A 230,686-nucleotide genomic window follows, 5' to 3' on the forward strand; every position below is an offset into this window, starting at 1 on the left:
AGGGCCTGCAAAAAGTCTTTGGATTCTTGCGGGAAATCGACGTTGAGGAAGCCGGCAACTGGTCGCGTCGTTTCAAAGCGAATCAGGAGCGTCTTGCTTCCGGTGACGTGAACAAGGTCGCTGAGGTGGTGCGTGACCTGTGGCGTCGTGATCAAGGTCGGGGCCTTTCTGCGGGAGAAAAGCGCATGCTTGCTAAGGCTCGCCAGGTGCTTGTTGGCGAGCTAGCTCTGGCAGAAAATATTGATGAAAATAAAGCAGATGAGCTACTTGCACAGGTAGACGCGACCGTTGAGCGTCATCGGGCTGCCGGCGTTGACCTCGTTGAGGTCAACAAAGTTGAGGAATCAGACATCGATCTGGATGACCTCAGCTTTGACGACGAAGACTAGGCCGGCCATGCTTAGGCGCGTCGTAGGCATTGTTGCTGCCGCAGGCAAGGGCAAACGCCTTGGCGCGGAATTACCCAAAGCCTATGTGCCGCTTCGGGGCACAGCGCTCTTGGTCAGATCTGTTCAAGCGATGATCACCTCGGGCATTGTTGATGAGGTGCTCGTCATCATTAGCCCAGAGATGCAGGGGTACGCTGAGCACATTTTGGGCCAAGCGGGCCTGTTACCTTCCCAAGAGATTCCCGTGAGGCTCGTTCATGGCGGGGCGGAAAGGGCTGATTCGGTCTGGTGCGGCTTACAGTCTTTACCTGATAAAGACGCAGTAGTGCTGATCCATGATTCGGCTCGTGCGTTGACCCCGCCGGGGATGATTGCGCGGGTCGCTCGTGCCGTTCTGGAAGGTGCGGAAGCCGTAGTCCCGGTTCTGCCAGTAGCCGATACGATTAAGGAAGTTGACGGCACGGAAGTGCTGCGTACCCCTGCGCGCTCGTCGTTACGCGCGGTGCAGACTCCGCAGGGCTTTGACTTAGCTCAACTGCGTGCCGCAAACCTTGCCTATTTTGAGCAACAACCTGAGTTTATTGCCACTGATGATGCCAGCCTTATGGAATGGTTTGGCGTAAGCGTCCAGTGTGTGCAGGGTGACCCCATGGCCTTTAAAGTAACCACTCCGTTGGATTATGCGCTGGCCAAGGCAGTTACCGATGAAGCAGAACCGACAATCTTTGAGGTGCCCAGTGACTAATCCGATCATCCCGCGCGTGGGGATTGCCACCGACGCTCACCAAATCGAACCCGGCAAACCTTGTTGGATCGCTTGCTTGCTCTTCCCCGACCAAGATGGCTGTGAGGGGCATTCCGACGGAGACGTTGTTGCGCATTCGCTTGTCGACGCCCTCCTGTCCGCAGCAAACCTTGGCGACCTAGGCTCCTTCGTGGGGGTGGGAAGAAAAGAATACGATGGAGTTTCCGGAACCCGCTTGCTGCAGGAATGCCGAGTTTTATTGGAAGAACAAGGGTTTACTATTGGCAACGCAGCAGTACAACTAGTAGGGCAAAGTCCCAAAATGGGGCCGCGTAGGCAAGAAGCGGAACGAGTAATGAGTGAGATCCTTGGCGCACCCGTGTCTGTGTCTGCTACCACAACTGACCATCTAGGCTTTACCGGGCGCAGCGAAGGACGGGCGGCGGTGGCCACGGCTGTGGTTTGGAAGTAACCATTGTGGGGATTGTGCAAATGAAGCAAATGCTTCCACGTCCGATAGACTAGTTTCTGTGACTCTACGCATCTTTGACACAGGAACACGCTCGCTTCGAGATTTCACGCCTTTGCGTGAAGGACACGCATCGATCTACCTGTGTGGGGCAACCCCTCAAGCGCAACCTCACATTGGGCATGTTCGCTCGGGAGTCGCTTTTGATATCCTGCGTCGATGGCTGCTAGCCAAAGGCTTTGACGTTGCGTTTGTACGTAATGTCACGGATATTGATGACAAGATTCTCCGCAAAGCGGAAGAGCATGGTCGTCCCTGGTGGGAATGGGTATCCACCTATGAACGAGAATTTACGTGGGCATATGATCAGCTTGGGGTTCTTCCGCCTTCCGTTGAGCCTCGCGCTACCGGACACGTCACCCAGATGGTCGATTATATGCAGCGCCTCATAGACAACGGCTATGCCTATGATGCTGAAGGCTCCGTCTACTTTGATGTTTCTGCATGGACTGCAGCGACGGGCTCCGATTATGGCAGCCTCTCAGGCAACAAAGTGGAGGAAATGGAACAGGGCGAGACTGACAACCACGGCAAGCGTGGAAGCCACGATTTTGCGCTCTGGAAAGCGGCTAAACCAGGTGAGCCTTCCTGGCCTACCCCGTGGGGAGAGGGCCGCCCTGGTTGGCATCTTGAATGCTCCGCGATGGCCACATGGTACCTCGGCGGTGAGTTTGATATTCACTGCGGTGGTCTTGATCTGCAGTTCCCACATCATGAGAATGAGATCGCACAATCGCATGCTGCCGGGGATGGGTTCGCTCAGTATTGGATGCACAATCACTGGGTGACCATGAGCGGAGAAAAGATGTCCAAATCACTGGGTAACGTTCTTTCCGTCCCCAATATTTTGGAGAAAGTTCGCCCGGTAGAGCTCCGCTATTATCTTGGCTCAGCTCACTATCGTTCCATGCTCGAATACTCCGATAATGCCCTTTTGGAAGCGGCCGCGGGCTATCGGCGTATCGAGGCTTTCTTGGCAAAAGTCGGGCCGGTGGAGATTGGGGAGTGGACACCAGAATTTGCGAAGGCATTGGATGATGACCTTGCTGTTCCCAAAGCTCTCGCAGAGATTCATGGCCTAGTTCGCGCCGGTAATACAGCATTATCCTCGGGAGACACCACAGAAGCTCAGCGTATTGCTTCCTCAATACGTGCTATGACCTCGGTGCTAGGGGTCGATCCGCAGTCGGAACATTGGGCTACGGAGTCCGATACTTCTGAGGATGCGATGGCCGCCCTCGACATCCTTGTGCGTGCAGAGCTTGAACGACGCACAGCAGCACGAGAAGCCAAAGACTGGGCAACAGCGGATCAAGTTCGTGACAGACTCGCCGCTGCCGGGATTACAGTCACAGACACCGCCGATGGCCCCACCTGGGCGCTCAACGACAACCAATAAATAGACCAGGAAAGACACCCAATGTCAGGAAAAGAGAGCAATCGCCCCGGCGTTCGCAAAACCAATAAAAAGGGCGCAACCAAAGGATCCGGCGCCGTTCGGCGACGCGGGCTAAAAGGCAAAGGTCCTACGCCAAAGGCAGAGGATCGCGTGTACCATGCAGCGCACAAGCGCAAGCTAGAAAAACAACGCCGTGATCAGGGACGCCACAAGAAAGAGGAGACGGCTGAGCTGGTCGTTGGCCGTAATCCCGTAGTGGAGTGCTTGCACTCCAAGGTGCCTGCCACAAGTTTGTATATTGCCGAAGGCACAAAAAACGATGCCCGACTCAGTGAAGCCGTACAGATGGCGCATAGACGCGGCATCCCATTGATTGAGGTTGCCAGGCATGAGCTTGATCGCATGACGGGCAACGGTATGCATCAGGGCATTGGGCTGCAGATTCCACCATACAAGTACGTTGAGGTGTATGACCTGATTACTCAGGCCAAGGACTCCGGGGAACCCGGAATGATTGTGGTGCTGGATAACATCACTGATCCTCGCAACTTGGGGGCCGTTATTCGTTCAGTAGCCGCCTTTGGGGGACACGGCGTGGTGATCCCAGAGCGTCGTTCTGCTTCGGTGACTGCTGTGGCTTGGCGTACTTCGGCCGGCACTGCAGCACGGCTCCCCGTGGCTAAGGCAACAAATATCACGCGTGCTCTCAAAGAGTTCCAGCAGAATGGCTACCAGGTTGTTGGCCTTGATGCCGGCGGCGATGCCACGCTCGATACTTATGATGGCAAAGGCCCTGTAGTTATTGTTGTGGGATCTGAGGGGAAGGGCATTTCTCGTTTGGTGCGAGAGACGTGTGACTCCATCATGTCTATCCCCATGGCCAGGTGGGTTGAGTCCCTTAACGCCTCGGTGGCTGCTGGCGTAGTGCTGAGTGAGTTCGCTCGCCAGCGTAGAACTCAGTAGTTTCTGGATACGGCAGCTCAAAGAAACGCGCGATTTCCGTAGCTGCCACAAAATCACTCGAGGTGGGACCAAGGAATTTGGATGCCACGGGGTGCCGAGTGGGTACCACGTGGCCAATGCCCTTGAGAGACCACGCTTCGACTGAATGCTCACCTGGCCATGACGTCACTTTAAAACCCCGGAAAGTGTTTTCTGTTGGTTCCCCTAGACCGTTGAGCTGAGCATAGTAGGCGGCGGTGTCGTGGAAGGAGAGAACTTCCCCACGAGCGGCGTGGATAAGCCCTCCGTGATAGGGCGAAATAGGGTCCTCGGTTCCGTGCATAGTGAGGATTTTGGTCGGAGACCAGTGCTCTGGGGTGCTAAGGAAGTTAGCGGGTGCGGGCTGATTTGCTGCGATGAGTGCTGCACCGGTGAGCGTCCCGGGCGAATCATGTAGCAACCGGATTAGCATATGAGCACCGTTGGAAAACCCCACGCCAAAGACAGGGGAGTAAGAGGCGGCCAGGGCGCTAAGGAAAGCGACGTCATCGGTGCCTAGCAGGCGAGTCTGCTCTGTGAAATTACGTCGAGCGCCGTTCCAATGGTGAGAGACACCTTCCGGGTAGATGACCGTGGTGCCGTGCTCTGCGAAGCGGTCGAAAGTTCGATCGGTGAAATTTCGGGCCACGCTTGCGGATTGTCTGGATCCGTGAAGATATATGAGAAGCGATCCATTGGGTACAGCGGGATCGATCCGAATATAGGTTCTTTCACCGAGTTTGTGCCTCATAGTTGCCCAGTATATTTGCCTCATGCGGTAGGTTGGTGCCTATGGTTTCCCGTCAGAAGCAGCGAACGAGTTTGGCCTCCTTGGCGCAGAAGGTAGGTGTTTCCCGGACCACGGTGTCCAACGCCTACAATCACCCGGAGCAGCTGTCCACGCAATTGCGCGAACAAATTCTGGCTACAGCAGAGCGCCTAGGCTATCCGGGGCCAGATCCAACGGCGAGGTCGCTGCGCACTCGACGGGTGGGGTCTGTGGGGGTGCTGTTCACCGACCATCTGAGCTATGCCTTTGAAGACTTAGCGTCTGTGGATTTTTTGGCGGGAATGGCTGAGGCATCGGCAGGCTCGCAGACCTCAATGACTTTGGTTCCGGTAGGGCCGCATTCTTTAGACCCGGTTGCTGCGCGGCAGTTGGTTAACTCCGCCGTGGTGGATGGGTTTGTGGTGTATTCGGTGGCGCAAGGCGATCCGTTCTTGGAAGCCGTGCATACCCGTGGTCTCCCCACGGTAGTGTGCGATCAGCCTGCCGATGATAATCGCATGTCCTTTGTTGGCATAGATGACCACGCTGCGATTGCTCCGGCCGCGCAAGCCTTGATCAATGCTGGGCATCGTCGTATCGGAATACTGTGCATCCGCTTGGATTCTGTTCCAAACAACGGTCCTGTAACCGCGGAGAGGCTCGCTTCTGCGCGGCATCACGTGCAAAGGGCGCGTGTTCAGGGGGCCTTAGAAGTATTCGACGCTGCCGGGATTCCGCAAGGTGCAGTTCCCATCGTGGAACGGCACATTAATGACCCCGCCAACAACATCGATGCAGCGCGTGAGCTGCTCACAGAGCACCCAGAGCTCACCGCGGTGCTCTGCACTACAGATACGATGGCCTTTGGGGTTATCGAATATGCCAAGAGCGTAGGGCTCGTTGTGCCTGAAGACATATCGGTGACCGGGTTTGATGGCATCGCACCGGCGCTTAACAGTGAGCTAACTACAATCCTGCAACCTAACAAAATCAAAGGCGAATGCGCAGGGCGGATGTTGTACAAACTCATTGAACAAGATCGCGCGGGAACAGAACGTGAGATCCTTATGACCTCCCTGCACCCAGGGAAAACAGTTGTGACGCCCCGGAGCTAGGAGCGAAGATCGGCAAGCTGTGTGAGCAAGTCTGCGACACCTTGAAGATCATCCACACGATGCGTGGCTGCAGTTATCCCAGGGCCGACTTTCACGCCTAGATCAGTGGGCCCTAGAACGCGGAAAGCGTCCTCGTCCGTGGTGTCGTCGCCGAGGAAGACGGTGGCGTCGGCACGCTTGCGCTGTTGAGCGATCCAGGTTCCCTTATTAGTCTCGATCACTCCGGCTTCAACGATCCATTTACCCTCTTTAGGAGTTACCCCAGGTATATCCACAGCGAGGGCCTGGTCAAGGGCGCTGCGAGCGATATCATGATCGGCTACTCGGATGACGTGCAGTACGCGGTGGAAAGGCTTGTATTCCACAAAAGCGCCCTCGACACGCTGTGCGATGGCCTCGTACGCGGTGGTGACAGCCGTCAGCGCAGTGTGCTGTTGTTCCGTGAGCGGTGGGGCTCCGGTAGAGGATTCTGCTCCATGAGATCCGATGAGCACGATGGGATCGGCGAGACCGCTGACCTGGCGGAGTTCCGCAAGTCCGCGACCAGAGAGAACTGCGACTTCGGTGTGAGGGCATGCAGCTAGACGACGCAGCGCCTCCAAGGATCGGTGCTCAATGGGGACGGCTTGCGCATCGGTGCTAAAACCGGCGAGAGTGCCGTCGAAGTCGGAGACTACAAGAAGACGCGGTGCGCGAGCGAGGCGGGACAACTCCGGTGTCATTTTTTACCTTAATGCTTTACTACGAGTCTTATCGCGGGGGCATCGACTGAATCTCCACTGCGCAGGAGCGTCATAACGTCGGGGCTATCATGTCGTACGTTAAAGGAAGCATCAACGATTATGTTGACCAGAGAATCATGAATATAACGCGTGCGTCCTTCGCACGTTGCGTCGTCGATAGGCTGGAACTTCACTGCTTGCACAGTAAGGCGATCGGCATCTTGGGGCGCGACGTCCTGCTTTCCCTCTGCGCTAAAGGAGACCTTGCCTTGAAACGGGGCGCAACCGGTAAAGCCGGTCATGGAAGAGTCGCCGAAGCTCATCATCACGGATCCTGCTATGGCATCGGGGACCTCATTAGGAAACTCCGGTGTGGTGTAGACGTTGGTTACTTGCCACTGAGAGCCTGCGACTTGCTGTTTTTTCTCTCCACACCCGGTCAATCCGATAGCAAGAAGGCATACTACTGCGATGGCCTTGGCCTTCATCCTTCCACCCCGTTTTTATGAAGCCGGTGGAGATCTTCAAGGAAAGACGCCGCCCAGAGGTTTACGTCATGCTCTACAACCTGTCGATGCAGCGCCATCATTCGCTCCTTGGCAGCATCTGGAGTGAGCTTTAACGACGTAACTGCCGCAATGACCTGCTTCTTGATCGACTCCAGGTCAAAGGGGTTGCACAGGAAGGCCTGTTCAAGCTCATAGGCGGCTCCTGCAAATTCGCTGAGCACCAAGGCACCTGTGCCGTCCCCATGGCACGCTACGTATTCTTTGGCCACCAGGTTCATTCCGTCTTTAAAAGGAGTGACTAGCATGATGTCGGCTGCGGCATAGAGAGAAGCAAGCTTGTTTTTGGACAAAGAGCGGTGATGGTAATGGACCACTGAATGCCCAATGGAACCAAAATGGCCATTGATGCGTCCCACGGCCTCCTCAACCTCGGAACGAGTTTGCTTATAGTGCTCGATGCGTTCGCGGGAAGGGGTGGCAACTTGAACCAGAACAGTGTCATTGGCGTCCAAAGCGCCGCTTTCCAGCAGCTCCTCAAACGCCAGTAGCCGCTGAAGGATCCCCTTTGTGTAATCAAGCCTATCGACGCCCAAGATAATGGTTGTGGGATCCCCAAACTCGGCGCGGGTGGCCTCGGCGTTTGTCTCCATATCCGTCAGCTGAGTGACATCGATAGAGATGGGGTAGGCAGCTACACCAACTTTTCGGCCATCGCTTGCCCGCAATGAGGCCTCCACTGACCGCACAGCGGCGGTTCCCTGCACGGCTAAGGTGTCAGGTTGTCCGGTGTGAGAGCCGGTTGTGCCGGTTACTTGCCGAGCTAATTCCAGGAAGTTGTTTGCGCTGGCCGGCAGGTGAAAACCGATGAGGTCCGCCCCTAGAAGCCCACGCACTACTTCTTCTCGCCAGGGAAGCTGACGGAAGAGATCTGGGCTGGGGAACGGGATATGGAGAAAGAACCCAATGGTTAAGTCTGGTCGTGTCTGCCGCAAAATGCCCGGCACCAGCTGCAGCTGATAATCCTGCACCCACACTATGGCGTCTTTTGCGGCTACCTCTGCCACGGCGTTAGCAAATTTCAGGTTTACTTCCCTATACGCCGACCACCATTCGCGGTTATAGATAGGGTGCACAATGAGGTCGTGATAGAGGGGCCACAAAGTGGCATTGGAAAAACCCTCGTAGAAACCTTCAAAGTCATAATCGGTGAGGGCCACGGGGTGGAGAAGGATGCCGTCTTCAGTTTTAAAAGGTTCAGGCGCGTGTCCGTCGGTAGTGCCGGGCCACCCCACCCAGCATCCACTGTGCTGAGACAAAATAGGGCTGAGTGCTGTGACAAGTCCGCCGGGGCTAGCCACCCATTGGGAGGAACCATCAGGATTAACGGTTAAATCAACAGGTAGGCGATTAGCAACTACAACAAAGTCGTTGTCGCCGAACTCATCACTCACAGCTAGCCTCAGGCTTTCTTAGTGGTTTTCTTTGTCGTCTTCTTGGTGGCTTTCTTAGTAGCCTTTTTAGTTGTCTTTTTTGCAGCCTTTTTAGTGGTCTTCTTAGTTGTCTTTTTCGCGGCTTTTTTGGTGGTCTTCTTAGCGCGAGTCTTCTTTGGTGCGTTAGCTTCCTCGTACTCGGCGGCAACCTTGCGATAAGACAAGCCCTCTGGTTCCACACCCAGCATGCACATCAAAGTCACGCCATCAAAGAAATCTTTGGCATAACCAGCTATGATGCGGCGTGCCGCAGCGGCTGTCTCTGCTTCGACAGCGTGGAGCGACTCGGCCGAGTTAGTACGGGTGTCAGTGACCTTGGGTGGCAAGGATCCTCCTCAAAATAGTGAAGACGACGGAAGCGCGGCTCATGAAAAGCAGTGCAAAACCAACATTCTACTCTATAAACCTCGGCGCCGCTTGGTGGCCGTGTACTTAGGTGTATGTCCTTTAGATATGCGCCTACGTAGAGCCAGTTTTTCTTGCTCTTCTTGCTCTGCCCGCCTCTCTGCGGCGGCTTGGGCTTGGCGGAAGGAATAACGGCGTGTGCGTCGAAAAGCTTTGTACGGATTGAAATGCTGAGGTCGACGTACTCGACGTGCGATCCATTCACCCAGCACCACTCCGGCTGCCAAACTACAACAAATGGAAAGTGCAAGGGCGACGTTGGTGAACCCTAGCAAAACCTGCTCATTGAGGGCTGCGTACATTCCTCGGTAAATAGAAAGGCCGGGAAGCATAGGGGTAATGCCGGCAACCGCTGTAATAAGGGGAGGAATTAAAAACCTGCGGGCGAGTAGACCACCCGCAAGGCCAATAAAAGTTGCGGCGGCAGCGATTGATACCACAGGGCCAATGCCCAAAGGAATAAGCACGTAGTAGAACACAAAGGAGCCCGCTGCGGCAGTAAGACCAGAAACCGTCACTGCAGAGAGTTCGGCAAAACACCCCACGGCAAAAGCTGCCGACGCCACCGCTCCGGCAATGACCTTAGAAACGGAAGGCTTAGCCGCCAAAGAGACTGCCGCTTCTAGTGGGGGAAGCGTAATACCCATGAACTGGACAACCTGAATGCCTGCACCCACACCAGCGACAATTGCGCCCGTGAGCAGTAATGTTTCAAAGAAACGTGCACTTGCAGTGACTGGGGCACCCGTGATGCCATCCTGCAGTGACTGGACCATAGCAAGGTTGGACATCATAACGACGATTCCCGCCGCGACAATATGGCTCGGTGATATGTGTATTTCATAATGGCTGGCAACCGAATAAGCGACAGCGGCTGGAACCGTAGCCATGAAACCGCCAAATATGTATTGGAAGAATAGTGGCAAGGAGTTGCGGTCAAGCCATACGCTTCCCCCAATAATGACTAGCGCCACCACGAAGGATATGGCTGCGACCAAAAAAGTACCGCCAAGTAGCATCGATACGGCGGCTCCCAAGAAGCCCCAACCAAAAACTGCAGTACGGAAGCGGTACTTGGCCCGCGTCTGAGAGAGCTCGTTGAGGATTTTTTCCGCTACATCCGGTGGTGTAGCGCCCGCCTGGATCGACCGAATCAAACGGTCTACCTCAGTTAGCTTGGAAAAATCTGTGGTGAGGGAGCGAACAACGCGGAAAACACTGACCGGAGTCTTTTTGTCGTGCCGATCGTGGTGAACACCGTGATTGTGTTCAGCGTGATGTCAACATGGCAGAAGAGCAATCCATAAGCGGCGGTGACCGCGTGAACCTGGGCACGCGTATCACGATTGGATGTGCCCGCAGATAGCAGAATATCCCCGATCCGTGCCGCGAGATCCATAACCGCAGCTACCTGAGCCGGGTCAGTGAGGTCAATCGGTGCAAGGGGCGAGGGGGGCGGTGCGGCTTTGACCGTGTCGATCGTGGCCAAGCGGCCGGAACTGCTATTCCAGCTCCGAAGCTTATCCAGCAAACTCACCACAAACCCCCTGATCCTTAGGCTGTCTTTGTACCTTACAATTAGGAGGTTACTCAAGTATGAGCCTTCCTGTAGGGGGAGGGGATAGTCAGTGCTCACGGCTCTGCTTGAATGAAAGCCCATTTGTGTTGTAGCATTCATCATCGTGCGAAAGGCTGCTCGCAAAATTAGTGAGTTAGTCTGTAGCGTGTGCTGGAGTGGCGCAATTGGTAGCGCAACGGTCTTGTAAACCGTAGGTTGTGGGTTCAAGTCCCATCTCCAGCTCAACGAGCCCCTGACTAAAGATAAAGGTCAGGGGCTTTTTGTGTCTAAACTGTATGCAAGCCCATCGCCACCCCCGCGATAATCCCATGACACCGCCCAAAAGACTCCCCAACGTGTTGCCCGCAGCATCCAGATCATCATCAAAAAGCGCCGCGTAGGTATCCAGCGTCATCGCAGAATCCTCGTGAAGTAAAGATCAGCGAAGGACGGATCACTAATCTGGATCCGCTTCCAGTTGGGACTGAACTCCTGCTGAAGGAAAAGAAGCCGAAGAAGCTACTGGCTAAGACCGGTTCTGAGACCGTTATGGTCATGATCCTAGGCATGCTCGCCATTCTTACCGGATTGATACTAGTTATCCGCCGTCGCAGTGAAGCGTAGAGTGCGGATTTAAGAGTTAAGGCGCGGACCCCGTTTAAGGATCCGCGCCTTTCTCATATCCTAGTTTCCTGCAGCGATTTGTTTATAGATCTTTTTGCGGCGGTTGTGAACGAGCTTGCGGGTGAAGCGTCGATAATGATTGAGCGTTGGTGGTCTGCGGGCGCGCCGGGCGATCCACTCTCCAAGGACCACTCCGGAGGAAAGCGCCGTGGCAATGGCTATGGCATAAGAAAGGTTGGAAAAGCCGACCAAAATTTGATCATGGAGCAGCCCATAGAGACCACGATAAATTGCAGATCCAGGCAGCAATGGCGTGATACCAGCAATGGAGATAATTAGTGGTGGGATGAGATAGCGTCGGCCTAAAAAGCCGCCTATGAGCCCGATGAGAACGGACGTGAGTGCAGAACTTGTGATGTCTCCAATACCTTGAGGGATGAGCACAAAATAAAACAAACTCGAACCGCAGGCTGCTGTTAGCGCGGAGATAAACACGGAAGGCCAGTCTGCATAACAGGCACGCGCAAAACCGGAAGTAGCAAAAATACTGCCTAAGACGCGGACAGTATTGGACGCAAAATTGGGAACGGGCACGGTCTCTACCGGAGGAAGCGAGAATCCTAATGACCCAGCAAGGGATACGCCTATGGCTATGCCTGCGACGATGCCAGCGGTTGTGATGAGGGCGTCGAAAAGCCGTGCCGTTCCAGTGATCGGCGCAGATGTGACTCCGTTTTGGATCGCTTGCACCAACGTTAATCCCGCGACCATGACGATGATCGACGTAGCAATTACCATGCTGGGACGGATGGACAGCCCTAAATACTGGCCCCAGTCGTAGGTGATGGCGGCGAGGAAAGCGACAAAAATGCCTCCTACGGTGTTCTGGAAGAAGATGGGCAAGCCATGTTTGTCTAACCAAGCACTCATCCAAATAATGAGGGCACCGGCGACGGTGGAAATTAGCGCGACGGGCATATTGCCGCCGAGGAGGAGGGCCACGGATCCACTCATCACAGCGAAAGACGCGACAACTCCGGGGAGTCCAATGGGGTCGGGGGCACGGTGGATGGCGTCGAGACGGGTCTCCGCATCCAGCGGAGAAGCATGGCCTGAGTGGATATCGCGGATTAAACGGTCTACTTGTATGAGCTTGCGAAAATTCTGCGGGGCCGGTGTTACTACACGCACAACTGTCACTGGGTTGCGCCGGTCTTCAGAAACATTGGCAAAAAGCCGTATGCGATTGGAAGTGAGATCCACGTGAACAAACCACAGCCCGAATGACTCTGTGACGGCTTTGACTTGTTCGCTGGCATCGGAGTTGGTCGAGCCAGCTGAGATGAGAATTTCCCCAATGCGTGCAGCGATTTCCAACACACCAGTGACCTGGCCACGATCGCTTAGGTCTACCGGGGCAAGGGGTGCTAGGGGAGGTGTGGCTGCAACGTCGATGGTGGCGGTGCCCGTTGATGCTGCTTGCCTACGTCGCAGGATTCGGAAGATGGTGGCGTCGAAAAGCTTCAGCATGATAGAACACAGAATACCGCAGCAAACAAGCCCACAGTATTTAGTTACTTATCTCATACCCAAAGGCTGGTGTGTAATTTCAGTCGAAACTATGGCGGTAGACGCAACCATGAAGCACAATGAAAAAATCATCAATTTTATGGAGGGCGATTATGGCGAAGTCTTTTGCAGAACAAATTGTGGAGACCCTGGAAGCCCAAGGCGTAAAACGCATCTTTGGATTGGTCGGCGATAGCCTTAATCCCATTGTTAACGCCGTGCGAAAGTCCAACATAGAGTGGGTGCATGTGCGCAATGAGGAGGCGGCAGCATTTGCCGCCGGGGCGGAGTCGCTGATTACCGGTGAACTGGCCGTTTGTGCGGCATCTTGTGGTCCCGGAAATACCCACCTTATACAGGGGCTTTACGACTCTCACCGGAATGGCGCAAAAGTCCTAGCGCTTGCCTCTCACATTCCCTCCAAACAAATTGGTTCCCATTTTTTCCAGGAGACTCACCCGGAAGCGCTGTTCGCAGAGTGCTCAGGCTACTGCGAAATGGCCAACTCGGCTGATCAAGGGCAAGCGATTTTGCATCATGCCATCCAATCGACAATGGCGGGTAAGGGAGTATCCGTCTTGGTGATTCCTGGTGACGTCACCATGCAACGCGTGGAGGATGATAGCTTTGCCAGATCGGTTATAGCTAAGGGACGTCCGATTCTCTATCCGGATCCTGCGGAAGCGGCAGACCTGGTGCGGGCGATTAATGAGGCCTCTACCGTCACACTTTTCTGTGGGTCAGGAGCCCGAAATGCTCGTGCACAGGTGCTTGCTTTAGCTGAAAAAATCAAGGCTCCCGTGGGACATGCGCTCGGCGGGAAGATGTATATCCAGTATGACAACCCCTATGACGTGGGGATGTCCGGACTGCTCGGATACGGCGCCTGCCATGATGCTTCTTATGAAGCCGACCTTTTTATCCTGCTTGGGACGGACTTCCCGTATAGCGAATTTCTCCCCAAGAAGAATGTTGCGCAAATAGACATCGATGCTTCCCATATTGGTAAGCGCACCCGGATAACCTATCCGGTAGTAGGCGATGTGGCTGCGACAATTGAGAATATTTTGCCGCATGTAGAAGAAAAAACTGACCGCAAGTTCCTTGATCGGATGCTTGACCTGCACCATCGAAAGCTCACTGAGATCATCGAGGCGTACACCTCCAATGTGGAAAAGCACACGCCTATTCATCCCGAGTACATAGCCAACATTATCGATGAGATAGCCGATGACAACGCTATCTTCTCCATCGACACAGGGATGTGCAACGTATGGGCTGCTCGTTACGTAACTCCCAATGGCAAGCGCGAGATGCTTGGGTCCTTCCGCCATGGAACCATGGCTAATGCTCTGCCTCATGCAATCGGTGCGCAATCGAGTGATCGAGATAGGCAGGTTGTTTGCTTCTCCGGCGACGGCGGACTCAGCATGCTCATGGGCGAATTACTCACGGTCAAGCTGCATCGTCTTCCCATTAAGATCGTTGTTTTTAACAACTCCTCCTTGGGCATGGTCAAGCTTGAGATGCTGGTGGAAGGAATACCTGAGTACGAGACAGACCATGAGCACGTTGATTTTGCGGCGCTTGCAGCGGCAGCGGGTCTGGCTCATGTCTCGATTACAGATCCGAAGACCGCAAGGGAACAGCTTGAAGCTGCTTTTGCACAGCCTGGACCTGTGCTTATAGACGTCACCACCGACCCGAATGCCCTCTCCATTCCACCCAATATCACTATGGAGATGCTTATGGGGTTCTCTAAGGCTGCCACCCGCACGGTCCTGGGTGGTGGGGTAGGCCACATGGTAGATATGGCGCGATCTAATTTGCGGAACATTCCGCGTCCCTGAGCCTGCTAGGCTGCGCCTGCGCGCCCCTGGGAGGCCTGAATCCGCGCGCCCTGAGCCGGTGCGCCCCTGAGGGGCCTGGAGCCTGCATTTCCATAGACATTGGGCGGTAAAAGCACACTTTTGGGCCTCTTTGTCTATGGAAATGCAGGTTTCCCCCTACTTAATGCAGGTTTCCCCCTACCTTCCACACACTAGGGAACCGATCGCTAAGCCCTGACGTCTAAGGACACATGGGCAACCGCATTTTTACTACCCAAGAGCTGCATCAATTAGGTCTTTCCCGCAGCGCAATCGCAACCAAAATAAAACATGGGGCCCTCTACCGCGTAGAGCGCGGAATTTACACTGAAGAAAAACCAGAGGGAATTCTTCTGCTTAAGGCATTGCAAAGATCTCGACCCGGGCTTATTTTTAGCGGGCGCACGGCGATGCAGGTGCATATGTCTGCAGAAATCGAGACTCCGGTGGAGGCCGTAATTATAAAGAGCAGATCTGCCTGCTCAAATGATGTAATCCGCATCAAACATGTGAGGTCTGTAGCGTCAGAGCTCAGGCAAGGGGTCCGCGTAGCGTCGCCGCTTAATGTTCTCAATAATGCGGAGGCTATGCCTATTGCGGAATGCGTCGATTTTATTGAGAAAACATATTGGGGGAAGAGCGGATCAGCACGTTTAATCCGCGATATTTCTAGGACCCGGCTGAGTAAGCATGCCCATAGAGTAATCGAGCTTGCCGCTGTAGGAGCAGAAAGCCCCGCAGAGATTCGTTTGTTCAGAAAACTCCGCTCTATGGGCTATCCGTTTGAACAAAATCTGAAGATCGGCGCTTATCGATGGGACGGCGTGCATACAAAGAGCAAGGTCATAGTTGAGGTAGACGGATACACCTACCACGGAAACCGTCATGCTTTTGTCTATGACCGATGGAAAGGCAATGAGGCCGTGCGTCGAGGCTATACCTTGGTTCGCTACTCTGCATGGTGCATCTTCGAATGCCTCGACCAAGTAGCAGGGCAAATAGTTGCCTTGGTGGGTGCCAGGCTGCGCGGTGGACAAACTCCTTTATTGGCGTTTGAGAAGACACCGGTGTGGGACTGGCACCCTTTGCTGGGATGAGCTATTCCACCTCGGTGAATTTTCGGTCCCAAGCAGACCGGACGGGGTTGGCATCGGCGAGAAGGATATCAAAACGGTTGTTAGCGATCTCGATGATTTCGGAGAGCGCTACTCTATGCTCCTGCTCGTCGGAGTTAGCTAGACGGCGTATCGCGGTGTCGACGATGCTTCGAATGCTGTCATTGGTTCCCAGGCAGTAGACGAATGGCATGTTAAAACGCTCGCGATAAGCAGCGCTGACTTCTAGAAGCTGTGCAGTTTCCACGTCATCGAGGTCATCAAAGCCTAGAGAACCGCGCTCGGCGCTAATGCTGGGGCCTCTGCATCGGTGGCTAATAATATGTCAGAAGTGTCGGGATAATCGTGGATCAAAGCTTCTCGACGCTCCCCAGAAGCCGTGAGTACTCCCACCTGGATAGCCGCGCGCAGTTCGCTGACGTCTGCAAAGGGACGTGATTCCCATGCTTCCTCCAGCGGCCAGGTCTCCTGGTTAAACAGCGGGCGCAACGCGGTGACAAAATCTTCACGGCTCATGGCATTGATTTCATCTAGAGACACACCCTCACCGCTGGCGTCTCGGGCCACGTCAGAACCGGTTTGTTTGCCCACGTGGAAGAACAAGATGTTGAGGAGGATTGCAGCAATAGCTCCGATGGACATGCCGGAGGAGACGAAGATGCGGGCCCATTCGGGGAAGGCTTCTGCGACGGAAGGCTTGAAAGTAACCAGCATGGCTAGTCCCAGGGCCGTAGTCACGATAGCGGCGTTGCGGTTATCCGTGAGATCGGTTTTTGCGATGGTCTGTAGGCCTACCCACGCTACGTTGGCAAACAACGCTAGCGATGCTGCTCCCAATACTGGTGAGGGGATAGATGCTACGACTGCCCCGGCCTTGGGTAGGAGACCGAGAATGATCATAAAACCGGCAGCGGAAGCCGCGACCCAGCGGGATTTCACCCCAGTGATACGAACGAGTCCCACGTTTTGGGCAAAGCAGGTGTAAGGGAAGGAGTTCATTACACCGCCGAGGAAAGTGGATAGTCCGTCTGCGCGGAGAGCGCGTTGAATATCGTCGCGTCGAATGCGTTTTTTCACAATCTCGCCGGTGGCAAACACATCGCCGGTGGTCTCCACCATGGTGATAATCATGACGATGATCATGGAGAAGCAAGCGCTAGCGTTAAAAACGGGTGTTCCAAAGTAGAAGGGCGTTGTGATCCCGATGCCTGCTGCTTTGGAGACCTCAGAGAGATCCGCGTGTCCTAGGAAAAGCGCTACGAGAGTACCGCTGACCAAGCCTATGAGTACAGCGAGAGTGCCTAGGAAACCGCGGAAAAACCGCTGAGCCAAAATAATTACTACAAGGGTGCCAAGGGCATACCACAGATCACGGCTGGAAGGCGTGGCCTCGGCGTAGTTAATAAAGTCATTTGCAGACACCGCGAGGAGGGAGGTACCCATCACCAGCAAAACAGAACCGGTGACTACCGGGGGAAAGAATTTAAGAAAGCGCGCGAAGATCGGTGTGGCAAAAAATGTAAAAAGTCCCGCTACGATGACTGCGCCGTACACCGTGGGGAGAGATTCAACGCCGCCCTGTCCATCGGAAACGCTGAGGCCAATCGCAATAATGGGAGCCACCGCGGTTGTTGTGACTCCCTGGATGATGGGTAGGCGTACGCCTACGTATTTCCCTACGCCGACTGATTGGATCAGCGTTGCTAAACCACAGGTGAGAAGGTCGGCGTTAATAAGGTGAATGGTGGTGGCCGCGTTAAGGTGGAGGGAACCCGCAATGAGCAGTGGCACAATCACCGCGCCAGCATAAAAAGCTAAAACATGCTGGATGCCCAGCGCGATGAGTTTAGGAGACGAGGGGAGTGCATCCACGGGGTGGGTCACTGAGGTCACGAGCAGAGCTCCTTGAGATAGGTCGGTTCTAGAGCCCGTTTATCTTAGCAACCCACGGCACCCCATAGTTTCTTGCAAGAAAAATTAGTAAAGAGCACCTTTGATGGCGTCCCAGGCGGGGCGCAGCTGACGGTTAAAGAGCGGCCAATCGTGGACGCCACCTTTGACCAAATCAACTACTTGGTGATTCATCCCACGGGCGCGCATAGCGGAGTCGAGAAGCTTAGTGCAGTGCAGAGTCCCTTGCTCTAGGGCTACGCCTGCCGGAAGCTCATAGAAGGGTCGGCCGGCAGCACGCTCGATGTCGGAGGGGAGAACTCCACCGTCGGCGCTAGAAAGATACACCGCCATGTTTCGCAGTCCCTCGGGATTTGAGGGGACGTCGTGACGCTTCCATAGCTCAGAGCCATCCGGACCCCACATGTTCTGCACATTGCCGCCGCGGGACTCCACAATGAGCTTTGTGGTGATTCGTCCTACCGGTTCTTGCGTGGCATAGCATCCCGAGATACCGAATACACCCTTGAACATATCTGGATTCTGGTTAGCAATGTTGACAGCTCCGATTGCGCCCATGGAAAGACCGCCGATGGCGCGTTTACCATTGAAATTAAGCTTTTGCGCCGGGTCTTCGATGAGCTTTGTCAGCTCCTTTGTAATAAAGGTTTCCCACTTTAAGTGCCCAAGGGCCGGATCGTCTGCTACCCAATCGGAGTAGAGGGAGGAAAGCGCCTGAGTAGGCATAACCACAGTTACGTTCTGATCGCCAAGCGCGGGTTGTAGCCCTCCTTCGCGGATCCACCCGGGGTTGCGCATGCCGCCAATTCCGTCGAGGAGATAAAGCGCGGGGGAAGGCGTTGAGGTGTCTTTGGGGAGGCGGACAACAACCTCGACGTTTCGCTTCATCGCGGGAGAAGCTACCACCCAGCGCTCCAAGTTAGGAATCGTAGGGTCGACCGTACGGCTCAGCACCTTGGACTCGGTGATATTTGGGTTGGTGGGCAGTGGATACTCAGAATCGGAGCTGCCTACACCTGAGGGCAAACGCCACCCCGGGAAGCCGATCGACTGAGCCACGTGGGCGGCCTTGTTGATGTTGGCATCGCTGGAGCCGGGCGAATTAGCAAGGGCGGCGGTAATCGATGCCACGATGGAACTTGCCGAGCTAGAAGCCGGCGCGGAAGAAGCAGATGCGTGCGCAGGGCTCTGCGTTACGACGAGCGCTGTGCAGAGGGCAGCAACGCCAAGAGAACGGGACAAGGTCATGTCGATTGAAGCTTTCTAAGCGGGTTTCTACAGAATCCAGGGCGGCGGGCCGCCAAAACATGAGATTTATCTTAGAGTAATTTAGGTGAGTCGTGAAGTTAAACGCACAGAGAAATTACTGAGTTATTTCATTAGGCAGTTTTCGTAACAATAATTGAGCCGCATCCACAGCTGCTTGCCGTTGTTTTGGGGTGAGCGGTCGGGCATTGACGTGGTCATATACCCAAAGACCATCCGCAATAAGCTGCACGAGGAGCGCGTGAGGATTGTGAGACACAACCCAGGGGGCCAAAGCTTTCTCCCATATGCTTCGTATGTCCTCGTGGAGGTTTGCATCAATGCTTAATAAAAGGTCTGCGCGGGTGGCGCTGTGAGATTCCACTTCTAGTAACGCGTGCATTCTTTGTCTGAGAGGTACCTCGGATGCGGGGCCTCCTGCTGCTGCTTCTAATGCTTGTGTCCAGGTCTGGGCCGCGGCGGTATTGAGATCCAGAAGAAGCTGGTGTCTTGAGGGGAAATGATAGATCAGTCCGGACTTGGATATGCCGCTGGCGATGGAAAGAGAATCATAAGTGAGGGCTGCAAGGCCGTCCGACTCCACGATGCTTAGGGCAATAGCCAGCAAGGAATCTTTTTTATTCGTGCGCAAATTGAGTCTCCTTGGGGTTATCTCGCAATAGATAGGCGGTGGTGGCGCATGCGGCGCCGGCGATCACGGCGATGATGATCAGGGAGGATAGATAGGAGGTGTCTATGGCGTTGCGGGCGGCGTCGGCAAGCGTGGGGTGAGAGAGTCCCTGCTCAAAATTCTGGCCGATGGCTTTGGGCGCGGAACGCGTGTAGAAGAATGAAAACAGCGATCCCACTATTGCCACGGAGAGTAGCGTTCCAACCTCATAAGAGACCTCTTCCATTGCGGAAGCCATACCGGAGCGCCGCGTGGGGGCTGAGCCGATGATCGCCGTCGAGGAGACGGACATGGTTAAACCTGCGCCGAACCCTATGAGGAGGAGCCCGATTATAAAGAGAGGGAAGGTATCGGCGCGTGCGGAGCCAACTGCAATAGATGTGCCAAGCGTCATCAGGAGAAAACCGCCGGAAATGAGCGGAAGGAATCCAATTGCGTGTAAAAATGCTCCTCCCAGGATAGAGCTGGGAAAAGCGGCTAAAGCGACTGCGCCTGTAAGTAGCCCTGCTTGAAAAGGGGTAAAGCCTTCAGCTAACTGAAAGCGCTGTGTGGTCATAAGCTCTGTGCCGGCGAGAATGAACATCGCCAGCACCGCAGCTAAGACTCCGGCCGTAAAAACTCGATTTCTAAATACGTCAAAGGTGAGAAGTGGGTCGGCGAGTGTGCGTTGGCGTTGATTAAACAACAGGGCGCCGAGGGCAATAGCCGCCAGGGCTCCGATAAGTACTGGAAGGTCTCTATGCGCAACTTCCTTGATCGCTAAAACTAATCCCATCATGGACACCATTGCCCAGAAAGAAGAAATGAAATCCCAGTGGCGGGAAGGATCTGCCGCATTTGGTGGTGCGATAAATAAAGTGCCTATGAATGCGATGATTGTTACTGGAAATATTGATGAGGAAAACAGAACCCCAGTAGTAATGCTGGATAAGAAATCCTCCGATGACGGGGCCGAGAGCTGCCCCTAGCGTGGCGACGGAGCCCCAGATGCCGATCGCTATGTTGCGCTCTCTAACGCTAGGGAACGTGATGCGCAGCAGGGCTAGTGTGGCGGGCATCATCGTAGCTGCTCCTACGCCCAGAGCTGCGCGCGCAGCGATAAGAGCAAGCGGGGTGTGCGCGAAAGAGCATGCTAAGGAGGCTAATCCAAAGATGGAGATGCCAATCTCAAACATTCGCCGGTGACCGATCTTATCTCCTAGGGTGCCTGTCCCTAGGAGGAGGCCAGCAAGAACCAGGGAATAGGAGTTAATAATCCAGAGCCCCTCAACCTCTGTGGTATGCAGTTGACTTCTTAATACTGGTAGGGCGGTATAGAGAATGGAATTATCTGCACCGATCATGAAGAGTCCCAATGATATGACGCCTAGAAAGGGCCAGCGTTGTTGAGATTTCATAGCTTGTAACTGTACCGAACGGTCATTACAGTTTCGTCTCTTCTTGCATGAGTGCTCACTCATTCACAGGTAGTTACCAGCTACGCTTCAGAAGAAAAGCAGAGCTGTGTTGTTGACTTGAAAACAACTAGCCGTGAGGCTGCGTCTTTACTAAGAGATCGGGGCAGGTAAAAATGGAAGGCGTGAACGAGAAAACCAAGCGAATACTGGTCGTCGATGATGAGCCGAACATCGTTGAGCTTTTGAATGTCAGTTTAAAATTCCAAGGATTTGATGTCGCCACCGCCAATTCCGGCGTGGAAGCACTGGAAATAGCAAAAGAATTTAAGCCTGATGCATTCATTCTTGATGTCATGATGCCAGGCATGGATGGCTATGAGCTTTTGCCCAAACTTCGGGCGGAAGGCCTTGACGGTCCCGTTCTCTACCTGACGGCAAAAGACGCTGTGGAGCACCGGATTCATGGATTGACCATTGGCGCCGACGACTATGTGACCAAGCCCTTCTCCCTGGAAGAAGTGATTACTCGGCTGCGAGTTATTTTACGTCGCGGCAGCAGCGTGGAGATGGTAGAGGATGACTCCACGTTGGTGTACGCCGATCTTACGCTTAACGACGACACCCACGAGGTAACAAAAGCCGGAAAAGTTGTAGATCTCTCGCCTACTGAGTTCAACCTGCTGCGTTGTTTAATGCTTAACGCCGAGGTAGTGATGTCTAAAGCAAAGATTTTGGACCATGTGTGGCATTACGACTTCGGCGGTGACGGAAACGTTGTCGAGTCCTACATTTCTTATTTGCGCCGCAAGATAGATACCCATGATCCTCAACTGATTCAAACTGTGCGTGGCGTGGGATACGTACTGCGTAAGCCTCGGAATACGTAATAGTCGCAGTACCGCGAAAATCAAAGCAGAAAGTAGTAGATGAGCACCCAGAACCCATATTCCACCGCGGTGGTACGCGGTACCCCTGTCTACAGCGGAAAACAGCGCTGGGGATACCGAGGGGCCCGAAAAACGGGTAAAAACTTGGTCGCGAGAGTCTGCGACATACACTTTTTATCTGGGTTGCCATTGCGCTTTGGACTGTTAGTAATCGTGGTTGCAGTCTCCGCCGTGGGGTTGATCGGCAGTGCCGTTGCCGTTAACCGAACAATGCGAGAACTCACGTATTCTCGCATTGACAAGGAGCTAGAACTGGGGCTCAATGGGTGGGCCAAGCAGGACTCGCTTTTCAAAACTAACCCTGGAGCCACTAGCGCTCGGCCGCCGACAGAATTTTACGTGGTCAAGATCTACCAGGACGGAACAACAAACGTATACAACGAGGACGTTTCTGAACCGGATCTGAGTAAGGTTTACGCAGGCCAGGGCCCTCACACTGTGGGTTCTAGTCCACAGAGCCGCAAAGACGCCATGTGGCGAGTAACTGCTGAGACTCGTAACGGCGTGACCATGGTTGTGGCGAAGGATATCACCCAAGAGGCCAACATGCTGCGGCGGCTTGCCGTGGGACAGGTCATCATTGAAATTGCAGTGCTGCTCCTCATGGCTCTCATTGCGTTTTTCTTGATTCGTAGGGCACTGCGTCCTTTGCATGAGGTCGAATGCACGGCCAAAGCAATCGCTCAAGGCGACCTGGACAGGCGAGTGCCGGAAGCTTCAGAGAACACTGAGGTCGGCGCGCTATCTAGCTCATTGAACTCGATGATCTCCAGACTGCAGTCTCTTATCGTAGAGCTGCAGGATAAAGAAGCGCAGATGCGTAGATTCGTCGGGGATGCCTCCCATGAGCTGCGGACGCCGTTGACGTCGGTTCGCGGTTACTCGGAGTTGTACCGCTCTGGAGCAACAAAAGACGCGGATTTGGTAATCGACAAAATTGAGGGAGAGGCCTCCCGCATGAGCCTGTTGGTGGAGGATCTCCTTGCGCTGACTCGCGCTGAAGGGGCACGGCATGAGACTGCGCCAGTTGATCTTTTAGAGGTCTCCTTGTCAGTTGTCTCCTCGTTGCAGGCCGCATACCCCAATCGCAGCATCGAGGTGCGCTCTGAATGCGCTGAGGTGCCTATAACTGTGGGCGATGCCGCTCGTTTACACCAAGTGCTGACTAACCTCACCACTAATGCTTTGAAGCACGGCGGCGAAGACGCAAAGGTGCAGATTAAGCTTTACGACGATCCCACCAGCAGCAATATTGCCATCGATATTATCGATGACGGCGTGGGAATGTCCGAAAAAGACGCTGAGCACATTTTTGAGCGTTTCTATCGAGCAGATACGTCGCGTGCTCGTTCTACAGGAGGCAGCGGCCTCGGATTGGCTATCGTGAAGTCGCTGGTAGCCGCTCACAATGGAAACATAAGTGTAAGTAGCACTCTCGGCGCCGGGACCACCTTCCATCTGACGCTTCCCCGACTAGAAGATTGATAACCCTAAGTTCCTAGTGCATCGAGGACAATGTCAGCTTGTCGTGGTAAGTCCTCATGGCGGACTCCGTGAATTTCTACCAGTTCACCTAACTTGCTCGATTGTGCTGGCACTACAAAATCCGAAGTGGAAAATACCGAAATCAATTCCACGTCTTTGGGAAGCTCAGCTGGAATCTTTTGGGTGAGTTGCAAAAGCGCTTGCCCACCAATCCATTTGACCACGGGCTTAAATCGCAAATTTTTAGGAACTCCGTGGAAGGCCGCCCCTAAACCCACTAACTTCCTCACAAAACCGGGACGCGCATGGGCAAGCCGTAGGGCCAAAAGTCCCCCGGCTGAATGCCCGACGATATCTACTTGGCGTACTCCCCGGCTAATGAGTGCGTCTACATATACCAGTAGTTCTTGCAAGGAGGAATCAAGGCTTGCTGTTCCGTGCTGCCCATATGCCGGTGCAAAAAATGGGCGTCCTTGTTCCACTAGCCGTTGAGCCGGCCTCTCAAAGTTCCCCGGGGATCCTAGCGTTCCGTGTACAAATAACACGGGGATAGGGGAGTCTTCAGTGAAACGTGGAGAGGCTGGTAGCCGGCCTCTCGTGGGCACCCACCTTAATAACGCCATGGGGTTATTTCACTAAACCCTTCTCATCAGTCCCCAGGGCCTTTCTTAACTTTTCTGCAGCAGCATCCATCTGAGTCGCATCAGTTTTGTCCATGGGGATTGCCTGAGAGAAATCGTAATCGGACATCTTTGTTGCCGGGAAAACATGAATATGGGTATGGGGGACGTCGAAACCTGCGATCACGTAGCCCGCACGTGGCGCATTAAATACTTCGATGACTGCTTGACCGATTTTTTGTGCTACCTCATTGAGCTTGACCCATGTGGCGGGCTCCAGATCGGTCCATTTATCTACCTCTGCCACCGGTACCACCAGTACGTGGCCATACGCTAAAGGCTCGATAGTTAGAAAAGCGACCACTTCTTTATCGCGGTAGACAAAACGACCGGGCAAATCACCTGAAATAATCTTTGTAAATACGCTGCTCATGTTTTTGAGGATAGTCGGACTATACGCACCACCGCCGGTATGATTTGGATCATGCACATTCTTGTTATCGGTTCGGGCGCCCGTGAGCACGCCCTTGCACTCGGCTTGTCCAAGGATCCTGCGGTCACCGAAATCCATGTGGCACCAGGAAACGTTGGTATGGAGTCGATCGCTACCGTCCACGCGGAGGCAACACAGGTAGATGATCCAGATGCGATGCTGAAGATCGCGCAGGAAACACATGCGGATCTTGTGGTTGTAGGACCTGAAATTCCTCTGGTTGCGGGGGTCGCCGATACTTTGCGCTCGCATGGTTTTGCAGTTTTTGGCCCCAATAAGGATGCTGCGCAGATTGAAGGATCCAAGGCCTTTGCCAAGGACGTGATGGCCAAAGCTGGTGTAAAGACAGCTCGCGCGGAGCAGATCGTGCCGGGAGCCTCAGACGCTGAGCGGGAAGCCGCCCTGGATAATTTTGGGCCTCATTATGTGGTAAAAGATGACGGCCTAGCTGGCGGCAAAGGCGTTGTGGTGACTAAAGACCGGGCTCAGGCGCGTGCTCATGTCGATGCCGTTCTGGCTGCCGGGAATCCAGTGCTCCTGGAGAGCTTCCTTGATGGCCCTGAAGTCTCACTTTTTTGTCTCGTCGATGGAGAGACGGTTGTGCCTTTGCTTCCGGCACAGGATCACAAACGCGCGCATGATAACGATGAGGGGCCGAATACCGGCGGTATGGGAGCGTACACGCCGTTGCCGTGGCTGCCGGAAGACGGCGTTCAGCGAATAGTGGATGAGGTCTGTGTACCCGTCGCTCGTGAGATGGTTGCTCGCGGCTGTGCATATTCCGGGTTGCTTTATGCAGGCATAGCCTGGGGCGAAGATGGCCCCGCAGTGGTGGAGTTCAATTGCCGCTTTGGCGATCCAGAAACTCAAGCGGTCTTGGCTCTGCTTAAAACTCCCCTGGCTGGTGCGTTACATGCGGTAGCCACTGAAAAACTAGCTGAGTTGCCGCCGTTGGAGTGGGAAGACGGGTATGCGTTAACAGTGGTTCTGGCTGCTGAAGGGTATCCGCAGAACCCACGCAAGGGCGGGGAGATTGTTGGTGCAGAAGATCCCGCAGTGTTGCATGCAGGCACGGCACGTGACGCTGATGGAAAGCTCGTTGCAGCGGGTGGACGTGTTCTAAACGTGATAGGAACAGGGGCTTCGCTTATAGAGGCACGTGATAAGGCCTATAGTGTTTTAAACAACATTACGCTGGCCGGCTCCCATTATAGGTCTGACATCGCACTTCCTGCGGTGGAAGGAAAGATCACGATTTAACTAAAACGACGTTGAGTTTTTGCTCTTCAAGCCGTGGCAGGAGTAACGTTTCGCCTCATGCGTAAAACCCCTGCTCGGCTTGTCGCCGGTAGTTTTGCAACGCTCGTTATCATTGGAACGCTTATCCTTCTCCTCCCCATATCTAGAGAGGGAGATGCACATGCGGACGTCATCACGGCTTTGTTTACCGCCACCTCGGCGGTGTGTTTGACCGGGCTGACCGTTGTAGACACTGCTACTTATTGGTCGCATTTTGGTCAATTAGTGATTCTTCTTTTGATCCAACTCGGTGGTTTGGGAATCATGACCTTAACGTCTTTTGCCGCGTGGGTGCTGGTCGGCCGGATTGGCGTTCGGGAGAGGCTCAATGCTGCTGCCGAGGGGCGCGGGAGAGAATTAGGCGAGGTCAAGGGGCTACTCGTGGCCACCCTTGCCTTTACCGTTGTAGTGGAATCTGCCGTGGCGTTGGTGTTGACCTTACGCTTTAAGGGGTTGGGCTATTCTTGGCCGGCAAGTTTATGGGAAGGGATCTTCCACTCTGTTTCCGCCTTTAATAATGCCGGTTTTGGGTTGCGATCAGACAATCTCGTGGCATACGTGGGGGATTTCGGGATTATCCTCCCAATTTCCGGAGCTATCATTCTCGGGGGCTTAGGATTCCCTCTTCTTTTGGAGCTGCACCGTAGACATGAGCATAGGGCGGCGGGGATCGCAGAACGACGTTTTTCTTTGACCGCGGTGTTCACGATCAGCGGGACCCTTATCCTGTTATTCATAGGAACTGTGGGTATTGCTGCATTTGAGTGGCGAGGAGTGCTGTCTGAATTGAATATGCCAACAAAGCTCCTTGCCTCATTTTTCCAATCAGTAACCAGCAGAACTGCCGGATTTAATTCGATCAACATAGGGGAGATGCATCCCTCCAGCCTGTTGCTCACTGACTTTCTTATGTTTATTGGCGGCGGTTCTGGGGGTACAGCTGGCGGCATCAAGATCACTACGGTGGCGGTCCTACTCACCGTCATGGTGGCGGAGATTCGGGGTGATGACAACATCTTGATTCGTGGTCGCAGAATCCCCACGCGTACAGTACGCCAGGCTTTGGCCGTGACCATGTTGGCAGCTCTCTTGGTCTCTGTGTCCCTCATGATCATGCTGCTTATAGCCCCAGAATTTGATTTTTTGGATCTTTCCTTCGAAGTAGTTAGTGCTTTTGCCACAGTAGGTTTGAGCACGGGGATTACGCCGGATTTGCCTAGCATTGGCAAGCTACTTCTGGTTCTTTTGATGTATGCAGGACGCGTTGGTCCGGTCTCTTTTGTGGCTGCTCTTGCCGCTCGTAGTAATAAGCGTTTGTACTCCTATCCAGTAGAAAGGCCGATCATTGGTTAGTTTTCGTTCTCGTTCTAAAGCCCCTGTGGTGATCCTTGGATTAGGCCGATTTGGAATGGCCCTGGGTGAAGAGCTGGTGCATTCTGGAGTTGAGGTTTTAGGAGTTGACTCTTCTGAGACCGTGGTTAACGCAGCCGCTAAAGTTCTCACCTATGCCGCTGTGGCGGATACCACCAATGAGGAGGCGCTGCGCCAGCTCTCTGTAGATGAGGCCTCTCGGGTTGTCATCGGTATTGGCTCGGACATGGGTGCGTCGTTGCTCACGGCCTCTACCGTGATCGATCTGGACGTGCCAAGTATTTGGGCGAAGGCCCTGAATAACTCTCATGCCAAGATCCTGAGCCAAATCGGGGTGCACCACATTATTCGCCCCGAGCAAGATACCGGTCGACGGGTAGCACATTTGATGAATGGTCGGGTGCAGGAATACGCAGAGTTTGATCGCGATTATGCCATTGTGAAAGTGGCGCCACCTGTCTCAATTCTGGGTAAGAGAGTGTGCGAGGTTGACCGAGTACAGATCATTGCCGTCCGGCCGAGCAACGGCATGTTTAGACCTGCAAAACCCGAGATGATTCTGCAAGCAGGGGATTTGGTTTTGGCGGCTGGTCACCCGGATGAGCTAGAAAGGTTTGGGATGACCGACTAGGGGGACAAGTGGTGGTTCGCATGCGATAATGAGCGACGTGGCAGATAAGAAGAAGATCACCAATGTCCTTTCCAACCGATACGCTTCCGCCGAACTCACTGAGTTGTGGAGCCCTGAGGCCAAAATTCTGCTGGAGCGTCAGCTCTGGATCGCTGTGATGAAGGCGCAAAAAGCCTTGGGGGTTGAGATCCCTTCGGAAGCTATTGCTGCCTATGAGCGGGTTATAGATCAGGTTGATCTTGAGAGCATTGCAGACCGGGAGAAGGTCACCCGGCATGATGTAAAAGCTCGAATCGAGGAGTTTAACGCTCTTGCAGGGTTCGAGCATATTCACAAAGGCATGACTTCACGTGATCTCACTGAAAACGTAGAGCAGTTGCAGATATACCGTTCGTTGGAGCTGATACGCAACAAATCCGTGGCAGTTGTTGCTCGAGTAGCGCACCATGCGGCACAGTATCAATCCCTGGTTATGGCCGGACGTTCCCATAACGTGGCGGCTCAAGCTACCACTTTGGGCAAGCGTTTTGCCTCTGCGGCTGAGGAAATCTTGGTAGCCATTGACCGCGTTGAGGAACTCATTGATCGGTACCCTCTCAGAGGTATTAAAGGTCCGATGGGTACTGCACAAGACATGCTGGATTTGATGGGCGGAGACCAAAAGAAGCTTTCCTCTTTGGAGACACAGGTCGCCGACCACCTTGGTATTTCTAGGGTCTTTGATTCCGTTGGGCAGGTGTATCCACGGTCCCTAGACTTTGACGCAGTATCGGCTCTGGTTCAGCTGGGGGCGGGTCCTTCGAGCCTAGCAACCACCATCCGGCTCATGGCTGGTAATGAGACGGTGACTGAGGGGTTCAAGGAAGGGCAAGTAGGTTCTTCCGCGATGCCGCATAAGATGAATGCACGCTCGTGTGAGCGAGTGGGCGGACTCCAAGTTATCCTGCGCGGATATCTCACCATGCTTGCAGATCTTGCTGGTCAACAGTGGAATGAAGGAGACGTATTCTGCTCTGTGATCCGTCGTGTTGCGCTACCAGATGCGTTTTTCGCTCTCGACGGAATGTATGAGACCTTCTTAACTGTTCTTGATGAGTTTGGCGCGTTCCCTGCGATGATTGACCGAGAACTTGAGCGCTATCTCCCGTTCCTTGCTACCACGCGTATCTTGATGGCAGCGGTCCGGGCCGGCGTCGGACGCGAAACGGCTCACGAGGTAATCAAGGAAAACGCCGTTGCGGTGGCGTTGAATATGCGGGAAAACGGTGGCGGCCAAGACCTGATTCAGCGGCTGGCGGCGGACGAAAGACTACCGATGACGCAGGAGCAGCTGGACGAGGCCCTTGAAGATCGCCATGCCTTTATCGGCGCTGCGGAATCACAGGTTTCTCGAGTGCTCAACCGGGTTGAAGACCTGACTAATCGTTATCCCAACGCTGCCTCATACACTCCTGGCGAGATTCTTTAGCGTTAAGAGCGGTCCACCACTGTAGAAAATGTTGTAGCTTTGGTCACTGTAATGTGTGATCGTCACGACCCCGCCTCTTAGGGCAGGGTCGTGAACAGCGTAAATGGAAGCGCTTAGTTTTACTTAGCAGGTTTGCTCATAACGTTAGCCCTATAAGAGCAGATAAGATATGACTTGCATGAGATGTGAGGGCTAGACTGCTACGTTATGCGTCCTGAACTCTCCCAGTACACTCACGTGTCCGCAGGCAAAGTGCGCGAGATCTATGAGATCGACGATGAACGCCTGCTCATGGTGGTCTCTGACCGCATCTCCGCATACGATCACATCTTGGACCCGGAGATCCCCGATAAAGGCAGAGTGCTCACTGCGATGAGCATGTACTTCTTTGACCACATTGATTTTCCTAATCACCTTGCCGGTTCTATTGATGATCCTGCGATTCCAGAAGAGGTTCTGGGGCGCGCGTTGGTGTGTAAAAAGCTGAAAATGCTTCCCTTTGAGTGCGTAGCACGCGGCTACCTTACTGGCTCTGGTCTTAAGGAATATCAACAGACCGGCAAGGTATGTGGCATTGAACTGCCTGAAGGCCTGGTGGAGGCATCCAAATTGCCCAGCCCAATCTTTACTCCCGCCACTAAAGCGGATTTTGGCGATCATGATGAGAACGTGTCGTTTGACGCGGTCGTCGATAAGCTAGGCGAGGCACGAGCTAACGAGCTGCGCGCAGTGACCCTGAAAATTTATTCAGAGGCAGCAGCAATTGCAGAGTCCCGAGGAATTATCCTGGCGGACACAAAGTTTGAGTTTGGACTCGACGAAGACGGCAATTTAGTGCTTGCCGACGAAGCCCTCACCCCAGATTCCTCTCGTTACTGGCCAGCTGACGGCTATGAGGAAGGCAAGGCGCAACCGAGCTTTGACAAACAGTATGTGCGCAATTGGCTCACTGGGCCCAAATCTGGTTGGTCCACTGATTCTCTTAGCCCTCCGCCGTCTCTCCCCGGATCTGTTGTGGAAGCAACGCGGGAACGCTATGTAGAGGCATTTGAGAGTATCACTGGGAAAAAGTTCAGTGATTGGATTGGAAGCTGCGTTTAAAAACTAAAAAAGGCGCTGTACTTGATATCGGTACAGCGCCTTTTTGAGTTTTATGAGCCGAGCTTGTTGATCTTCTCCATCACGCTAATGATCTTGCTGACAAAGCTGACCATTTCTGTAAGCAGGTTAAGACCTTTAATAGAAGAGAGCTGGCTAAGTACCTCGGTGAAGTTGTGCATGACGTTACCTTTCACTTTTCTCAGTAAGACCGGACTTACAATAGTCGAACTTTCTAAAAAATCAAGAGAATAAAGCCACACGTGGCAGGCTTCACTTTTGGGAAAAATGCAGTGTCATGGCAATAAATTCATATTTATACGCGATTGTTTGTACGCAGGATGGGGGAGCGGCGTCAAGAGGCGAGTCAAGAGGCGAAAACTTAAAAAGAGGCTTGTTAGCGGTTTCTACTACGATTTAGACCATGTCTGAAACAACGCGCATCCAACCACCGGTAGCCCCGATCCATCCACATACCAGAACGACGCATGGCATCACGTTTGTTGATGAATACGAGTGGCTAAGGGATAAAGAATCCTCTGAGACCATTGCATACTTGGAGGCAGAGAATGCCTTCACCGATCAAGAGACTGCCCAGTTGTCTCAGCTGCAAGACAATATTTATCAAGAGATAAAGTCGCGGGTAAAAGAGACCGACATGTCTGTACCACAGCGGTCCGGCAAGTTTTGGTATTACGGGCGTTCAGAGGAGGGCAAGAGCTACGGGTATTCCTGCCGTATCCCGGTTGTTGAGGGACAAGACGCATGGGTACCACCGGTGATACCGGAAGGGGAACCGGTTGCTCAAGAACAAATCATTCTTGATTTGAACGAGTTGGCGGAAGGCCACGAGTTTTTCTCCTTAGGCGCTTCATCGATCACAACCTCGGGCCGTTACCTGGCATTTTCTGTAGACACAACGGGGGATGAGCGTTTTACGCTCAGAATTAAAGACCTGGAGACAGGGGAGCTGCTAGACGACGTCCTAGAGGGCCTCTTTTATGGCGCGACATGGGCTGGGGAAGACTATCTGTTCTATCAGCGCGTCGACGATGCATGGCGTCCTGACTCCGTGTGGCGGCATAAAATCGGCACCGATCCGAGCGAAGATGTTCGCGTTTTCCACGAGGAAGATGAGCGTTTTAATACCGGCATCGGTGCGACGCGCTCAGAGAAATACTTGATGATTGCGTCGGCGTCCAAGGTGACGTCTGAAGTATGGGTCCTGGACATGGAAAACCCAGAGGGAGATTTCCGCTGCGTTATCCCTAGGGAGCCGGGGGTGGAATATGACGTAGACCATGGCGTTATTGCAGGTGAAGACGTATGGATAATCACGCATAACGCTACGGGACCGAATTTTGAAATAGGTTGGGCACCTGCGACGGAACCTCTTGAACTATCCGAGTTGACTACGCTCATGCCGCATCGTGAAGATGTGCGGATTGATGGCGTAGATACTTATCGGGACCAGATCGTGGTGGGGTACCGCGCAGGGGCTATCGGCCGTGCAGCAATAATGCAGCTCACTGAGCAGGGATTTGGGACTTTTAAAGAGCTCCAGTTTGATGAGGAATTATACACCGTAGGGGTGTCTGGAAATCCCGAGTGGGATGCGCCGGTGCTACGTGTTGGGTACACCTCTTTTACCACCCCAAGCCAGGTGTTTGACTATACGGTAGCGGACGGTTCTAAACGCTTGCTTAAGCAACAAGAGGTCGTTGGGGGCTATAACCGTGATGATTATGTGGCAACCAGATTGTGGGCCACAGCAGAGGATGGCACCCAGATTCCAGTCTCCTTGGTACACCGCGCGGACCTGGATATGACCACTCCCAATCCGACACTGCTATACGGCTATGGTTCCTATGAAATGTCTATAGACCCAGAATTTTCCATTGCGCGTCTATCCCTCATGGACCGTGGGATGATCTTTGCCGTCGCGCATGTTCGAGGCGGCGGCGAGATGGGCCGAGGGTGGTATGACAACGGCAAGATTCTGTGCAAAAAGAATACGTTTACGGATTTCATCGCAGTAGCGGATTTTCTTATCGGCCAAGGCGTGACTGCACCAGATCAGATGGTGGCTGAGGGGGGATCTGCCGGTGGAATGCTGATGGGTGCAATTGCCAACCTTGCAGGCGACCGATTCAAAGCGATTGAGGCAGTGGTTCCCTTTGTAGATCCGCTGACTTCTATGCTTATGCCGGAGTTGCCGCTTACGGTTACGGAATGGGATGAATGGGGAGATCCGCTGCATAACAAAGAGGTGTATGACTATATGGCCTCGTATGCGCCCTATGAGAACGTGGAACCCAAACCTTATCCCAATATTCTGGCTGTGACCTCGCTCAATGACACCCGTGTTCTGTATGTAGAGCCTGCGAAGTGGATTGCTCGGTTACGGGCCACGGCACAGAGCGGTGACTTTTTGCTCAAAACCGAGATGGCAGCCGGCCATGGCGGAGTTTCAGGGCGATATGAAAAATGGAAGCAGACGGCGTTTGAATACGCATGGCTTATCAACCAAGCGACGGGAGTGCTTAAATGACAAACTTCTTTGATATTCCGGTGACGCTTAATGACGCCACCGAGACAACCATGAATGATTGGGCAGGGCATTGCCTCATGATCGTGAATACCGCATCTCGGTGTGGTCTGACTCCTCAATATGAAGCCCTGGAGGAGTTGTATCGGGATTATGCGCCACGCGGATTTTTTGTGATTGCGATGCCATGCAACCAGTTTGCTGAGGAAGAGCCTGGAACCAATAAACAGATAGCAGAGTTCTGCAAGCGGGAATATGGCGTGACTTTCCCGATTCTTGAAAAGGCAGACGTTAACGGGGAGAACACACATCCGCTGTACCAATTCTTAAAAGGAGATGGCCCCGATATCGAGTGGAACTTTGAAAAGTTTGTGGTCTCGACTGAAGGAAAGGTCGTGGGGCGGTTCGCTCCGAATATGGAGCCGGATGATTTGAAGATCATCGAGTGCTTGGAAGACAACTTGGTGCTTTAGCGTGAGGAGGTCTGCATAGGCCAAAAAGAACCGGTCACCGTGTGCGCGGTGACCGGTATCCCTCAATCTCAAAAGGAAAGATGCCTCAGAAAGTTAAACCGAAATGGATTCGGCTGTAGGACCAGTCGGTCTATCTCTGCATAATGCCTGCTCTGAGTCGCGCCCCTCAACGCTTCCCAGGAGGTGGGAAATCCCTATGCATCGACCTACCCGTGACTTTTGGAATTCGGTGCGTTAGCTAGTTCCTCAACAAGTAACGCTCTTCCTTGAGTCTCTGGTCCTCGGGTGTGCCTCTCGTCTGTGCTACATGTTCGTTACCATGTACCGCTGTATTGAGCTGCTACCCGAGAGTTAGCTGCCAATTGCTCTCTCCTTTCGCCGGTGACTGTTTGGGTCTCCCAACAGCTTGTGTGCTGTTGATGTAATGAAGTTTCGCACGGATTAATCAGACGCGCAATAGCGTAAAAGTATCCATAATGTTGCCTTTGAACTGCGGTTATGCTGTTAGCTGAAAAAATTCTGTGAGCGCTGGGAAAGCTCTGCAAATGGGGCTTGACCTGCCTATTTTTTCTGTAGGGGCTGCTATTTTGCCTGCGTGGGGGTAGAGTGTTGGAGTTTGCTGGCAAACTGTTCTGTATTTCCTATTATCCCCATGAGCTGCGGTTTTGTAGTTTATGAGCGTTGTGGAGATGGGGCGAACACCGTGAAGGTGCTTGACAGGTCATAAGCATGTGGCATCTGGGGTGGGGGATTGAATCTGGTCGGAGAGGTCTGAGTAATACCAGTTCAACCTTTGGAGCGGCAGTGATATTAAAAATTGCGCTATAACCTGCGGAGATAACTGGATCTTTTCTGGATATAACCAGTGGTTTGTTGTGGGTTTGTGGCTAGTTTTTTGCAATGATATCTAGGTAAGCTGAGTGCTGTCGGTTCCACTTTTATTGGGGAATCGGTTCGCATACTAACCTCTGGATAAGGGAGCTGAAGTCAACGTGGCCCGTGTAGTTGTAAACGTGATGCCAAAGGCAGAAATTCTGGACCCGCAAGGTCAGGCCGTTGTTCGTGCGCTGGGACGCATAGGGGTTACGGGTGTTGCTGACGTCCGGCAGGGCAAGCGCTTTGAGATTGAGACTGATGGTTCGGTTTCTCGTGAAGACCTGGAAAAAGTGGCGGAGACTTTACTGGCTAACACGGTCATTGAGGACTTCGACGTAATCATTGAAGGTGCCTAGATGACTGCGAAGATTGGCGTAATTACGTTCCCCGGCACTCTCGACGATGTCGATGCGACACGTGCTGCTCGTATCGCCGGTGCAGATGTTGTAAGTCTGTGGCATGCCGATGCGGATTTGCATGGAGTAGACGCTGTGGTTGTTCCCGGAGGTTTTTCCTACGGTGATTACCTGCGCACTGGTGCGATTTCTGCCTTGGCTCCTGTGATGCGTTCCGTCGTGGATGCCGCTAACAAGGGTATGCCCGTACTGGGGATTTGCAATGGATTCCAGATCCTTACTGAGGCAAAACTACTCCCTGGTGCGCTGACGCGTAACCAGGGTCTCCATTTCCATTGCGTGGACACCCATTTGGTTGTGGACAATAACCGCACCGCGTGGACTAACACTCTAGAGGCTGGACAGAAGATCCTGGTTCCTGCCAAACATGGTGAGGGACGCTTCCAGGCTTCTCAAGAGACTGTGGACATGCTTGAGGGGGAAGGCCGTGTGGTATTCCGCTACACGGATAATTTCAACGGCTCGGTAAATGGGATTGCTGGTATTACCAATGAGACAGGCCGCGTAGTGGGATTGATGCCCCACCCAGAGCATGCCGTGGAAAAGCTCACTGGTCCATCTGTGGATGGTTTGCAGCTGTTCCTTTCCGCCATTGGCACGATCGCAGCGTAGAAGAGGCAATTGTAATGACTGAACGCACAACTTTTAATGACACGGTCGAGGCCGCAACCGCTGAGCCAAACCTTGACCAACCGTATGCGAGCCTGGGGCTCAAGGACGACGAATACGCTCGGATTAAAGATATCCTTGGTCGTCGCCCTACAGATGCTGAGCTGGCTATGTACTCCGTTATGTGGTCAGAGCACTGCTCTTATAAGTCTTCTAAAGTGCACCTTCGCTATTTCGGTGAGACCACCACGCCTGAGATGGGCGAGAAGATTCTCGCGGGTATCGGCGAGAACGCAGGTGTTGTGGACATCGGAGACGGTAACGCGGTCACCTTCCGGGTAGAGTCGCACAACCATCCTTCCTATGTTGAGCCTCATCAGGGTGCCGCAACTGGTGTGGGCGGCATTGTCCGCGACATTATGGCCATGGGTGCTCGTCCTATCGCCGTTATGGATCAGCTGCGTTTTGGTCCCGCTGATGCCCCGGATACTGCCCGAGTATTGCCGGGCGTAGTCGACGGAATCTCCCATTATGGAAATTGCCTGGGACTTCCCAATATTGGTGGCGAGACCGTCTTTGATGAGTCCTATTCCGGAAATCCTTTGGTCAACGCGCTATGTGTGGGCACGCTGAAGGTAGAGGATCTTAAGCTAGCGTTCGCCTCGGGCCTGGGCAACAAGGTGATGCTGTTTGGCTCTCGTACCGGTCTTGATGGCATCGGTGGAGTGTCTGTGCTGGCTTCCGACACTTTTGTGGAAGGCGCAGAGCGCAAACTTCCGGCCGTACAGGTGGGAGATCCTTTTGCAGAGAAAGTACTCATTGAATGCTGCCTTGACCTGTATAAAGCAGGCGTGGTTGTAGGAATTCAGGACCTCGGCGGCGCCGGCTTGGCTTGTGCTACGTCTGAGCTTGCTGCGTCTGGTGACGGCGGGATGGAGGTCAACCTAGACGCAGTTCCGCTACGGGCAGAAAACATGACTGCAGCGGAAATCCTGTCCTCCGAATCTCAGGAGCGTATGTGCGCGGTAGTGCGCCCTGAGGATGTGGAGCGTTTCCGGGAAATTTGTGCGCATTGGGATGTTACGTGCGCGGAGATCGGCGAGGTCACAGACGGTAAGCATCTGATTATTCGCCATCGCGGGGAGCTCGTGGTGGATGCCCCGGCGCACACCATTGCTAACGAGGGGCCCGTGTACGATCGTCCGCTGGCTCGCCCAGAGTGGCAGGACACCTTGCAAGAATTCTCGGGCGTGCATAAGCCCACGGATGCGGCGGAGATTAAGCAGGCTCTCTTTGAGATGGTTGCGTCTCCTGCACTGTGTTCTCGTGCGTTTATCACGGAACAGTATGACCGCTATGTGCGCGGCAATACTGTTCAGGCTAAAAATGCGGACGCGGGAGTTTTGCGTATCGACGAAACCACAAACCGTGGTGTCGCTGTCTCCGCGGATGCGTCGGGTCGCTACACCAAGTTGGATCCTAATACTGGTGCGCGCCTTGCACTGGCTGAGGCGTATCGCAATGTTGCGGTTACGGGGGCTCGTCCGGTTGCTGTGACCAACTGTTTGAACTTTGGATCCCCAGAGGACCCCGGTGTGATGTGGCAGTTCAAGGAAGCTGTGCATGGCCTGGCGGATGGCTCCAAGGAGCTAGGGATCCCAGTTTCTGGAGGTAACGTCTCTTTCTACAACCAGACTGGCGACGAGGCTATTTTGCCCACTCCCGTCGTTGGCGTTTTGGGAGTGATCGATGATGTGCATCAAGCTATCGGCGCGAAATTGGGGACCGTTGATGGGGCAGAGGAGCTATATCTCCTAGGCGAGACCTTTGATGAGTTTGGTGGCTCCATCTGGCAGCAGGTCTCCGGTGCGGGACTCTCAGGTATGCCTCCACGCGTGGATTTGGCCAATGAGGAAAAGCTTGTGCGGTTCTTTGCAGAACCAGGCATTGTAACTGCAGCTCATGATGTCTCAGAGGGCGGACTGGCTCAAACTCTGGCAGAGCTAGCAATACAGGCTGGTAAGGGCATGGACGTTGACGTAACCGAGGTAAATGCGGATATGTTTACGGCTTTGTTCTCGGAGTCTGCATCCCGTGTGGTCGTGGCCACGCAAGCGGGGGACGCCGTAGAAGCACGGGCTCGGGAATTGGGCATTCCGGTTTTCAAGTTGGGTGTCACGCGCGATGACCTCACTCTGAACGTTCAGGGATCCAACACTGGCTTTGCCGTTGGGGTGCAGGAACTCTGTGAAGCATGGGAGAACACTCTTCCGGAGTTGTTTGGGCATGCTGTGGGAGCCAATTCCGTAGTGGAATAAAACACAGCTAACAGGTGGGTTCTTCTGGTGTATTTTGCCAGGGGAGCCCACTTTTGTTGTGTCCAAGGTCTTGGCAACGCAAGCGTTGGGAAGGTAGGCTTCGAGAAACCTACGCAGTAGTAACTTAAGGTGGAGGGCTAATGACAGTGACCATGAAAAAGGCTGTGGTGGTTGACCGTGGCCAGAGGCCACAGACTAGAGGATGGTTTCATGCTGTGGCTTCTTTGTTTGCGCTGGTATCGGGCGCTATTCTTGCTACTTTTGCGTGGCTCATGCTTGCATGGTGGCAAGCGTTAGGAGTGACGATTTACGTCTTAGGGACAATAGCCCTCTTTGGAGTATCTGCCTCTTATCACCTAGGGCGCTGGCGCAGTATAAATACGGTCAACCGTTGGCGCCGCGCTGATCATGCCACCATCGCAGTTTTTATCGCTGCCACTTACACTCCGCTCTGTCTCGTGGCCTTGCCGCCATCCACAGCCGCATGGGTGCTTATAGTGGCCTGGACGGGTGCTGTCTTAGGCGTGGTACTCGCACTCGTGTGGGTAGATCACCCACGATGGCTTGCCGTGTCCGTTTATCTGGTCCTCGGGTGGTTGGTGATACCGGTGATTCCCAGCCTTTGGGCTAATGCCGGACCGGCCATCGTTTGGCTTCTAGCTGCGGGGGGAGTGGTCTATTCCCTGGGCGCCGTTGTTTATGCACTGCGCTGGCCGGGTCGCAGTGCACGTATCTACGGCTATCACGAACATTTTCATACAGCCACTATCGTGGCCGCTATTGCACACCATGTGGCTATCTGGTTGTTGGTGACGTAGTTTTGGCTTTCCAGGGAGCGTCGAAAAGCTAGAAGTCCCAGTCAGACTCGGTGGTGTTTTCGGCGCGACCGATGATGTAGCTGGATCCAGAGCCGGAGAAGAAGTCATGGGTCTCATTAGACTCAGGAGTGAGCGCAGCGATTATCTCGGGACTCACATGAGCGGCCTGGAGCTCATAGGCGGGGGCGTATCCGAGGTTCATAAGGGCCTTGTCTGCGTTGTAGTAGACAAAGGCCATAACGCCATCAATGGTGGGACGAGGTTCTTCGAGAGTATCTACGCTGGCGTAGAGGTCGGCGGAATAGTCTTTTTCTAGGGCGAGGAGCTCGTCGCAAAAGCTGTAGGTGAAGTCTTCCATTTCGTCTTTGCGCTGAGGTTTTGCATCCAGGCCGCGTTGATATTTATAGCCGGAATAGTATCCGTGTACTGCCTTATCGCGCAGAATTAACCGGATCATGTCTGCCGTGTTCATCAACTGACCGCGAGTGGAAAGCCACAGGGGAAGGTAGAAGCCGGCGTAGAGGAGAAGCGAGGAAAGCAGCGTCGAGGCAACTTTTCGCTTCAAAGGATCATCGCCGTAGTAGTGGCTCATAACGGAGGACGCTCGCTGCTGGAGTAGCGGATTAGACACTGCCCAGGAGTAGGCCTCATCAATTTCTGCGGAGGAGCAGAGGGTGCTAAAGACGGAGCTATAGCTGCGTGCGTGGACGGCCTGCATGAAAGCGATATTGGTGTACACGGCCTGCTCGTGTTCTGTGCGAGCGTCTGGGATCTGGCTTATCTCTCCGACTGTTGCTTGGACGGTGTCAAGGAGTGTGAGGCCAGTAAAAGTCCGGGTGACTAGGGTGCGGTAATTTTCTCCCATCCCACGCCACGTTGGGATGTCATTGGAAAGCGGAACTTTTTCTGGTAGCCAGAAATTAGAGGTGAGCCGCTGCCACACCTCCATATCCTTGGGGTCTTCTGTGTGGTTCCAGTTCACGGGGCGCATGGGGGTTTGGGGGGAAGTGCGCCATTCTGGTGGGGTAATGGATCGCTCGATATAACTCATGGGTGAATGGATCTCCTTATAAAACTTTAGGGGGTGGTTTATGCGTGTGCGGGCGCTTTTTCTAGCGCACGCAGGACCGCAGTGCGCACATATTCTGCGTCGACTGCTGTTCCTAACAGCTCAAATCGATAGAGCTCGGGCACATCGCATTTATGGGCAATGGTGGTTCCGGCAAAGCAGAATGCTGGACCAAAATTGCGGTTTCCGGAGGTGATAACACCTCTTAATAGCTCCCGATTTTCTGGGATATTGAGAAACTTGATTACTTGTTTGGGCACGGCCTTGGCTAAGTCGCCACCACCGTATGTCGGGGTGATGAGGACAAAGGGGGCGGAGGCGTGGATGGGATCATCTTTGACTCTTAGGCCGATGCGCTGTGCAGGTAACTTTGTTTTCTCAACAAACCGCTTTGTGTTTTCCGAGACTGAGGAAAAATAGATCACGGCGGGTCCCTCAGGGGACATGATTAACCCTCCAAATCTACAAATGAACAAAAAAGTTCAATGGTTTGAACTTTAGGGGATATGGAGAATGTACGCCGCGCTGAGTAAATTACAAAAGCCCCAAGGTGAACCCACTTAGCTTCTCGACGCCACCAGATATGCTTAAACTCATGGCACCACGCAGTATCGATCCCGCAGAAACCCGCGCGGCAGTCCTGGCAGTCGCGCAGTGGATAGTGGACCCCCAACTTGCCCCCGAGCCTTCGCGGGCGTCCTTAGCTAAGGCCGTAAGGCTTAGCGTCCGCACCCTGGGGCAGATCGCGCCGGGCAACTCGGTGGAGGTGCGGGTGCCGCCGTTTGCTGCAGTGCAATGTGTGGAAGGGCCTAGGCATACGAGAGGGACGCCGCCGAACGTCGTGGAGATGTCTCCGCGCACATGGTTGAGGGTGGCGGTGGGGCTGGAACCGCTATCTGGGAACCCCGCTGTCGACGCTTCAGGGACCCGGGTGGGCGAGATGGAAAAATGGTTGCCGCTTGTGACCCTGCCAACATCGTTAGGATAAAGTGCAGTATCCTAACCCCATTAGTGTATGCATGGATCACGAGCTAGAATGACGTGAGTGGCACAATTTGACCGTCATTGTAACGATTACTTTCCACACTCAACTACTAGCCCGACGCAACCTGATCAAGGGCGTCGAATTTTAGACCTCAACGATCACGGCGAGCAGTCCCCCCGCGAAGAATGCGGCGTATTTGGTGTCTGGGCGCCCGGCGAGGAAGTTTCTAAACTCACTTACTTTGGCCTTTTTGCACTTCAGCACCGAGGGCAAGAAGCTGCCGGTATTGCCGTAGGCAATGGTGACCAAGTGGTGGTATTCAAAGATTTGGGCCTGGTGTCGCAAGTTTTTGATGAGCAAACGCTGGAATCCCTCAGTGGTGACATAGCTATTGGGCATACGCGTTATTCCACTGCTGGTGGAGTGATGTGGGAGAACTCTCAACCCATGTTCCGCGTTGCCCCTGATGGAACAGACGTAGCTCTGTGCCATAACGGTAACCTTGTGAATTATCTTGAGCTCATGGCGGAAGCAGGAGAGCTCGGTTTGGTAAAACCGGAGAGCGCTCCTTCTGATTCCGATGTTATGACTGCTCTTCTGGCTTATGGCATTGCTCAGGGGCGCGATCTGATGGACTCGGCGCGTGAGCTTTTGCCCAGGATGCGTGGGGCGTTTTGCTTGACGTTTACCGATGGAAAAACCATGTATGCCGCCCGAGACCCGTGGGGAGTTCGTCCCTTGGCGCTTGGGAGGTTAAACAATGGGTGGGTTGTGGCTTCTGAGACATGCGCCCTAGACATTGTTGGCGCCTCCTTTGTCCGAGAGATAGAGCCAGGTGAGTTGGTTGCCATCGATGGTTCCGGGGTGCACAGTGAGCGTTTTGCTCAGCCGCAGCGCAAGACGTGTGTATTTGAGTACGTTTATCTAGCTAGACCGGATTCCACGATTCACTCGCGTAACGTCAACGCCACGCGCCTGGAGATTGGGCGCAGGCTTGCTCGTGAGTCTCCCACTGAGGGGGATTTGGTGATCCCAGTGCCAGAATCTGGAAACCCCGCTGCGGTGGGCTATGCGCAAGAATCTGGGATTCCTTTTGGGCAGGGGCTAGTGAAGAACGCCTATGTAGGTCGAACCTTCATCCAGCCCTCGCAAACCCTGCGTCAACTGGGTATCCGGTTAAAGCTCAACCCGTTGCGTGAGGTTATCCAGGGCAAGCGATTGATCGTCGTCGATGATTCGATCGTGCGCGGTAATACCCAGCGGGCCCTTATCCGAATGCTGCGTGAAGCAGGCGCGGCTGAGGTACACGTCCGTATTGCCTCGCCACCGGTGAAGTGGCCTTGCTTCTATGGCATTGACTTTGCTAGTCCCGGTGAGCTTATTGCTAACGCCGTTACTGGCGATAATGAATCGGAAATTGTTCAATCCGTGTGCTCTGCGCTTGGTGCGGATTCGCTGGGGTATGTTTCTGCGGAGCAAATGGTGGGTGCGACTAAGCAACCGCGAAATGAGCTGTGCTGTGCATGCTTTGACGGCAATTATCCCATCGGCATGCCTGAGGGAAATAAGAACGCTGAATTGGTCTCTGCCATGAAGCGAAGCTCCTGCGCTAGCATTGATTAGCAATTGTTATCGGCGGTGCATGCGTAGTGCACCAAATACAAAATAAACTCTCAAAAACCAAGAACAAGGACAATAAGGACCATGACGGATCCCAAAGAACGAGTCTCTTACGCTGCGGCTGGCGTGGACATTGAAGCCGGCGATAAAGCTGTCGAGCTCTTTGCCCCCTTGGCAAAGAAAGCAACCCGTCCGGAGGTGCGCGGGGGGCTTGGTGGATTTGCCGGACTCTTTGCCCTTGGCAAATATCGCGAGCCTCTGCTTGCTGCTGGTTCGGATGGCGTAGGCACTAAGCTTGCTATCGCCCAGGCGATGGATAAGCACGACACTATCGGCATTGACTTGGTAGCAATGTGTGTTGATGACTTAGTGGTCTGCGGTGCAGAGCCGCTGTTCCTACAGGACTATATCGCTATTGGGAAGGTAATTCCTGAGCACGTTGCGCAAATAGTTGCCGGCATCGCTGAAGGCTGTATCCAAGCGGGATGTGCCTTGCTGGGTGGCGAGACCGCTGAGCATCCAGGCGTCATGGAGCCGGGTCATTACGATGTATCTGCTACCGCCGTGGGCGTTGTGGAAGCAGACGAACTTCTGGGGCCTGACCGGGTGCGTAATGGGGACATCGTTATCGCGATGGCCTCCTCCGGCCTCCACTCCAATGGTTACTCGTTGGCGCGCCACGTGTTGTTGGAAAAGGCGGGACTGCCTCTTGAGGGATACGTGGAAGAGCTAGATCGCACATTAGGTGAGGAACTGCTTGAGCCAACCCGGATTTACACAAAGGACTGCTTAGCGTTAGCTGACGAGTGCGAGGTGCACACCTTCTGTCACGTCACCGGTGGCGGCCTGGCTGGGAACCTTGCGCGTGTTATCCCCGAGGGGCTCACCGCAGAACTTACTCGCGCTTACTGGTCTCCAGCGCCGATCTTCCGCCTCATAGAGACGGTAGGGCAGGTTCCCCAGGAGGAAATGGAGAAGACCTTCAACATGGGTGTGGGCATGGTCGCAGTTGTCGCGCCACGCGATCGCGATCGTGCGCTGGCTATGTTGACCGCTCGGCATATCGACGCATGGGAATTGGGCACCGTACGCGTGAGCGCTGAGGGCGAAGAATCCGTAGTCCTCAACGGAAACCATCCGAGTTAAAACATAAAAAGCAATGCGAAGAGGCTCGGGGGAGTAATTCCTCCCGAGCCTCTTCGCATTGTATAAGTTGCGGAGCTAGTTAAGAGCATAAGGCGAAGCCTTGCTACTTTTTCTCCCAGTCGGAGTAATCCCCGTACTGATCGTCCTCTGCATACTCATCCGAATAGTTGTTCTCATAGTTATCGCTAGAATTAGGGGACTTCCCAGCTAACTCTCGTTGAAGCGAATCCAGATCCATATTCGGAGTGTTGTACTTTAGCTGGCGTGCAACCTTGGTCTGTTTTGCCTTCGCGCGACCGCGACCCATGGCAGGACCCCCTTGGAGTGAGCAGGAGAAGACTTGGGAATTTGGGCTTCTCCGAAAGCTGTAATATTCGACGTATATATTCCTGTTAGACACAATAGCCCGAAACAGTCCGATTTGTCGCACCGCCGCCGTAACCAGAGAAAATTTCCCCTCAGTCGTGGGTTCGCAGTGCTGAACTTTCTCCTTGGTTACCCCCGCGGGGTAACCAAGCTTAGTCCTTTAATCGGTAGAAAGTCCCTTTAATCTATTGATAGCTTTTCTCCCAGGTTTTTCATCATCCTCTTGGGGAAGCGAATCTGGATCTATGGCAAGGGCCACGTTATCCGCGACCACTAGATTGGTGGCTTTCAGTGCGCTCTGCTTGATCATTGCTAGGGCTATCGGGCCTAGCTCATAGTCCTGGACTACCGTGCCAAGCTTGCCGACGCTCCTGCCTCCAGAGACAATCGGATCTCCCGGCTTGGGGGTGGTCGGGGCGGAGCCGTCGAGAAGCGCGATCACTAACGCGCGAGGTGGGCGTCCAAGATTTTCCACCCTGGCTACCGTTTCCTGCCCGCGATAACACCCTTTGTTCAGGTGTACGGCGTTTGCGATGAGCTGGGGAGCCTCGTGGGGAATAGATTTATGATCCAGATCAAGGGACACAACAGGCTGTTGGCTTCGAACTCGCTCTGCTGTAAAAGCCATAAGCCCAGTGGGGATAGCGCCAGCGAGGGTGAGATCTTTAGCGGTGTTCATGATCTCTGAGCGATGCACAAGAATATCTAAACGGTGGGTGGTAAAGCCTGGAACCTGTGCAGCAGCTACAACCGCGTCTGAGCTTGGTAACGGAAAATGGGGGACTCCAGCCCCCATGAGAGTTAAAACCGCAAGGTCAGCGGGCTCTACTTTGACCTGAGACCAAAAGATCATGCGGGTGAGGAAAGCAAAAAAAGTCTCGTACTGAGCCCGCGGAAGATGAAGATAGAGCGCGTCCTCAGCGTCCTGTGCCGCGAGGATATCTACTTGATGGAGGATGCGGCCTTGGGCGTCCAGATCCAGAGCCGAGGTTGCAGTATTTTTTTCTGCTAGGCGCTGGGGGACGTCGGAAAGCTTCTGGGAAAGAAGATTATGCAGGAAGGCACCGGCCTCCGGGCCGTGGACTTTGATAACACGGCGGTGGGAAAGATCAATAAGCCCCACGCCGGTGTCAAAGATGCGTTGTTCAGTAAGCGGCGCGCCATAATGCCAGGCAACACCTGAATATTCGGGGAGATCGTCGTCGCCTTGGGGGAGCGCCGCACCCGGCCAAGTGGCAAGCGGAGACACATATGCGGGATCGTGGGGGTTAGAGTTCTCAAAATTTGTCACATTTTGATCGTACCGCGGCCGAGTGCGCGGTTGTCAGGGCATAATGAGTAATCATGGCTTCCAGCTCATCAGATCAAGATCATCGGTGCGATCGACACGAACCGAGGAAATCTGAACCTATAATCCTTGCGGTAGAACCCTATGGCGGGTCAGTGCGCACGCATAGCCCGTTGCTGCCCTTGGTCTATTGGGACGATGCCGTGGTCACCCGTGGGGATGGCGTCTTTGAAACTCTTCTCTTGCGCGAGGGGAAGGCCTGCAATGTTGAAAGACACGCGCAACGCTTTATGGCTTCCGCAAAGCTGCTGGATCTGCCGGAGCCCAACATTGAGGATTGGCTGCACGCCACCACCATGGCGATTGAACAGTGGTTTGCACAGAACTCGTGCGACGCTAAATGCGTGTGGACGTACACCCGTGGGCGTGCGTCCACAGGCCATCCCTCTGCGTGGCTAACGATTACCGAGGTCGATGAGAACGTAGTACAACAACGTGCCGAAGGCGTGCGTGTGATGACGAGCCCTCGGGGATATCACGTGGACTCCACCTCGGTCCCCTGGCTGATTCTTGGGGCTAAGACCCTCAATTATGCGTCCACCATGGCGGCCTTGCGGTGGGCACGCGCAAACGGATTTGATGACGTCATTTTCACCGAGGGGGACCGCATCTTGGAAGGTGCGACGTCGACCGTGATCACGGTTCGGGATAAGAAGATACGCACGCCCTATCCCGGTGGAGATATCCTGCCAGGAACAACTCAAGCAGCGCTTTTTGAACAAGCTCGCGCAGCCGGGTGGAACTGTAAAACCAAGGATCTGGACCTGGAGTATCTCACTGAGAAAGCCGATAGCGTATGGCTCCTGAGCTCAGTGCGCGTTGCCACCCGGGTGCGTCGCATTAATGATGTAAAGCTGGCGCGTCCGGATAATGAGGATGAAATCCGCGAGCTTATCTATTCAGCTTTGGGCTAGCCAATGACGCGGGATAGTTCCGCAGACATCCGAGGACGGAGTTCGCCATCAACCATGCGCTCGTCTACCCAACCGAGGTTATTGTTGGGCATGAGGCCGTATAAACGCTTGCCGGGACCCAAGGAGGCCGGCCCAGTGGCAGTAACCATCGTCGAGGCAGACTCGATTTGCCAGGCGCGTTCGTTCATGGGCTCGCCATAGAGTACCTCGACAACGCCGGTGGAGTGAGTAAGCACAACCTCGATCTCATCTTTGAGGCTGATGCGCCAGAAACCGGACTCGCGTTGGTCTAGACCAACGTGGTTGCCGTCCTGATCAAGCTTCCAAATGCGGGACTCATAGGTGAGATAGTTTTCGCCATCGTGGGCAAAGGTAATTTGTTGCCCAAAAGAATACTGGCCGCCTTCTGCGGTGTCTGCTCGGCCTGTGCCGCGCCACACTCCTACCAGCGGAAGCAACGCGAGAAGCCCGTCGTGGAGGTTGGGGCCTTCGCGCAGATTTGCGGTGTCGTCTGGGATGGGAAGATCGCCGAACGCCGGGATATTGCGCAGGGCGGATTCTTTCCATTGTTCCGCAGCGCGGTTGACAGCATCATTCCCGCTTAGCGCAGGAGCATCTACGTTGTTTTGATCGTCGCTCATAGCCACTCAGCCTACTGGCAAGTATGCAAAGAACCCCAACTGTTCGCCAAAGGCGATAAGGTGGGGGCGTGCGAGCTCTTCTCATAGCTAACCCGAATTCCACCACTCAAGACTCAGCCTTGTTTGGAGCGGTGATTCCCTTGCTGCGCTCTGTGGAAGGTTTGGTGTTGCACGCAAAGTTCACTCACTATCAGGGGCACGCCACGCAAATCTGTGCGGGGCTAAGTACCGATGACGTCGATGTGGTCATCGCTGTTGGCGGTGATGGAACGGTGAATGAGATTATCAATGGGCTGCTAGGACCGGCGGAAAGTAACCCCAGAGAGAACCTTCCCACTCTCGCTGTGATCCCTACAGGCTCAGCCAATGTGTTTGCCCGGGCGCTCGGGTTTCCCCCAGACCCCATTCAGGCTACTGAAGTACTGGTTGATGCGTTGGAGCACAAGAAAATCCGAAACATCGATTTAGGAACATGGGGCAAGTCTTGGTTTGCCGTCAACGCAGGCTTTGGCATTGACGCGGATGTAATCGTGGGCGTCGAGCGCGTGCGCAAGCGAGGTGCCGCAGCCACACCGCTGCGCTACCTCCACGCGGCACTAGTAGCATGGCGACGCATACATCGGCATCCCCCTCGGATGCGCGTCCGGGCGAAAAGTCGCGGAGGCGAGCTTTTTGAGCACTCTGATCTGCCGCTTCTTATTGCTTCTAACACCAACCCCTGGACCTTTCTAGGACCCGTCCCCGTGGTGACCAACCCCAGGAATTCTTTTGACCTAGGGCTGGGGTTATTTGGGTTGACCGATTTATCGGGGCCAGGTGGTGTGGCCGCCATGGCGCATCTTGTGGGTTTTGGGCATAACCGTGCGATGAAACGCTGGTTTAATCGCCGTATCGTGCGTTTTGATGACGCCATAGACGTGGAAATCACATGTGCAGAGGATCAAAGTTTTCAGGCAGACGGGGAGTTTGTAGGAAAATTCGATGGTGTTCGCCTAGGCGCTGTGGCTGACGCTCTCAAAGTTTATGCGCCGACTCATCCGGTAAAAGCCAACTCGATGTCTAAGCTTCGGCTTGCTTTTAGCTTCTTTGATCCTCGTATGTAGCGCTTTTAATCTACTACTACTTTGTTAGACGCAGAACGGACAGGTGCAAGATCCTCCAGGCGCAAAGTAACGTTGCGTTCTTGTGCCTCAAAGCGGATGCTTCCGCCCGCCAGATAGACGTAACTGGCCTGCGCGTTGATGGGGAGTGTTTTGGTGTTAAGAGTCCAGGTGAAGGCGCGGAAAATAGCGGGATCGTCTAAGTCGGACTCTCCTCGGTCAACCACCGTGGTAGGCGTGAGTTTAAAGGTTGGACCCTCAAGCCTCATAGTCGCGATTACGGTGACGGGTTTGCTAAAGCCGTCTGGCGTCCCGCGCAGTTGTACCTCGCTGGAGTTGGTGCCAGCAGGGGACACATCGTAAGGGTTGGAAAGGTCTAAATCTAAAATATCGAGTTGTTTTCCCACTGCTACTGCGTCAAATCCCACGGTGCGGGTTAGCAGTTGCGCATGGGTTCCTTCTACGTCACCACTAAAGAGCTGGGAGCGGTTGAGCTCGATGTCGGTGACTTGAGCAGTAGTGGTAAGAAGCCCAAAATCGTTTACTTCTACGTCGGAGACACTCACACCTAGGCCCGGGACTTTCCCAGAAAGCAAGGCACCGACGTAAGGAAACCCTCCAAGATAGACGCTGGGATTTTGATCTAGATGGGCGTTGTTGCGAACGTCATGAGAAATTCGGTGTTCTGCACGCGCGGCGATTGCAGAATCTACGCCCCACAGCGCAACGATAAGGGACATAAGAGCAATGCCTGCCCAAACAACGGTGGAAAGCCGAGACCGGGTTGTAATTCTCACCTCATTATTATTACCAGCTAGATCCAGCAGCGCTGACTAGTGTGGTGGCTATGATTTTCACATCCACTCAGATTCCCGCAGATAAACAGCTCTCTCAAGCTGCCATAGATCTTGTTAATACTGCCCAAGCTGCTGATGGGGTTGCCCCATTGGCAGAACACCTGGTTGCTGGTTTGAAAAATCCTGAGTTGGAACATCAACACATCGTGGTGCGCGACGCCTCTGGGCAGCTTAGCGGTTTAGGCGCCTATCACGGTGAATACGCAGAGTTTGTTGTGGCGCCTGAACACCGCAATAAGGGGATCGGGCGAGCGCTCGCGCAAAAGCTTCTCGACGCCGGCATCATCCACTTTTGGTCCCATGGCTACCTTCCCGCTGCACAACGAATAGCGGCAGGACTCGATTTGTCTGTTTCCCGTGAGCTGCTGGTCATGGCGGCAAAGAGGCAGCAGCTTGCTCCGGAGTCTTTCGCACCTACCCCTGAGGGATATCGCGTGATTAATCTGCGAGAGGCACGAGAGTCTTTTCCGGATATAGACGCCCAATGGCTGCGTATCAACAACGAGGCGTTTTGGTGGCATCCCGAACAAGGAGGATGGGACGCTGAACGATTAGCTCGTGCCCAGCAGACTCCGTGGTTTGATCCCGAGGGGGTCCTCTTCCTGATCACCGTAGATTCCGAGGAACCTAAGATCGCGGGATTTCATTGGACTAAAAAACATGGCGACCTGGAAGCGGGGGCAGACGGGGAAGTCTACGTGGTAGGACTTGCAGATTCCTTCCGAGGCAAAAAGCTCGGCGGTACTTTGGTTTCCGCAGGGCTGCAATATCTAGTGCAGTCGGGTGCTCAGCGCATCATCTTGTACGTAGAAGCGGATAACAAGCCGGCGCTGGCTGCCTATAAGCGCCTCGGCTTTAGCACTTTAGAGAAACACGTGGTGTTTTCTGCTGCTGAGCAAAAGTGAATATGCGGTTAATACTGTGTAGAAGGTGCGTAACCTCAAGCGCTAAAGAAGAGCACTTTTACCCCCTTAATTGGGATAGGTGATAAGTGAATGGGGCGTCGATAAGCTACCTGTGAACTGCCAAAAAAGAAAAATCCACCGGTCGTTCTGCAGGATTTAACCTAAATGAGTGTTGCACGTCACTTTGGTTTTTTAGATTCTTCCACGTGAGCGAGAGGCATTCCTTGGCCGCAAGGAACAGTCGCTTACATGATCCTCACTCAACATCATTTGGAAGGTCGATCGTGAACCTGAATCTCAAGCGCTCAACTACCGCCCTCAGTATCGTATGTATGGGCGCTGTCGCACTCTCTGCCTGCTCTGAAACCAGCAGCTCCTCCGGGGCAGGAGCCTCCACCAGCGAGGTCTCCGGTCTGAACAAAGTAGGCGGGGAACTCGTGGGAGAGGGAGCCTCCTCACAACAAAACGCGATGGACTATTTCAACATAAAATACCAAGAGGCGGTATCGGGGGCCTCGCTAGCCTATACGGCCTCGGGTTCTGGTTCTGGACGCAAAAACTTCATCGCTGGTCAAGTAGCTTTTGGAGGTTCAGACTCCCCGCTGAGCGCAGAACAAGTGGAAAAAGCAAAGGGCCGATGCCAGGGCAACGACGCATGGCATCTTCCTTTTGTCATCGGACCAGTGGCGGTGGCCTATCACCTCAACGGCGTGGACCATCTCAACCTTTCCGCTGCTACCGTGGCCAAGATTTTTAAAGGCGAGATCAAAAAATGGAATGATGCGGCAATCGCCCAGGAGAACACAGGCGTGCAGCTTCCAGACTCAGACATCAAAGTGGTCTATCGCTCCGACGAGTCTGGAACTTCCGATAATTTCCAAAAATTCCTCAAAGCGGCAAGCCCAGAGAATTGGTCTACAGAGGGTCAGGCTTTCCCCACAGCTGTCGGCTCAGGAGCAAATGGTTCCAATGGCGTAGCCACCGAAGTATCCAACATTGATGGCGCCATTACGTATGTTGAGGCAGGGTTTGCTAAGCAACAGAAGCTAGGAATAGCCGCAATTGATTTTGGCCACGGGCCAGTCCAACTCAATCCCGACTCTGTCGGAGTGGCTCTGGATCACCTGACTTTTAAAACTCAGGGAAACGATATGGTTGTCGATTCCTCAGCGCTGTTTGCCATGAAAGAAAAAGATGCCTATCCGTTGATTCTAACAACTTACGAGATCGTTTGTTCCGCAGGTTATGACCAGACTACTCGTGACAGGGTCAAGGACTTCCTGAGTGTGGCTTTGAACTCCCAAGATCAAGAACTCGCCGACCTGGGTTATATTCCGGTCAAAGGAACTCACCGCGATCGCCTAGAAAAAGCAGTCAAAGCCATCTCCTAATTGGGAGGTAGCAGAAACTAGCGATAACTATTTAAGGACGCACTCTCAGTGGAACGCATCGCGGAACGCATAATAATTGAGGACTTGGACCTCCCCGAGTCCTTTACAGAAGAACCACAAAACAACCCGAAGCAGAAACCGGTTCGGGTTCGCCGTCCAGGAGACAAGGTCTTTAGTCTTCTAACTGCCTCATCGACGGTAACCATAAGCGTGATCATCGCGGCTATTGGGCTGTTCTTGGTGTGGCGTGCCATACCGGCTCTACGGAATAACTCGGAGGGCATTGTTGGGTTCTTTACCTATACGGGAGCGTGGAGTCTACAGAACACGGCACAGATGCTCTTCGGCATTCCCAACCTTTTGGCAGCGACTGTCCTGGTTTCTGTGATTGCACTTGTGATCGCGATGCCCATTGCGCTGGGGATTGGCATCTTTCTTTCCCACTATGCGCGTCCGCGTGCGGTAAAACCCTTGGGATTCCTGGTAGACATGTTGGCGGCGGTCCCATCGATTGTTTATGGATTATGGGGCTGGCAGGTCTTAGGGCCGACGTTGTCAGGCTTCTACGAGTGGGTGAGCAGCTGGGGCGGAGGCTTCTTCCTCTTCAGCACCTATAGCAACTCGCCGGCCTTTGCCACAGGACGCAATATCTTCACCGGTGGTGTGGTTTTGGCGGTGATGATTCTCCCAATCATTGCCGCAACCACTCGTGAGGTCTTTGTGCAAACACCGCGCGGGCACATTGAGGCCGCATTGGCCTTGGGCGCTACCAAATGGGAAGTGGTGCGTATGACGGTGCTCCCTTTTGGCAAATCGGGTTTTATCTCCGGTTCGATGCTGGGACTTGGCCGTGCTTTGGGAGAAACAATGGCGCTGTACCTTGTTATTTCACCTTCCTCGGAGTTCCGATTTTCGCTTTTCGACGGCGGCACGACCTTTGCCACCGCCATCGCCAATGCCGCTCCGGAATTCAACGATGACCTGCGCGCCGGGGCGTATATCGCCGCCGGACTGGTCTTATTCCTGCTGACTTTTGCAGTTAATTCCATTGCCAGGTCAATAGTGAATTCTAAGGCCTGATATAAATGTTTTTTGATCTGAGGACGTCATGATCTACATGCAGACCGCCACTAGGCGTCGAAAGCTCACGGATAAAACAGCTACGCTTCTCGTCTATGCGTGCATGATTCTTGCTTTAATCCCACTGCTGTGGGTTCTCTCCACTTTGATAACAAAGGGTCTGGGAACATTAATTGACCCCTCGTGGTGGACTAGCTCCCAACGGGGTGTTTTGTACTCCCGTCCAGGCGGTGGTGCTCTGCACGCGATGGTCGGAACGCTGGTTCAGACCGCGATCTGTTCCCTTATCTCTATTCCGATCGGGGTGCTTACTGCGGTTTACCTTGTGGAATATGCAAATGGTAATCGCTTGGGGCGCATAACCACCTTTATGGTGGACATTCTGACTGGCGTTCCTTCTATCGTAGCTGCGCTGTTTGTGTACTCCATGTGGATTGTTATGTTTGGCTTCGGTCGTTCCGGGTTCGCTGTTGCGTTAGCACTAGTCATTCTTATGATTCCTGTGATTATCCGGAACACGGAAGAGATGCTGAGGGTTGTCCCCATGGATCTGCGAGAGGCCGCCTATGCTCTCGGAATTCCGCGATGGAAGACGATCACCAGGGTCGTTTTTGCCCACTGCTTTGTCCGGGATAGTCACGGGGGTGATGCTGGCTATCGCCCGAGTGATGGGGGAGTCTGCACCCGTGCTTATTTTGGTGGGGTCTACCCAGGTGATCAATTGGAATTTAACCGCGGGACCACAATCTTCCTTACCACTGATGATGCTGGATATGTATAAGGCGGGCACAGCGGATGCAGTATTAGACAAGCTCTGGGGCGCCGCGCTCACGCTTGTTCTCATTATTACCGTGCTCAACGTTCTTGCACGGTTTATTTCATCAAAGTTTTCCGTTCGCTCCGCGTAACCGGTTCTCTTTTATCAGAAAGTTAATGTGCGAGTATGTCTAAGCTAAAAATTGATGGGCTGAATATTTTTTACGGCGATTTTCACGCTGTACAAGACATCAATCTTGAGGTCCCGGAACGTTCGGTGACTGCTTTTATCGGCCCATCAGGTTGCGGAAAATCCACGGTATTGCGGTCTCTTAACCGCATGCATGAGGTGACACCGGGGGCCCGGGTAACGGGTACAGTGCTTCTCGACGGTCAGGACATCTACGCGCCGCATGTAGATCCCGTTACGGTCCGCACGACTATCGGAATGGTCTTTCAAAAGGCCAACCCGTTTCCCACCATGTCTATCGAGGACAACGTTGTGGCGGGCTTGAAGCTTGCTGGGGCCAAAGACAAAAAGAAGTTGAGAGAAGTCGCGGAAAAGTCGTTGCGCGGTGCAAATTTGTGGGAAGAGGTTAAAGATCGGCTCAACAAACCTGGCGGAGGGTTGTCCGGCGGGCAGCAGCAGCGTTTGTGCATTGCAAGGGCAATCGCGGTAGAACCCGAAGTGCTGTTAATGGATGAGCCGTGTTCTGCGCTTGACCCCATCTCCACGCTGGCGGTGGAGGAATTGATACATGAGCTAAAACAGGACTACACCATTGTCATAGTTACCCATAACATGCAGCAAGCCTCCAGGGTGTCTGACCAGACGGCGTTTTTCTCTTTGGAGGCCACCGGAAAACCTGGGCAACTGGTGGAAGTGGGGAAGACCAAGAAAATCTTCTCCAATCCAACAAATAAAGAGACGGAAGATTACATTTCCGGTCGGTTTGGGTAAGCTCTGAGGCTAACCTTTGTGCTGGTCATCACCTTTTCTGGGATTATTTACCTAAGATGACGGGGAAGTTCACCAACTGTTTACCTGCGCGGTGCTTTTCTTTTAACTTTGGGCGTTAGGTTAGTTTCCTGTGATGCGAAGTCAGCGTCACAAGAAAACATCATCAATGTGATTTCAGAACTTCTAAGAAGGAACATTTATGGCCGGCACCATCACCGCACTTAAGCTCGATCTTCCTACTGCAGATCAGTTGATAAACGCGGCAGATGCAGCTTTTAGCAACATGTATGCAGCACAAGAGCGAGACAACTCCAGTGTCGCTGACTTCCTCGTCGGAGCTTTCCGCCGTATTCAAGAAAATCTAGGCGAGTCTTTTCGTTCTGTAGGTCCTCTCCGCGCCTAGTTGCGTGGAGGTACAGAGATAAAAAGCTTCCCAACTCCTTTTGGTCGCGAGTTGGGAAGCTTTTTTGTGCGGTATAACCGTGTTACTCCTTGGGCTTAGGCCAATCGAAGTTGCTAAATTGTTTTTCCAACTCAGAAAAGCGGCGTTCCATCTCGTCTTGGGCGTAGCCATCATTACGCTTTTTTTGGTATTCCTCTGGCATGAGGCCTGAGGTGAGGTAGACGATCTGAGCAGCAACGTTGACCGTATGATCAGCAAAACGCTCAAAATAGCGTGCGAGCAATGTGACGTCCACTGCTTCCCTGGTGCTGTGCGGCCAGTCGCGCTTAGTGAGCACCCCCATGAGGTGATCGTGGAGATCGTCCACGGCATCGTCGTCTGCAGAGAGTACTAGCGCCACGTCTGCGTCGGGGTCAATGAGCACGCTGCGGATCTTTTCTGACATTTCCAGGCTAAGCCGGCACATTTCTTGAAAATAACCTGTAATCGGCTCAGGTATAGCCGATTCGGGATAGCGTCGCCTTGCAATACTTGCGATGTGCATTGCTAGTTTGGCCATACGATCCAGGTCTTCCACGATGTAGATGGAAGAGACGATTTGCCTGAGATCGCGAGCAACGGGGGCCTCAAGCGCCAAAAGCTGAACAGCGCGCTTGCTTGAACGCGTTTTGATTTCTTCCATTTCGTCGGAAAGCGATAACGCGGCCTGGGTTGCTTGCAGCGACTGTTCCATCAGGCCTTTGGAGGCATTACGAAGGATCTTTGTCACCGTATCGCACATGACGATCAGGTCATGTGAAAAGGCATCAAGATGTTCTCTGTAGGCTGTCCGCATGGGGAAACTATAACCCTAAAACGCTAATGCGGCTGGGTATGAAGCGCCTATCCCCCCGAGTGCATGATTTCCGCACCTTCCGGAACGGTCGCATCCTGAGGATCGTCGAGCCAGCCTTCAGGAAGCGACACCTTGGCCGGCGACCCCTGTCTACCGCGTGCGCTATCCGAATCTTCCGCCAAAGCTTCAGAATCCTCCCATGGAGCCAGCGCCTCTTTGAGCTCGCGCAGTGTGCTGATACGAGCTAGCGCTCCGCGGAAGTCTCCTCCCACAGGAAAACCGCGTAGATACCACCCCATGTGCTTGCGCATATCGCGACAACCTTTGGTTTCTCCTTCATGTTCGACGAGAAGCTCTGCGTGGCGATAGATAATGCGAGTTACTTCTCCCAGGGTGGGCTCCGGAGGGATCTCTTTGCCTCTCATGGCGGCAGAGAGTCCGGCAAAAAGCCATGGCCTTCCCAGGCAGCCTCTGCCCACTACTACGCCGTCACAGCCGGAGGCCTTGATCATGTCGATGGCATCTGTGGGTTTGAAAATATCGCCATTGCCAAGGACCGGGATGCCAGTGTGAGCGAGATGCTCTTTCAGCTTTCCTATTTCATCCCAATGCGCATCCCCGGAATATCTTTCGGCAGCGGTGCGTGCGTGGAGAGTGACGGCTGCGGCGCCTTCTTCTGCCGCAATTCTTCCAGCGTCGAGATGCGTCAGATGGTCATGGTCGATGCCCATGCGGAATTTGACTGTTACCGGGATATTAGTGCCTTCAACCCCCTTGACCGCTGCGGCGATAATGTTGCCAAAAAGGCGACGCTTATAGGGTAAGGCGGAGCCGCCACCGCGCTTAGTCACTTTAGGAACCGGACAGCCAAAATTCATGTCTATATGATCTGCGATTCCCTCGTCCGCGATCATTTTTGCTGCTTTGAAGGTGTATTCGGGATCGACGGTATACAGCTGAAGCGAACGAACATCTTCTTGAGGCCCAAAGGTGGTCATATGAAGAGTCTTCTCATTGCGATGCACCAGAGCCCGGGCGGTGATCATCTCGCAGATGTATAACCCGGAGACCGTTCCCGTTCTTTCGAGTTCTTGCTCTCTGCAAAGGGTGCGGAAAGCTATGTTTGTTACACCTGCCATCGGAGCAAGGGCTACGGCAGAATCTAGGCTGAGCGCACCAATCTTCAAAGTCACCCCTGTCATTGTTCCTTAATTGCAGCCCCGCTCCCAAATATTTAAGAGAAGAAGTCCGTTATCCCATATTTCGCGCTCATACCTGTTCGCTTCGGGTGTGGTTTTAGGGTGTCTGTGTGCAATGTATTCACAGCATGGGGGAGGGGTCTTGTTAAGGAGTATGTATGCGGCGTAGTCGTCGCGTTGGATCGGCATCGATAGTGATTTCCATATAAGGAAAGGGCTGTTGTGTAATGCAAGTCGACTGCCTTGGCAGAAAGCGGGGGCAAAAGTGATTTATGCCCCTGACCTTTGTAATCAATCGCACAATCGATTTTATGAATTGCCCTTTTCTTGCAAGTAGTGTGGGAAATGGTACCTCTGATTGTCTTTCTGTATGTAGGCCATGATGGATTTCCTATAAGCCTGGTTGATAGTGGATGAGAAGGGAGACGATACCCTCGCGGGTGTTGTGTTTTCCTGAATTTTTGCTGATCTTCGGCTCTTTGGAAGCAATTGTGGGTGAAATAGTGAACTAAGCAACAGTGCTCGCATTATTGGACTATTGTGGTGCCCATAACTGAATGGCTGTGATGCCGGTCGCTATCACTCGACGGGTGGAAAGCACTTAATGTCCGAGCTTTCTGCGGATGGGACTTGAACCCGCCAGCAGGTTTCTTTGAGGAGGAATAAATGTCTGATCGCATTGCTAACGCACAGTTGCGGGGCAAAATTATGTCGGCACAAGAGGCCGCTCAGCTCGTAGATAACGGTGACAAAGTCGGTGTCTCGGGCTTCACGGGTGCCGGCTACCCAAAGGTTATGCCTGCTGCGATCGCCGAGCGAGCAAAGGAAGCACAGGCTAAAGGGGAAAGCTACACCATTGACCTCTTTACCGGCGCTTCCACCGCACCGGACTGCGACGGCGTGTTAGCAGAAGCCGGAGCTTTGCGTTTCCGAATGCCATATCAGTCAGACCCCAGCATGCGTAAGGCCATTAACTCGGGCAACATGCTGTACTCCGATATCCACCTGTCTCATTCGGGCGCGATGGTAGCGGAAGGCTTCTTTGGTCAGCTGAACGTGGCTATTGTTGAGGCCGTTCGTATTAAAGAAGACGGATCGATTGTGCCGTCTTCCTCCGTAGGAAATTCCGTGGAATACCTTGATGCGGCAGAGAAGATCATCATCGAGGTCAACTCGTGGCAGTCCGAGGAACTTGAGGGAATGCACGACATTTGGAGGATGCCGCGTACCCCCAACCGGATTGCTATCCCTATTAAGAACACCGGTGATCGCATCGGTGATACCTCGATTTCTATTGACATCAACAAGGTAGTAGCAGTCGTTGAGACTGATGCTCCTGACCGCAACGCTCCTTTTAAGCCTCTCGACGACGTCTCCCGCGAGATAGCCTCGAACTTCTTGGGCTTCCTCGAAGGGGAAGTTAAAGCTGGTCGACTCGACTATGATCGCTACATCATGCAGTCCGGCGTAGGTAACGTTCCCAACGCCGTGATGGCAGGCCTATTGGACTCCAAGTTTGAAAATATCCAGGCCTACACCGAGGTCATCCAAGACGGCATGGTCGACCTGATCGATGCCGGCAAGATGACCGTTGCTTCTGCCACCTCATTTTCGCTGTCCCCGGAGTATGCGGACAAGATGAATGAGCACGCAGAGTTCTACCGCAAGCACATCGTTCTGCGTCCTCAACAGATCTCCAACCATCCTGAGGTGATCCGTCGCACCGGGTTGATCGCTTCCAACGGCATGATCGAGGCTGACATTTACGGCAACGTGAACTCCACACACGTTAATGGTGTGCGCATGATGAACGGCATCGGAGGATCCGGTGACTTTACCCGTAACGCTTTGATCTCCACCTTCATATCTCCATCGGTGGCTAAGGATGGCGCTATCTCCGCTATCGTTCCATTCGCATCTCATATCGACCACACGGAGCACGACGTCATGGTGCTCATTACGGAATACGGTGTTGCAGACTTGCGCGGGCTTGCACCACGAGAGCGTGTGCAGAAGGCCATCTCCGTTGCCCACCCGGATTACCGTCCTTTGCTGGAGGAATACTTTGAGGCGGCAAAGAAGGCAACGCCTTTCATGCAGACCCCGCATGACCTCACTCAGGCTTTCTCATTCCACCACCGCATGAATGAGACCGGAACAATGGCTAAGTAAAAACACATTTGTCATCACTAAAAGACGGTGCCCACTGTGGTGGGCACCGTCTTTTTATATCTGCGTCTACTGGCTGTGGCTGACAATTATGAGGCTACGCTGGGGCAGCGCGCCGGGCAGTGGTTTATGCAGCAAGATATCGAGGAAACGAGAGGCATCTGTATGGGAGATGTGGGCGGTGGGTTCGTCGAGAAGCAAGATTGGCGCAGTAGAGCACAACGCCCGAGCCAGCAGTAATCGGCGCCGCTGGCCGCTAGAAAGTGAGCTGGCGCCGTCGACAAGCACCGTGTCCAGGCCCTGATTTGTATCTAGCCACTGGCCCATCCCCAACGCCCTAAGCGTGGCCTCGATGAGGGCATCGGGGGCATCAGGGTTAGCAACACGGATGTTTTCCCGGATATTGGTAGAAAAAAGCCATTCGTTTTCAGGATGCATGCGGATGAGTGATCTTCGAGCCGCCGCACTGGAGTCTCCTCCAATTGAGGCGCTTCCGGACCGAGGCTCCAATAACCCAGCTAGGGTGTAGAGCAGCGTGGTTTTTCCGACTCCGCTGGGACCAGTGATAAGGCGCCGCTCGTTGGGTGCGAGCGTGAAATCCCATGTTTTGTCTGTATGCAGGCACTGCAGATGGGAAACTTTTAACGTTGTATCCGTGAAAAGCGAGGCCTCGGGGGGACTCGGTAGCGCCTTACCGGTGACCTCCGCTAGGGCTTGTGACGCAGTGGAAACAACGTCCGCGTGGATAGAGGCTTTTGCTAGCTCGGCATGAGATTCAAAGGCCGCCAAAGACAAGATAACTAGCATCCCTAGCCACATCGGTGAGCCGCTATAGTTCTGAAGTCCCAGCCAGGCTATTGCCAGGACCGTGAGGTCGCAGGAGAGTGACAGCAAGAAGGCCTGTACAGAGTCGTTTCGAGTCGCACGGATTTGATCATCGGAGGCGCGTCGAGAAGCATCGATCGCCGAGTCGGCTCGTTGTTGCGCGATGCCTGCGGCGTGAAACTCTACGCGATGAGAAAGCACCTCTTGCAATTTTTGTTCCCACGCGTCTTCTGATTCAACGGCAGTGCGCTGCAGCAGTTTGTTGGATGAGCGTTGAGAAAGCCAAGGAATGAACAAGCCGGTGACACAAAAACTAACGAGGAGTACCAAGCCAGCGCTGGGCAGCAAAAGAAAAGTAAAAGTTACCGCGATAATGGATACCACCAGTGCGGTACCAGATGGAACGAGCGATCGGACAATAAAATCAGTCACCCGTTCAGTGTCTTTGGAAAGACGGGTGAGTTGATCGCCTTGTGTGAGGATCGCATCGGAATGGGGGGTCGTGGTCTCGGCGATACTCTGAAAAACAGTGCTGCGGAGATTGCGTAGTGCGCGGAGAGCCAGCCGATGGGAGATCAAGCGGTCAATATATCTGAACACTGCCCGGGAAATACCCAGGGCTCTAACTGCGGTGATGGCTATTGCCAAGTCCAAAATTGGAGGCATCTGCCATGCCCGAGTGATAAGCCAGCCGGATAAAACAGATAAACCGAGCGCGCTTATAAGAGTGATGCTTGCTGCGAGGATAGCGCCAACCAGATCTCGGTTTCGCACGCCGCTTTGACGTAGAAAATTTCTAGTGTCACTCATAGCTTTATCACCTGGTGAGCTGCCTTAACAAGCCGTTCATCGTGAGTTGCTATTACAACAGCCGCACCCGCTGCTGCTCGCTGTTGAACCGCTTGAATCAATGGATCGATCAACTCGGGGCTGAGATGTGCACTAGGTTCATCGAGAAGATAGAGGCTGGCAGGCTGGGAGAGCGAGCGCGTGAGGGCCAATCGCTGTGCTTGTCCTGTGGAGATACCCGAGCCAGGGCTAATATGTCGGTCTGGCGGCAGCTGCACATCTAGTTCCGTCATTAACGCCTTCACGGTCGCGGGATCACGTTGGCCAAAAACATGGAGGTTGTCATCTACCGTTCCTTCCATGCAATAGGGCTGGGCGGCGAGATAAGAAATAGCTTCTAGCGGCGGGGCAGTGATACTCCCGGAATAGGGTAGAACGCCGAGAACAGCAAGAAACGTTGTGGACTTACCGGAACCGTTGCCACCCAACAAAATAGTGATTTGGCCATGCGGTGCTGTAAAGCTGAGGTTTTGCGGCAAGATTCCGTCGCGTCCGGCCACGCTGAGTCCTTGGATACAAAGTTCTTCAGAGAATTCTTTTACCGGTGTGGCATCCGCTGGGGGAGTGTTTTTGATGAGTTGAAACACCTGGTTTGCTGCCGTGAGGCCATCGGCAGAAGCATGGAAAGCGGCGCCTACCCTACGCAGAGGCGCATAGACCTCAGGCACCACAATAAGGATTATTAACCCAGCTTCCAAGGATATTTCTCCGTGGACTAGACGCAGGCCGATGCCCACCGCTACTAGTGCGACAGATAGCGTCGCAATAAATTCCAGCGCGAAGGAGGATAAGAAGGCTAGCCGGAGAACAGACATAGTGGTGAGCGCGTGGCGTGCACCGCTGCGCCGTATTTCTTCCGCTGGTCCCGATGTATTCCCCAAAGCTTTGAGGGTGAGTGCTCCCGATAATAAATCGACGAGTTGTCCGTTGAGCGTCCCCGTCTCCTGCAAGCGCCGTTGGGTGGTGGTGCGAGTAAGAGTGCCAATAAGCACCATAAAAAGGGGAATGAGCGGAATGGTGCCTGCAGCGAGAAGACCTGAAGGAAGATCGAGAAAACTAATAACCAGGATCGCGGAGGGGGTAGCAATGCACATCGCGAGCAGGGCGGGAAGGTAATCGCTGAAGTAGCCGCGCAAACTGCCCAAGCCTTCTCCCAGGAGCGCGCGCCAGCGTCCGGCTTCTTCTTGTACCTCGCGTGGATCTTTTCGACGCAAGGCAGTAAGTGCTTGAGACCGTAATTGATCTATGGCGTTGCCACAGCTGACATGCGCCCAGTGGCGCGCCGCGCCTGTTATTAGCGCAAGCGCAACCATAACTAGCAACGTGCTTAGCCAATACCAGAAAGAAATATGCGGGGCGGCGTTGTTACTAAAAGCAGTAATGGTGCGTGCCACGAGAGTTCCGATAAGGAAACCACGTGCGAGCACTAGGCAACTGCGTAATCCTTCTGCCACGCCAGCGCCGACGAGAAACTTTTGCGTGGCAGGAGTAATACGCACGAGGTCGATATTGATCGGCCCATTCATAGAGCGCGCCTAGTCGTGGCGGACGATGACTCTAGCGCGGAATACCCAGTAGGTCCAGCCTTGATAAAGCAAAACCAACGGAGTAATAAGAACTGCGGCCCATGTCATGACCTTTAATGTGTAGGCAGAGCTTGCGGCGTTGTAAATATCGAGTCCAACTCCATCTGCGAGTGTGGTTGGAAGTAATGACGGGAATAGTGCACCAAAAAGCAACACTGACACTGCACAAATGAGAACAGCCGTTGCGCTAAAGGCCCAGCCATCGCGTCGGAAGCTTAACGACGCCACCGTAGCTGCGCACGCGAGCACAATCACCGCGACTACTGCCCATGTCCAGGTTTTGCCAAAAGAAAGTTGTGTCCACAATGCAAAGGCTGCGCCAACGACAATAGTTGGTCCGATCATGACGCGCGCCACCCGGTGGACAGGCTGGATATTTGTTTTTAGCGCCAAGAAAGTGGCCCCGTGTAGGAGGAATACCGCAACAAAAGCGGCACCGCCTAGCAGAGCAAAAGGATTTAAAAGGGACAATAATCCGTGCAAACCGGAATCAATCTGTCGATTAGCGTCTACTGCGACACCGCGCACGATGTTGGCAAAAGCAACGCCCCACAACAACGCTGGGACCCAACTGCCAATACCAATGCCACGGTCGCACCAGCGGCGCCATGCGGCAGTATCAACTTTAGAACGCCATTCCAAAGCGACTCCCCGCAAGATCAAGCTGATGAGGATAAGGAATAACGGCAAGTAAAAGCCTGAAAACATAGTGGCGTACCATTCGGGGAAAGCCGCGAAGAGCGCGCCTCCTGCGGTAATCAGCCACACCTCGTTGCCATCCCACACAGGCCCGATGGCCTTGACAGCGGCATCGCGTTCGCGGTGTTTAAGAAAAGGCAACAACATGCCTACACCAAAGTCGAATCCCTCAAGGATGAAATAGCCGGTAAACAGGATTCCTACGAGGATAAACCAAATGATGTGCAGGTCCATCTGTTAGCTCCTAATTTCACGGTCGGTTGAGGATTTGTCTTTACCAAATTGCAGGATGCGCACGGATGAGTCCTCATCTTGCGGAGTGACCAATGGTGCAGAGTCCACATTGGTGGGCATCCCCTCTACAACCTTCTTCTTCATCAGCCAGAACCAGACACAAGCCAGGGCTCCATAAACAAGGGTGAAACCAATGAGGGAGGTAAAAACTACCCACACCGCGTTGTTGGATACGCCAAAGTCAACGATGAGATGGATGCGGTCCGCATTACCAGGAGATCCGGGAGCTGCGTCTGGGTTGGGAGCCACAACCCATGGCTGCCGACCCATTTCGGTGAAGACCCATCCCGCTGAGTTAGCAAGGAAAGGGAAAGGCAGAGCGATTAACGCACCAATCCCCATCCAGCGAGCACGGGGAACTGCGCCGCGTCGGGTGTACCAAAGCCCCACAACAGCGAGCACTATCGACGCCAACATCAACCCAATCATCGCGCGGAATGACCAATATGTGACAAACAGATTGGGGGTGTAGTTGCCGGGGCCGTATAGCTGCTCATACTGCTTTTGCAAGTGCTCTACGCCTTGTAGCGTCACGCCACTGAATTTATTTGCGGCGAGGAAACTCAGGACACCAGGCAGCTCGATGAGATGCTGTACCGCGCCACAATCGTTGTGGGTTCCTATGGATAAAACTGAGAAATAGGGGTCTGTGGCGGTTTGGCACAAAGACTCCGCAGCAGCCATCTTCATTGGCTGCTGAACAAACATCAGCTTTCCTTGAATATCTCCAGTAACCCCCAACCCTACGGCGCTTAGGATCGTTACCCACGATCCGATGCGGAATAGCGGACGCCATAAAGAAGCAGCTTCTTCGCGCTTTTCTGCGGAATCCTTGCGAGATTCCTTAATCATCCACCAACCGGCAATTCCTGCGACAAAGGTGCCTGCGGTAAGCAACGACCCGGTTACCGCATGAGGCCATGCAGCGAGTGCAGTGGGGTTGGTCAGTAACGCGGTGAGGGAGACAAGCTCAGCCCGCCCCGTCTCTGGGTTAAAGATGGCTCCCACCGGGTGCTGCATAAAGGAATTGGCCACGATGATGAAATATGCGGAAACGTTTACGGCTACGGCAACAAGCCAAATGGAGGCTAGATGGATCCACCGAGGTAAACGCCCCCAGCCAAAGATCCACAGGCCTAGGAATGTGGACTCGACAAAGAACGCGACAAGACCTTCTAACGCGAGAGGCGCGCCAAAGACATCACCGACAAACCTGGAGTACTCACTCCAAGCCATTCCGAATTGGAACTCCTGCACAATGCCAGTGACCACGCCCATGGCAAAATTGACCAGGAAGAGAGTGCCAAAAAACTTTGTGGCGCGCAGCCACTTGTCTTTGTTGGTCAGTACCCACGCAGTTTGAAAGCCTGCGACTATCGGTGCTAGCCCGATTGTGAGTGGTACAAAAATAAAGTGGTAAACAGTGGTGATTCCAAACTGCCACCGTGAAATATCAACCAGATCCATGGGAACTGCTTTCAGGGAAAAACGGGATAAAACCTTAAGGAAGTACTACGGTAACTTAATTGTCGCTAAACGGGACTAAAAAGTTTCCGATTGTGACAACTTTCATTGAGGGGCGGGGGTGTGTCCTGTTTTGTCGCATTCTGCTCGGTTTGCGAGACATTTTGTGTGGAGGTACTGACAAAATGCAAGGAAAAACCGACTGTCGGGGGGTGGATTTCACACTTGAAGGATGAAGGAGTAAAGTGCCAAACGCACCAGCAAATGGTGATGGGCCTTTAGCTCAGCTGGTAGAGCTACGGACTTTTAATCCGCAGGTCCCGGGTTCGAGCCCCGGAGGGCCCACAATTAGCCCCGCTTACTCTTGGAGTAGGCGGGGCTTTTTGTTTTGTACTCATGGTGTGGGCTTTACGTCATTGTTGGGGCGCCTCTTTCTCTCTTCTAATAAAAAGAAGCGTTTTTACCTGCTGTTTTGTGATTGTTGGAACATCAAGTATAGTTCTCTGCAGTCGAGCCGCTCAGCTAGCTGAGTATGGTGACACTTGCTCCCATCGTCTAGGGGCCTAGGACACCGCCCTTTCACGGCGGCGACACGGGTTCGAATCCCGTTGGGAGTACCACCACTTTTATGTGGTTTTGCGATACGGCCCTGTGGCGCAGTTGGTTAGCGCGCCGCCCTGTCACGGCGGAGGTCGCGGGTTCAAGTCCCGTCAGGGTCGCAATTAAGCGGCGAGTTTTTACTCGCCGCTTTTTGCTTTTTCAGTGGCTTACGGGGGTGAGGGGAAAAGCTTATGAAGCGGGATTGCACTACCTTGGTTAATCGACACCGAGAAGGTGAATCACGGAACTAGAATTTTCTGAGGTGTACTAGTTATGTCTTACTCGCTTCAACTTCCTGGCTATAGCATCGGCAAAGATGCGTATGGGAAAATTGATGAGGTCATTGCTTCTTATGGATACCGTGCAGTGGTTATCGGGGGCAAAACTGCCATAGAGAAAACCCGTGAGGCTTTTGAAGCTGCGCAAGAAGAACAAGATTTTGTTATCGAAGACTGGGTTGTTTATGGGCATAATTCCACTTATGGCAACGTCGATAAGCTATGCAGCCTTGAATCGGTGCGTAATGCAGAGGTGATCTTTGGTGTCGGGGGCGGCCGGGCGATTGACACGGTAAAGGTCGTTGCAGCGCGGTTGGAGAAGCCTCTCTTTAACTTTCCCACGGTGGGTTCTAACTGTGCAGCGGCAACAAACCTCTCTGTGATGTACAAGGACGACGATTCCCTGGAAGGTTACGATTATCAGCCGGGGCCTTGTCAGCATGTGTTTATTAATACTGCTGTGATCGCGAATTCTCCGGTGGACCTCTTCTGGGCGGGTATTGCTGACGGGATGTCAAAGGAATGCGAAGTCAAATTGCAATCTCGGGGCAAAGAGTTGACTAACGCTCCGCTGATGGGACGTCACCTGAGTTCTTCTGTGACTCCTGCGCTCATGGAGTATGGCTTCCGGGCGCTTCAGGACTGCAAGAATGCTCGCCCCTCAAGAGCCATCGAAGAAGTGGTCCTGGCAATCGTTATGACTTGTGGATATGTATCCAATATGACGGTCGATCCAGGGCAAACCTATTATTACAACTCTGCATTGGCGCATGCTTTTTATAACTCGACTACTGCGATACCCCGTTGTGTCGGCGTGCATCTCCACGGGGAGATCGTTTCCTATGGTGTGTTGGCGCTGCTGCAATACGACCAGGATTTCGAGCGCAAAGATCGTTACGTGGAATTTTATAAAACTATGGGCTTCCCGTTAACTCTCGCGGATTTGGACCTTAGCGAATCTGACGTGCCGGCGATTATGGAAAGAGTCCCGACCACCACCGAGTGGAAGGTTGGGGAATATGACTTTGGTCGGTTCGCCCGCGCGATCATTGACGCTCAAGTTTTTAACTAGCCCTAAACTTCGATTGTAATTTTTTGCTCTCAAGCTGCGGATTTGTGCGAGGTAATGAGTACTGTGTAAAGTCTTACCTCGTGCAAAGGGGAGCGTTCTTCCCAAGATTGCATATAAATAAATATGGCCCTGTGGCGCAGTTGGTTAGCGCGCCGCCCTGTCACGGCGGAGGTCGCGGGTTCAAGTCCCGTCAGGGTCGCGGATCACTTTTGTGGTCAGTGGCGCGGTAGCTCAGTCGGTAGAGCGTCCGCCTGAAAAGTGGAAGGTCACCAGTTCGATCCTGGTCCGTGCCACCATTAAAACCCCCATCCTCAGTGAGGATGGGGGTTTTGCGATGCTAGCGATGGCTAGGGCTCGTAGCGGGATGAAACGTTTAATGAAACATCGTGCAGCCTATGTTAGGGTGTGGCCGTAGAGAGTACTTGGACGTACAACTAATTAGAGGATGATTATGACACAGAACTCTCATGACAATATTGCAGTGGAACACGAGCCGGAGCAGAGCCGTTTTGCTCTTTACAAAGATGGAGAGCTTGGCGGATTTGCCAGTTACGTTGAGCGGGGCCAGTCTCGCGAATTCAATCACACAGTCGTAGAATCTGCTTTCCGTGGGCAGGGCCTATCAAAACCACTAATTAAGCACGCTCTTGATGCTAGCCACGCAGATGGTTTTTCTATCCTTCCAACGTGCTCTGCAATCAAGGATTTTATTGCCAAGAATCCTGAGTACCAAGAGGTTGTTATATAAGACAGAGATTTAAAAAAGGAGCAGTCGGACCCGACTGCTCCTTTAACGTTTTGGTGGAAGCACTAAATGTAATAATCCGGGTCCACAAGCTTTATCTTTTCACCAGCTCCACGTGGACGGTTTTTCGCGGGAATGCCCACCGCTATGTGGTTGGCCGGAACATCTTTTGTTACCACTGCATTCGCGCCGATAGCGCTTCCTTCACCGATAGTGATGGGCCCTAAGACCTTAGCGCCTGCGCCAATAGTCACGTTATCTTCCACAGTTGGATGGCGCTTTGTTTGTGTAAGAACCTGCCCGCCGAGGGTTACGCCGTGGTACAACATCACGCCTTCCCCAATCTCCGCGGTCTCTCCGATAACTATGCCCATGCCATGATCGATAAAGAATCGACGGCCAATGGTTGCGCCAGGGTGGATCTCAATACCTGTGAGAAAACGCGTGATTTGGGATAGAACGCGTGCTGGCCCTTTATACCCCCGGCCCCAGAGTTTGTGCGCCACTCGGTGTGACCATATGGCGTGCAACCCAGAATAAACAATGGCATTTTCCACGTCGCCGCGTGCGGCAGGATCATGATCCCGCGCATTTGCTAGGTCCTCGCGAATCATCTTGACGATGTTGTACATGGTTGTTGAGCCTATCAGTCTGTCTTTTCCTATTTAGGCGATTCAGCGTGTGACTATTAACTGGGGTGAATCTTCTAGAGGAATGAAGGTGTTTAAGGGATACAACCCTCCGTAGAAAAAATAAATTCCCATGTTTATCACTAACGCGGAGCTAGTGATAAACATGGGACTCGGTAATTTTTTAGTCGCGAATATCCTCGAATAGAGCAGTGGAGACGTAGCGCTCACCGTAATCCGGGACGACAGTGACTATGGTCTTGCCTTCATTCTCTGGACGGGCAGCTATTTCAAGGGCTGCTTTGAGGTTAGCTCCTGCAGAGATACCCCCAAGGATGCCTTCCTGTGCTGCTAGCTGACGGGAAACCGCAATGGCGTCTTCATTAGTAACTGTGAGAACTTCCTCGTAGATCTTTTGATTGAGGACCTCTGGAATGAAGTTGGCTCCCAGTCCTTGGATCTTGTGAGGGCCGGCTTTACCGGTGGTAAGCAGGGGAGAAGCTGCCGGCTCAACGGCGTAAATTTTAATATCGGGATTGTGCTTCTTTAATGTCTCGCCCGCCCCCGTGATTGTTCCGCCGGTGCCGATGCCGGCTACAAAAATATCAACCTGGCCCTCGGTGTCCTTCCAGATTTCTTCACCTGTGGTGTTGCGGTGGACCTCAGGATTTGCGGCGTTGGCAAATTGGCTGGCCAGAATAGCATTGCCTCGCTCACGGACGATCTCATTTGCCTTATCCACGGCCCCCTGCATGCCTGCGGCACCGGGTGTCAAGATAATTTCTGCCCCATAGGCACGGAGCATAACGCGGCGTTCCAGAGACATTGTTTCCGGCATCGTAAGGACAACGTTGTAACCACGGGCTGCGCCTACTAACGCAAGTGCAATGCCTGTGTTTCCAGATGTTGCTTCGACTATAGTTCCGCCAGGTTTAAGAGCACCAGATGCTTCCGCTGCGTCCACGATGGCTTTACCAATGCGGTCTTTAACCGAGTTGGCTGGATTAAAAGACTCTATTTTTACCAGAACGTTGCCTGGAAGATCTTGTGCCAGACGGTTAATACGAACGATTGGTGTATTGCCAATGGTGTCCAAAATGTTGTCATAGACCTTAGCCATAGCTGTCGGGCTCCTTAGTCAGATTAATTCTATGTAGATAGCAGTTACGGTTTTGCACCTCATCGCGACCTTACCCTTCCTCGTTGAAAAATACCAGACAGTTTAGTCTTTACATATAGACAAATCTGTCCATAAAGCCTTGGTCAAAGGTATTTTTTACCTCAAGACTATTTATGTCTCCGGGATGGAAAGGCGGGTTGTCGCATGGTAAATTCTTATGTAAAGAATATCAAAATCACGGTTTTGTATGGGGTGTATATAGATGAGATCTAAGTAAGTTCCCGTCATGTCCGTGATATGTGTCACATTGCAATGGTGGTCCTGTTTTCTTTTTCGGGCAAAACGGACATTTTGGACGGCTGTCGTGACTCGGGGTGGGGTAAATCGGGGGCTGTAGGGGAACAGAAATTAAAAAAGTGGAGGTGGTTATTTTCATCATGTGGCGAGCTGTGTAGCTCTCATAATATTCGCGTTTTGCGTGAGTGTGCAGGGATATTTAGGTAATTTATCTGAGATGATGAGATTTTTGATCCTTAAATATGTGGGACGTGTTCCACTTATTGAAAATGATTCCATGATGGAAGGGCACCCCCTGTATTCCGACAAAACGGACATATTAAAAACAATGCGTCGGAACGGGGCGCTTTTGACTACCCCCGTAAAGTAGATATACTTTCGCCAGTTGCACATTTTCGCTCAGGAATGGATTTAAGTGAACCAACGGATTTGTTGGAGGCTTGCCTGACCGAGCGTCTGACAGGAGGCTTACAGTGGAATCTCAACGCGTCAAAGATGATGACGATGCGATCCGCTCTGCGCTGGCATCACTAAAAAATGCCACTGGTATCCCAGTGACCATGTATGCGACCGTTCAGTCGGATAATCGCCTACTAATTAATCAGTGGGTAGGATTGCGTACTCCCGCGCTTCAGAATCTGACGATTGAAAACGGCGTAGGCGTAGGCGGGCGAGTGGTCAAGACTCGTCGTCCAGTAGGCGTGAGTGATTACATGCGTGCCAACGTGATTTCGCATGATCTGGATCCTGTCATTCAGGACGAAGGCTTGCATTCGATTGTGGCAGTCCCCGTCATTGTGCATCGCGAGGTTCGCGGAGTCCTATATGTCGGCGTTCATTCCCCAGTTCGCCTTGGCGACAAAGTGATTGAAGAGGTCACTATGACTGCCCGGGTTCTAGAACAAGATCTCGCTATTATTGCTGCTTCTCGACGCTCCGAGGGGTTGCGTGGCGCGGCAAAGCAGGGGCGCATGATAAACGGCGCCGAGTGGGAACAGATTAGGGCCACTCACTCCAAGCTGCGTATGCTGGCTAACCGCATTGATCATGAAGAACTGCGTCAAGAACTTGAAGAGCTCTGCGATCAAATGGTCGCCCCTGTTCACGTCAAGCAGACGACTAAGCTTTCCGCTCGTGAACTCGATGTTCTTTCTTGTGTAGCTCTTGGGCATACCAACGTTGAGGCTGCCGAGGAAATGGGGATTGGTGCAGAAACGGTGAAGAGTTACTTGCGTTCTGTTATGCGTAAGTTGGGTGCTCACACCCGCTATGAAGCCGTGAATGCAGCCCGCCGCATTGGTGCGCTGCCCTGATACGGGCCTCATAATCACACACAAGGGTAAGAGAAAACTCTTACCCTTGTCGTCTATTTAAAAGTTAGCGGCTTCCTCCGGGGACCCACTTCACGTCATCACTATCGTTTGCTACGCGGCTCAAAATGAACAATAAATCACTGAGTCTGTTGAGGTATTTAGCTGGTAATACTGACGTGGTGTCTGGATGTGCCTCTATAGCTCCCCATGCGGCACGCTCCGCGCGTCGGGCTATAGTTCGCGAGGAATGTAATAATGCGGCGGCTGGGGTGCCACCTGGGAGAATAAAGGAATTGAGTTTTTCCAGGTTCTCGTTGAAAAAGTCACAGTCTTTTTCAAGATGATCTATATAAGATTGCTCGATGCGCAGCGGTGGATATTCAGGATCCTCTGCGATGGGGGTGGCTAGGTCGGCGCCGGCGTCGAAAAGCTCATTTTGGATGCGGCTTAGGCAGGAACGAACTGTGTCGGGAACCTCGGATAACGCCAGAACTAAGCCAAGCGATGCGTTGAGTTCATCGCAATCTGCGTAGGCAATGAGCCTGGGGTCATTTTTGGAAACTCGGGAGAAATCGGACAGTCCGGTGGTGCCATCATCACCGGTACGCGTGTAAATCTTTGTCAAATGAACAGCCATAAACCCAACCTACGTGATAAGTCAGTAGGGTTGGGAGGGTGAAAGAAAGATTTTTAGTGACGGGTGGGGCCCGACTCGAAGGCTCCGTACGAGTAAGCGGCGCAAAAAATAGCGTTCTCAAACTTATGGCGGCAGCTCTGCTTGCAGAGGGGACAACCACGCTAACTAACTGTCCGCAGATCTTGGATGTTCCTTATATGATCCGAGTGCTCGAAGGGCTGGGGTGTTCGGTGGAATCCGATAACGGAACAGTGCGTATCAGCACCCCCGCTGAGATCTCTAGCGACGCAGATTTTGACGCCGTACGCCAATTCCGTGCATCAGTTTGCGTGCTCGGCCCCCTTACGGCGCGCTGCGGTCGAGCGGTTGTGGCCTTACCGGGCGGAGACGCCATTGGAAGTCGGCCTCTGGATATGCATCAGAGCGGCCTGGAAAAGCTCGGGGCTAAGACTCGTATTCAGCATGGGGCTGTTGTTGCGGAGGCGGAACAGCTGAGGGGAGCGAAAATTACGCTTGATTTCCCTTCCGTAGGAGCAACGGAGAACATTCTCACCGCGGCAGTGCTTGCCGACGGCACCACCATCCTTGATAACGCAGCGCGAGAGCCCGAGATTTTTGACCTGTGCACCATGCTCAAAGAGATGGGGGCCGATATCTCTGGTGAGGGAACCTCAACAATCACGATCACGGGCGTGGATAAGCTGTATCCCACTGAGCATGAAGTAATCGGCGACCGCATTGTCGCTGGAACCTGGGCTTATGCGTCAGCCATGACTCAAGGTGACATTACTGTGGGCGGTATTGCGCCACGGAACCTTCACCTGCCGTTGGAAAAACTCAAAGTAGCTGGTGCGGAGGTAGAGACATATGAACACGGATTCCGTGTACGTATGAACCGCCGTCCTCAGGCTGTGGACTATCAAACATTGCCCTTCCCCGGCTTTCCTACCGATCTTCAGCCAATGGCCATAGGAATTGCGACTGTGGCCCAAGGAACGTCTGTAATCACAGAAAACATCTTTGAAGCGCGTTTCCGCTTTGTCGACGAGCTGATGCGGCTTGGCGCAGACGCCACAGTTGATGGGCACCACGTTGTTTTACGCGGGGTAGAACAGTTGTCTTCTACTCCAGTGTGGAGTTCGGACATTAGAGCTGGTGCCGGGTTAGTCCTGGCCGGCTTGTGTGCTGAAGGCGTAACTGAGGTCCATGACGTCTTCCACATCGATCGCGGATACCCCAATTTTGTTGAAGATTTACGACGTCTAGGTGCCACCATCGAGCGAGTCTCTGACTAAGCACGCTTCTTATCCCCAGGTTCACTGCTGTGACCTGGGGATTTGTGTGTTGTGTTGAGGGTGTGTAACTTTATGTGAGTCGCCGCGACCGACAGCGCCCCTCACAGAGGCAAACACCACACAGTGGTTGTTGATTAGTGAGTGTAAGGCGAGAGGAAAACGAGCAGGCGATAAACAAAAATTATTCTTACATTCAGTACATGCTGGCTTTGTGGTTGGTGTGTGTGGGTGTGGGTGTGTTGTTTGAGAACTCAATAGTGTGCCAATGTACTTATAATATTTTTTATGGTTGACATGGCGGTAGCTACGTTGTGTAGTGGCAGCAATATGTTTTGTTACATGGTTGTGTGATGATCACGATGGTGCAGTATCGACCGGCAAGTGTGGCTTGCTTGTAAAAGATTGTGCTGTTTGTGGAAAAAATGTTGTTGACATGAGGCGTTGTTATGGTGCTGATGCGTGCATGATGTTGTGTTGTGTGGGTGTTGGTGGCTGTGGAAACGTGTGATGCTTGTGCTGTGATGCTCTGGGTGTTGTGCTTGGGGTGTTGTGGTGTGGGTGTTGGGTGATTGTTGTGTTGTCTCGTCAAGGCATCGATGGTCACTGTTTTGTTGTACTTTTTTCATTGTTTTTTGTTGAATGATCAATGAAATGTTTTTTTTTGTTGGTTGTTTGTTTTTTGCCAGTTTTGGTTGGGCTTTTCACGAAGCCTGGTTGGTCTTTTATTGGACTGATTTTTTGTGGAGAGTTTGATCCTGGCTCAGGACGAACGCTGGCGGCGTGCTTAACACATGCAAGTCGAACGGAAAGGCCCCTTCGGGGGTGCTCGAGTGGCGAACGGGTGAGTAACACGTGGGTGATCTGCCTCGTACTCTGGGATAAGCCTGGGAAACTGGGTCTAATACTGGATAGGACCGCACTTTAGTGTGTGTGGTGGAAAGTTTTTTCGGTACGAGATGAGCCCGCGGCCTATCAGCTTGTTGGTGGGGTAATGGCCTACCAAGGCGTCGACGGGTAGCCGGCCTGAGAGGGTGGACGGCCACATTGGGACTGAGATACGGCCCAGACTCCTACGGGAGGCAGCAGTGGGGAATATTGCACAATGGGCGCAAGCCTGATGCAGCGACGCCGCGTGAGGGATGACGGCCTTCGGGTTGTAAACCTCTTTCGACAGGGACGAAGCTTTTTGTGACGGTACCTGTATAAGAAGCACCGGCTAACTACGTGCCAGCAGCCGCGGTAATACGTAGGGTGCGAGCGTTGTCCGGAATTACTGGGCGTAAAGAGCTCGTAGGTGGTTTGTCGCGTCGTCTGTGAAATTCCGGGGCTTAACTCCGGGCGTGCAGGCGATACGGGCATAACTTGAGTGCTGTAGGGGAGACTGGAATTCCTGGTGTAGCGGTGGAATGCGCAGATATCAGGAGGAACACCGATGGCGAAGGCAGGTCTCTGGGCAGTAACTGACGCTGAGGAGCGAAAGCATGGGGAGCGAACAGGATTAGATACCCTGGTAGTCCATGCCGTAAACGGTGGGCGCTAGGTGTGAGGGTCTTCCACGACTTTCGTGCCGTAGCTAACGCATTAAGCGCCCCGCCTGGGGAGTACGGCCGCAAGGCTAAAACTCAAAGGAATTGACGGGGGCCCGCACAAGCGGCGGAGCATGTGGATTAATTCGATGCAACGCGAAGAACCTTACCTGGGCTTGACATATACAAGATCGGCGTAGAGATACGTTTTCCCTTGTGGTTTGTATACAGGTGGTGCATGGTTGTCGTCAGCTCGTGTCGTGAGATGTTGGGTTAAGTCCCGCAACGAGCGCAACCCTTGTCTTATGTTGCCAGCACGTGATGGTGGGGACTCATGAGAGACTGCCGGGGTTAACTCGGAGGAAGGTGGGGATGACGTCAAATCATCATGCCCCTTATGTCCAGGGCTTCACACATGCTACAATGGTCGGTACAACGCGTTGCGAGCCTGTGAGGGTGAGCGAATCGCTGAAAGCCGGCCTCAGTTCGGATTGGGGTCTGCAACTCGACCCCATGAAGTCGGAGTCGCTAGTAATCGCAGATCAGCAACGCTGCGGTGAATACGTTCCCGGGCCTTGTACACACCGCCCGTCACGTCATGAAAGTTGGTAACACCCGAAGCCCATGGCCCAACCAGTTTCTGGGGGGAGTGGTCGAAGGTGGGATCGGCGATTGGGACGAAGTCGTAACAAGGTAGCCGTACCGGAAGGTGCGGCTGGATCACCTCCTTTCTAAGGAGTTTTTGTTTTTCAATGGGCACTGGTTGGTGTTTGTTGTTTATTTTTTTAATCCGGGTGGATCGGTGTTGTGTGTGATTGTGTGCTGCTAACAGTTGGTGGCTGTGCATGGTTGTGTGATGGTGTGTTGTTGTGTGTTGTGTTGATTGTGGGAAGTGTTGTTTGTTGTGTTGGCATGCTGTTGGGTGTCTGGGATGATGCACTGTGGTGTTGATTCTTGTGGCTGCTTGTTGTGCTGGTGGTGATCCTGTGTGGGTTGTTGTTGGTGTGGTGGGTGGTTGTGTTGTGTGAGAACTGTATAGTGGACGCGAGTAATAATCTTTATTCTTTTTAGTTCTTGGTATTTTTTGTTTGCATATTTGTGTGTTGTTTTTTAAGGGCACACGGTGGATGCCTTGGCATTATGAGCCGATGAAGGACGTGTAAGGCCGCGATAGGCCTCGGGGAGTTGCCAATAGAGCGTTGATCCGAGGGTGTCCGAATGGGGAAACCTGGCTGCAGTTATGTGTGGTTACCCTTCAGTGAATTCATAGCTGTTGTGGGGGTTTACGCGGGGAAGTGAAACATCTCAGTACCCGTAGGAGAAGAAAACAATTGTGATTCCGTTAGTAGTGGCGAACGAACGTGGATGAGGCTAAACCATGTGCGTGTGATACCTGGCAGGGGTTGCGTGTGTGGTGTTGTGGGGTGTGTGCGTGAAAAGGCTGCCATCTTTTTGCTGGTTTGTGCATGTGTTAGCGGAAGTGGTGTGGGAACGCCTGCCGTAGAAGGTGAGAGTCCTGTACGTGAAAGCATGTGTGCGCTGGTTGTGCATGTCCCCGAGTAGCAGCGGGCTCGTGGAATCTGCTGTGAATCTGCCGGGACCACCCGGTAAGCCTAAATACTTGTGATGACCGATAGCGGATGAGTACCGTGAGGGAATGGTGAAAAGTACCCCGGGAGGGGAGTGAAATAGTACCTGAAACCGTGTGCTTACAATCCGTCAGAGCCTTTTTTGTGGGGTGATGGCGTGCCTTTTGAAGAATGAGCCTGCGAGTCAGCGGCATGTCGCGAGGTTAACCTTTTGGTGGGTAGCCGTAGCGAAAGCGAATCCTAACGAGGGTGTTGTTAGTGGCATGTCCTGGACCCGAAGCGGGGTGATCTACCCATGGCCAGTGTGAAGCAGAGGTAAGACTTTGTGGAGGCGCGAACCCACTTAGGTTGAAAACTGAGGGGATGAGCTGTGGGTAGGGGTGAAAGGCCAATCAAACTCCGTGATAGCTGGTTCTCCCCGAAATGCATTTAGGTGCAGCGTTGCGTGTTTCTTGCTGGAGGTAGAGCTACTGGTTGGTTGAGCGGGACTACAATCTTAGCAATGTCAGCCAAACTCCGAATGCCGGTAATGTTATAGCGTGGCAGTGAGACTGCGGGGGATAAGCTCCGTTGGTCGAGAGGGAAACAGCCCAGATCGCCGGTTAAGGCCCCTAAGGGTGTACTAAGTGGAAAAGGATGTGGGATCGCGAAGACAGCCAGGAGGTTGGCTTAGAAGCAGCCATCCTTGAAAGAGTGCGTAATAGCTCACTGGTCGAGTGGTTCTGCGCCGACAATGTAGTGGGGCTCAAGTACACCGCCGAAGCCGCGGCAGTCAACTTTTTGTTGGTTGGGTAGGGGAGCGTCGTGCATGTGGTGAAGCATTTGGGTGACCGGGTGTGGAGTGTGTGCGAGTGAGAATGCAGGCATGAGTAACGAATGAAAAGTGGAAAACTTTTCCGCCGGATGACTAAGGGTTCCTGGGTTAAGCTAATCTTCCCAGGGTGAGTCGGGACCTAAGGCGAGGCCGACAGGCGTAGTCGATGGATAACCAGTTGATATTCTGGTACCCGTGGTGATGCGACAAGTGGTGAATCAGTGGTACTAACCGCCCATTAATTGCATGTGTTCATACTTTGTGTGGGTGTGTGTGGTTGTGCGTGGGACCTTCGTTGGTAGTAGCCAAGTGATGGGGTGACGCAGTGAGGTAGCCGAGCCACTTATTGGATTGTGGTGTAAGCGTGTGGCCCGTGGCATAGGTAAATCCGTGCTGCTTGTAAGGGTGAGGCGTGATGCGTACCCTTTTTTGGGGATGTTGGTGATCCTGTACTGTCGAGAAAAGCCTCTAGCGAGTGTCATTATGGCCCGTACCCTAAACCGACACAGGTGGTCAGGTAGAGAATACTAAGGCGATCGGGTGAACTGTGGTTAAGGAACTCGGCAAAATGCCCCCGTAACTTCGGGAGAAGGGGGACCATTGTTGGTGACAGACTGATGGAGCTGATGGTGGTCGCAGAGAATAGAGGGAAGCGACTGTTTATTAAAAACACAGGTCCGTGCGAAAACGTGGAAGTTGATGTATACGGACTGACGCCTGCCCGGTGCTGGAAGGTTAAGAGGACCTGTTAGATCTCTTTTGGGGGTCGAAGCGGAGAATTTAAGCCCCAGTAAACGGCGGTGGTAACTATAACCATCCTAAGGTAGCGAAATTCCTTGTCGGGTAAGTTCCGACCTGCACGAATGGCGTAACGACTTCCCTGCTGTCTCAACCACAGGCCCGGTGAAATTGCAGTACGAGTAAAGATGCTCGTTACGCGCGGCAGGACGAAAAGACCCCGGGACCTTCACTATAGCTTGGTATTGGTGTTTGGTTCGGTTTGTGTAGGATAGGTGGGAGACTGTGATACTGCGCCGCTAGGTGTGGTGGAGTCGCAAGTTGAAATACCACTCTGATCGGATTGAGCACCTTAACCTTGGCCCATGATCTGGGTTGGGGACAGTGCCTGGTGGGTAGTTTAACTGGGGCGGTTGCCTCCTAAAATGTAACGGAGGCGCCCAAAGGTTCCCTCAGCCTGGTTGGCAATCAGGTGGTGAGTGTAAGTGCACAAGGGAGCTTGACTGTGAGACTGACAGGTCGAGCAGGGACGAAAGTCGGGACTAGTGATCCGGCACCTACTTGTGGAAGTGGTGTCGCTCAACGGATAAAAGGTACCCCGGGGATAACAGGCTGATCTTCCCCAAGAGTCCATATCGACGGGATGGTTTGGCACCTCGATGTCGGCTCGTCGCATCCTGGGGCTGGAGTAGGTCCCAAGGGTTGGGCTGTTCGCCCATTAAAGCGGCACGCGAGCTGGGTTTAGAACGTCGTGAGACAGTTCGGTCTCTATCCGCCGTGCGCGTTGAAACTTGAAGAAGGCTGTCCCTAGTACGAGAGGACCGGGACGGACGTACCTCTAGTGTGCCAGTTGTCACGCCAGTGGCAGGGCTGGTTGGCTACGTACGGAAGGGATAACCGCTGAAAGCATCTAAGCGGGAAGCCTGTTTTAAGATGAGGTTTCTTTTGAGGTTCCCTCGAGACGAGGGGGTTGATAGGCCAGATCTGGAAGAGTGGTAACACTTGGAGGTGACTGGTACTAATTTACCGATAAACAACCATTTGTGTGTGGATGTGTTGTGCCTGGAGCGTTTGAAAAAAGAGTGTTTGTGTTGTTGCTTGTGTTCACTGTGCAGTGTCTGACATGACATGTGATGTGTTGTGTTGTATGGATGTGTTGGTGGTTATTGTGTCGGGGGTACGCCCGGTCCCTTTCCGAACCCGGAAGCTAAGCCCGATTGCGCTGATGGTACTGCACCTGGGAGGGTGTGGGAGAGTAGGTCGCCGCCAACCACAAAACTTGATATTGGTGAGGGTGGGTGAATGAGAACGTGTGTTTTCATTCACCCACCCTCCCCTTTTTGCATACCCAAAAACACACAAAGCGGGGGGAGCGCAAAGGGGTATATATAGTACTTCTACACAGGGGAAATATAAAAGAGGGGGTAACCGTCTGGTGGGGAGGCTACTGTGCCTTCGAGGTTTGAATAGACTTGTTACGCTTCTACAGATTTGATGTAGCAGCGTGGAAACAACCCCAGATAGGAAATTAGTTCTATATGTCTATCACCGACTCTAAGAGGCCAGCAGCTCGTGCAGTTGCTCTGCACAAAAGCTATGGGCAGGGCGAAACCATGGTCCGAGCCCTTGATGGCATCGACGTGGAATTCGCCACTAATGAATTTACTGCGATTATGGGGCCTTCTGGTTCCGGTAAATCTACGTTGATGCATTGCATGGCAGGTCTGGATTCCATTACTTCGGGGTCGACGTTCATCGGGGAGACTGATCTTTCGAAGTTAAAAGACAAACAGATGACGGCCCTGAGACGTGATCGACTTGGATTTATTTTCCAATCTTTCAACCTAGTTCCTACGCTCACTGCAGCGGAAAACATTACACTTCCTCGGGACATAGCAGGGCGCAAGGTCGACCAAAAGTGGTTTGAAGAGGTAACACAGCGTCTTGGATTAAGTCAGCGTCTAAAACACCGTCCAGCCGAGTTATCGGGTGGACAACAACAACGAGTTGCGTGCGCTCGTGCTCTGGTATCGCAACCTGAGATCATCTTTGGTGATGAGCCGACAGGAAACTTGGATTCTAATTCTTCGGCGGAGGTTCTATCGATTCTACGAACCGCCGTAGACCAAGATGGACAGACAGTAGTCATAGTTACCCACGATCCACGTGCTGCCTCTTATGCAGATCGGGTAGTTTTTCTTGCTGATGGTCGGATTGTTCAAGATCTGCGTGCTCCTTCTACCGAGGAGATCCTACAAACTATGGCCTCCATTGAGGAGTTGACATAGATGGGACAGCATTCTGTTAAAGGCAGAGAGCCTTCATCTCCGGCGAGTTCCCCTAGTAAGGACAGCTCCACAGCGATGCTTCGCGTGAGCATACGGTCGGTCTTGGCCCATAAAGTCCGTTTGGCTCTGACGCTGTTAGCCGTTGTTCTAGGAACAGCTTTTGTCTCTGGCTCTTTGATGTTCACTGCATCCTTGAGCGAATCCTTCGATGCGGTAGTGGACGATAACCTCGCGGGTATAGATGCTGTTGTTTCGGGTAAAGAGAAACCAATCACCGTTGCGGAGATTGAAGCACTGAGATCAGACAAGAATGTTCAAGCCGTAGACATCAATGGTTCCACCAACGTCGTTGTAGCAACGTCTGACCGTAAGGCTATTCAGACGGGTGCTGGGCGCGCCAGCGTCTCCATTTTTCATGGAGAAGGCAGTGCAAGTAACCGACCGATGAAAATCGCGGAAGGAACGGCACCCAAAGAAGACGCTGATGTAGTGATTGCAACAACAACAGCCTCTGCGCACAACATTAAGATTGGCGATTCCCTTTTGGTTATTGATCCGATGGGGCAACGCGAAGTCAAAGTTGTTGGCACTTATGTGCCTGCTTCATCCAATGCGCCTGGGTTGACCCTGTTAACCTCTGAGAACGGCTATCTTGCTAATTACACCCAAGGGGTCGTTGGATCGGTGATCGTTAAAAGCGCGGGCATGTCTTCTGACGACTTAGTGAAGTACCTGTCCGACACCTACCCGCAGTACAAGGTAGACACCGGAAGCGCCATAGCGGAGCAAATCACTGGATCCATTAAAAAGGCCCTGAGCTTTGTCAACTACTTCTTGGTGGCCTTTGGTCTTATTGCCCTTCTCGTAGGCACTTTTATCATCGCTAATACATTTTCTATGATCGTTGCCCAGCGGCTAAAGGAATTTGCGCTTCTTCGGGCTTTGGGCGTGTCCAAAAAGCAACTTACCCGTTCGGTTGTTTTTGAAGCCATCATCATTGGTCTCGTTGGTTCCATAATAGGAATCTTCGGAGGCATAGGGCTGGTTAGGCTCATTCAGTTTGTGATGGCTAAGTTTGGCATGGAAATTCCAGCAGCTGGTTTGGGCCTTACCGTTACCTCGGTCCTTCTCCCATTGGCATTAGGAACAATTGTTACTGTGGTGAGCGCCTGGGCTCCTGCTCGCCGCGCTGGTGCTGTGCGTCCTGTGGAAGCCATACGCTCTACGGAGACCGCATCAGAGAGTTCTTTGAAGCTCCGCACTATCGTGGGAGTGATTGGGATCGGGCTAGGTATCGCTGCTGCCTTAGTAGGAATTTTTGCAGAGGACGCAGCTACTAAAACTCGGGCGATTTCCGTGGGCGTAGGTGCTTTGTTCGTGATCGTTGGCGTATTTGCCGCCTCGCCCGCAATGAGTATTCCCCTCGTCGGAGCCCTGGGACGGGTGCTGGGCGCGCCGTTTGGGGCCGTCGGCAAGCTATCGGCTACTAACTCTCGACGTAACCCTAGGCGGACTGCAACTACTGCGTTTGCGCTCACTTTGGGCGTTGCTCTTGTGACGACGATCGGTATGTTGTCAGCGACCATGAAGAGCAGCATCAGCGACCTTGTGACTAGCGAGGTCAAGGCAGAGTTTATTCTGTCTGGTCCACAGGGCGGTCACTTCCCCGTGCCAGCTGAGGCAGAAGAGAAAGTCCGTGAGACAGAAGGCGTGGGCTCTGTGACATCAATGGGCTTTGCACCAGTCACCTTGGGTTCAGAAGAATTGGACGTAGTCTCGCACCCGCGCGGCACCGCATTGGTGAATGGAAAAATTGACGATGTTGTCAACGCTAAAGGCGTTGAAGGAAGCCTCGACCTTACCGCTGCCGATCGCGTGGTAGCCAAAAAGAGCTACTTGGAGGCACATAACTTAAAGATTGGCGATCAAGTACCGCTGCGTCTGGAAGACGGGACAGAGATTGCTCATGCCACGATCGTCGGTAGTTTCTCTGAGAGCAAGATTTTGGGTGATGTTATTGCATCGAGCAAAACTATCGAGGGGAAAAACGTCCTTTCGACCATCTCAGTGTTGTTTGTGAATGGCGATGGAACCAAAACGACCGATGAGCTCCGCGATGGGCTTAATAAGGCCGTTGAGGATTTCCTTGTGGTACGTGTCCAAACCTCAAAAGAATATGCAGGCGAGCAAGCTTCAGTGGTCACTCAGATGATGAATATTCTGTATGCCCTCCTTGGCCTTGCCGTGGTCATTGCGATTATCGGAATCATCAATACTCTTGCGCTGAACGTGATTGAGCGACGCCAAGAGATAGGCATGTTGCGTGCCGTGGGCACACAGCGTAGACAGATCCGAACGATGATTTCTATTGAATCGGTGCAGATTGCACTTTATGGTGCTGTGCTGGGTATCGTGATCGGTCTTGGTCTGGGATGGGCGTTCCTCAAAGTCCTTTCTTCCCAAGGATTAGGCACAATCAGCGTTCCTGTCGCAGAGATTGTGTGGCTACTCGTAGGCTCGGCGGTAGTGGGGGTTGTTGCCGCTCTGTGGCCAGCGCGCCGCGCGGCTAAGACGCCGCCGTTGGATGCGATAGCGGACTAATCGTTTAAACATAACAATCTCGGGTTCACTTTTATGTGGGCCCGAGATTGCTTTATACGTGCAGGATGAGGAGAGCGCTGCCGATACCGAGCGCGCATGTTATTGCCAGATAACCAAGAGCAGCTAACCAGCGACCTTGGATAATATCTGTTCCTAACTCTTTGGCAAGAGTCGACCAGGTGGATAAAGCCCCAGCAAGCCCCGTGCCCGTATACAAGATAATTTCTTGGGATGGGTCGTTCTTCCATACCCAGGCGAGGGCAATACAAGCAGCAACGTTGGCCACCAAAGTTCCTCGATAGGGACCCAAGGCACCTAACCATAAACGGCAGACTCCTCCGCAAAACCCGCCAAGTAGCACAGCTCCGAGAGCGTAGAGGGTCATGGGGCGGTTGTTTTTCTGTGAGCGAGGGCGTTGCCTAGGATCCATCCGGCAATGCATCCGAAGACAGTGGAAAGGAAGAGGATGGTTGCGGAAAACCAGCTGAGTTGCGGAGCTGCCAAATAGAGGGCGAAGGCAGAAAAACTAGTAAAACCGCCGAGAAATCCGGTTCCCCAGAATGGACTCGGACGGAAATAACCCATAAGTGTTGCTCCCACGATATTGATGAGCATGATGGTGGAGGGGGCGTCGATAAGCGACACCTGACTGGTAATGAGGAAGCGCGCAGCGGCTCCTAAAGCTGCTCCGCTACCAACAACCACCGAGAGAGGGACTCTATCCATGAGCTGAAAGCCTACTCCGTAAAAGCGTGGACTGACGTGTCAGAAAAAATTACAAAAAGGGGCTGTGCTGAGCATAAAAAACGCAAAGATAGAAGTGATACATGCCGAGCGAACAATAAGGAGCATCATGGCGCATGAGCGTGCAGGTCAATTGGCCCAACCCCAAGATCTTATTGACATTGCGGAAGTAGTGACTGCGTACTATACGCGTCATCCCGATGTAGATAACCCTGACCAGCAGGTATCTTTTGGAACGTCTGGGCATCGGGGGTCCTCTTTAGACACCGCTTTTAATGAGCAGCATATCCTCGCGATTACGCAGGCCATCGTGGAATATCGGCGGAGTAAAAATATTGATGGCCCGCTCTTTATCGGGCGCGACCCTCATGCGCTCAGCGAGCCTGCGATGGTTTCTGCCCTTGAAGTATTGCTGGCTAACGATGTAACTGTGCTTGTCGACGACCGCGGCCGCTACACACCAACACCCGCAGTATCTCACGCGATTCTTACGCACAATGCAGGCACCACGACAAAGCGTGCCGACGGAATCGTGATCACGCCTTCTCATAATCCACCACGCGACGGCGGTTTTAAATATAATCCTCCTCACGGCGGGCCAGCGGACACGGATGCCACAGACTGGATCGCGAATCGGGCAAATCAGCTGCTCCGCGAGGGGCTGCGCGGAGTTCACCGCGTTCCTGTGCAAGGTGTCCTCGACCCGCGGGCGCGCACATACAATTTCCTAGAGTCTTATGTTGCAGATCTGCCAAACGTGGTTAACATCGCAGCCATAAGAGACTCCGGGCTACATATCGGTGCGGACCCCATGGGTGGAGCATCAGTGGATTATTGGGGAGCGATCGCTGAGCATCACAAGCTTAATGTGACGGTTACTAATCCTCTTGTAGACGCCACCTGGCGTTTTATGACCTTAGACACTGACGGAAAAATCCGGATGGACTGCTCTTCACCCAATTCGATGGCATCGTTGGTAAACAACCGAGATCAGTTCGATATATCTACCGGTAACGATGCCGATGCGGATAGGCACGGAATAGTTACTCCAGATGCTGGTCTTATGAACCCAAATCATTATCTGGCGGTTGCCATTGATTATTTGTTTACTCACCGTCCCCAGTGGCCCACGGATATTGCCGTGGGCAAGACCCTTGTCTCATCGTCGATGATTGATCGGGTGGTGAATAACCTGGGGCGCAAGCTTATCGAGGTTCCCGTGGGCTTCAAATGGTTTGTACCCGGGCTCGTAGACGGTTCCGTGGGATTTGGCGGTGAAGAATCCGCAGGAGCATCGTTCTTACGCCAGGACGCAACTGTGTGGTCTACGGACAAAGACGGACTTATTCTCAATCTACTAGCAGCGGAAATGACCGCGGTGACTGGGAAGAGCCCGTCGCAACGCTATAGGGAACTAACGCAAGACTACGGTGCGCCTATCTACGCGCGTATCGACGCCCCCGCCAGCCGCGAACAAAAAGCAATATTGAAAGGGCTTTCTCCCGAGGACATCTCGGCCATCGAGCTCGCAGGCGAAAGTATTACCGCGAAGCTCACTCATGCGCCGGGCAACGGTGCGGCACTTGGTGGGCTTAAAGTGACTACGGACAACGCCTGGTTTGCTGCGCGGCCCTCAGGGACGGAACAGAAGTACAAAATATATGCCGAATCCTTCCTTGGAGAATCCCATCTACAGCAGGTGCAAAAGGAGGCGCAGGCGCTTGTAGATGAGATACTACAAGCTTAAGAAGCCTGCTGGTGAGACTAAGTGCTGGTGAAATAATGTTTTCTGTCCAGCACTTCCCTCTGCCATAAAGTTGCATTAGAGTCTAGATTTGTGTCTGAAACTACAATGAAGCGTTCCAAAAAGACTATGGCCTTAGACGCCATGAGCTTCTTCGCACGTTTCTTTATGGCTTATATCTGGATCTCAGCGGGTATCTCTAAAGTTGGGTCGCATCTAGAGACAGCCCAATCGGTAAAAGCCTATGAGATTTTTAGCGATACGTGGGCTAACTGGATCTCCATGATTATCGGCCCCTTGGAGATCGCTGGTGGTGTGGTATTGCTGCTGGGAATATTCCTACGCAAAGCAAGCTGGGTTTCCACCTTTGTCATGCTTTTGTTCATCGTTGGGCTTGCACAGGCCTGGGCCCGAGGTCTGAGCATCGACTGTGGTTGTTTTGGGCCACAAGGTATTACAGAAAACACCGCTGCTGATTATGCAAAAGTGATAGCCAGGGACATTATCTTTGTAATTCTGTCTCTATGGACGGTTTACCGTCCTTTTAAAAAGTGGGCTTTATACGCATAAAAACATGATGTGTTGTGGAGGAGTCTTCTCTACCTCCTTGAGACCACGTATCATTGCATCAGTTGAGCCTGAAAGCTCACATCACCCATGCTTCTTCCTTGCCTGAGCGCACGGGCTCGTGGGTGAGAACAACGACAAGAAACAAGGTTGTAAAAATAGTGAGTAGTGCATCCTCCGTTAAAAAGGTTAAAAACCCTACTGAGAAGTCCAATGGTTTCCTCTGGGCTCTCCTGGCACTTCTAGTAGTGGTCATTGCTGTGGTCGCTTTTATCGTGATCCAAGGTCGGGGCGCCCAAGCAGAGAAATTTGCGGATCGCGAACGTGAAACAATCTCTTTTACAGGTGAGGTAACGGACAACGCAATCCAGCTGAAGGCAGCAAACGTAAAGTCTGATGCCAAGAAGATTGATCTATACGAGGATTACTCTTGCTCCCACTGCGCCGAGCTAGGCAAAGCAACGGACAATCCGATGAAGGAAGCCATTGAAAAAGGCGAGATCGTGGTTAATCTACGATTCCTTAACTTCCTTGATCGCGGAAACGAAGACGGAAGTTCCAGCAAAGGTGGAGCAGCGGCACTAGCTATTGCTAACGCTGGTGAATGGGATGCCTATTGGAACTACCGCACTCTGCTCATGGAAGAACAGAACAGCATCTATGGGAAGTGGAGCAACGAGGACTTTGCTAATGCAGCGAAGAATGTCGGCGCATCTGATGGTGTAGTACAGAAGATTCGTGATGGTGCTGAAAAGCAGCACTTCCTTGACGCTGCTAAAGCTAATACTGACAAGCTAGAGAAAGACAGCGGAAAAGTTTCCTCACCGCGCGTCTTTATCGACGGCAAGGAAGTCACCGAGAAGATCAATACCTGGGTCACCCAGGCTACTTCCTAAGTACAGCTGAACACATAAGACAGCGACGCCACCTTAGAGGGTCGCTGTCTTTTTGTGGTATTTGTGCTGGTTGATGTGCGTGTACATCCGTACTCGGCCCAGAATTTGGTAAATCCATCATCGATGACTACCATCTTGAACAGAAGAACGACGCGTACTCGCGAGAGTTCATATCTGGGGCTATGGCGCAGCTGGTAGCGCACCACACTGGCAGTGTGGGGGTCACGGGTTCGAATCCCGTTAGCTCCACAGGTTGTATTTCCCCTGGTAGTTATCTACCAGGGGTTTTGCTTTGTTTGTGCTGGCCAGTGGTGTGTTATCGCTATGGCGTAAGTGGGGCATGTGGGGTATGAAAAATCGAAAGGGTAGGGAAAGTTTTCCGGTTCCCTATATGGAAACAAGGAAGCGCTATGCCGGGTAAGAAACGAACGTGGAGGGCGTTCGGGAAGATCACTAGACGGGGTATTCATTCGTCGCACAGTTAGATGCAGATGGTTGGCTGTTTAATGAACATAGCGCTATCGAGCTGGAGGACTGGACACCTCTGAAGCAATGCTGGGGTAACGTCCTGTGCCGTCTCGGTGCTTTACTATGCAGAATTTCCCGGCGGGTGAGGGAAACCGGATTACTGACCTTATCCTGCCTGGTAACAAGGATGCAGACGTGTGTGTATTGCGTGATTTTTGTCTTGTGGACTTAGCAAAGGCAGATGTTTACCGGTGGTGGGTTCAAGCAATGTGGATTATTTGACGATCACGATGAACCAGTGCTCTTACAAGTGCCTCAGGTTCGCATTGATGTGTGCGGTTGAGCGTGAACTAATCCCCACAAACCCCGTTCAGATAAAGGCAGTATCGGCCAGTTGGAAGCCGAAGGAGAAGTGCCTTCTGTCTGATGCTGTGCTTGAGGCGATTATGGACGTTTAACCTCGCCGGCTTTGTTACATACCTACGGGGCCTGGGATATTGTCGCAGTGCCACGCGGTGGCTTTGATGTGCGTATTTTTGATGGAGGCCCTTGCTCTGTGGATGTGGCCCCTACCTTGTGTGATTAAGGTAGGGGCCACATTATATGTTGTGGTCAGTAGGGGAACGATGACCACTGCGCTAGTAGGGATTAACGGCTGTTTTTACTTATCGCCCGGTAGAGGATAAGTCCACCGATACCAGCGAACAGGATAGCTGCTATAAGAATCCAGATTACGGATGCACCTGTTTTTGCTAAGACTCCTTTGCCTTTGTGCGTACCAGTGTTTTTGTGTGTACCAGGTTGTGGTGCCGCTGAGGAGTGCAGGGTTGGTACTGAGGGAGTTGCGTGTTGTGTCGGCGCCGGTGGCTGTGGTGCTGGTGTTGGTGCCGGTGGCTGTGGTGCTGGTGGAATCGGAATAGGGATAGGAATAGGGATGATTGGGGGAATCCTATTTGTTGTTGTGGATGATGTGGTGGTCGGCTCTGTGGTCTTTGTCGTTGTGGACGAAGACGTAGTTGGTTCGGTCGTCTTAGTTGACGTGGATGAAGATGTGGTTGGCTCCGTGGTCTTTGTGTATGTGGATGACGTGGTGGTTGGTTCCGTCGTCTTTGAAGACGTGGACGAAGACGTGGTCGGCACCGTGGTTGGTACAGGAGGAACTACAGGGGTATAAGAGTTCACAGCTTTTACAACCAATGGGGTTTGGTCATCCTCTGACCGCGGGGTCACAGTAACAGGATTGACATTTCTTTCTTCATCGTTGGTGAACCACTGGATAGCGTGCTTATAACCATCCACCTCAGCCTCGGTTTCAGCAATCGTACAGGTCGAGTCAACCGGCAAATTGTCAACCTTGAAGGTTTGGTTGGCCTTAAGCTTTGTGCTTCCTATAACAGGGTCTGTTTTTTCGTCGACACGGCATTGCCAGGTGAACTTAAACTCTTTATCTTTCTGGTCGGCATCGAGGCCTTCAACCTTTTTCTCTAAGGTGAAGCCACCTGTTGTGGAGTCCGCCGGAGTGTACTTATTTACCGCAGTAACAACCAGCTTGGCCTGGTTTGCCCTATCTCGAGGGGTAAGCGTAAACGGATTCTTAGAACCGCTTTCTTCACCATTGCTCAACCAGCGCAGCATGTGCGTATGACCCTTGATACTCACAGGGGTTTCCGTGACCTTACAGGTTGAGTCAAGAGGTAGACCTGTAATTGTTGTCTCTTCACCATCCGCGAGAGTGTTTTCACCGCGGTATTGGGCACCTTTATCGGTGGTACATACCCACTCGAACTTGAACTTCTTGTCGGTCTTCACACCCTCTACTTTCTTTTTGAGGGAGAATTCACCGTTTTGCTCGTACTTGTTCGTAACAACAACGTGGATAGCTTCCTCTTCTGGGGAATCCACGGTGAAGTCGACTTCAGAGGCTGAACCAATACTTCTGACTTTTTCATCTTTATCCGTGATGATCCAAGATGTGGTGAGCTTTCGGCCGTCTTTGTTCTCAGAGGTGTTCTCTTTTACCTTGCATTTGAGGCCTTTGTTCAAGCCGCTCACATGCGTAAAGTCCTCGTGTTTGAGGGTAATCGTGCCTTTTTTCATGTCTTTGGCGGCCGAACCGGTGCATTCGTATTCGAAGGTGAATTCTTTGGTTTTGTCTGCTTCGGTTCCTACGACGAGTTTTTCTAGGGTGAAGCCGCCTTTGCTGCCGCGGCCTTGTCCGCCAGCATCAGGGAACACAACATGACCCTCAACGTCAACATTGTCAATCTTGGCTTTGTTGGTGACGGTACTACCGGGCTTAGGTTTGGTTTCGGTGAAAGCTGTCAGTGTTAAGACGGGGCCGGACTGATCGGACAGACCATAGGGGAACTGAACGTACACGTGTTGTTCAGTACAATTCAACGTGTAATTATGCCCCGGAGGTATAGTTTCAGATGTGATGCCCGTTACCCCATTGAGGGTACCGGCGGCTGGCGGATATCCGTTGGCTGGATAAATTGCGTGGCGGATCGGCCCGTTGGATCCTGCAATGAAAGAGGAAACGTAGACAGGGGCGTAGCCGTTGGTGTATTTGCCGTCACAGGCGAATTTCCATCCGTCAGGGGCATCATCCGTTACTAGGACTTGGCCGCCATGTCCTTCGTTTTTGTGCTTTTTCGGGTCGATACCGACAGACCAGTGGATTATATGAACCTTGTTTTTCTCATCAAATCCACGGTATTCTCCGATTTTTCCATCGTCATGGAATAAACCGCTCTCACGCTGCTCAAATTTTCCGTTCAGTTGACCGGTGCCACAACCAGTAAAATCCAACTGGCCATCAAATTTACTGTTTATGTTCCATGCGACAGCGACGTAAGCGGTGCCGTGGACGTCAAAATGACGATCCTGGAAATCAGTGAGCGTGATGATGAATTTATCGCCCTTCCATGTGCCGGTGGCAACGGCCTCGCCCTTATTGTCTGTCAGGACGACGGTTCCGGTGTTTACGGCTTTTAATTGGCTGGGTAGTTTAAATTCGAAGCTGCTGCCGGCCGTAGCGTTTTTATCGGCCGTCCAGTCGAATTCAACTTGTGCGAAGTTACTGGGCCCTACATATGTGTTGCTGTTGACATTGGGACTGCCGTTTTTCCACCGCACGTTTTCCCATTTGCCGCCTGTACAGGTTGCTTCTGCTGCGGCTCTAGGGGAGTTGTGGATTAAGAGGGGGACAGCTGTTGCTATAAGGAGTAAGACAAAAAGCAGCGCGAGTAAAGGATGATGAAATAGTCCTTTGACTGCTGCGGTTTTCCTACGTGAGAGGATCATGTTTTTCCACATCGTCAAAAATTGGTTAATGGAGTGGAACATTCTTAGGTTGTTTTGTTCCACGTACTTAAACAGAAATTTTTTGGTGGATACCGGAGACCATTTTTCTTGTGAAAAAGATAAGCGTTTTCCGGTATCTTATAGAAACCTTACAGACGAAATGTTGATATGTACATTTTCCACCGTTTCGATTAATTGTTTTATATGGTTTATTTAAGGTTTGGGACGGTGGTTAATGGCATACAGCACTATGAAGCTGCAAAAGCTTCTGCACTTCGTCGCAAGCAGGTATCAAAAGATCGCTAAGCAACCGCTGTTGGGAAAAGTAACTTCCACATGGGATTATGGGGAGGTTGTGTACTCGGCCTGGGGTGAATTTTGTAGTTTTAGTAAGGGCAACATCAAACGTTATGCACGTGACGACGCACGCGGTGGTGTGTTTGTTATTGGTGAACACTCAGGATATTGAGCTCAAAGTTGCTCTAGATAGAGTTTGAAATAAGGCTGAGAATATGGGTGCTGTGTAGTTGTTCGAAGTTACCCATGAGCCCGGTCCCATTTGGATAGGGAATTTCAAAATGACGAACCGGTTTTGAGTGCTGCCGATATCGCTACGGATAGCACATATCGTGCTTACTCGGTCTTGAGATAATCAAAGCGTAGATGCGGCTAAGCCTTGTAAGGTTGCTCTCAAAGTGACCGAGGAAATTGACTGTGACCCTGCTCGTCTAAACGGTGAAGCGTAGCCGAACTCTACTTCGGCTGTAAGCGATAAAGCGGCGCTTGTCGATGCTAGTCAAAGTGAGCCTAGATCGTTCCATGATTTGTGGAATGCCCAAATCACACAGGCAAAAGTTAATCATGTCGTGCGTTTTCTAATCATGACGCTTAGCTTTATCGGTTACTTTTCAAGCGGTGCCGCTCTTGAGAGGAATGAGTTAGGCACCGCAATTGAATTACTCGAACTTTGTGGTGGCCACAGCATTAGGTCTTTATCAAGACTCAGATGGCCGCGCAGCAAAACAAAAAGACAACACCAAGTAGCACAAAATTTATCGTGGAGGGTGTTTACTTTTCAGAAAACCCAAACCATCCCTGCTACCTGCGCCGAGGTCTTTTCGTGCATGTTCTTTCACGCTTCAACTAAGTGTGGGTGACCTCTATCTCGTATGCTATGGCGTCGATGTAGCCGTCATGGAGTTTTCAGCATCCTCCCGAGGCTTGAACATAGGGGTTAACCGGCGGATTTCCAGCGGTTCCTGCCATCCTTCCCTGGCGCACAGGTCATGGGGACGCCCCTCTTACTGATGCCACTCCCGCCATTACAGAAAGCCCCCTGGGTGTACGTAGTTTTGCTGTGCTGGCGGGTTGTTGACAGGTGGCGGTGGAGGTGCGACAAACTGCTGTACAGGAGTTGGAGCTGGTGTGGGGGGTTGTCGGTCTGGCACTCCGGCAAAACCTACGGGACGCTCATCTACAATCTCAGAGGCTGGAGCCGGAAGCGCAGCCTCTTTTGTAGTCGTAGATGAAGGCTCTGTCGATGTAGATGAGGCGGTGGATACGGAGCTAGTGGATGAGGTAGTGCTCCTCGTAGATGAGGTAGTGGCTTTGGTAGTAGGAGCTGTTGTTGATGTTGAAGGTGAAGGCAAAGCGGGCTCTTGCTTTGCTTGTGTCGGAATTATGGAACCACCTACAAAGAAAAGGACAATACTGGTGGTAGCAATTTTCCCCCAATGGTGTTTTAGGGGGGGAGCGCCGTGAGATTTACGCCGACTGTGAATGAGATACCAAACCCCAGGGAGTCCTATAGATATTGCTACGATCGCTGTGCCTAAAGCGTCTTTTATGGAGTTTGGGGCAAAGATAGCGCCAAGGAGGACGAAGCCGCTTAGCGCGACGGCTATCCATGCAAGTATCAGTTTTAACGTGAATTTTTTCCGAGGGGGCGGAGGTGAACTGCCGAGCATTATGTAAAACCTTCGTTACATATATGGTCGTTTTAGCGACCGTGCATTGTATTCAAATTTTTGGTAAAAGCTAGTTCAGGGCTACTTTATACATTGACCTGCAAGGGGAAGATTATCTGCATGTTAGCCAGCGCGTGCCTTTTGTTGCGTGCGTCTCACCCGCAGGAGTGCACCTTTGAGGTCCCCCCTGTTTTTATGAAATGGTCACCTTTTTGTGCATGTTCTTCCAAGTCTCTACTGAGGCCACCGCCGCCCCAACTCCCAAGTGATAGCTCCAGAATGCGGGCCGTGCGGTTTTTCGGCGAGCCGGTAGTCTTTGGAAGAGTCGAGTATTTTGGGCTACGAATCGATCGCGGAAATACCATCCCGCGTCGTCCAACCCCACGAGCCCCCTAGCGCCGCCGCGGGATGAGCCGAGCTGAGTTGAGGATAAAAGCAGTTTCTGAACCAACATGGATGAATGCTGCAAATACGGGGGAGAGCAGTCCATACGCGGCAAGGATCATTCCAAGAATGTCAACGGCAAGAGTGCCGATGAAGTTGAACATGATGATTTTTCGGGCACGTTTGGCCACGTGGACAGTGTGCGCAAGGTCGTTGAGATCAGAGCTAATGAGGACCACGTCTGAGCTCTCTTGAGCGATATCGGTGCCTGATCCTATGGCGATCCCCACGGTGGCATGCGCTAGAGCGGGTGCGTCGTTGACTCCGTCGCCGATCATTGCAATCGTGCGTCCGGCAGCGCGTTGGGCGTCGATAATAGCGAGTTTGTCGTCGGGGAGCAACCCTGCGTGGACTTCGTCGATACCTAGCTCGGTTGCGACGGCCCGTGCCGCGATCTCCTGGTCGCCGGTGAGCATCATGGTTCGTAGTCCGAGTTTCTTCAGCCCCGCAATGGCGGATTGTGCGGAGTCGCGGATGGCATCAGCTAAGAGAATCGTGCCTGCATAGTGTCCGTCGATGCTGATGTGAACGGCAGTAGCGGAACCGTGGGCATCAATCGTATCCGGCGCACCTGATACCAGGGAACGGTTGCCTGCGCGCGAACATATGCGACCACGGCCTGCCCCAGCGGATGCTCGGAATAAGATTCAGCTGTTCCAGCCAGCGTAAGCAGCTCTTCGCGGTCAATGCTTGTCGACGGCACGACCTCCACGACCGTAGGGACGCCGGTGGTAAGCGTTCCTGTTTTATCAAAAATGATTGTATCGACGCTAGAAAGCGCCTCAAGATGGGCGCCGTCTTTGATAAACGCTCCATTTCTGGCGATGCGGGCGATGGCGGCTAAGACTGCGAGAGGCGTACCGGCGGCAATGCCGCAAGCGCCAGCGACCACTACCACTGCAATCGTGGCCTTGAGATCGTGGGTAATAAGGTATGTAAGCACAGCACTGAATAAGGCAAAATACACTAGCCATGCTGCTAGTTTGTCGGCGAGTCTTTGCGCTGGCGGCTCGGTCGATTGGGCCTGTTCTACTGCTGCGATGATTCGTCCATAGGAGGACTCTGTTCCTACTTTTTGCGCACGGATCTCGACCACGCCGACCTGGTTGACTGAACCGGCGAATACCGAATCGCCGACCGTAATATCTACGGGAAGGGGTTCTCCGGTGATACGCGATTGGTCAGCACTTGATTTGCCGGAAACAACGGTTCCGTCAACTGGTATGCGCCCGCCTGGTGACACGACCACAGTGTCCCCTGCAACTACCTCATGCAAAGGCACTAAGGTGACCTCGTCGCCCTCATCGCCACGTCGGACTTGCACGGTCTCGGGGAGGAACGTCATAAGGTCCGTCAAGGCCTCACGGCCGCGATCCAGGGAGAGATCCTCCAGTATCTCTGCTGCCAGGGCGAATACAGTGATAACCAATGCTGTTATCCACTCGCCAATAGCGGCCGATGCGACAATTGCGATAAACATGGATAGCTCCATGCTCATTTTTCGCTGGAGCAGATCCTTGAACGCCTCGAGTGCGATCGGCCAGCAGCCTACTATCAGGCCAAGAAAAGCGATGGCTGGGAGCATCGGCCGTGGCCAGGTTAACCCTAGGATAAGAGCTACGGCGCAGAGCGCGACGAATATGACCCGAGCGAGGTCTTTATGATCAATGCGTTGCCATAAGCTACGCATTTCTGTTGAGGTGGTACTCATCGCAGAGCACCAGGGGGCGTGGCATCAGCAGTAATAGAGCCGTCAGAGTTTCGATGATGAGCTGGGGCGGTATTTACTACGCATCGCTGAGCGTGGAATACGGCGAGCGTCACAAGTTCGCGCGCGTGGGCGTCGATAAGCCGATAAAACACTCGATTGCCATCTTGACGAGCCTCGACGATCTTGCCCCAGCGTAGTTTTGCCAGGTGTTGTGAGGTGGTCGTGGGGGATTTACCGATTTCTTCAGCTAGCTCGTTGACGGATTTTTCTGCATCCCTCAACGCCAGAATGATCCGCACGCGTGTGGCGTCCGAGAGCAACGTGAATACCTCAGCGGCAAAGTTTGCGTAGTGGCTTTCCTGATTGAATGTGCATTTCTTAGTATCTTCACTCATGCTTAGATACTAAGGTTTATGGCGGGGGTCGGCAACCCTTGTGTGTCTGTGTTCTGGATTTATAGGTATGCGACAATAAACCGCATGTACGGTGAGAGAGCCATATCGCGGGAGAATGTTGAAAGACTGACGCAGCTGCTGATTTCCGGCGAGGCGTTACATTGGATACGCGAGTTTGAGACCTACCGCTCCGGGCTGGCAAACGTTGATGAACACGAGCGGCCGGATAAAAGGACGACCATTTTTGTAGACGCCGCGGATCTCGTGTGGGCGTGGATTTCAGAGCCAGGGGAGAAGGGGTTCCGTAGCTACGCGCAAGAGCTGATTGCTCGCGAGTTGGAGCAGGAAACCACAAAAACCGCAGATTGTGCCGAGTTGGCAGCCCTGTGGTCGGAATCGCAGATGGCTGTTTTGTCTCAGGTCGTGGACCAATGGGAGTTTAATAACCCGCCATTCGTCGGGATGGTTGATGGAGACGGCGGAGTTGTTCGCTGTTTCTAAGCCACCCCTAGATGTGACTAATATAATTTCAGTTAGATAAAGGCCGCCCTTTTTTATTGTGTCGCTGGGATCATAGGTGGCATGGATAACAATTCTGAGGCGATAAGGGTATTAGGGCAGGACGAAATCATAGAAAGGCTCCGCGGCGAGCCTGTTGGCCGGATCGTAGTTCGGCGTAAAGACGATATGGATATCTTTCCGGTGAATTACGTCGTAGATACTTCGCAGGGAGGGCCGCGTATTTATTTACGTACGGCGGAGGGCACAAAACTGTTTACCGTGAACCTAAACCCCCAGGTGCTCTTTGAGGTTGATCATTTTAATGAAGAATCTGGTTGGTCTGTGGTTGTTCGCGGCACTGCGTATGTGGTGAAAGACACTGCTGAAATTCACCATGCAGAGTCTCTTGATCTGCGCCCATGGCTGCCGACATTAAAATACAATTTTATTTGTATTCCCTGCATAGAGTTATCGGGACGCGCATTTACTTTTGGTGAAGAGCCGGAACGCTACTAGCGGTAATAAGCTTATCGGCGCCACCACGTATCGCCTGGTTCTACCGGTAGATGGCGCTTATGCTCGCCGATTTTCCATAAGTGTTCGATGCGGGCGGCGGCTTTCTCGGATACTTCGCCGGAGCCTTCGATGTATGTATCAATGTCGGAGTAAGTTACTCCGAGGGCGACCTCGTCGGGAAGCGCGGGGCGCTCTTCCTCCAGGTCTGCGGTGGGGACTTTGAGCCATGTGGAATCGGGGGCGTTAAGGGCTTGTAAAAGCTGCGCCCCTTGACGCTTAGATAATCCCGCGAGTGGGAGGATATCGGCTGCGCCATCGCCAAATTTGGTAAAAAATCCCGTGACATTTTCGGCGGCATGATCGGTGCCAATAACTAGGAGCCCCTTTTCGCCGGCCAAAGCGTACTGTGCGATCATTCTTTGGCGTACTTTTACATTTCCTTTATTAAAGTCATTGAGCGTTTCTAACCCCAGGGCTTGTGCAACATCTGCTGCGCAAGCATCTGTGGCGGGTTTGATGTTAATGGTGACGCTGTGATCTGGTCGGATGAATGCGAGAGCGATGCGGGCGTCCTCCTCGTCTGCCTGGACGCCGTACGGTAGTCTGATCGCCCAGAACTCTGCAGGGTACCCTTCTTTTCGTAGTTTCTCTACGGCTAATTGGGCTAAGCGTCCCGCCAGGGTCGAGTCCTGTCCTCCAGAGATGCCGAGGGCAAAACCTCGCGCGCCGGATGCGGAAAGATATTGCGCTAGGAAATCCACGCGCGCCGTAATTTCTTCAGCCGGATCGATGGCTGATCGGGTGCGGAGTCGGTTCTTGATGGTGTCGCGTAGTGTGTCCATGGTGCCATCTTAGTTTTTCTCCCGGCGAGTGCTGTGCGGAAGAGAAAATGAGGTGAGATCAGCGGATCGGAGGGAGCTGGGCGCTAGAGTTTGGTATTTACGTGCTGGGTACGATAACATCATTCCTCGTGTCATGGCAGGTTTTCCTCCTGTGTGAAAGCACGTGAGTGGGAAAATGCCCAAATAACCGTGAAGCCTCTCTATGGCTTTTCTTGGAGAAGAAAGGAGCGCCCGATGAAGGTCCGCAAATCCCTTCGGTCGCTGAAGAACAAGCCGGGCGCTCAGGTTGTCCGTCGCCGCGGCAAAGTTTACGTGATCAACAAGAAGGATCCTCGTTTCAAGGCTCGCCAGGGCTAGGATATTTTTTATAGACGACCACCTTTCGGGGTGGTCGTTTTGCTATGTCTGGGGTCTGGCTAGGGTTCTCCCGCGGGACACTGCGTAGCTCTATAACTTTTCTATAACGAAAAATTTTTTATGGGGGGATGAGCTGGCCTTATGTCAGTTGGGAAAAATTTTGTTGTAACTTTTGATCAATCGGTATGGAGGGTGACCCGCTAGATGTAGTGGCGGGGGCAAATGCCGTGCTGGGAATTCCCTTGATGTAACTACTATATATTGTGCCTGTTGCGTATTTTAACCACTAAGTATAGTGTCTTCTTGTGTCGCCGGAACGGCTCGGAGAACAGCGGAAATAGATAATTTCCGCCCGTATCCCCTCTGCTGTGGTGCTGCTTGCATAGAACACCGCATGTTCTCCGGGTGACAACGTTAGGTTGTTAATTAAGCCGTTTCGGTCCTAGGGACCGTTTGCTCAAGATTTAGGAATTGTGCGCCATGTCGATCACCGTCTACACCAAGCCAGCTTGCGTTCAATGCAATGCCACCAAAAAAGCTCTCGATCGTGCAGGACTTGATTACACGCTCGTAGATATCAGCATCGACGATGAGGCCCGCGACTATGTGATGGCTCTTGGTTACCTCCAGGCCCCGGTCGTTGAAGTGAATGGCGAGCACTGGTCAGGCTTCCGTCCTGAGCGCATCAGCTCGCTGGTGGCGCAGGTCGCCTAATGACTTTCTCCTCTGCACGCCGCAAGGGGGTCAGAGACTTCTAAGAAAGCCCGAGCGAGACAACAGGTCTTGCTTGGGCTTTTTACATAAGAGCAAGCACGCAATGTTGAGGAAGGCAGCTGGAGATGCTCGTCGTCTATTTTTCTTCTGCAACGGAGAACACAAAGAGGTTTGTGCAGAAACTAGGTTTTCCTGCCAAACGAATCCCATTGCATAAGTCTTCCCCTGAGTTGGTTGTGGATGAACCCTACGTATTGGTGTGTCCCACGTATGGCGGGGGAGCGTCGATAAGCGGTGGTAATACACGGCCAGTTCCAGCCCAAGTGATCCGCTTCCTTAACAATGAGCACAATAGAAGTCTGCTGCGTGCGGTTATCGCGGGAGGCAACTCTAACTTCGGCCTTGATTTTGGCAAAGCTGGGGACACGATCGCAGCTAAATGTAAGGTGCCCTATGTCTATCGCTTTGAGCTTTTGGGTACGGATGAAGACGTTCGTCTGGTGCGCGATGGCTTGCTTGGTAACGCGGCTGCGCTAGGCCTCCTCCCCGAACCGGTGGCTTAAAACAAGGGGACACCAGTTTCCGTAGACTCGTGGAGTCCCCGCCATGTAATACTCGCCTTCTCTGTGAGGACTGACTCCGAGAAGACTCTAATTTCATAACATTTTCTATATCCGCACATCACCATTATTTGAAAAGGTAAAGGTTTCTTCGTGTCGCAATCTTTGGGAAAACACGTTGCTGAGCCGGTGTCTCGCACCGAACAACTCGACTACCATGCGCTTAACGCGCTACTCAATCTTTATAACGCGGATGGAAAGATCCAGTTTGATAAGGATCGTGAAGCTGCCAATCAGTTCTTCCTGCAGCATGTTAACCAAAACACCGTCTTTTTCCACGATCTTGAGGAAAAGATTGAGTATTTGGTTGAGAACAACTACTACGAGCCCGGAATTATTGAGAAGTACGAGTTCGCGTTTATCAAGGACCTCTTTAAGCAGGCGTATGCCCACAAGTTCCGTTTTAAGTCATTCCTTGGCGCATATAAGTACTACACCTCCTACACGCTAAAGACTTTCGACGGCCGCCGTTATCTTGAGCGCTTTGAGGACCGCGTATGCATGGTGGCGCTTACGCTTGCCGACGGCGACCAGAACCTTGCTCGTAACCTCGTCGATGAGATCATGACTGGTCGATTCCAGCCTGCTACCCCTACCTTCCTTAACTCCGGCAAAGCACAGCGCGGTGAGCCCGTATCCTGCTTCCTGCTGCGTATCGAGGACAACATGGAGTCCATCGGGCGTTCCATTAACTCTGCACTGCAGCTGTCCAAGCGAGGCGGCGGCGTTGCCCTGCTCCTAAGCAATCTGCGCGAGGCGGGCGCGCCAATTAAAAAGATTGAGAATCAATCTTCCGGCGTTATCCCAGTGATGAAATTGCTTGAAGACTCTTTCTCCTACGCAAATCAGCTTGGTGCGCGCCAGGGTGCAGGTGCTGTGTATCTCAACGCACACCACCCAGACATCCTTAATTTCCTGGACACTAAGCGCGAAAATGCAGATGAAAAAATCCGTATCAAGACGCTTTCACTAGGCGTAGTGATTCCGGATATCACTTTTGAGCTGGCTAAGCGTAACGACGACATGTACCTGTTCAGTCCCTATGACGTTGAGCGGGTCTACGGTAAAGCTTTTGCAGATATCTCTGTTAGCGAGCACTATGCGGAGATGGTTGAGGATCCTAGGATTCGCAAGAGCAAGATCAATGCGCGTGAGTTCTTCCAGACCATCGCAGAGATTCAATTTGAATCTGGTTATCCGTACATCATGTTCGAGGACACAGTGAATAAGGCAAACCCCATCGAGGGGCGAGTGAACATGTCTAATCTCTGTTCCGAGATCCTTCAGGTTAATACGCCATCTCTGTTTAACGATGATCTTACGTATGAGGAAGTCGGCGAAGACATTTCTTGTAACTTGGGTTCATTGAACATTGCGATGACAATGGACTCGCCGGACTTTGCCAAGACCATTGAGACAGCGATCCGCGGGCTCACTGCCGTCTCCGAACAGACCGCTATTAACTCGGTTCCGTCGATCCGTAAAGGTAACGACGCCGCGCATGCTATCGGGCTTGGTCAGATGAATCTCCACGGCTATCTTGGCCGCGAGCACATTTATTATGGCTCTGAAGAGGGGCTCGACTTTACCAACGCTTACTTTGCCGCTGTTCTCTACCAATGCTTGGTAGCCTCCAACAAACTGGCTCGCGAGCGTGGACGTACTTTTGTTGGCTTTGAGACCTCCAAGTACGCGACTGGCGAGTACTTTGATGGTTTTGACCCTGCGGATTTTGCGCCGAAGACCGAAAAGGTAGCAAAGATTTTTGCTGATTCTTCGATCTATACGCCTACGGCCGCCGATTGGGCAGATCTTAAAGACTCTGTGGCTGCTCATGGTCTCTATAACCGTTATCTTCAGGCGGTACCACCGACGGGATCGATTTCTTATATCAATCACTCAACCTCTTCTATCCACCCAATCGCATCCAAGATTGAGATTAGGAAAGAAGGCAAGATCGGTCGCGTTTATTATCCAGCGCCCCATATGGATAATGAGAACCTTGATTACTTTGCGGATGCCTATGAGATTGGCTTTGAAAAAGTCATTGATACGTATGCCGTAGCGACGAAGTATGTTGATCAGGGGTTGTCATTGACATTGTTCTTTAAAGACAGTGCGACTACTCGGGATATTAACCGTGCACAGATTTATGCTTGGAGAAAAGGCATCAAGACCTTGTACTACATCCGTTTGCGGCAGGTAGCGCTGATGGGAACTGAAGTAGAAGGCTGCGTAAGCTGCATGCTCTAACTGAATAATGGGGATGGCCCCACCACTTTGTGGTGGGGCCATCCCCATTATTATAAGCGTGCGTTGAACGGCTTAGCGCTCGGCGAGCTCGGCGTCGATACGCAAGATTCCGGAGCCGGTATCGGCGATGCGCAGGCGGTCCAGGATCTCCTTGACGTTTGCTTCCTCTTCAATCTGCTCTTCCAGGAAGCGGTCGATGAGGGGGCGTGAGTCGTAATCCTTCACGGAGTCTGCAATCTCTGCGAGCTCGCGGATCATGGCGGTGACCTTCTGCTCATGTGCGAGGGAAGCCTCAAAAGCTTCGACTGCGGAATTAGCATCGAGCTTTGGCGGTGCGATGTCGCCGATCTGAGGGCGGTAGTCGCGGTCAAGAAGGTGCTTGGAGAACTGAGCTGCGTGGTCCAGTTCTTCCTTGTGCTGAGCCTGCATCCAGTTGCGCATTCCGGTGAGGGAAAGATCATCCAGGATGTAGGAAAGCTGAAGATAAACCATGGAAGCTTCAAGTTCAGCGGTGATCTGGTTGTTTAGTGCTGCTGCTAGTTTTTCGTTGATACTCATGGAAGCGATACTAAGCAGCAATATTGGATGTGTCATCTTAAGTTAGCCCAGCATAACAGGGATTTTTCTTGTTGGGTTGCCTAACTTAATGATAGAAATTTTGTCGAGTGGTGAGATGCTACTGAAAGTGAAATGAAAAGCTAGAAGGTGGTAAAGGCCACATTTTTTGAGTGGCCAGCTTAAACGGTTACCTAAAATCAACTTAGGGTAAGCCATCCTATGGGGCAGCAATATTGTGTGATTAAGATAACATTATTGACTATTTCTGGACGATTGATCATCTCTTGAAAGATGGGACTCATAGAGCCTTTTGATTTACTGTGGGGTAGAGTCGACGGGTAATAAGTCGCCCTGGATCTGTGTATCGGGCTAGCTGTTGTGTGTTGAAAACGGCATGCTTGGTTGCCTGATGGGTGATGAATCCCCAAGTAGGAAAGGTGAAACGGTGGAGTCTTACGATTCTTATCTCGAATCACATAAAAAACCGGTCTCTGCGATTAACTGGAATAGCATTCCTGATGAAAAGGATCTTGAGGTATGGGACCGGTTGACCGGTAACTTCTGGCTTCCTGAAAAAGTTCCGGTCTCTAATGATCTGAAGAGCTGGGGAACTCTCAATGACCTGGAGAAGACCACGACCATGCGGGTCTTTACCGGTTTGACCATGCTGGACACTATCCAGGGGACGGTGGGTGCCGTTTCCATGATCCCGGATGCTATTACTCCGCATGAGGAGGCTGTGTATACCAATATTGCCTTCATGGAAAGCGTTCATGCTAAGTCTTATTCCAATATCTTTATGACGCTCGCCTCCACTAAAGAGATTAATGAGGCATTCCGTTGGTCTGAAGAGAATGAGAACCTTCAGAAAAAAGCCAAAATTGTTCTTTCCTACTATGAGGGTGCTGACCCGCTGAAGCGGAAGGTAGCCTCGACGCTTCTGGAGTCATTCCTATTCTATTCAGGCTTTTATCTGCCCATGTACTGGTCGAGCCATGCCAAGCTGACTAATACGGCGGATATTATTCGACTGATTATCCGTGACGAGGCTGTGCATGGCTACTACATCGGATACAAGTATCAGCAGGCGGTCAGGGAGCAAACGCCGGAGCGTCAGGAAGAATTAAAGGAGTATACGTTCGACCTCCTCTATGATCTCTATGATAACGAGATTCAATACACTGAAGATCTTTACGACGATCTAGGCTGGACGGAAGACGTAAAGCGCTTCTTGCGGTATAACGCAAACAAGGCGCTTAATAACTTGGGCTATGAGGGGTTGTTCCCTGCCGACGAGTGCAAAGTTTCGCCAGCAATTCTTTCGGCTCTGTCGCCTAATGCCGATGAGAATCATGATTTCTTCTCTGGATCTGGTTCCTCCTATGTAATTGGCAAGGCTGAAAACACTACAGACGACGACTGGGACTTCTAATAGAAAAAGTTAGAAAACCGCCGCACAAAATTCTTAGGGGATTCCTCTTGTGCGGCGGTTTTGCTTATGAGGGAAGGGGTGATTGGGGCCTGGGCGTGCGAGGTCTTTAAGGGGAATGCTCTGGGGCGGAAAGGGTGAACTGACACTCTATTCATCCTTTGGATTGATAACCGCTGGGGGTGAGGTAGGGGAGCTTGTGGGGGTGATGTATAAATACGTACCTACTTTGCTATGTGGTGCGTATCACTGGAACTATCTGGAAAATGCCGTATTTTTAGCAGAATTGATTGTTTAGTTTTGTAAAACCCCAGATAGGCATTTCGTTTTGCAGGTCATCGCGCATAAACTTAGCTGAATTCCAGCCCGCTGTGGCTGGCTTACATACTTACGCTGCCATAAGATGGGGCAGTGTAAATTTAGTCGTCTTCGTCACTTAAGGCGAGGCGGCTCACAAGTCAGGAGGATCGTATGACCGCTGTGGCGCCGAGGCTCGAGGATTACTCTGAGCCAACAAGGCCCGCGCCGACCGGCGGTGCCCGCAAGGGCACTCTGGCCTGGAAAATGCTAACCACCACCGATCACAAGCAATTGGGCATCATGTACATCATCATGTCCTTTGTGTTCTTCTTCCTTGGTGGACTTATGGCACTGCTTATCCGTGCGGAGCTTTTCTCGCCGGGGCTGCAGTATCTTTCAAACGAGCAGTTCAACCAGCTATTCACTATGCACGGCACAGTGATGCTGCTTCTGTTTGGTACTCCCATCGTGTGGGGCTTTGCTAACTACATCCTGCCACTGCAGATCGGCGCGCCGGATGTTGCATTCCCTCGCCTCAATGCTTTTGGTTTCTGGGTCACCATGATTGGCGCAGCTGCTATGCTCTCGGGCTTCCTCACCCCTGGCGGCGCTGCGGACTTCGGTTGGACAATGTACCTACCGCTGGCAGACTCTATTCACTCCCCGGGTATCGGCTCGGATATGTGGATCGTTGGCGTTGGTGCAACTGGTGTGGGCACGATTTCCTCCGCTATCAACATGATCACCACGATCCTTTGCATGCGCGCTCCTGGCATGACCATGTTCCGCATGCCAATTTTCTGCTGGAACATCTTTGTTGCTTCGGTTCTGGTCCTTATGATCTTCCCGCTCTTGACTGCTGCAGCCCTGGGCGTGTTGTATGACCGTAAACTCGGCGGGCATCTCTTTGATCCGGGTAACGGTGGCGCCATCATGTGGCAGCACCTGTTCTGGTTCTTCGGGCACCCTGAGGTATATGTTCTCGCGCTTCCGTTCTTTGGAATCGTCTCTGAAATCGTTCCAGTGTTTGCGCGTAAGCCAATGTTCGGCTACATCGGCCTGGTATTTGCAACGCTATCCATCGGATCGCTCTCCATGGCAGTGTGGGCACACCACATGTTTGTTACCGGTGCCATCCTGCTTCCATTCTTCTCCTTTATGACCTTCTTGATCTCGGTTCCTACCGGCGTGAAGTTCTTCAACTGGCTTGGAACAATGTGGAAGGGTCACGTCTCTTGGGAAACCCCGATGACCTGGACTATGGGCTTCCTGGTCACCTTCCTCTTCGGCGGGCTTACCGGCATCATGCTGGCTTCCCCTCCGCTAGATTTCCACATCTCTGATACATACTTTGTGGTTGCGCACTTCCACTACACCTTGTTCGGTACCGTAGTGTTTGCTTCCTTCGCTGGTGTGTATTTCTGGTTCCCCAAGATGACCGGACGCATGCTTGACGAGCGCCTGGGCAAGATTCACTTCTGGATTACCTTTGTAGGCTTCCATGGAACCTTCTTGGTGCAGCACTGGTTGGGCAATGAGGGCATGCCACGCCGTTATGCTGACTACCTTGATTCCGACGGTTTTACCACGCTGAACCAGATCTCTACGATCTTCTCGTTCCTACTCGGAATGTCTGTTCTGCCGTTTATCTGGAACGTTATCAAGTCTTGGCGTTACGGAGAGGTAGTTACTGTAGATGACCCATGGGGCTACGGAAACTCCTTGGAGTGGGCGACCTCCTGCCCGCCGCCGCGCCACAACTTTACTTCGCTGCCACGTATTCGTTCTGAGCGTCCTGCATTTGAGCTTCATTATCCGCATATGGTTGAGCGGATGCGTCGTGAAGCACACGTAGGGCATCACGTGGAGCCGGTCACTGTAAAGGCCAAATAAGCGCAGTAGCGGCTGATTACTCTCTGACTTAAGTCGAGGCCTAGAAAGCTAGGCCTCGACTTTTTATTGTGAGCGTTGGTTTAGTGCTAGCAGCTTTCTTATGCGTATGGCGCCTGTTTAAGAACAGGCGCCATACGCATACATGCATGTTGGTTAGAAGTTAGTCAAAGCGATTGCAGAGTTTATTTGTGTGGCTCTACCGGCTGAAAAATGAAGTAATAGACCGAAGAAAGCCAGCTAGCCAAGGGAAGAAATGCGACAGGGGAGACCAGCTATACGTAATTCCTGGGGAAATGGTACATACGGGGGTTGCCGTACCTGAATTGCTTATTGGATAGTTCGGGCCATCTGGGATGCCTCGATTAGTCAGATCTTGTTCTGTAATAGTGTGATTGTAGGTAACCGTTACAGAGTCTCCCCGTCCGAGAATGAAATTCCTCTTTTGATCGGTGTTTGACCATGCGTAAATAGGGTTGGGCTTAATGGTAACGCCTACTCCATTTCTCACCGATAACGGGTCATCAACAAGGTAAGCGTTTCCTTCCTCCTTTGGGTAAGTAGCATCAGCATTATTGCTATAGCTGTTGTTGGTGACTTTGAACTGGACTTTGACTGTGTCGCCCAGGTTTGGTTTAGCGCGTAGCCACCGAGGGACGCGGCTCTGATCTTTGTCTTTTAGATGAACAGACTGGATGGCTACGGAGAAGCCTTCACATTTTTTGAACAGCCACGGTTTTGTAATGGGGTCGCTTTCTTGAGCTGTTGCAGGTATTGAGGCAGTGGCCAATGAAGTGGTTAATGCCATGCAGAGAAAAAGTTTCGATTTTTTCATATTAAAGCCTTATGGACTGGGAACTTTCGCAAAAGCATATCATCGGCTCAGTTTTAAATAAACGGATAATCAGTTTATTTTTCTATTTTCTTAAGTTATGGGGTAGGGGATGAAGGTGTGGGGGAGGCGTTTTGGGCTTAATCCAGGCACTATGATGAAACTGCCTCCGTATGCGGAGGCAGGAAATGAAAATAGACTGAAAAACACGCAAGCTAGGTTCCATTTAGATGGATTTTTGCGAAGTTTGTTGGTTCCACACCGCGCTGCAAGCGGTTCTAGCTCTTTAATCTTTGTGCTATACCTAGCTGCCCCGCGTCAAAGTTTCAACGTATTTGCGGTCAAAGGTTTCAGGGGGAGTATCTGGTTCCTTATCTTGTGATGAAGCATTTGCAGCCGCATGGTCAAGTGTTGGTGTGACCTGCTCGGTAGTGTTTTCTGCTCGATCCATGATGTAAATTCTCCTGGGATTTATTTTTTGGGGGTAGCACAAAACCCCACCACCTTCACAGGGTGAACTGCTCCCCATTGGTTGGACTGAGAAATCAGTTACCGACTAGTGGGGAGTAGTTTTCTTTGAGAGCACGAAGTTCGTTGAGCGAGTATCAGCGCGAGCAGTTGGTGGAGTGTTTCGAGCAGGGTAAGTAGTGGGGTTTTCTTGTTGTGCGCTGGTGCCCTCACTGGTGTCTGGTTCCATGACATAGTTCCGCTATGTCCCGCGACATCCTTCCACATTCCACCCCACTGATGTGCCACAACATCGTTCCTGTTGTCCACACCTTCAGTCACTGATCGAAGTTTTTGACCCAGCACCGCCGTGCCGAATGTCTCGAGACATACTTCCGCTCTTAGCGTGCCAACCATGGCGAAGAAGCACACCTTCAACAAAGTCATCATCGACACCATCCACGCAACCGGAATAACCCACACCCAAGCGGCCGAGATGTTCGGGGTCAGCACAAGATGGATCAGAGAGCTCCTTCATCGATACAACACCGGCGGGTACCAAGCCCTCGAGCCACAATCTCGCTGCCCACACACCAGCCCACGCGCTATCACCGACGACATCATAGATTCAGCGGGAAAAGTAAGCCTGCGATGGGCAGGAGAATCCGAAAAGCTCTACATCGGAACCCGCTACGCCGGAATGCCCATCATTCTCGTCTGTCTCAACAACAAGATCACCGCAGTGAACCCCGAAACAACAGAAATCCTCGGAAGATATCTACTCGAAAAAGGACGCAGTTACCACCGCAACCTACTGAAAGATCCGCACCAACCGAACCCTGACAAAAAGAAAAGTCTCGAGACATCAAATAGGAACGATGTCTCGAGACTTCACAGAAAAGCGCCATCAGGGACTTGAACCCCGAACCCACTGGTGAACTACCTCCGCGTGCGCGGAGAAAAGAACCAGACGGATCAGCATACATACCCAACACCGGAACTACCTCCGCGTGCGCGGAGAAAAGCTAACTCACCTGCACTTTTACTCCTCGGAAAGGGCTAAAACAGCCCAAACTGCGTTTGGAATCATCGCATTAACCCCTCGTCGGTGGTGTGAAAGTGCACTTTTTATTAGACCATGATTGTCCTGGGAGGACCTATTACTCACCCCCACAATGAGCAGAGCAAGCACCAGACTTGAGGGTACGAAACTTAATAGATGCTCAAGATATGTATTCGTTGTTAGGAAAGTAAACAGCATCGCTAAACAGGGGGAGCGTCGGGAGGAATTGAAGGGCTTTCGTGCAACAATAGATCGGTGATTGAACTGGACCAGCCTCAAGTAACTGTTAGTCTTCGCCCAGAGTTAACCCCGGCTGTTATTACGATCTCCGGCCAGGATCGGCAAGGGGTGTCGGCAGCAGCTTTTCGTGTTTTGGCCGCTAATGGTGTGCAAATTCTTGATGTTGAGCAGTCTCAGTTTCGAGGTTTTCTAGGGTTAGCGGTTTTCGCAGGGGTCGAGGCTTCAAAGGTAGAAATTTTGGAGATCGGGCTCAAGGAGACTCTGAAGACGTATGGGCAGAATGTGAAGATCGAGTTGCAAGAAGTTGCTCAGTCTTCACGTCCACGTTCTACTCATGAGGTGGTCATTCTGGGGAACCCTGTGGAAGCTCATGATTTGTCGCGCGTAGCGCAGACTTTGGCCAACTTTGACGCGAATATCGATACGATCCGTGGCATTTCTGATTATCCAGTCACTGGCCTTGAACTGAAAATTACTGTTGCCAAGCGTGAACCAGGTGCGGCTATGCCTCTGCGAAAAGCCTTGGCTGAGCTCACGGCGGAGCTGGGTGTAGATATCGCGATTGAGCGAGCAGGGCTTTTACGACGCTCTAAGCGTCTCATTTGTTTTGATTGTGATTCCACGCTTATCACTGGCGAGGTGATCGAGATGCTTGCAGCACATGCCGGTCGGGAAAAAGAGGTGGCCGAAGTCACAGAGCGAGCGATGAGCGGTGAGCTGGATTTTGAAGAATCGCTGAGGGAACGGGTCAAAGCCTTAGCAGGTCTCGATGCTAGCGTCATCGGTGAGGTTGCTGATTCCATAGAGCTGACCCCGGGGGCCAGGACAACCATTCGAACCCTGAAACGGCTGGGGTACAAGACTGCGGTGGTATCAGGCGGTTTTATCCAGGTTCTGGAAGAGCTCGCTGAAGACCTTGGGCTGGATTATGTCCGTGCCAACACCTTGGAGGTCGTAGACGGGAAGCTTACTGGCCGTGTGATCGGGAAGATCGTCGATAGGGCTGCTAAGGCAGAATTTTTGGAGGAGTTCGCCCGGGAATCAGGCATAGAAATGCATCAGACCGTTGCAGTGGGCGATGGCGCAAATGATATTGACATGATCTCTGCTGCCGGTTTGGGCATTGCTTTCAACGCTAAGCCGGCATTGCGGGAGATCGCTGACACCTCTGTCAACTCCCCATTTTTGGATGAGGTGCTTCATATGCTCGGAATTACTAGAGCCGATATTGATGCCGCAGATGACTCAGAGGGAAAGATTCGTAGAGTTCCGCTGCCTCAACAGAAAAATGAGTATTAAGAGTGGTATTCATCGGCGAGTAAGGAGTAGACCATGGTGTCCTGGCTCGAGTCTATGAGAATGAACCCCGCTTTTTCTGCGACACGTTGGCTGGCTTTGTTCTGGGAATCTGCTTGTAGCTCGATACGACGAACTGAGCGCGAGAACGCATAATCCACGGCGAGTAGAAGTGCTGAGGTCATTAGTCCTTGTCCACGTGCCCATGGGGCAGTCATGTACCCCACATTCATGGCGTTATGCTCTGTGGCAAGCGAGCGTAGCTCAATTTGCCCGCAGAAGCGATCGCTTGTGGGAACTGTAATCACCCATCGCAGATTATCGTGCTCAGTTTTGATAAATTCTTCTGCCATAGCAAAGGTGTAGTTCGCAGGAACTGTCGTGTACTTCTGAGTCAGCGGATCTCTACAGGTGGCAGTGAGGTCATGAGCGTCGGAAAGCAGCAAAGGCCGTAGTTTAACGGAGTCGTTGCTCAGGGTTGGAACGTGAGCTGTCATGGTTAATCCTTTCCCTGGTTTAGTTACCTAGCCACGAGACGCGACAGAGCACCGCGTACCACTTGTGGATCGTTAGTTCGCCAGAAAGCCGGCAGCGATCTGATAAAGAACGCTCCATAGCGCTTGGTCACAATCCTACGGTCAAGGATGGCCACCACACCGCGGTCCGTCACTGACCTGAGCAATCGGCCGGCCCCCTGAGCAATAAGCAGTGCTGCGTGGGTGGCCGCGACTTCCATAAAACCATTTCTACCATCCGCGTCGGCGGCGTCTTTACGGGCTTGCAACAGCGGATCGTCGGGGCGGGGGAATGGGATTCTATCGATGATGACCAATGAACACGATCTTCCCGGAACGTCTACGCCTTGCCAGAGGCTGAGCGTGCCAAACAGACAGGTGTTTTCTTGCTTAGAAAACTTTTCGACGAGCGCACCGGTCGTGTCATCGCCCTGGCAGAGGACGTCGAAGGGGAGTCGTGTGCGCATTGCATCTGTGGCTTGTTGCGCGGCGCGGCGCGATGAAAATAATCCGAGGGTGCGACCGCCGGCAGCCATGATGAGTTCATATATTTCATCGAGAACCTCGGGGCTTAAGCCATCACGCCCAGGGTCGGGGAGTGAATTGGGCGTGTAGAGGATTCCCGATGTGGCGGGATTGAAAGGCGTTCCCGCGTCGAGGCTGTCCCATGACCCTTTGGGCAGTCCCCAGCTGGCAGCCATAGCATTAAAGTTTCCGCCGATATTTAATGTGGCAGATGCTAACACCACTGTGTTTTCGCTAAAGAGACGAGTATGAAGCAACCCCGCGATGGACAGAGGGGCGACCTTGATCATGACGCCGCGGCGTTCGTCGTGAAGCACCCACACCACGTCTTCTTGACTGGCCGCGTCTTCCTCTTCAAAGACAGAAAGGACCCGAATCACCGAATCATGCTGATCATTTAAGTGATTGGAGAGAGACATCCGTTCAGCATGCCGTTCTGGATCATTTGCTGCTTCTCCTTCTGGAACTCGGGATATATGTTCCCGGAGAGACCAGATGGCATCACGAAGCGCTACTGTTTGCTGTTTAAGGTAGTCCGGAAGGGAGGTGAGTCTGCCCGGCTCTATGGCGAGCATCGCGTCTTCCCATTCCTTGGCGATATCAATAAGCTTTTGGTCCTTCTCACCCGCGCCCAGTTTTCCCGCCCGGCGCGAAGACATAGTTAATGCAGTAACACCAATTTCATTTGTGGCTACGGCCGTGATCCTGCCATCGAGTTCGTGAGCCTCGTCGACGATCACTACCTCGTGCTCGGGTAACACGTTGACATCGGATAATGCATCGATGGCTAATAACGCATGATTGGTGACGATGACGTCTACATCATGGGCTTTTTTGCGCGCTAGTTCCGCAAAACACTCCTCCCCATGTGGGCATCTGCTCGCCCCAATGCATTCCTGTGCGTTGACGCTGACTTGCCGCCAAGCCAAGTCCGGAACACCGGGATCAAGGCTATCGCGATCGCCGACTTCGGTCTCGTTGGCCCATTCATAAATCCGTGCTACGTGCTTGCCCAGCCAAGAGAGATCTTCCTCGTCGATCAGCGCATCTTCTGGTTCTTCGGCCGCAGCAATTTTGTTCATGCAGACGTAATTTGCGCGGCCTTTCATTATCGCAAAAGTGGGACGCCTGCTCATGTGTGGTTCGAGGGCATCAGCAAGACGAGGGAGATCACGCTCCACTAGCTGCCGTTGTAACGCGATGGTGGCAGTAGAAACAATGATCGTGGAATCAGTAGCCTGAGCGTGACGTAGTGCTGGTACGAGATAAGCCAAGGATTTACCGGTGCCGGTTCCCGCTTGAACCGCAAGGTGCCGCTCTGATTCGAGTGCTTTGGTCACCGCGTTGGCCATAGATACTTGGCCGTTACGACGGCTGCCGCCGAGGGCAGCTACCGCCGCATCCAATAATTCATCGGTAGACAAAGCAAGGGGCGAATCTGACATAGGACACAGTGTAGAGGTTGCATCCAACATTGATGCCCACGGCCCTCGCCCGACCAAAGGCATTAATTTTGTTACACGTATCTACTTAAAACCGATGAATCGAGTAGACAGAACAGGCTCATCTTTGCTGAGGGCGAGCCCTTCCCACGGGAGCGTTATGAGTTGTTCTGCTAGATAAGCGCGAGATTCTTCGAGCGTTGGCAGATTATCAACAGCTATCCCATTGCGCATCAGGGGGATGGCGAGCTCATAAGAATTAAGCTGTCCGATCTGAGGGGTGTCGTGATCATAAGGGAACACGATTTCCTCGACTGCCGTTCCTGTGGCACGGTGGGTGCGGATAGCCCGTTTAGTCCCGCCAACCATGGCTTTGCCTCGGGAGCGTTTGGCCACGGGGTGACCGTCTACTTCCACGAGCTTATAAACCATTCCGGCTGTAGGCGCCCCAGAACCGGTGACCACAGAGGTGCCCACGCCGAAGGCGTCGACGGGGTTGCCGCGCAGACCAGCGATAGCGTACTCATCTAAGTCGGAGCTCACCACGATGCCGGTATTATGAGCCCCTAAGGAATCAAGCTCCTGACGCACCTTTCGGGTCATCACACCCAGATCGCCAGAGTCGATGCGTACAGCGCCCAATTGTGGTCCCGCTACTTCGATGGCGGTTTTAACGCCTTTGGCGATGTCATAGGTATCCACCAAGAGAGTGGTGCCTACTCCCAGGACGTTGATCTGCGATTGGAAAGCTGCCGACTCATTGGGCGTGCCGTCATCGTTAACGTGCAACAGTGTCCACGCGTGTGCTGCGGTGCCGGAACCCGGAATGCCATAACGGTGTACTGCCTCAAGGTTGGAGGTCCCCACAAAACCTGCAAGGTATGCGGCACGCGCGGCTGTCACGGCCGCGTACTCATGAGTGCGACGGGAACCCATCTCAAAAATAGGGCGGCCATCCGCTGCCGTAACCATGCGGGCTGCCGCTGAAGCCACCGCCGAGTCCGCATTCATTATGGAAAGAATGAGGGTCTCAAGAATGACGCACTCAGCGAACGTGCCGCGAATGGTAAGAATTGGTGAACTGGGAAAATAGAGCTCGCCTTCCCGGTACCCATCGATTTGCCCTTGGAATTTATAGGAACGCAAAAAATCGATGGTGGTGGCGTCCAAGAACGTCAGACTGGCAAGTTGTTCTTCGGTGAAACGGTAATGCTTGATAGCCTCCAGCACTCGGGCTGTTCCTGCGACAACACCATAGCGGCGTTCATTGGGAAGCCGCCTGGAGAAAACCTCGAATGTACAGCTGCGGGACGCTGTGCCGTCGGCAAGCGCCGATTGCAACATTGTTAACTCGTACATATCGGTGAGCAATGCCGTCGATTCGAATTCAGTCACGCACACAAGCTTAGCCTTGAAAACGCTGAGAGCTGAAGCACAAGACATAAAACGCTTTTAGGCATACTTGTGGTGCCACTCACTGTATGGCTATTTTTATTCCAGTCCTTATAGGAGTCTGATAAGGAAAGTTCCATGCGGAACAACTAAGGAATTGGGCTAGGCTGTGTTGTATGCAAGTCAAACAAGAAGATGTGACTCATTCCCTTAACGAGCTACCTTCTGTCGTTTTAGCACCCACCATGGATGTTGTGGTGTCTTCTCCGATGGCTACCCCAGAGCTTGACGAGGCCCTATCAGTAGACGTGGCTTCCAGCGAAAATCTACCCTGGATGTGCATCGTGTGGGATGATCCAGTCAACCTGATGAGCTACGTAACGTATGTGTTCCAAACGATTCTCGGATACAGCAAGCGTCGTGCTATCGAGTTGATGATGCAGGTTCATACAGAAGGCAAAGCTGTAGTTTCCTCCGGGGAGCGCGACAAGGTTGAAGGCGATGTGAAAAAGCTTCACACCGCTGGCCTGTGGGCCACGATGCAGCAGGGCGGCTAGCTTTCTCAGGGCCCCTTTGCCCCTCAGATGCGTTCTATAACGCTTATAAAGCGAAAAACTGAGTGCTCCTTTGATTGAAAGGCATAAATCACTATGCAGCCATGGAAGAAAAAGAAAGGCCTCATGCGTGGGGTTCACTTTGCGTGTGTATTTGAGCCAATGGAACGAGAAGTCCTTGGCAACCTTGCATCTACTGTCAGCGAGGCACTCATCCACCGCGCGCAATCTGCGCCCAAAGACGAGTTGGCAGAGCTAACCGGTATGCCTAGTGGGCATAAAGAAGCCCCTAAAGATCCTGCGCTGGCGCGTTTGCTTCCAGATTTTGAAAAGGAAGGCGATGAGGAATTTGAGGGGGATAATTCTTTATTGCGCTGCCTGCACGAGACAGATATTACGCGCGCAAAAATCGAGCACTTGTACGTCCTTGGTCAGGCACTTGGCCCCGACGGTGGTGTTCACGTGGATATTACGGAAACAGAAGCGCACGCTTGGGTTGCGGCTCTCAACGATATTCGTCTTTATGTGGCATCTGGAGAGGTCTTTGGAGAAGATGCCGAACAAGACCGAGAGAGCTTGGTCGAGTGGTTGGCTTATAACCAAGAATCATTGCTTAATGCAATGATGGGATAAGACAGGGCAGCTGAGTTGGAAAGCGGGGACCCCCGGTTACTGTCAGTAGCCTGGGCATTTTCCCAGGGTTTTGCTAGCTGTAGAGGATGTCACTGCGATATTTCTTTACTAGGCTGTGCTTCATTATGACGAACCGATTTAATCCCTATGCTCAATCAGATAAGAAAACCTACGGTGGTGTGTCAACTAGCGGTGGGTACCTTCCTCATGAGTACGGAACACAGTATCTTCCAACGTCGGATTATCCTGTGAATAGGGCGGTACAGCGAGGTGTGAAGAGGACTTCATTGTGCTCTATGGGGCGCAAACGCTTAGCCGACGCTACAGTATTAGCCTTAGGTTATGTAGTGGTCATCTGGGCAGTTCACATTGTGAACACTGTGTTTTTTGGCGGCACCCTTGCCCAAGAACTTGGCGTGCACCCCCTTGATGGTTCCTCGATCTGGCATATCTTTACCTCGCCACTCGTGCACGGGAGCTACATGCATATCTCTGCAAACACTCTTCCGGGATTAATTTTTGTGTTCCTCATAGGGCTATCGGGTCGCCGACCTTTTTGGGAAGTCACGATGATTACTGCGGTGGTCGGCGGCATGGGGACCTGGATCTTTGGCGGTATTGGCACCACCCATATCGGCGCCTCCGGGTTGATTTATGGGTGGCTCGCATATTTAGTAGTCCGGGGAATTTTTAATAAGAGCTTCTCCCAAGTAGTACTCGGTGTGGTTTTAGCGTTTATCTATGGCGGTCTGATCTGGGGTGTTTTACCTGGCGACGTTGGCGTCTCATGGCAGGCACACTTATTTGGTGCTATAGGCGGGCTTATCGCAGGCGCCACCATCACCTCCGATGATCCGCCAGCACTGAAGGCGCGCCGGGAGCAACAGGCTCTTCATCGCGTTTAATCACTTTTACTCCCTAACGGGCACAGCGATGAGGTGCCGCGATTGTTACCCAGTTTTTGCTAACCGGGTTAGCATGGCTTATGTGAAAAAAGACCTAGGGGCGGATTCCTTACATCCAGAAGCACCGAGTGTGAAACCGTCGGTTGTGTATGAAGGCACAATCGACGCTTCCTCGCCGATAGGAATTTTTGATTCCGGAGTGGGCGGGTTAACAGTAGCCCGTGCGATCATGGAGCAGCTCCCCCAAGAATCCGTGATATATATCGGAGATACGGCGAACAGCCCATATGGTTCAAAACCGATTGCTCAGGTCCGAGAGCTTTCTATGCGGATCGGTGATGAGCTGGTGGCCCGCGGCTGCAAAATGATTGTGATCGCGTGTAACACCGCTACATCAGCCGCATTACGCGATCTACGCGAGCGTTATAGCATTCCAGTAGTAGGCGTGATTCTTCCCGCTGTGCGACGAGCTGTTGCTGCCACTCGCAACGGAAAAATTGGCGTGTTGGGCACCCAAGGAACGATTGCCTCTGGTGCTTATCAAGAATTATTTGCAGCAAGCCCAGGAGTAGAAGTCTATGCGCAAGCCTGCCCAAGCTTTGTGAGTTTTGTAGAACGGGGCATCACGTCGGGGCGCCAAATCTTGGGAGTGGCCCAAGGCTATACGGAAGGGCTGCAATCCGCGGGGGTAGATACTCTGGTTCTTGGGTGTACTCATTACCCATTGTTGACGGGTGTGATTCAGTTGGCCGTGGGGGATAACGTGACCCTTATTTCTTCTTCAGAGGAATGCGTAAAAGACGTGCTCAAGGTACTTAGCCGCAACGATATGCTTGCCGAAGCAACCGCGGATAAGCCGCCTAGTCGTTCTTTTGAGTCAACAGGAGACCCAGCCCTATTTGAGCAGCTTGCCATGCGTTTTCTCGGTCCGCATGTGACGTACGTCGAAAAGTTACGGGAGGTGTAAAGTTCATACCACTTAGCGGAACGGGCTGTCTTCCGCTCGCTCTTGATACGCAATCGTGGCACAGTAAAAAACATGAAGCTGACCATCCTCGGAAGTTCCGGAAGCCTGGGCGCCCCCGACAACGCTGCCTCCGGGTACCTCATTCAGATGGATAATGCCCCCAGCATTCTCATGGACATGGGACCAGGAGTTTTAGCGCAGCTTGAACGCGCCCAGAATCCCTCCGACGCCCATGTTGTTTTTTCACACTTGCATGCTGACCACTGTGTGGATTTTCCTTCCCTCTTAGTGTGGCGTCGTTACCACCCAACGGCGGCGGCAAAGGGGCGGAACCTGTGTTTTGGGCCAACGGATACCCCCGTTCGATTGGGGAGGCTGAGTGCTGATTCCGTGGATAATATCGATGACATGTCCGATACCTTTGCGTTTACTCCGTGGCAAAACGCAAAGGAAGAGCTCGTCGGAGCCGTGTCCATTACTCCTTACTCTGTTGTGCATCCTATCGAGTCATTTGCGCTGCGAGTTGAACATAAACGCTCAGGCAAGGTTGTTGCGTATTCCGGTGATAGCTCCTATACAGAGAATCTGATCGAATGTGCGCGGGACGCTGATGTTTTTCTTTGCGAGGCTACCTGGGGGGAAACCAGTGAGGGCAAAGTTCCCAACATGCATATGAGTGGGGAAGAAGCTGGTCGTATCGCGCGCATTGCGGGAGCAAAGAGGCTCATTCTTGTGCATATACCTCCGTGGGGAAATGCAAAGGCCGCTCTTGAAAAGGCACGTTCTGAGTTTGATGGCCCCGTTGATATCTCCTACCAAGGTATGGAAATCCACATCTAATCGTCTTAGCCAGAGGGCGCTGCAGTAGTGTGGTTGACATGACTACTTCGAACTTTAAGCGCGCCGATGGCCGCGCAGTTGACCAAATGCGTACCGTGAAAATCACCCGTGGTTTTACCACTAACCCCGCGGGCAGCGTGCTGGTCGAGTTCGGTAATACCCGAGTTATGTGTACTGCATCTGCAGAAATCGGAGTGCCCCGCTTCAAGAGAGATTCCGGAGAAGGCTGGCTAACAGCCGAGTACGCTATGCTGCCAGCAGCAACGCTAGACCGTAATCCGCGGGAATCTATGCGGGGGAAAGTTAAGGGACGTACTCATGAGATCTCACGATTGATCGGCCGTTCACTGCGTGCTGCCGTAGACCTCTCTGAGCTGGGAGAGAATACTATTAACATCGACTGCGACGTTTTGCAGGCCGACGGTGGAACACGCACAGCATCGATTACAGGTGCGTATGTGGCGCTTGCCGACGCCATCTCACACCTGCAAAAACAAGGCGTGGTACCAGGAAATCCGTTGAAGGATCCTGTGGCTGCCGTCTCTGTGGGCGTTATTGACGGTGCTGTTTGTCTTGACTTGCCCTATGAGGAAGACTCCCGTGCCGATGTAGACATGAACGTGATTATGCAGAACGGTCGCTTTGTAGAGATCCAGGGAACCGGCGAACACAATACATTTGATCGCGATGAGCTCGCCCGTATTCTCGACTTTGCTGAGAAAGGATGCACCGAGTTAGTAGCAGCACAAAAAGCGGCCTTGGGGATTGCATGAGAATCCTTATAGCATCTAACAACGCTAAAAAGCTCAAAGAATTAGAAGTAATCCTGGAAGCGTCAGGCGTATCGGGTGCGGAGATTGTGCCGCTCAGAGCCGTGGAACCCTATCCAGAGCCCCAAGAAGATGGTCGCAGCTTTGCCGATAACGCACTGATTAAAGCACGCGCTGGGGTAAAAAATACTGGATTAGTTACCATCGCGGATGATTCCGGCTTAATGGTAGAAGAGCTCAATGGGATGCCCGGCGTCTTATCTGCTCGGTGGTCTGGTAGCCATGGTGACGATGCCGCTAACAACAATCTGCTTTTGAAACAGATGAGTGATGTTCCAGAGGAGCGTCGACAAGCAGCATTCGTTTCCGTGTGTGCCTTGGTCACTCCTGATGGAACGGAACATCTTGTCGAGGGGCGTTGGGAGGGACGCTTGCTCACTGCTCCTCAAGGCGACAACGGTTTTGGTTATGACCCATTGTTTGTCCCCGGCGAAGAAGACTCTGCGGGAACATACCGCAGCTCAGCGGAGCTCTCTGCGGAGGAAAAGAATGCGATTTCGCATCGAGGGAAAGCATTAAAACAATTGGTTCCCATTATCTCGCGGATTATTCAAGACAGCTAGAAAGCTAAAGCTCGGAACTAGATCTAAGAACTAGTTCCGAGCTTTGTGCGTATCTGCTTTAGTGCAGGTTAGGACTCGTTGAGCTGGAAAGTTTTCTCAACATCCTTGCGTCGCCATGACTCGACAAAGAAGGAGAGGAAGGGCACCACACCACCGAGGGCAGTGATGAGCCACTTGAGCGGCTCCCAACGGGCTTTGGTTCCCAAATTCAAGGAGGCCACGAGATATACGATGTAGAGTAATCCGTGAACCTGGGCAATGTATTTACCCCATTCGGGGATTTCCAGCCCGAGCCCATACTGACAAATCATCCGTACGACAAGAACCAGCAGCATAACGCCGGTTGCCCAAGCGGAAATAGAAAAATAACGAAGCGCCTGCCGCACACGACGCTTGCGTTCTGGGTGAATCGGAGTAGAGGTAGTCATACTGCTTTATAGGCTCCTAGTTGTGATCTTCAGGTAACAAGTTTACAGAGAAAAAACTGCGGCGGGAATTAACTCATTTATCACGGTTTAACGACGCCGTTTTTGCTGGTTAAGTTGATTAAACTCTTCCACCGTCAAGGTTTTACGTTGAGGCAGGAAGGACTCATCGATCTCAGTGGAACTTTTCTCTTCTTGCGTAAGAGTTGTAAAAGGAAGTTTTTCTTGTGTGTGGTCTTTAGTCTCCGTGGTATTGCCATAGAATTCAGAATCGCTGAGATAGCGTTGGTTCTCATACTCCATGAGCTTGCGATACGCATAGACGAAGAATCCGCCGAAAAACGGCCACTGTAACGCGTAACCTAAATTTTGGAATGAACCACTTCCAGACCTAAAACGGGTCCATTGCCACCACGCCAGTGAAAGCGTGGCCACGATGACGAGTACAAGAAAAACAATATGCCATAACCGGACTCGGAAGCGCCGTGGCTCAGGGGCCGTGGGAGGCTCAAGGGAAGTCTGGTCGGAGTTATTCACAGTGTCTTAGGATACTCGTTAATGTGTTAAAGCCAACTTCTTTTTAAGGGGAAGAACCTGGCGTTTTTCAAAATTCCCCAATGACCTGTAGTATTATCACACGTTGCGCAATGATAGTGCGCTGAGCGCCCGTGGCGGAATTGGCAGACGCGCTGGATTTAGGTTCCAGTGTCTTAGGACGTGAGAGTTCAAGTCTCTCCGGGCGCACAAACTTAGAAAGACCGTTTAATTAAACGGTCTTTTTCTTTTGTGGCGATATCTACTCGCGGCAATTCATCAGTAATTTGGGGCAGGGGTGAAGGTTTCGCTCCGTTCGCCCGTATTTCCTGAAGACTTTGTTTGGCATCTCCTCTCGTCGGAGGTAAGCATGTCGAAAGCTTAGTTATTCGGGGGTATTTTTTAGGAAAAAACAAGGTTTACGATAAGGTATTTCTTGTATACCTGCAAGAGTATAATCAAAATCACATTCGTTAAGCTGTGAGTATGGGCTACAGCGAGGTATTGCTACTAAACCATCAGCATGCCTAAAACTAATACGTTTGTGTGGGTTTTGCTTGTTTAGTGAGTGAACCTTAGCTGGAGGATGATTAAAATAGCTGCGATGCGAAATCTTTTGAGAGACTACAGGATTGTAATAAGTCTCTTATTTATTATTGTGTATTTTGCACTGACTGTTGGCTTACCATCCATTGTTGGCGATGCATGGGCTGAAAACTCTATTCAATTTGGCATTGTTTTGTCCGCTGTAATCGGCATATTCGTTTTTAATGGGCCGATTATTCAGGGCTTTCATAACCTTAAGGGCAAGTATCGCAAGCTTGCGTTGGTTATTGTGGGCTTTCTGTTTTTTCAGACAATTGCGATCACAATTTCAACGCAGTTTATTGATGGCATTGGGGGATCGGAGAATCAGGCTGCGGTTGAAGGGTCTTTAAAAGGGGCGGGAGGAGTTCTTGCCACGCTGGTTCTTGCTCTGTTCGCTCCTATTGTTGAGGAGCTGGTCTTCCGTGAAGCGCTTATAGGCTGGGCGAAGAGCAAGGTAATAGTGGCTGTGATGGCGGTTATATCCGGAGTCACTTTCTTGTACTTCCACGCGCCTTTTGATCCGGCAGGAATCGCCTTCTACCTACCGGGCACCATTTCTCTCATCGCGATTTATCTTATTTTTAGGAAAAATATCGCGGCTTCCATGGTTGCGCATATCGTATTTAATACTGTGGCGGCCATTAGTACATTCGCAGCTTAATTCTATTCAGCATGCACTTTTAGCGTGTGCTTTTAGAAGTCTAAAATTAACTACTAATCCTGGATAGGGGAGTCTTTTTATGAAAAGCAGGGCAGCTATTGCGGCTTTGGCCTCAGCAGCGAGTATCGCAAGTGCCGTAACATTTGCTTCATCGGCTATGGCCGCAGAAGTAGCTCCTGGAGCTCCAATGCGCACGGAGCTGGCATCGTTTGCTGATGCCCCCAAAGAAGTACCAAAGTGGGTTACTGCTCAAGTCACGTGTTCACAGGGCCTATCTGGGACGGTTACGCTCCCGGACGGAACACGCAAGCGTGTCATGGTTACTGCAGCGCATTGTATCCATGGTGTTGAAGGCGACGCAGATCCAGCCTGTGCCGGAAGTATATGCTCCTCTTCTGGGCGACTCTAAACTGATTGGAGTACGCGATCGCGGCGCGCCAATTGTAGATTCTCAGCCTGCAAATACCATTATTGATCCCGTAGACTGGTCGACCGTTGCATTGCAGGATGACGTCAAACTGACGCGAGTAGCGGATTCCGTTGATCACCAAGGCCGTCGGCATGGAAAGCCCGTGGTTCTGACCAGCGTTAAAGATCACCGTGATTTGCGTGAAGGGGAAGTTTCTTTTGACAACTTCGGTCAGCCGATTTGTAAAGACGGACAAACCAGCGGCCGTACTTGTGGCGTTCAGTTTATGAGGACGCAAAACGGTGTGTGGTTTGCAGGGCTGGTTCTATCTGGCGACTCTGGCGGAATTAATTTCAACCCGGTTACAGGCGAAGCCATCGGCGTGACTTCACTCGGCTTCCTAGGCCTTCTTGCTCGAGCTCAACCTATTGATACTGCTCTTGAAGCTGCATATGGTATTCCGGACGGCAAAGTCAATGAGCGTTTCTCTTTGCCGGAGTCTACTGAGCCACATACCCCGATGCGTACTTTGTCAGGCGAGGCCAAGGATGTGGACCAATGGGTTCAAGCTAACCGCGCACATATACCTTGGGTACAGGAGAAGTTCCCGGAGAATGTTGCACCTGAGCCGATTGATATGGAAGCCGCAAATTCTCAGGCTGCCATGAATTTTGAAGCAGGTCTGGGAGAAATTACCGCACAGGTGCAGGATACGGTCAACCTTATTCATGACAATCCAGCCGACATCGCTTCCCTTCCTGGAAATTATCAAAAAGGCGGAGAGTTCCTGAATAAGCTGGTACAGAATACCGTTGAAGGGTATGTCCAAGCTTTTGAAAATCAAAAATAAAAGATAGCCACAGTATCGATTTTTGATATCGTATTCCCAGCGTATCTCCGAATTTAGCTAGTTCAGCTCTGGAAGATGATAGCGCTCGCAATACGTTGAGAGACCCCCTAACCCGTTTGGGCTAGGGGGTCTCTCAGTAGCTTTTCCAAGCATGGAGCTGGGATGAAAAATTCTATGTATTTAGCTCTCCAGAACGGGTTGCCGTACGTTATTAACGGTTTCCGATGGAGTAGTGCGTACATAATTATTTGAGCGCTTGGGGGTAAAGCTCCACCATGTGACCATCCGCCAAAGCCTCTCTAACGGTCCTTGGCCAAAAGCCCGGTCCCATATCCAACTGCATAGAATCTGTACAACGAGCATGCCGGCGACAAAGAAAAACGCGATATCCCAAGCTTCTGAGGTTTCCGGAATGTCGAACATTTTTCTGCTAGCTAGCATGATGAGTGTGGCGCCAATGTAGTTGCTAAGCGCAAGACGGCCCATCGGCGCAAAAGCTGCTTGTAAAAAGGAGCGGGCCGGTGTGTGCATTGCCAGGATAGCGACGCAGAGCCACGTGGCTGCAATTGCCAGTCCGGCGATTGCCGATTCAGAACTAAAACCAGCGTTGATTTTGTTCTGCCACTGTAACCAACTAGCGATGACAGCAATGGGGATAAAAATTGTCAGCGCATAGGCAGGACCTCGATGTTTTTCTGCTAAGAGATAAGGGATTCCGAATTGGGAGATACTGCTGCCTAGGAGGAACAAGCCTGGAATCAGGAGTGGTCCGCCGAAAGGCGCTGCAAGGACCGTTGCTACGATGCCAAAAACCAGAGTCCATGCTCGGGGCATGTAGGTAGAGGGGAGCAGAATGAATAAGGCGGCTGCGGCATAAAATAAGAGCGCCTCGCCCGGATGTATCAATTGATGAAGCGCCCCCAAGGCACCAATGAACAAGAAACGGCGCAGCAAGGGGATACGCCCGTACCCCTTAGCCCACATTAAACCGAATCCAAGGCCAAAGAGGAAAGAAAAGACCGGAAAGAAACGTTGCTGAACTAGCAACTGCATAAGGTCGTAGGAGAAGCTCCTGGGCGCAGCAATCTTCCACAAAGTGCCAATGTTGGCAAATGCGATTCCACACAATGCTATTCCTCGAACAACGTCGAGCCACTCAATACGATTTTTCACACGATCTATCTTTGCCAATAATGCGTGTGTTGTAATCAATCCAGGAGATGAAAATGATGTGCCGATACATCGGCCGAAAGTATTACGCGGACATTTCTCCCGATCGCCATAATGCGGCCGCAATTTCGACTCTATTCCGGACATCTAGGCGTTCTTGAATCCGTGCGACGTGGGTTTTTACCGTTGAAAGTGAAATGAAGAGTTCTGTGGCGATTTCTTGATTTGTGCGTCCATAAGCAATAAGTCGTGCGACTTCGAGTTCTCGACAGGTCAGCGGAAGATCGGAAGAACTAGTATTAGGCTTAGAACGGCGGTCGAGCAATAGCGAGAGTACTTCGGGGGAGATGAGTACATCGCCACGATACGCAGAACGGATAGCTTCTACGAGTAGTTCTGGCCCAGCATCTTTGAGCAGATATCCACGCGCTCCGTACTCTAAGGCTGTGTCCACGTAGGCGTCATCGTTAAAGGTTGTGACCATCACCGTGGCCAACTGGGGAGCAACTTGTTCAGCAACTTGCAGCCCGTTCATTCTCGGCATTCGGATATCTAGCAAAGCTACGTCTGGTCGGAGTCTGCTGATGGCCTCGAGAGCCTCCACGCCGTCAGATGCTTCATAGACCACCTCCATGTCGGGTTGGGCTTCAAGGATCATATGGAATCCGGTACGCACCATGGCTTGGTCGTCGGCAAGCACGATACGAATCATGGTATTACAGCCTCCACTTTCCAACCTTTTTCATGCGGGCCAGCCTGAAAAGCCCTCCCATCGCACGTATGCGTTTTTCTAAGCTATATAACCCGCTTCCGGAGCCATTATTTAGCCCGGGAGTAGGAAGGCCACCCGAATCTTCAACTATTATCTTTAGTCCTTGTGCTACGTCCTCTAATCTTACGGATATTGCTGCGCCATGGGCGTGTCTTAGCACGTTGGTGAGCGACTCGGAGATCACACGTTCCGCCGTGATAAGAGTTTTGGTGCTTGCTTGAGTGCGCGCGGTAAAAGTAGTCTCTCCTGCGAAATCGTTGACTAGGCGTTCGATGTCCGCGATTGTGGCGCTCACTGGCGCGGTGCGGGTTTGAGACACTGTGTCCCGGATTGCCTCCAGGGCGCGCTTTCCAGATGATTCAATCTGTTCCAAAAGTTGGCTTGAGCCGGAATTTTTTTGTGCTCGTCCAGCCTGCGCTAGGACAACGATACCGGCGATTTCATGGGCCACGATGTCGTGGAGATCATCCGCAATATCATTTTTTACCTGTGCTGTAATTGCGGCTTCATGGTCTTTCAAGCGCGCTCGTTCAGAGTGGACAATAGCGCCAATTGCAAAGCTCACTATGGTCGCGATAATAACGAGCAACCATATGATAATCATGGACACGTCAAAAAATACCAGCCGCAGTGGGATAAGTATTGCGGTAACCGCTGCAGTGATAGACATCCAGCGGGGCGACGTATTGGCTGCGAGTACGCCTGCCAAGATGACTAATGCCCAGTTGGATGAGCTTGTCCAATAGCTGCCCAGCGCATAGCCGACGATGGTGGCAAAGAGGCTTCCCCACAGCGCCAGTTGCCAACGATGATTCTTAATGCCGAGTGCTGCACACAATCCAGCAAACAGCGCAGCTAGCATGAGGGCAAAGTTTCCTGTCGATGTAAACTCAATTGCCGCTGCCAGCGGTAAAGGGAGTAGGAGCAAAGCGAGCTGAAATCCCGTGAGGTGGCGTCGAAGGAAAAGCACGTGATTAATAATAGTGGTATCTACGTGCCGTGAGATGCGGCCTACAAAGAAAACGGGGCAAGTAAGGCTTTTGTAGGGCACAAATTCTAGAAAAATCCAGTTCAGGGGGCTCGCGGGGAGATTCTAGGGGATCAATGTTGAATGCGCTCGTACACTAAAAGAAAGAGCGCACGGAAGCAATAGGCGTCGCTTTGTTTGAACAGACAAGGTGCGCGTAAAAGGAAGCCGGAACGTGCAGAAATGTGAACAACAAAAAGTTCTCACATGGACTTGGAATGGGACGAGGAAGGTGGCTCTCTGTGAGCATTTCACGGAATTTTGATCAATATCTGGCGGATCGCGGTCTAGTACAACTGGCGGAAGTGATCCCCGAGAGCGAGTGCCAGGAATTCTGTCCGGCAGACTCCTGGTATGAAGGCCAGATTGGGGAACGAGGGACATCAGAAGTGACCGAAGACGGCACGCCCGCAGAAAATTTTTCCGACAAAAGTTCTGGCGACGAGCTGGCTCGTGCAAAAAGGATGATTGAGGGAGTTTTAGGCAGCTAGACTACCCTTTTTCCAGTAGGAAAAATACGTTTGGGACGAGATTTATTGTGTATTATAAATCACTTTTCTGTCGATATTAGGCACGAAAGGTGACAGTTTCCTCATATTTTGTGGCATATTAGTCAGGCAAAAGTTTTTAGGACAATAGTGTCTCCGTGTGACGCTATTGACCGTAAACCCGTGAGCGCAGAGCGCCAGTCCAAGACAACAGGAGAGTTACTCAGGTGACTGAACACAGCATCTTTAAAGGGCAGCAGTCCGGATCTTCGCGTCTCGTTGAACGCTTTGATTCCGAGCCTTTTGCGCTCGTATTTGCCGGGCAGGGGTTTGATTGGTTAAAGACCCTCCGCGCTTCAGTAGCCCAGGGTGCAGGGAAAACCTTGGAGCCAATCGTTGCGGAGGCAGCGCAGCGGCTTATTCCTATCTCGGATGTACTGGCAGTAGCTAGGCCATTTGGGTTTAAGCCACTGGAATGGGCCGAGCAGGATGAAAACGCAGGTGTGGATACGTCCCAAGCAGCTATCAGCGTTCCAGGCATCCTCACTTCCCAATTGGCCACACTGGATCTGCTGGAAAGCCAGGGGCTAGATGTGGATAAGGCCGCTGCAGTTATTGGCCATTCGCAGGGCGTTTTGGGTGTTCATAGTGTGCGCGACCTTACCCGGGCAGCAGAGATTCTTGCGATCGCAGAAATCATCGGTGCAGTCATCGGACACCAAGCTCGCGTCACGGGATTGGTGGCGCGCGGAGGCGCCGCGCCCATGGTCTCAATCGACGGCATTACTTGCGAGCAACTAGAAGGCGCTATTGCCGCTGCGTGCTCTAAGACTGATAAAGAAATTCGTCCTGTAGTTGGGCTTAAAAATTCACGCACTAATTTTGTCCTCGTTGGACGCCCTAAAGACAACGAGTCGGTACTAAATATTTTGCGTTCTCAAGCAGCAGCAGATGCCCGTGAGGTAGAAGCCAAGAAGCGCGGTGGATCTGCTTTTGATCCAAAGATAGCGCCGTTGAATGTTCAGGTGGCATTCCATCACCCCGCTATGCTTCCTGCTGTTGATCGAGTAGTTGAACTCGCGGAACGCGCTGGGCTCGATGCAGAGATGGCGCGTCAGATCGCCCTAGACGTGATGGTCACTCCGGTTGACTGGAGCTCTGATGTGCAGGCAGCACTCGATCAGGGCGCACGTTGGTTCCTCGATGTGGGGCCAGACGGGGGCGTAGTGTCGCTTACCGAGCAAGCACTTATGGGACGCGGAGCAGCGTCCTTCGCGGTGTGCGGTGCAGAGGGGCAGGCACAGCTTTTCGACGCCGGCCGCGCGTCCGCCCTACCGCAGTCTTTTGAAGCCTTCTCGCCGACCCTGATAAAAACTCCCCAGGGAGTGCGCGTAAAGACCAAGTTTACCGAGCTCACAGGCCGTAGCCCCATGCTACTTGCTGGCATGACTCCCACCACTGTTGATCCTGAGATCGTAGCGGCGGCAGCTAACGCAGGACACTGGGCTGAATTAGCGGGCGGTGGTCAGGTCACGCCTGAGATCCTGGAAAACAACATAGCCAAGCTCACTGATTTGTTACAGCCGGGAGTGAATGCACAGTTCAACTCCATGTTCCTAGACCTCTATCTGTGGAAGATGCAGATTGGAGGTAAACGCCTGGTGCCTAAGGCACGGGAAAATGGTGCTCCTATCGATGGCATCGTGATCACGGCAGGTATTCCAGAGCATGAAGAGGCTGTAGCGCTAGTTCATGAGCTGCGCTCTGGCGGATTCCCCTGGGTTGCTTTTAAGCCCGGCGCGGTAAAGCACATTATTAAGATTTTGGCCATTGCTAAAGATGTGCCAGAGGTCCCTATCATCATGCAGATTGAGGGCGGAAAAGCTGGCGGCCATCACTCCTGGGAAGACCTGGACGAGCTGCTCATCAGCACGTATGCCAAAATCCGCGAACACGACAATGTGGTGATCTGCGTTGGCGGAGGCATTGGAACCCCGGAGCGCGCTGCAGACTATCTGACAGGTTCGTGGGCTCGTGGTTATGGTCTTCCTGATATGCCTGTCGACGGCATCCTTGTGGGAACTGCCGCTATGGCTACTAAGGAAGCAAAGACTTCTGAGGCAGTCAAGCAGCTGTTGGTTGAGACCAAGGGCACTCAGGAATGGGTCGCAGCGGGTAGCTCAAACCAGGGTATGGCTTCTGGGCTATCACAGTTAGGCGCGGATATTCATGAGATTGATAATTCCTTTGCCAAGGCTGGGCGTTTGTTGGATTCGGTGGCCGGAGACGCGGAGGCCGTAGCAGCTAAGCGCGAAGAAATTATTGCGGCGATTGCTAAAACTGCGAAGCCATACTTTGGCGATGTGGAAGACATGACGTACCAACAGTGGCTTGAGCGCTATCTTGAGCTCTCTGGTCCCATGAACGGGAAATGGATTGATTCCAGCTGGTACCGCAGGTTTGTAGAGATGCTGCATCGCGCAGAGGCTCGTTTGATTGCTCAGGACCATGGCTCTTTTGCTTCGGTTATCTCGCTAGAAGAGACGGAAGCTCCGCAGCTGGGCGTCGATAAGCTCTGTGCGCATTATCCGGCTTCAGATACCCTGGTACACCCGGCGGACGCGGCGTGGTTCTTAGAGGCATTGGCAACGCCGGGCAAGCCAGCTAACTTTGTGCCGGTCATTGATAAAGACGTGCGGCGTCGCTGGCGCTCGGATTCCTTGTGGCAGGCTCACGATGAGCGTTATACAGCTGACCAAGTCGCTATTATTCCTGGTACAGCTGCTGTTTCTGGAATCACTATGGCTAATGAGCCGGTTGCTGATCTACTGGCGCGTTTTAATGCAGCTACGGTTGATCGTTTGGATGCCGCGGAGGCAGAAGAGCCTCAGGCCGGCGTGGTCGAGCGCGTATTGAGCGCTTCTGGCACTTCCTGGGCGGGACGTCAGGTTGATTCTCTCACGGCTCGACTAGGGGATGCTTCAGAATGGGCTGTGGATGCGACGGCTGCCACCCATGCACTAAGCGGGGCACGCCTTATAGAACTAGATTCTGAGCATGCCGAGTTGCAGGTGCCCTTGTTCGGTTCTACGGCTCCGGGGACAGAAGCCAATATTGCTATCCGCTTTACTTTGCCCCAGGACGCTCCGGCCGGTTGCGTACCACTGGTTACTCGGGAAGACGCCGAGACCGCGATGGAAGGGCTTACTCAGATAGCTGCTGGCGGAGTACTGGGATCTTTGGGCGAGGACGAACTGACTGCCATCTGGCACAGCACTCTTAGCCGCGGCGACGCAGCTACCTATGAGACCGTGACTGCAGGGTATCTTCCTGCGGATATTGAGCCGGCGGGGATTGCCCCGGACATTCTGGTAGGCAAAGCCTGGCCCGCTATCTTTACCGCAGTGCGCAATGCCGTAATTCCGGATTCTGATGGCGCAAAAGTCGTCGAGGGCATGCTTTCTTTGGTTCATCTTGAACACCATGTCACCGTGGTTGATCAGGACTTGTTCTCTCGCTGCATCGCCGCTGAGACTGATTCGCCGGTAGCAATCGAAGTGAGCGCACGCGCGGAAGAGATCGTAGACACCACCATTGGGCGCATTGTGGTTGTCCGCGCGGAATTGCGTGTCGACGGCACCTTGTTAGCGCGCCTCAGCGAGCGTATGGCTATCCGCGGACGCCGGGGGAATGCCGTAGCCCGGACGAACACGTCTGCTCTTCCTAGCGTTATTGATGCGCCGCGGTCATTCCGCGCATTTGCTAAGGTTACGGCCCCGCATTCTATGCATCCTTTTGCCGTGGCGACGGGGGATCGGAACCCTATCCACGTGTCCGAGACCGCCGCTAAGCTGGCCGGATTGCGGGACGGCGTGATCGTTCATGGCATGTGGACCTCTGCAATGGCCGAGCTTATTGCCGCTGGTGGATACTCCGATGAGTCTGTGTCTACTCGCCCAAATACGGTCGTAGAATATACCGCGACGATGCTCGCCCCTGTACTGCCGGGCCAAGAAGTAGAGTTCTTGGTTGAGCGCTCGGGTATAGATTCCCGAGAGGGGCATGGTGAAGTTCGTGAGATAACTGCAACCGTTAATGGCTCTATAGTCCTTACCGCTACTGCGGTGATGGCTGCGCCGACAACGTTCTATGCTTTCCCCGGACAAGGCATCCAGTCACAGGGCATGGGCATGGAATCGCGTGCGCGTTCGGGTGCCGCCCGTGATGTATGGGCGCGTGCAGACCACCACACTCGCACCGCTCTGGGATTCTCTGTTTTGGATATCGTTCAAAACAATCCAACAGAAGTTCGCGTTGCTGGTGAAACATTCTCACACCCCAAGGGTGTTCTCTTCCTCACCCAGTTCACACAGGTGGCCATGGCGACCCTTGGTGTGGCTCAAATAGCTGAGATGAGGGAAGCCGGTGCGCTTGATAATAAAGCGTGGTTTGCCGGACACTCTGTAGGCGAATACAACGCGCTAGCTGCTTATGCAGGTGTGTTATCTCTTGAGAGCGTGGTAGAGATCGTCTATCAGCGTGGACTTACCATGCATAGGCTAGTGGAGCGGGATCAAGACGGAAATTCCAACTACGGTCTTGCGGCTTTGCGCCCGCACAAGATGGGGCTTACTGAGCCTCAGGTCTTTGACTATGTCGCTGGAATATCCCAAGAGTCTGGTGAGTTCCTTGAGATCGTCAATTACAACCTCGCAGGCATGCAATACGCTGTGGCGGGAACAAGCAAGGGCCTCCAAGCCTTGGGCGCTGATGCTGAACGCCGCGCGCCGGGCAAGCGTGCCTTTATCATGATCCCCGGCATCGATGTGCCATTCCACTCCTCGCACCTTCTCGACGGCGTTGACGCATTCCGAGAGCATCTAGATTCCTTGATCCCGGCGGACGTAGATCTGTCTATGCTCGTTGACCGCTATGTTCCCAACCTAGTAGCCCGCCCATTCGAGCTGACCCGGGACTTTGTCTCGGCCATGCTTGATGTAGCTCCAGCTCCGATTCTTAAAGACGTTCTTGAACGTTTTGATGAGCTGTCCAAGACACCGGTCACGCTTGCGCGCACCCTGCTGGTGGAATTGCTGGCATGGCAGTTTGCCTCACCAGTGCGCTGGATCGAGACGCAAGATTTGATCCTGCGTTCAAACGCGGAAGGTGGCCTTGGCGTAGAGCGCTTTGTCGAGGTAGGCGTGGGCTCTGCACCGACTATCGCGAATATGATGGGGCAGACCCTGAGGCTTCCGCAGTATGACGGGGCAGAGGTAGAAGTACTCAATATTGAGCGCGATCGCTCTGTAGTGTTTGCCACCGATGAATTGACTCGTACCGTGTCTGCACAGGATGCAGAAACGGAGACTGCATCTGAAGACACAGCACAAGACGTTGCAACGGTTCAGATTGCCGCAGCAGTGACACCGACTGAAGCTCCAGCCGCCTCTGGTGGAGCTCGCCCAGACGACATTACCTTTACTCCAGCTGATGCGACGATGATGTTGATCGCCCTGTGGACTAAGGTCCGCCCAGATCAGATGGGTGACGCAGACTCCATTGAGTCCCTGGTTGAGGGCGTATCGTCGCGTCGTAACCAGCTGTTGCTAGACCTTGGCGTGGAATTCGGGCTCGGCGCAATCGACGGTGCTGCTGATGCAGAGCTAGTGGAGCTAAAGAAGACTGTTTCTCGGATGGCTAAGGGGTACAGTGCCTTTGGCCCAGTGCTTTCCGACGCCGCCAATGATGCTCTCCGCAGAATTACTGGTCCTACGGGCAAACGCCCCAACTATATTTCGGAGCGCGTAGGGTCCACATGGCAGCTTGGCGCTGGTTGGGTGGACCATGTCACAGCGGCTGTGGTTATCGGAGCTCGCGAGGGATCTTCTCTGCGCGGTGGAGACCTGGCAACCCTGGCGCCCTCGGCACCGTCTAACGCAGCAGAACTGGATCAGCTTATCGACGCCGCTGTGCAGGAAGTTGCTGCTGGCCAAGGGGTATCCGTTGCCCTCCCCGGCGGATCAGCGGCTGCTGGCGGAGTTGTAGATTCGGCTGCTCTAGGTGAATTTGCGGAGCACGTGACAGGTAAAGAAGGCGTTCTTGCAGCTACGGCTCGCACAATTTTGTCCTCGCTAGGGCTGCATGAGACCGCAGAAACTCAGTTCCTAGAGGACTCTGATGCAGACACGGCGCTGTATGAACTCGTGTCTCAAGAGCTAGGCGCTGATTGGCCTCGACAAGTTGCACCGAGCTTTGATGCCAACCAAGCAGTCCTTCTCGATGACCGCTGGGCCTCGGCGCGTGAGGATCTTTCCCGTGCCGCACTCGGCCAGGTATCGGTGGATTCTCTTGACCTCACCGGTGCCGGCGAGATAGTCGCGCAACAAGCCGAATTCTTCGGTTTTGAGGAGCTCGCCGCGCAGGCGCGTTCTCAGGAATCACTCGCCTTTGCGGACGACGTTGCCGTGGTCACAGGTGCCTCACCAAACTCCATTGCAGCTGCGGTCACCGCCGAATTACTCTCCGGTGGGGCCACCGTGGTGGTCACGACCTCCTCTTTGAGCCATTCACGCCTGCAGTTCTATAAGGAGCTGTATCGAGAAAGCGCTCGCGGCAGAGCTGGACTATGGATTGTTCCTGCGAATCTTTCGTCCTTTGCAGATATCGATGCCATCATCAAGTGGGTGGGCGAGGAACAAACCGCGACGGTCAATGCTCAAAAGCAAGTGATCAAACCAGCACTCGTTCCTACGCTGTTGTTCCCCTTCGCCGCACCGCGTGTCCAAGGCTCGCTTTCCGATGCCGGTCCTCAAGCAGAGATGCAGATGCGTCTCTTGCTGTGGTCCGTTGAACGCCTCATCGCAGGGCTGTCTCAACTGGGAACCAACACTCATGTGGGAGAGCGGCTGCATGTTGTTCTTCCAGGTTCTCCCAACCGCGGTCGTTTTGGCGGCGATGGTGCCTATGGTGAGTCTAAGGCGGCTCTCGACGCGCTGGTTACGCGCTGGAACGTAGAAAAGTCGTGGAAGCCACATACCTCGCTCGTACATGTCCTTATTGGCTGGGTGCGCGGTACCGGACTCATGGGTGGGAACGATCCCCTCGTAGAGGCCGTTGAGGCAGCTGGTGTTACCACCTACTCCACACAGGAGATCGCAGAGATTCTGATCGGCCAGGTAAGCGCAGAGGTGCGTCGTCAAGCTGCAGAATCTCCGATAACCGTTGATTACACGGGTGGCCTAGCGGAGTGTGACCTTAACTTGGCAGAACTTGCAAGCAGCATTCACTCACAGGCTTCAGAAGAACCAACAGAGCCTGAAGATAACGCGCCTGCTCTTAAAGCGCTGCCTACTATTGCTTCTGACTCCCAAGAAACACATCCTGACTTCCGTGGGCAGGTCCACCAAAATCTAGAAGACATGGTGGTCATCGTAGGTGCTGGAGAACTTGGCCCATACGGATCTGCACGTACCCGCTTTGAAGCAGAACTCACCGGCGACCTTGGCGCTGCAGGCGTTCTGGAATTGGCGTGGACTATGGGGCTGGTGCACTGGGATGAAGACCCCAAGCCGGGTTGGTATGACGCCGACGATGAGCTCGTGGATGAGGCAGACATTTATGACCGCTTCCACGATGAGGTTCTTGCTCGTGTTGGCGTGCGTCGTTATCACGACGATTTCCATATGGTGGACAACCTTGCACCAGAACTGACTACGGTCTATCTGGATCGGGATCTCAGCTTTAGCGTGAGCGATAAGGATACGGCTCGTTCCTTTGTTGAATCAGAGCCAGATCTTACTTCAGCTGTTTTCAATGAAGAGACCGGTGAGTGGGTAGTAACGCGGAAGGCCGGGTCTGCTGTGCGCGTTCCGCGCAGGATGGCTATGAGCCGGTTTGTCGGCGGTCAAATCCCAGAAGGGTTTGATCCTGGCGTGTACGGCATTCCTGCAGACATGGTGGATAACCTGGATCGCACCGCGCTGTGGAATCTGGTATGTACTGTAGACGCCTTCCTTTCCTCGGGGTTCAGCCCTGCGGAGCTACTACGGGAGCTACACCCGGCACGGGTTTCCTCCACACAGGGCACTGGTCTAGGCGGAATGCAGTCCATGAGAGCGCTGTACATCGATGGTTTGCTGTCAGAACCGCGTCAAAATGACATCTTGCAAGAGGCGCTTCCCAACGTTATGGCTGCTCACGTTATGCAGTCTTATGTAGGCGGATACGGTCAGATGATTCATCCGGTGGCTGCCTGTGCGACTGCCGCTGTATCCGTGGAAGAAGCAGTAGACAAGATCAAGCTGGGTAAGTCTGACTTTGTGGTTGCCGGTGGCTTCGACGATCTCTCCATCGAGGGGATCACAGGATTCGGCGATATGGCAGCGACTGCAGATTCGCAAGAGATGAGGTCCAAGGGCATAGAAGATCGTTACTTCTCCCGAGCCAACGATCGACGCCGGGGTGGGTTTGTTGAATCTGCCGGTGGCGGCACCGTGCTCCTGGCGCGAGGAACCTTGGCCGCTGAGCTGGGACTTCCAGTCCTAGGAGTGGTGGGATTCGCAGAATCCTTTGCAGACGGCGCACACTTGTCCATTCCAGCTCCAGGTTTGGGCGCTCTTGGCGCTGCACGTGGCGGAAAAGACTCCCGTCTTCTCTCAGATCTGAAATACCTAGGAGTCTCCGCAGACGATATCCGGGTGGTGTCTAAGCACGACACGTCTACAAATGCGAATGACCCCAATGAGTCTGATCTGCATGAGCGCATTGCGCGTGCGATTGGCAGGACGGAAGGAAACCCGTTGTATGTGGTTTCTCAGAAGAGCCTCACGGGACACGCGAAGGGCGGCGCCGCAGCGTTCCAGCTGATTGGTCTTACCCAAGTTCTCCGTACCGGTATTGTCCCAGCTAATTACAGCTTGGACTGTGTCGACCCTGTGCTAGCAAAGCATTCCCACCTGGTGTGGTTGCGTCAGCCGCTCAACATTAGGCAGCTGGCTCCTAAGGCTGGAATCGTGACCTCCCTTGGCTTTGGTCATGTCTCTGCACTCGTAGCCATCGTGCACCCAGAGGCCTTTGCAGAAGCTGTTCGCAGCGAACGCGGAGAGGAAGCTCTTGCAACATGGCGTAAGTCTGCTGCCGATCGTGAACGCGCTGGCAAGCGTCGTTTGCTCCACGGCATGATGGGACGGACCGCGTTGTACGAGCGTCCAGTGGAAAGAAACCTGGGCAGCAGTGGGGACGCTGGCAAGGAACGCGAGGCTGCAGTCCTCTTGAATGACTCGGCACGACTCGTGGACGGGATTCTCGTTCTTTCACCCAATAAGTAATTTCCCATGATCAAGGGCCTGCTTTACACAGTCATTTCTCTGTGAAGCAGGCCCTTGCTGCTGCTTAATTATGCGTTCCCTATGGTTCCTCACGATAAACTCCAAGAATCCCCAAGAAAAGGAAGAGACCCATGTTTATTGGGACGGATCTTGTCCACGTACCTAGCTTTGCAGAGCAATTGCACACGCCGGGTTCCGCTTTTGCCACCAAGGTCTTCAGCGCGCTTGAATTACGCGTGGCTGCCACAAAGCCAGATAGAGACGCTCACCTTGCGGGGCGATGGGCTGCCAAAGAGGCCTTTATCAAGGCATGGAGCCAAACGCTCTATGGCAGTGCTCCCGTGATAAGCGCGGATAAGGTTGATTGGAGAGAAATTGAAATAGTTCCGGATGCTTGGGGGAGAGTGGCGGTGACTCTCCGTGGGGAAATTCAAAGACTTGCGCAGCTAGGACAGGCACACATCAGTATCAGTCACGATCGCGATTATGCCATCGCACAATGCCTCATCCCAGGATGCTGAAGAACTAAGACTCTAACCGGTAGCCACAGCGAAGAGATATGCCACAAGCATTCTCTTGATCTCTGTGACCCGTGCGTGGAACATTTCGTCTGTGGAGGTGCGGTCGTACACCGCGTAATTTAAGAGAGATGAGACCGTATGCACCAGCATACGAGAGATTTCTGCCCGCCCCTCTTCAGATGTTTGCGGAGCGAGTGGACGTAGCGCTTCTCCCACGATTTCTAGCATGGGCTTTTCTGTTGCCGCCGCCGTTGCTCTCGTCGCGGGGGTGGACTGGATTGCATGCCAGACGCTCCTACGGGAAGGATCAGCGCGCCACATATCGGCCAGATGATCAATGAACTCGTCGAGAAAGTCCGGCCACTGAAGCGCCGGAACTTGCTCGGAGAATTTTTGTATCTCAGATAAGGATGCCGCAGTATCTTGGCGATCAAGTTCGCAGATCATCACATATTTATTGGCAAAGAATTGATAAATGGTTCCGATGGGCACCTCGGCACGGCGGGCGACTTCATCGAAGGTAAAGGACTCAAAGCCTACGTCGACAAGCACAGAACGAGCAGCGGCGAGGATCCTGTTGAATCTTTCGCGGCTACGTTGCTGTGCAGGCCTGCGGCGGGGGAGAAGTATTTCCCCGCTGGTCCTGATTACTTCGGGTTTACCCATGGTTTACATCGATTGATTCTTTACTAGAGCCGATTGATTATTCGCTTGCGAGCAGATCGCGGAGGACTCGTGCAACATGTCCCGTGGCACGGACGTTGTATAAAGCTAAGCCAAGCGTTCCGTCTGGTTCTACAAGAAACGTTGAACGAATAACCCCTTGAACCACTTTGCCGTAGTTCTTTTTCTCTCCAAAGGCGCCGTAGGCTTTCATCACTTCCTTTGATTCGTCGGAAAGCAAAGGGAAATTAAGCTCATGATCGTTGCGGAAGTCACTAAGCTTGCTCACCTTATCGGGGGAGATACCTACAACATTAATCCCTAGGCTTTCGAGCTGGCTAAGGCTATCCCGGAAATCACACGCCTCCTTAGTGCACCCAGGGGTATTAGCGCGGGGATAAAAATAGACCAGCACTCGCGACCCGCGGAAATCCCTAAGGGCTGTTGTGCCGCCTTTGTCATTAGGAAGATCAAAGTCGGGGGCCATATCGCCGAGAGAAAGTCGCGCTTGTTCAGTCATGGTCTAAAGGATACCGGCTAAGCACAGACAACGGGTTTCGGGCTAAGGTGTAAAGAGGAAATAGCGAAGAACTCAGAGGAGAGTATCCGTGGCACGCGATATTAATGACATTCAGCGCGACATTGAGCGCACCCGTCGTCAGCTCGCAAGCACCCTCGACGAGATTGTGGATCGTTCTAAGCCACAGAACTTTGTCGACGATGCTAAGAAGCAAGCAACCACCAAGCTCCAGGACCCCCAGATCCAGAAGATTTTTGTGGGTATCGGAGTAGCTGTGGCTGGCCTAGTGGTCCTCGGTATTGCGCGTGGACGTAAGAAAAACAAAGAACTCAAAGAAATCCAGCGTCTTCTCGCGCAGCGTTAGGGGGGCCGAGTATCGCCATCCTGATAGCTCAGTAACCCATGAGCCATATCCTCACTCATTAACCCCGGTGGGATATGGCTTTTTCTCTGCAGGGCATGGCTCGTAGGACTAGCATCTGTGTCTATGAGCATTATTAAAATTAACGCATTGTCCGTTCCTGAAGGTCGCGGTGAGGAAATAGAGAAACGATTCGCAGCACGTAAGCATGCGGTAGATTCCGCGCCGGGCTTTGAAGGTTTCCAATTACTACGCCCCACAGCTGGTGAGGATCGCTATTTTGTAGTGACCCAGTGGGCTGATGAAGAATCATATGCGCAATGGCGCGATGGGGAAGCACAGAGCCTACACAGGCATGGACGAGGCGAGAATCATGAGACTGATTCGGCTCCTCACTCGGGTGCTACAGCACCCGTGGCACACAAATCTGAGCTTTTAGAATTCGACGTGGTGCTGGACTCTACAAAGTAGAGGTAGAGAAGCTAAACAAGGACACATCCATGCTCTTTAAGCTGATGCAAAACTGTGTGGGTGTTGTCCTCGTTGACTGCGGCGCAAAGGTGCGAGAGCACCGTCACACGGAAGCCTTCTCTTAAACCGTCAAGAGCCGTAGCCTGAACGCAATAATCCGTAGCGATTCCCGCGATATCAATCTCGCGTATCCCGCGATTCTTTAACCATTCACCTAATAACTCTCCAGATGCTGTGGACCCCTCGAACCCCGAGTAAGCCGCACTATAGTGCCCCTTATAAAAAACCTCATCAAAGTGCATGTTTGAGAGCAATGGGTGAAAATCGGCGCCTTCCGTGTTGGCTATGCAATGTACAGGCCAGGAGTCAATAAAGTCTGGTGTCTGAGAAAAATGATCGCCGGGGTCAATGTGCCAATCTTTGGTGGCTGCGATGCAGTCGTATTTTCCCCTATGAGACGCCGTGTATTCTGCAATGGATTGTGCTTGGATTGCGCCCTTGACCGTTTCTAACGCCCCTCCCGGACAAAAGTCATTTTGGACGTCAACAATGATGAGGGCTCGCATATTTTCTTTCTGAGAGGGCACAAGGATAGTACAAAATGCATATGAGAATACACGCTGCATGGAAGAACGCTGTATTGGGGTTAAAAAGGGGGTAAGTGTTGTGGACAATGCTTATCGACGTCCCCTGTTATGACGAATCCCCGCTAACCGAAAATAAAAATCGTCTAGCGGGGACTAGGTACGTGGAGTGGGAATCCTTTAAAATTCCACGATCATCTTGCCCGTGTTGCCGCCTTGAAAGAGCTCAAGGAAAGCAGAGGGGAGTGATCCGACGCCGTGACGGATAGTGACATCGAACTTTATCTGCTTAGTGGCTACAAGCGGGGGTATAACTCGTTGAAATTCCTCAAGCATATCCATGTATTTGGGAACCACAAAGCCGCGCAAGGTAAGGGATTTACCAATGATTAGTTGCATGTTGCGCGGCCCAAAGGTCTCTTCTTCGGAGTTATATTGGGAGATCGCCCCACACAGTGCTGCTCGGCCAAACACATTGAGGTGCTCGATTGCTGCTTCCAGATGGTCACCGCCGACATTATCAAAATAGACATCGATGCCGTTGGGGGCAGCTTTAGCGAGCGCTGCGGAAATATTGCCGTCGCAATAATTAAAGGCGGCGTCGAAACCTAGCTCTTTCAAACGCTCAACCTTGGCATCCGTGCCGGCAGAGCCCACCACAAAGGAAGCTCCGAGGTGCTTTGCAATTTGTCCTGCAGCTGAACCGACGGCACCGGCCGCTCCAGAGATAAAGACGGTATCCCCCTCCTTTATCTCCGCGATTCTTTTCAATCCGATATAAGCGGTCAAGCCAGTCAAACCTAGTATGCCTAGGTATGCATGAGCTGGAACAGCGTGTGTATCTACCACTAAAGCTTCGGCGTCATCGACTATGGCCATTGTTTGCCAGCCTTGGAAGTGACGCACACTCTGTCCAACCTGAATCTTCTCAGACTTTGATTCCACGACTACACCGACGGCGCCACCAGACAGCGGCTGATCAATCTGGAATGGTGGCACATACGATTGGGTATCGTTCATGCGGCCTCGCATATACGGGTCGACTGTTGCTACCTCATTGCGGACTAACACCTGGCCTGCTTGAAGCTCTGGAAGCTCGACGGTCTCCTTGCGGAAGTTCTCCAATGTAGGCATACCTTGAGGTCGAGACGCGAGAACCCATTGGGTGGTAGTGGTCATACGAATATGCTCCTTTGCCCTTGACTGCTGCGTATGAACATGTAGTCCACGAATGTTCTGAACAGTCCCTTACAACCTCACAGGGGTGGAAAATATTCCAAATTGCGTATGTCTCGTGGTGCTTTGAATTCCAGGTTTTGTGAAATCTTGAAGGTTTTTAAGCGGTGGTATCTGTTCTCAACCGCTACGGTTGTGCTGTGTAGATTGACCGCAGTCATCGTGCTTCCATGCCTGTGGCTTACTCATGGCAAGGGGTTCACGAGGTAAAAGAAAAACCCTCCTGCCGGAAAATCCGGTAGAAGGGTGAAGTGGTGCGCCATCAGGGACTTGAACCCCGAACCCACTGATTAAGAGTCAGTTGCTCTGCCAATTGAGCTAATGGCGCATTGTTTTCCTTTGCGCCCTGCGGCGCGCTGTGCAACGAGAAGAAATATAACCCTATTTGATGGTTATTGTAAAATCGCCTGGTCAGTATATGTTTCTGAGAGGGGAATGTTATGGCTATTTTAGGGGAGGTGAGTAGGAGGCTTTGGGGAGGCGTCGGCACGCTAAAAAAAGAAGTGCAACACGCAGTTTGGAAAACGTAACGGCCGATTATCAGCAAGCGATGAATGAGTGGAAAACGCTGGTGAACTGGGTTAGATAACAATGTGGCAAATATGAGTTGATTGCGGCCTGGTTCCGTAGGAAAAGGCGTTACCATGTGTGTTCGGTGTTGTGGCGGCGGGACGCTGTGAGAGAGCTTGTGGCGCGCGTTGTGGTTGTAAGAGAAGAAGGAAAATAGTGGCCAAAAGGGTATCCAAGCGATCCTATATCGGGGTAGCGGCGACGGTATTGGGGTTTTCGTTGTTGATGGCTGGGTGCACGATATCTACTAAGGGGGATGGGGCAGGACCGGGGCACGGTGAGCAGTCTTCGCGGCAGGAAGAAAAGAAGCTTGCGCCTATAGCCAGCGTGAATAATGGGGAAACAGGGGTGAACCCTTCCATATTTGTCACGGTTAAATCGTTGGGCGAAGGCCTGAAAAACGTGACCATGACTAATGAGAACGGCAAAGAGGTCCAGGGTAAGATTTCTGCCGACGGACGTTCATGGCTTACCACTGAGGTTTTGGGCTTTAATCGTTCCTACACCATTGTGGCCAAAGACAAGAACGGGGAATCTTCCACTACGGAGTTTCAAACGGTTTCGCCCGCGGCGCAGGCATTTGGTTCCTTAGCTCCCCTTAATGGATCGGTCGTGGGGGTCGCGCAGGTCATCGCGATGCGTTTTGATGCAGTTGTGAATGATCGAAAAGCCGTGGAGGATTCGATCAAAGTGATCACTGAGCCTGCTGTTGAAGGAGCATTCTTCTGGATTAGCCCCTACGAGGTCCGATGGCGGCCGGAGAGCTTCTGGGCCCCAGGTACTAAGGTCACTGTAGACGCCAAGCTTTATGGCAAGGACCTGGGCAAGGGCGTTTACGGAGATAACGACAATTCTGCGACTTTTACCATAGGCGACAGGGTTGAGGCGGTAGCCGATGATGCGACAAAGACCATGACCGTTTATCACAACGGTGCGGCTGTGCGCTCGATGCCTATATCGATGGGCGCACATAAGTGGCCGACCCCGAATGGGATTTACACCATTGGGGATAAGAATCCCTCTTTGGTGATGGACTCAGAATCCTATGGGCTTTCTCATAAAGAAGGCGGTTACCGTGTGGACGTGAAATTTGCCACGCAGATGTCCTATTCCGGTATTTACGTGCACGCGGCGCCGTGGTCTGTCTCTGCTCAGGGTAATTCCAATACGTCGCATGGTTGCATCAACGTGAACACGGAAAACGCGCAATGGTTCCAGAACTTTGTTAAGCGAGGGGACATCGTCACCGTGCGCAACACAGTCGGGGGTTACCTCAGCGGCTATGACGGGCTGGGGGATTGGAATATCGACTGGCCAACATGGAAAGCCGGAAACTCGAATATCTAATGTTTTCAAGGCCTCGTAGTTCTGTGAACTGCGGGGCCTTCTGTTTATCGTGTCTAATCCACGCCGCCAAGCGGCGCCCGGCACACTCCCATATCAATGCCCTCGTGGTCGGTGATGTAATCCTTAAGCGTCTGAATCGGTGCTTCCCCTTTGATCTTGGACACCAACTCGGACAGCAGATCATCATGAGGGGGCTCAAGGCCTCTTCTTAAAGCCTCAAACCATTCAACGGTCTCCTTTGGTGCCATATTGCCCGCGATGGAGGAAAGATAGGTAAAACCGGTTGTTACACGGGAATTGATGTTGACTTCGCCGCCGGCGTAATAACGGGTTTTAAAGGGCGTGAGCTCTTGCGCTACCTCATCGATTTTGCGTGTTCCTCCCGGATCCTTGATGCCGATAACGTGTGCCAGCATGCATAGCTGGGCAAGCGTGGAGGCGCTTGCGTCGAAACCGGTGCGCTCTGGGTGGTTGTAGATAATTGTGGGCTTACGGACGGCGTCGATTACGGCTGCTGCATAGCGGCGCGCCTGTTCTTGGGTGGGCCGCACATAGGGCGGGAATCCCAATAAAATGCCATCAATCCGGCTTAGCGACGCTACGTAGGCGGCCAGGTCTACAGCGTGACGCTGACGGATGGCAGCAACGCCAACAAGTATCTCAATCTCAGGGGCCCAAGAATGCTGGTTCACCGCATCGTATAAGGCATGTTTTTCAGAAGCATCCATGCTGTGCTGCTCGCCAGTGGAACCTCCGAAGAGGATTGATGTAATACCTTGGCTGATAAGCCAATCTGCGTGGGCCAAAGTGGACTCGATGTTGAGGGACTCATCGTGATGGAAGGCCGTGGGCACGGCAATATGGATCCGAGCGTTAAGCATGCAGTGATTGTATCGGATAACAAAAGCTCCCTGACTAAGAATAGTCAGGGAGCTTATTGGGGTGGCTGACGGGGCTCGAACCCGCGACGCCCAGGATCACAACCTGGTGCTCTACCAGCTGAACTACAGCCACCATCGCCGCTTCAAAGCAGCGAGGACAATATTAACTCACAAATCTATTATTGCAAAAACTGCTGGTAGGACTGTGTTGCTTGGGTAGAAGCATCGTTGCATTCGGAAGTAGTGAGATCCTCTTTAAAGAGTGCTCGACGGTAGTATGCAAGCTCCCGAATAGACTCGATGATATCTGCTAGTGCGCGGTGTGCCATGCCCTTTTGCGGTTGGTTGAAATACACGCGTGGCGCCCAACGTCGGGCAAGCTCTTTCACGGAGGAAACATCGACCATGCGATAATGCAGAGCGTTGTCCAGTCTCGGCATATAGGCGTTGATAAAGCTCCTGTCGGTCGCAATGGAATTGCCTGCCAGGGGTGCTGGATGTTGCGGGTCGCAGTGCTTGGCTATGAGCTCAAGGACAGCGTCCTCGGCTTCCTCGATGGAAACGGTAGAGGATCGAATCTCCTGCGTCAGGCCGGAGTTTTCGTGCATTGCGGTAACGTAGTCATCCATTTCTGCAAGCTGAGCGTCAGTGGCATGCACAACAAGGTCCACTCCCTCGCCAAGAATATTCAGATCTGCATCTGTGATGAGCGCGGCAACTTCGACGATCACGTGGCGATGCGTATCAAGACCTGTCATCTCAAGGTCTATCCAAACGAGACGATCATTTTTAGCAGGAGTATCAGACATGTTTTCTAAGGTACTCTTATCTTGCGTCATTGTGGCAGCAAGAGGCTGTTTCTAACCACGAATTGACGCAAGATCGGCTGAAGATGCACTGGGGTTTATGATCCTAGTTTTTTATAGAACCAGCCCATCAATGGTGAAAGCACTGCAGTCGGGGCAATTGCGGAAATTGCATTCATAGTTTTTGATAAAGGCCCCGGGACCACTCGGCGTGAGTTTGCGGCAAGTGCTGCGAGAGTTTCTCGTGAGCAGGACTCGTAGGTGGTCCATAGGAAATCGGGTACGACCTTATCCACGATGGATTTTTCGGCGTCGTCGATGACTGCATCGCGTACGGGGCCGGGTGCTAGCAGTGTGCATGCTACGCCCGTGCCGCGGAGCTCGTAGTGGAGCGCCTCGGTAAAGGCGTTGACCCCTGCTTTAGTGAACACGTAGGTGGCGTTGTTAGGGATGGGAACATTTCCGGCAGCCGAGCCAACGTTGCAGATAGCTCCAGTGCCGCGCTCGATCATGCCGGGAAGTACTGCGTGAGTGAGCTCAAAGACTGCCCGAGCGTTGAGCTCAAACTGCTTGTCTTCATACGACCAATCCTGGTCGATGAAAGGCCCAAAGCTTGCGATTCCAGCGGAGTTGATAATGATGTTAACTTCTAGGCCCTGGAGTTCGCTGATGAGTGTTGCTCGCTCCTGAGGGTTGGCAAGGTCGCAGGCCATAACATCCACTTTAACGCTGTGGTCGTGCTCCAGCTCTTCCGCTAGCTGTTCCAGAACATCGCGGCGGCGGGCCACCACGACGAGGTTGTGTCCCATGCGGGCGAGATCCTTGGCTATTGCACGTCCGATTCCTTGGCTGGCGCCAGTAACTACGGCTCGTGCATGAATAGAGGGGGAAGGTAATGCCACGGTAGTTCTCCTGAATATTAGTTGGAAAGCGCACAGAGTGTTCCATCCATACTACGTGCGTCGGCAGCATCACTGTTCTTGTAGACGTCATATGGTCTAACGCCTACAAGAACCCTCGCCCTAGTGTTGTTAGTCGATCTCGACTACCGTTCTGCCGTGAAGCTGATTATTCATCAGGGCTTTACCGGCATCAATGACATCGTCTAGCCCGATAGTGGTTGTCATGGCATCCAGGGCTTCTGTGTCTAGTGTCTGGGATAGTAATTCCCAAGCCTTTTCGCGATGCTCCAGAGGTGCATCAACGGAATTGATTCCAACGAGTGATATTCCACGAAGAATAAAAGGAAGAACCGTGCCCGGTAAATCCGCCCCTTGGGCCAAACCGCACGCCGTAACTACTCCGCCCCACTTGGTTTGAGCGCAAGCGTTGACCAGGGTGTGGGATCCCACGCAGTCGACAACACCCGCATATATGGCGCGCTGCAGTGGCTTGCCCTTTTCGCTCAGTTCTTTTCGATCCACGATGGAATCTGCGCCCAAGCCTAGAAGATACTCTGAGTATTCCTCTACTCGGCCAGTCGCTGCGACAACGTTATATCCAAGTTTGTGTAATAACAGGATGGCGATTGATCCCACGCCACCGGTGGCTCCGGTGACCAAGATGGGGCCATGATCGGGGAGAATCCCGTGTTGTATAAGTGCGTTCACGGAGAGAGCTGCTGTGTATCCCGCTGTTCCAATGGCCGCGGCTTGGTGCATAGAAAAATTAGCGGGGAGATGCACTGTGGATATGGCATGAATACGTTGCCGATTGGTGTATCCACCGTGTCGGAATTCCCCGATTCCTGCGCCATTGGCAATGACTTTATCGCCTGGTTGGAACCGTTCGGAATCAGATTCCAGTACTGTCCCAACGGCATCGATGCCGGGGACTAAAGGGAAAGTGCGGGCTACGCCGCGATCTCCGCGAAGTGCCATGCCGTCTTTGAAATTGAGGGAGGAATAAGCAACGTGAATGAGCACGTCACCATCAGCTATGTGTTCCTCGGCGGTTGGAAGGATATGAGTGGTTATTTCTCCAGCGTCGGAGGATTGGACCACGATAGAACGCGATTGAGTAGTCATGTGTTCCAACCTAGCCCTCTTTGCTTAGCTGAGTGATGAATAGTGTGAATGTGCACAGGTGAATATAAAAGGGGAGAAATGAGTATGGTTGAACGTTTTATCTGATGTCCGTGAAATTGCACTCACCCTAATAGGGGAAGTTTGCATAGATAAAAGCTAAGAATCAAATGAGTCTTGTCAAGCGACGGTGGGGTTTGGTGTGTGATTGCTGCGGAAGAATTTTCCCTAGGAAAAGTTTCGAATTGATTTTCTTTCATCTCGTTATAATTCCGTGAGTGAAAATTCATCCCTCAAGAACCGTATTCTCACGCAGCGGTGGCGTATCTGTAGCATGCGCTGCCATAACTTGTGTATCCCTCGTTGCTGCTGCCGCCCCTGCTTTGTCCGTTGAAGAGCCTGATGATTCCCTCGCTGTTGTCCAGCGCCAAAGTGCTGCTCCCGCTGGTGAGGCTCCCGCTACTCGATTCATCGTTACGTTTAACCGAATGACGACGTTAGACCAAGCTAAACGGATGAAAATTCTAGATAAGATTGTTAAAGAATTTTCCTCTGATGCGTCTTTTGTTCGCCAGATGTTCGATGGCTCCTACGTTGTGGAGCTAGACCCGCCTGTTCCCGCAGAAAGAATCCCTTCCCTGCGTGGCGCCCTCGAGTCTAAAGCGGAAATTGCGTATGCAGATATTGACCGCGTTCAGTATTCCGCTTCTCTTGCCGAGCCCAATGATGAACACTATAAGTTCCAATGGCACCTTTTTGACCAGTTTGGTGCCAACGTAGATAAGGCGTGGGCAACGGGCGCAGACGGTGCTGAGACAGTCATCGCTGTGGTCGACTCGGGGATTACACGCCATGCTGATCTTAATTCCAAGGTCCTTCCTGGCTATGACATGATCTCTGACCCCAAGATCTCCCAAGACCACGATGGTCGCGATAACGACCCAACTGATATGGGGGACTGGACTTATCAAGGCGCCTGTGGACGTAACTCTCGGGCCACAAATTCTTCCTGGCACGGCACTCACGTGGCAGGTATTGCAGCGGCAGTCACAGACAATCATGAGGGTGTTGCTGGTGTTGCTCCTAATGCAAAAATTCTCCCCGTTCGTGCCCTAGGGCGATGCGGCGGTTATACCTCCGACATCGCAGATGCGATCGTCTGGGCTTCCGGAGAAGAAGTCCCCGGGGTTCCGCGAAACGATAATCCCGCTGACGTAATCAATTTGTCACTTGGCGGGCAGTCTCGTTGTATGCCTATCTACCAAAATGCCATCGATCGTGCATTATCTCGCGGTGCAACAATCGCTGTGGCTGCCGGCAACGAGGATCAGTCGACCGAAAATGTCCAGCCGGCATCATGCAGCGGTGTGATTACTGTGGGTGCTACGGGCCCGGAAGGCCACCGGGCTGTCTACTCTAACTTTGGGCGCAACGTTGTTATCGGCGCGCCGGGAGGGAATATGCACCCGGCCTTTGGCAATCACAACCCGGGCGGTGGCATCCTTTCCACCGTTAACCGCGGTCTGCGTGGGGCTGAGGCTAGCGGATATTCCTATATGGAGGGCACCTCTATGGCTACGCCTGTGGTTTCCGGCGTTATTGCTTTGATGAAGGCCACCGATCCCACGATTAGCCCAGAAGAGATTGAGCGCATCCTCCGTGACACGGCACGTCGCTACACCGCAGAGCCCGGCGCGGGACAGCGAAAGACTGCCCACGGAATGGGAGCAGGGCTTATCGACGCCCACGCTGCGGTTTGTGCCGTTGCAGCCCGCAGTGGCCGCAACTGTGACGATGTACGTCGCAGCCCTAAGCCAAGCAAAACTACGGAGCCTGTGGCTACAGAGCCTGTTGTAGAAAAGACGCCTGAGCCTATTTCTGCTGACCCCGTGCCAGTTGAGTTGAATCCTAGTGATTCCCTCTCTCCGGAAGAAGACCTGCCTATTCTAGAAACAGAACCAGCACCTGTGATTCCAGAGGAACCACTGCCTATTGTGAGGCAACCAAAGGAGCGCTCTGGTCGAGAGCGCACAGGAAAAGAACAATCAAAGCAACAACAATGCACTCGTTTTGAGCGGCTTCTTCCGTGGAAGAAGTGCTCTTAAGAGGGGCTTTTAAATAAGTAATGCAAAGGCACGCTCACAATATTGTGAGCGTGCCTTTGCATTACTTATGAAGCCAAAAGATAGCAAAAGAACACAATGCATGAGCCCCGCCTTGACAGTGAAAATACTGTTAAGGCGGGGCCTATAAACGCGCCCCCGGCAGGATTCGAACCCGCGACCAATCGGGTAGAAGCCGACTGCTCTAATCCACTGAGCTACGGAGGCATTGATGGAAATAATACTACGGTGTGTGTTTTCCTCATAGTTGAGGAGGTGGGGATAAAAGATAGGTCGAGAATTGCGTCCCGACCTATCTTTTTCGTCCTGCCCTTAATGGACGCTAACAGCAGCGGGAGCCTGGATTGGCATCTTGCTCTGCCCAACGTTGACGCCAATATTCTCGTTCGCTGGGAATCGATTCATGGGGATGGTGGGCTCGTCGGTGGGCTACGAATTTTTCGTAGTCTTTTTCTCCGAGTACCTCGCCCCAGTAACGTAGCGGGGCTGTTGCCCAGCGCAGCGCTGTTGAAAGAGTCTCCATCGTTCCTCGCTAGTGAATGCTAGTGGTGGCTATGGGCGTGTGCTTTAGGTGGATCGTATTCATTCCAAGCCTTGACCAGTACTTTTTCTACGTCAGAAGTGCCAAGTGACGTTGGTGCAAAGATATTGGACTGATGGAATGGTTCTTCAGAAGTATGGACTTCCTCACCACGTTTAATCTTTCCCACGGCACGAATACAGACTACAGTAGCGGCGATGAGAACGATGATCACGAGTACTGCGAAAAGTACGGAGAGGAAGCCCTGAACTGCGGTGTTCCTAACAACAGCCTCCATGGCCTCTACCGATTTTGCAGTGCCAAAGGAGGTCTTTCCTTCTGCGAGTGCATTCTTATAACGAGTGTGCTGAGCCCAGTATCCAATGGCGGGATTGTCAGAGAAAATCTTCTGATAAGAAGCGGTCATGGTGACTGCAACATCCCAGAGCAGTGGTAGGCCAGGGATCCAGACCCATTTGAGAAGGCCCTTCTTAACGGTTACCACGACAACGAGCGAGAGCGCGACAGCAGCAAGAAGCTGGTTTGCAATACCAAAGAGCGGGAAGAGGACGTTAATACCGCCTAAGGGATCGGTGACTCCCATGAGGAGGATGGAACCCCAGAGCGCACATACGATGACTGTAGAAAGCCAATGACCTACGGTCCAGTTTGGATCTGCAAATTTTTTGAGTCCGGGGATGTTGGCTAGCGTATCTGTCATCATAAAGCGGGCTACGCGGGTGCCGGCGTCGACAGTGGTGAGAATGAAGAGCGCCTCGAACATGATGGCAAAGTGATACCAGAAAGATTGCATTCCAGCATTGCCGGTGATGTCCGTAAGAATTTGCGACATTCCGAAAGCTAGAGTTGGTGCGCCACCGGTACGAGAGATAATGGTGCTTTCGCCTACGGCCTCTGCGGCTTGGGTAAGCGCATCGGCGGTGACGCCGGCGCCTGGAAGCCCGAGCCCGTTTACAAAGGCTGCTGCCTGCGTCGGATCAAGCCCGGTAAGGGTAGCCGGGGAGTTCATAATAAAGTAGAGGTGGCGATCGATAACCACTGCCGTGATGAGGGCCATGATTGCTACGAAGGACTCCATGAGCATCGAGCCATAGCCAATCACACGCATTTGTGATTCCTTTTCAATCAATTTCGGCGTTGTTCCTGCCGAAATCAACGAGTGGAAGCCAGATAGCGCACCACAGGCGATAGTGATGAAGAGGAAGGGGAAGAGGTTACCGGCAAAGACCGGGCCGTTGCCGTTGCGCGCGAAATCGGTGATCGCAGGCATATGGACCTCTGGCCGGTTAATCACGATGGCTATAGCTAGGAGCGCGATCACGCCGACCTTCATAAAGGTAGACAGGTAGTCGCGTGGAGCAAGGAGCAACCACACGGGCAAGATAGCCGCCACGATGCCGTAGCCGATGAGAACCCAGGCCAGAGTGACCTTGGACCATGTGAACCAGTCTGTGCCCCACTCGGTGGAAGCTACCCAGCCGCCAGAAATGATGGCAAGGAGTAGTAGAACCACACCGATAACCGAAACCTCGGTCACTCGCCCTGGCCGGATATAGCGCATGTAAATGCCCATGAAGATTGCGATTGGGACAGTCATGGAAATGGAGAACACGCCCCATGGGGAGTCTGCAAGTGCGTTAACCACAACAAGAGCGAGAACCGCGATGATGATGACCATGATGGTAATAACGGCCAAGATGCCCGCAGCGCCGCCTACGGTTCCCATCTCGTCGCGGATCATTTGGCCGAGTGAACGGCCGCGACGACGTGTAGAAACCCAAAGGACAAGATAGTCCTGTACAGCACCGGCGAAAATTACACCGAGAACGATCCAGAGGGTTCCTGGAAGATAGCCCATCTGAGCTGCCATGACAGGGCCCACCAGCGGGCCGGCGCCGGCAATAGCGGCAAAATGATGGCCGAAGAGCACGCGACGATCTGTAGGAACAAAGTCCTTCCCGTCGTTAATGTATTCAGCTGGAGTCGCGCGATCATCACGCGGCCGAACCACCTTGTATTCAATAAGTCGCGCCCAGAATGCGTAGGCGATGAAGTATGACCCGACTGCGGCGAAGACAAGCCACACAGCGTTGATCGTTTCGCCTCGGGCGAAAGCAATAACACCCCAGCCTGCGGCGGCGATAAGAGCGATGATGATGAGTATGACGCGCGATTTGAGGGATAGTGGGCGCGAGTCTTTTACGCCCACGGGTAGCGGCGCCGTGTCACCGTGGAGGTATTCTACGCCTTTGGGGGGCGCTTGGATTGTGGGAACTGGATTGCTCATGTGCAATGACCTTCCACTCTGGGGCTGCGTCGATTAGCTAGCGATAATTCTGAGGGCGCTTGCTGATCAAGAAACCGAGTTTTATTGGCCGGGGGCGGGCTCGCTCTTATAAAAGATGCTTTGAAAGCCAAGCAGCACACCGCGGGGCCGTGCATTACAAAATGTTCAGTTATGGGTGCCTGTGCGTATTCGATGCTGGGAGCAACGTGCAACACACCGTCGGACTGCTATGACCTGAGAAAACTGCCCATAAATCTATGGGTAAGAATTCCAAAGCAAGTGAGATTAAGGGAACGCAAAGAATATGACCTAAATGAAGTATTTTCCCGGTCCGTAAGGGATACGCAGGGATGCACGTGGAAATATCCTTCCGTATGACAATTCAGCCTGTGGCACTAAGAAGTAGGATAGCTTAACAAAGGCCCACAACTGTAATTCGTTTCATTTATTTCGCTTAATATGGTGAAGGTTAAACTTTTGTTGGGTTAAGTCCGTTGTTGGAATTCTCTTCCATCTTGCTTGGCTTTTGTTGTCTTTCCTTGGGGACTGTCTAAAACGTGCCGCTGAAACAGAAACGGTTAGGCTAGAAACCATGTCGAATGCTTCCTCCCCTGTGGTTCGAGTCACCTGGCCGTTGTATCTTGCTTTTTTAGCTGTTGCGGGTTTGGTGGGAACGCTAATCTCCTGGGGCTTTCTTAGTGAGTCTCTGGCTGCATTGGGGATCCCTGACCCCGGCCCACTGACTACTGCGGGATTGCCATTCTTCCGCGCGGCTGGGTGGATGCTTGCGGCTCTTGGCGTGGGGTCGTTTATGTTCTCAGCCTTTTTTGTTTCTCCCCGCGCAAGCGTCTCATTGGATCGTGCGGAGCTGAGCGTCGATGGGCATATTGCGGCACGAACCGGCTCGGTTGCAGTGCTTTGTTTCGGTGCTATTGCGATCCTCATGATTCCGCTTGTGCTTTCCGACGTCTCCGGCCAGCCGTTTTCCCAAACAGTACAGCTGCATAATTGGCCGGTTGCTATTGCGAAGGTTCCGGCGGTACTTGCCTGGCTATGGACAGCGATTATCTCTGGAGTTGTCGGGGGATTGTCGTTGCTGAGTAAGCGCTGGAAATCTCAACCCGTATGGTTTGTCGGCGCAATCGCCACGATCATTCCACTAGGTCTGGAAGGACATTCGGCGGCCGGCGGAGACCACGACTATGGGACGAACTCCCTTTTATGGCATTTACTCTTCATGCTGTTGTGGGTCGGCGGCCTCATGGCGTTGATCGCACACGGCAGGCGCCTGGGTCCGGATCTTGGCATTGCTGTATCGCGTTATTCTCACGTTGCCTTATGGTCGCTTGTAGCAATGACAATCTCGGGTGTGATTAATGCGGCCATTCGAGTGCGTGTGGGGGACTTGTTTACTAGCGGGTATGGCAGATTAATCGTGGCTAAAGCTGTGATCACCATTGTTTTGGCAGCTCTCGGATTTGTGCATCGAGCAATTACTGTTCCCCAGCTTCAAAAACGCGAGGATAATCGAGGGCTTTTTGCGCGCGTTGCCATAGTTGAAGTCTTAGTTATGGCTGCGATTATTGGTGTGGCTATCTCGTTGGGAAGAACACCGCCGCCTCCGCCTAGGGTGACTGATCTTTCTCGGATGTCGATCATTATGGGGTATGACCTCACCAAGGCCCCAACATTCTGGAATGTGTGGACGGTTTGGCGTTTTGACATTATGTTTACCACCTTGGGGATCGCGCTTACCGTGGCATATATTGTGGGGCTTCTACGGCTTCGGGCGCAGGGGAAACAGTGGAAATGGCAACGTACATTTTGGTTCTTGCTGGGGAGTATAAGCCTTAGCCTCTGCATGAGTTCTGGCGTGGGGCTATATATGCCAGCGATGTTCTCTATGCATATGGTTGCCCATATGGTTCTGTCCATGGTAATCCCGGTCTTTTTGGTCTTGGGTAATCCGTTACAACTGGCGCTTGCAACATTGCGGCCGGGAACCCCTGACCGGCCAGGGCCTAAGGAGTGGCTAGAGCAATTTATCGATTCGAAGACTCTGCGCGTGTTTATGCACCCGGCGTTTAATACGATTCAATTTGTCACCATTTTTTATCTCTTATACGTCACCCCTTGGTACGAGGTTATGGTTTCAGAGCATGCAGGTCACTTGTCTATGAACTGGGTGTTCTTGCTGTCTGGGACAATTTATTATTGGGAAATGATCGGCGGAGATCCCAAACCGGTGAATAACTCGGTGCTGTCTCGTCTTGGCTGGCTGGTTTTCTCGATGCCTTTCCATCTGTACTTTGGCGTGTATCTTATGCAGCTTTCAAAAGTCCTGGCAGAAGGTTTTTATTCTCAGCTCGGTTTGCCGTGGACGGTGGACCTGATGCATGACCAAAATGTTGGTGGTGGCATTGCCTGGGCCTCTGGGGCATTCCCGTTAGTCATCGTTTTTGGAGCCCTGTTTATGGAGTGGCTGAAGGAGGACCGTCGAACGGAACGCGAGATCGAGGAGAGGATTGAGTCGGATGACGATGAAGATTTTGCGGCTTATAACCAAATGCTGGCAAGGATGAACTCAGGAGAACAGGGAGCAGCGGCTGACTACCATAGTCGAGAGTTTGGTAAGTGAATCGAGACTCTTTATGTAGGTGGGAAAAGCCTGTTATTTTAAGTGGCATATACCCTTTTTATTAGGCAATTAATTGTCTAATATAAGTTTATGAATACGCCAGTTATCCAAGTCTCCGCACTTACTAAGTCGTTTCATCGACACGGCCAACGTGGGTTTGTAGCTGTCGATAACGTATCTTTTAGTGTGCCGCAGGGGCAGATCGTTGCGTTCCTAGGGCCTAACGGCGCTGGAAAATCTACCACGATCGACATGATCCTGGGTCTTAGCTCGCCAGACTCTGGGCACGTGAAAGTCCTCGGTGGCTCTCCCCAAAAAGCCACGTGTTCTGGTCGGTGTCAAGCGGTGCTTCAATCTGGTGGGTTACTGCCTGACTTCACAGTGCGCGAGACCGTTCAAGCAGTGGCCTCGGCGCATGGGGTGCGGGGGCGAGTTAAAGATGTGATTAAGCGCTGGGATCTGGACAGCTACGCTCGTAGAAAAGTAGGAAAGTGCTCTGGGGGGCAGCAGCAGCGATTACGCTTTGCTTTGGCCATGCTCTCTGATCCACAGGTGCTTATCCTCGACGAGCCTACTGCGGGCCTGGACGTTGAGGCGCGTCGGAAATTTTGGCGGATCATGAGGGAGGAAGCGGACGCTGGTCGCACAATTCTGTTTGCTACTCATTACATCGAAGAAGCGGATGATTTTGCGGAGCGCGTCATTTTTATCAGCGAGGGCAAAATAGTCGCTGATGGCCCCATTGAAAAGATCCGAGCTTCTGTGCGAGGCGCCACCGTTAGCGCCGTTGTTCCGGGGGCTTCCGCGAAAGATCTTGCTGGTTTGCCGGGGGTTAAAGGCATAAGCGTTAATGGTGATCGAATTACGTTGGATACTACGCAGCCGGATGACATTGCTCGATATCTGCTTAATCACACATCGGCCTATGACTTGCTGGTTTCAACGACATCGCTTGAAGACGCATTTATTGAGTTGACTAATCCACGCGATGGTAATGAAAAGGATGCAGCATGAATATTCGGTTTGGGCTCATAGACGTTAAGCGCATCGTACGTAATCCAGCGAATCTGGTATTTGCGATCTTGCTACCAGCGGGAATGTATATCCTCTTTGGTGCCATCCAAAGTTATGCGGGAAATAAGCTGGGGCATGGCAACGTGAGCGCGACAGTTATGGCATCGATGGCTGCCTATGGTTCCGTCACAGTGGCAACGAGCCTTGCCGCAACCTCTGCTCTGGAACAAGAAAAAGGCTGGGGGCGTCAGCTAGCGATGACCCCCCTTGTTGGTGGGAAATATATTGCTACCAAGGTGTTTACAGTGCTGATCGTTTCCCTTGCTCCCGTGATCGTGGTGTACGCCATTGGTGCGCTAACAACAGCCCAGATAGAAGGCGATATGCGGTGGTCCTTGGCATTCTTGGCGTCATGGCTTACTGCGGTGCCTTTTGCCCTTTTTGGGTTGGGGATCGCGCTACTCATTCGCGGTGAGGCGGCTCTGTCTATTGCTTCTTTTGGCGTATTGATCTGTGCCTTTTTGTCCAACATGTTTATTCCGCTCAGTGGATTTTTGCTATCCATGGCGCGATTCATGCCGCTATACGGGGTAAATAAATTAGCGCGTTTTCCTATAGCTGGTGCGGAAGAGGCGGCGACGAATGGAATGTTGGTCTCTGCTCCTTTGTGGTGGGCCGTGGCTAACGTTGCCGCTTGGGCTGTCGTGTTTGCGCTGCTGGCCTTTGTGGCGTCGAAACGCCAGCAAAAGCGATAAAATAGTGCTGCCCCGGAGCAATTACGCAAAGGGGTGGCATGTTTTTTCTACGGGGTTTATGATGCCGCCGGTTGCTTGACTGCATAGCTGGGCGGGACGCTCCATGAATTGTGCTCGCTGGCGGTCCCAGCCAAAGTCAATAGGGACCAGCCCCGGGACGAGGATAGTTACGGCAGTGAGACCATATTTTTGGATCTCAGGCAGTGTCGTATTTACACGGATAGGATCAAAGCCGGCGTCGATAAGCGCGTCAAGGGCAGTGGTGGCAGTTGGCGTGTTGCCCTTTACGCAGGTTGGACGTGGCTCATGTGGGCCTAGCAGCCTGTCTATTTGACCTTCCCATTGTGGAAGGGACACCTGATTTGCATGGTCCAGGACAGAGCGGACGCGTTTCGGAGCAGGTAAACCGGCATTGTGGACGCGCCGTCGCTCGGGATAAAAAGCCCAGGCCTCATTAAGCGCGGCCACAGCTGCGGCGTGGAGGGAATCGCGGCAAGCCGATCCCAAGGACACCGTTGTGCCGTCGTCTACGCCGGCGATAACTACTGGAAAACCGAGGTCGGTATGGGTACGGGAAAGTCGGATCCTGAGCCCAAGCATCCGTGCGCGGCAGAGTAGGGAAGAAAGCTCTGCAATGGCGCTGGGGAGAAGCGGCAGCGTAGGGATCGACCGTACCCATGTGGATATAATGGCGTCGCGTTCGATGAGCTCAAGACACGCAGCATGGGTAGCATCTGCGAGTGAGCACCCTATAGCGGAACCAGAAGAATTAGTAATAGCCCAGCGCCGTGCCGGAACGTCGCCATAATAAACGCATTCTGCGGGAAGGAACACAGAATCCTGAGTGCGAAGGCTGTGGCCTTCTACCCACATATGCGGCTCACGTGGGGAATTTGGGACCAGGCTGTTATTGAGCGTGAGCAAGTCGCGCCCGAATCCTAGCTGTTCAGGGAGTACTGCTTTCCCCGGAAGCGTAATAGTTGTGCTGAGTATCGCTCTTCCTTGGGAATGGGCGCAGCATAATCTTTCTAGTCCCTCCAGAGCGGCAATATTCCGGCTGCGGTGTAAGGATTCCGTTTGCCCTGACCAGGTCAGATCGAGGTTGCAGAGAGAGGTTCTTATGCGGGTTATCCCAGAAAACGGAACGGACGTAATCCAGCCTCGATCGGAATGGCCAGGGCCAAGCGCCCCCATGACGGGATCGAGGGCGGAATTGACTATTGAATCGAGAGCCTCCAGCGGCAGTCTCTGAGATCCGGCATCTGTAACAGGTACGGCATGGGGAACTTTAAAGATCTGGCCTGTGAGCATGTGGATTGCCCACGGTGAATTATCTCCTAATTCTGTAGCCGCCTCGTGGAGAATTTTTATGGCGTGCTTGGTGGAAAAACCAGCGAGGCGGCGGGCGCTGGTTTTGTATGACACGTGCGTATCTGCACAAGCAGTGAACGCGAGTAAAGAAGCACTAATCATGTCGCATGCAGAACCGGAGCACAACGGGGAAGTCGCTGTGCTCCGGCAGCTCCCCGGCGGGGAAGCTTGGAGCTAGGAGGAGGAAGAAGAGGTGGAAATGCATGAAGACGAGGACGTGGTGGACGAACACATGCTGAAGAACGCGGTGTCATCAGCATCGACGTAGTCGTTTACCTCGAGACCCTCGATCTCCATTGAAAGCAAGTCCAGGTTGAGATCGGACATGGTGTCCCTTTGCATGTTTGTCATGATGATGTGCTCCTTTCATGGGACGTTGTGCACTTGGATTACTGATATGGGCTGCCAGGGAAAACTATAAAGAATAGCACTATGATTGCCCATAAAATTATGATACCCAGATAAAGGGAAATGTAAATGATAATTATGATAACGATTTGCTGTTGAAATATATCTGAACGCATTTTTTTTCTGCGCGCAAAATTCCACGCAAACTTTGGCAAATTATTGGTTCTGGATATCGATTCCAAAATCTTTGTTCCGTCTGAATTGGGCACGGGTATAAGAGAACCGATAAAAGTTATAAATAAGATTCTGGGTAGCCAAGAAGCACCGTGAGAAAGCAACCCCTCGTTATAAAGAATTACGGCAAGACCTGTGAAGATGAGAGTAGTTGCCGGGCCAACCACGAGTACCGCAACTCTGCCAATTCGGGAAGATACTGCGAGTATTCCGGGCAGCTGTAAACTGAAAAAATAGCGGGGGAAAGACCTAGTGGAAAATGGTTTCGGTTTAATTCCGCTAAGGAGAAAAAATGCGATGCCATGAGCGCATTCGTGGGCGACTACGGTAATAAGGACACCGGTGACAATTGTGAAAAACCCGGTGATAGTGGGCGCGCTATTTTCTTGAGTAAAAGCAGATCCCGAATAAAAAATAATAAGGGCCAGTGCTGCCGCAGCAAGAGCTAAGACTATGGCGACAAAAGATACGAACCAACCCCCACGGGGGCGCCCTAACACTCCAACAGGATAGGAAATCGCATCCGTAACTGTAGACGCGGTGAGTAGTCCTCGTTGCTCCATGGCACGTATGGCCTTAGCAATATGAGGAACATCGAGCATACCCATATCCACGTTTACTCCGTTATCCCGCTGCCGGAACCGGTCTAACAAGATCCACGCCTGGGGTCCTAGCTCGCTGAGTTCTCCTTGTGGATTACGTGCTACAGCGAAACTTCGATCAGGGCTGTGGATGATAGGCCCTAACGATGCGCCGGGGGCAAAATGGAGATCGTGGATGCTGGTCATGGCGTCTCCCGATATAACTTCTGTAATAAATAAGCCAGATATGCCTCATCCGAGATATTGACGGACATCCTGTTGTTGGTCATATGCACATAAGAACGCAGAAGAAAAGTGGAATTTTCTTTCCACGTGTGGCCAGCCTCCGCCACAGAATCTCCAAAATCCAACTCTTGAGCAGCATGAGCAGCATGGAGTTTCTCAACAACAGAGGCCATATGCCGAGTAAAAGTTGCATAAGGTTCGGGGAGGGAAGAACCGTCTGGATAGCGGTGTAATGCATCGCGGAACGGCGTGACTGCGCGGGAGAGCGCCTGAGCCTCGGCTGCGATTTTTTGTTGTGCAGCGGGGGAAGTGTAGCTGGTGGGGATGGAAAAAGAGGAAGTCCAGCCACGGTGGTAGCTCTCCCAAAAGATACTTATGGACTCGTCGGAGGATAAAAAGGTATGCGCGGTGCAGACCATTCCTAGAGCAGCTGTGGCTAAACGCGAGGTGCGGGCTTCTACAACTCCAGAGCGCAAAAGCTTTTCGACGAACAATGTGGAGGCTTGAAAAATGTCTTGGCTAAGTGACATCCCTGCTGGCCCGCCATAGCGGTCATATTCGCGCTCGTAGTAGCGTTCTCGGATGCAGTTATCTGGCTGTAGGCGAGGTAAGCCATCCTGATCGATGTAATCAGAAAACCTGGACATAGGGTATTCGTGTTCAAAAAGACGCCGATAGCCTTCGGGATTACGCAAGGACAACTGGGGAGCACTAGAAGGGTGGGCATCGATCCATGGCTGGATAGCGTGATGCGCTTTATATATGACGCGCTCACGATCCGCAGGGCTGGACAGCTCTAACCGTAAGCGAACATGAGCGCCTTCGAGCCAGTAATTCATATGGAAGAAGCGTCTTACCAGCCCCTCTGCAACGCAAGCATGAGCAAAAGGTAATAAGCAGTCGCGGAGTAGGTGAGAGGGGTCTTCTCCATAAAAAATATGAAATGCCAGCCAGGGGTCTGTGGTACGCATCAGATGCCCTCCTTCAAAGAGTCGTGTGTTCCTGTGACTATGTATTCCTGTGCTACGTCGGATGAACTAATGCGGGGAAAGAATTCTTCAATGACAAACCCGTAGTGAGCGTTGCGCAGTGTTCGTATGAGGTTAAGGATTGTCCCCATGATCTGGGCATCATAAAACTGCCCTTTATTCACCCCTCCTCGGATATCAAAAGTCCGCAGTACCCCGCAGGAGGGGAGCTCATGATGCTGGGACATAGTGCGCCACCACACTAGGGACTCTTCTAGGCTGTCAGGGATATTCATAGATGCGGATAAAACAGGAAAGATCCAGCTTTCCCTTGCTATGACAACGTCTCCCAGAAGGAGGCGAGCCTGACGCACCACCTCTGAAGTTGGAGGAGGAAAAAAGTCCAGGGAACAATGTGCGGGAGGCGCTAGGAGCATGAGAGTTTGTGTAGATAATGGCAGGCCTCGGTCGGTGATGTACCCCATGTAAGCGGGGAATAACTCAGTGCCTTGGGCGTCGAAAAGCTGTAAGCGTCCTTTGGCCCCGCAATATGTCAATTGGGTGTCTGCAAGACGAATATCATTTGTTTTTATGGACTCCCTAGGATGTCCTGGAATGATCAGGGAGGCCTGGTAGGTATCTGGATGGGCATTGAGGTTGGAGACTACTTTGCCAGCCGTTAGCTCTACGAGCTGAACTCCAGCGTTAGACGATCTATCTGCTAATTCGGACCATGCATGAGCTGCGGAATCCGGTATTGCGTGTGCAAACCGTGACCACGGAAAACCTGGTCCCCCGAGCGTACGGTTAATCACGAGTTCTCCCTCAGCGTCTTGCTGAACGTAGGCGTTCAAAGACCGAAATGGATACGTACGAGACCTCATGAGCGGAAGATAATCATTGAGAAGAGCACGTACATCCACGGGGCCAGCGGCATTACTTCTCACCGCGGCTATGCGAGCTAGGAAATGACGCCGAGCACGGATCCATTTCCAAGCCTTACCTAGAGGTAAAGCCGCAGTGGATTTCAGATCGTTTTCATTCACTGCCTCAATGTCAATTTGTCTCAGAGGCGTGAGAACCTCAGAAACAAAACCATTTACCACCGCCGGCACGTTGTGGCAGATCTCCCCACGGGGAAATTTGTCAGACACAAACTTTTCAAACAAGGAGCGTTCTACCTGCCTAACATCAAGCAGATCCACAAGGTGCGCGAGAGTACTCCAATCAAGAGCGTTGCAAGACTCTGTTACGTGGGCAGAAACCGTTGATGCTTTCCCCACTCCATCTTCATAGACAGACGTATGGAACACGGGGATGCCAGGGTTGACGAGTTGCCTGAGACTTTCTAAAAGGCGTGTGAGTTTTAGAACCTGAGCATGTTTGAGCTCAAAGGCGCGTATCGACGCCACCACTTTGCATCCTGCTGCTATGTGGGAAATAATCCGAGCGACAGATACGGCTTTTTCCGTTCCTTGTGCAAGGTGCCCGACTATCGGCTGAGGGCTAACCGCTGTGGACGGAGACAAATCTAGGTCGGGAACAACTAAAGCCGAAATGCGGATGGCATCCAGCACAATGCACTGCGCTTGGGAGGCACTTAACCCTGTGCAACCGGAAAGCTCTGCTGCCAGCTGACCGCAGGTGTATTCGCCGCTGTCCGCAGCGCTTGCAGCCAAAGCCATAACTTTTCCAAATAATCCCTGGGAATCCACCACCCGGCGCTCTTCCCGATAAACAGCAAGGTCTCGATCACCGACGTGTCCTAAATATTCAACAGAGCACCGTGGCAGCACACAGTGTGCATCTTCAGATAACGCGTCAGGGTTAACCCGGATCGGGAGTGTGGCGATGAGCTCAAAGTCCTGTTTTATCGCAGAAAAAATCTGAGACATGGCGTACACATTCCATTGGGCAATAGCCTGCGTGGCGGCGGGGATGTGGGGATCGCTCAGGTGAGCGCTGGCAGGGGAAAACTGAAAAGGCGCAATTGTACAGAGAGTAGAAAAAGGAACTGTCCGGGTGGCGCTACGGATCACATAGCCTAGCGCGGTGCGATGCGCGCGAGCCAGCTGCTTAGCAGACATCCTATGGTCTATGCCTAGATTCCGGATGGCTTTGGCTGCTGAGACTGACGTAACCGATACTGCCGAATCGATTCCCTGTTCTCTAACGATTTTTCCCAGAAGCGCGCGTTCTTGTTTAGTGGAATGCAGAAGCAATTCGCGCAGTACCTCTGGAGACAGCACATTCTCTGCAGCGGCGATTGCGGCATTGGCAGCAGTCAGTACCGCAGCAGGCAACGATATTCCCGCGGCTTTTATTTTGGTCAGTACTGTGTGAATTTTTGTCGCATCATGTTGATGTGCGGCTCGCTTAAGATCAAGTAGCTTATGGCGCACTACTGCGTCTACGCATCCTGCGACTTCCCGACACGCCGTAGCTTCAAGGGACTTGAAGGCTGCTTTTAACTGGCGCCGTCGGGCTAGATCCGCAGTAAGTAATGCATTGGTGGGGACGTCATAAAGCTGGAGCAATGCCGTGTACGGCAAGCTGCAGCTACGAACGAGACCTTCGTCGAGGAGCTTCCAAGAAATGTTTGTCATAGTAACGAGTTCCTCCACTGAGCATGAGGTCGATCCACGCCCACAAGAATGTTGAGGACCGGGATGAGATTATCCGGTAAACCGAGGTAATCGCGTTGATAACGAGCATCAAAGCCCAGTACCGCCCCCGCAGATACCTGTTCTTGGGCCGCAACAGCGTAAGCCGACTGACAATAAAACCCGATCTCAGCGCAAGCCCATCGATAGCCAGAAGCCCCGTAATCAAGGACTATTTGCTGAAGATCCGCACACAACACCAACACTGCTGCGCTGCGCAGGGGATCATAGTTCTTGAGCAGATAGGTGTTGAGTAGTAATTCAGGAAGCTGGGGGCAAAAGCGTACAGGAGATACTGGGGTATGCGTCCGAACATCGGGTATGAGTGAATGGGATAAACCTTGGACATTGACGCATAACGCAGCTACATGGACACAGGGAAAAAGATCGGACTCCGGTGAAACACCTAAGAGGGAATCAGCGGTGGCACGACCGCGCTGAACCATACGAGAGAGCACATCAACTCCGATTTCCTTCCCAGAATAACGGCCAAAAGAACTAGAACCTCGCCTGATGGCTACCGGCGTTGGTGCCAGAGTTCTTTTTGCAGAAAAAGGCACGCGTATATTGGGGGCTTCCCCCAGCCGTTGTTTCTGTAAAGCCACAGTGGTGGGAAAGCGCACAGGCTTTGTTCCGGAGTGTGCGCGGGAGACCTCAGTAGAGGAATCGACTGAGGGAACAAAAAAATCTGAAGAGATATCGCGTGGCAGGGTGATTGTGCAATATATGCCCTCATCGAGAGGATCGATACCGAGGAAATCTGAAAGCTTGTGTTCGTCGGGGGACCAGTCAATAGCTACCGACCCCACAGTGGCATCGAGCCGGGAAACTAATGCCGCGACAACGATCCCCACGTCCACCGAAGTCGCTTGATAAGCAAAGTCACCGTACTTAAACGCCGAACGCCAGAATTCCACGGTAACCAGCAATGTCTCGCCATGAGTGCAGGGCCAAACGTCTTGTGGGAGGGCACCACTCATCAGCTGCTGCCATTGACTTGTGATGGGATTGAGCACATACAGGCCAGCAGGCAGATGACTACCGCAGGGCGTGTAGCGATAGAGATTGATTGGATATAGACCCCCGCCTGAAGCGGTATTACGTGACCACTGAAAAGATTGCACTTCAGTTCGGGTACGCGTAGGAGAGTTGCAGTCGATTTCTGCGCGTAAATGAGTCCTGGACAAGGAATCATCTATAGCGCGCGCGATAGCAAGGTCCGTAGAAGACATGGTGTGTGCGCGAACCGGGAAGCACAGGGCATCGGGGACCACTTTTACTGGATAGGGCTGATGGTTCCAAAAAGGTCCTTGAGCTGGGGAGATCATGCCGTATTCTTTGCGCTCCAAAATAAGCTGTGTGTATTCGGCAGCAGTGTTATCAGCTGTGTTCCAGAAGTCTGCAGTACGGCGATCCATAGGAGTCACGACCTTTCATCGAAGCATTAGGGGAGCGGATGCGGAACTACATTGAGGCGGGGATTCGCGCTGGAAGAGGTTAGACCCAAAGCACGAAAACATGTCATCTGTTGTTTCAATCGCGGCATATGCAAAGCCCGAGTAAGTTGTCCGATATATTCCAGCGGCAGAAGACCCGGAACAATGACCTTGACAGCTGTGAGCCCCACCATTTGGTGGTAGCTCTCGGTGAGATCAACAACATAGCCATGGAATCCATGAGCATTGAGACATCCGACTAACTCTTTGAGAGACAACTGTGGTTGTCCCGGGATATCGGAGACCCGGACTAGTTCTTTTCGAGGAAGCAGTAAGAAAGCGGCGGCATGGATGAGCTCGGAGGCAGTCACGCTTAAACGGTGAGCTGCCCCGGAACCATCCGCACGCGCTGCGGCGGCATCCGTTATCTGCGTAGCAGCTAGCAAACGCGACTGCGGATAATCCGCCATGACCTCCCTCAGCGCTTTGCGCAGTGCGACATTCGGGTCGGGCGCAGCCGCTGCCCCTACGCAAAGGAAAGTGCGTGCGGCGTCAGTACACACTGCAATAACGCTGGGAACTCCCACGCTGAGCGGACAATAAAACGCGCGGATAGCCAGCCCTTGTCTGTGAAGATTCCGCAGCATTGCCCGATAAGTACGATCGTTGATAGATCCAATGTCAATCTCTGGAACGGACATAGAACCGTGCCATACAGCTAGAACCGCGTCACGTTCAATAACCTCCAATAACCCGGACATAACCGCGTCCTCCCAAGTGGGTCCTACCGCAGCCCCGTTGGAGGAATCAAAGCAAAAACGAGTTTTTGAGTCAGACCAGAAAAACACCATGTCTGTGGGAATTGACCACTCAGTTGCGTCTCCCAGACGAGTTGCCTCTGTCCAATCTTTACAGCGACCATAAGAACGGTTCCACCGGGTATTTTCTACTCCAAAGTCAGCCGCAGGAACACGCGGAACACGAGTGCCGAAGTCTCTTGGCTTCCCAGTTCTTTGGCATGCTGATGCTCGCTCGACAGCCTCAAAGAGAGCCAGCTTTCGGCTCTCAGAAATAGTTGGTGCCTGACCACTCCAGTGGAAGGCCGGTCGAGGGCCTAAGGCCGGCACAGTACCACGAGAAACAACTATTCCAGGGCGCTGAACCGCGGTATTAGGTCCCACCCCGCATGGTGCCAGCACCGGCCCTGTGAGATCAGAAAGGTTTGCGCTATCAACCCAGGTGTGGTGCTTAGCGCAGCATGGGTTTGGCGGAATAAACACCGTGGAGCTGCCAAGGCACTGAGCATCAGTAGCTGCGACCCTCCAGCCTCCTCGGGGATGCCCGCGATATTGCAAGCACTCAGATAACCACCGTCTGATAAAGGCCGGAACCTTAGACTCGTTAACCCAGTGTGCAGCATCTTCAGTGCGGCTTACCCACTCGGTAAAACAGCTCCTGCATACGTCAGGGGGGATCGCTACCCACTGCTCATGTCGCGGGGGCAGGATGCGCGCCGGGCAGTGTAGATATGCGACGCGCGGAGTCATGAGATAAGAGGCCGATTAACGGCCGGGTTGACGGCGCACGGGACAGTATCGAGCCACCTGCGTGGGTATAACGTCACTGCGGTTAATCCGGCAGCAGAGAGGCGAGGATCCGTTAAAAGCTCAGCCACCGGTTCTGACTCGCGATCGGGTAATCCCGATTCTTTCGGCTCTAACGGCGGGAGCTCATGCGACCAGTTGTCATGCGGTGGACAGTGTTTGTCTGCGTGAAGCTGTGCAAGCGCGAGGTGCCCATAGGCGGCAGACACGGCGGCTTCCTCCGCAGAGTCTCCTGCTGCCACAACGCTCAGAGTAGGATCATCGCATTGGAGAACTACTACAGAACAATCCCACAGCGGTGTGAGCTCTAAGAAAGTAGAGGTAGCTGCGCCATAAAGCTCTTGAGAATCCGATATGCAGGCTAAGGCCTCAGGACTTGCACTAAACGGAACAACCGCCGAGCTACCTTGTACCGCAGACTGAAAAGCCCAATAAGCGGCTGCGCAGGGGAGAGCGCGTTTCATGGCTTCTGCTTGGGAACTTCCTATGGCAGCTGGCGCTGGCAGCCCAGTTGGCTGCTTTAAAGCGACGTCGGGCATAGTCTGCGATGGGCGTTGGGAAAGCAGGACGCGGGCAGTGGCTTCTTCGACTACCCGTTCACGCGCAGCCTCCAGTGTGTCTAGCGCCCATCCGGTGATAATCCAACGTCGTTGGTCCGGACCGGTCGCGGACACTTGAGATAGGCGTAGGGGCATCTGAGTTAAATCGTCATCGAGGAACTTCGGAGCGAAACCTAAAAGTGGATCTACAAGGGAAAAGAGAGGGGAATCGCTATGATCGTGCTGCCGTCCTAGTTGGTGTTGGCTTACTTCGCCGGTGGAAAGGTCGATTCGGACTATTGCCTGCGTGAGAGTAGCTGGCATCACGCGGGAAACGATCTTGAAAGCCTCAAAAGCCGCGATGATTCCGGCCATACGGATAAGGGCTTCTGGGGCCTCAGAACTTTCTTTTTCGGTGGCCAGCACCTCCAACACCCGCGCAGCCGTCGCTGCCTCCTCAGTGGTATGTGACGTGATGACTAATCCGTTGCCAGCTCTACGGACAATGATGGAAGTGGCGTAGTCAGCCTTTGTCTCAGCCTTTGTCTCGGCTGTGGCATACCTAGCTTCATTCCAACTCAGTGAGAGCAAGGGACGCATACGTGAAGTATCTGGAGAAAGCCCCGAACACTGCACCATAGAGCAGCCGTTTTCTTCCAGGCTGTCTTTGATAAGTTGGGCGCTTTCCTCATGATCGCAGTGGACAACAAAAGGCGTGTGGCTAATCCGCTCCAAAACGGCAATGGGGGTGGGTGTGTAGTTTGCGAGGAGCCTTAAAATTCCATCTAAAGGTCCTCCCCACTTATATTGCGCAACGGAAGGTGTTTCCGGAGCTAACCGCGTGAGCATGTCATGTCGGTGCAGCTCGGACTCGAATAACGTGATGGTCTGAGCTCCAGTGGTGCTGAGATATTCAAGGGCATCGGAAAAAGGCACGTCGCCTTCAAAGAGCGGTGCTGCGGCGCGGAAGGCTTTGTATGCTCCGGGGCCATCGACGGAAAACCGGCGGAAGTCATTGTGGAACTCCACGCCGGTAGGCGTTTCGGAGAACATCACATTACTGTGCAGGAACGGTCTCCACCCCTGAGCGGCTATGGAATTCTCAGCTTCTAGCAAGCTAGTGGGGTGGGGAGAACTCTGTACGATACGGGCCATACGATCACCATTCCTTTGGGGCGCAATCTCAAACAAACCCTCGACTCAACGCCGGATTCTTAGAGCTTAGGGCGCTCTCCGGCAGGAATGAGCGTGTCGACGAGCGGGGTAGCGGCCCGGGGGTAATCCGAAGCAGAATCAAAAATCCATTGACAAAAGCTTACCGCAAAATGTGTCTTATTTTTATAAAAATTATTAAACAGATAGGTCACTATTAGAAACTGCTGGTGGCGGGTGACGTTTTAGATGCGTTAAGAGGAGGCGGGATGAGGATTAATCAGTGCATGGTGTCAAGGGGTGCCTTCTATGGCAGGGATTTTCTGTGGATAGTTTTTATTCGGACTGGGGTTTGTCCACAGAAAGGCCTGTGATCAGGGGTAGGGGTGCTTGTTGCCAAGAAAAATACGCAAGATTCAATAGAGCAGGGGGCACGTTTAACTCCTGCGTTGCGTCGCAAAGCTCTGTGAAATAACGCGGATCTGCGTGGGGCAACTAATACCGATTAGCTCAAAGAATGGAACTATCACCATGCATATTCAAAGCACCATAGTAGGAAACCTCACCAACGACCCCACATTTGTGCAATTTAGTAGTGGTGGAGTCTGCAAATTTCGTATTGCTGCAAGCCGAAGAATGCGTAAGAATGCCGTGCACAATGAGGATTCTGGGGGAGAATCCCAGTGGGTTGACACTGACCACAACTACATTGACGTGGAATGCTGGGGGCAGTTAGGCGTCAATGCTCGCATGTCTTTAGAACGCGGACGTCCCGTGATCTGTTCTGGTTATTTGGTGACGCAAGAATGGAGTGATGCCATAACGGGAAAACTCGCATCAAAGATAGTTCTCAAAGCTAACTACGTGGGGCTTGAACTAAATCGTTATGTTGTGTCTTCACGTAAATCGACTGTAGAGGATATTCACCACGTGCCTGGGTTATCGGCCCCGGATAATGCGAATAAACCGCCCTTTATCCCGGATCAGGATTATTCAAGGGCGAGTGATTATTTGAATGGAGACGATGCGGTTAAAAGCTCCGACGAATTGGTTGGTGCAGCGACACCTAGCTCTCATAACCCGCCATTTTAAGATCTTGTCTTTTTCTTTGTTATTTACTGAGGAAGAAAGCAAGTTGGCGAGCTAACCGAGTGAACACTGCGAGAAAATAAAACCTCTTTTAGGTTAGGAGAACTCATAGCGGGGCGAATTTATAGGAAGAGTGATGTACCCTTTGACGTGACTGAAACCTATTTCAACATTTATAAGGGGAATATCACTGTGGGCGAATTCATCTACACGATGAAAAACGTGCGCAAGGCTATCGGTGACAAGCTCATTTTGGACAATGTCACCATGGCTTTTTACCCAGGCGCCAAGATTGGTGTTGTGGGCCCGAACGGCGCTGGTAAGTCTTCGATCCTCAAGATCATGGCTGGACTTGACCAGCCGTCCAACGGCGAAGCATTCCTTGATCCCGGCGCTACCGTGGGCATTCTTCTTCAAGAGCCGCCACTGAACGAGGAAAAGACCGTTCGTGGAAACGTTGAGGAAGGCCTCGGCGAGATTTTTGAAAAGAAACAGCGCTTCGAGCAGATCGCCGAGGAAATGGCGACTAACTATACCGATGAGCTGATGGATGAGATGGGCAAACTCCAGGAAGAACTGGATGCTGCCGATGCTTGGGAGATCGATTCTAAGATCGACCAGGCGCTTGAGGCACTGCGCTGCCCGCCGTCAGACGATCCGGTTACGCATCTCTCAGGAGGCGAGCGTCGTCGAGTAGCACTGGCTAAATTGTTGCTTTCTGAGCCTGATCTTTTGCTTCTCGACGAGCCCACTAACCACCTGGATGCGGAATCCGTGTTATGGCTGGAAAAGCACCTTGCAGATTATAAGGGTGCTGTTCTGGCGGTTACCCACGACCGTTACTTCCTGGACCATGTTGCGGGTTGGATCTGCGAGGTTGATCGCGGAAAGCTTTACCCTTACGAGGGCAACTACTCTACCTACCTGGAGACTAAGGCTCAGCGACTAGAAGTTGCTGGTAAGAAGGATCAGAAGCTGCAGAAGCGGCTGAAGGAAGAGCTCGCGTGGGTGCGTTCGGGAGCTAAAGCTCGTCAGGCTAAGAACAAGGCGCGTTTGCAGCGTTATGAGGAAATGGCTGCAGAGGCCGAGCAGTACAAGAAGCTCGATTTTGAAGAAATTCAGATTCCTACCCCGCCGCGTCTGGGCAACCAAGTCGTGGAGGTCTCGCACCTGGATAAAGGCTTTGACGGGCGCGTGCTGATTAAAGACCTCTCCTTTACTCTTCCTCGCAACGGTATTGTTGGCGTGATTGGCCCCAACGGCGTGGGTAAGTCGACGCTGTTCAAGACCATCGTTGGGCTAGAAAACCCAGATTCTGGTGAAGTGAAGGTCGGCCAAACCGTCAAGCTCAGCTACGTCGACCAGAACCGTGAGAACATCGATCCAGAAAAGACCGTGTGGGAAGTTGTTTCTGACGGGCTTGATTACATCCACGTTGGTCAGAACGAGATGCCCTCACGTGCATATTTGTCGGCCTTTGGCTTTAAAGGTCCCGACCAGCAAAAGCCCTCAAAGGTGCTCTCCGGCGGTGAGCGTAACCGACTAAATCTTGCTTTGACGCTGAAGCAAGGCGGCAACCTGATCCTTCTCGACGAGCCAACCAACGACCTTGATGTGGAAACCTTGGGTTCCTTGGAAAATGCTCTGCAGAAGTTCCCCGGCTGCGCCGTGGTGATTTCCCACGACCGGTGGTTCCTGGATCGCACGTGTACTCACATCCTTGCCTGGGAAGGCAACGTAGAAGAGGGCCAGTGGTTCTGGTTTGAAGGCAACTTTGAGGATTATGAGAAGAACAAAGTTGAACGTCTCGGTGCTGATGCAGCACGTCCTTCTCGAGTCACACACCGTAAACTGACTCGTTAGTCACAGCGACAACGGTTGTTGCTAGCGCCCTGCGCTAGCTGATGCCCCTCGGCGCCTGATGGCTGATCGGAAAACCCGGTCAGCAGTGCCTGAGGGGCATCACTGCGCATAATGCACGCGGCGAGGCTAATATTGTGGAATATCGCACACCGATGAAAAGCTGGTGTGTGTTTTAATCTGATAGAAAACTTTGAGAAAGTAGAGCATGGCGGAAGAATCCACTCAGCAAGTCCACACAACTACGGTTCCCGTTCGATGGACAGACTTTGATCGTTTTGGTCATGTCACAAATTCGGCTTACGTTGATCTGGCTCAAGAGGCTCGCACCAAGTGGGCAAATGATGAATTTTTAGTACAAGGGCACGATATTCCTGCAGTATTTGTTCGCCGAATTGAAGTGGACTACTTGCGTCCCATCATGCCCAGCACAACTGAGGTTGAGGTGGAAACTTCCATAGTTCAGATCGGAACTACGTCTTTTACCACTCGTCAGAGCTTGAAAGACTGTGAGGGACACGTGTGCGCAGTTGTGCTTGCCGTGCAGGTTGCAGTGGATCTTAAGACTGCGCGTCCGCGTGAGATTGAGGCCCATGAGTTGAAGATCCTCACCAAGATCGCAGAATCGGCGCGTTAAATACAGTGAACGAGAGTCTTACTATTCATGAAGGTCCTGCGACCGGAATAACGAGCCTGTTGCAGCGTGCTGTTGGATTAAACCGACATGCTTATGCGCGGCTGCAACAGGTGGAAGACTACGTAAATGTGTATGTGACTACCCCTTTTAACGTGGTCGCATCGCGGAGAGTTAAAGGGAAAGCGTCGAGAGACGGCGCGGTTATCCTGGCTACTGACCTGCTGGAGCGGGGAGAGGGGAAGCCACACGATGCCTCGTGGGCGGGTTCTCTTCCTCCGGCGACGGGATTTAAGCTTATCGACGAAATCCCCGTTGGCATTGCCAGCGATCTTGCGGAAAAAGGGCGTTCTTTGGCTCGACAATTCTCCGGCCCGATGGGGCCACCCGCGAGTCTGCTAGACCAAAAAGTCATGGTGGTATCTAGCGCGGAGAAATCCGTAGATATTTCGATGAGAATGATATTTGCTTGCACTTCTCTAGGTTTTATTCCGCAAGCTACCGCGCCAGCGCACATACCAAGATATCTCCGAGTATCCAGCGCTGGACGGTGGGTGCGTGTTGATGCCCCCTATGGAACGGTCTACGAGTCAACAGGGCTTTCCCTGCTGCTGTAGGCGCTAAAGCAACCGGATCACTATGATCCCAGCAAGCATTGCAGTGACCCCTAGGATCTGCCGAACCTCGGTTTTCCCACCACGGATGCGTTCAATCGCAATGCTTGAGATCATCATCCCGAGTAATGCCGCGACCACAGTAAGACCCGTCCCGATTTTTGGCACTAGCGCCGCGTTAGCAAAAATAAACAATGCGCCGAGGCTTCCCCCGAACCACATCCACCAGGGATGAGAAGAACCAGGGCGCGGCACTCGTGGGCGCCACCGTAAAACGATATTGAGCACGATAAGAATTGTCGCCCCGACAGCAAAAGACACGAGTGCTGCCGTTGCTGCTGAGTTAAGCACCGATCCCAGCCTGCCGTTGATAGCAGACTGCATGGCGGTAAGCATGCCAAAAGAGATACCGGCTAGCCGCCAGAGCCAATGAATAAGGCTTACAGATTGGTCCGCAGATCTTTGTGGTTTCCCCACGGTGGCAACTACTCCGGCGAAGACCAGAAGCGCCCCGACCACTCGGAGCACCGTAATCGGGTTTTGTTGGGCATCGAATAATCCCCAGTGGTCGATGACCAATCCCATGAAGATCTGCCCGGAAATAGGTAAGACTACAGTCTGAACCGCTCCGAGCCGGGGGAACATAAAAATATTCGCGGTAAGGGCGATAACTCCTAAGAACCCTCCTATCCAGATCCACGCGGGGGCGTCATAAGCCGCTGACAAGCTGGGGAGTTGCCCCGTAGCAGCTATGAGCGCTGTTGCAAGAGTCAGTGTTCCCACACAAAAGGAGATCATCGAGGAGGAAAAAGGCGTGCCCGTGTATGCGCTGAGTCGGGTATTAACAAGCGTTTGGACAGGGATAACCGCACCGGCGGCGATACCAAGGAGAAGCCACAACATAGGACAACTACCTAAGGAACACGATTGATGAGCATATCGGCTACGCGTTGCATATGATCCCAAAGTGCAGCGCGATAAGGTGCGGGCAAAGTCTCTGCGTCGAGACTGTCCAATGCGGATTCCATGAGCAATAGCCAGCGGTCTGCGGCGGCTTGATCAATAGGAAAGTGCGCATGGCGCATACGAAGACGTGGGTGCCCACGATTCTCTGAGAAGGTTTGTGGGCCTCCCCAATATTGGACAAGGAACCAACGGAGTCGGTCTTCGGCGCCTTCCCAATCGTCGTGTGGGTACATGGGGCCCAAGATGTCATCAGTGCGAACAAGCTCGTAGAAGCGGTGGACGAATGCGCGGAATGTGGCTTCGCCGCCTACGGCGTCATAAAAGGACTGGGGAGTGGACATAGCTTTCGTTTCTGAGGAGGAGTTAATCGGAGGCGCGTCGAGAAGCTGCAATGCCTTCGGGATAAGGCGTATCAATATTATTTTGCTGGAGAGCAGTGAGGATTCGTGCCGTTAATTCTCGGGTCACATACCATTGTTGATCGGGGAGGGTTGTTACTCTGGCGCGGATCAGCATGTGGTCGAGCCCAATGGAATTTACGCCATCGACGGTAGGAGAGTCGAGGAGGACGTCATTAATAGCTGGTTCTTGGGCCGCAGCATTTACTGCATCAGTCACCGCGTTGATGGCGTCGCTAGCGTTTTCGTCTAATGCAATAGGAATATTGATAAGCGCAACGGCGTAATCTTGGCTAAAATTACCGATTCTCAGGATCTCACCGTTGCGAGCAAACCACTGGGTGCCATGAATATCGCGTAAGGTCGTGAGACGCAGGCTGACGTCCTCGACAGTCCCCACGACGTCTCCCACATCGATGGTGTCGCCGACGCCGTATTGGTCTTCAATGAGCATAAAAATGCCGGATAAAAAGTCCTTGACCAGGGATTGCGCGCCAAAGCCGAGAGCCACGCCGACCACACCTGCCGATGCTACGACCGGGGTGACATTGACGCCTAGGTAGGTGAGGACTGCTAGTCCTACCCACACCCAAATCACAACAGAGACGGCAGATCGTCCTACCGCCGCGAGCGTGAGCATACGGGATTGCCTGCGTTGCGCTGAGCGCCTCGGACGTTTTGTTATTGGCTTTTCCTCGCAGTGGTAGCACTGAAGAAATTTTTGTGGGCTTTTTATTGATATTTATTTGGGCCGCTTTGGTAATTGATTTTCGTAGAAGCCAGTTTGCGATGAGCCCGATAAGGATAGTAACCCCGATTTGGATAGGCCTTTCTACCAGCCATTCTTGGGTATTTATGGATCCTAACCAGGAGGAGACTGTCTCGGTTTGTTCTGTAGCGCTAAAGGTTGTCATCCTTGCCCACCGTAGCAGCGTGCTGTGCAGTCAAGCTTTGCAAGGGGAGGCTTTGCATGGAATGTGCAAGGCCGCGAAGAGAGCTCGCTGCTGCAAGAAGAAACAAGTGACTGCTTGCAGCAGCGAGAAAGCAGAACTAGTGCGCATCCGCCTCACGTAGTTGCAAGGCACGCTCCTGCTCAGACATTCCTTCAGAAATCACCCGACGAACACCGGCCGGTAGAGACTGCTTGCTAAGGAACTCACGGGCGTTTTCTACTCCCTGCGCGGAAACGTCCCAGTGAGGATAGATTCCGGAAAGTGTGGCTAGCGCGACTTCAGAAGACATCTCGGCCCAGATCTTTTCCGCTAATGCGAAAATCGCGGAGTTAAATTGCGTGAGGTAGGGGCCAGATCCTGCGAAAGTCAATCCCTCAAGCTTATGGCGCAAGAAGAGATTAGAAAGGGTGTTCTTTGTATCGGTGACTTCTGCAAAGACCTCTTCCTTAGCCTTTGCATCCGGTTGTGCTGCGTATGCTCGCAATGCCGCAAGCTCGCTGGCAGAGGAGTGATCCATACTGCGTAGCTTCTCCACGCTCTCGCGTACTGCCACCCCCGTGATATCTCCGTGGGCGATGAGCGCTGTGAGTGCCCACCAGCGCAGATCAGAATCTACTGTGAGACCGGGGAGTGAAGAATCACCCGATACGATTGCAGCAAACTCAGTAGCGGCGTCTTTGGTGATGCGTATTTTTGCCAGAGCTTGAACAAAAGCCAACTGGGCATCTGAGCCAGGTTGTGCGTTATAAGCGCCTTCTAGAAGGGCATTGGCAAGCATAGCGTGTCCAGTATTGTCTGCCCACGCAGTGTCGACGTACGAGCGTACGGCCTTTGCTGCCTGACTAAGAATGCGTTCCAGCACCGCGATTTCAGTTTCAAACTGGGCGCCTCGTGCTACAAGCGTGACAAAGTCGCGAGCGCGCATCTTTCCATCTCTTGTCATTTCCCATGCAGCTGACCAGCAGAGAGTACGCGCCATAGGATCAGAGATTTTGTCGATGTTGTGGATAATAAAGTCCAACGAGTGTGGATCCAGCTGCATCAAACAATAAGTGAGGTCATCGTCGTTGACCAGTATGAGGTCAGCCTGTTCCAGGCCGAGAGCGTCTGGTACCGGTGTGTATGCGCCGTCAATGTCAATCTCAAATCGATGGGTTCTCTCCACACTGCCGTGAACAAGCGAATAAAGTCCCACGGCAATCCTGTGCGTACGCAGCTCTCCCGCGCCGGGTGCTGCTCCGCTTTGCTGGACAGCAAACTCGGAATAAACGCCATCTGTAACAGTAAAAACAGGGGAAAGCTTGTTAATACCAGTAGTTTTTAGCCATTGATCGGCCCATTGTGAGAGATCGCGGCCGGAGGCCTCTTCAAAGGCCTTCAGAAGATCATCAAAAGTTGCATTAGCAAACGCATGGTTGGCAAAGTGCTTGCGAACTCCTGCTAGGAAGGCTTCTCGCCCCACAAAAGCTTGCAGCTGTTTGAGCACCGAAGAACCTTTGGCGTAAGTAATGCCGTCAAAGTTTTGTTCAACGGTTTCAATATCAGAGGCATCGGCTGTGATCGGATGGGTGGATGGGAGTTGGTCTTGGTGATAAGCCCATGATTTTTCTACGTTGGCAAACGTGACCCATGCTGTGGAGTATTCCGTTGCCTCGGCTTGGGAAATTGCGGCGGCCCATGTGGCAAAGGATTCATTGAGCCAGAGGTCACCCCACCATTTCATAGTGACAAGGTCGCCAAACCACATGTGCGCCATCTCGTGCAGGACTGTATCGCAGCGGCGTTCATAACGGTATGCGGTGACTTTAGAAGAAAAAACATATTCATCGCGGAATGTCACCGCACCTGCGTTCTCCATGGCGCCCATATTGAACTCGGGGACAAAGATCTGGTCGTACTTGTGAAATGGGTACGCCATGCCAAAGTTCTCATGGTAGAAAGTGAATCCTTGCTTGGTTTCCCTGAATAAGGTGTCCGCATCCAGATGAGGTGCCAGCGATTTCCTGCAGTAGATAGACATCGGAATGTCTAGTGTTGTGGGTTGGTCTGCGGGGGTCTCCGGGTGATGCGTCAGTGCGCCAGACCAGGTGTCTGAGACCTCATGATAATCGCCGGCGCACAATGCGACGAGATACGTGGAGAGCTTGTAATCCACGTGTGACGTATGAATGGCCTTATCCCCAACGGCTGTTACCTCTGCATAAGCATTTGTGATTACTTTCCAGGCTTTGGGCGCCGTGATAGTAAAAGCGTAGGTTGCCTTGAGATCTGGCTGGTCAAAGCACGCAAATATGCGTTTGGCGTCAGCTGTTTCACATTGCGTGTACAGGTAGACGCGTTGGTCTTCGGGATCAATAAAACGGTGAAGTCCCTGACCGGTATGTGAATATAGGCATGAAGCCGTCACTGAGAGGGAATGCTGTCCTGGAGTTAGCCCTCGTAAGGCGAGCCCCTGGTTCTCGTCGTAGCCGGCAGATGTGAGTGAGACTGCGGTTGAGGTGATGTCTACGCCGTCGAGAAGCACTTCTGCGACGGATGCGGCTCGTAGATCAATAAAGGTATCTCCGGCTTCCTTTACTGTGAAAGACACCGTGGTAGTAGAAGGAAACTCTTTGTCTCCTTGGGTTAAGTCAAGAGCGATAGCGTAATGATGCACATCAAGGATGCGGGAACGCTGCTCGGCTTCTGCTTGCGTGAGATTAATAGAAGACATGGGGTTGGAAATCTCCTTTAGGGTGGGGAGCTAGGACCAGTCAGAGGACTAGGCCGGCCAGAGAACTAGGCAGAAAATTACGTGGGGTAGTGCGTTTGATCTGTGGTTTTACTTTACAACTGCGTGCTACAGCACAACCGATTATCGGGAAAATCTTTTTGCACAGAGCGTACACAGGGCAGAGCTGCATGTGTGGCGCGGAATGATTGCCCGGGAGAAGACGTTGAAAAGAGCAGCGCTGGGTACCTGGGAGAAACTGGGCGGCGAAACCTGGGAAGTACCCCGAAAGCGCGTTGGACGAACAACTAGCAACATAAAATGAAGGAGACTCCTATGACCGAACAAGTGACATTCTGGTTTGACGTGAGCTGCCCTTTTTGCTGGGTGACCTCTCGGTGGATCAAAGAGGTAGAACAGGTGCGTGATATCCAAGTTGAATGGGTACCTATGAGTCTTTCTGTTCTCAATGAAGGTCGGGAAGAACTACCGGAAGACTATAAAGAGAAGATGAAGGCAAACTGGGGTCCAGCGCGTGTGTTTGCAGCAGTGGCCGCACAATATCCAGAGAAGCTTGATGAACTCTATACAGCCATGGGAACTGAGATTCATAATAACGGGCAAGGAGGCAAGACAGGATTTGGAGCCTATGATGCGATTATCAAGGCTGCAGTGTCTGAGGTTGGTTTAGACCCTGCATTGGCAGAGGTTGCTAACACGGAAACCTGGGATAAGAAACTGCGTGAATACCATCACGGAGCCATGGAATTAGTGGGTAACGATGTAGGAACACCAGTAATCAAACTGGGCGAGACCGCGTTCTTTGGCCCGGTTATCACCAGAGTTCCTCGTGGAGAAGAAGCCGGAAAGCTTTTCGACGCCTCCATCGCGCTAGGTTCCTACCCTTATTTCTTTGAACTAAAGCGATCGAGGACCGAGAATCCTCGTTTTGACTAGTCCCGTAGTCATTGAAGCGATTTGTTTCCATTCCTAATAAGGCACGATGCTATACACTTTGAAACTATGCGCGTTTACCTCGGAGCGGACCATGCAGGGTTCGATATGAAGAACATCATCGCGGAGCACCTCAAGACCAAGGGACATGAGGTTATCGATTGCGGTGCACACACCTATGACGCCCAGGATGACTACCCGGCGTATTGCATTGAGGCTGCTAGCCGTGTGGTCAATGATCCCGGTTCGCTTGGCATTGTCTTGGGAGGCTCGGGCAACGGCGAGCAAATCGCAGCGAACAAAGTAAAAGGCGCTCGCTGTGCGTTGGCATGGTCGGTAGAAACCGCCCGGTTAGCTCGTGAGCACAATAATGCTCAGCTGATCGGTTTGGGTGGCCGGATGCATTCCGAAGAAGAAGCACTGCAGATTGTTGACGCCTTTATCCAGCAGGAATGGAGTAAAGAGGAACGCCACCAGCGGCGCATCGATATTCTTTCTGAATATGAACGCACGGGAATCGCACCAGCGATTCCAGAAGCCTAATTTTTTAAACAGCACTACGGCTATTGACTAAAAACTAATGATCCCTGATATCCGATACCTCTTTATGGGGCAGTGATACCGGGGATTTATTAGTACGCGTATCGGAGGGAGAGGAATATGGAAGACATAAAGAGCGGCAGTCAGACCAGACGAGTGCCGGTGGAAATAATTACTGCCCGGGAGGTTCCCCTTGGTGGACTGCGTGCGATGACTGTGCGTCGAACGCTGCCTCAGAAGAAACGAACGCTGATCGGAGCCTGGTGCTTTGTAGATCACTATGGTCCAGATGATGTTTCTCAAACTGGTGGCATGGATGTGGCACCGCACCCTCATAGCGGTTTGCAGACAGTCAGCTGGCTGTTTCGTGGGGAAATAGAACACCGCGACTCTGGAAGCAACGTAGGCATAGTGCGTCCCGGAGAAGTTAATTTGATGACTTCCGGTGCTGGAATTTGCCATTCGGAGGTTTCCACGGCAACCACAGGTACTCTCCACGGCGTGCAACTCTGGGTTGCCCTGCCGGAATCGGTACGCGAGACAGCACCCCGTTCCTTCGAGCATTATGCACCCGACCCCATAGAGCTGGAAGAGGGCCAGGCAATAGTCTTTCTTGGCGAGCTCTGTGGTGCGAAAAGCCCGGTAAAAACGTTTACGCCACTGGTAGGGGCAGAAATATGTATCCGGAAGAATTCCTCCCTCACCCTAGCCCTAGATTCGACTTTTGAGCATGGGGTGCTTGTCGACGCCGGCATGATCGCAGTAGAAGGCGTTTCCATTCCTCATGCGGCGCTTGCTTACGTGGGGGTAGGTGCAGATCACATCGTGATAACCAACCAAAGCGATAGCGACGGCAGGGTGCTGCTCATTGGTGGGCAGCCGTTCGCGGAAGAAATCGTCATGTGGTGGAACTTTGTAGGGCGATCAACCGAGGACATCCGTAAAGCCCGACAAGAGTGGCAGGCTCATACAGACCGATTTGGCAAGGTTACTGGGTATCAGGGGCACGGCGGGACAAACGATGCGGGAGAAGGAATCAACTCGCAAGGGCTGGCCCGGATTGAGGCCCCTACTTTGCCTAACGCAACCTTACGTCCGCGACGCAATCCAGCGCCGTATGCACGACCGTAGACAACAAGAGTTTACGCACAAATAAAGTGCCCACGCATGCGAGAAGCGTGGGCACTTGTATCAAGAATCTTGGGGACTTTTAGGGCTTAGAAATCAAAGTCAAATCCGCCGCCATCACCGTCGCCACCGAAAAAACCATCAAAGAATCCGCCGTCATCGCCGGAATCTCCTCCTGCGTCTCCGCCTCCGTTGGCTGCTAGGCCTTCTGCATAACCCTTATCAAAGCCGGATTCAAAGGCATTAGCGCTGTACCCGACGCCGGACATACCGTTGAACAGTGAGCTAAAGAGAAAAGCGGATCCTGCGGTCCACAAGCCAGTGCGCAAGGCACCGGCCCACCAAGGCTCGGAGTACCAGCCGGCGGGAACTGGCCGACCGGCGACCATTCCACCCGGATAGTAATTCGGAGTATCGGGGGTGGCTTGAGGCGAAGCTGTGATCTGCTGTCCCTCGAATTCGATGGTCCGGTTTTCCGTAACCTTACCTGCTTGACGCTGGCCCTCTAGAGGCGGCAGCTCAGGACCAGCGGGTAACCCCATGATCTCGCGAGCAGCATTCACATAGTGCAAGCCTTCTAACGCAGACTCGCGTGCTAGCTCGGCTTGGCGCACAGTAGTGGCCGTACTGATTTGGGATGATGCTGCATTGTAGCGTTCCGAGGCATCAGCAATGGCCTGTGTGGAGGCTGCGTCGGTACCTGAAATGGTGAGCACTTGTGATCCCAGCCGTTCGATCCAACGGCGAGCCTCTGCGATTGAGTCTTGGAGATTGTCCGACTCGATCTGTTGGTTGCTTTTGTTGCCTCGGCTCAAGAAGAAGATCGCACCGCCGACAACAAGGACGACAAGTAATAACGCAATCATTGTGAATGCCTCCGTGGAAAATTGGGGACGTTAACTACACCTAACAACGTTTCAAAGAAATAAAAGTTCCTCAGCCTAACCTTTATGGTGGTAGGGCTGAGGAATGAGGTGGGAGAAGCTCTGTATGACGTGATTTTATTTGTCGGTGACGGGGTCTTCAGGCTCTGGATCCTTTACTGCATTGCGAGCGTTGACCCATTCTTTGACTGCTTCGGAATCCCACAGGGTTAGACCATGATGTTTAGCTACGGGGGAAGGGGCACGTCCTCGACCTGCATAACTCGTAAATGTGCCTCGAGCCGTGCCCGAGAACTCTGCGCAGTCATTTGCGGTCCACAATTCGCGGCCGGTATCTGCGTCGATGATCTTCGGTTGCATAAAAAACATAATAACTCACTAATCAATAATGTGTCTTTTTGTGCAGGTTATCGGGTTTTGCCTTTGGTTTTGTGTGAGATTTTAAGCTTCTATAGAGGTGAAAATTTCAGAGAAATTATGCGGAAAAGCTTGGTTATGCCAGAAGTGTAAGGGGTATGAAGGTAGTTATTTATTGGGTAAAAGTCGCAGGAAATGCTGCAGTTTTGTTCTTATCGCGAAAGTCCGCTACTGTTATGCGCACAGCGTTCGATGCAATACAAACGCCAAAGGGAATGTCGTATAGTGGCTAATACCTCAGCCTTCCAAGCTGAAGACGCGGGTTCGATTCCCGTCATTCCCTCCACTTTTTTAAACCGGTGGCCTTGAATCAAGGTCGCCGGTTTTTTCTGCGTGATGCTTGTGGCGTCTGGGTTGGCGTTGTGTGGCGGGGGAGGGGTGGAACATGTTGGGGTGTGTGGGGTGTTCTAATAGCATGGCTAGACTTTCTTTTTTATGTGTCCTGACCTGCTGTTTTGGGAAAAACGATTCTATGGCGTAATTTTTTAGGGGCAGCTTGTACACTGCAAGTACGAACTTGGTGCGAGGAACTCGTATGTCATGTTTGTATTGTGTGCGCGTTTGTTTGAAAGTTCGACAACGGGACGTGGCGCAGTTTGGTAGCGCACCTGCTTTGGGAGCAGGGGGTCGCAGGTTCAAATCCTGTCGTCCCGACGTAGATCCCTCCACTTGGTAAGGGTGGAGGGATTTTTTAAATTTATTAAGTACCCAACGATCAGGAGAATGACTCGTGAAGAGTTCCGTCGAAAAGCTGAGCGACACCCGCGTCAAGCTCAACGTTGAGGTTCCTTTCGAGGAGCTGAAGTCTGAGATCGATCAGGCCTACAAGGCGTTGGCTCAGCAAATCAACATTCCAGGCTTCCGCCGTGGCAAAGCACCGCGCCAGCTTATCGACGCACGCATTGGCCGTGGGCCAGTCCTGGAGCAGGTTGTAAACGATATGCTCCCTGCTCGTTACCAGCAGGCCTGTGAAGAGAACGAGCTCGTGGTCTTGGGTCAGCCTGCCATTGATATCACCAAGATTGAAGACAACGACGTTGTCGAGTTCACCGCTGAGGTTGATATCCGTCCGGAAATCACGGTCCCAGACTTCGCTGAATTCAACGTAGAGGTTCCTGCGCTAAAGGTCGATGAAGAAGCCGTTGATGCTGAGATCGATCGCTTGCGTGAGCGTTTTGGTGAGTTGAAAGACACCAAGCGCAAGCTGAAGACCAACGATTTTGCCACCATTGATCTTGCCGCTTCTGTTGACGGTGAGGCAATTGAAGAGGCAGTAACCGAGGGCATGTCTTACCAGGTTGGTGCCGGCGATCTGATCGATGGTCTTGATACCGCTCTCCGTGGCCTGAAGACCGGTGAGTCTGCAGAGTTCACCACAACTCTTCAAGCTGGTGAATACGCTGGTAAAGAGGCAACCGTTACCGTAACTGTTCAGCAGACCAAGGAACGCAAGCTTCCTGAGGTTGATGAAGAATTTGTGCAGATGGCTTCCGAGTTTGACACGGTTGAGGAACTCCGCGAGTCCGTCACTGCTCAGGTTGAGGAAAAAGCAAAGGCCGCACAGGCAACCGCTATCCGCGATGAGGTTTTGAAGGTGGCTCTTGCAGAGTCCACATTCGAGCTTCCGGAGGGCGTTGTTAATGAGCAGGTTGAAGCCCAGCTGCACCAGCTGCTTGGTCAGCTCGCTCACGATGAAGCTGCTTTGAATGCTGCTCTTGAGGCTCAGGGAACTACTCGTGAAGACTTTGATGCAGAGAACCGCAAGAACTCTGAAGAGGCAGTTCGCACCCAGCTGTTCCTCGATGCACTTGCAGAGCAGGAAACACCTGAGGTGTCTCAGCAGGAGCTAACTGACCATATCCTCTTCACCGCGCAGAGCTATGGTATGGATCCAAATCAGTTTGTTGCACAGCTACAGCAGACCGGCCAAATCGCTAACTTGTTCTCCGATGTTCGCCGTGGCAAGGCTTTGGCAGCCGCTATCTGCCGCGTCTCCGTTAAGGATGAGGATGGCAACGTGGTTGATCCATCTCAATACTTCGGTGAAGAAGAGGCAGAGGCTTCCGAGGACGAGGCTAAGTAATAAGCTCTTAAACATAAAGACCTCAATGAGTCATTCAGTACTCGTTGAGGTCTTTTGTGCTGTCTCTAGATCGGATACTGTCCCTGGTTGTTAGTTTGTCCTACGCTGTGAGCGAACAGGTGCCATGGGGGGACTAATAGGCAGGTAACGTGGGTTGCATTCGATAGTCACGTGGCTGGCTAAAAATAAAAATCTGTAAGGAGTACTGGAATGAGTGACCAGATCCGCATGGCTCAGGGCAGCACTGGCCTGAACCTGAGTGATTCCGTGTATGAGCGCCTTTTGCGTGAGCGGATTATCTTCCTTGGAACGCAGGTAGATGATGAGATTGCGAATAAGCTCTGCGCGCAGATCTTGTTGCTATCAGCTGAGGACCCAAACCGCGATATTTCCCTGTACATTAATTCGCCAGGTGGTTCTGTGACAGCTGGTATGGCTATTTATGACACAATGAAGTACTCGCCGTGCGATATCGCTACGTACGGCATGGGGCTAGCTGCTTCCATGGGGCAGTTCTTGCTTTCCGGAGGCACAAAAGGGAAGCGTTATGCGCTTCCTCACGCACGTATTATGATGCACCAGCCTTCGGCGGGCGTAGGTGGAACCGCCGCTGATATTGCTATCCAGGCTGAACAGTTTGCGCAGACTAAGCGTGAGATGGCTGAGCTTATTGCAGAGCACACTGGTCAGACTTTTGAGCAGATTACCAAGGACTCTGATCGTGACCGTTGGTTTACTGCTGCGCAGGCTAAAGAATATGGCATCGTTGATCACGTGATTGCGTCCGCACAAGGTCCGCTTTCTAACTAAGGCAGGAGAATATAAATGACTACTTCAGGAATGCAGATGCCCTCTGCTCGCTACGTGCTGCCTTCGTTTATCGAGCACTCCACCTATGGCACAAAAGAGACTAATCCTTACGCCAAGCTCTTTGAAGAGCGCATTATCTTCTTGGGTACCCAGGTGGATGATACCTCTGCTAATGACATCATGGCTCAGCTTCTGGTGCTGGAGGGGCTAGACCCCGACCGGGACATCACAATGTACATCAACTCCCCGGGTGGGTCTTTCACCTCTTTGATGGCTATTTATGACACCATGCAATACGTGCGTCCTGATGTGCGTACTGTCTGCTTGGGCCAGGCGGCGTCGGCAGCAGCGGTGTTGCTTGCTGCGGGCGCGCCCGGTAAGCGTGCCTGCCTGCCTAACTCTCGTGTGCTGATTCACCAGCCCGCTACCCAAGGGACTCAAGGGCAGGTCTCAGATCTGGAGATCCAGGCTAAAGAAATCGAGCGTATGCGTACTCTGATGGAGCAGACGCTATCTCGCCACACTGGCCGTACGCCTGAGCAAGTTCGCATTGATACTGATCGCGATAAGATTCTCACTGCTCAGGAAGCTGTTGAATACGGAATCATTGATCAGGTTTTTGATTATCGCAAACTAAACGGCTAACGCATTCTAGCTTTGAAAAAGTCCCCGCAACGCCCTAAATTATTGGTGTTGCGGGGACTTTGCCATAATCGAGAGAGTGATTACACCTGCTTGGGATGCGAGGGGACGTCGAAAAGCTAGCGGCGAGCCCGAGGGGACAGCTCTCCACGTTTTAGTCATCGATAATTACGATTCTTTTACGTACAACATCGTGGACTACCTTGCTCGTTGCGGGGCTGAGGTCACGGTTATGCGTAACGACGCCCCCCTTGATCCCCGCCGAGTCCTCAAGCAGAGTAGCGCTTCCCTTGATGCCTTTGACGCAGTTGTCATTTCCCCGGGTCCTGGCAGTCCTACCATCCCTTCAGACTTGGGAATCTCCGCTGCGGTGTTAGAGCACGCGGAAGTGCCAGTGCTTGGCATATGCCTTGGCATGCAGGCGATGGCTTATGTCGAGGGCGGAAGAGTGGACAAAGCACCCGAGCCAGTTCACGGCAGGGAAGACGTAATCTGCGTGACTTCAGAGGATCCTCTATGGGAGGGAATCGCGGATTCTTTCACTGTGGTGCGCTATCACTCTCTCATGGTCACAGAAGTTCCCAGGTGTATGAGGGTTACCGCTAGGAATGCTGAGGGGCTTGTAATGGCCCTAGAACATAAGACAAAACCATGGTGGGGGGTGCAATTCCATCCAGAGTCTATAGGCAGCGAGCATGGCGAGCAGCTCATTGGCAACTTTTTGGCCATAGCGGCGCAGCATACGCAAGAACCCCGGGGAAGACGGGCGCACACGCAAGGCCAAGAGAATGTCCGTGTTGCCCAAACTCAGTCTGTTGCGGTCTATGAGTTAGCTGCTCCCGAAGAGGTGGAGCCGGTCGATATCTTTGTGGCCCTCGGAGGACAAGGCGCGCTGATGGAATTTGAGGGGAAGAGCATCATCGCGCCCTATACCAGTGGAGAAACGATCAGCGGTCTTGAAGACATTGCTCAGAGCATGGACTCATACCCTCAGGTGAGCATCGAGCCTAACAATGGCGTTACCCCCTTGGCGCTACCCGGTTGGTTTGGTTATTTAGGCTATGAGGCAAACCATTCTGATTTTGGCCCTCAATCCCAGGCTCAGGTTCCTGCCTCCGGTGAATCAATAAAAATGTTTTTTGCCGAGCGGATTGTGGTGATTGAGCAAGGGCGTATGCAATTGGTCGCACTCGTGCCGCAACACGATGCCGGGGTCCGGGCGCTCGTAGAATGGCGTAATGCCGTGATGACGCGGATACGAGCCGCTGCCCCCGTGGGGAAATTCGATTCAGCTGCGGTAGGCCGGCTACACGTGAGGGAATCGCGAAGGAAGTATCTTCAGAGCATCGCCAAGATCCACGACCTCATTGGCCAAGGCTCAACCTATGAGGTATGTCTGACCACCCAGCTAGAAGCAGAAAGCGATGGCGATTTTGATGCCCCCGCCGCATACAAACGCCTCACCGAGATTGCCCCGGCTCCCATGCGCTCCTTGCTTGTCTTGGATGGTACCCACGTGGTGAGCTCATCGCCGGAACGGTTTTTAAAAATTAGCCAAGGGATCGTATCTTCAGAGCCCATCAAAGGTACTCGCGCGCGGTATCAAGACCCGGAAAAAGACGCAGAAATGCGGCAAGACTTGGCCACAAATAAGAAGGACCGAGCAGAAAACCTCATGATCGTGGACCTGGTACGCAATGACCTTGCGCATGTGTGTGAGCCTGGCAGCGTACGGGTAGATGAACTATGCCAAGTAAAAACTTTTGCCAGGGCACATCAATTGGTCTCCACAATTAGCGGAAAATTGAAACCTTCTGTGACCCCCGCGGAGGTGATTCGTGCGGCCTTCCCCGGTGGATCGATGACGGGTGCTCCTAAGTATCGGACGATGGAGATCATCGCAAAGCTAGAGGGACACCCCCGCGGGGTCTATTCCGGGGCGATCGGTTTTATTACCGTGGATGGGAGCATGGATCTGGCGATGACCATACGCACTGCAGTGGTGCAAAAGCAGCGACTTAGCTATGGGGTGGGCGGAGCCGTCATCGCGCTATCTTCTGCAGACGCAGAATGGGATGAGATAGCAACAAAATCTGCGCCTTTGCTGAGCCTCGTCGAGCAGAATTTTCCCCACGAAGAGCTTCTGGAACACGATGGCACACGGCTACGGCCAGCGCTCCAAACAGCTCCGCCGACTGTGGTGGATTCCTTTTTGCTTGTCGACGGCCACGTTCGGGGGTTCGACTCCCATTGCCGGAGATTCCGATCAAGCTGTTTAGCTCTGCAGACAGCGGAAGAAGAAGAGATCGATAGGTTTTTGGCTGCTGTGAAGCGAGAGCTTCCTTTACACGGGAAGTGGTTCCCGCGCCTGGAGAGCCTCCCTGGCGGAAAAATGTACGTGAGGTTCCGGCCTGCCCCGAGGCGTCGTGAAGCTACGACGCTAACCACCGTTATACTGCAGCGCGGGCAGATACAGCATCCGACGCTCAAGGGACCCGATCTGGCAGAGCTAATAAAAATCAAAAATACAGTGTCTACTGATGACGCCTTGCTTGTTTCCCCACGGGGAATACATGAGACGACAACTGCGGCTCTCTTGGCATGGAAAAACAATGAGCTTGTGTCCATGGGGACAGAGCGCCTGGCCTCAGTGACCGAGCACGCGGTCCGAAAAATTGCCCAGGATCTGGGTTATCGAGTGACTCAGAAAACGTATGACCGCGCGGCGCTAGATGGCGTGGAACTATGGGTTGTCAATGCGTTACACGGAATTTCTCGGGTGAGTGAACTCGATGGTGAGCCACTGCCGTGTGACGCTCAACGTCTAGAACAATTTCGCAGCATGCTGGCTGGCCAGCAACAGTCCCTAATCGGAGAAAACTAAAGGATAATTCTGCTACGGTGGATTGTCTTGTGCCTTGAGATAGTAGGCGCTGGGCGCGTATGGGCCGTTAGTTTGACGCACCCGCTAAAGTGAAGGACAGTCGATTACTAATCCGTTAGGCCGCTGACGGCTGGGAAGAATTGAGAGCTTCAACCTCACCATGACACGTATGCAAGAAAGCGCTGACCTGCTCAAATGCTCCTTCTGTGGGAAGAGCCAAAAGCAGGTGAAGAAGCTGATCGCGGGTGGCGGAGTTTATATCTGCGATGAGTGTATCGAACTATGCAATGAGATCATCGAGGAAGAGCTCAGAACTGCTGCTGAGGAGAAGCGAGAAGAAGGCAGCAAGCTACCGCGTCCTTCGGAGATTTCCGCGTTCCTTGATAAGTATGTGATTGGGCAAGATGACGCTAAGCGGATCTTGTCTGTGGCAGTTTATAACCACTACAAACGAGTGCGCGCTGAAGAGTCCCGCGTTCTGAGCTCCCGCAAGAACAAAGACGATGAGACCGAACTACAAAAGTCCAACATTTTGATGCTTGGGCCCACAGGCTCAGGAAAAACGTATCTTGCCCAAACCCTGGCTAGGCTTCTCGACGTTCCCTTTGCCATCGCAGATGCTACGTCGCTGACAGAGGCTGGTTATGTTGGTGAAGACGTAGAGAATATCCTTTTGAAGCTGCTTCAGGCAGCAGAATTTGATGTACAGCGTGCGCAGCGGGGAATTATCTATGTTGATGAGGTAGATAAGATTTCTCGGAAGTCGGACAATCCGTCCATTACACGCGACGTGTCCGGTGAAGGCGTCCAGCAAGCATTGCTCAAGATCCTAGAGGGAACAGTGGCTTCTATTCCCCCTCAAGGTGGGCGTAAGCATCCCAATCAGGACTTTATCCAGCTGGATACCTCAAATATTTTGTTTATCGTCGCAGGAGCCTTTGCCGGGCTGGAAAAGGTTATCGAGGAACGCCGCGGTAAAAAGGGCATTGGTTTTGGCGCCGAGTTGACGTCCAAAGAAGATATTGACCAGATCGACGTGTTCAAAGAAGTCTTGCCAGAAGACCTGGTTAAGTTTGGACTGATACCGGAGTTCATTGGTCGATTGCCTATTGTTGCCACCGTGGGGAATTTGGACCAACGGTCCCTAGTCAAGGTGCTTACAGAGCCTAAAAATTCCCTAGTAAAGCAGTATCAGCGGCTTTTTGAGATGGACGATGTGGTCCTAGAATTTGATGATGACGCCCTTGAGATCATTGCTGACCTAGCGATAGAGCGCGGTACTGGTGCGCGAGGTCTACGGGCCATCATGGAAGAGCTTCTGGTTCCTGTTATGTACGACATCCCGGATAGGGAAGACGTGGGGGTAGTCACGGTGACAGCAGCATCGGTGCGAGGCGAAGAACCTCCTCAGATGGCTGAGCAAGCTGATGAAGAAAAGACAGCGTAAAAATTAAACAAAAGCGGTTCCACTAGGGCAGTGGAACCGCTTTTTAGCTATGGATTATTTAAGAAAATGGATCCGCGTCAACCTGGTAGGAGGCTTCCTCCATGCTGCGGGTGATTGAATCACTGGGGGCCGTTGACGTGAGATAGCTGACGTCATCAGAGCCCTTGAGATTTGATGTAAGAAAAGCTAGAACCGCGTCGACCGCCAGACGCGCCATTCCTTGAGTGTTGTCCTCATCCATCATGTCCACGCTGTAGAGATTGAGGGTGGTGGAGCGAGAATTGACGCGGAAGACCGCTAGCGAGGCGATAAGGGTAAACACATCTTGGGCAGAAATTCCAGGGCGGAATGCGCCGGCATCTTGTCCCAGCATGAGTAGCTTGTCTAGCTGCAGCATGATAGAAGATTGATCGGAAAGCGGGCTAGCCTCCGCGATTTTGCCAAAGTGGTGCAGGTTTTCCATCTGCAAGATGCGAATGGACTCGGGGTGCATTACATATGTTCGGAAAACAGCCTCTACGACCTTGCGGACCCCATCCACCGGAACCGGCGTTTCTAGCTGCATTTCCTCTGCCGGAGGTCTGAGTCTGCGTACGGCTTCCTCCAGACACCTACGATAAAGACCCTTTTTATCACCAAAGTGATAATGGATCATTCGCTTAGACATCCCGGATTGCTTTGCGATTGCTTCGAGCTTGGCGTCTGAGAAGCCGAATTCGGAGAACATCTCTAGAGCAATTGCGAGAACCGCCTGCGGGGAGACCTCTGGAGTGTTATCTACCGACGCATTCTCGATGTGATCCACAGTGCCGTTCACGATGTACTCCTATCTCGAACAATGATGTTGAGGACTGATACGTGGGTTGATTCATCCTCGTGAAATATATATGAAATATATAGATAAATTAGTGATATTTTTAACTGTTTCCTCCATAGAGAGTTTCATCCTATGTCAGTGCAGACACAGGTTGATGAGAGATAAAAACGAAAAACTTTTAGAGGAAGCAAGAGGAAAACACTACCCTCGTGGCTAAAGATAGTCGAAAAGTGCTGGGTTTCACTGTTAAAGGCTATTCGGGGCTGACGTCTCAGGCATTTTGGGGGTGTTTGGGATGTTTTACGGGTTTCCTTCTCCTTAGATACTCCAGCGCGGTTGTCGGTGAATCGCGGCTAAAACTGCACTTTCGGGGGTAAAATAAGCCAATTTGAACAGGTGTTGAAATTCACATGTGATCATTGTCTTGTGCTAGTGACCAGGGGAAACGGTGATTTGATAGGCAAAAAAGTAGCGTTCCTACTACTCTTAAGAGTGGTATTTGACGTAGTTCACAGCCGTGCAGAGTAATTGCTTGGTACCACCATGATGGACAGTCGTGCGGTGTGAGCGTCGAATAAAGCTCGGTTCTTTATTTGTAAGGAGTACAACTCACATGAATCACGCTGTGAAGAAAATTGCTGTCACTGGCGCTGCTGGGCAAATTGCCTATTCTTTGCTGTGGCGTATTGCCAATGGTGATGTGTATGGCAAAGATACCCCCATTGAGCTTCAGCTCCTTGAGATCCCTCAGGCAATTGGTGGCGCTGAGGGCGTCGCTATGGAATTGCTTGATTCGGCCTTCCCGCTTCTGAAGAACATCACTGTGACTGATTCCGCCGATGTTGCTTTTGACGGTACAAACGCAGCGTTCCTCGTGGGTGCAAAGCCACGAGGGAAAGGCGAAGAGCGGGCTGCGCTGCTAACTGCCAACGGTAAGATTTTTGGCCCACAGGGTGACGCCTTGAACCGCAATGCCGCAGACGATATTCGCGTCTTGGTTGTGGGAAATCCCGCCAACACTAATGCCCTGATTGCACAGTCCGCCGCCAAAGACATTCCAGCTGATCGTTTCAACGCCATGATGCGTTTGGATCATAACCGTGGAATCTCCCAGCTGGCGGATAAGATTGACCGTGATAAGAACGAGATTGAGAACTTTGTTGTGTGGGGTAACCACTCCGCAGGTCAGTTCCCGGACATTGCCTATGCAACTGTGGGTGGGGAAAAACTGGCTGATTTGGTAGACGACGCATGGTACCGCAACGAATTCATTCCGCGCGTTGCTAAGCGAGGCGCTGAGATTATTGAAGTCCGTGGGAAGTCTTCGGCTGCCTCGGCTGCTTCCTCTGCAATTGACCATATGCATGACTGGATCAATGGGACTGCAGGGCAATGGCGTACGGCTGCTATCCCTTCGGATGGTTCCTATGGCGTGCCAGAGGGACTGATCTTTGGTTTCCCAACCATTGCTGCAGACGGCGAATGGAAGATTGTTGATGGCCTTGAGCTTTCGGACTTCCAGAAAGAAAGCATTGCTCGTAACGTGAAGGAACTCGAAGAGGAGCGCGCGGCTGTTGCCGAGCTGCTGAAGTAGCTCTTCCATAGCGTTTTCCAAGAATAATGCTCCCGATAGGGCCTCTTGAGGTTCTTGAATCGGGGGCTTTTTCTTTATCTGTATATTCTTTGCACAAGCGGATCGGGGAAGCCTCACGGCCTACCTAAAAACCCCAGCGTGAAGTGTGGTTGGCGCTAACGCTAAGATGGTCGACGTGACTGCGAATAATGAGAATGCGAACCGCGCTGACCGTCTCCCCGCGAGCTGGGATCCCCAAGCTCATGAGCAGGAGCTTTATCAAAGCTGGGTGGATGCTGGTTATTTTACTGCGAACCCCTCTAGCTCTAAGCCGCCGTTCTCAATTGTGCTTCCGCCGCCAAATGTAACTGGCCAGCTTCATATGGGTCATGCCTTGGACCATACGCTGATGGATTCCATTGCGCGACGCAAGAGAATGCAAGGCTTTGAGGTTTTGTGGCTTCCGGGTATGGATCATGCCGGGATTGCGACTCAAACCAAGGTCGAGGCCATGCTCAAGGAAAAAGAGGGCAAGAGCCGATGGGACTATGACCGCGAAGAATTTATCGGTCACGTCTGGGATTGGAAAAACGAGTACGGCGGAACAATCGGTAAGCAAATGCGAGCTATCGGTGATTCCGTAGATTGGTCTCGCGAGCGCTTTACCCTTGATGAGGGTCTCTCACGAGCAGTCCAGACCATTTTCAAACAGATGTATGACCGCGGCATGATCTATCAGGCTAACCGTCTGGTCAACTGGTCTCCTGTGTTGGAAACTGCTGTTTCTGACATTGAGGTCGTTTATAAGGACGTCGAAGGCGAGCTTGTCTCCATCCGTTATGGCTCCATGGATGATTCCGAGCCACACGTTGTGGTTGCTACCACACGAGTAGAAACCATGTTGGGAGATGTTGCAGTGGCTGTTCATCCGGAGGATGAGCGCTACAAAGACTTGGTGGGTACCTCGTTGCCTCACCCGTTTATTGCGGATCGGCAGATGATCGTAGTTGCTGATGACTACGTTGATCCAGAGTTTGGCACCGGTGCAGTAAAGATCACCCCGGCGCATGATCCGAACGATTACGCGCTTGGTGTACGCCACAACCTTGATATGCCCACCATCATGGACTCGACCGGTCGTATTTCGGGCACAGGAACCCAATTTGATGGCATGGATCGGGCAGAGGCCCGTGTTAAGGTGCGTGAGGCTCTGGCAGAGCAAGGGCGCATCGTCAAGGAGATACGCCCTTACGTGCACTCGGTGGGGCATTCAGAGCGATCGGGCGAAGCCATCGAGCCGCGTCTATCGCTGCAGTGGTTTGTTCGCGTGGAAGAGCTAGCCGCTATGGCGGGCGACGCCGTACGCCAGGGTGATACAGTCATCCACCCCAAGTCCGCAGAGCCACGTTACTTTGAGTGGGTCGATGACATGCACGATTGGTGTATTTCGCGTCAGCTGTGGTGGGGCCACCGTATTCCGATTTGGTACGGTCCTGAGGACGCCGACGGTCAGCGAGACATTGTGTGCGTGGGGCCCGATGAACAAGCACCTGAGGGCTATACGCAGGACCCTGACGTTTTGGATACCTGGTTTAGTTCGGCTCTCTGGCCATTTTCCACCATGGGGTGGCCGGAAAAGACTCCTGAGCTGGAAAAGTTCTATCCGACTTCCGTCCTAGTTACTGCCTATGACATCTTGTTCTTCTGGGTTGCCCGCATGATGATGTTTGGCACGCTTGCATCTGAGTCCACTCCGGAACTTCTTGGAAAAGGCCGCGATGGTCGCCCGCAGGTGCCGTTTACTGACCTTTTCTTGCACGGCCTTGTCCGTGATGAACACGGCCGAAAAATGAGTAAATCCCTGGGTAACGGTATTGATCCCATGGATTGGGTGGAACGTTTTGGCGCGGACGCATTGCGTTTTACCCTTGCTCGTGGGGCCAACCCCGGTGTCGATCTGCCTGTTGGTGAAGATTCCGCGCAGAGCTCTCGTAACTTTGCCACCAAACTCTACAATGCCACCAAGTTTGCGCTGATGAATGGCGCGCGCGTGGGCGACCTTCCTGCTCGCGAGGAGCTTAGCGACGCCGACCGCTGGATTCTAGACCGCCTTGAGCAGGTCCGAGCTCAAGTGGATTCCTACTTTGATAGGTACCAGTTTGCTAAGGGCAATGAGGCTCTTTACCAGTTTGTTTGGGGAGAATTCTGCGACTGGTACCTGGAGTTTGCCAAGGTACAGATTCCGCGTGACGTAGACTCCGCAACACCTGAGGAGCGTAAACGGGGAGAAAACACTCAGCTCGTGCTGGGCCAAGTACTGGATGCTGTACTGCGGATGCTGCACCCTGCTATGCTATTTGTCACGGAAGTTCTGTGGAAAGCTCTGACCGATGGCGAGTCGCTTAACGTAGCGGCATGGCCCACCGAGGCGGAAACAAACGGTGGTGCGCTTATCGACGCAACCGCTGCTCGTCGTATAGCTGATGTGGAGAAGCTCGTCACTGAGGTGCGCCGCTTCCGCTCAGACCAGGGAGTGAAGCCCTCTCAGAAGGTTCCCGCTCGCGTGGACTTTGGCGCTTGCGACCTGGAAGAGCAGGAAAACATCGTGCGGTCTTTGGCACGGCTTGAGATCCCTGGGGATGACTTTGTGGCGTCGGCAAGCATTGAAGTGCGTTTGTCTCAGGCTACCGTTGTGGTTTCTCTGGATACCTCCGGAACCGTGGATAAAGTTGCTGAGCGCAAACGCTTAGAGAAGGATCTGGCAGCGGCAACCAAGGAGTTGGAGACCACAGCTAAGAAGCTCGGCAACGAGGCATTCTTGTCTAAAGCACCCGAGGCCGTCGTGGAGAAAATTCGCAGCCGTCAGAAGATCGCAGAAGAAGAGGTAAAGCGTATCAACGCTCGCCTTGAGGAGCTGAACTAAGTGGCTGACCAGCAGCATTCGCATGATGAGGGCGAGCTTGAGCGCACCATTGATGAGACCCTACAAGAGGAGCTTGCCAACCTTGGAATGGGAGAGGTGAAACTCAGTGAGGAAGGACTATCGCTTCCCATCTCCATGCATGCGGAAGCCAATGCTCCGGAATCCTCTGAGATCACCCCAGAGGATCTCGCGTCGCTTGCTTTGGTAGAAGCCGAACTGGATCAGCGGTGGTCGGAGACCAAGATTGACCCGACTCTCGAGCGAGTAGAACTCCTCATGGATCTGTTGGGAAATCCCGAGCGTGCATTCAATGCGATTCATGTTGCGGGAACTAACGGAAAAACGTCGACAGTGCGCATGATTGAGGCGCTTATGCGTGCTTTTCATCGTCGCACTGGGCGTACCACAAGTCCGCATTTGCAGTTGGTCACTGAGCGCATAGCCGTCGATGGTGTGCCGATCCACCCGCGTGAATACGTGAGGATTTGGGAAGAAATCAAACCATACGTGGAAATGGTGGATGCCAAGTCGGAGGAATCTGGCGGACCCAAAATGAGCAAATTTGAAGTGCTCACGGCCATGGCTTACGCAGCATTCGCGGATGCGCCAGTAGACGTTGCAGTGGTTGAAGTAGGAATGGGCGGACAATGGGATGCCACGAACGTGATTAATGCCGATGTTGCCGTGGTCATGCCGGTGGGGCTCGACCATACGGATTTCCTAGGCGAGAGCATCGAGGAGATCGCGGCGGAAAAGTCCGGGATCATTAAGTCTCGATGGGACATTGATGACTTGCTTACGCCGCCGGACAACGTGGCTATTGTGGCCGAACAAGACCCCAAGGCTATGAATGTAATCTTGGAACAAGCAGTTTCTGTGGACGCCTCCGTTGCCCGAGCAGGAGCTGAGTTTGGCGTGATCGAATCCACCGTCGCCGTGGGGGGACAGCAGCTGAGTATTCGTGGACTCGGCGGCGATTACACTGACATTTTCCTGCCATTATCTGGCGAGCACCAGGCCCGCAACGCCGCTTGCGCTTTAGCCGCAGTGGAAGCTTTCTTTGGCGCAGGAGCAGGCCGGCAACTAAATCAGGACACAGTCCGCGAAGGTTTCGCCTCAGTTCAGTCACCTGGACGCCTAGAAAGAGTGCGTACTGCACCGACAGTATTCATTGATGCTGCTCACAACCCGCACGGCGCGGGGGCTCTTGGGAAGGCGCTGGATAGGGATTTTGATTTCTCAAGACTGATCGGGGTAGTAGCGGTGCTTAGCGATAAGGACTATCGCGGTGTGCTTACATCGCTTGAACCCTATCTTTCAGAAATCGTGGTCACTACGAACTCTTCGCCGCGTGCCCTGGAGGCTGAGGAGCTTGCCGAGGAAGCTCGAAATATCTTTGGGGAGGAACGCGTCCACGTGGCCTACAACCTTCCTGGGGCGGTTGAGCTTGCCGTCGAATTGGCTGAGGATACCGACATCCAATCGGGTGCAGGTGTCATCATCACAGGTTCCGTTATCACCGCGGGAGAAGCTCGCACTCTCTTTGGAAAGGAACCTGCATGACCCGCTCTTCCGATGATGGAATCGAATACGGACCGCTCGGTCCTGGGCGCGAGCCAGCCAAGGACCCGATGAAGGGGCTACGCGGTGTTATGGCTGGGACCATGATGATGCAGGCCATCTCTTTCTACCTGGTGCTTACCGTTATTTTGCGCGTTGATAACGGCATCCACTGGACAACCTTTAACTGGGGATATGTCACCGCTGTATCCACGGCGATGCTCATACTGTCTTTCCTGCAAAAGAAACGTTGGGCCCTGAAAGCAAATATTGGGATTCAGGTTTTTGCCCTCGCCGGATTTGTTGTACACATTTCCATGGGCATCATGGCCATCATTTATATTGCTGTGTGGTGGTACCTGCTGTATCTTCGCAAAAATCTCATTGAGAGAATGAAGCGCGGGTTACTCACCACTCAGCATCTTTAACCCCCGTGGGGAAACCAAGCAGGTTTCTACCGCGGGGTTTTCTCCATCATTCCGGTAGCAACCGCAAGGTCTTGCCAACTCATTCCAGTACCTTTGAAAATACGTGGATGTTGCGTGTCTGGATGTGCCGTACCGGCCACCAGACTGCGGAGATCAACAAGGCGCTCTTTAGTGAGGTGCCCTTCCTCGATAGCCATGATCACATCGCCAGCTTCACGCAGTGCGGTGGCAACATCTTCTACAACTACGTAAGCGTTCTGGAATAGGTCGCCGGGGAGCTCGCGAGCATCTGGCTCATGCGAACCCATCGCTACGATAACGGCGTGGTCTGGTACGTCTGCGGCCTCAAATAATGGCGTGCGTGCAGAGGTTGCGCACACAATGATGTCTGCTGTCCGGACATCCGCAGCATCACCAGCACGCGCCGGTATGCCCTTTTCCTGCATTTTCCCCACGGAGGACGCAACTGTGTCCGAGTTGCGGCCGACAATTGCTACGTCGGAAAGCGTGCACAGAGCAGCAAAGGCTTCCACGTGCCCTAGGCCTTGGGGGCCAGTGCCAAATACTACGAGGCGGCGGGGGCTGGCGGATTCTTGCGGCGTGAGTAGCAGTTCGGCAGCTAGAGCAGACACCGCTGGTGTGCGCAAGGTGGTGAGAGCTTGGCCGTCTATAAGCGCGCAGATCTGCAGAGTTTCTGGCTCCATCAGCACATAGGTTGCGTGAATGCGGGGAAGTCCTCGCTGAGCGTTGCCGGGGGCAAGTGAGGCGATTTTTGTGCCGGCCCAGCCATCGATGACCGAAGGCATCACAAGGAGTTGGCCTGCGGGCGTCGGAAGAATGAGACGGGCGGGGTCCTCTGAGGGATCAAAAGACGTGCTGAGCGCGCGTCGAAGCAAATCGCGAGCTTTGCTCGGAGATATAAGACGCTCAACGTCTGCGGCAGTAAAGACGCGCGGTTGGCTGGGAACATTTACCATGTTTTCTCCTTAAAACATTTGCATTATTTTGGGGAGATCTTTTCCAGGGCACCAAACTACTTGGTTTTGTGTGGGATTGGCTAGAGTGTGTTGCATGAGTGAACGTACCTTGATTCTGATCAAGCCGGACGGCGTCGAGCGCGGGCTGGTCGGAGAGATCATCGCCCGCATTGAGCGCAAAGGCCTTAAGCTCAGCGCATTAGATCTACGCGTTGCGGATACTGAGACAGCTGAAAAGCACTATGCAGAGCATGCAGATAAGCCATTCTTTGGTGAGCTTGTTAAGTTCATCACGTCCGCACCTTTAGTGGCCGGAGTTGTTGAGGGACCGCGTGCTATTGAGGCTTGGCGTCAGCTCGCCGGAGGTACCGATCCTGTATCCAAGGCTACTCCTGGAACCATCCGTGGGGACTTTGCCCTTGAGATGTCAGCCAATGTTGTCCACGGCTCTGATTCCCCTGAGTCCGCAGAGCGCGAGATTGGTATTTGGTTCCCCAACCTCTAAAGCGTGGTCCCCTGGGAGGCTTTAGCGTCTGGAAAGAAAGAACCGGCTACTCTGTGCCGGTTCTTCGTTCTTTTGGAGGGCATATCCGCGGTGTATCCCACTAGGTCGCGTTGGCTGTTTGGTCGCGCACGGCGAGGGCACAGCCGATGGGGGTGAGCTCTACATACCATCCCTCTGGGTCTGCGGGGGATAAACCGGTGAAAACGGTGAGGATGCGGGCGTCGATAAGCTGATGCGCTGCAGGGGTGAGGTCTTCCATAGGGATACCTGAGACCTTGGCTAAACTGCCGAGTTGAGCTCGCGAGCCATCTGTGGCGCCGACAGCAGCTAGAAGTTCTATGATTTTCGCTTCCGCATGCGTAAGTGACGGGAGATTTTCCATAGCCGCAGGGTCGGCATTTCTGCCATGCTGCGTAATCAGGTCTTTTCCTTTACGCGAAGAGGCTGTGATGTTTGATATCAGGAACGGCGCGAGTGCCGTGCATATAAGGAATGTGATAGCCGGGTGGAAATCCCACAATAAGAAAACACTGACTACGGGAAAGACGGAAAATCCTACCAAGCCCCCGCGCATTGCTCGATCCGCAGCATTATTGCTGACGTTGTCGATACGAATTTTATAAAGTGTGTAGCACGGATGATTAAGGATCCTAGAGAATAACAATGCTAGAAGAGCAATGAGTCCCGCCGCCCACAACCATTGCCCATAGATATAGAGGGTTGCTATCGCGCCGGCGCCTAATGAACCCGCACAATAGTGCCACCATGGTGGGCTAGAACAGAACATGGGACCACCGTCTTTGATAGGGGGACAGGAATGCTGCGAAAAATGCAGTCAATATAACAGCATAGTGTTGGCATGCATGTGAGAGCAGGGAATAGCATATGTGCTATTGGGGTGGCTGGGTTATTTGGGGGACTGCCTCGCCCATGTTTGGCTGTTGGTATGTCAGAATGAACAGCGTGGGTGCAATCGTTCGCTTCACCCGTGGTTGTGAGAAGTACATCGTGGGGTGCCCCATGTATAGCACAGCCGCGGCGTGTAAAACGCTGAGCTAGTCCCATAGAAGAACGAAGCTTTATAACTAAAATCGAGTCCCTGCATGTCTGTGCGGCGGCGACGAACTGCGTATTTGGCGGAAACGCTGGCAGGTTGTCAGCGCCCGGATTGTGGCAGTGAGATGGCGAAGAGACATTTGAGGAGAAGATTCGTGGCTGAAGAGACCACAAAAAAGGTGCCTGCGCGTCGGGCGACACGAAAGACCGCGACGCGAAAGACCGCTGAGGATACTGCTACGCAGGATACGGTGGTGCCTGTTGATCGTGATGCGATCGGCGACCGGATTAGGGTGCATGCGCTGGCTAAATTAGCGTCGGTAAGTTCACGTGAACTCATCGCTACTCTTGCCACACTAGGGCTTACTAAGGTTGCGCAGTCGACGCTGACCCGCGAAGAAGCCCTGAAGCTACTCGACGCCCACCACATCGACAGCTACTCAGCCGAAGAAAAGCTGCGCCACCGGGTGGAAAAGAATGTGGAAAATGAGATCCACCAGATCGAAGAAAAAGTCGAGCGTGAGCTTAACCCTGATGCTGAGGCCGCCAAGCTCGATGATCCGGAGGAATCCGAGAAGCTGCGCCGACGAATAGAAAAGAATGTGGAAAATGAGATCCACCAGATCGAAGAAAAAGTCGAGCGTGAACTGCAAGACCGAGAGGCAGTGCGCGAGGAAGACCACCAGGATTCTTCTGAAAACGCAGTAGCAGAAGATACGATCGTAGTAATCATCGAGGACGAGGCAGCGGAGCTTCTTTCAGATATCGAGCCAGAGATCACGCCCGCTCCGGGACTGTCTGCCCCGGCTTTCCCCACGCCACTGTTCATTGCGCCGACGCCAGCGGAAGAACTGGAAAGCAACGTCGATGACTCTGTTGAGGATGATGAGGAGTCGGCGCAGTCTCGTCGTCGCCGCCGCGGTCGCCGAGGCACGGGGAGAGGAAAGCGAACTGATTCTGAGGATTCCTTCTCTGAGGATCTCGAGGAATCCCCGAACAGTGAAGACGCTGGTGAGGAAAAGACCGAGGAACTGATCACCGAACCGGTAGGGATCAAAGGGTCTACGCGCCTGGAAGCGCAGCGTCGTCGTCGTGCGGAGATGCGAGAAGAATCGCGGAATAAACGGCATATCGTTTCAGAAGCAGAATTCTTGGCGCGCCGGGAATCTGTAAAGCGCACCATGATTGTGCGGGAACGCGAGCGGAGTGATCATCCTGGAGTAGTGACCCAGGTGGGCGTTTTAGAAGACGATCTACTAGTTGAGCACTTTGTTACCAGCGATACGCAGTCCTCAATGATCGGAAACATATATTTGGGACGCGTCCAAAATGTGCTGCCCAGCATGGAGGCCGCATTTATCGATATTGGAAAAGGCCGCAATGGCGTTCTCTATGCGGGCGAAGTGGACTGGCGTGCCGCAGGCTTAGGAGGCCGGGGGCGGCGTATTGAGCAGGCCCTCAAGTCCGGCGATCAGGTGCTTGTTCAGGTATCCAAAGATCCCGCAGGCCACAAGGGTGCGCGGTTGACCACCCAGATTTCTTTCGCAGGGCGTTACCTGGTGTACGTGCCTAACGGGCGCACCGCGGGTATTTCTCGCAAGCTTCCTGCTCCAGAGCGGACGCGCTTGAAGAATATCCTCAAAGAGGTTGTGCCTAAAGACGGCGGAGCTATCATCCGTACCGCTGCGGAAAATGTCTCTGCGGAGGCTATCGCTGCGGACGTGAATCGGTTGCACAAGCTGTGGAATCAGATTCAAGAGCTCACGGAGAAGGAGAAAAACTCCAAGGGTGCTAAGCCTGTCACCATGTATGAAGAGCCCAACATGTTGGTGAAGGTGGTGCGTGATCTTTTCAACGAGGACTTCTCGGAGCTAATTGTCGACGGCGACCGTGCTTGGAATACCGTTCACGCCTATATCCAGTCAGTAGCTCCTGAGCTACAGGATCGCCTGATTAAGTTTGATCGGGAAGCCCACGAGGATCGCGATGCGTTTGAAGTGCACCGCGTAGATGAACAGCTGCACAAGGCCTTGTCGCGGAAAGTGTGGCTTCCCTCTGGCGGAACCTTAGTGATCGACCGTACAGAAGCTATGACAGTCATTGACGTGAACACCGGGAAGTTCACGGGTTCTGGCGGCAATCTTGAAGAAACGGTAACTCGTAATAACCTTGAGGCTGCAGAAGAAATCGTTAGACAGATGCGGTTGCGCGATCTTGGCGGCATGATCGTGGTGGACTTCATTGACATGGCCCTTTCAGAAAACCAGGATCTAGTGTTGCGTCGACTCACCGAGGCACTAGGCCGTGACCGGACGCGTCACCAGATTTCTGAGGTGACGTCGTTAGGCCTGGTGCAAATGACTCGAAAGCGTCTTGGCACGGGCTTGCTAGAGACTTTTGCCACCGAATGCGAGCATTGCGAGGGCCGTGGAGTCATCATTCACGATGACCCCGTGGAACAAAGCGTTTCGGATGCCGCTATTGAGAAGTCCTCGCGCGCACGTTCCGGAAAGGCTAAGGCAGCTCGAAAACATGGGGTTGCTCATCAAGATCCGGCGCAGCATCCTGCTGCTATAGCAATGCAGCATCATGAGGAGGCTGGCTCTGCCGCTGGTTCCAATACCTCTGACGCCAGCACTGCTGACACCAGCCTTGCTGCTGATACTCGAACCAGCATTGATGATCTTGCCGCAGCTGTGGTGATCGATGACGTAGAGCTTGAGAAGGTCGTGGACTCCGTGGCGAGTGACGTTGCGGAACCTGGTTTGCTGGAGCCATCCAAGGAGAAGAAGGGGCGCAGAAGGCGTCGCGGCTTGCGCAATTCTAAGCGAAAGGACAGGGGAGCAGCGGACGATGTTATGGACATCGTCGACGCGGCTTTGGACCGAGCTTTTACAGAAGATCCAGACGAGCCCTCAGGTGCCGATCATCTGCCGCTATCGGGTAATAAGCTCAGCCGCAGCACTACTTCTGTGACCTACGAGGAAGCGCTGGCAGCGTTTGAGAATTCTCCGCGTAGAAAACGTGCGGTGCGTGGAAACTCCGTATCGGATCATGCGCCAAAACCGGAGGATTTTAAGCGTATCGACGTCACCGAGGGCGCCGAAGAAGACACGTTTGCAAGCGAAGCTTCTGAGGAGACCTATTCAGGTAGCCGCCGCTCACGCCGCGTGGCCAGGAAACAGGGAGAAACGCGGAAGGCCGTGGAGAACCCAACGCAATCAGAGGCTGCGGACGATACCGACTCGACGGGTAATGTGAAGATAGATTCTCTACGCGGGAGGCGCCGGCGTGCCGTGCGCAGGAGGTTCCAAGAAACAAATCTTGCTCCATCAGTCGTTGAGACTGCGGAAGAAGAATCGACGGCGAAGGGTCGACGCCGTCGGCGTGCCGTGCGTAAAACCGTGGTGAAAGCGCCCCGTAAGGCTGTTATCGGTGAGGAATCTTCCGGTGTGTACGTGAAAGATGAGACGGTGCCGGAAACGCGCGAGGCATCATCTGCGGGCCGAGGGCGGCGACGCGTGGCGCGTCGGGTGCGCACGGCGACAAAGAGAAACTAACGTATTTGTTTTTTCCGAGCTGTTAAGGGTAGTCTTTGACAGTCGCTGTTTTAAGGCGATCTACTATGTGTATGTCCTGTATCGAGAGGTCGATTTATCGCCTCACTCAATGCGGGGCGAGATATTAAACGTGAGTGGATGCCTTAGAGCAGAAATGTAATCACGTAAGTCCAATTCAGATGCTTCAGTTTTTGAGGCGTCTGAGCCGAGTATCAGATAAGGGGTAGCCCTCGTATGTACGCGATCGTCAAGACCGGCGGCAAGCAGTACAAGGTTGCCGAAGGTGACTTCGTCAAGGTCGAGAAGATCGAGGGTGAGCCGGGTTCGTCCGTGGCTCTCACCCCCGTCCTGCTCGTCGATGGCGCTAATGTGACCACAAAGGCAGCTGACCTTGCTAAGGTGAGCGTCAATGCTGAGATCGTCGAGCACACCAAAGGCCCGAAGATCAAGATCCTGAAGTACAAGAACAAGACCGGCTACAAGAAGCGCCAGGGTCACCGTCAGAAGCTGACCGTGATCAAGGTCACCGGTATCAAGTAAGCCTCGCGGCTCGCATTTTCCTAAAGGAGGGAAAACCACATGGCACACAAGAAGGGCGCGTCTAGCTCCAGCAACGGTCGTGACTCTGAGGCAAAGCGCCTTGGTGTTAAGCGATTCGGTGGCCAGCAGGTCAACGCCGGCGAGATCCTCGTTCGTCAGCGTGGCACCAAGTTCCACCCAGGTGAGAACGTCGGTCGCGGTGGCGACGACACTCTGTTCGCACTGAAGGCTGGCGCTGTGGAGTTCATCACCAAGCGTAACCGTCGTATGGTCAACATCGTTGAAAACGAGACCGTTGACGCTTAAGTCTTAATTATTCTGGCGGTGTTCAGATCTTCTCCATGCCGCCAGGAAATGGATAAAGTACACAACTTTATCTTCACCTGACTGCATCTGCTCCATGCACTGCGGTCAGGTTTTTTCTTTACTCACCCCTGCGATGTTTTAAGCGCTTGCTAGGATCGGTCTGCATAGGCGCTGCTGGGGGCGTATGTAAACTTTGGACCTAATTTAGGAAGGTACCCACTCATGGCACGATTCGTAGACCGAGTTGTTCTGCACCTTGAAGCCGGCGATGGCGGTAACGGATGTGCCTCAGTGCACCGCGAAAAATTTAAGCCGCTCGGTGGCCCAGACGGCGGCAATGGTGGGCACGGAGGAGACATTGTCCTGGAGGTTTCAAACCAGGTGCACACCCTCCTTGACCTCCATTATCGTCCTAACCTTAAGGCAAAGCGCGGCGCTAACGGTGCCGGCGATCACCGGAACGGTGCGCGTGGAGATGACCTGGTACTAGAAGTACCCGCAGGTACTGTGGTCCTTGCTCAAAATGGTGAGACCCTTGCAGATCTGACGTCTCCCGGAATGAAGTTTGTTGCGGCAAAGGGCGGTTTTGGCGGACTTGGTAACGCTGCTTTGGCCTCGGCGGCTCGTAAGGCGCCAGGTTTTGCCCTGAAGGGTGAGCCAGGCGAGGCCCACGATGTGGTTCTAGAGCTGAAATCCATGGCGGATGTAGGACTGGTGGGGTTCCCCAGCGCTGGTAAGTCCTCGTTGATTTCTGTGCTTTCCGCTGCAAAGCCAAAAATCGGCGATTATCCTTTTACTACCTTGCAGCCCAACCTGGGCGTGGTGGAAGTGGGCCACGATACCTTTACCATCGCCGATGTTCCTGGACTTATCCCTGGTGCTTCAGAAGGCAAAGGACTAGGTCTAGACTTCCTACGCCATATCGAGAGAACTGCGGTTCTTGCTCATGTGGTGGATGCCGCAACCATGGAACCAGGGCGTGATCCGATTTCGGATATTGAAGCGTTGGAAACTGAGCTCGCGGCGTACCAGTCTGCGCTGGATGAGGACACCGGATTGGGGGATCTACGAGATCGCCCGCGCATCGTGATCCTGAACAAAGTGGATATACCTGACGCACTGGAGCTGGCGGAATTTCTCAAAGAGGATATTGAAGCGAAATTTGGTTGGCCGGTGTTCATCATCTCTGCTGTAGCCCGTAAGGGACTCGATCCGCTGCGATATAAGCTGCTGGAGATTGTGCAAGAGGATCGTCGTAAGCGGCCGAAGCAAAAACGCGAAGAGCGCATCGTGGTGCGTCCACAAGCCGTGGATTCCCGTAAAAAGAAGAAGGACTTTGAGATTATCGAAGATCCTGATGTGGAAAACGGCTACGTTGTGTTGGGCGAGAAGCCTGAGCGGTGGATCATCCAGACGGACTTTGAAAACGATGAGGCCGTGGGATATCTCGCAGACCGACTTGCACGCATGGGAGTGGAAGAAGAGCTGTTTAAAAAGGGCGCGCGTCCTGGCTGTACCGTCAGCATTGGCGAGGTCTCCTTTGAGTGGGAGCCAACCACTGCTGCTGGCGTAGAGGTGACCATGTCCGGGCGTGGGACAGACATGCGCCTGGACAAGAACACCCGTATGTCCGCTTCCGAGCGTAAGCGAGCATCGCAGGTGCGTCGTGGTCTTATCGACGAGTTTGATTTTGGTGAGGGACAAGAAGTCACTCGAGAGTCCGCTAACCGTGACCGGTGGCAGGGCTAGCCTTCTAAAAGAGCTAACTCGAAGGGGGAATGGCATGCGCAGTTCTCCACGGGGCTACACTAAACCCTCATGGAGAATAGCCACGACCCCTTTGGCATCACGGAACTCACCGGAACCGGTTTAGCGAGTTCGCCTTATACTGGCGCCACCAGCTCCCAAGGCTTCCCAGAATTGCCGGCTGAGATTGTCGACTCGCCGGCGTATGGACACGATTCACCTGTGCGTGAACGTATCCGTGCGGCGCGCCGCATCGTGGTAAAAATTGGCAGTTCTTCGCTGACAAACGAGAACTTTCAGGTCGACCCGATGCGCATAGACAAGCTTGTCGACGCCCTCCAGGCCCGCATGGAACGCGGCTCCGAGGTTATCGTCGTATCTTCAGGATCTATAGCAGCGGGCATGGGGCCCTTAGGGCTCACGCAGCGCCCGACCGACTTGGCCACCAAGCAGGCTGCGGCTTCCGTGGGGCAGGTATACCTTGCCCATGCATGGGGGACCTCTTTTGGACGATATGGTCGTTCCATCGGTCAAGTCCTACTTACAGCCTCAGACGCCGGACGCCGTGATCGTGCTCGCAACGCGCAACGCACAATCAATAGACTTCTTCAGTTGGGGGCTGTCCCTGTGGTCAATGAGAACGACACCGTGGCAACCACCGGTATGCACTTTGGCGATAATGACCGACTTTCTGCTCTCGTTGCTCACCTCACCTGTGCAGACGCATTAGTTCTTCTTTCGGACGTGAATGGCCTTTATGACCGCAACCCCATAGACCCTGGTGCGCGTTTTATTCATGAAATCCGCGATGGCAATGACCTCAAAGACGTGGCCGCTGGCGATGGGGGACGCGTAGGAACCGGTGGCATGGCGGCTAAGGTCACGGCTGCGCGTCTTGCCTCTCGTGGGGGAATCCCAGTTTTGCTTACCTCTGCGGACAGCATAGGCGCGGCATTAGATTCCGCTCGCGTGGGAACGGTCTTTGATCCTAAGGAAGACCGACTTTCTGCCTGGAAATTTTGGGTGCTTTATACCGCTGACGTGGCGGGAATTTTACGTATTGACGCGGGCGCAGTGGAGGCCGTCACAGCCGGCGGAAACTCACTGCTGGCAGTGGGGATCACAGATGTTGAAGGTGATTTTCAGGCAGGGGAGATCGTAGAAATTCATGGGCCCGGCGGAGAAGTCGTAGGACGGGGAGAGGTCTCTGTTGACTCCGCTACGCTTAACGCGCTTAAAGGGCTTCCCATGTCCAGCTTCCCCCGTGGGCAACGGCGGGCTGTGGTGCATGCGGATTACCTCTCTAACTATGCGACGCGCGCATAGGGACGGTGGGGGCGTGGATAAGCCTAAGCTCAGAGTCCTATAGCCCGGCGAGGACCTGAGCGGTGAGGATCTTGGCGATCATTGCGACTGGATAGATGAGCGAGTAGCCCAGTGCAATGCGGGGATCAAAACCAGTGCGTGAGTTGGCAAAGGCCAAGACTGCTGGTTGCGTTTGCACCCCGGCGATATATCCGGCTAGTTTGGTTCCACCCATGCCGAACATCCATCGCATCATCACATACATGGAGACCGCGAGGAGTGAGGTCAAGATGAAACCGAGGGCTAGGATGCTTAGCCACTCGCCAGAACTGAAGGCGTGGATGATTTGGCTGCCTGCTACGGTGCCTGCTTGAGCCAGGAAGATAAGCAGACCAAATTCGGAGAGCACGATGGTTGCTGTATATGGCAATGTTGTGACTATCGACCCGATTCGGCCTATCTTTCCTAGGATTAATCCTACGATGAGCGTGCCTGCTGCCGCACCGATATGAAAAGTGGAACCGTCGCCTGTTGGGATCGGGATACCGCCTAATAGCAGACCAGCTACCATGCCCAAACCTAAAATAACTGGATTAATGTCGCTTAACCCACCCGCGGAATCACCAAAGAACTTAGTAATCTGCGGCATCTTTTTGGTAGGGGCGACCACACGAACTCTATCGCCCTCCTGGAGGACTAGATCGGCTTGAGCGATCATATCTATGTCCCCACGGCGCACGCGGGAGATCGTGGCGTGGTAGTCGTTGGCTAGGTTTAATGACGATACTGTGCGTCCGGCAATCTTGGGGTCTGAGATGGTAATGCGACGGAAATCTAGCTGAGAGCGGTCTTGTGTGAGTGAGCGGGCGGAATCGCGCCCTAGAAGTGTTGCCGCATGATTGATGTCTTTGCGTGGTCCCACAACAGTGATGAGGTCTCCCTTAAGGAGCACTCGTTCGGGTGCCGCGTGTTGGACGGGATGGTCGCCGCTTTTTATGCGGGAGAACGTTACTTTGTGATCTACCAAGGCGAGTATGTCTTGGATAGTGGGCTTATCGGTGCGATCAACCACTATTGTTTGGTTGTCCAAAGGCGAGGGAGCATCCCTATCGGTACGGGAATAGCGCAGGGCAAAAAGCACTGCGATCATCATTCCTACTACGCCGTATAGATAGGACACCGAATATCCCACTGTTGCCAGTGCAGGTTCTCCCGAGGCTGCTCCGGCTGCGGCTAGGGAGGGAGTGTTTGTTAGCGCACCGGCGTATGTGCCGGCTACAACGGCGATATCTAGTTTAAAAAGGTGCACGCCTATGCCGTAAGCAGCAGCAGCGACTGCCGCAAATAAGACGGTGGTTCCCAATAACGGTAGAAGAAAGTTTTTCACGCTGTGAAAGAAGCTTGGCCCAGCTGTGATCCCGATGTTGAAGGCAAACAACGCAAGACCAAAGTGACCGATATCGGTGGGCAACGCCAGCTGGACTCCGTATCGGGTGGCAACAGCGGAGAAGACGATGGCACAAAATAAAACACCTGCTGCGCCAAGACCAATAGCACGTAGTTTGATACGACCAAGTGCCATGCCTAACCCGCAGAGTAAGAAGACAAGTACTACTGGATGATCAGCCAAATAATGGAAAAGACTGGACACAGCAGAGTACCCCTTAGTGATTCACGTGTTCTATCACAACTCATGGTACTGGCTATGAAACAAAATTTAAGGGTTTTTAAACAACGTTCAACAGAGTTGTTGTTTTAGCTTACTTCCCGAGTCTTATGATGTGCGTGGATACGGCTGCGCCGATACAAACAAAGACACCCCACATCACAGGTTTACCGATAAGAAAAGCTGACAACAATAAACCTGTCCACATGAGGGTGAGCGTGCGTGCCTTATGCGAGGAGGTCATCTTTCCTTCGTAGTAGTTGCTGAGATAAGGGCCAAACCATTTGTGGTTGAGCAGCCAGTGATGAAAACGCTCTGAGCTCCGCGCAAAGAGGAAGGCGGCGGCTAGCAGAAAAGGCGTTGTGGGAAGTATCGGTAGGAAGACTCCGAGCATCCCGAGTGCTACGCACAGCATCCCCAAGGTAAGCAGAACAAACTTCATAAAGCCTGATTGTAGCGGAGAAAGCAGAAAAAATTTAGGGGAAGCTAAGTTAAGAAACTCCCCACGGGGAATAACGGCGTATCTTGTCTGGCAAGACACACATCGGCAGATCCTCGACCAGAAAGGCAGCAATCTATGAAGTTTGTTATGTACCCGGAAACCTGGGAGAAGGCCATCGGCCAGTTGGAAGACGCTGGGCATAGGCGAGTGGAAGATCTGGATGAGGCGGATTTCCTTGTTTTTAATGGATCAGGTGGGCAATTTCCAAAGATCCCCGCGAACGTAAAGTATGTGCAGGTAGCTTTTGCTGGCGTCGACGCACTTTCAGAGTCAGGTGTGCTTACCCCAGAGCTGCGGTGGGCAAACGCAGCTGGTTTATATGCAGACTCAGTGGCTGAGTCCACGCTCGCTATGTTGCTGTCAGTGCTGCACCATATTCCAGCAGTGGTACGGGCCCAGACGTGGGGTATAAGAGAGCTGCCAGACGAGAAGACCAATTGGCTCTATGACAACAAGACTCTGGTTGTTGTAGGTGCGGGAGGGATCGCTCGACGCCTGTTTGAGCTTTTGGCTGGTTTTGGTCTGCACACGATCGCCGTCAATCGCTCGGGACGGACAGTCGAGGAGGCCGACGAGACGGTTAGCTATAAAGAGTTGGAACGAGCCCTCGGCGTTGCGGATTATGTGGTGCTTCTTGCACCCCTAACCTCAGAGACCCGTGGCATGATTGATACGCGAGCTCTAGGGCTGATGAAGCCAGAGGCTGTGCTGGTAAACGTGGGACGTGGCGGACTCGTGGTCACAGAGGATCTAGTTCATGCGCTGCAACAAGGCACCATAGCCGGAGCGGCCCTTGATGTTACAGATCCAGAACCATTGCCTGACGGGCATCCGCTGTGGTCGATGGACAACGTTCTTATCACCCCGCATGTGGCAAATACTAAGGATCGAATGCGCGCTCTCAGCGGCGAATTATTTGTGGCTAACGCTCGCGCGTTTGAAGCCGGAGAGACAATGCCTACAGAAGTAGATGTGGCAGCAGGATATTAGCAGGAAGACGCTTCGGCGCTGCTCATGACGTTTGGCTGTGACGTTGGTACGGTAATGCTTTATGACCAACGCAGATATCCGCAGCATCGAGCGTAATGACGTCCTATCCAAGGCACGCGCAGCTCATGCTATTTCCCCACGGGTGGCACGTTTAAGTAGCTCACAGAAAAACGCGATTCTTCTTGCCGCAGCTGAGGCACTCTGCACCCGTGCACCGGTGATTCTTTCGGAGAATGCCCGCGACGTGGAAGAAGGACGCGCTAATGGGATGAGTGAATCACTCATTGACCGCCTGAGCCTGGATGAGGGGCGTATTGCTGCTATGGCTGATGGGCTACGCCAGGTTGCGTCCCTTGCAGATCCCGTGGGCAATCTCGTGGATGGTCGAGTAATGCCTAACGGCATCCAGATGCGCAAAGTACGCGTTCCCCTTGGCGTTATGGGAATGGTGTATGAGGCTCGTCCGAATGTAACGGTAGATGCGTTTGGTCTGGCATTGAAATCCGGAAACGTGGCGCTATTGCGTGGTTCTAAATCGGCCCGCTACTCCAATTCCGCCCTGGTGAGGGTGCTCCAAGACGTACTAGTTTCTCATGATATTCCCGCGGAAGCTGTGCAATTATTGCCGTGCGAGACCCATGAGAGCGTGCAAGATTTGATCACTGCACGCGGGCTTGTCGACGTCGTCATCCCTCGCGGAGGGGCGGGACTCATCGAAGTGGTGGTCACGGGGGCTACTGTTCCCACAATTGAGACCGGTACAGGGAACTGCCATTTTTATATTGATAGAGATGTTTCTGATATAGACCAAGCCATTGAGATGCTGCTCAACGGTAAGACACGACGCTGCTCGGTGTGTAATGCAACAGAGACCGTCTTGATCGATAGCGCGTTGCCGGTGGAAGCACAGCGGAAAACGATCGACGCTCTGCAGCGGGCTGGGGTAACTGTGCATGGGGACGTCGATAAGCTAGGAAAGCTTGGCGTCGATAATATCGTGCAGGCAGAGGAAGCAGATTGGGCCGAGGAATATCTTTCTATGGATATCGCCGCGCGCACTGTTGACGGCATCGAAGGCGCGCTTGAGCATATTCGTGCCTATTCCACGGGACACACCGAGGCTATAGCCACCGGAAACATCGTGACCGCACAGCGCTTTGCAGACGAGGTAGACGCTGCAGCAGTGATGATTAATGCCTCTACGGCTTTTACAGACGGTGAGCAATACGGGATGGGGGCAGAAATTGGAATATCTACGCAAAAGCTCCATGCCCGTGGCCCGATGGCATTACCTGAACTGACTACCACTAAATGGATCTTGCAAGGTACCGGCCAGACACGTCCTTAATCGGAATCTGATCGGAATCTGAACGGAATAGGCAGGAAGGATAAGGGCATGACGGTCATCGAGCATCCGCGCCGAGTAGGGATCATGGGTGGTACCTTTGATCCGATTCATCACGGGCACCTGGTGGCAGCCAGTGAGGTAGCCGCAAGGTTTGATCTAGATCTAGTGGTGTTTGTTCCCACGGGAACATCCTGGCAGAAGGCAGAGCGTGATGTATCGCATGCTGAGGATCGCTATCTGATGACGGTGATTGCCACCGCCTCTAACCCACGGTTTAGCGTGAGTCGGGTAGACATTGACCGGCCAGGGGCAACCTATACCGTTGATACCCTGAAAGATCTGCAAGAGCAGTATCCAGATGCGGAACTATTTTTTATTACCGGCGCGGATGCCTTGGGCAATATTCTTACATGGAAAAACTGGGAGCACGTCCTTGAGCTCGCCACGTTTGTGGGGGTCACTCGCCCCGGATACATTCTTAAAGAAGACATGCTTCCGTTGAAGTATCAAGAGCGCGTGGAGCTCATCGAGATTCCCGCCATGTCTATTTCCTCTACAGGGTGTAGACGTCGTGCGCGCGAAGGCTTGCCTGTTTGGTATCTGGTACCGGATGGAGTTGTGCAATACATAGCAAAACGCCGCTTGTACCATCCCAGTGGCGCTGATGCATACCGTGACCCAACGCTAAAACCGCGAACCAGTTAGCCAACCATACCTATTGCATGGAACAATTAGGCTCGATTTAGGAAAGGACCCCCTGTGACCGCAACCCAAGACATTATTCGCTTGGCTTCCCTTGCAGCACGTGCTGCAGATGAGAAGCAAGCAACCAACATCGCAGTGATTGACGTCTCCGATGTTATGGCTATCAGTGAGATATTCGTACTAGCCTCCGCTGACAACGAGCGCCAGGTACGTGCCATCGTCGAGGAGATCGAGGATGTGCTCACTGCAGAAGGACACGAGCCAAAGCGCCGTGAAGGAAACCGGGAGAACCGTTGGGTGCTGCTGGACTATGGCATGCTCGTTATTCACGTACAGCGCAATACCGAACGTGACTTCTATGGGTTGGATCGCCTCTATCAAGATTGCCCGCTCATTGAGGTCGAGGGCGTAGAGACGATGGATCGCCCAGAAGAATGGGCCGATGACATTGACGTACGTAACGTAGAGTCTCTCGACGAGATCCCCCTCGCCGGTGAGGAACCCGCCGAAGAGGAGCTCTAGTTCCATGACCCGCCGTCTTATCCTGCTCCGCCACGGGCAGACTGAATACAACGCGACGCGTCGCATGCAGGGACACCTTGATACTGTGCTTTCCGACGCCGGTTGGGCGCAGGCTGAAGCGGCGGCGGACTTCCTGGCTACTCTTCCCATCGGAAAAATCATCTCCTCGGATCTTCTCCGTGCTCGCGATACAGCAGCTGTGGTGGGTAAGCGGCTAGGGGTCGACGTGACAACGGATCCTCGGCTTCGGGAAACCGATTTGGGAGAGTGGCAAGCAAAAACTACGGACGAGGTGGATACCGATTATCCTGGCGCGCGCGCTATTTGGCGGCATGACGCCACCTGGGCTCCTCCCCGTGGGGAATCGCGACTGGATGTGGCGCACCGAGCACGTCCGGTTATTGACGAGCTGATGCAGGAGTATCACGAGTGGGATGATACGAGCGTGCTCATTGTGGCTCACGGCGGGACAATCAGTGCATTGACTTGTCATCTTCTAGGTCTGGATGTTAGCCAGTATCCGATATTCTCGGGTCTTAATAACACTTGCTGGGCGCAGCTCACGGCACGACCTGAATTCAAAAACCCCCATATTGTGAGCCAAGAGGCGGAGGAAAAAGCCTATGCTTCCCAGCTCACAGCCCGTTTTACTCCGGAAACCGCCTCGCGTGCGCAATGGTATCTTGACGGCTGGAATATGGGAGTGAGCCTCGGGCGAATCAACGTTACGCCTTCAACAAAACCATAGTAAGGAGCCTTTGATGCCGGTCAGAATCATCACTGACTCCTCGTCGGGGCTGCCGCACGATGTGGTAGAGGAGTTGGGGATTACCGTCCTTGACCTCCACATCCTCCGTGGGGAATCAGAGGTATCAACGTCTGGCCTCACGGCCCTGGAGCTTGCAGCTGCTTATGCACGGCAACTGGAACGCGGCGGCGATGAAGGTGTAGTTGCGCTGCACCTTTCTAAGGAACTCTCTTCTACATGGTCGGCTGCCGTTGCTGCTTCTGGTGTTTTCGACGGATTAGTCCGCGTGATAGATACCGGAACCGCAGGTATGGCCGTGGGGGCTGCTGCTATGGCCGCTGCCCGTATTGCGCTCGACGGGGCTTCTCTAGATGAATGCGAGGCATTGGCACGAGATACTCTTATGCGTTCTGAAACGTGGCTTTACCTGCACCGAGTAGATGAGTTGCGAAAGTCGGGGCGCATTTCTGCGGCGACCGCGGTGGTGTCTGCTGCATTGGCTACCAAGCCCATCATGAAGTTGCATAATGGAAAAATTGAGTTAGCTGTAAAAACACGTACTCAATCGAAGGCATTTGCCAAGCTTTCTGCTGTTATAGCGGAGCGCTGCGCGAGCTATCCGGCTTTTGTAGCGATTCAGCACGTTGACGCAGAAGAGGCGGCGCACAGCCTGGCAGAACAACTAAAACTAGCACTGCCCAGCGGCTCGAGTTTTATGATTACTACTCTTGATCGCAGCGTGGCGGTTCATTGTGGAACAGGGGCTTTAGGGATTTCCGTTGTCTTCTCTGAGCATTCTGTCCCTTCAGAAGCCATAGATACTCCTGAATCTAATCAAAACTAGTCTTAAAACATAACGCCTCACGGAGTTATCCACAGGAAAGCGGATGGCGGGAGCGCTATCCACAGAAAAAGGTTTTTCCCTGCACTACGGTGGCAGCCTATAGTCACAGGGCTTACCGTGAGCCCATGAAGCGGGTGCAGAAAAAGGCGATGGGGAGGCTGCGCGAGCTCACACGTCCCACAGGAACTGAAGACGTAATGGACGTGGATTTTCCCCACGGGGTTCGATGGGAGATAAGCAAAAAGCATGCAGTGATATGGGTGACTGCTTTGATCGTGGTGGTGGGAGCGATTGCGCTGATTCGTGGCGGGGACTCCGCAGTTACCGACAAAGCGCTCAAGCCTGCGGATCTCGCTGAGAGAGCTTATACACAGGAACAGTCCGCTACTGCGACGTCTGAAGCGATGGTAGTAGTCGCAGTTGTTGGAGCGGTAGAAAAATCAGGGCTTTATACTTTGCCCGCTGGAGCCCGGGTTGCGGATGCCCTCCACATAGCCAACCCAGATGCCGACTCAGACCTGCGCTCTTTGAACCAGGCACAAAAGCTTGTCGACGGCACCCAAATTAGCGTTCCTAGCGCTGGTGAGCCGCACTCTCAGATGGTGCCAGATACGCCTGTTTTATCTACCCAAGAAGGTGGAAAAACAGCTCTAAACAGCGCAACAGCTGGCAGCGCTTCCTGGAGTAGGGGAGAAAACCGCAGAGGCGATCATCGCGCATCGGCAGCGCATAGGCGGATTTAAAGACATTGGACAGCTAAAAGACGTCAAGGGAATTGGGGCCAGAAAATTTGAGGCCTTATCGGGGAGCGTGACGTTATGACTGAGCTTCGGTTAGTTCCCACTGCAGTCGTAGCCTGGCTTTGCACTCTAGTTGTCCTGTGGAGCAGAACTCCGTGGTGGGCTGTGATCGTAGCTGCTTTGGGGGCAGTGACGGTGATGTGGTGGGATCGTGGGCAAGCGATTGCTGTGGCGGTGGGAGGGGCGTCGATAAGCATAGGGTGTTGGCTGAGAGTCCTTACTGCAGATACCGCTCAGTTTGGTAGGGAAATCACTGCGCGGGTGAGCACTGCTATGCAAGAAGTACGTTCCGGTTGGATGTTCCGTGCACGAGTTCCGGGGTTTTCCGAGCCCATTCCAGTGTTGCTGCGAAAACCAATAGCGGGATTAACCCCGGGGACAGAAATAACGATGACGGGTACAGCAACAACCAGCAGGAATGTGGGTCTAGGCAGGAAGTTTTTCTTTGCTGAAGATATTAAGGTGATACACGGCCCGGACGGCATATACGCGATAAGTGCCTTTCTCCGCGCACGTTTTAATGATCGTGTGACAGCTTTGGCGGATTCACCCTCGCAGGGGCTGATACCAGCCATGATTATGGGGGATACGTCGCTGCAATCGGCAGAAGAAAAACAAGAGTATATCGCCACAGGTCTTGCACACCTTTCTGCTGTGAGCGGGGGAAACGTAACTATTTTGACCACCACAGTTATGTCGCTTCTGGCAGCGTGTGGGTGTAGCCCACGCATACGTAGGTGGGGTGCAGGCAGCGCACTTGTGGCTTTCGTGTGTGTCGTTGGGCCGGAGCCTTCTGTGCTAAGGGCCTCTGTTATGGGTGGCATAGGGCTAATTGCAGCGATGAACGCATCGAGAACCCCACCTATTCATGCTCTGTGCCTAGCCGTGATTTGTCTTCTTCTCTGGGAACCTGGGCTAGCTGCTCATTACGGGTTTGCTCTTTCCGTAGGGGCTACCGCAGGGATTATCGCTTTGTGCCCCTTGATCTATCGGCCCTTGGCTCGCGCTAATCTGAGACGAAAACAGGTGTGCATTCCCGACATTATTTTGCGATCGATAGCGGTTGCAGTTGCCGCAGAATTAGTAACCGTTCCACTCGTAGCCATGATGGCAGGTCGCATTTCTCTGGTGTCAGTTCCTGCCAACATTATCGCTGCCCCTGTAGTTCCGCTCATTACCGTGATCGGTCTTGCGGCCGTTGCGCTCGTGTGGATTCCTCCCATCGATTGGCCGGTGATCCAGCTTCTTGATCTACTCGCCAGCTGGATCGGCATAGTTGCTCACTGGTGTTCCTCCTGGAGGGGATCAACATTGGGGGTACCGATGCCCGAATCAGCGCTGTTAGGAACCCTCTGGGTGACTATTGCTGCGGTATGGGTCCTGCTGGCTTTCCAATCCCAAAAGGCATGGCCGCTAGGCATCGCACTGCTCGTTGCAGCCCCCGTTATCGTACAAACCCCACGCGAAGTTGATTACCAAAACTTACGCATCGCAGTGGTGGAAACCGCGGATGATGCAGAAGCAGCTCCCACAGATATCGACCTCATCGTTGTCAAAGAAAAAACTAAGCCGCACAAACGGCCTGTTATGCGTCGCGACGGCATCCCTGTTCTCTTTCCCCACGGGGATGGAAACGTAGCTTTGCTTGTCGACGGCACCCAGAAAGCCGCCGACGGGCACTTCTGAGCAACAGTGCCCGCCGCTATGGCACTATTGTCTGCGTGGGTACAACAGTGGCACCAGTCCATCTTGTTCTTGGCGACGACGAATTTCTAGCTGAACGCGCACGTCTGCGCGTTATTAACAGCATCAAAGCTCAAGCCGGTGATGACATCACCGTGTCTTCTCTTCGCGCTGGGGAAGTGAATCAGTCAGAACTTATCGACTTATTGAGCCCCTCCCTTTTCGGCGAAGACCGAATCATCGTGCTGAACAAAGCTGAAGAAGCTGGCAAAGAACCGACCCAGCTCATTCTCTCTGCCGCAGTTGACCCAGGACCCGGCATTTACTTGATAATCGTCCACTCTGGTGGAGGCCGGCAAAAGGCAACGATCCCCAAATTCAAAAAAATCGCTGAAGTTCATGCAGCCAACAAACTCAAGCCCAGCGAACGCGTCCCGTGGGTAAACGCGGAGTTTCGTGCACAGGGAGTCCGTCCTACTCCTGACGTAGTCCATGCGCTCTTGGAAGGCGTGGGCTCTAATCTACGGGAATTGGCATCAGCGATTAGTCAGCTGATAGCAGATAATAATGGTGAGATAACTGCGGCAAAAGTCCGTGATTACTACGTGGGCGTTGCAGAGGTCTCTGGATTCGACGTGGCAGACCTCGCATGTTCGGGCCAAACACAGAGAGCGGTGGCCAGCGCGCGCCGGGCATTGCAATTGGGGGTTAGCCCTGTGGCGCTGGCTGCGGCATTGAGCTACAAGATTGGTGGAATCGCTAGGCTCTATTCTGCTCGTGGCCGAATTGATTCCGCGGGGCTTGCTCGACAATTAGGGATGGCGCCGTTTGTTGTTGAGAAGACAGCTAAAGTTGCACGAGCGTGGAATGGTGATGCGATTAGTCAGGCTGTCATCCTCATGGCTGATCTTGACGCTAGCCTCAAAGGACATGGCCCCAATGGGACTCTAGGCGGCGACCCGGATTTTGAAATAGAGAATGCAATCCGGCGCATCTCTGAGCTAGCCCGCTAAAATATTGACCGTGAATGACAAACGTGTACCCGAAGACGTCCAAGAGCTAGCATCCAAGCTTTTCGACATGGCCCGCAACGGCGACACCACTAATCTCTCTGCCTATATCGATAACGGCGTAGACCCGAACCTTACCAACCAAGACGGTAACAGCCTGCTGATGCTGGCTGCCTACGCAGGACATCATGAGACCCTCGACGCCCTCATCTCCCGTGGGGCAAACGTAAACCAACTCAATGGGCGTGGGCAGTCGCCTCTCGCAGGAGCCGTGTTCAAACAGGACATGACCGTGGTGGAAAAACTGCTCGACGCCGGGGCGTTTCCCCACGAAGGGCATCCCAATGCCATCGACACCGCCCGGATGTTCGGCTTAGACGAACTCGCAGCCAAGCTCTCACAACATGGAGCTTAACCAGCTCGGGACCCTGGTGCTCATCAGCCTTGTTGGCATGGTGACCCCTGGGCCCGATATCTTTTTTGTCACTCGTCTGGCCACCAAGTCGCGTCGACACGCGTATGCTGCGGTATGCGGCATCACGATTGGGGTCACTATATGGCTTACGCTGACAGTATTTGGCGCGACTGCGCTGTTGACCGCCTATCCAGCGATCTTAAGCACGATCCAGTTGGTGGGAGGCCTCTGGATTCTGTGGATGGGGATCCAGCTGCTGTTGTCGTCGCGGGCGCAGCTCCGTGATGGTGGGGTTACGGTGGCAACGAATCTTGACGCCCTCGTGGGGACTCCGAGGAGTTGTCTCCGGCAGGGGCTTTTCACAAATTTGTCTAATCCCAAGATCATTCTTTATCTTGCGGCGATTATTGCGCCTTTTCTTCCCTCAGCGCCAAGCATCGGGACGGCGTTATTGGTGATTGTGACACTAGTGACGTGCACATTTGGTGGCTTTATGCTTTTGGCTACCTTGATTAGTACAAACGCGATGCGGGTGAAGCTACTTAAAGCTGGTCCGTGGATAGACCTGGGTGCTGGTCTCTTCTTTATCTTTGCGGGTTGTGGTTTGGTCTTTGCCGGAGTCACTTCCTTTTTCTAATCAAGGTCTCTTGCATCATTTTCTGTGTTTCTGCACGAATAAGCGCCCGGTATTTTGAAGCAAAACTTCAGATACCGGGCGCTTATTCGTGCGTAGAACTTAAGCCATCTTGTTCAGTGCGTGAGCCATGTTGGACTTCTTGTTTGCCGCGTTGTTGCGGTGGAAAACGCCCTTGGTCACGGACTTGTCCAGTGCGCGGGATGCGACGCGGAGCTGAGTCTCAGCTGCGGTCTTATCGCCGGCAGCGACAGCCTCACGGAACTTGCGGATCTCGGTGCGAACAGCGGAACGAATGGTCTTGTTGCGCAGACGAGCCTTCTCGTTGGTGAGAACGCGCTTTTTCTGGGACTTGATGTTTGCCATAGCAATACCTCTTAATTTTCTGTTGAGTCTTTTTTCGGACTGCAATGAGCTAACTCGTGGAGCGTGTTAGCCGATCTGTTCTCGCTATGAAAGCGGACCCAAGGTCCTGACCGCCTTGCGGGAACATCCGTCAAAAGAACATAAATGGACAACGAGCGAGAATCTTACCAGCTCATGGGAGAAGGAACAAACATTTTGCTCGTGGCTAAGGAGATATAGGAAACACAGGTGGGCGGAAGAAAGTCAATGTGGAGAAAAAGTGGAGAAAACGAAACTCGTCGGTTATAGGTTTCTCATGTTATTCCCAGCCAAATTCCCCACGAAGGCGGTTGGCGATGCGTTCAAAGCGCCTAGCCGGCATGACCGCCCCTGAGCGTCGAATATCGGCTTCCGGCACTGAGACCACTTTGTCCAGACGTACCCAGCTTTGCCGCCCTGCTTCATCCCAGGGGCCAGCGCCGATGTCGAGCCAGTGGTCGTCGTCGTTATGCGTTGGATTGGGGGAGATGAGGAGGCCTAGAACTTTGGGACCGTGACGTCCTACGACAACAATGGAGCGTTCGCGGAGTTTTTTGGGGGAGCTGTCGCTCGGGGCCCAAAACCATACGACTTCTCCAGGATCGACTTGTCCGTCCATGTTGGGGGCATAGAAGATGGTGCGTGCGCATTCTTCGGAGGGGCGTACTTTGCAGGAGACGATGTCCATCCGGTGGAAGCGCCGGTGCTCGTGATCGAGTCCGATTCGGTCATTAAGTCTGTTCAGGCCGCGATCAAGTGGGATATTGGATTCGCGTGTGAGTATGGTGACGAGTTTACTTAGCCAGCGCATCTTCACTAGGTCTTTCATGCCCATGCTCCCATACCCTAGCCCTCAGATATTGACTTTGCATGTGTTGTGTAGCTTTTAAGGTCTTTTGTGGGGAGTGTCGCGTTGTGCTTTTGCGTGCGGGGGCTGCTGAGATGCTAGCGCTGTGTTGCCCGAGTGAGGTTCGGGTCAGGTAGTGTTAGGGGGAATTCACAAGGAAAGGTACGAGTAGTAACGCCCATGGCCGACAAATTCGCGGAGACGACGTTTACGGATCCCTCGCAGATTCGCAACTTCTGCATTATCGCTCATATTGACCACGGTAAGTCCACCCTGGCGGACCGCATTTTGCAGCTGTCCAATGTTGTCGACGCCCGCGACATGCGCGACCAATACCTGGATAACATGGATATTGAGCGCGAGCGTGGCATCACCATTAAGGCGCAGAACGTGCGTCTTCCATGGGTTCCGCGTTCCGGCCCACTTGCCGGCCAGCAGATCGTCATGCAGATGATCGATACTCCTGGCCACGTGGACTTTACTTATGAGGTCTCCCGCGCACTTGAGGCTTGTGAAGGCGCGATTTTGCTTGTCGACGCCGCCCAAGGCATCGAGGCTCAAACGCTGGCAAACCTTTATCTGGCTATGGAAAAAGACTTGGAGATCATTCCAGTCTTGAACAAGATAGACTTACCTGCTGCCGACCCCGAGAAATACTCGTTGGAGATAGCCAACATCATCGGCTGCGAGCCCGAGGATGTTTTGAGGGTTTCCGGTAAAACCGGCGAGGGCGTGGCGGAACTCCTGGACAAGGTCGCCGAGTTGGTTCCAGCTCCCACTACTGATTTTGGTTCGGAAGCGCCTGCTCGAGCGATGATTTTCGACTCGGTATATGACACCTACCGGGGCGTGGTCACTTACATTCGTATGATCGACGGCAAGCTGACCCCGCGCCAAAAGATTCAGATGATGTCTACCGGCGCAGTCCACGAGTTGCTGGAAATCGGCATTGTTTCCCCCACGCCTAAAAAATGCACAGGTCTGGGTCCCGGCGAGGTGGGGTACCTGATCACCGGTGTGAAAGACGTGCGCCAATCCAAGGTGGGCGACACTGTTACGTGGGCAGTCCACGGGGCGGAAGAACCGTTGCAGGGGTATGAAGAGCCTCGTCCCATGGTTTATTCCGGTCTTTTCCCGATCTCCCAGGCTGATTTCCCGGACCTGCGGGATGCTCTGGAAAAGCTTCAGCTTAACGACGCCTCCCTCACCTACGAGCCAGAAACCTCCGTGGCGCTGGGCTTTGGCTTCCGTTGCGGTTTCCTCGGACTTCTGCACATGGAGATCACCCGTGACCGCCTGCAGCGCGAGTTCGACCTTGACCTGATCTCCACGGCGCCGTCGGTAAACTACCGTGTGGTCGCTGAGGACGGGGCAGAAACTCGGGTTCATAACCCTTCAGATTGGCCTGCCGGGAAGCTGCGTGAAGTTTATGAGCCGATTGTGAAGACCACCATCATCGTTCCCTCTGACTTTGTGGGCACCACTATGGAGCTGTGCCAGACTAAGCGCGGAATCATGGGAGGAATGGATTATCTCTCCGAAGACCGCGTGGAGCTGCGCTACACCATGCCGTTGGGCGAGATCATCTTTGACTTCTTTGATCAGCTCAAGTCCCGCACTAAAGGCTATGCCTCTCTCAACTATGAGGAAGCAGGGGAGCAGATGGCAGACCTGGTCAAGGTAGACATCCTCCTGCAAGGCGAGCCGGTCGACGCATTCTCCGCCATCGTTCACAGGGATAACGCTCAGTGGTACGGCAACAAGATGACTAAGAAGCTCAAGGAACTGATTCCTCGTCAGCAATTTGAGGTCCCCGTGCAGGCAGCAATTGGTTCTAAAGTGATTGCTCGTGAGAATATTCGGGCTCTGCGTAAAGACGTCCTGGCAAAATGCTACGGCGGCGATATCTCTCGTAAGCGCAAGCTGCTGGAGAAGCAGAAGGCCGGTAAGAAGCGCATGAAGAACATCGGCTCGGTGTCCGTGCCGCAAGAAGCCTTCGTGGCAGCTTTGTCCACGGATGAGGGCTAAACACCGCCTGTAACACGCACGAGTTCTCCCGACACATACCCCCTGTATCGGGAGAACTCGTTTATTATTCCCCACGGGGATAGTTTTTGAATCTATGGACATAGGATCACTAGCGGAATGGGCGGGAGCTTTGAGCGGCCTCGCGGCGCTGTTCGTCGCGGTCCAGGCGAATCGGCAGTCGAGAAAATCTGAAAAGTATGCCCGAGAGACAGAAAGCTTGAGCGTTGAACTCAATAGGCAGATTCGTGAGGAACAACGACAAACCGAGCTTGCTATGCACAAGCGCGAGCAAGAGCGGGATCACCGAGATATGGAACGCGATCGTCGTCTGATCGCAGGGGGATTACAGGCCTGGTGGGCCTACCGCGACCAACAAGACACATGCCAGCAGTGGGGCCTTGTTGTATCCAATGAAGGCTCGCAGGTATCGATCTTCTACAACGTACAGATCGACGTAGAGGTTCAGGGAATCACCACCCGACCTTTGTGCATAAAAGTACTTCCACCAGGTCGTTATTTTGCTATCAATAGGTTTGAGCAGGGGTGGGAGCTTCCGGAGGAATGTGGGTCTTCGCAGACGCACGCGCTGTTATCGAGTACCAGGCATCAAGTAGTGAGGATTAGCTTTCAGGATTCCTTGGGAAAGCGCTGGGTGTGGAATCCTCAGGAAGGTCTGAATCCGGGTTAGGTGCACACCTGTGCTTGCGCTAAGCTAACCGGCGACAAAACTATTGAAAAACGAATTGCGTTCAATAGGATCAATAGGATCGGTGCGTCGCCCTCGGGGTTGCGCCGGGAAAACCGCCCAGGCCCGTGAGGAGTAAACCGTGGAATGCGACTCCACTGAGCCGATCGTTAGTGTACGGGGCCTCACCATAGCAACATCGTCTGGTACGACGCTGCTGAGCGTGGATAAGTTTGATATTTTTCTTGGCGACAAAATCGCGATCACTGGTCGCAGCGGCTCAGGAAAAACTATGTTGTTGCGTGCGTTGTGTGGGGCAACGACGCCGGGAATCGTCGTCACAGGCGATATCAAGCGCGCACGCCGTACGTCGCTGATCATGCAGGATTCTTTGGGCTCGCTTAATCCTTTGGTGCGCTGCAATAAACAGGTGCGATTCATGGCTGCGTCCAAGCAGGTGGCAGAGCAAGCCTTGACCAGCTGCGGCATTACCGGCGAATTGGGGCGCCGCTACCCGTTGGAACTATCAGGCGGGCAGCGCCAGCGCGTGGCAATCGCGGGAGCTCTTGCGTCGCACCCCGAGCTTTTGCTTGCCGACGAGCCGACCTCAGCCCTCGATCCCATAGCCACACTCGAAGTAATCGATGCGTTGGATACATTCCATGAGTCCACGGGCGGTGCAGTAGTGGTCTCTACTCACACTATGGGGGTGGCTAAGCGACTGGGCACGAGGCAGCTGCATGTTGCCGACGGAAAAGTGGTAGAGCTATGACCAGGCGAGTTCTTGTAAAATTTTGCCAAGCTACCGTGGCTGGGCGCGTCGAAAAGCTATCTTTTGAGGTGAATACGGGCGCGAAACTCGGAGTCATCGGGCCGTCGGGCGCCGGCAAAACCACGCTGATTTCCCTCATCACCAAAATGATCGCCCCGGATTCCGGCAGCGTGAGCGTCGACGCGGCAGTGGTGGGCTACATTCCTCAAGATCCTGGTTCCTCGCTGTGCCCACGGATGACAGTGTCCGAGTGCATCATTGAGCCGCAAGTGATTCGGCTTCGTGGGCAGGCGGGGAGCACGGAAAAACTCAACCACTTCCGTGGGGAAATACCCGGCCTTTTGCAGGCACTTGGGCTAGATCCGTCGATAGCAGGACGCAAACCCAGGCAGCTCTCTGGTGGGCAACGCCAGCGCGTAGCTATCGCCCGTGCTCTGCTGGGATCCCCTGAACTTGTGATCGCGGACGAGGCCTTTTCAGCTCTGGATGATGAGACCTCGCGGCTATTGCAGACGCTGCTCATAGAAACCGAAGCAACAGTTATCTTTGTATCCCACAATGTTGCCGCGCTGCGTGCCATGTGCGATCAGCTTCTTGTGATGATTGACGGAACAGTTCGATATATCGGCCCAGCCGACCTGGTGAAAACGAACGACCCTGAAGTACAGCTATTTCTCCGCGCAGCCGTGGAGCTTGATCAGTGAAATTAACTCATCTTCCCATCCACATCTCTACGCTGCTTGTCACCCAGATGCTCTTTAACATCGGGTTTTACTTAGTGGTGCCATTTATTGCAGTTCAACTCTCAGAAAACCTTGGGGCTGCGGGCACCGTGGTCGGTTTGGTTTTGGGGATTCGTACATTTAGCCAACAAGGATTGTTCTTCCTAGGCGGCGGATTAGCCGACAAATATGGCGCAGGTCCCATTTTGTTGATGGGCGTTGCCATTCGGGTGCTGGGCTTTATCACCGTGGGGCTAGCTACCGGCATTGGATCGATAACAGTTGGCGTGGTGTTGATCGGATTCGCCGCAGCACTATTTTCTCCAGCAGTGGAATCCATTTTTGCCACTGAAGGCTTTACTTTGGAAAAACAGGGTGTGATTACGCGCGCACGGTTGTTTGCCTTAGACGCGTCTTATTCCCGAATGGGCTCGTTGATGGGACCTTTGCTGGGGGCGGTATTAATCCCCCTAGGCTTTTCGACGGTCTCATTCGTCGGTGCTGCCATCTTCACCGGGATCTTTGCCATGCATACACTGCTATGGCGCCGCTGGAATAAGAGCACAATTCCCCACGGGGAGGGTTCTCCTTTGGGAATGATCGCAGTATGGGCGAGCGTGATGAGCAATAAAAAGTTTGTGCTCTTTGCTGCTTTGTATTCCACTTATCTGCTTGCTTATAACCAACAGTATCTTTCCCTCCCGGTGGAGCTTCGGCGTGCTACTGGCTCGGATAGCTCGTTGGGCTGGTTTTTTGCCGGCGCGGCGATTTTTGTGATTGCTCTGCAAACGAGCGTGACCCGCTGGGCTGAGAAGCAGCCTTCCAAAGTGGTCCTAGGCAGCGGTTTTGGTCTTATGGCTGTGAGCTTTGCCGTGGTCGGGGCTGCATCAGGGATGACTGTGCACGGTTGGGCAGCGTACCTGCCAGCGGTGATCATGATGCTGTTGCTGCATACCGGCATCATGATCGCGGTCCCGATAGCCCGAGACCTTGTTGGTGACCTAGCCGGTAATGAGAATTTAGGTTCCTACTACGGATTCCTCAACAGCTTCGGAGGCCTGGCAGTTCTATTGGGCTCTGTGGCCGTGGGGGCGACATTGGACAAAGCGGAAATCACGCAGCCGGCGGCCGCAATCCCGTGGCTGACTATGACTGCGCTGCTTGCCGTCTCGGCGGTGGGGCTTGCCAAACTTAAAGAAAAAAGAAAGTAGACATTTAACAATGAAAATGAAGAAACTCGGATTGGCAGTTGCCACCCTGACCGTTGCCGCGACTCTGTCTGGTTGTTTTACCGACTCAGGTTCTGACTCCACCGACGGACAGACCTTGCGCGTTGCGCTGCAGTTCAAGCCCGTCGCTGATTTCTCCCCGTTCTCCGACGACTCCGTGCTTAACCTGCGCATGGGGGTCGCGGAGACCCTGGTAACCCTTGATGAGGATGCAAAGCTTAAGCCAGTACTCGCTGAGAAGTGGGAGATGAAGGATGACCGCACTGCTGTGCTTAGTCTGCGCCAGGGCGTGACATTCCACGATGGAAGCAAACTCGACGCAAAGGCCGTGAAAATGCTCTCGACCACGCTCTTTCCGCAGCTACCCGACCAAAGGGACTCGGTAAGGCAGACCTCAAGGTTGAGGCCACCGGCGAGCATGAGGTGACCGTCACGTCGCCCAAGGCTGACCCCATTTTGGTTCAGCGCTTCTCTGACCCCGGCACCGCCATCCTTGCTCAAGCCGCATACAAAGGGGAGAATTCCGACCCGTTTGCCCACGGGACAGGGCCCTTCAAGCTGGTCAAGAAAGAGACCGACGGTTCCGTCACCGCTGAGGCCTTTGGCGACTATTGGAACGGCAAACCCAAGACCTCCGCTCTGAAAGTCTCCTTCATTGAAGACGGCGCAGCCCGCGCCAATGCTTTCCGCGCTGGTGACCTGGACGTGGTTAAGGGAGTCCCCGTGGTCTCGTTGCCAGAGCTTTCCGACGCCCACATCACCGACGTCCACCTCCCACGCGCCGTGCTGCTCCACCTCAACGCTGAAAAGGGCGTGTTTGCAGACGCCCACCTGCGTGCTGCTGTCGCGGGTGCCATCAAGACCGAGCCCATCGTGGAGAAAATCTACGAGGGTAAAGCCAACAAGACGCAAAGCTCTCTCTTCAACCAGGACACCGAGTGGGCTGCAGCTCAGAAGGCTAAGTCGCTTGCAACGGAGGCTCCTAAGGCCGATGCGACTCTCGGGGCGGGCAAGACTGTTCGCCTAGCTACCTGGGACTCTCGCGCGGAGCTCCCCGAAACCGCGAATCTCATCGCCGACCAGCTTCGTGCTTTGGGCTTTAACGTGGAAATCACGGTCGCCGATTACGCGTCCTTGGAAAAACAGCTTCTCGACGGCTCCTTTGATGCCATCATCGGATCCCGCAACTACATGTTTGGCGCCGGCGATCCTCTTGCATTCCTAGAGACCGACTTCTCTTGCGAGGGAGCTTATAACCTATCGCGCCTCTGTGATCCGAAGATCGACAAAGAAATTGCCGACGCTAAGGGCCAGAAAGACCTCAACACCCGTCTCCAGAACGCCGCATCCATCGGCGCAGACATCGTGTCCACCGGAGCCGTCGTCCCACTGGCCCACGAGCAATTGCTGATCGCTTCTAAAAACGTAGAGGGCCTGTCTACCGATCCCATGGAGCGTTCCCTGATCACAGAAAAGACGGAACTTTCCGCTAAGAAGTAACCCACATGAGACCGCCTCGTCTTCGCACACGCACGCTCGCTACTGCGAGCATTGCTGTAACAACATATCTGCTAGCCCTCGTGGCCACCTCCTTATTACCGTGGTTCACGGGGCGCGAGCCGGCTTTTGCCGTCCTCCGTGCCCGCGAACGCGAACGCGAGGCAACTCCCGAGTTACTTCAAGCGATCCGGGAGGAATTCGATCTTCCCCAGACTCCGTGGGAATCGGTGTCGCGGTGGTTTGCCGGCCTCTTCCGTGGGGAATTTGGGGTTTCATGGACCAACCCTGCGCAGGATGCCTGGCAGCAGGCCACCCACGGATTCGGGATTACAGCCACTCTTACTTTTGCCTCCACGATGCTGTGTTTGGTGGTGGCCCTGATGATAGTGGGGCCACGCCTGGCCGGGGCAGCTCGAGGTAAAAGCGCTGGGGCGGCAGCACCTCAAGTTTTGGCGGCGCTGGCGGCGCTTCCGGATTTTGTTGTCGCTGTGATCGTGTTGTGGTTTTTTGCCTTGACTCTGCGCGTGTTACCCGTGGGAGGGTGGTCGTCGCCGGCGCACATGGTGTTGCCGTCGTTGGCCCTGGGGGTATGCGCTGGTGGCGTCTATGGGCGAGTGCTCCTTATCTCTGCTGATTCCGCGATACAAGAGACCTGGGTGGAGTCGTGGCGGATCAATGGCGTGGCGCATTCTCGCATCGTCCGCCAACTGCTGTGGCGTTCCTTGGTTCCCACGATTCCTCTGCTCACCCTTTTCTTTGCAGGAACGCTTGCCAGCACCGCGGCCGTGGAAGTTACCTTTAATATTCCCGGTTTTGGTCGCACCGTGGTGGACTCTGCGCTGAGTTCTGATCTTCCTGTGTTACAGGCTGCAGTGTTCGTGGTGCTTGTTGTTGGCGCAGTGAGCGGAATCGCTGCAAATTGGCTGCGGCGCTTCATCTTGCGACGTCTGGAAAGCGACGTGGCAGGGGCGTCGTTAAGCTCAGGCATGAGTGCAGGCACCAGCGTGTTGTTTGACCGCATCAGCCTTGTCGTGGCCGTGCTTCCGCTCGTCGCAGTGGGCGTAGGCGTTGTGCGTAGCGGCGCGATTAACACCGACGACCGTTTTGCCGGGTATTCCCTTAGCCATCCGCTGGGAGCAGATCAGCTTGGCCGCGACATCTGGGCCAGGCTTGCCGACGGCTTTGCCTATTCCGTAGGAGTCGCCATCGCAGTGACCGCCACCTGTGCGCTTATCGGGCTGATTGCTGGTCATCTGGGGTCGTGGGTGCTGCATATTGGCGATGCTCTCAACGCTTTCCCCGCCGTACTCCTCGGCCTCATTTTGGCTGGGGTCCTAGGTCCTTCCACCAGCACGGCTGCAGTTGCAGTGCTAGCCGTTGGCTGGATTCCGCTGGCCTCTCACTGTGCAGCGGTGGTGCAAGAGGCAAAAGCCAGCGGGCATTATCGTTTCGCCGCAACGATGGGAGCCACCCGATGGCATCTGCTGCGCCACCATGTTGTGCCGTGGACTGCGCCGGCAGTAATCCGCCACTCCGTGGGGAGAATAGCTCACAATGCGATCTCGCTGGCGGCGTTGGGATACTTAGGTGTGGGGGCCAGCGTCGGAAGCCCTGATTGGGGCGTGATTCTGGAAGAATCTACGCGTTATTTAGAACGCGCTCCGTGGATGGCACTCGGTCCGATGGTGTGTCTTGTGTGCTTGGGGGTTGTGGCGGCTGTGGCTACCGATACTTTTGAACGTAAGCGGTGATCACACCCCGTTATCCGCTATCTGCCCATGAACGCGCGCAAAAAGCTCGGCGGAAGCCGCTATGCCGAGGTCATGGGTAACCATGACCAAAGATGTGCCTGCCGACGTGACCCCCGTGGAGCAGATCCATCACGGTGGAGTATGCGCCTACGTAAGTAATACCCCGGTAGTCGGGGCATTAGTAGACAAGCCTAATCCGGTGGAGCGCCGGCTAAATCGACGATCGTTTCGTTAGAAATGGCATCACCGTGATAGCCGGCGGCCCATACAATGAAAAACGGAGGCCCTGTAGCCCGTAGAAGCTTTCTTAAAGAAGAAAGCTAACCGCCATGAGCTCTGTGTATGTAACTTTCGTTCATCCGCAAGCAGCATGTCTTCCCATAACCGAGAAACAGCTGTTCCTGGAGCAATCGGTTCATCAATCGTGTCTAGTGCCAATCATGTCTAGCGCCGTGGAGTAGCTGTACAAATCCCACTCATCTTCATTGAACGAGCCATCACTCTGGTTCTTAAATCAAACAACAAGTTTTCGCGAACCAGAGCATTCGACTCGGGGTATTCCATATCGGCAACGAGATAAACTGCCGTGAATTCTTTGATACGTTCAACCCGTTCCAAATACCGGACGTAGCACTGGGGAAGATCATGCTTCCGGGGTAGGGCAGTCGTTTTGAACCTTAATGAAGGCTCTCTTGTGTTCCGCAGTCACGCAAGTTGGCGCTGTATTATTAGAGGCGGCTAAAAGATTTGCACGTAGAGACCGTTCTACGGTGACTCTCACGGATTGTTTGTCCTCCAGAACTGACGCATCGATAGCTTTTGTCTCACCAGAGGACAATTCGAAGACTGACTCCTTAGTTAACGAATCCCTACTAGATAGTTGGCTTGCATCTTGAGCAACTGCACTGCCCGGAGCGACAAGTGCAGTTGCGACACAACTTATGGCTGCCAAAGCCCCTTTTGTTGATGAATTTTTTTACCGCAATCTTCCTTGATATGTTGTCAACCTCTTGGGGTGGGCTGTAAGAGGGAAGCGTCTTTGCATTTGTCACTATCTGGTTGGACGAGTTCGATACGCTGAGTTCGGAGTATTCTGCCCCGCAATGGATACGTTTTCCCATCTTTGATCGCAAGCTCCGGATTACGCGCCTTATGGTTACGTGCGAAAGCCGCAAGACGTACTTCGCAGGAGGCGGAGGACCCACTTCCGGTGAATCATCTGTCCTCGTAGACCATTCTCGAACACCAGGTAGGTTCCAACGAGTGCGGATCCCATTGGGTCGATTAGTTGCGTGTATACCCGAGTGAGGTATTCGTCGACGCCGCATAGTTTCCCCACGGGGGTAAAGGTGAATTTTAAAAAATCGCAGCAAACCCCTATTTATTCAAAATAGACAGAATTGTCTTTAAAATCCTTGTAGTTCTAGACGGATATGTCTACCGTGTGTGGGGTACGCATCCCAGACCAAAAGGAATACCCCTCATGATTGCAACAGGTCTTCTCCTTGGCGCAGTGCTCGGCGTTGTTTTGCAGCGTGGTCGCTTCTGTGTCACCGGAATGCTCAGAGACATTTATCTTTTAAAAACGTGGCGCGGCTTTGTGGCGCTTCTTATTGTGATTTCCGTGCATGCGGTGGGCTTATCGGCGCTACGCACGCTCGGTGTCATCACCACTCCAGTGGATGCGTTCGCGCCTCTTGCCGTTGTTATAGGTGGCTTTATTTTCGGTATCGGCATTGTGTTGGCCGGTGGTTGCGCCTCCGGGACGTGGTATCGCTCAGGGGAAGGATTGGTCGGATCCTGGTTCGCGCTGCTCTTCTATGGCATATCGGCTGCCGCGATGAAGACCGGAATTCTCCACGGGGGAGCGACCTGGCTCAAGGGATTTACCATCAACGCAACCACCATTCCTGATACGTTTGGGCTCTCCCCGTGGTGGTTCGCGATTGGGCTTTCGCTGCTTACGGTGTATTCGGTGTGGTATTACCGCAGCAAAGATGGGGCGAGCGTGGCCACACTTGGGCGCACTGGATGGAAGCGCCCGCTGAGCTTGAACACGGCTGGTCTCCTCGTGGGGATTCTCGGGGTGATTGCATGGCCGCTGTCGGCTGCTACTGGGCGTAACGACGGCCTAGGCATCACCACCCCAACAGCGCACTTGACTAGTTGGCTCACCACGGGCGACGCAAAATTCCTGAATTGGGGGACGCTGCTTGTTGTGGGAATTCTTGTAGGGTCGTTTGCTTCGGCAAAGGCCACGGGTGAGTTTCGGGTGCGGGTGCCGGATGCGACGACCTCGATACGCTCGATCGCAGGTGGCACGCTCATGGGCATAGGTGCGGCGCTTGCTGGCGGATGCACCGTGGGGAATGGCATGGTACAGACCAGTCTGTTTAGTTACCAGGGGTGGGTGGCGCTGCTGTTCATCGGGCTAGGAGTTGCCGCTGCCGCGAAGGCATGGCTCAAGCCTACGCAGAAAACTCGTGTGAACAGCACCTTTGAGGTGGCGCCGGCGGGGGTGAAGGTGGGCGTCGATAAGCAAGGATTGCGCGCAGTAGCACCGGGCACATACGTGATAGATACGCTGGGTGCGGTGTGCCCGTTCCCGCTTATCGACGCAAAAACCGCCATCAACCAGCTCAGCGACGGGGAAGCGCTCGTCATTGACTTCGACTGCACCCAAGCCACTGAAACCATTCCACGATGGGCCGCCGACGACGGTCACGCCGTCACCGATTTCCATGAGGTCGGCAGCGCCGGATGGCAGATCACCGTGGTGAAACACGGCGCCCTCCTGCGCACCTAACCCAGATATTCCCCACGGGGGCCAAACAGCGCGCTGCCTACCCGCACACTCGTCGCGCCCTCCTCGATTGCCCATTCAAAGTCGCCGGACATACCCATCGATAACTCGGTTGCGGTGGGGAAGTACGGCTGTAGGGTATCGCGAAGCTCGCGCAGCTGCACAAACGATGACCTCACAACGGCCTCCTCGGGGGAATTCCTAGCCATTGTCATCAGCCCTCGTACGTGGAGGCGGTCATAGTCGGCTAGCTGCCCTAAAAACTCCGCAGCCTCGGCCGGAGCAATGCCGCCTTTCTGCACCTCCCCGGAAGTATTAACCTGAACAAATACCTCTAGCATGCGGTCTGCAGCCTCTAGCTTTCTCTGCAGGGCGTCGGCCAGACGTAGCGAGTCCAACGCATGGAACTCCTGCGCCCACGCCGCCACCTCCTTGGCCTTATTACGCTGCAGCCGGCCAATCGCGCACCACGTCACTCCCGACACCTTGCTGGCTTTAGACGAAAGCTCCTGCGGCTTATTTTCACCCAACACCGTCATCCCCGCAGCCACCGCATCCCGAACTACCTCCACCGGATGAGTCTTGGTCACCGCGATAAGCCGGACCTCTGCGGCGTCGCGTCCGGCGCGCTCGGCAGAATTGACGATTCTTTCCAGAACAGCCTCGTGGGCGAGGCGGAGAGCTTCCACGTTTTCCATGCCCCAATCCTATCGTGGGGAAATAAAGATCTCGGTGCACGAATGCGAGGCACACACAGGCGCGGCTTATACCGCACAGCATCTCGAGGAATACGATGAACGCCATGATGAGCCATTACCTTGGATGCACAGTTCATGAACACACCCTGGAGGTCCCTTGGGACCCACAGAATCCGGAGCTGGGAACGTTTGAGCTTTTTGCCCGCGAGTTGGTGCCCTCTGGCGGAGAAGATTATCCGGCCTTTCTGTACCTTCAAGGAGGTCCCGGCTTTCCGGCTCCGCGCCCGATTTCTATCAGCGGTGTAATCAAGGAAGCACTGAAGACGCATCGCGTGGTTCTTTTAGACCAACGCGGGACTGGTCGGTCTCATCGCATCGATTGCGATACCCTGAGTGCTGACGCAGACAAACTGCACCTTTTGCGCCAAGAATTCATCGTCCATGACGCCGAGGCGTTGCGGAAAGCTTTGGGAATCTCCGCATGGACGCTGTACGGACAAAGCTTCGGCGGATTCTGCGTCGCTTCCTACCTCTCGCTTTATCCGGGCTCTGTTGCCACGTCCTATATCACTGGTGGCCTCCCTGCTCTTGAGGCTCACGTGGACGATGTATATCGTGCCACCTACGCGACCATCGCCCGGCGCAGTGAGGAGTTCTATAGGCAATTCCCGTGGGCCGAAGCACGCATCAGAGAAATCTGCCATCACCTTGATCACTCAGATGAGAAACTCCCCACGGGGGAGCGGCTTAGCTCGAGAAGATTCCGCACCATCGGCAGTGATCTTGGTAGGTCGGCGGGTTTCTATTCTTTGGCGTATCTTCTGGAGAGCCCATTTCAGAGATCCGGGGAGAAAAAGCTCAGAACTGATTTCCTGGCGGCAGTTGGCGCAAAAGTAAGCTTTGCTAGTGCCCCGCTCTACGCCGCGATACACGAGTCGATTTATGGTGGGATCGGCGGGGCAAAGACGGCGTGGTCCGCCCACCGCCTCCGTGGGGAAATAGCGGGGTTTGCGCAGGATGCTGATCCGCGAAGCTCTGAGAAGTTTTATCTCACCGGCGAGCACGTTTATCCGTGGCAGTTCGAGGAGGATCCGGCCCTGGTCCCGTTTGCTCAGGCTGCGCAGGACTTGGCCATGCGGCGGTGGGATGCGTCACCGTATCGCCCGGAAGTGCTGGCGCAGAGCCCCGTCGTAGCCGCGTGCGTGTACGTCGACGATGCCTTTGTGCCCTATGAGTATTCGCTGCACACCGCAGATAAGCTTTGCGACGCCCGCCTCCACATCACCAATCAGTATCAGCACGATGGCATCCACTGGGCTGGCGAGGAGATCCTGGCGATCCTCAAAACTAAGGTTGCGGATCACTAATGTGACCCGCGTGGTTTAAACTCATTCCCATGAATAATCCCGTTGTTCTTTCCGCCCACGAAGTTGAGGCGTTTGATCAGCTGGCCCACGTGGTAGAAGGGCTTGATTACTCTGAGGAACACATTCTTGATCCCAGCGTGTTGCTGTATATAACGTCATCCTAAGTGGGGGATTGCCGCTAAGAGTTGTTTGGTGTATTCGGCCTTGGGATTGGTAAACACCTCGTCTACAGGGCCGGCCTCCACGATACGACCTTCGTGCATCACCACCACAGAAGAACACACGGAGCGGATCACGTTGAGGTCATGCGAGACAAACAAGAGGGTGAGATGGCGCTCGTGAACCAGCCGGTCTATGAGTGTGAGAACCTTCTTTCGTACTGAGACGTCGAGGGCTGAGACGGGTTCGTCGGCAAGCAAAATATCTGGAGACGCGATCAGCGCGCGAGCTATGGAAATGCGTTGGCGCTGACCTCCCGAGAACTCGTGGGGAAAACGGTGGAGAATCTCCCCGCTCAGACCTACTTCCTCCAAAACTTCAACGATGCGCTCGTCGCTAGCGCGGGGGAGCGGCTCGGCTACGATCTCGCGGATGGTCATGCGGGGATCCAGAGACCGCATGGGATCTTGGAAAACCATCTTTTTGGTGCCAGAGACTGAGATCGTGCCGGATGTGGGACGTGTGAGTCCCGCGATCATCTTTAACAATGTTGTCTTTCCGGAACCCGAGCCGCCCACAATGCCGACTCTTTCCCCACGGGAGACGTGGAGATCGACGCCGTCGACCGCCTTGTGCCGGCGATAGTGCTTCTTTATGTCCCGCGCCCGCACTATGGATTCATCGGTAATGAGAGCCGGTCGCGCAGGAGGGAGCTGGGAGGCGTCGATAAGCATGCGCGTATAAGAGTGGGCGGGGGAGCGGAGAACCTGCTCTACGGTTCCTTCCTCGATGACCTCGCCGCCTCGCATCACCAGAATACGCTCGCATGTGGTAGCCACCAGACCCAGGTCATGAGTGATAAAGAGCAGGCCAGTTCCACGTTCGGCGACCAGGCGCAAAATTAGGTCGACAATCGCCTTTTGGGAGGTCACGTCCAAAGCAGTGGTTGGCTCATCGCACATCAGCACGTCGGGGTCATGGGCCAGAGCCATAGCGATTAGTACTCGTTGGCGTTGTCCTCCCGAGAGCTCGTGGGGATAACGCCTGCCGAGTGCGGGGTCGAGTTCTACGCTCGAGAGCAGCTCCGCAACCTTCCCCCGTGGGGAAACCGAATGGATTTTGAGCACCTGAGCAATCTGCTTATCCACTCGCATGAGCGGGTCGAGAGCCGTCATGGGCTCCTGGAAAACCATGGCAATTTTGCGACCCCGGATACGGCACATCGCTTTCTCCGACAGCGCCGTGAGCTCTTGTCCATCGAGCTGAATGGAACCCGACGCATTGATGAGACGCATGATGGAGAGCGCGGTCATTGTTTTGCCCGAGCCTGATTCTCCAATCAAACCGACGCGCTCGCCACGGTCGACTGCCAGAGCCACATCCTTGAGGATTCCCGTGACAGTGAGATTGCGGACTTGGAGAAGCGTCACGATGAAGACTCCTTAGAAAAAACTGCAGTGCGGCGAGTGGAACGCGGGTCGGTGAGATCGCGGAGGCCGTCGCCAAGCAAGTTAAAACCTAAAACGGTAAGTGCGATAGCAAGCCCCGGCCATACCGCCAGCAGCGGCGCCGTGGCCAGTGAAGACTGCGCAGACTGCAGCATGCGACCCCAGCTAGGATCCGGTGGTGGCGTGCCAAGCCCTAGGAAGCTCAGGCCGGCCTCGGCAAGAATAGCCAGGGCAAAGGCCACTGACGCCTGGACCACCACCACACTCAAAATGTTGGGAATCACGTGGCGCATTGCGATGGCGATTTCCCCACGGGAGGCGTCACGGGCTGCAGCGACATAATCCTGCGCCATCACCTGCATCGTCGCCGCGCGCGCCACCCGAGCAAAAGCCGGAATAGTGGCCACTCCGATAGCCATCATCGCGGTCAACGTGGTGGCCGAAAACATCGCGGTGGCCACAATCGCCAGAAGCAGACCCGGGAACGCAAGCAACAGATCTGCGCCGCGCATGATCACCGAATCGATCCAGCCGCGCCTCATCCCTGCCCACACACCGAGTGGCACCCCCACGAGCGCTGCCACAGACACCGCGACAATCCCCACGAGGAGA

Annotated in this window: 196 protein-coding genes, 13 tRNA genes, 3 rRNA genes and 7 pseudogenes (2 of these 219 running past the window's edge); 134 read left to right on the forward strand and 85 right to left on the reverse strand. The window is 53.1% G+C overall.

Annotated elements, in window-relative coordinates:
- The 5 genes in view from CpATCC19410_RS04290 to rlmB are tightly spaced (at most 58 nt apart) and all read left to right on the forward strand, a layout consistent with a single transcriptional unit that may run on beyond the window.
- Positions 1–389, forward strand: the 3' portion of a protein-coding gene (locus tag CpATCC19410_RS04290; protein ID WP_013242615.1) for a CarD family transcriptional regulator. The gene continues 193 nt to the left of window position 1, outside the view; the window shows 389 of its 582 coding nt (coding positions 194–582); the start codon falls outside the window, past its left edge; its stop codon occupies positions 387–389.
- A gap of 7 nt (positions 390–396) precedes the next feature.
- A complete protein-coding gene (gene ispD / locus CpATCC19410_RS04295) occupies positions 397–1,134 on the forward strand; it encodes a 2-C-methyl-D-erythritol 4-phosphate cytidylyltransferase (protein ID WP_014300942.1) in 738 nt (245 codons plus the stop codon).
- Complete coding sequence (gene ispF, locus CpATCC19410_RS04300) at positions 1,127–1,606, forward strand: 2-C-methyl-D-erythritol 2,4-cyclodiphosphate synthase (protein WP_013242613.1); 480 nt, start codon at positions 1,127–1,129, stop codon at positions 1,604–1,606. Before ispD ends, ispF begins: the two co-directional genes overlap by 8 nt.
- 58 nt (positions 1,607–1,664) lie before the next feature.
- Positions 1,665–3,062 (forward strand): cysteine--tRNA ligase, encoded by a 1,398-nt coding sequence (cysS, locus tag CpATCC19410_RS04305; protein ID WP_013242612.1) that lies wholly within the window; start codon positions 1,665–1,667, stop codon positions 3,060–3,062.
- 21 nt (positions 3,063–3,083) lie between these two features.
- Positions 3,084–4,025, forward strand: a complete 942-nt coding sequence (gene rlmB, locus CpATCC19410_RS04310) for a 23S rRNA (guanosine(2251)-2'-O)-methyltransferase RlmB (protein ID WP_013242611.1) — start codon at positions 3,084–3,086, stop codon at positions 4,023–4,025.
- Here the strand turns inward: rlmB and CpATCC19410_RS04315 are convergent.
- Entirely contained in the window at positions 3,961–4,818 is an 858-nt protein-coding gene (locus CpATCC19410_RS04315; protein WP_013242610.1) for a CE1 family esterase, read from the reverse strand. The genes rlmB and CpATCC19410_RS04315 overlap by 65 nt on opposite strands.
- 17 nt (positions 4,819–4,835) lie before the next feature.
- Between CpATCC19410_RS04315 and CpATCC19410_RS04320 the strand changes: the two genes are divergently transcribed.
- Positions 4,836–5,927 carry a LacI family DNA-binding transcriptional regulator gene (locus CpATCC19410_RS04320; protein ID WP_014401373.1) on the forward strand — a complete coding sequence of 364 codons (1,092 nt, stop codon included), beginning with the start codon at positions 4,836–4,838 and terminating at the stop codon, positions 5,925–5,927.
- Here the strand turns inward: CpATCC19410_RS04320 and otsB are convergent.
- From otsB to thrE (CpATCC19410_RS04345), 5 genes and pseudogenes are all read right to left on the reverse strand, one after another.
- Positions 5,924–6,649 carry a trehalose-phosphatase gene (gene otsB / locus CpATCC19410_RS04325; protein ID WP_013242608.1) on the reverse strand — a complete coding sequence of 242 codons (726 nt, stop codon included), beginning with the start codon at positions 6,647–6,649 and terminating at the stop codon, positions 5,924–5,926. The two genes, CpATCC19410_RS04320 and otsB, sit on opposite strands and share 4 nt — an antisense overlap.
- Before the next feature lie 8 nt (positions 6,650–6,657).
- On the reverse strand, positions 6,658–7,137 hold the full coding sequence (locus CpATCC19410_RS04330) for a hypothetical protein (RefSeq protein WP_013242607.1): 480 nt from the start codon (positions 7,135–7,137) through the stop codon (positions 6,658–6,660).
- On the reverse strand, positions 7,134–8,609 hold the full coding sequence (locus CpATCC19410_RS04335) for an alpha,alpha-trehalose-phosphate synthase (UDP-forming) (RefSeq protein ID WP_014300941.1): 1,476 nt from the start codon (positions 8,607–8,609) through the stop codon (positions 7,134–7,136). Before CpATCC19410_RS04335 ends, CpATCC19410_RS04330 begins: the two co-directional genes overlap by 4 nt.
- Before the next feature lie 8 nt (positions 8,610–8,617).
- Entirely contained in the window at positions 8,618–8,974 is a 357-nt protein-coding gene (locus CpATCC19410_RS04340; protein WP_013242605.1) for a hypothetical protein, read from the reverse strand.
- A gap of 72 nt (positions 8,975–9,046) precedes the next feature.
- Positions 9,047–10,590: pseudogene (gene thrE / locus CpATCC19410_RS04345) on the reverse strand (threonine/serine exporter ThrE).
- A 191-nt stretch (positions 10,591–10,781) separates the two neighbouring features.
- Between thrE (CpATCC19410_RS04345) and CpATCC19410_RS04350 the strand changes: the two are divergent.
- Positions 10,782–10,854: transfer RNA gene (locus tag CpATCC19410_RS04350), tRNA-Thr, on the forward strand.
- Between the two features lie 140 nt (positions 10,855–10,994).
- On the opposite strand, the gene CpATCC19410_RS10960 is transcribed toward CpATCC19410_RS04350, so the two are convergent.
- A complete protein-coding gene (locus CpATCC19410_RS10960; protein ID WP_223203370.1) occupies positions 10,995–11,180 on the reverse strand; it encodes a hypothetical protein in 186 nt (61 codons plus the stop codon).
- Between CpATCC19410_RS10960 and CpATCC19410_RS10965 the strand changes: the two genes are divergently transcribed.
- Positions 11,167–11,235 carry a hypothetical protein gene (locus CpATCC19410_RS10965; protein WP_230846349.1) on the forward strand — a complete coding sequence of 23 codons (69 nt, stop codon included), beginning with the start codon at positions 11,167–11,169 and terminating at the stop codon, positions 11,233–11,235. The genes CpATCC19410_RS10960 and CpATCC19410_RS10965 overlap by 14 nt on opposite strands.
- 60 nt (positions 11,236–11,295) lie before the next feature.
- Here CpATCC19410_RS10965 and thrE (CpATCC19410_RS04360) read toward each other — a convergent pair whose 3' ends face one another.
- Complete coding sequence (thrE, locus tag CpATCC19410_RS04360; protein ID WP_013242603.1) at positions 11,296–12,765, reverse strand: threonine/serine exporter ThrE; 1,470 nt, start codon at positions 12,763–12,765, stop codon at positions 11,296–11,298.
- 152 nt (positions 12,766–12,917) lie between these two features.
- On the opposite strand from thrE (CpATCC19410_RS04360), the gene CpATCC19410_RS04370 reads away from it, so the two are divergent.
- Positions 12,918–14,654, forward strand: a complete 1,737-nt coding sequence (locus tag CpATCC19410_RS04370) for a pyruvate dehydrogenase (RefSeq protein ID WP_014401370.1) — start codon at positions 12,918–12,920, stop codon at positions 14,652–14,654.
- 230 nt (positions 14,655–14,884) lie between these two features.
- A complete protein-coding gene (locus tag CpATCC19410_RS04375) occupies positions 14,885–15,769 on the forward strand; it encodes a type IV toxin-antitoxin system AbiEi family antitoxin domain-containing protein (RefSeq protein WP_013242601.1) in 885 nt (294 codons plus the stop codon).
- Position 15,770: 1 nt separating this feature from the next.
- Here the strand turns inward: CpATCC19410_RS04375 and CpATCC19410_RS04380 are convergent.
- From CpATCC19410_RS04380 to CpATCC19410_RS04395, 4 genes and pseudogenes are all read right to left on the reverse strand, one after another.
- Positions 15,771–17,680: pseudogene (locus CpATCC19410_RS04380) on the reverse strand (solute carrier family 23 protein).
- An 84-nt stretch (positions 17,681–17,764) separates the two neighbouring features.
- Positions 17,765–18,946, reverse strand: a complete 1,182-nt coding sequence (locus tag CpATCC19410_RS04385) for an alpha/beta hydrolase (protein ID WP_013242599.1) — start codon at positions 18,944–18,946, stop codon at positions 17,765–17,767.
- Positions 18,947–19,061: 115 nt separating this feature from the next.
- Complete coding sequence (locus tag CpATCC19410_RS04390) at positions 19,062–19,595, reverse strand: TetR/AcrR family transcriptional regulator (RefSeq protein ID WP_013242598.1); 534 nt, start codon at positions 19,593–19,595, stop codon at positions 19,062–19,064.
- Positions 19,582–21,031: pseudogene (locus CpATCC19410_RS04395) on the reverse strand (MFS transporter). Before CpATCC19410_RS04395 ends, CpATCC19410_RS04390 begins: the two are co-directional and overlap by 14 nt.
- Positions 21,032–21,204: 173 nt before the next feature.
- Here CpATCC19410_RS04395 and CpATCC19410_RS04400 point away from each other — a divergent pair.
- Together CpATCC19410_RS04400 and CpATCC19410_RS04405 are read left to right on the forward strand one after the other, a co-directional pair.
- Positions 21,205–21,918: a response regulator transcription factor gene (locus CpATCC19410_RS04400; RefSeq protein WP_013242595.1), complete on the forward strand. Its 714-nt coding sequence runs from the start codon at positions 21,205–21,207 to the stop codon at positions 21,916–21,918.
- 39 nt (positions 21,919–21,957) lie between these two features.
- On the forward strand, positions 21,958–23,463 hold the full coding sequence (locus tag CpATCC19410_RS04405) for a sensor histidine kinase (protein WP_013242594.1): 1,506 nt from the start codon (positions 21,958–21,960) through the stop codon (positions 23,461–23,463).
- Between the two features lie 5 nt (positions 23,464–23,468).
- On the opposite strand, the gene CpATCC19410_RS04410 is transcribed toward CpATCC19410_RS04405, so the two are convergent.
- Both CpATCC19410_RS04410 and CpATCC19410_RS04415 read right to left on the reverse strand, forming a co-directional pair.
- Positions 23,469–24,086 carry an esterase/lipase family protein gene (locus CpATCC19410_RS04410; RefSeq protein WP_014300939.1) on the reverse strand — a complete coding sequence of 206 codons (618 nt, stop codon included), beginning with the start codon at positions 24,084–24,086 and terminating at the stop codon, positions 23,469–23,471.
- Positions 24,087–24,090: 4 nt separating this feature from the next.
- Positions 24,091–24,516, reverse strand: a complete 426-nt coding sequence (locus tag CpATCC19410_RS04415; protein ID WP_014300938.1) for an HIT family protein — start codon at positions 24,514–24,516, stop codon at positions 24,091–24,093.
- Between the two features lie 51 nt (positions 24,517–24,567).
- On the opposite strand from CpATCC19410_RS04415, the gene purD reads away from it, so the two are divergent.
- From purD to CpATCC19410_RS04440, 5 genes are all read left to right on the forward strand, one after another.
- On the forward strand, positions 24,568–25,836 hold the full coding sequence (purD, locus tag CpATCC19410_RS04420; protein ID WP_014401366.1) for a phosphoribosylamine--glycine ligase: 1,269 nt from the start codon (positions 24,568–24,570) through the stop codon (positions 25,834–25,836).
- 57 nt (positions 25,837–25,893) lie between these two features.
- Positions 25,894–27,228 carry a TrkH family potassium uptake protein gene (locus CpATCC19410_RS04425; protein WP_013242590.1) on the forward strand — a complete coding sequence of 445 codons (1,335 nt, stop codon included), beginning with the start codon at positions 25,894–25,896 and terminating at the stop codon, positions 27,226–27,228.
- A complete protein-coding gene (locus CpATCC19410_RS04430) occupies positions 27,221–27,877 on the forward strand; it encodes a potassium channel family protein (protein ID WP_013242589.1) in 657 nt (218 codons plus the stop codon). Before CpATCC19410_RS04425 ends, CpATCC19410_RS04430 begins: the two co-directional genes overlap by 8 nt.
- A 28-nt stretch (positions 27,878–27,905) precedes the next feature.
- Positions 27,906–29,345, forward strand: coding sequence for an adenylosuccinate lyase (gene purB / locus CpATCC19410_RS04435; RefSeq protein WP_014367581.1), 1,440 nt, complete (start codon positions 27,906–27,908; stop codon positions 29,343–29,345).
- A gap of 207 nt (positions 29,346–29,552) precedes the next feature.
- Entirely contained in the window at positions 29,553–30,446 is an 894-nt protein-coding gene (locus CpATCC19410_RS04440) for a phosphoribosylaminoimidazolesuccinocarboxamide synthase (protein WP_013242587.1), read from the forward strand.
- A gap of 50 nt (positions 30,447–30,496) precedes the next feature.
- Here the strand turns inward: CpATCC19410_RS04440 and CpATCC19410_RS10970 are convergent, their stop codons facing one another.
- Positions 30,497–30,625: a hypothetical protein gene (locus CpATCC19410_RS10970; RefSeq protein ID WP_014300936.1), complete on the reverse strand. Its 129-nt coding sequence runs from the start codon at positions 30,623–30,625 to the stop codon at positions 30,497–30,499.
- Between the two features lie 242 nt (positions 30,626–30,867).
- Here CpATCC19410_RS10970 and CpATCC19410_RS04450 point away from each other — a divergent pair, with 242 nt between their 5' ends.
- The 6 genes from CpATCC19410_RS04450 (at position 30,868) to trhA (ending at position 38,501) form a co-directional block, all read left to right on the forward strand.
- Positions 30,868–32,994: a S9 family peptidase gene (locus CpATCC19410_RS04450; protein ID WP_013242585.1), complete on the forward strand. Its 2,127-nt coding sequence runs from the start codon at positions 30,868–30,870 to the stop codon at positions 32,992–32,994.
- Positions 32,991–33,464, forward strand: a complete 474-nt coding sequence (locus CpATCC19410_RS04455; protein WP_014401365.1) for a glutathione peroxidase — start codon at positions 32,991–32,993, stop codon at positions 33,462–33,464. The genes CpATCC19410_RS04450 and CpATCC19410_RS04455 overlap by 4 nt, the downstream gene beginning before the upstream one ends.
- 992 nt (positions 33,465–34,456) lie before the next feature.
- Positions 34,457–34,696, forward strand: a complete 240-nt coding sequence (gene purS, locus CpATCC19410_RS04460; RefSeq protein WP_013242583.1) for a phosphoribosylformylglycinamidine synthase subunit PurS — start codon at positions 34,457–34,459, stop codon at positions 34,694–34,696.
- Positions 34,697–35,368, forward strand: a complete 672-nt coding sequence (gene purQ, locus CpATCC19410_RS04465) for a phosphoribosylformylglycinamidine synthase subunit PurQ (protein WP_013242582.1) — start codon at positions 34,697–34,699, stop codon at positions 35,366–35,368.
- A gap of 14 nt (positions 35,369–35,382) precedes the next feature.
- Positions 35,383–37,683 (forward strand): phosphoribosylformylglycinamidine synthase subunit PurL, encoded by a 2,301-nt coding sequence (gene purL / locus CpATCC19410_RS04470; protein ID WP_014401364.1) that lies wholly within the window; start codon positions 35,383–35,385, stop codon positions 37,681–37,683.
- A gap of 140 nt (positions 37,684–37,823) precedes the next feature.
- Positions 37,824–38,501: a PAQR family membrane homeostasis protein TrhA gene (trhA, locus tag CpATCC19410_RS04475; protein WP_013242580.1), complete on the forward strand. Its 678-nt coding sequence runs from the start codon at positions 37,824–37,826 to the stop codon at positions 38,499–38,501.
- 28 nt (positions 38,502–38,529) lie between these two features.
- Here trhA and nrdF (CpATCC19410_RS04480) read toward each other — a convergent pair whose 3' ends face one another.
- Positions 38,530–39,552: a class 1b ribonucleoside-diphosphate reductase subunit beta gene (nrdF, locus tag CpATCC19410_RS04480; protein WP_013242579.1), complete on the reverse strand. Its 1,023-nt coding sequence runs from the start codon at positions 39,550–39,552 to the stop codon at positions 38,530–38,532.
- Positions 39,553–39,590: 38 nt separating this feature from the next.
- Complete coding sequence (gene nrdI / locus CpATCC19410_RS04485) at positions 39,591–40,016, reverse strand: class Ib ribonucleoside-diphosphate reductase assembly flavoprotein NrdI (protein ID WP_013242578.1); 426 nt, start codon at positions 40,014–40,016, stop codon at positions 39,591–39,593.
- A 149-nt stretch (positions 40,017–40,165) separates the two neighbouring features.
- On the opposite strand from nrdI (CpATCC19410_RS04485), the gene CpATCC19410_RS04490 reads away from it, so the two are divergent.
- From CpATCC19410_RS04490 to purM, 3 genes are all read left to right on the forward strand, one after another.
- A complete protein-coding gene (locus CpATCC19410_RS04490) occupies positions 40,166–40,558 on the forward strand; it encodes a sterol carrier family protein (RefSeq protein WP_014401363.1) in 393 nt (130 codons plus the stop codon).
- A 57-nt stretch (positions 40,559–40,615) separates the two neighbouring features.
- The gene (gene purF, locus CpATCC19410_RS04495) at positions 40,616–42,178 is read left to right on the forward strand and encodes an amidophosphoribosyltransferase (RefSeq protein ID WP_013242576.1); all 1,563 of its coding nucleotides are present in this window, start codon (positions 40,616–40,618) and stop codon (positions 42,176–42,178) included.
- Between the two features lie 81 nt (positions 42,179–42,259).
- Positions 42,260–43,321: a phosphoribosylformylglycinamidine cyclo-ligase gene (gene purM / locus CpATCC19410_RS04500; protein ID WP_013242575.1), complete on the forward strand. Its 1,062-nt coding sequence runs from the start codon at positions 42,260–42,262 to the stop codon at positions 43,319–43,321.
- Between the two features lie 103 nt (positions 43,322–43,424).
- Here the strand turns inward: purM and CpATCC19410_RS10830 are convergent, their stop codons facing one another.
- Together CpATCC19410_RS10830 and ygfZ are read right to left on the reverse strand one after the other, a co-directional pair.
- Positions 43,425–43,628 (reverse strand): DUF3073 domain-containing protein, encoded by a 204-nt coding sequence (locus CpATCC19410_RS10830; RefSeq protein ID WP_013242574.1) that lies wholly within the window; start codon positions 43,626–43,628, stop codon positions 43,425–43,427.
- 219 nt (positions 43,629–43,847) lie between these two features.
- Positions 43,848–44,978: a CAF17-like 4Fe-4S cluster assembly/insertion protein YgfZ gene (ygfZ, locus tag CpATCC19410_RS04510; protein ID WP_013242573.1), complete on the reverse strand. Its 1,131-nt coding sequence runs from the start codon at positions 44,976–44,978 to the stop codon at positions 43,848–43,850.
- Positions 44,979–45,031: 53 nt separating this feature from the next.
- On the opposite strand from ygfZ, the gene CpATCC19410_RS04515 reads away from it, so the two are divergent.
- Entirely contained in the window at positions 45,032–45,949 is a 918-nt protein-coding gene (locus CpATCC19410_RS04515) for an aminodeoxychorismate lyase (RefSeq protein WP_014401362.1), read from the forward strand.
- Here the strand turns inward: CpATCC19410_RS04515 and CpATCC19410_RS04520 are convergent.
- Positions 45,946–46,590, reverse strand: coding sequence for a heme-binding beta-barrel domain-containing protein (locus CpATCC19410_RS04520; RefSeq protein ID WP_013242571.1), 645 nt, complete (start codon positions 46,588–46,590; stop codon positions 45,946–45,948). The genes CpATCC19410_RS04515 and CpATCC19410_RS04520 overlap by 4 nt on opposite strands.
- A gap of 68 nt (positions 46,591–46,658) precedes the next feature.
- On the opposite strand from CpATCC19410_RS04520, the gene CpATCC19410_RS04525 reads away from it, so the two are divergent.
- Positions 46,659–47,693, forward strand: coding sequence for a diacylglycerol/lipid kinase family protein (locus CpATCC19410_RS04525; RefSeq protein WP_013242570.1), 1,035 nt, complete (start codon positions 46,659–46,661; stop codon positions 47,691–47,693).
- 5 nt (positions 47,694–47,698) lie between these two features.
- Here CpATCC19410_RS04525 and CpATCC19410_RS04530 read toward each other — a convergent pair whose 3' ends face one another.
- Positions 47,699–48,487 carry an LmeA family phospholipid-binding protein gene (locus CpATCC19410_RS04530; protein ID WP_013242569.1) on the reverse strand — a complete coding sequence of 263 codons (789 nt, stop codon included), beginning with the start codon at positions 48,485–48,487 and terminating at the stop codon, positions 47,699–47,701.
- A gap of 50 nt (positions 48,488–48,537) precedes the next feature.
- Here CpATCC19410_RS04530 and mshD point away from each other — a divergent pair, with 50 nt between their 5' ends.
- From mshD to CpATCC19410_RS04560, 6 genes and pseudogenes are all read left to right on the forward strand, one after another.
- Complete coding sequence (gene mshD, locus CpATCC19410_RS04535) at positions 48,538–49,452, forward strand: mycothiol synthase (RefSeq protein WP_013242568.1); 915 nt, start codon at positions 48,538–48,540, stop codon at positions 49,450–49,452.
- Between the two features lie 284 nt (positions 49,453–49,736).
- Positions 49,737–50,843 carry a phosphate ABC transporter substrate-binding protein PstS gene (gene pstS, locus CpATCC19410_RS04540; RefSeq protein WP_014522759.1) on the forward strand — a complete coding sequence of 369 codons (1,107 nt, stop codon included), beginning with the start codon at positions 49,737–49,739 and terminating at the stop codon, positions 50,841–50,843.
- Between the two features lie 48 nt (positions 50,844–50,891).
- Positions 50,892–51,923 (forward strand): phosphate ABC transporter permease subunit PstC, encoded by a 1,032-nt coding sequence (pstC, locus tag CpATCC19410_RS04545; protein ID WP_013242566.1) that lies wholly within the window; start codon positions 50,892–50,894, stop codon positions 51,921–51,923.
- 28 nt (positions 51,924–51,951) lie between these two features.
- Positions 51,952–52,831: pseudogene (gene pstA / locus CpATCC19410_RS04550) on the forward strand (phosphate ABC transporter permease PstA).
- 35 nt (positions 52,832–52,866) lie between these two features.
- Entirely contained in the window at positions 52,867–53,640 is a 774-nt protein-coding gene (gene pstB / locus CpATCC19410_RS04555) for a phosphate ABC transporter ATP-binding protein PstB (protein WP_014300929.1), read from the forward strand.
- 199 nt (positions 53,641–53,839) lie between these two features.
- Positions 53,840–54,043, forward strand: coding sequence for a hypothetical protein (locus CpATCC19410_RS04560; RefSeq protein WP_013242563.1), 204 nt, complete (start codon positions 53,840–53,842; stop codon positions 54,041–54,043).
- A gap of 82 nt (positions 54,044–54,125) precedes the next feature.
- Here CpATCC19410_RS04560 and phoU read toward each other — a convergent pair whose 3' ends face one another.
- Positions 54,126–54,878: a phosphate signaling complex protein PhoU gene (gene phoU / locus CpATCC19410_RS04565; protein ID WP_013242562.1), complete on the reverse strand. Its 753-nt coding sequence runs from the start codon at positions 54,876–54,878 to the stop codon at positions 54,126–54,128.
- A 47-nt stretch (positions 54,879–54,925) separates the two neighbouring features.
- Positions 54,926–56,071, reverse strand: a complete 1,146-nt coding sequence (gene dusB / locus CpATCC19410_RS04570; protein ID WP_041477890.1) for a tRNA dihydrouridine synthase DusB — start codon at positions 56,069–56,071, stop codon at positions 54,926–54,928.
- A gap of 672 nt (positions 56,072–56,743) precedes the next feature.
- Here dusB and scpC point away from each other — a divergent pair.
- Positions 56,744–58,249, forward strand: a complete 1,506-nt coding sequence (scpC, locus tag CpATCC19410_RS04575) for a succinyl-CoA:acetate CoA-transferase ScpC (RefSeq protein ID WP_013242560.1) — start codon at positions 56,744–56,746, stop codon at positions 58,247–58,249.
- A 66-nt stretch (positions 58,250–58,315) separates the two neighbouring features.
- On the opposite strand, the gene cydC is transcribed toward scpC, so the two are convergent.
- The 4 genes from cydC to CpATCC19410_RS04595 are packed head-to-tail and all read right to left on the reverse strand — an operon-like array spanning position 58,316 to position 63,966.
- Positions 58,316–59,881, reverse strand: a complete 1,566-nt coding sequence (gene cydC, locus CpATCC19410_RS04580; protein WP_014401360.1) for a thiol reductant ABC exporter subunit CydC — start codon at positions 59,879–59,881, stop codon at positions 58,316–58,318.
- Positions 59,878–61,446, reverse strand: coding sequence for an ATP-binding cassette domain-containing protein (locus CpATCC19410_RS04585; protein ID WP_014401359.1), 1,569 nt, complete (start codon positions 61,444–61,446; stop codon positions 59,878–59,880). The genes cydC and CpATCC19410_RS04585 overlap by 4 nt, the downstream gene beginning before the upstream one ends.
- 9 nt (positions 61,447–61,455) lie before the next feature.
- Positions 61,456–62,439, reverse strand: coding sequence for a cytochrome d ubiquinol oxidase subunit II (gene cydB / locus CpATCC19410_RS04590; protein WP_013242557.1), 984 nt, complete (start codon positions 62,437–62,439; stop codon positions 61,456–61,458).
- A gap of 3 nt (positions 62,440–62,442) precedes the next feature.
- Positions 62,443–63,966, reverse strand: a complete 1,524-nt coding sequence (locus CpATCC19410_RS04595) for a cytochrome ubiquinol oxidase subunit I (RefSeq protein WP_014300926.1) — start codon at positions 63,964–63,966, stop codon at positions 62,443–62,445.
- A 269-nt stretch (positions 63,967–64,235) separates the two neighbouring features.
- Here CpATCC19410_RS04595 and CpATCC19410_RS04600 point away from each other — a divergent pair.
- From CpATCC19410_RS04600 to CpATCC19410_RS04630, 7 genes are all read left to right on the forward strand, one after another.
- Positions 64,236–64,308, forward strand: a tRNA-Lys gene (locus CpATCC19410_RS04600).
- A 199-nt stretch (positions 64,309–64,507) separates the two neighbouring features.
- Positions 64,508–64,583: transfer RNA gene (locus CpATCC19410_RS04605), tRNA-Glu, on the forward strand.
- 25 nt (positions 64,584–64,608) lie between these two features.
- Positions 64,609–64,682, forward strand: a tRNA-Asp gene (locus CpATCC19410_RS04610).
- Positions 64,683–64,836: 154 nt separating this feature from the next.
- The gene (locus CpATCC19410_RS04615) at positions 64,837–65,913 is read left to right on the forward strand and encodes an iron-containing alcohol dehydrogenase family protein (protein WP_013242555.1); all 1,077 of its coding nucleotides are present in this window, start codon (positions 64,837–64,839) and stop codon (positions 65,911–65,913) included.
- 125 nt (positions 65,914–66,038) lie between these two features.
- Positions 66,039–66,112 (forward strand) — tRNA-Asp (locus CpATCC19410_RS04620).
- A 21-nt stretch (positions 66,113–66,133) separates the two neighbouring features.
- A tRNA-Phe gene (locus CpATCC19410_RS04625) sits at positions 66,134–66,209 on the forward strand.
- Between the two features lie 155 nt (positions 66,210–66,364).
- Complete coding sequence (locus CpATCC19410_RS04630; RefSeq protein ID WP_014300925.1) at positions 66,365–66,661, forward strand: GNAT family N-acetyltransferase; 297 nt, start codon at positions 66,365–66,367, stop codon at positions 66,659–66,661.
- A gap of 62 nt (positions 66,662–66,723) precedes the next feature.
- Here the strand turns inward: CpATCC19410_RS04630 and epsC are convergent, their stop codons facing one another.
- Both epsC and cysK read right to left on the reverse strand, forming a co-directional pair.
- The gene (gene epsC, locus CpATCC19410_RS04635; RefSeq protein WP_013242553.1) at positions 66,724–67,290 is read right to left on the reverse strand and encodes a serine O-acetyltransferase EpsC; all 567 of its coding nucleotides are present in this window, start codon (positions 67,288–67,290) and stop codon (positions 66,724–66,726) included.
- A gap of 181 nt (positions 67,291–67,471) precedes the next feature.
- Positions 67,472–68,407, reverse strand: a complete 936-nt coding sequence (cysK, locus tag CpATCC19410_RS04640; RefSeq protein ID WP_013242552.1) for a cysteine synthase A — start codon at positions 68,405–68,407, stop codon at positions 67,472–67,474.
- 770 nt (positions 68,408–69,177) lie between these two features.
- Between cysK and ramA the strand changes: the two genes are divergently transcribed.
- Complete coding sequence (ramA, locus tag CpATCC19410_RS04650) at positions 69,178–70,017, forward strand: acetate metabolism transcriptional regulator RamA (RefSeq protein WP_014522465.1); 840 nt, start codon at positions 69,178–69,180, stop codon at positions 70,015–70,017.
- A gap of 64 nt (positions 70,018–70,081) precedes the next feature.
- Here the strand turns inward: ramA and CpATCC19410_RS04655 are convergent, their stop codons facing one another.
- Entirely contained in the window at positions 70,082–70,654 is a 573-nt protein-coding gene (locus CpATCC19410_RS04655; RefSeq protein WP_013242550.1) for a cob(I)yrinic acid a,c-diamide adenosyltransferase, read from the reverse strand.
- Positions 70,655–70,692: 38 nt separating this feature from the next.
- Between CpATCC19410_RS04655 and murA the strand changes: the two genes are divergently transcribed.
- The 6 genes from murA (at position 70,693) to CpATCC19410_RS04690 (ending at position 81,505) form a co-directional block, all read left to right on the forward strand.
- Positions 70,693–71,949 carry a UDP-N-acetylglucosamine 1-carboxyvinyltransferase gene (murA, locus tag CpATCC19410_RS04660; RefSeq protein ID WP_013242549.1) on the forward strand — a complete coding sequence of 419 codons (1,257 nt, stop codon included), beginning with the start codon at positions 70,693–70,695 and terminating at the stop codon, positions 71,947–71,949.
- A gap of 737 nt (positions 71,950–72,686) precedes the next feature.
- A 16S ribosomal RNA gene (locus CpATCC19410_RS04670) occupies positions 72,687–74,206 on the forward strand.
- 369 nt (positions 74,207–74,575) lie between these two features.
- Positions 74,576–77,658: ribosomal RNA gene (locus CpATCC19410_RS04675) — 23S ribosomal RNA — on the forward strand.
- A gap of 113 nt (positions 77,659–77,771) precedes the next feature.
- A 5S ribosomal RNA gene (gene rrf, locus CpATCC19410_RS04680) occupies positions 77,772–77,888 on the forward strand.
- The 16S, 23S and 5S rRNA genes sit together here, the layout of an rRNA operon.
- A gap of 266 nt (positions 77,889–78,154) precedes the next feature.
- The gene (locus CpATCC19410_RS04685; RefSeq protein WP_013242548.1) at positions 78,155–78,904 is read left to right on the forward strand and encodes an ABC transporter ATP-binding protein; all 750 of its coding nucleotides are present in this window, start codon (positions 78,155–78,157) and stop codon (positions 78,902–78,904) included.
- Positions 78,905–81,505 carry an ABC transporter permease gene (locus CpATCC19410_RS04690; protein ID WP_013242547.1) on the forward strand — a complete coding sequence of 867 codons (2,601 nt, stop codon included), beginning with the start codon at positions 78,905–78,907 and terminating at the stop codon, positions 81,503–81,505.
- 52 nt (positions 81,506–81,557) lie between these two features.
- On the opposite strand, the gene CpATCC19410_RS04695 is transcribed toward CpATCC19410_RS04690, so the two are convergent.
- Complete coding sequence (locus tag CpATCC19410_RS04695) at positions 81,558–81,890, reverse strand: FluC/FEX family fluoride channel (protein ID WP_013242546.1); 333 nt, start codon at positions 81,888–81,890, stop codon at positions 81,558–81,560.
- A complete protein-coding gene (locus tag CpATCC19410_RS04700; protein ID WP_013242545.1) occupies positions 81,887–82,231 on the reverse strand; it encodes a fluoride efflux transporter family protein in 345 nt (114 codons plus the stop codon). The genes CpATCC19410_RS04695 and CpATCC19410_RS04700 overlap by 4 nt, the downstream gene beginning before the upstream one ends.
- Positions 82,232–82,358: 127 nt before the next feature.
- On the opposite strand from CpATCC19410_RS04700, the gene pgm reads away from it, so the two are divergent.
- The 5 genes from pgm (at position 82,359) to CpATCC19410_RS04725 (ending at position 86,206) form a co-directional block, all read left to right on the forward strand.
- Complete coding sequence (gene pgm / locus CpATCC19410_RS04705; protein WP_014522756.1) at positions 82,359–83,996, forward strand: phosphoglucomutase (alpha-D-glucose-1,6-bisphosphate-dependent); 1,638 nt, start codon at positions 82,359–82,361, stop codon at positions 83,994–83,996.
- Between the two features lie 105 nt (positions 83,997–84,101).
- Positions 84,102–84,563, forward strand: a complete 462-nt coding sequence (locus CpATCC19410_RS04710; RefSeq protein WP_013242543.1) for a MauE/DoxX family redox-associated membrane protein — start codon at positions 84,102–84,104, stop codon at positions 84,561–84,563.
- Positions 84,564–84,721: 158 nt separating this feature from the next.
- Positions 84,722–85,456, forward strand: a complete 735-nt coding sequence (locus CpATCC19410_RS04715) for a DsbA family protein (RefSeq protein WP_013242542.1) — start codon at positions 84,722–84,724, stop codon at positions 85,454–85,456.
- Between the two features lie 176 nt (positions 85,457–85,632).
- A tRNA-Ala gene (locus CpATCC19410_RS04720) sits at positions 85,633–85,705 on the forward strand.
- Between the two features lie 342 nt (positions 85,706–86,047).
- Positions 86,048–86,206 (forward strand): hypothetical protein, encoded by a 159-nt coding sequence (locus tag CpATCC19410_RS04725; protein WP_014300916.1) that lies wholly within the window; start codon positions 86,048–86,050, stop codon positions 86,204–86,206.
- 366 nt (positions 86,207–86,572) lie between these two features.
- On the opposite strand, the gene CpATCC19410_RS04735 is transcribed toward CpATCC19410_RS04725, so the two are convergent.
- Positions 86,573–89,293 carry a DUF5979 domain-containing protein gene (locus CpATCC19410_RS04735; RefSeq protein ID WP_014522755.1) on the reverse strand — a complete coding sequence of 907 codons (2,721 nt, stop codon included), beginning with the start codon at positions 89,291–89,293 and terminating at the stop codon, positions 86,573–86,575.
- 187 nt (positions 89,294–89,480) lie between these two features.
- Between CpATCC19410_RS04735 and CpATCC19410_RS04740 the strand changes: the two genes are divergently transcribed.
- Positions 89,481–89,699, forward strand: coding sequence for a Panacea domain-containing protein (locus CpATCC19410_RS04740; protein WP_014300914.1), 219 nt, complete (start codon positions 89,481–89,483; stop codon positions 89,697–89,699).
- Positions 89,700–90,655: 956 nt separating this feature from the next.
- Entirely contained in the window at positions 90,656–90,991 is a 336-nt protein-coding gene (locus CpATCC19410_RS10855; protein ID WP_013242535.1) for a hypothetical protein, read from the forward strand.
- A 598-nt stretch (positions 90,992–91,589) separates the two neighbouring features.
- Here the strand turns inward: CpATCC19410_RS10855 and CpATCC19410_RS10975 are convergent.
- From CpATCC19410_RS10975 to CpATCC19410_RS04760, 3 genes are read right to left on the reverse strand one after another with little or no spacing between them, the layout of a single operon-like run.
- Positions 91,590–92,222 carry an HAD-IC family P-type ATPase gene (locus tag CpATCC19410_RS10975; protein WP_306486305.1) on the reverse strand — a complete coding sequence of 211 codons (633 nt, stop codon included), beginning with the start codon at positions 92,220–92,222 and terminating at the stop codon, positions 91,590–91,592.
- A complete protein-coding gene (locus CpATCC19410_RS04755; protein ID WP_013242533.1) occupies positions 92,126–93,352 on the reverse strand; it encodes a heavy metal translocating P-type ATPase in 1,227 nt (408 codons plus the stop codon). The genes CpATCC19410_RS10975 and CpATCC19410_RS04755 overlap by 97 nt, the downstream gene beginning before the upstream one ends.
- A complete protein-coding gene (locus tag CpATCC19410_RS04760) occupies positions 93,349–93,747 on the reverse strand; it encodes an ArsR/SmtB family transcription factor (RefSeq protein WP_013242532.1) in 399 nt (132 codons plus the stop codon). Before CpATCC19410_RS04760 ends, CpATCC19410_RS04755 begins: the two co-directional genes overlap by 4 nt.
- A gap of 84 nt (positions 93,748–93,831) precedes the next feature.
- Here CpATCC19410_RS04760 and CpATCC19410_RS04765 point away from each other — a divergent pair, with 84 nt between their 5' ends.
- Together CpATCC19410_RS04765 and CpATCC19410_RS04770 are read left to right on the forward strand one after the other, a co-directional pair.
- Positions 93,832–94,248, forward strand: coding sequence for a hypothetical protein (locus CpATCC19410_RS04765; RefSeq protein ID WP_013242531.1), 417 nt, complete (start codon positions 93,832–93,834; stop codon positions 94,246–94,248).
- Positions 94,249–94,329: 81 nt separating this feature from the next.
- Positions 94,330–94,764, forward strand: coding sequence for a pyridoxamine 5'-phosphate oxidase family protein (locus tag CpATCC19410_RS04770; RefSeq protein ID WP_013242530.1), 435 nt, complete (start codon positions 94,330–94,332; stop codon positions 94,762–94,764).
- A gap of 11 nt (positions 94,765–94,775) precedes the next feature.
- Here the strand turns inward: CpATCC19410_RS04770 and nadE are convergent, their stop codons facing one another.
- A complete protein-coding gene (gene nadE, locus CpATCC19410_RS04775; protein ID WP_014401351.1) occupies positions 94,776–95,606 on the reverse strand; it encodes an NAD(+) synthase in 831 nt (276 codons plus the stop codon).
- A gap of 234 nt (positions 95,607–95,840) precedes the next feature.
- On the opposite strand from nadE, the gene ykgO reads away from it, so the two are divergent.
- From ykgO to nrdE, 4 genes are all read left to right on the forward strand, one after another.
- Complete coding sequence (gene ykgO, locus CpATCC19410_RS04780) at positions 95,841–95,963, forward strand: type B 50S ribosomal protein L36 (RefSeq protein ID WP_003852698.1); 123 nt, start codon at positions 95,841–95,843, stop codon at positions 95,961–95,963.
- Positions 95,964–96,443: 480 nt separating this feature from the next.
- Positions 96,444–96,677: a glutaredoxin-like protein NrdH gene (gene nrdH, locus CpATCC19410_RS04785; RefSeq protein WP_013242528.1), complete on the forward strand. Its 234-nt coding sequence runs from the start codon at positions 96,444–96,446 to the stop codon at positions 96,675–96,677.
- A gap of 125 nt (positions 96,678–96,802) precedes the next feature.
- Positions 96,803–97,240 (forward strand): class Ib ribonucleoside-diphosphate reductase assembly flavoprotein NrdI, encoded by a 438-nt coding sequence (gene nrdI, locus CpATCC19410_RS04790; RefSeq protein ID WP_013242527.1) that lies wholly within the window; start codon positions 96,803–96,805, stop codon positions 97,238–97,240.
- A gap of 150 nt (positions 97,241–97,390) precedes the next feature.
- Positions 97,391–99,550, forward strand: coding sequence for a class 1b ribonucleoside-diphosphate reductase subunit alpha (gene nrdE / locus CpATCC19410_RS04795; RefSeq protein WP_013242526.1), 2,160 nt, complete (start codon positions 97,391–97,393; stop codon positions 99,548–99,550).
- A gap of 72 nt (positions 99,551–99,622) precedes the next feature.
- Here nrdE and CpATCC19410_RS04800 read toward each other — a convergent pair whose 3' ends face one another.
- The gene (locus CpATCC19410_RS04800) at positions 99,623–100,108 is read right to left on the reverse strand and encodes a ferritin (RefSeq protein ID WP_014367533.1); all 486 of its coding nucleotides are present in this window, start codon (positions 100,106–100,108) and stop codon (positions 99,623–99,625) included.
- Between the two features lie 409 nt (positions 100,109–100,517).
- Here CpATCC19410_RS04800 and nrdF (CpATCC19410_RS04805) point away from each other — a divergent pair, with 409 nt between their 5' ends.
- Both nrdF (CpATCC19410_RS04805) and ctaD read left to right on the forward strand, forming a co-directional pair.
- Positions 100,518–101,540 carry a class 1b ribonucleoside-diphosphate reductase subunit beta gene (gene nrdF / locus CpATCC19410_RS04805; RefSeq protein WP_042437289.1) on the forward strand — a complete coding sequence of 341 codons (1,023 nt, stop codon included), beginning with the start codon at positions 100,518–100,520 and terminating at the stop codon, positions 101,538–101,540.
- A gap of 468 nt (positions 101,541–102,008) precedes the next feature.
- Positions 102,009–103,730 (forward strand): aa3-type cytochrome oxidase subunit I, encoded by a 1,722-nt coding sequence (gene ctaD, locus CpATCC19410_RS04815; protein WP_013242523.1) that lies wholly within the window; start codon positions 102,009–102,011, stop codon positions 103,728–103,730.
- 196 nt (positions 103,731–103,926) lie between these two features.
- Here ctaD and CpATCC19410_RS04820 read toward each other — a convergent pair whose 3' ends face one another.
- A complete protein-coding gene (locus CpATCC19410_RS04820) occupies positions 103,927–104,562 on the reverse strand; it encodes a hypothetical protein (protein WP_014300909.1) in 636 nt (211 codons plus the stop codon).
- Between the two features lie 301 nt (positions 104,563–104,863).
- The gene (locus tag CpATCC19410_RS04825) at positions 104,864–105,010 is read right to left on the reverse strand and encodes a hypothetical protein (protein WP_013242522.1); all 147 of its coding nucleotides are present in this window, start codon (positions 105,008–105,010) and stop codon (positions 104,864–104,866) included.
- Positions 105,011–105,421: 411 nt separating this feature from the next.
- Here CpATCC19410_RS04825 and CpATCC19410_RS04830 point away from each other — a divergent pair, with 411 nt between their 5' ends.
- Together CpATCC19410_RS04830 and serB are read left to right on the forward strand one after the other, a co-directional pair.
- A complete protein-coding gene (locus CpATCC19410_RS04830) occupies positions 105,422–105,925 on the forward strand; it encodes a helix-turn-helix domain-containing protein (RefSeq protein ID WP_014522462.1) in 504 nt (167 codons plus the stop codon).
- Positions 105,926–106,324: 399 nt separating this feature from the next.
- Positions 106,325–107,608, forward strand: coding sequence for a phosphoserine phosphatase SerB (gene serB, locus CpATCC19410_RS04835; protein ID WP_013242521.1), 1,284 nt, complete (start codon positions 106,325–106,327; stop codon positions 107,606–107,608).
- Here the strand turns inward: serB and CpATCC19410_RS04840 are convergent.
- The 3 genes from CpATCC19410_RS04840 to CpATCC19410_RS04850 are packed head-to-tail and all read right to left on the reverse strand — an operon-like array spanning position 107,605 to position 111,530.
- The gene (locus CpATCC19410_RS04840; RefSeq protein ID WP_014401346.1) at positions 107,605–108,102 is read right to left on the reverse strand and encodes a GNAT family N-acetyltransferase; all 498 of its coding nucleotides are present in this window, start codon (positions 108,100–108,102) and stop codon (positions 107,605–107,607) included. The genes serB and CpATCC19410_RS04840 overlap by 4 nt on opposite strands.
- A 23-nt stretch (positions 108,103–108,125) precedes the next feature.
- Positions 108,126–110,120, reverse strand: coding sequence for an ATP-dependent DNA helicase (locus CpATCC19410_RS04845; RefSeq protein WP_013242519.1), 1,995 nt, complete (start codon positions 110,118–110,120; stop codon positions 108,126–108,128).
- A 51-nt stretch (positions 110,121–110,171) separates the two neighbouring features.
- Complete coding sequence (locus CpATCC19410_RS04850; RefSeq protein ID WP_013242518.1) at positions 110,172–111,530, reverse strand: nicotinate phosphoribosyltransferase; 1,359 nt, start codon at positions 111,528–111,530, stop codon at positions 110,172–110,174.
- Positions 111,531–111,655: 125 nt separating this feature from the next.
- On the opposite strand from CpATCC19410_RS04850, the gene clpS reads away from it, so the two are divergent.
- The 7 genes from clpS (at position 111,656) to rdgB (ending at position 116,771) form a co-directional block, all read left to right on the forward strand.
- Complete coding sequence (gene clpS / locus CpATCC19410_RS04855) at positions 111,656–112,036, forward strand: ATP-dependent Clp protease adapter ClpS (protein ID WP_013242517.1); 381 nt, start codon at positions 111,656–111,658, stop codon at positions 112,034–112,036.
- Between the two features lie 93 nt (positions 112,037–112,129).
- The gene (locus tag CpATCC19410_RS04860) at positions 112,130–112,666 is read left to right on the forward strand and encodes a DUF2017 domain-containing protein (protein ID WP_013242516.1); all 537 of its coding nucleotides are present in this window, start codon (positions 112,130–112,132) and stop codon (positions 112,664–112,666) included.
- A gap of 86 nt (positions 112,667–112,752) precedes the next feature.
- Positions 112,753–113,571, forward strand: a complete 819-nt coding sequence (locus CpATCC19410_RS04865; protein ID WP_014522753.1) for a rhomboid family intramembrane serine protease — start codon at positions 112,753–112,755, stop codon at positions 113,569–113,571.
- A 73-nt stretch (positions 113,572–113,644) separates the two neighbouring features.
- The gene (gene murI / locus CpATCC19410_RS04870) at positions 113,645–114,538 is read left to right on the forward strand and encodes a glutamate racemase (RefSeq protein WP_014401345.1); all 894 of its coding nucleotides are present in this window, start codon (positions 113,645–113,647) and stop codon (positions 114,536–114,538) included.
- A gap of 72 nt (positions 114,539–114,610) precedes the next feature.
- Positions 114,611–115,378 carry an MBL fold metallo-hydrolase gene (locus CpATCC19410_RS04875; protein WP_013242513.1) on the forward strand — a complete coding sequence of 256 codons (768 nt, stop codon included), beginning with the start codon at positions 114,611–114,613 and terminating at the stop codon, positions 115,376–115,378.
- A 38-nt stretch (positions 115,379–115,416) separates the two neighbouring features.
- On the forward strand, positions 115,417–116,151 hold the full coding sequence (gene rph, locus CpATCC19410_RS04880; protein ID WP_032802570.1) for a ribonuclease PH: 735 nt from the start codon (positions 115,417–115,419) through the stop codon (positions 116,149–116,151).
- Positions 116,148–116,771 (forward strand): RdgB/HAM1 family non-canonical purine NTP pyrophosphatase, encoded by a 624-nt coding sequence (rdgB, locus tag CpATCC19410_RS04885; protein WP_013242511.1) that lies wholly within the window; start codon positions 116,148–116,150, stop codon positions 116,769–116,771. Before rph ends, rdgB begins: the two co-directional genes overlap by 4 nt.
- A gap of 68 nt (positions 116,772–116,839) precedes the next feature.
- On the opposite strand, the gene CpATCC19410_RS04890 is transcribed toward rdgB, so the two are convergent.
- Both CpATCC19410_RS04890 and CpATCC19410_RS04895 read right to left on the reverse strand, forming a co-directional pair.
- Positions 116,840–117,199 carry a DUF3817 domain-containing protein gene (locus tag CpATCC19410_RS04890; protein WP_013242510.1) on the reverse strand — a complete coding sequence of 120 codons (360 nt, stop codon included), beginning with the start codon at positions 117,197–117,199 and terminating at the stop codon, positions 116,840–116,842.
- Between the two features lie 87 nt (positions 117,200–117,286).
- Positions 117,287–117,733: a hypothetical protein gene (locus CpATCC19410_RS04895; RefSeq protein WP_013242509.1), complete on the reverse strand. Its 447-nt coding sequence runs from the start codon at positions 117,731–117,733 to the stop codon at positions 117,287–117,289.
- 125 nt (positions 117,734–117,858) lie between these two features.
- Between CpATCC19410_RS04895 and CpATCC19410_RS04900 the strand changes: the two genes are divergently transcribed.
- The 4 genes from CpATCC19410_RS04900 to CpATCC19410_RS04915 all read left to right on the forward strand — a co-directional run bounded on the left by CpATCC19410_RS04900 (position 117,859) and on the right by CpATCC19410_RS04915 (position 120,238).
- Positions 117,859–117,940: transfer RNA gene (locus CpATCC19410_RS04900), tRNA-Leu, on the forward strand.
- A 376-nt stretch (positions 117,941–118,316) separates the two neighbouring features.
- On the forward strand, positions 118,317–118,979 hold the full coding sequence (locus CpATCC19410_RS04905; protein ID WP_013242508.1) for a CPBP family intramembrane glutamic endopeptidase: 663 nt from the start codon (positions 118,317–118,319) through the stop codon (positions 118,977–118,979).
- A 79-nt stretch (positions 118,980–119,058) separates the two neighbouring features.
- Positions 119,059–119,388, forward strand: a complete 330-nt coding sequence (locus tag CpATCC19410_RS04910) for a hypothetical protein (RefSeq protein WP_014522461.1) — start codon at positions 119,059–119,061, stop codon at positions 119,386–119,388.
- Complete coding sequence (locus CpATCC19410_RS04915) at positions 119,351–120,238, forward strand: chymotrypsin family serine protease (protein WP_228026787.1); 888 nt, start codon at positions 119,351–119,353, stop codon at positions 120,236–120,238. The genes CpATCC19410_RS04910 and CpATCC19410_RS04915 overlap by 38 nt, the downstream gene beginning before the upstream one ends.
- 180 nt (positions 120,239–120,418) lie before the next feature.
- Here CpATCC19410_RS04915 and CpATCC19410_RS04920 read toward each other — a convergent pair whose 3' ends face one another.
- Genes CpATCC19410_RS04920 through CpATCC19410_RS04930 form a run of 3 tightly spaced genes read right to left on the reverse strand, consistent with a single transcriptional unit; the run spans position 120,419 to position 123,150 of the window.
- Positions 120,419–121,450 (reverse strand): DUF418 domain-containing protein, encoded by a 1,032-nt coding sequence (locus CpATCC19410_RS04920; RefSeq protein ID WP_014300900.1) that lies wholly within the window; start codon positions 121,448–121,450, stop codon positions 120,419–120,421.
- Between the two features lie 43 nt (positions 121,451–121,493).
- On the reverse strand, positions 121,494–122,120 hold the full coding sequence (locus tag CpATCC19410_RS04925) for a response regulator (protein ID WP_014522460.1): 627 nt from the start codon (positions 122,118–122,120) through the stop codon (positions 121,494–121,496).
- Between the two features lie 4 nt (positions 122,121–122,124).
- The gene (locus CpATCC19410_RS04930) at positions 122,125–123,150 is read right to left on the reverse strand and encodes a sensor histidine kinase (RefSeq protein ID WP_228026785.1); all 1,026 of its coding nucleotides are present in this window, start codon (positions 123,148–123,150) and stop codon (positions 122,125–122,127) included.
- A 242-nt stretch (positions 123,151–123,392) separates the two neighbouring features.
- On the opposite strand from CpATCC19410_RS04930, the gene CpATCC19410_RS04935 reads away from it, so the two are divergent.
- The 3 genes from CpATCC19410_RS04935 (at position 123,393) to acpS (ending at position 133,542) form a co-directional block, all read left to right on the forward strand.
- Positions 123,393–123,698, forward strand: coding sequence for a hypothetical protein (locus CpATCC19410_RS04935; protein WP_013242503.1), 306 nt, complete (start codon positions 123,393–123,395; stop codon positions 123,696–123,698).
- A 224-nt stretch (positions 123,699–123,922) separates the two neighbouring features.
- A complete protein-coding gene (locus tag CpATCC19410_RS04940; protein WP_014401339.1) occupies positions 123,923–133,021 on the forward strand; it encodes a type I polyketide synthase in 9,099 nt (3,032 codons plus the stop codon).
- Between the two features lie 131 nt (positions 133,022–133,152).
- Positions 133,153–133,542 (forward strand): holo-ACP synthase AcpS, encoded by a 390-nt coding sequence (gene acpS, locus CpATCC19410_RS04945; RefSeq protein ID WP_013242501.1) that lies wholly within the window; start codon positions 133,153–133,155, stop codon positions 133,540–133,542.
- 12 nt (positions 133,543–133,554) lie between these two features.
- On the opposite strand, the gene CpATCC19410_RS04950 is transcribed toward acpS, so the two are convergent.
- Positions 133,555–134,208, reverse strand: coding sequence for a TetR/AcrR family transcriptional regulator (locus CpATCC19410_RS04950; protein WP_013242500.1), 654 nt, complete (start codon positions 134,206–134,208; stop codon positions 133,555–133,557).
- Positions 134,209–134,245: 37 nt separating this feature from the next.
- Positions 134,246–134,725 carry a thioredoxin-dependent thiol peroxidase gene (bcp, locus tag CpATCC19410_RS04955; protein ID WP_013242499.1) on the reverse strand — a complete coding sequence of 160 codons (480 nt, stop codon included), beginning with the start codon at positions 134,723–134,725 and terminating at the stop codon, positions 134,246–134,248.
- Positions 134,726–134,813: 88 nt separating this feature from the next.
- Here bcp and CpATCC19410_RS04960 point away from each other — a divergent pair, with 88 nt between their 5' ends.
- Together CpATCC19410_RS04960 and CpATCC19410_RS04965 are read left to right on the forward strand one after the other, a co-directional pair.
- Positions 134,814–135,089, forward strand: a complete 276-nt coding sequence (locus tag CpATCC19410_RS04960; RefSeq protein ID WP_013242498.1) for a DUF3618 domain-containing protein — start codon at positions 134,814–134,816, stop codon at positions 135,087–135,089.
- A gap of 123 nt (positions 135,090–135,212) precedes the next feature.
- Complete coding sequence (locus CpATCC19410_RS04965) at positions 135,213–135,557, forward strand: antibiotic biosynthesis monooxygenase family protein (protein WP_014800825.1); 345 nt, start codon at positions 135,213–135,215, stop codon at positions 135,555–135,557.
- Between the two features lie 11 nt (positions 135,558–135,568).
- Here the strand turns inward: CpATCC19410_RS04965 and CpATCC19410_RS04970 are convergent, their stop codons facing one another.
- From CpATCC19410_RS04970 to CpATCC19410_RS04980, 3 genes are all read right to left on the reverse strand, one after another.
- On the reverse strand, positions 135,569–136,123 hold the full coding sequence (locus CpATCC19410_RS04970) for an isochorismatase family protein (protein ID WP_014655718.1): 555 nt from the start codon (positions 136,121–136,123) through the stop codon (positions 135,569–135,571).
- A 198-nt stretch (positions 136,124–136,321) separates the two neighbouring features.
- Positions 136,322–137,320 (reverse strand): NADP-dependent oxidoreductase, encoded by a 999-nt coding sequence (locus CpATCC19410_RS04975; RefSeq protein WP_013242495.1) that lies wholly within the window; start codon positions 137,318–137,320, stop codon positions 136,322–136,324.
- 309 nt (positions 137,321–137,629) lie between these two features.
- Positions 137,630–137,705 (reverse strand) — tRNA-Lys (locus tag CpATCC19410_RS04980).
- Positions 137,706–138,103: 398 nt separating this feature from the next.
- Between CpATCC19410_RS04980 and CpATCC19410_RS04985 the strand changes: the two genes are divergently transcribed.
- Entirely contained in the window at positions 138,104–139,294 is a 1,191-nt protein-coding gene (locus CpATCC19410_RS04985) for a L,D-transpeptidase (protein WP_014300895.1), read from the forward strand.
- 53 nt (positions 139,295–139,347) lie between these two features.
- On the opposite strand, the gene CpATCC19410_RS04990 is transcribed toward CpATCC19410_RS04985, so the two are convergent.
- From CpATCC19410_RS04990 to CpATCC19410_RS05010, 5 genes are all read right to left on the reverse strand, one after another.
- Positions 139,348–140,175 (reverse strand): dihydrodipicolinate synthase family protein, encoded by an 828-nt coding sequence (locus CpATCC19410_RS04990; protein ID WP_013242493.1) that lies wholly within the window; start codon positions 140,173–140,175, stop codon positions 139,348–139,350.
- 57 nt (positions 140,176–140,232) lie between these two features.
- Positions 140,233–140,308, reverse strand: a tRNA-His gene (locus tag CpATCC19410_RS04995).
- A 46-nt stretch (positions 140,309–140,354) separates the two neighbouring features.
- Entirely contained in the window at positions 140,355–141,014 is a 660-nt protein-coding gene (gene orn, locus CpATCC19410_RS05000) for an oligoribonuclease (RefSeq protein WP_013242492.1), read from the reverse strand.
- Positions 141,015–141,079: 65 nt separating this feature from the next.
- Complete coding sequence (cmrA, locus tag CpATCC19410_RS05005) at positions 141,080–141,883, reverse strand: mycolate reductase (RefSeq protein WP_013242491.1); 804 nt, start codon at positions 141,881–141,883, stop codon at positions 141,080–141,082.
- 129 nt (positions 141,884–142,012) lie between these two features.
- On the reverse strand, positions 142,013–143,008 hold the full coding sequence (locus CpATCC19410_RS05010; protein ID WP_013242490.1) for an MDR family oxidoreductase: 996 nt from the start codon (positions 143,006–143,008) through the stop codon (positions 142,013–142,015).
- Positions 143,009–143,283: 275 nt separating this feature from the next.
- Between CpATCC19410_RS05010 and CpATCC19410_RS05015 the strand changes: the two genes are divergently transcribed.
- Positions 143,284–145,110: a S8 family peptidase gene (locus CpATCC19410_RS05015; protein ID WP_013242489.1), complete on the forward strand. Its 1,827-nt coding sequence runs from the start codon at positions 143,284–143,286 to the stop codon at positions 145,108–145,110.
- A gap of 151 nt (positions 145,111–145,261) precedes the next feature.
- Here the strand turns inward: CpATCC19410_RS05015 and CpATCC19410_RS05020 are convergent.
- The 3 genes from CpATCC19410_RS05020 to CpATCC19410_RS05030 all read right to left on the reverse strand — a co-directional run bounded on the left by CpATCC19410_RS05020 (position 145,262) and on the right by CpATCC19410_RS05030 (position 147,956).
- Positions 145,262–145,335: transfer RNA gene (locus tag CpATCC19410_RS05020), tRNA-Arg, on the reverse strand.
- A gap of 115 nt (positions 145,336–145,450) precedes the next feature.
- Positions 145,451–145,651 carry a YbdD/YjiX family protein gene (locus CpATCC19410_RS05025; RefSeq protein WP_014401336.1) on the reverse strand — a complete coding sequence of 67 codons (201 nt, stop codon included), beginning with the start codon at positions 145,649–145,651 and terminating at the stop codon, positions 145,451–145,453.
- A gap of 19 nt (positions 145,652–145,670) precedes the next feature.
- Positions 145,671–147,956 (reverse strand): carbon starvation CstA family protein, encoded by a 2,286-nt coding sequence (locus CpATCC19410_RS05030; RefSeq protein ID WP_014367488.1) that lies wholly within the window; start codon positions 147,954–147,956, stop codon positions 145,671–145,673.
- Between the two features lie 592 nt (positions 147,957–148,548).
- Here CpATCC19410_RS05030 and CpATCC19410_RS05035 point away from each other — a divergent pair.
- The 3 genes from CpATCC19410_RS05035 (at position 148,549) to CpATCC19410_RS05045 (ending at position 152,363) form a co-directional block, all read left to right on the forward strand.
- Positions 148,549–150,594 carry a bifunctional copper resistance protein CopD/cytochrome c oxidase assembly protein gene (locus tag CpATCC19410_RS05035; protein WP_014401334.1) on the forward strand — a complete coding sequence of 682 codons (2,046 nt, stop codon included), beginning with the start codon at positions 148,549–148,551 and terminating at the stop codon, positions 150,592–150,594.
- Positions 150,595–150,684: 90 nt separating this feature from the next.
- Positions 150,685–151,608, forward strand: coding sequence for an ABC transporter ATP-binding protein (locus tag CpATCC19410_RS05040; protein WP_013242486.1), 924 nt, complete (start codon positions 150,685–150,687; stop codon positions 151,606–151,608).
- Positions 151,605–152,363: an ABC transporter permease gene (locus CpATCC19410_RS05045; RefSeq protein WP_013242485.1), complete on the forward strand. Its 759-nt coding sequence runs from the start codon at positions 151,605–151,607 to the stop codon at positions 152,361–152,363. Before CpATCC19410_RS05040 ends, CpATCC19410_RS05045 begins: the two co-directional genes overlap by 4 nt.
- Positions 152,364–152,384: 21 nt before the next feature.
- Here CpATCC19410_RS05045 and CpATCC19410_RS05050 read toward each other — a convergent pair whose 3' ends face one another.
- From CpATCC19410_RS05050 to CpATCC19410_RS05085, 8 genes are all read right to left on the reverse strand, one after another.
- Positions 152,385–153,836, reverse strand: coding sequence for a YcaO-like family protein (locus CpATCC19410_RS05050; RefSeq protein WP_013242484.1), 1,452 nt, complete (start codon positions 153,834–153,836; stop codon positions 152,385–152,387).
- A gap of 72 nt (positions 153,837–153,908) precedes the next feature.
- Positions 153,909–154,085, reverse strand: a complete 177-nt coding sequence (locus CpATCC19410_RS05055; RefSeq protein WP_014300888.1) for a thiazolylpeptide-type bacteriocin — start codon at positions 154,083–154,085, stop codon at positions 153,909–153,911.
- 38 nt (positions 154,086–154,123) lie between these two features.
- A complete protein-coding gene (locus CpATCC19410_RS05060; protein ID WP_013242483.1) occupies positions 154,124–155,104 on the reverse strand; it encodes a hypothetical protein in 981 nt (326 codons plus the stop codon).
- Positions 155,101–156,114, reverse strand: a complete 1,014-nt coding sequence (locus tag CpATCC19410_RS05065; protein WP_013242482.1) for a thiopeptide-type bacteriocin biosynthesis protein — start codon at positions 156,112–156,114, stop codon at positions 155,101–155,103. Before CpATCC19410_RS05065 ends, CpATCC19410_RS05060 begins: the two co-directional genes overlap by 4 nt.
- Positions 156,114–158,717, reverse strand: a complete 2,604-nt coding sequence (locus CpATCC19410_RS05070) for a lantibiotic dehydratase (protein ID WP_013242481.1) — start codon at positions 158,715–158,717, stop codon at positions 156,114–156,116. Before CpATCC19410_RS05070 ends, CpATCC19410_RS05065 begins: the two co-directional genes overlap by 1 nt.
- Positions 158,714–160,192 carry a nitroreductase family protein gene (locus CpATCC19410_RS05075; RefSeq protein ID WP_013242480.1) on the reverse strand — a complete coding sequence of 493 codons (1,479 nt, stop codon included), beginning with the start codon at positions 160,190–160,192 and terminating at the stop codon, positions 158,714–158,716. Before CpATCC19410_RS05075 ends, CpATCC19410_RS05070 begins: the two co-directional genes overlap by 4 nt.
- Before the next feature lie 26 nt (positions 160,193–160,218).
- Complete coding sequence (locus CpATCC19410_RS05080) at positions 160,219–161,757, reverse strand: YcaO-like family protein (RefSeq protein WP_013242479.1); 1,539 nt, start codon at positions 161,755–161,757, stop codon at positions 160,219–160,221.
- Positions 161,754–163,508 carry a hypothetical protein gene (locus CpATCC19410_RS05085; RefSeq protein WP_014300886.1) on the reverse strand — a complete coding sequence of 585 codons (1,755 nt, stop codon included), beginning with the start codon at positions 163,506–163,508 and terminating at the stop codon, positions 161,754–161,756. Before CpATCC19410_RS05085 ends, CpATCC19410_RS05080 begins: the two co-directional genes overlap by 4 nt.
- Positions 163,509–164,036: 528 nt before the next feature.
- Between CpATCC19410_RS05085 and CpATCC19410_RS05090 the strand changes: the two genes are divergently transcribed.
- From CpATCC19410_RS05090 to CpATCC19410_RS05105, 4 genes are all read left to right on the forward strand, one after another.
- The gene (locus CpATCC19410_RS05090) at positions 164,037–164,597 is read left to right on the forward strand and encodes a single-stranded DNA-binding protein (RefSeq protein WP_013242476.1); all 561 of its coding nucleotides are present in this window, start codon (positions 164,037–164,039) and stop codon (positions 164,595–164,597) included.
- 189 nt (positions 164,598–164,786) lie between these two features.
- Entirely contained in the window at positions 164,787–166,457 is a 1,671-nt protein-coding gene (gene ettA / locus CpATCC19410_RS05095; RefSeq protein WP_014522869.1) for an energy-dependent translational throttle protein EttA, read from the forward strand.
- Positions 166,458–166,662: 205 nt separating this feature from the next.
- The gene (locus tag CpATCC19410_RS05100) at positions 166,663–167,091 is read left to right on the forward strand and encodes an acyl-CoA thioesterase (RefSeq protein ID WP_013242474.1); all 429 of its coding nucleotides are present in this window, start codon (positions 166,663–166,665) and stop codon (positions 167,089–167,091) included.
- A 5-nt stretch (positions 167,092–167,096) separates the two neighbouring features.
- Complete coding sequence (locus CpATCC19410_RS05105) at positions 167,097–167,705, forward strand: DUF8185 domain-containing protein (RefSeq protein ID WP_013242473.1); 609 nt, start codon at positions 167,097–167,099, stop codon at positions 167,703–167,705.
- Between the two features lie 3 nt (positions 167,706–167,708).
- Here CpATCC19410_RS05105 and CpATCC19410_RS05110 read toward each other — a convergent pair whose 3' ends face one another.
- The 4 genes and pseudogenes from CpATCC19410_RS05110 to pepN form a co-directional block, all read right to left on the reverse strand.
- Entirely contained in the window at positions 167,709–168,605 is an 897-nt protein-coding gene (locus tag CpATCC19410_RS05110) for a DMT family transporter (protein ID WP_013242472.1), read from the reverse strand.
- An 11-nt stretch (positions 168,606–168,616) separates the two neighbouring features.
- Complete coding sequence (locus CpATCC19410_RS05115; RefSeq protein WP_013242471.1) at positions 168,617–169,009, reverse strand: globin; 393 nt, start codon at positions 169,007–169,009, stop codon at positions 168,617–168,619.
- Between the two features lie 22 nt (positions 169,010–169,031).
- Positions 169,032–169,980, reverse strand: a pseudogene (locus CpATCC19410_RS05120) (mechanosensitive ion channel family protein).
- Between the two features lie 136 nt (positions 169,981–170,116).
- Positions 170,117–172,732 carry an aminopeptidase N gene (pepN, locus tag CpATCC19410_RS05125; RefSeq protein WP_014401331.1) on the reverse strand — a complete coding sequence of 872 codons (2,616 nt, stop codon included), beginning with the start codon at positions 172,730–172,732 and terminating at the stop codon, positions 170,117–170,119.
- Positions 172,733–173,065: 333 nt separating this feature from the next.
- Here pepN and CpATCC19410_RS05130 point away from each other — a divergent pair, with 333 nt between their 5' ends.
- The 3 genes from CpATCC19410_RS05130 (at position 173,066) to CpATCC19410_RS05140 (ending at position 175,354) form a co-directional block, all read left to right on the forward strand.
- Entirely contained in the window at positions 173,066–173,686 is a 621-nt protein-coding gene (locus CpATCC19410_RS05130; RefSeq protein ID WP_014367467.1) for a mycothiol-dependent nitroreductase Rv2466c family protein, read from the forward strand.
- A gap of 66 nt (positions 173,687–173,752) precedes the next feature.
- Positions 173,753–174,226, forward strand: a complete 474-nt coding sequence (locus tag CpATCC19410_RS05135; protein ID WP_013242465.1) for a ribose-5-phosphate isomerase — start codon at positions 173,753–173,755, stop codon at positions 174,224–174,226.
- Positions 174,227–174,343: 117 nt separating this feature from the next.
- Complete coding sequence (locus tag CpATCC19410_RS05140; RefSeq protein WP_013242464.1) at positions 174,344–175,354, forward strand: pirin family protein; 1,011 nt, start codon at positions 174,344–174,346, stop codon at positions 175,352–175,354.
- An 86-nt stretch (positions 175,355–175,440) separates the two neighbouring features.
- Here CpATCC19410_RS05140 and CpATCC19410_RS05145 read toward each other — a convergent pair whose 3' ends face one another.
- Complete coding sequence (locus CpATCC19410_RS05145) at positions 175,441–176,217, reverse strand: hypothetical protein (protein WP_013242463.1); 777 nt, start codon at positions 176,215–176,217, stop codon at positions 175,441–175,443.
- A gap of 135 nt (positions 176,218–176,352) precedes the next feature.
- Positions 176,353–176,595 carry a helix-turn-helix transcriptional regulator gene (locus CpATCC19410_RS05150; protein WP_014300878.1) on the reverse strand — a complete coding sequence of 81 codons (243 nt, stop codon included), beginning with the start codon at positions 176,593–176,595 and terminating at the stop codon, positions 176,353–176,355.
- 268 nt (positions 176,596–176,863) lie between these two features.
- On the opposite strand from CpATCC19410_RS05150, the gene CpATCC19410_RS05155 reads away from it, so the two are divergent.
- From CpATCC19410_RS05155 to clpX, 7 genes are all read left to right on the forward strand, one after another.
- A tRNA-Gly gene (locus CpATCC19410_RS05155) sits at positions 176,864–176,938 on the forward strand.
- A gap of 294 nt (positions 176,939–177,232) precedes the next feature.
- A tRNA-Pro gene (locus CpATCC19410_RS05160) sits at positions 177,233–177,306 on the forward strand.
- Between the two features lie 76 nt (positions 177,307–177,382).
- Positions 177,383–178,735: a trigger factor gene (tig, locus tag CpATCC19410_RS05165; protein WP_013242461.1), complete on the forward strand. Its 1,353-nt coding sequence runs from the start codon at positions 177,383–177,385 to the stop codon at positions 178,733–178,735.
- Positions 178,736–178,945: 210 nt separating this feature from the next.
- Complete coding sequence (locus CpATCC19410_RS05170; RefSeq protein ID WP_013242460.1) at positions 178,946–179,545, forward strand: ATP-dependent Clp protease proteolytic subunit; 600 nt, start codon at positions 178,946–178,948, stop codon at positions 179,543–179,545.
- Between the two features lie 15 nt (positions 179,546–179,560).
- Positions 179,561–180,190, forward strand: a complete 630-nt coding sequence (locus CpATCC19410_RS05175; RefSeq protein WP_013242459.1) for an ATP-dependent Clp protease proteolytic subunit — start codon at positions 179,561–179,563, stop codon at positions 180,188–180,190.
- Between the two features lie 76 nt (positions 180,191–180,266).
- A complete protein-coding gene (gene pabB, locus CpATCC19410_RS05180; protein WP_014522456.1) occupies positions 180,267–183,071 on the forward strand; it encodes an aminodeoxychorismate synthase component I in 2,805 nt (934 codons plus the stop codon).
- 160 nt (positions 183,072–183,231) lie between these two features.
- Entirely contained in the window at positions 183,232–184,518 is a 1,287-nt protein-coding gene (clpX, locus tag CpATCC19410_RS05185) for an ATP-dependent Clp protease ATP-binding subunit ClpX (protein ID WP_014401328.1), read from the forward strand.
- A gap of 58 nt (positions 184,519–184,576) precedes the next feature.
- Here clpX and CpATCC19410_RS05190 read toward each other — a convergent pair whose 3' ends face one another.
- Positions 184,577–185,335, reverse strand: a complete 759-nt coding sequence (locus tag CpATCC19410_RS05190; RefSeq protein WP_013242456.1) for a TetR/AcrR family transcriptional regulator — start codon at positions 185,333–185,335, stop codon at positions 184,577–184,579.
- Positions 185,336–185,948: 613 nt separating this feature from the next.
- On the opposite strand from CpATCC19410_RS05190, the gene CpATCC19410_RS05195 reads away from it, so the two are divergent.
- The 4 genes from CpATCC19410_RS05195 to CpATCC19410_RS05210 all read left to right on the forward strand — a co-directional run bounded on the left by CpATCC19410_RS05195 (position 185,949) and on the right by CpATCC19410_RS05210 (position 191,819).
- Complete coding sequence (locus CpATCC19410_RS05195; RefSeq protein WP_013242455.1) at positions 185,949–186,929, forward strand: malate dehydrogenase; 981 nt, start codon at positions 185,949–185,951, stop codon at positions 186,927–186,929.
- Between the two features lie 166 nt (positions 186,930–187,095).
- The gene (locus CpATCC19410_RS05200; RefSeq protein ID WP_014522455.1) at positions 187,096–189,831 is read left to right on the forward strand and encodes a valine--tRNA ligase; all 2,736 of its coding nucleotides are present in this window, start codon (positions 187,096–187,098) and stop codon (positions 189,829–189,831) included.
- Positions 189,832–191,394, forward strand: a complete 1,563-nt coding sequence (gene folC, locus CpATCC19410_RS05205; RefSeq protein WP_013242453.1) for a bifunctional tetrahydrofolate synthase/dihydrofolate synthase — start codon at positions 189,832–189,834, stop codon at positions 191,392–191,394.
- On the forward strand, positions 191,391–191,819 hold the full coding sequence (locus CpATCC19410_RS05210) for a DUF4233 domain-containing protein (RefSeq protein ID WP_013242452.1): 429 nt from the start codon (positions 191,391–191,393) through the stop codon (positions 191,817–191,819). Before folC ends, CpATCC19410_RS05210 begins: the two co-directional genes overlap by 4 nt.
- 26 nt (positions 191,820–191,845) lie before the next feature.
- Here CpATCC19410_RS05210 and CpATCC19410_RS05215 read toward each other — a convergent pair whose 3' ends face one another.
- Positions 191,846–192,796, reverse strand: coding sequence for an ornithine cyclodeaminase family protein (locus CpATCC19410_RS05215; protein ID WP_013242451.1), 951 nt, complete (start codon positions 192,794–192,796; stop codon positions 191,846–191,848).
- 94 nt (positions 192,797–192,890) lie between these two features.
- Between CpATCC19410_RS05215 and ndk the strand changes: the two genes are divergently transcribed.
- Entirely contained in the window at positions 192,891–193,301 is a 411-nt protein-coding gene (gene ndk / locus CpATCC19410_RS05220) for a nucleoside-diphosphate kinase (protein WP_014300875.1), read from the forward strand.
- Positions 193,302–193,401: 100 nt separating this feature from the next.
- Here ndk and CpATCC19410_RS05225 read toward each other — a convergent pair whose 3' ends face one another.
- Positions 193,402–194,088 (reverse strand): hypothetical protein, encoded by a 687-nt coding sequence (locus tag CpATCC19410_RS05225; RefSeq protein WP_013242449.1) that lies wholly within the window; start codon positions 194,086–194,088, stop codon positions 193,402–193,404.
- Between the two features lie 424 nt (positions 194,089–194,512).
- Here CpATCC19410_RS05225 and CpATCC19410_RS05230 point away from each other — a divergent pair, with 424 nt between their 5' ends.
- From CpATCC19410_RS05230 to proB, 5 genes are all read left to right on the forward strand, one after another.
- A complete protein-coding gene (locus CpATCC19410_RS05230) occupies positions 194,513–197,917 on the forward strand; it encodes a translation initiation factor IF-2 N-terminal domain-containing protein (RefSeq protein ID WP_014401325.1) in 3,405 nt (1,134 codons plus the stop codon).
- Between the two features lie 234 nt (positions 197,918–198,151).
- Positions 198,152–198,457, forward strand: a complete 306-nt coding sequence (gene rplU / locus CpATCC19410_RS05235) for a 50S ribosomal protein L21 (RefSeq protein WP_013242447.1) — start codon at positions 198,152–198,154, stop codon at positions 198,455–198,457.
- 39 nt (positions 198,458–198,496) lie between these two features.
- Complete coding sequence (gene rpmA, locus CpATCC19410_RS05240; protein WP_013242446.1) at positions 198,497–198,763, forward strand: 50S ribosomal protein L27; 267 nt, start codon at positions 198,497–198,499, stop codon at positions 198,761–198,763.
- A 222-nt stretch (positions 198,764–198,985) separates the two neighbouring features.
- A complete protein-coding gene (obgE, locus tag CpATCC19410_RS05245) occupies positions 198,986–200,512 on the forward strand; it encodes a GTPase ObgE (RefSeq protein ID WP_013242445.1) in 1,527 nt (508 codons plus the stop codon).
- A gap of 69 nt (positions 200,513–200,581) precedes the next feature.
- Complete coding sequence (gene proB / locus CpATCC19410_RS05250; protein ID WP_013242444.1) at positions 200,582–201,835, forward strand: glutamate 5-kinase; 1,254 nt, start codon at positions 200,582–200,584, stop codon at positions 201,833–201,835.
- A 37-nt stretch (positions 201,836–201,872) separates the two neighbouring features.
- Here the strand turns inward: proB and CpATCC19410_RS05255 are convergent, their stop codons facing one another.
- Positions 201,873–203,465: an aspartate:alanine exchanger family transporter gene (locus tag CpATCC19410_RS05255; protein ID WP_013242443.1), complete on the reverse strand. Its 1,593-nt coding sequence runs from the start codon at positions 203,463–203,465 to the stop codon at positions 201,873–201,875.
- Between the two features lie 109 nt (positions 203,466–203,574).
- Positions 203,575–203,922, reverse strand: a complete 348-nt coding sequence (locus tag CpATCC19410_RS05260; RefSeq protein ID WP_014522454.1) for a YbaN family protein — start codon at positions 203,920–203,922, stop codon at positions 203,575–203,577.
- Positions 203,923–204,057: 135 nt separating this feature from the next.
- Here CpATCC19410_RS05260 and CpATCC19410_RS05265 point away from each other — a divergent pair, with 135 nt between their 5' ends.
- The 12 genes and pseudogenes from CpATCC19410_RS05265 (at position 204,058) to CpATCC19410_RS05315 (ending at position 213,684) form a co-directional block, all read left to right on the forward strand.
- Positions 204,058–204,972 (forward strand): D-isomer specific 2-hydroxyacid dehydrogenase family protein, encoded by a 915-nt coding sequence (locus CpATCC19410_RS05265; protein ID WP_013242441.1) that lies wholly within the window; start codon positions 204,058–204,060, stop codon positions 204,970–204,972.
- A gap of 61 nt (positions 204,973–205,033) precedes the next feature.
- Positions 205,034–206,320, forward strand: coding sequence for a glutamate-5-semialdehyde dehydrogenase (locus CpATCC19410_RS05270; protein WP_014401324.1), 1,287 nt, complete (start codon positions 205,034–205,036; stop codon positions 206,318–206,320).
- Positions 206,321–206,368: 48 nt separating this feature from the next.
- Positions 206,369–207,025 (forward strand): nicotinate-nucleotide adenylyltransferase, encoded by a 657-nt coding sequence (nadD, locus tag CpATCC19410_RS05275; protein ID WP_013242439.1) that lies wholly within the window; start codon positions 206,369–206,371, stop codon positions 207,023–207,025.
- Positions 207,026–207,079: 54 nt separating this feature from the next.
- The gene (gene rsfS / locus CpATCC19410_RS05280) at positions 207,080–207,547 is read left to right on the forward strand and encodes a ribosome silencing factor (protein WP_013242438.1); all 468 of its coding nucleotides are present in this window, start codon (positions 207,080–207,082) and stop codon (positions 207,545–207,547) included.
- Between the two features lie 4 nt (positions 207,548–207,551).
- The gene (locus tag CpATCC19410_RS05285) at positions 207,552–208,295 is read left to right on the forward strand and encodes a histidine phosphatase family protein (RefSeq protein ID WP_013242437.1); all 744 of its coding nucleotides are present in this window, start codon (positions 207,552–207,554) and stop codon (positions 208,293–208,295) included.
- Positions 208,296–208,308: 13 nt separating this feature from the next.
- The gene (locus CpATCC19410_RS05290) at positions 208,309–209,139 is read left to right on the forward strand and encodes a DegV family protein (RefSeq protein WP_013242436.1); all 831 of its coding nucleotides are present in this window, start codon (positions 208,309–208,311) and stop codon (positions 209,137–209,139) included.
- A gap of 125 nt (positions 209,140–209,264) precedes the next feature.
- The gene (locus tag CpATCC19410_RS05295; RefSeq protein WP_014300870.1) at positions 209,265–209,882 is read left to right on the forward strand and encodes a DNA uptake protein; all 618 of its coding nucleotides are present in this window, start codon (positions 209,265–209,267) and stop codon (positions 209,880–209,882) included.
- Positions 209,827–209,961, forward strand: a pseudogene (locus CpATCC19410_RS10980) (ComEA family DNA-binding protein); the annotation flags it as partial. The gene CpATCC19410_RS05295 and the pseudogene CpATCC19410_RS10980, both read left to right, overlap by 56 nt.
- Positions 209,958–211,625 carry a ComEC/Rec2 family competence protein gene (locus CpATCC19410_RS05300; protein WP_014401323.1) on the forward strand — a complete coding sequence of 556 codons (1,668 nt, stop codon included), beginning with the start codon at positions 209,958–209,960 and terminating at the stop codon, positions 211,623–211,625. The pseudogene CpATCC19410_RS10980 and the gene CpATCC19410_RS05300, both read left to right, overlap by 4 nt.
- A 47-nt stretch (positions 211,626–211,672) precedes the next feature.
- Positions 211,673–212,635, forward strand: a complete 963-nt coding sequence (gene holA / locus CpATCC19410_RS05305; RefSeq protein WP_014401322.1) for a DNA polymerase III subunit delta — start codon at positions 211,673–211,675, stop codon at positions 212,633–212,635.
- Between the two features lie 10 nt (positions 212,636–212,645).
- Positions 212,646–213,047, forward strand: a complete 402-nt coding sequence (locus CpATCC19410_RS05310; protein ID WP_013242432.1) for an ankyrin repeat domain-containing protein — start codon at positions 212,646–212,648, stop codon at positions 213,045–213,047.
- Entirely contained in the window at positions 213,037–213,684 is a 648-nt protein-coding gene (locus CpATCC19410_RS05315) for a LysE family translocator (protein ID WP_013242431.1), read from the forward strand. The genes CpATCC19410_RS05310 and CpATCC19410_RS05315 overlap by 11 nt, the downstream gene beginning before the upstream one ends.
- Positions 213,685–213,783: 99 nt before the next feature.
- On the opposite strand, the gene rpsT is transcribed toward CpATCC19410_RS05315, so the two are convergent.
- Together rpsT and CpATCC19410_RS05325 are read right to left on the reverse strand one after the other, a co-directional pair.
- Positions 213,784–214,047 (reverse strand): 30S ribosomal protein S20, encoded by a 264-nt coding sequence (rpsT, locus tag CpATCC19410_RS05320; protein WP_013242430.1) that lies wholly within the window; start codon positions 214,045–214,047, stop codon positions 213,784–213,786.
- A 298-nt stretch (positions 214,048–214,345) separates the two neighbouring features.
- On the reverse strand, positions 214,346–214,900 hold the full coding sequence (locus tag CpATCC19410_RS05325; protein ID WP_013242429.1) for a type II toxin-antitoxin system PemK/MazF family toxin: 555 nt from the start codon (positions 214,898–214,900) through the stop codon (positions 214,346–214,348).
- A 192-nt stretch (positions 214,901–215,092) separates the two neighbouring features.
- On the opposite strand from CpATCC19410_RS05325, the gene lepA reads away from it, so the two are divergent.
- From lepA to CpATCC19410_RS05375, 9 genes and pseudogenes are all read left to right on the forward strand, one after another.
- Positions 215,093–216,940: a translation elongation factor 4 gene (gene lepA, locus CpATCC19410_RS05330; protein ID WP_013242428.1), complete on the forward strand. Its 1,848-nt coding sequence runs from the start codon at positions 215,093–215,095 to the stop codon at positions 216,938–216,940.
- 94 nt (positions 216,941–217,034) lie between these two features.
- Positions 217,035–217,628: a hypothetical protein gene (locus CpATCC19410_RS05335; protein WP_013242427.1), complete on the forward strand. Its 594-nt coding sequence runs from the start codon at positions 217,035–217,037 to the stop codon at positions 217,626–217,628.
- Positions 217,629–217,767: 139 nt separating this feature from the next.
- The gene (locus CpATCC19410_RS05340; RefSeq protein ID WP_013242426.1) at positions 217,768–218,397 is read left to right on the forward strand and encodes an ATP-binding cassette domain-containing protein; all 630 of its coding nucleotides are present in this window, start codon (positions 217,768–217,770) and stop codon (positions 218,395–218,397) included.
- Positions 218,394–219,101, forward strand: coding sequence for an ATP-binding cassette domain-containing protein (locus CpATCC19410_RS05345; protein ID WP_014401320.1), 708 nt, complete (start codon positions 218,394–218,396; stop codon positions 219,099–219,101). The genes CpATCC19410_RS05340 and CpATCC19410_RS05345 overlap by 4 nt, the downstream gene beginning before the upstream one ends.
- Complete coding sequence (locus tag CpATCC19410_RS05350; RefSeq protein WP_014401319.1) at positions 219,098–220,330, forward strand: MFS transporter; 1,233 nt, start codon at positions 219,098–219,100, stop codon at positions 220,328–220,330. Before CpATCC19410_RS05345 ends, CpATCC19410_RS05350 begins: the two co-directional genes overlap by 4 nt.
- Before the next feature lie 10 nt (positions 220,331–220,340).
- Positions 220,341–221,848, forward strand: a pseudogene (locus CpATCC19410_RS05360) (ABC transporter substrate-binding protein).
- Between the two features lie 5 nt (positions 221,849–221,853).
- On the forward strand, positions 221,854–223,599 hold the full coding sequence (locus CpATCC19410_RS05365; RefSeq protein ID WP_014401318.1) for an ABC transporter permease subunit: 1,746 nt from the start codon (positions 221,854–221,856) through the stop codon (positions 223,597–223,599).
- 82 nt (positions 223,600–223,681) lie between these two features.
- Positions 223,682–223,834, forward strand: a complete 153-nt coding sequence (locus tag CpATCC19410_RS10835) for a hypothetical protein (RefSeq protein ID WP_014522864.1) — start codon at positions 223,682–223,684, stop codon at positions 223,832–223,834.
- Positions 223,835–225,082: 1,248 nt separating this feature from the next.
- Complete coding sequence (locus tag CpATCC19410_RS05375) at positions 225,083–226,405, forward strand: YeeE/YedE thiosulfate transporter family protein (protein ID WP_013242420.1); 1,323 nt, start codon at positions 225,083–225,085, stop codon at positions 226,403–226,405.
- Here the strand turns inward: CpATCC19410_RS05375 and CpATCC19410_RS05380 are convergent.
- The gene (locus CpATCC19410_RS05380; protein WP_013242419.1) at positions 226,402–227,100 is read right to left on the reverse strand and encodes a YggS family pyridoxal phosphate-dependent enzyme; all 699 of its coding nucleotides are present in this window, start codon (positions 227,098–227,100) and stop codon (positions 226,402–226,404) included. The genes CpATCC19410_RS05375 and CpATCC19410_RS05380 overlap by 4 nt on opposite strands.
- Before the next feature lie 95 nt (positions 227,101–227,195).
- On the opposite strand from CpATCC19410_RS05380, the gene CpATCC19410_RS05385 reads away from it, so the two are divergent.
- Both CpATCC19410_RS05385 and CpATCC19410_RS10985 read left to right on the forward strand, forming a co-directional pair.
- A complete protein-coding gene (locus CpATCC19410_RS05385) occupies positions 227,196–228,467 on the forward strand; it encodes an alpha/beta fold hydrolase (RefSeq protein WP_013242418.1) in 1,272 nt (423 codons plus the stop codon).
- Between the two features lie 29 nt (positions 228,468–228,496).
- Entirely contained in the window at positions 228,497–228,631 is a 135-nt protein-coding gene (locus CpATCC19410_RS10985; protein ID WP_014401314.1) for a hypothetical protein, read from the forward strand.
- Here the strand turns inward: CpATCC19410_RS10985 and CpATCC19410_RS05390 are convergent.
- The gene (locus tag CpATCC19410_RS05390) at positions 228,623–230,056 is read right to left on the reverse strand and encodes an ATP-binding cassette domain-containing protein (protein ID WP_013242416.1); all 1,434 of its coding nucleotides are present in this window, start codon (positions 230,054–230,056) and stop codon (positions 228,623–228,625) included. The genes CpATCC19410_RS10985 and CpATCC19410_RS05390 overlap by 9 nt on opposite strands.
- Positions 230,053–230,686, reverse strand: partial view of an ABC transporter permease gene (locus tag CpATCC19410_RS05395; protein ID WP_013242415.1) — the 3' portion only. The gene runs 230 nt beyond the window's last position; only the last 634 of its 864 coding nucleotides appear in the window; the start codon falls outside the window, past its right edge; the stop codon is at positions 230,053–230,055. Before CpATCC19410_RS05395 ends, CpATCC19410_RS05390 begins: the two co-directional genes overlap by 4 nt.

Origin of the sequence: Corynebacterium pseudotuberculosis, assembly GCF_002155265.1 — a bacterium.
Taxonomy (GTDB): Bacteria; Actinomycetota; Actinomycetes; order Mycobacteriales; family Mycobacteriaceae; genus Corynebacterium; species Corynebacterium pseudotuberculosis.

Bases quoted from the DNA above. Each gene is read 5' to 3' on its own strand.
- ispD (WP_014300942.1), top strand. From the start codon at position 397: ATGCTTAGGCGCGTCGTAGGCATTGTTGCTGCCGCAGGCAAGGGCAAA.
- rlmB (WP_013242611.1), top strand. From the start codon at position 3,084: ATGTCAGGAAAAGAGAGCAATCGCCCCGGCGTTCGCAAAACCAATAAA.
- CpATCC19410_RS04315 (WP_013242610.1), bottom strand. From the start codon at position 4,818: ATGAGGCAAATATACTGGGCAACTATGAGGCACAAACTCGGTGAAAGA.
- CpATCC19410_RS04320 (WP_014401373.1), top strand. From the start codon at position 4,836: ATGGTTTCCCGTCAGAAGCAGCGAACGAGTTTGGCCTCCTTGGCGCAG.
- otsB (WP_013242608.1), bottom strand. From the start codon at position 6,649: ATGACACCGGAGTTGTCCCGCCTCGCTCGCGCACCGCGTCTTCTTGTA.
- CpATCC19410_RS04330 (WP_013242607.1), bottom strand. From the start codon at position 7,137: ATGAAGGCCAAGGCCATCGCAGTAGTATGCCTTCTTGCTATCGGATTG.
- CpATCC19410_RS10960 (WP_223203370.1), bottom strand. From the start codon at position 11,180: ATGCCTAGGATCATGACCATAACGGTCTCAGAACCGGTCTTAGCCAGT.
- thrE (WP_013242603.1), bottom strand. From the start codon at position 12,765: ATGCTGAAGCTTTTCGACGCCACCATCTTCCGAATCCTGCGACGTAGG.
- CpATCC19410_RS04370 (WP_014401370.1), top strand. From the start codon at position 12,918: ATGGCGAAGTCTTTTGCAGAACAAATTGTGGAGACCCTGGAAGCCCAA.
- CpATCC19410_RS04375 (WP_013242601.1), top strand. From the start codon at position 14,885: ATGGGCAACCGCATTTTTACTACCCAAGAGCTGCATCAATTAGGTCTT.
- CpATCC19410_RS04385 (WP_013242599.1), bottom strand. From the start codon at position 18,946: ATGACCTTGTCCCGTTCTCTTGGCGTTGCTGCCCTCTGCACAGCGCTC.
- CpATCC19410_RS04400 (WP_013242595.1), top strand. From the start codon at position 21,205: ATGGAAGGCGTGAACGAGAAAACCAAGCGAATACTGGTCGTCGATGAT.
- CpATCC19410_RS04405 (WP_013242594.1), top strand. From the start codon at position 21,958: ATGAGCACCCAGAACCCATATTCCACCGCGGTGGTACGCGGTACCCCT.
- CpATCC19410_RS04410 (WP_014300939.1), bottom strand. From the start codon at position 24,086: ATGGCGTTATTAAGGTGGGTGCCCACGAGAGGCCGGCTACCAGCCTCT.
- CpATCC19410_RS04415 (WP_014300938.1), bottom strand. From the start codon at position 24,516: ATGAGCAGCGTATTTACAAAGATTATTTCAGGTGATTTGCCCGGTCGT.
- purD (WP_014401366.1), top strand. From the start codon at position 24,568: ATGCACATTCTTGTTATCGGTTCGGGCGCCCGTGAGCACGCCCTTGCA.
- CpATCC19410_RS04425 (WP_013242590.1), top strand. From the start codon at position 25,894: ATGCGTAAAACCCCTGCTCGGCTTGTCGCCGGTAGTTTTGCAACGCTC.
- purB (WP_014367581.1), top strand. From the start codon at position 27,906: ATGAGCGACGTGGCAGATAAGAAGAAGATCACCAATGTCCTTTCCAAC.
- CpATCC19410_RS04440 (WP_013242587.1), top strand. From the start codon at position 29,553: ATGCGTCCTGAACTCTCCCAGTACACTCACGTGTCCGCAGGCAAAGTG.
- CpATCC19410_RS10970 (WP_014300936.1), bottom strand. From the start codon at position 30,625: ATGCACAACTTCACCGAGGTACTTAGCCAGCTCTCTTCTATTAAAGGT.
- CpATCC19410_RS04450 (WP_013242585.1), top strand. From the start codon at position 30,868: ATGTCTGAAACAACGCGCATCCAACCACCGGTAGCCCCGATCCATCCA.
- CpATCC19410_RS04455 (WP_014401365.1), top strand. From the start codon at position 32,991: ATGACAAACTTCTTTGATATTCCGGTGACGCTTAATGACGCCACCGAG.
- purQ (WP_013242582.1), top strand. From the start codon at position 34,697: ATGACTGCGAAGATTGGCGTAATTACGTTCCCCGGCACTCTCGACGAT.
- purL (WP_014401364.1), top strand. From the start codon at position 35,383: ATGACTGAACGCACAACTTTTAATGACACGGTCGAGGCCGCAACCGCT.
- trhA (WP_013242580.1), top strand. From the start codon at position 37,824: ATGACAGTGACCATGAAAAAGGCTGTGGTGGTTGACCGTGGCCAGAGG.
- nrdF (WP_013242579.1), bottom strand. From the start codon at position 39,552: ATGAGTTATATCGAGCGATCCATTACCCCACCAGAATGGCGCACTTCC.
- nrdI (WP_013242578.1), bottom strand. From the start codon at position 40,016: ATGTCCCCTGAGGGACCCGCCGTGATCTATTTTTCCTCAGTCTCGGAA.
- CpATCC19410_RS04490 (WP_014401363.1), top strand. From the start codon at position 40,166: ATGGCACCACGCAGTATCGATCCCGCAGAAACCCGCGCGGCAGTCCTG.
- purM (WP_013242575.1), top strand. From the start codon at position 42,260: ATGACGGATCCCAAAGAACGAGTCTCTTACGCTGCGGCTGGCGTGGAC.
- CpATCC19410_RS10830 (WP_013242574.1), bottom strand. From the start codon at position 43,628: ATGGGTCGCGGTCGCGCGAAGGCAAAACAGACCAAGGTTGCACGCCAG.
- CpATCC19410_RS04515 (WP_014401362.1), top strand. From the start codon at position 45,032: ATGGCTTCCAGCTCATCAGATCAAGATCATCGGTGCGATCGACACGAA.
- CpATCC19410_RS04520 (WP_013242571.1), bottom strand. From the start codon at position 46,590: ATGAGCGACGATCAAAACAACGTAGATGCTCCTGCGCTAAGCGGGAAT.
- mshD (WP_013242568.1), top strand. From the start codon at position 48,538: ATGATTTTCACATCCACTCAGATTCCCGCAGATAAACAGCTCTCTCAA.
- pstB (WP_014300929.1), top strand. From the start codon at position 52,867: ATGTCTAAGCTAAAAATTGATGGGCTGAATATTTTTTACGGCGATTTT.
- CpATCC19410_RS04560 (WP_013242563.1), top strand. From the start codon at position 53,840: ATGGCCGGCACCATCACCGCACTTAAGCTCGATCTTCCTACTGCAGAT.
- phoU (WP_013242562.1), bottom strand. From the start codon at position 54,878: ATGCGGACAGCCTACAGAGAACATCTTGATGCCTTTTCACATGACCTG.
- scpC (WP_013242560.1), top strand. From the start codon at position 56,744: ATGTCTGATCGCATTGCTAACGCACAGTTGCGGGGCAAAATTATGTCG.
- cydC (WP_014401360.1), bottom strand. From the start codon at position 59,881: ATGAGTGACACTAGAAATTTTCTACGTCAAAGCGGCGTGCGAAACCGA.
- CpATCC19410_RS04585 (WP_014401359.1), bottom strand. From the start codon at position 61,446: ATGAATGGGCCGATCAATATCGACCTCGTGCGTATTACTCCTGCCACG.
- cydB (WP_013242557.1), bottom strand. From the start codon at position 62,439: ATGGACCTGCACATCATTTGGTTTATCCTCGTAGGAATCCTGTTTACC.
- CpATCC19410_RS04595 (WP_014300926.1), bottom strand. From the start codon at position 63,966: ATGGATCTGGTTGATATTTCACGGTGGCAGTTTGGAATCACCACTGTT.
- CpATCC19410_RS04615 (WP_013242555.1), top strand. From the start codon at position 64,837: ATGTCTTACTCGCTTCAACTTCCTGGCTATAGCATCGGCAAAGATGCG.
- CpATCC19410_RS04630 (WP_014300925.1), top strand. From the start codon at position 66,365: ATGACACAGAACTCTCATGACAATATTGCAGTGGAACACGAGCCGGAG.
- epsC (WP_013242553.1), bottom strand. From the start codon at position 67,290: ATGTACAACATCGTCAAGATGATTCGCGAGGACCTAGCAAATGCGCGG.
- cysK (WP_013242552.1), bottom strand. From the start codon at position 68,407: ATGGCTAAGGTCTATGACAACATTTTGGACACCATTGGCAATACACCA.
- CpATCC19410_RS04655 (WP_013242550.1), bottom strand. From the start codon at position 70,654: ATGGCTGTTCATTTGACAAAGATTTACACGCGTACCGGTGATGATGGC.
- CpATCC19410_RS04685 (WP_013242548.1), top strand. From the start codon at position 78,155: ATGTCTATCACCGACTCTAAGAGGCCAGCAGCTCGTGCAGTTGCTCTG.
- CpATCC19410_RS04690 (WP_013242547.1), top strand. From the start codon at position 78,905: ATGGGACAGCATTCTGTTAAAGGCAGAGAGCCTTCATCTCCGGCGAGT.
- CpATCC19410_RS04695 (WP_013242546.1), bottom strand. From the start codon at position 81,890: ATGACCCTCTACGCTCTCGGAGCTGTGCTACTTGGCGGGTTTTGCGGA.
- CpATCC19410_RS04700 (WP_013242545.1), bottom strand. From the start codon at position 82,231: ATGGATAGAGTCCCTCTCTCGGTGGTTGTTGGTAGCGGAGCAGCTTTA.
- pgm (WP_014522756.1), top strand. From the start codon at position 82,359: ATGGCGCATGAGCGTGCAGGTCAATTGGCCCAACCCCAAGATCTTATT.
- CpATCC19410_RS04710 (WP_013242543.1), top strand. From the start codon at position 84,102: ATGAAGCGTTCCAAAAAGACTATGGCCTTAGACGCCATGAGCTTCTTC.
- CpATCC19410_RS04725 (WP_014300916.1), top strand. From the start codon at position 86,048: ATGCAGAATTTCCCGGCGGGTGAGGGAAACCGGATTACTGACCTTATC.
- CpATCC19410_RS04740 (WP_014300914.1), top strand. From the start codon at position 89,481: ATGAAGCTGCAAAAGCTTCTGCACTTCGTCGCAAGCAGGTATCAAAAG.
- CpATCC19410_RS04755 (WP_013242533.1), bottom strand. From the start codon at position 93,352: ATGAGTACCACCTCAACAGAAATGCGTAGCTTATGGCAACGCATTGAT.
- CpATCC19410_RS04760 (WP_013242532.1), bottom strand. From the start codon at position 93,747: ATGAGTGAAGATACTAAGAAATGCACATTCAATCAGGAAAGCCACTAC.
- CpATCC19410_RS04765 (WP_013242531.1), top strand. From the start codon at position 93,832: ATGTACGGTGAGAGAGCCATATCGCGGGAGAATGTTGAAAGACTGACG.
- CpATCC19410_RS04770 (WP_013242530.1), top strand. From the start codon at position 94,330: ATGGATAACAATTCTGAGGCGATAAGGGTATTAGGGCAGGACGAAATC.
- nadE (WP_014401351.1), bottom strand. From the start codon at position 95,606: ATGGACACACTACGCGACACCATCAAGAACCGACTCCGCACCCGATCA.
- ykgO (WP_003852698.1), top strand. From the start codon at position 95,841: ATGAAGGTCCGCAAATCCCTTCGGTCGCTGAAGAACAAGCCGGGCGCT.
- nrdH (WP_013242528.1), top strand. From the start codon at position 96,444: ATGTCGATCACCGTCTACACCAAGCCAGCTTGCGTTCAATGCAATGCC.
- nrdI (WP_013242527.1), top strand. From the start codon at position 96,803: ATGCTCGTCGTCTATTTTTCTTCTGCAACGGAGAACACAAAGAGGTTT.
- CpATCC19410_RS04800 (WP_014367533.1), bottom strand. From the start codon at position 100,108: ATGAGTATCAACGAAAAACTAGCAGCAGCACTAAACAACCAGATCACC.
- nrdF (WP_042437289.1), top strand. From the start codon at position 100,518: ATGGGTGATGAATCCCCAAGTAGGAAAGGTGAAACGGTGGAGTCTTAC.
- ctaD (WP_013242523.1), top strand. From the start codon at position 102,009: ATGACCGCTGTGGCGCCGAGGCTCGAGGATTACTCTGAGCCAACAAGG.
- CpATCC19410_RS04820 (WP_014300909.1), bottom strand. From the start codon at position 104,562: ATGAAAAAATCGAAACTTTTTCTCTGCATGGCATTAACCACTTCATTG.
- CpATCC19410_RS04825 (WP_013242522.1), bottom strand. From the start codon at position 105,010: ATGGATCGAGCAGAAAACACTACCGAGCAGGTCACACCAACACTTGAC.
- CpATCC19410_RS04830 (WP_014522462.1), top strand. From the start codon at position 105,422: ATGGCGAAGAAGCACACCTTCAACAAAGTCATCATCGACACCATCCAC.
- CpATCC19410_RS04840 (WP_014401346.1), bottom strand. From the start codon at position 108,102: ATGACAGCTCACGTTCCAACCCTGAGCAACGACTCCGTTAAACTACGG.
- CpATCC19410_RS04845 (WP_013242519.1), bottom strand. From the start codon at position 110,120: ATGTTGGATGCAACCTCTACACTGTGTCCTATGTCAGATTCGCCCCTT.
- CpATCC19410_RS04850 (WP_013242518.1), bottom strand. From the start codon at position 111,530: ATGTCTTGTGCTTCAGCTCTCAGCGTTTTCAAGGCTAAGCTTGTGTGC.
- clpS (WP_013242517.1), top strand. From the start codon at position 111,656: ATGCAAGTCAAACAAGAAGATGTGACTCATTCCCTTAACGAGCTACCT.
- CpATCC19410_RS04860 (WP_013242516.1), top strand. From the start codon at position 112,130: ATGCAGCCATGGAAGAAAAAGAAAGGCCTCATGCGTGGGGTTCACTTT.
- CpATCC19410_RS04865 (WP_014522753.1), top strand. From the start codon at position 112,753: ATGTCACTGCGATATTTCTTTACTAGGCTGTGCTTCATTATGACGAAC.
- murI (WP_014401345.1), top strand. From the start codon at position 113,645: ATGGCTTATGTGAAAAAAGACCTAGGGGCGGATTCCTTACATCCAGAA.
- CpATCC19410_RS04875 (WP_013242513.1), top strand. From the start codon at position 114,611: ATGAAGCTGACCATCCTCGGAAGTTCCGGAAGCCTGGGCGCCCCCGAC.
- rph (WP_032802570.1), top strand. From the start codon at position 115,417: ATGACTACTTCGAACTTTAAGCGCGCCGATGGCCGCGCAGTTGACCAA.
- rdgB (WP_013242511.1), top strand. From the start codon at position 116,148: ATGAGAATCCTTATAGCATCTAACAACGCTAAAAAGCTCAAAGAATTA.
- CpATCC19410_RS04890 (WP_013242510.1), bottom strand. From the start codon at position 117,199: ATGACTACCTCTACTCCGATTCACCCAGAACGCAAGCGTCGTGTGCGG.
- CpATCC19410_RS04905 (WP_013242508.1), top strand. From the start codon at position 118,317: ATGATTAAAATAGCTGCGATGCGAAATCTTTTGAGAGACTACAGGATT.
- CpATCC19410_RS04910 (WP_014522461.1), top strand. From the start codon at position 119,059: ATGAAAAGCAGGGCAGCTATTGCGGCTTTGGCCTCAGCAGCGAGTATC.
- CpATCC19410_RS04925 (WP_014522460.1), bottom strand. From the start codon at position 122,120: ATGATTCGTATCGTGCTTGCCGACGACCAAGCCATGGTGCGTACCGGA.
- acpS (WP_013242501.1), top strand. From the start codon at position 133,153: ATGTTTATTGGGACGGATCTTGTCCACGTACCTAGCTTTGCAGAGCAA.
- CpATCC19410_RS04950 (WP_013242500.1), bottom strand. From the start codon at position 134,208: ATGGGTAAACCCGAAGTAATCAGGACCAGCGGGGAAATACTTCTCCCC.
- bcp (WP_013242499.1), bottom strand. From the start codon at position 134,725: ATGACTGAACAAGCGCGACTTTCTCTCGGCGATATGGCCCCCGACTTT.
- CpATCC19410_RS04965 (WP_014800825.1), top strand. From the start codon at position 135,213: ATGAGCATTATTAAAATTAACGCATTGTCCGTTCCTGAAGGTCGCGGT.
- CpATCC19410_RS04970 (WP_014655718.1), bottom strand. From the start codon at position 136,123: ATGCGAGCCCTCATCATTGTTGACGTCCAAAATGACTTTTGTCCGGGA.
- CpATCC19410_RS04975 (WP_013242495.1), bottom strand. From the start codon at position 137,320: ATGACCACTACCACCCAATGGGTTCTCGCGTCTCGACCTCAAGGTATG.
- CpATCC19410_RS04990 (WP_013242493.1), bottom strand. From the start codon at position 140,175: ATGCTTAACGCTCGGATCCATATTGCCGTGCCCACGGCCTTCCATCAC.
- orn (WP_013242492.1), bottom strand. From the start codon at position 141,014: ATGACGCAAGATAAGAGTACCTTAGAAAACATGTCTGATACTCCTGCT.
- CpATCC19410_RS05010 (WP_013242490.1), bottom strand. From the start codon at position 143,008: ATGACTACTCAATCGCGTTCTATCGTGGTCCAATCCTCCGACGCTGGA.
- CpATCC19410_RS05025 (WP_014401336.1), bottom strand. From the start codon at position 145,651: ATGGAGACTCTTTCAACAGCGCTGCGCTGGGCAACAGCCCCGCTACGT.
- CpATCC19410_RS05030 (WP_014367488.1), bottom strand. From the start codon at position 147,956: ATGAGCAATCCAGTTCCCACAATCCAAGCGCCCCCCAAAGGCGTAGAA.
- CpATCC19410_RS05035 (WP_014401334.1), top strand. From the start codon at position 148,549: ATGTCGAATGCTTCCTCCCCTGTGGTTCGAGTCACCTGGCCGTTGTAT.
- CpATCC19410_RS05040 (WP_013242486.1), top strand. From the start codon at position 150,685: ATGAATACGCCAGTTATCCAAGTCTCCGCACTTACTAAGTCGTTTCAT.
- CpATCC19410_RS05045 (WP_013242485.1), top strand. From the start codon at position 151,605: ATGAATATTCGGTTTGGGCTCATAGACGTTAAGCGCATCGTACGTAAT.
- CpATCC19410_RS05050 (WP_013242484.1), bottom strand. From the start codon at position 153,836: ATGATTAGTGCTTCTTTACTCGCGTTCACTGCTTGTGCAGATACGCAC.
- CpATCC19410_RS05055 (WP_014300888.1), bottom strand. From the start codon at position 154,085: ATGACAAACATGCAAAGGGACACCATGTCCGATCTCAACCTGGACTTG.
- CpATCC19410_RS05060 (WP_013242483.1), bottom strand. From the start codon at position 155,104: ATGACCAGCATCCACGATCTCCATTTTGCCCCCGGCGCATCGTTAGGG.
- CpATCC19410_RS05065 (WP_013242482.1), bottom strand. From the start codon at position 156,114: ATGCGTACCACAGACCCCTGGCTGGCATTTCATATTTTTTATGGAGAA.
- CpATCC19410_RS05070 (WP_013242481.1), bottom strand. From the start codon at position 158,717: ATGACAAACATTTCTTGGAAGCTCCTCGACGAAGGTCTCGTTCGTAGC.
- CpATCC19410_RS05075 (WP_013242480.1), bottom strand. From the start codon at position 160,192: ATGGATCGCCGTACTGCAGACTTCTGGAACACAGCTGATAACACTGCT.
- CpATCC19410_RS05080 (WP_013242479.1), bottom strand. From the start codon at position 161,757: ATGACTCCGCGCGTCGCATATCTACACTGCCCGGCGCGCATCCTGCCC.
- CpATCC19410_RS05085 (WP_014300886.1), bottom strand. From the start codon at position 163,508: ATGGCCCGTATCGTACAGAGTTCTCCCCACCCCACTAGCTTGCTAGAA.
- CpATCC19410_RS05090 (WP_013242476.1), top strand. From the start codon at position 164,037: ATGCATATTCAAAGCACCATAGTAGGAAACCTCACCAACGACCCCACA.
- CpATCC19410_RS05100 (WP_013242474.1), top strand. From the start codon at position 166,663: ATGGCGGAAGAATCCACTCAGCAAGTCCACACAACTACGGTTCCCGTT.
- CpATCC19410_RS05110 (WP_013242472.1), bottom strand. From the start codon at position 168,605: ATGTTGTGGCTTCTCCTTGGTATCGCCGCCGGTGCGGTTATCCCTGTC.
- CpATCC19410_RS05115 (WP_013242471.1), bottom strand. From the start codon at position 169,009: ATGTCCACTCCCCAGTCCTTTTATGACGCCGTAGGCGGCGAAGCCACA.
- pepN (WP_014401331.1), bottom strand. From the start codon at position 172,732: ATGTCTTCTATTAATCTCACGCAAGCAGAAGCCGAGCAGCGTTCCCGC.
- CpATCC19410_RS05130 (WP_014367467.1), top strand. From the start codon at position 173,066: ATGACCGAACAAGTGACATTCTGGTTTGACGTGAGCTGCCCTTTTTGC.
- CpATCC19410_RS05135 (WP_013242465.1), top strand. From the start codon at position 173,753: ATGCGCGTTTACCTCGGAGCGGACCATGCAGGGTTCGATATGAAGAAC.
- CpATCC19410_RS05140 (WP_013242464.1), top strand. From the start codon at position 174,344: ATGGAAGACATAAAGAGCGGCAGTCAGACCAGACGAGTGCCGGTGGAA.
- CpATCC19410_RS05145 (WP_013242463.1), bottom strand. From the start codon at position 176,217: ATGATTGCGTTATTACTTGTCGTCCTTGTTGTCGGCGGTGCGATCTTC.
- CpATCC19410_RS05150 (WP_014300878.1), bottom strand. From the start codon at position 176,595: ATGCAACCGAAGATCATCGACGCAGATACCGGCCGCGAATTGTGGACC.
- CpATCC19410_RS05170 (WP_013242460.1), top strand. From the start codon at position 178,946: ATGAGTGACCAGATCCGCATGGCTCAGGGCAGCACTGGCCTGAACCTG.
- CpATCC19410_RS05175 (WP_013242459.1), top strand. From the start codon at position 179,561: ATGACTACTTCAGGAATGCAGATGCCCTCTGCTCGCTACGTGCTGCCT.
- clpX (WP_014401328.1), top strand. From the start codon at position 183,232: ATGACACGTATGCAAGAAAGCGCTGACCTGCTCAAATGCTCCTTCTGT.
- CpATCC19410_RS05195 (WP_013242455.1), top strand. From the start codon at position 185,949: ATGAATCACGCTGTGAAGAAAATTGCTGTCACTGGCGCTGCTGGGCAA.
- CpATCC19410_RS05200 (WP_014522455.1), top strand. From the start codon at position 187,096: ATGGTCGACGTGACTGCGAATAATGAGAATGCGAACCGCGCTGACCGT.
- CpATCC19410_RS05210 (WP_013242452.1), top strand. From the start codon at position 191,391: ATGACCCGCTCTTCCGATGATGGAATCGAATACGGACCGCTCGGTCCT.
- CpATCC19410_RS05215 (WP_013242451.1), bottom strand. From the start codon at position 192,796: ATGGTAAATGTTCCCAGCCAACCGCGCGTCTTTACTGCCGCAGACGTT.
- ndk (WP_014300875.1), top strand. From the start codon at position 192,891: ATGAGTGAACGTACCTTGATTCTGATCAAGCCGGACGGCGTCGAGCGC.
- CpATCC19410_RS05225 (WP_013242449.1), bottom strand. From the start codon at position 194,088: ATGTTCTGTTCTAGCCCACCATGGTGGCACTATTGTGCGGGTTCATTA.
- rplU (WP_013242447.1), top strand. From the start codon at position 198,152: ATGTACGCGATCGTCAAGACCGGCGGCAAGCAGTACAAGGTTGCCGAA.
- rpmA (WP_013242446.1), top strand. From the start codon at position 198,497: ATGGCACACAAGAAGGGCGCGTCTAGCTCCAGCAACGGTCGTGACTCT.
- obgE (WP_013242445.1), top strand. From the start codon at position 198,986: ATGGCACGATTCGTAGACCGAGTTGTTCTGCACCTTGAAGCCGGCGAT.
- proB (WP_013242444.1), top strand. From the start codon at position 200,582: ATGGAGAATAGCCACGACCCCTTTGGCATCACGGAACTCACCGGAACC.
- CpATCC19410_RS05260 (WP_014522454.1), bottom strand. From the start codon at position 203,922: ATGAAGTTTGTTCTGCTTACCTTGGGGATGCTGTGCGTAGCACTCGGG.
- CpATCC19410_RS05265 (WP_013242441.1), top strand. From the start codon at position 204,058: ATGAAGTTTGTTATGTACCCGGAAACCTGGGAGAAGGCCATCGGCCAG.
- CpATCC19410_RS05270 (WP_014401324.1), top strand. From the start codon at position 205,034: ATGACCAACGCAGATATCCGCAGCATCGAGCGTAATGACGTCCTATCC.
- nadD (WP_013242439.1), top strand. From the start codon at position 206,369: ATGACGGTCATCGAGCATCCGCGCCGAGTAGGGATCATGGGTGGTACC.
- CpATCC19410_RS05285 (WP_013242437.1), top strand. From the start codon at position 207,552: ATGACCCGCCGTCTTATCCTGCTCCGCCACGGGCAGACTGAATACAAC.
- CpATCC19410_RS05290 (WP_013242436.1), top strand. From the start codon at position 208,309: ATGCCGGTCAGAATCATCACTGACTCCTCGTCGGGGCTGCCGCACGAT.
- CpATCC19410_RS05295 (WP_014300870.1), top strand. From the start codon at position 209,265: ATGAAGCGGGTGCAGAAAAAGGCGATGGGGAGGCTGCGCGAGCTCACA.
- CpATCC19410_RS05300 (WP_014401323.1), top strand. From the start codon at position 209,958: ATGACTGAGCTTCGGTTAGTTCCCACTGCAGTCGTAGCCTGGCTTTGC.
- CpATCC19410_RS05315 (WP_013242431.1), top strand. From the start codon at position 213,037: ATGGAGCTTAACCAGCTCGGGACCCTGGTGCTCATCAGCCTTGTTGGC.
- rpsT (WP_013242430.1), bottom strand. From the start codon at position 214,047: ATGGCAAACATCAAGTCCCAGAAAAAGCGCGTTCTCACCAACGAGAAG.
- CpATCC19410_RS05325 (WP_013242429.1), bottom strand. From the start codon at position 214,900: ATGGGCATGAAAGACCTAGTGAAGATGCGCTGGCTAAGTAAACTCGTC.
- lepA (WP_013242428.1), top strand. From the start codon at position 215,093: ATGGCCGACAAATTCGCGGAGACGACGTTTACGGATCCCTCGCAGATT.
- CpATCC19410_RS05335 (WP_013242427.1), top strand. From the start codon at position 217,035: ATGGACATAGGATCACTAGCGGAATGGGCGGGAGCTTTGAGCGGCCTC.
- CpATCC19410_RS05345 (WP_014401320.1), top strand. From the start codon at position 218,394: ATGACCAGGCGAGTTCTTGTAAAATTTTGCCAAGCTACCGTGGCTGGG.
- CpATCC19410_RS05365 (WP_014401318.1), top strand. From the start codon at position 221,854: ATGAGACCGCCTCGTCTTCGCACACGCACGCTCGCTACTGCGAGCATT.
- CpATCC19410_RS10835 (WP_014522864.1), top strand. From the start codon at position 223,682: ATGACCAAAGATGTGCCTGCCGACGTGACCCCCGTGGAGCAGATCCAT.
- CpATCC19410_RS05375 (WP_013242420.1), top strand. From the start codon at position 225,083: ATGATTGCAACAGGTCTTCTCCTTGGCGCAGTGCTCGGCGTTGTTTTG.
- CpATCC19410_RS05380 (WP_013242419.1), bottom strand. From the start codon at position 227,100: ATGGAAAACGTGGAAGCTCTCCGCCTCGCCCACGAGGCTGTTCTGGAA.
- CpATCC19410_RS05385 (WP_013242418.1), top strand. From the start codon at position 227,196: ATGAACGCCATGATGAGCCATTACCTTGGATGCACAGTTCATGAACAC.
- CpATCC19410_RS10985 (WP_014401314.1), top strand. From the start codon at position 228,497: ATGAATAATCCCGTTGTTCTTTCCGCCCACGAAGTTGAGGCGTTTGAT.